We start from the raw sequence: 230686 nt of genomic DNA, 5'->3' as shown, positions 1-230686 counted from the left end.
TGCTGACAGACAAATTGCCCATTTAGTAAGATGTCTTGAAAGTGAAGTCTATAAGAAGAGAGAAGAAATGGGAATCAAGCGAGTTTATAAATTGGTTGATACTTGTGCTGCTGAATTTGAGGCTCAAACACCATATTACTACTCAACTTTTCAGGAAGAGAATGAATCTGAATCCAGCGATAAAAAGAAAATCATCATTTTAGGTTCTGGACCAAATAGAATTGGTCAGGGAATTGAATTCGATTATTCATGTGTTCATGGTGTATTGGCCGCTAAAGAATGCGGTTATGAAACTATCATGATCAACTGTAATCCTGAAACGGTTTCTACTGATTTTGATACTGCTGATAAATTATATTTCGAACCTGTATTCTGGGAACATATTTATGACATTATCCTTCATGAAAAGCCTGAAGGTGTAATTGTTCAATTAGGAGGTCAAACAGCTCTTAAATTAGCTGAAAAACTAAACCGTTATGGTATCAAAATCATAGGGACTTCTTATGAAGCTTTAGATCTAGCAGAAGATAGAGGTTCATTCTCTAAGTTGTTAGCTGATAATGATATTCCGTATCCTAAATTCACCGTAGTGGAAGATGCAGATAATGCTCTTGAGGTTTCTAAGGATATTGGGTTTCCTATGCTCGTAAGGCCATCATACGTATTGGGTGGACAAGGAATGAAGATTGTGATCAATGAGCAGGAGTTGGAAGAACATGTTGTAGATGTTTTAAGAGACATTCCAGGTAATAAAGTATTGTTAGATCATTTCTTGGATGGTGCTATTGAAGCGGAAGCTGATGCAATTTGTGATGGTGAAGATGTTTACATCATTGGGATAATGCAACATGTGGAACCGGCCGGGATTCACTCTGGTGATTCATATGCTGTATTGCCTCCTTATAATTTGGGAGATTTAATTATCACACAAATTGAAAATTACACTAAAAAGATTGCCTTAGCACTAGAGACTAAAGGTTTGATCAATATTCAGTTTGCAATTAAGAATGATACAGTTTATATAATTGAGGCAAATCCGAGAGCTTCCAGAACCGTTCCATTTATTTGCAAGGCTTATAATGAGCCTTATGTAAATTATGCTACTAAGGTGATGTTGGGTGAAAAGAAAGTGAAAGACTTTAAATTTAATCCAACGAAGAAAGGATATGCTATTAAAGAGCCAATATTCTCCTTCAATAAATTCCCGAATGTGAATAAGGAATTAGGTCCAGAAATGAAATCAACCGGGGAATCAATCTATTTTATTGATGATTTAATGGATGATTATTTCCTTAAAATTGTATCAGAACGAAACCTTTACTTAAGTAGATAGTAAATATTAATAGCAAATTCCTTTGGTTTAGCAGGAACCTTAGCTAAAGGAATTTGTTGTTTTTTATAGTAGTGAACTAATATTGGCAATAGCCTTAGAAAAAGAAATATGTTTAAGTTTTTATTAATTCTCTTTTTAATTGGATACTTATTTTTCAAGATAGGAGGATTTATATTCAGATTATTTTTAGGAAGAACAGCAAAAGCTGCCCAACAAAGACAATATCAACAAAACAATAAAGGAAGAACCACTAAAGATGGAGTTCATATAGATCATATCCCTAACCAAAAGGGTAAAAGATCCGGAGGTAATTTTAAGGGTGGTGAATATGTAGATTACGAAGAAGTATAATTACTGAGCAAATACTTTTCTTCCTGACCAAATAAAAGCGATGGTAAGCCCTGCAATAATATGCCATATTCCCCACCAACCTGCAATTATCGCCATTCCACCTATACCATCAAAAAAGTTGAAAATTAAAACAAGGCCAAGACCTGAATTTTGTATTCCGGTTTCAATAGAAATGGCCTTTCTTTCTTTTTCTTCTAATCCACTTAATTTCCCCATCCAATAGCCACTTAAGAATGCTAAGCCATTGTGGAATAAAACAATTACAAAAATGATGTGAATGAATTCAATGAAATAATTGGCGTTTTTCATAAAAGCAATTACAACAAAAGCAGCAAAGATAACAATTGAAAGGATGTTCACGGGCTTTCTGATTTTGTTTGCAATCTGAGGTTTATATTTAGCAAAGCTAACTCCTAATACCACAGGTATTAAAATCAGATATAAAATGGTTGAAAACATATCCCATACATTAAGGGAAATGCTGCTCTTTAAACTTTCAGCACTTGATACAAATGATGACCAAAAAGCAAAGCTAAATGGTGTCATGAAAATAGCAGCTGAAGTGGTTAATGCTGTTAAACTAACAGATAATGCTGCATCGCCCCCAGCTAATTTGCTGATAAAATTACTAATATTACCGCCAGGACAACAGGCTACCAGAATCATTCCTAGTGCCATACTAGGGCTTGGCTCAAAAATAAAAATAAGGATTAACGTTATGATGGGTAAGATAACCCACTGAGAAATCAGCCCAACTAATGATGCTTTAGGGTTTAAAAGAACTCTTTTAAAATCTTCCACTCTCAAGTCTAGTGCAACACCAAACATGATAAAGCCCAACAAAAAATTTAACAACAATAAGCTTTCGCTATTGAAATTAAGCGTTACTTCATCCATATTCATAAAGCGAATATATGAAAATTTATAATGCTGACCTTGAAAAAATCATCGCTTTCAAGCTTTCAATTCTGCCTTGAGGAATTTACCAGTATAGCTATTTTTTAATTTTATAATTTTTTCTGGTGTACCTGTGAATACAATATTTCCACCGCCAGTTCCACCTTCAGGCCCTAAATCAATTAGATAATCAGCCACTTTTATCACATCCATATTATGTTCAATAACTAGAACAGTATTTCCCTTATCAACCAGTTTTTGCAAAACTGTTAAAAGGTGCTCAATATCTTGGAAATGCAGACCTGTTGTCGGTTCATCTAAAATATAGAATGTATTTCCAGTATCTTTTTTCGATAGTTCAGTGGCTAATTTTACTCTTTGAGCTTCACCCCCTGAAAGAGTAGTAGCATGTTGGCCAAGCGTAATATATCCTAAACCAACTTCTGATAATGTCTTTATTTTTCTTAAGATTTTAGGTTGATTAGTAAAAAACTCAACTGCTTGTTCAACCGTCATATCTAATACATCCGAAATAGATTTCCCCTTAAATCGAACTTCTAAGGTTTCCCTATTATATCTTTTGCCTTTACAGGTTTCGCAAGGAACGTGAACATCCGGCAAGAAGTCCATTTCAATTAGTTTCATTCCTGCTCCTTCACAGGTTTCACATCTTCCTCCTTTTACGTTAAATGAGAACCTACCCGGTTTGTAACCTCTAATTTTAGCTTCAGGAAGATTACTAAATAATGCTCTTATGTCAGTAAAAACTCCAGTATAGGTAGCCGGATTTGACCTTGGGGTTCTACCTATAGGAGACTGATCTACTTCAATTACTTTGTCTAAGTGCTCTAATCCTTTAATAGAATCATGTTCCATCGGATCTTTTTTAGATCGATAGAATTTCTGATTCAAAATAGGATAGAGGGTATCATGGATCAGAGTAGATTTACCACTACCAGAAACACCCGTAACACACATCATGGTCCCTAGAGGGAAGTCTACATTAACATTTTTAAGATTATTTCCTTTGGCCCCTTTTAATTGAAGTTTCTTGCCATTTCCTTTTCTTCTTTCCTTTGGGATTTCAATGGCTAATTCTTCTTTTAGGTATTTAGCGGTTTTACTGTTTTGTTTTAAGAATTCTTCAGGATTACCTGCTGCAACAATCTTTCCGCCATGTCTGCCGGCTCCTGGCCCAATGTCTAATATAAAGTCTGATGCCAGCATCATATCTTTATCATGTTCGACTACCATAACAGTGTTCCCTAGGTCTCTTAGGTCTTGCAGAGCGGCTATAAGCTTTGTATTATCTCTCTGGTGTAATCCAATACTGGGTTCGTCTAAAATATAAAGAACGCCTACTAATTGAGTTCCTATTTGTGTGGCAAGTCTTATTCTTTGTGCTTCTCCACCCGAGAGTGTTTTTAAAGGTCGGTCTAAGGATAAATAGTCTAGTCCTACATCAAGCATAAAACCTAATCGCTTCCTAATTTCTTTTAATACCTCAGCTCCAATAAGGTTTTGTTTTTCTGATAATCTACTTTCAATCCCTTCAAACCAATTCCCTAAATCTCCAATGCTCATCAATGCTAATTCGGAGATGTTTTTACCATCAATCAGAAAGTGTAGTGATTCTTTTTTTAGCCTAAGTCCATTACAGTCAGGACATTTCTGAATGACTGTATACTCTTCAAGCCAGTCACGCATTTTATCTGTCCCACTTTCCTGCTGCTTTTGGAGAAACTTAATAATTCCTTCGAAACTAGTACTCCATTTTGTACCTGGATATTTTTTAGAATTAACCTCAACCTTCATTTTACTCCCATAGAGTAGAATATTTAATACTTCTTCTGGAAATTTCTCAATTGGGGTGCTAAGGTTTACATCCGTATTCTTTAATAGAGCATCTACCTTTTTAAAGATCCATATATCCCTATATTCACCTAGAGGAGCTATTCCACCCCTGCTAATGCTCAATTTAGGATTAGGGATTACGGTTTCTTTTGTAATGTTTTCTAATTCTCCTAAACCTTTACAAGTCGGACAGGCTCCATAAGGTGAGTTAAATGAAAAACTATTAGGAGCAGGTTCGTCATAAGCTAAACCAGTTTCAGGGTCCATCAAGTTTTGAGAGAAATGATGAACATTACCATCAGTATCTCTCACCATCATGATACCATTACCGTGCTTTAAGGCTGTTTTTACAGATTGAGTAATACGATATTTATCTTTTTCATCTACAACTATACGGTCAACCACTATCTCGATATCATGAGTTTTGTATCGGTCAACCTGCATACGAGCATCGATTTCTAGAATCACTCCGTCCACACGGGCTTTTGTAAAGCCCATCTTTCTAATTTGTTGAAAGAGTTCTCTGTAATGACCTTTTCGCCCTTTTACAACTGGAGCTAGTATGCTAAGTTTTGCATCAGGGAATTCACTTATTAGATGTTCAATAATTTGATCTTCAGTCTGGCGCTGCATTTTCTTGCCAGTTTTGTAAGAAATGGCTTCACCAGCTCTTGCATATAAAACCCTCAAGAAATCATAAATTTCGGTTAGGGTGCCGACAGTCGATCTTGGGTTTTTAGAGGTGGTTTTTTGTTCTATTGAAATAACGGGGGATAGTCCATTAATTTTGTCAACATCTGGTCTTTCCATATTCCCAATAAAAGAACGGGCATAGGCAGAAAAGCTTTCCATGTACCGTCTTTGCCCCTCCGCATAAATTGTGTCAAAAGCTAAGCTTGATTTGCCACTACCGCTAATACCTGTAACTACCACAAGTTTATCTCGAGGTATCGAAATGTCTATATTCTTTAAATTATGCTCTCTGGCACCAATTACTTCAATAAACTCTTCCTGACTCGCTATAGTAGCGTTTTGTGTATTGTTTTTGGCTTCTTTTGTTAAACTCATCCTCTAAATTTCTAACCTGCTAATTTACAAAATAGCATAGAGGATTGTTTCGTTTTAGGAAAGATAAATTCTAATTAGATTTTTTGATCCCTCTATAAATAAATATCCAGCCTAAAATAAAATAAGGAATACTGAGCCATTGCCCCATATTTAATGTCATATCCGCTTCGAATGCAGATTGATCAGCTTTCACAAATTCAATGAAAAAACGAGCTATGAATACTAATACAAGCATTAAACCAAATACAAATCCGTTTTTAAATTTCTGCTTTTTGTCTACCCAAAATAGAATTCCAAATATTAGGAGATAGGATAGGGCTTCATATAATTGTGCTGGATGTCGGGGAATGTTATCTATCTGTTTAAAGACAAATGCCCAACTTACATTCGTGGCCTTACCAATAATTTCAGAATTCATTAAATTACCTAATCTTATTGAAGCCCCAGCTAATGGAACGACTAGTGCAATAGTATCTATCATCCATATTTTGCTGAGTTTATTTTGCCAGGAGAAAATAATAAGTGCTATAATAACTCCAGCTCCACCGCCATGACTAGCTAAGCCTTGATATCCAATAAACTCAAAAGTAGGGGAGAATCGAAAAGGAAGTAGAATTTCTGAAAGATGGTTTTGATAATATTCCCAATCATAAAATATGCAATGCCCCAACCGAGCTCCTATCACTGTTCCGATTACTAAATAAACAGCTAAATTATCTAGTAGCTTAGTATCAACATTATCTCTTTTAAAGCGCCATTTTACGAATTGATAGCCTAAAACAAATCCTATTCCAAAAAGAATGGAATACCATCTTAATTGATAGAAACCAAAATCAAATAATATTCCATCAGGATTCCAGATAATGTAGTTGAGCATAATATGTATGTTTGTAAAAGGTAAAGATGTTAATTATTTGCCTCTAATATTGTATCTAATTCTGATTTTACTTTAGGAGCTTTATTGGCATAATTGACTTTTAAAATGTTGTCTTTTCCTAATATAACGTAATGAGGTATTCCAATAATCCCAAATTTTGCTTGAATTTGTTTGTATTTTTTTTCTTCAGGGATAAAAAGATTCAACCCTTCAATATTATATTTTTTAATGCTTTCTATCCATTTTTCTCGATCACTTTCTATAGCTAAATTGATGAATACAATATTCTCTTCTTTTTGATAATCTTTAATGGTTGAGTTCAATTGTGGAATATTTGCAATGCAGGGTTTGCACCATGTTGCCCAAAAGTTTAGGTAAACAATTTTTTCTTTAAAGTCGCTGATTTTAACTTTATTTCCGTTTGATTTATACATTTCGAAATCTTCCACTTTACTTTCAACTTGATAAACTTCATTTGATAGAACCTTTTGATCTATGATTTCTGTGATTAGCTTTTTACTTGAATTGATATTCCATTCTTTAGCTATTGAATCTAATTCTATCTTGTTATAGTACTTAATCAAATCGCATATGTGATGAGCAAGAAAATAGTCTTTGATTTCAGGTTTCAATTCTTCATTAGCTTTATCAACTAAATGATTTTTCAGATATAGGTTTCTTTTTTTGCCATTCAGAGATTTTAGTTTGTTTTGATCAACATCTCTCCAAAAGTAGTTGGTTAGAAAGCCAAAATATGAATCTATTGGAATTGCTGGGGTATTATTTAATTTCAAATCCTTGACAAAGCTATAGAAATCATCGGGCATTGGACTCTTAATGATATTCATTGCCTGATTATATAAAGGAAATGAGGCTTTATAGAGTGCTGCATCGTAAGATATTTGCATTTCTTCCGCGTCTCTGAATGAGTTGGAGATTTCCCCTTGATAGTTTTGTAAGAATTCTAATTCAATCTTTGACAAGGAGTCTACTGCGATCTTATGTTCATCATAAGTTTTTAAGCTTCCTATTATTTGGTTGATTGGTTTATTGATATCAGTAAAGCCAATAGCTTCTCTTTTATTCCTGAAATATTGATTTTCCTTGATATATTTCCCTGAGAAGTTTAGCTTTCCTGAAGAAGATAAATGAATTGTTAGAGTGTCATTTGGCCCCACCCAAATGTTTTGATAGTGGTCATTAATATTGACTTTTGCTTTGGATGGTCTGTCTAAAGGCAGGTAAATAAAGTTAGACTTTTGATTTAGAACATAATCCGCATTAAAGTAATCATCTGGTAAGATAGATACGTGGCTTATAGATACAGAAATAGAATCTTGATTGGATTCTTTTTTTATGATTTCTAAAGTTGCATAAGCCTTTGTTTGAAAATCTATTTTTTTTGATTTTTCCGAACAAGAAATAAAAGTGATGAATAAAAATAGTAGAGGGTAGTGTCTCATTGGATCGAAGGTTTTACTTTTTAGGGTTTAGTTGAACTTGCCTATTTATACTTTCCTCCAAAGATATAAAAGTCTCTGTTCTTTCTATTCCGGAAATAGGCTGAATTGAATCATGTAATATGTTTTTAAGGTGATTGGTGTCCCTACAAACTATTTTTACAAACATAGAATATGCCCCTGTAGTATAATGGCAATCGACTATTTCAGGTATTTCCTTTAAGGCTGCCACCACATCATCGTATAAAGAGCTTTTTTGGAGATACACTCCTAAAAATGCCGTTACATCCAAACCTAGTTTTGACAAATCAACTTGTAGCTGAGAATTTTTAATTAAGCCTAGTTTTTCCATCTTTCTCATTCTGACATGGACAGTCCCTGGAGAAACAAATACTTCTTCGGCTACTTCAGTATAGGGTTTTCGTGCATCCTGCATTAGGATATTTAATATGGCTAAATCCGTATTATCAAGTTGATAATTTTCCATATGATATATGATTTTAAATTACATAATAATTAATAAATATAGTTTAAAATTATTGTATCTCTATTTATAATCAAATATTATTAAATAATATTTAAGTAATTGATCTTTTTATTACCTTTGAAATATCAGAAAAGCAAAAAGTACTGATCAGAATAAATTTTGTAGAGTGATGGAATTGGCAAACATGCCCTCCTGTCTCGGGGGTGGAGAATTGGGATAAATCCCGAATGAGCGCTATAATTTACATTAATGTAGTTTATTGTGATCACTTGGGACTAACTGCTCCTTGGAGGTTCGAATCCTCCCTTTACAGCAAAAAGTATAAACGGTTTACTTTTTATTAAAATAAATTGTAAGGTGATGGAATTGGCAAACATGCCCTCCTGTCTCGGGGGTGGAGGTTTGGGATAAAGCACAGTCGTTTCACGATAATTTCCTTTTGGGAATCTCAAAGTAGTTTATCGTGAAATCTGTAGCCTAACTGCTCTTTGGAGGTTCGAATCCTCCCCTTACAGCAAAATGCAATGAAGAGCTTTGTATTTTATCAATTTGATTGTTGAGATCTCTAGTGATCAGAGTTGAAAGGTTAACTTTTATTAAGCGTGGTTATTTGACAAGTACAATCTTTTGTACTTGTCGTTAACTTAAGCTATTACACTGTAGGGTGATGGAATTGGCAAACATGCCCTCCTGTCTCGGGGGTGAAGGTTTGGAATAAAGCACAGCTGTTTCACGATAATTTATGTATCCCAAAGTAGTTTATCGTGGGATCTGTTGCCTAACTGCTTCTTGAAGGTTCGAATCCTTCCCTTACAGCTTTTATCTGTATAGATATATTCCGTTATAATTAGATTTGCTCATATTACAAGTCTGAACTCCTTGAGCAATGAAATGAAATAAGATTTCTTTTGCCTCATCAATTTGTACTTTTTGGAAAGATATTTCGTCTTTAACGTTAAGAAGTGATGCTCGTTCAATGGAAGCTATTCCAATTTTCCATTCAGAACTGTTCCCACCACTTAAATCAATTAAGCTGCTGAATTTATCAATTATATTTTCTTTTTTTGATACGGCTGTGTGCATGATTCCCTATTTTATTTAAGTTAAATCTCGTTTAATAAATCTTAAATTCAAATTAATTCTATTAATTATCGGTTAAGTGCAACAAATAGGGTATTAATTCCTCTAATTCAAGGATAGAAATCTCATATTACATATGTAATATTTCATGAAATTATTGAAATATATTATCAGTAGGATGTTAGTCATAAAAAAAGACCGATATTTCTATCGGTCTCTTTTATTATTTCGTATCCTCTTTTTTATTTTCTTTCTTATCGTCCTTCTTCTTTTTCTTCTGCTTAATAAAGAGGTGTTCGCTCTTGCCATCGTGATCTGCTATGATGGAATCACCAATTTTTATTTTTTCATTTAATATTTCTTCCGCTACTAAATCTTCTAAATATTTTTGGATAGCTCTGTTCAATGGTCTTGCGCCATATTGTTGATCATATCCTTTCTTAGATAAGAAGTCTTTAGCTGCTTCAGTTAAATCAATATCATATCCTAAAGAAAGCATTCTGTCAAATACTTTTTTCAATGAAATATCAATGATTTTATGTAAGTGCTCTCTTTCAAGACTATTAAATACAATAACATCATCCAATCTATTTAGGAATTCAGGACTAAATGCTTTTTTCAAGGCATTTTGAATGGTTGATTTCATCACCTCATTAGAGTTCTCCTCTTTTGCGGCTGTTGAGAATCCTATTCCAGCACCAAAGTCTTTAAGATCACGCACTCCAATATTTGAAGTCATGATAATAATTGTATTTCTAAAGTCTACCCTTCTTCCTAAACCGTCAGTAAGGATCCCATCATCCAATACTTGAAGCAATAGGTTAAACACATCAGGGTGAGCTTTTTCAATCTCATCTAATAAAACTACCGAATAAGGTTTTCTTCTTACTTTTTCAGTAAGCTGACCACCCTCTTCATACCCAACATAACCCGGAGGCGCACCCACTAGTCTTGATACGGAGAATTTCTCCATATACTCACTCATATCAATTCTGATTAGAGCATCCTCTTTATCGAATAAATAAGTAGATAAAACCTTTGCTAACTCAGTTTTACCAACACCAGTTGGGCCTAAGAAAACGAATGAACCAATTGGTTTTTTAGGATCTTTCAATCCAATTCTGGTTCTTTGAATTGCTTTTGAAAGTTTTTGAATTGCTTCATCCTGACCAATTACATGACCTTGAAGGTCATCTGCCATTCCTTTAAGTTTAACGCTTTCGTTTTCAGCCACACGTTTAGTAGGAACGCCAGTCATCATAGCTATTACCTCAGCAACATTCTCTTCCGTTACGGTATATCGCTTTGCTTTGGTTTCATCTTCCCACTTTCTCTTTTCAGTTTCTAAGTCCTCAATAAGCTTTTTCTCAGTATCTCTTAATCGAGCTGCTTCTTCGTATTTCTGACTTCTTACAACTTTATTCTTTTCTTTTTTGATGTCTTCAATTGAAGCTTCTAACTTAACAATTGAATCTGGAACATGGATATTATTTAAGTGAACTCTAGCCCCAGCTTCATCCATCACATCAATTGCTTTATCAGGCAAGAATCTATCAGAGATATATCGATCACTTAACTTCACACACGCATCAATAGCCTCGCTAGTGAAATTTACATTATGGTGATCTTCGTATTTATCTTTAATATTGTCTAATATCTCTTTTGTTTCTTCAGGAGTAGTAGCATCTACCATTACCATTTGGAAACGTCTTGCTAATGCACCGTCTTTTTCAATATATTGACGATACTCATCTAAAGTTGTGGCACCAATACATTGTATTTCGCCTCTTGCTAAAGCTGGCTTAAACATATTGCTCGCATCTAATGATCCTGATGCACCACCAGCGCCAACTATAGTATGAAGCTCGTCAATAAATAGAATGACATTTGGAGATTTCTCCAATTCATTCATTACAGCTTTCATTCTCTCCTCAAACTGTCCACGATATTTGGTACCTGCCACTAATGAAGCAAGGTCTAAGGTAACTACTCTTTTATTGAAGAGTACTCTTGATACTTTTCTTTGAATAATTCTTAAAGCAAGACCTTCAGCAATGGCTGTTTTACCAACACCTGGCTCACCAATCAAGATTGGGTTGTTTTTCTTTCTTCTTGATAAAATTTGGGCTACCCGTTCAATTTCTTTTTCACGGCCTACAATAGGATCAAGCTTATCTTCCTCTGCCATTTTGGTTAAATCACGGCCAAAATTATCTAAAACAGGAGTTTTAGATTTTTCGCTTGATTTTGATCCTCCTGAACTACCGGATTCTCTTGAACCTCCGCCAAAAATCTTACCAGAATCCTCATCGCTGTCTTCAGTATCAGAAGATGCCATAGGATTTTGTGTTTGATATTCTAAAAGCTCTTTAATAACGTCATAATTAACATCAAACTTCTCCATTACTTGAGAGGCAATATTGTCCTCATCTCTAAGAATAGAAAGTAATAAGTGCTCAGTACCAATTAATTGACTTTTAAAAATCTTTGCTTCTAAATAAGTAATTTTTAATACTTTTTCAGACTGCTTCGTAAGAGGAATATTTGCTAAGTTTTTAACATTATTTGTAGCAGTTCCTCTTGTACTTCTTTCTAATTCGCCACGAAGTTCATCGAGCGAAACGCCAAGCTTTTTCAAAAGACTGATCGCCACACCTTCACCTTCTCTTACCATACCTAAAAGTAAGTGCTCTGTACCTATATAGTCGTGGCCCAATCTTAAAGCCTCTTCTCGGCTTAAAGAAATAACCTCTTTAACTCTGTTTGAAAATTTTGCTTCCATATGCTTACTGCTCGATATTCTAAAATTATATGTCCGAAGACATAATTAAATGTAACTATTATAAAAACTAAATAAAAAACTTAAGGTTTAATTTATTTAATTTTTGACTGTTTAATAACAGTTTTTGTGTTTGGTCCTTCATTCATGATCAAGTCCAATACACTTAAATTTGACTCAAATTCATTGCCAAAACTTTGGCCATAGGGAATGGACTTATAAAATTTGTTTAAAAAATTGGCTTTTTTAGGATGTATTAACGATCTGGCGTCTATAACGTTTCCTGAAACACTTTTTTTATAGCTGACTGATTCGGTAATTTTTATAGGTTGATTTGTGATTTTGAGACAGATTGTCAGTAAATCAAAATTTAAATCCCATAACAAATTATATTTCTTCTCATAGATGGATTTAAATTCTTCAGCAAAAAATTCGAAAAAAGGAGATTTACCATAGCAGGTTTGAATGGTTCTCCAGTGTTTTTTATTCCAAGATTGAGAATTATCTATTTTAATATCCTTGCTTTTAATTTTTTTATTCGCGCCAAATAGTGGAACAGTCAATACTTCAATTTGCTGTGAGGATAATAAATGACACCTATTTCTGTAGGTTTGCTTTTCAAAATATTCCTCTGCTTCAAGAATTAATTCATTTTGACCTTCAATAGCAGAAAAAAAAGCAATAGAAGGAAGGTATTGTAAGTCTATTAATATGGAGTTTTCCATGAATATGTGATTTTCCAAGTTGATTTGAAAAATAAAGAGTTGAGAAATAGGATTATTGAACCTCTCCTAGTCCTTCACGGATAATTTCTGCTGGCTCAACAGTGCAGTCAATAACGGTAGATGGGATATTTTTACCATAACCACCATCAATCACGATATCCACAAGATTTTTAAAATTCTCATAAATCTTTTCAGGATCAGTTGGGTATTCCACTATGTCATCATCTTCACGAATTGAGGTCGAAATCAAGGGGTTTCCTAAACTTTTCACTATTTCAATAGGAATATTATTGTTAGGGATTCTTATCCCAACCGTTTTTTTATTCGCATTTACGATTTTAGGAACATTACTGTTTGCAGGTAAAATAAATGTTAAAGGGCCCGGTAAATTTTTCTTCATGATTTTGAAGGTAGGAGTAGACAGGTTTTTTACATAATCAGAGATATGGCTCATATCTTCACATATAAAAGACAAATTAATCTTCCCTGGCTTTATTCCTTTTACCCAGCATAGTTTATCAATGGCTTTTCTATTGGTTAAATCACAGCCTAATCCGTAAATAGTATCAGTAGGGTAGATGACAACGGCACCATCTTTTAATCGCTCAACTATGTGCTTGATTTTCCTAGGATCAGGATTTTCTTCAAATAATTTTATAAATTCTGCAGCCATATACAATTATAATCAATTTGAAGTGAATTAAGATAGTTCTAGCCCAAACAAAATTTCTAAATTTGCATTTTAAAATGTAGAAATCAATAAGTGTATGAATAGAAATAAATTTTTAATAGGTTTTGTAGTAGTGTTTTCTATCTTACTAACATCCTTTGTCTTTTACTTCTATCAAGTGTTCTTCTCTGAAAATATTTTAGTGGAAAAGGGAGATGAAATTATTTTGATAGAAGAGGATATGGATTTCAAGGATTTGCAGGATATGGTGTATGATAGAGGAATTGTAAATGATATGTTGTCCTTTAGTTTTGTGGCTAAAATTCTGGAATACCAAGAGAATATGAAGCCGGGTTTGTATTTGATGAAAAAGGATATGACCAATCTTCAAGCAGTAAGAATGCTTAGGGCAGGTAATCAGGTTCCTACCTCTACTACTTTTAATAATGTTAGATTAAAACCGGATTTAGCAGGCAAAATTACAGATAATCTTCAGGCAGATTCAGCTCAGTTTCTGAAGTTATTGAATAATGATTCATTGATTACTGCATATGGTTTTAATCAGCAAAACATCATGAGTATGTTCATTCCTAATACTTATGAAGTGTATTATACTATTTCAGAGCAAGCTTTATTTGATAAAATGTATGCCGAATATCAAAGATTCTGGACAGATGAAAGAAAACAAAAAGCAGAAAAATTAGGTCTAACGCCTTTAGAGGTAAGTGCTTTAGCTTCTATCGTTCAGGCAGAGAGTGTTCAGTCAGATGAAAGACCAAAAATTGCTGAAGTATATTTAAATAGACTGGAGCGAAATATGGCACTTCAGGCAGATCCTGCTTTAGTATTTGCAGTGGGTGATTTTACTATTAAAAGAGTGCTAAATGTTCATAAAGAGGTAGATTCTCCCTACAATTTGTATAAATACAGAGGTTTACCACCAGGGCCAATTAATTTACCTGAAATAGAATCAATTGATGCAGTTTTGAATCCCGATGATCATAATTATCTTTATTTCTGTGCTAAGCCTGACTTTTCTGGATATCATACTTTTGCCACTAATTTAAGGCAGCATAATATTAATGCCAGAGCTTATCAAAACGCATTGAATCGTTCAAATATTTATAGATAATTATGTATCAATTTGAGCATAAAATGAGAGTCCGCTATGCGGAAACGGACCAAATGGGTTATGTTTATTATGGTAATTACGCTACTTATTTTGAGGTAGCCAGGGCTGAATCTATTCGTAGCCTTGGTTTAACTTACCGAGAAATTGAGGAGGAAGGTGTGATAATGCCTGTGTTAGAAAATTATTCGAAATATTTAAGACCTGCTCGATATGATGATGAATTGACTATTAAATTATCAATCCCTAAATTACCTGATACCCGAATCAGATATGAATATGAACTTTATAAAGAAGAGAAGTTAATTCATAAAGGATATACAGTTTTAGTGTTTGTAGATAGAAATACAGGGAAACCTTGTAAAATGCCTGAAATTTTAGCTAAAATTATGAATCCCTATTTTAAATGAAGTTTAAATATTTAAGAATCATAATGTCTATTGGCTTTTTAAGGAATTTAATTCATTTCTTAAAAAGAAAGCGTTTGAAAAGGAGTGGTGTTTCCTATTTTACTCTTGTCAAGATATTTTTGAATGAGTTAGGGGATCATAATTTGATAGAAAGAGCCAATAATGTCGCCTTTCAATTTACTCTGGCCATTTTTCCTGCGATAATATTTTTATTCACACTTATCCCTTATTTGCCGATAGATAATTTACAGATGGAGGTCATGGGCTTGTTAGAAGAAACCATGCCGGCATCTGTTTACGAAGTTGCTCAATCAACCATCATTGACATTTTGTCAAAGTCGAGAGGAGACTTACTTTCTGTAGGTTTTATTTTTGCATTGTATTTTGCTACGAACGGAACAAGTGCACTGATGACTGCCTTTAATCAGACTTATCGAACAAAGGATAGTAGAGGGTTTATCAAAGCAAAAGCCATCGCTATTGGCCTGACTTTCCTATTAGCCTTTGTACTTGTAGCTTCTATTCTTTTATTAATCGTAGCACAACAGGTCATCTTTTTTCTCGAAGATTTTGGCATAATAAATGACAACTTAGAAGTTTACATATTTATAGGTTTACGGTTTTTAGTTATCTTTTTCTTATTCCAAATTGCTATTTCGGTGATTTATTATTGGGCACCTGCCATTCATAAGAGATGGCATTTTTTTAATCCGGGTTCTATTTTCGCTACTTTTTTGTGTTTAGCAGCCTCCTTTGGCTTTTCGTTTTACATTAATAATTTCGGAACCTATAATAAATTATATGGGTCTATTGGAGCCCTTATTGCGATCATGATTTGGTTTTCGTTTTTATCCTTATTTTTAATAATTGGACTAGAGGTAAATGTGACTTTGGACAAGGCAAAAGAGAATAAAATTGATTGTTGAAAATATTTTTTAAAAATACGTTTGCACAAAAAATATTTTCGCATACATTTGCAGTCCGATTCGCACAAAACGAATCATTCTTATTATTTAGAGGCGTGGCAGAGTGGTCGATTGCGTTGGTCTTGAAAACCAATGTACCGCGAGGTACCGGGGGTTCGAATCCCTCCGCCTCTGCAGAAATTAAACCCTGATAGCGAAAACTATCAGGGTTTTTTTATGCTCAAAATAAAGCTTTAAGATTTGAATTATTTTAAGAGAGTGCATAATCGTTGATAAGAATTTCAAAAGCTATTTGATAATGGATTTTTGTATTTGACCCTTGTGATTTTCGAATATGGTATAATTATTGAAACTTATTAATAGTATTTATTAGCCATTAAATCCATTACAATTGAATCCAAACTTTAAATCTAAATTACTTCAAGTATTCTATTCATTGCTTCTTATTCCATTATGGGGATTAGGCTTATTGCAGATTGATATTGCCAATGATTTTACAAGATTGCTCACCTTTTTATTTACAGCATATATAATTCTATTTTTGAAATATAAGCAAATGATTAATAAAGGGGTATTATTGATAGGTCCTACATTCTATATGGTAGCAACTATTATAATCCGGCCCATTGATGAATTGATACTTTTTCCAATTACTTGGATTTATTTCATGTTTATCATTCTTCTATTATTTGGGGAATTAAAATTATTGCGCAGCCATATTTTTATACTTTTTATCATAATAGCTTTTATTTTTAAGGATGAATTAAAGGAGGAAGAACCAAGCTTTTTAAATTTCAGTAAAGAATATGATTACATCAGGAAACCTGATTTGTTGTTAGAATATGAATTTATAAATTATCTGAAAGATACTGTCCATATAGATACTCAAAGGAAGCCAGTGTTAATTGAAACCTGGAATGAAACGTGTAAACCATGTATTGCCTCTATTAAGGAAATGGAGGATGATTTAGGTTCATATAATAGCTTTCATCACATTTATTTATATCAGTCTAATTCATCAAAGTCATTAGCATTAGATTCCATATTGAACTATAAACACATAACTGACAAATCCAAAATATACGTAGATGCGAATAATCGCTTATTGAAAAGTATGGGTTTAAAATCATATCCTTTCTTCATTATTTTTAATTCGGAAGGAGAAATGAAAAAATACTTTAGTGGGTATAAATCAGAATATAAAAATGAAATATTAAATAAGCTTTTAAATGAAATTGCTAAATCAAAATGATATACCAAAGAAGCATAAAAAAGAGTTTGATGACTATTCAAACTCTTTCTAAATTCCAAATCAGATTATCTTTTTAAAGAAGCGAATGGGTATATCTTTTATTGGTCAAATGTATATTCTCGACCATTTCCCTTGTTTTTAATTAGGAGAATTACCACCTATTTTACTTAAATACAAAAATATGTTACACAAAGAATAAGTTCTAATTACCGTCACAGCCAGGCTTTGCATCAAGATCAGATTCTAAGCGAATGTTGCTAAGTCAATTGAGAATACTGCTTAGCTTCTAAAGCTGCTAATCCTCCAGTTGCAGGTATTTTCTTATCTCGGATTCAAAATTTTCTTTATTGAAATCGATTAGCTCATTTGTAATGGTCAGAAAATTATTCAGCGGTTGACTGTTTCCAGAGTTTATTAATTGTAAAACACCATTTTTGCCATGTTTTTGTTCGATAGTATCTATTATAATGGAACTTATGAAAGATCGTATTGATATATAAGGTGATATATGATTCATAATATTTTCATCTTCAATAAATAACTTTTGTATATCCTTATCAGGATTGTTTTTCATGTAAATAGTAAATTCTTTGTGAAGTTGATCCATACTTATTGTATGCCCATTTCCCTGATTATAATAGGCATTTCCCCAAAGGTAAGCAGTACCTTCCTCAGCTAACCAATTTCTGTTATTATTCACCTTCTTGGAATAATAATGAACTAAATCATGCGAAAAGTCTTCATTACCCCCAACTGCAAAAATAGTATTGTCTACCACCCCATAACCATCCATGTAATCTCCATTTGCATTAACTGAATACCGAAAACCTCTGAGTTGTAAAATCTCCTGGTAATTATCAGTGAGGTAAAACTCAAAGTCCTCAGGCTGAAGCCCAAATTTTTCTGCTATTATTCTATTTTTAATAACAAATAGTTGAGCATTTTCTTTATTTAACTTATCCCTAAAGTAATAGGTTATATTGCCCACTTGCTCCTTCTTCCAATAACGGGTGTAGTATTGTAAAGGAATAGAGAAAAGCACTCTGCCTTCTTTAAAAATGGCTTTAAGATCTACTATGTATTTATTTATATGTGTATTATGAAAAAGTAGATACATAACCTATTGTAATTAAATATTCATTAGCTGCGGTCGGTTTTAAATTCATTAGCTGTTTTTGGGATATTCCGTTTTTTTTATTCTCCCAATTGACCAGTTGATTAAGGGTAGCAATAGTAAGTTTTTTATTTTTGCTAACAAGCATACTTTCATTTATATCTCCTTTTTCTAATTCTGAGAAAAAAGAATTTAATTCATTCCAAATTAAATCTATTTGTGAAGAATCACCTATTACATTAATGAAATCAGGCCTTAGGATAGGGCTCTGCGCATTGCCGAAGGAACAGCTAAAGAGAAAAATTGAAATAATACTAACTATATATTTATTAATAAAATTAAAGAATTGACTTAGATAAAAGGGTTAATAACGGTTGGTGTTTGGTGTCGTAGCGGATTACTTGAGATTTAACTTTCAAAATAGCACCGAAATACGGGCGAATGATAAAGCTCCAAAATCTTACTGAACCCGCTATGCACTATAGCACATATTATTGTTGGCATTTTGTTATAAAATCATTTGTGGTACTCCATTTACTAATCCGTGTAAAATTATAGCTCCAACTATACCATATTTTATCCTTGTATATCCAAAGATAAAACCTCCAATAATTTGAGGTGTACAAATAAGGATAGCGAATATAAATATTTGAAAATTTGTATAATCGTAATTATAGATATGAACTAGTCCAAAAAAAAATGCTGAGGCAAAATACAGTGACTTAAATCCTAATGAAATTGTTTTGCTTCTATAAATAAGCAAGACCAAGAAGGCAGTAGAAAAACTAATTACAGTTCTCAGCACTCCATATTCCTCCAACGAAAAGGAAGATGTTTGAAAAATAAATGCCGAAGAAATCATATGTGTTATAAATAAACTAGAGATAAAAATATTTAAATTACTTCGAAGTAAGTAAAGTCTAAAGGCTAATTCCTCCATGATCGGAAAAAGAATTGCAACAAATAAAATATTGCTTCTTATAGCCTTTGTCGTTTCGTCATATTCTCTAACATATTGTGGAATGAGTCCCGAATTCCTTAGTAGTTCTGTTAAAAACAATGCAATGGCTCCTAAACCTATACATAAAAAGAAAAGCACAATGAATTCCAATATCATTTGAAAGATTGATTGGTCTTTCTCAATTTTTTCTTTTGGATTTCTTATAAATTTAATAATGTTCATTTGTTTGTTCGTAATAAAAGCCAACTTAAGAGTTGCAACAGTATATTTTAAGAAATTTTACATGTACGACTATTTGCTACTTTCCGATAAATACTCCGCCCTATTTTTGATACTAGTTCCAGCTTCATGATCGGGTACAGTAATGAAAAAACAGGAATTCTAGAAAGAATTTCATGGTAAGTATCATAGCCGTAATAAGATTTTTCCATACTTTTTGAGGCTATGTAAGTGTAGGCCATCTCTTGATTAATCTCATTATTAGCTTCCTGTAATAAGGATAGCTTTAAATAGCTCGAATTAAGTGTTTCGAAGATTTTGTAAACTTTCATGCAGATACCACAATTTTGGTCAAAATATACTGTGAGAATAGTAGTCTTATGAAATTTCAAGATTACTAAAGTCAGCATGAGTCCTATTATTGGTCCTAAAACATCGAATATTCCAAATGATATCGAAACTACTATGCCAAATGCAGTTGCTATTGGTAATGAAGCACTTAACCCCAAGAGTAAAAATGTGAAAGATAAAACTACAACAGTAGTTTTAACAATTAGATTTAAGTACGGTATATTTACAAACTCACTGATGACGTTTAGAAACTCCGATTTGTGCTCTGTACTAAACAAGTCGGGCGTTAAATTTGTAAAAAGAGCTCCCGCTAAAATAAAACTACCTATAATTCGTCCAAAAAGTAGTTGAGGCTTCTTGAGGTTAAGCTGATTAACAAATATCCAGATGAATATACAGCATGAAGCAATATGATGTTGAATGCTAACAGAGTCGGAGAGAACAATCTGTACTAAACAAAGAACAATACCTATAAAGTAGAAGATCCTTTTTTGAATAAATAAACATAATAGAATGAATAAGTCTAATTGCAGTGGGTTTATTGAATATACTAGTTTTGCTAAAAATTCACTATCCCCTTGGTTATAATCAAAATAATGCAATCCAAATTTTGTATAAAAAATATACTTACTCCACAAAAAAAAGAGTAAAACTATCGAATATTTATTATCTGTGAATTTTGCGATTATTGATTTCATAGTAAAGCTTTTAGGGCTCAAATGCTTGAGAGTTTTGAGTATCTATTTCTGATTTTTTTAAGGGATAGTGATGTAGTATTCAAAAACTCTTACGACAACAAAGATTCCGAACGCCAATAGCAACTTTGTAAAAACTTTCCTCTTAGTTTGAGTCGCTCTTTGTTCAGAGGTCATTAAAATCTTTATACTTTTGATTATTTTTTCTTTGTTCAGCCACAGAATAATCAATATCAAAATTTGATATAGTATTGCAGCTTTTAAAGCTCCTAAGTGAACTCCGAAATAGATGTCTTGAAGAATGACATTAAAAAGAATAGCGGTTATAAATAAGCAACCTAGTAATCTAGTTCTTTTAATCAGAATCAAAACTCCTCCTATTACTTCAAAAATTCCTAAAGTAATTACAAATGACTTTGAATAGCTGTAAAAGGCCCACATCAATTCCATGCCAGTCATCTCGGCTACCGTTTTGCTAGGATCAACAGCATCCACAAATTGCACCATTTTCCCCCCACCGTAAATGAACATGGCCATAACTACAACCCAGCTTATCGCATTTTCAAATATTTCAATTTTGTCTTTTTTAGAGAAGTTCATTGTAAAAGAATTTGTATTAACAACACACAGAAGTATTAAGAGAAATTATTTTAGCGTGATTATTGTACTGTAATTGTATCTCCACAACTTTGGTTGGCACTCACAATTAGACTCCCTTTTGTAGTACTACAAGTATTTCCATTCATCTGCCCATAGTATATGTCTTTACTACATTGGAAAGAGGAAGAACCGCCTGGCCCAATGGTTTTTGAGCTTCCTCCGGTGGTCACACAGATAGTTCCACCCGATTCATTTTTAAGAGTTACTGTACTATTTGCTCTTGCTTGGTCTGCTGCTTCATTATTCGCCTTTATACGCCTGTATTCTTCAGAATTGTAATATTCCTCTTTATCCTTTTTATAGAATTTAATCATGGTTTCTCTGATTAACTCTACATTTTCTACAAACTTCGCATTCCCCGGATTTTTAATCCAAGCAGCATATTCTTTTTCTTGCTTGGCAAAAGCAGCATCTAAATAATCTTGTAGCATCTTCAGTGCATTTGCATTATGTAGCGCTCGATACTCTGGGCTCATTGCACTTTCTTGTAAAGCTAGAAGTTTACCTTTCAAGCCTTTTTTCTTTTTGTCATTTATATTCTCTTCTGCTTTTTGCTTTTCTTTCAGTGCTTCTCTTTCCTCATTCGATAATTTTGGAATGGAAATAGTCCAAAGGGTATAATCATCTTTATTTTTCCAATCAGATAGATTAAAAATCCATCCATTTAAATACACTACTCTTTCTTCATGATTATCATTTTTATGGATCTTCTGAGGAATATAGCCAAAGTCTTCTTGCATCTGCTTATTGCCTTCATATCCTTTCTGTATGTAGGTGGCAGGAAATGCCCAGTTATCGGGTAAGAATGAAGCACTTGAGTTTTGTAGTTTTCCCAATACTTGAAAGTGTTCATTAGGAAAGTTTTTTTCTGGTTTCTTTTCGGTGATTGCATCCACATAGTCAAAGCTTTCAAAAGTGGCGCTTCCATTCTCTTGAAGAATGACACGATACACATTATACTCCCCAATTTTCATGTTTCTTATCTCTTCACTTTGGCTAAGAATTTCTTGTGCAATTCCTCGTAATTGAAAAGAAAATATGGTAATTAAAGTGATCATTGATAAACGTAAATAATTCATTTTTATAAAAATTTAAATAGATAATAATATGAATGTTATAGTGTAAACAGAAGGCAGCGCCTGCTGCCTTCTGTTAAATAAGTTGTTATTTGAATTATTTATTGGGGCGAATCACCATCGAAAACCCAATTGAACTGGTTAATCAATTTGTCTCTTCCAACTGCTCCAGTGGGAGAATAGGTAAGTCCATCAGCTCCAAGCGTGATATTAGATGGCGTATTAGCTCCATTGGCCCAGCCATTCAGAATAGCATCATAATTTGAGATAGAAATATTGGTATTATAGAGCATTCTGGACATATCTGTTACACTAGAAAGATTCCAATTTCCAAGGTTTTGATCAAAAGCATTAGCACCATCAAGCATAAATCTCATACTAGTTACGCTACTTACATCCCAAGAAGATATATCTTGATTAAAAGCAGTATTAAAAGTGAACATTCCTTCCATACTAGTAACTAGAGAAACATCCCAATTACTTATATCGCCATTAAATGAGCTGCTAGCAAACATATAATTCATATTCCTTACACGAAATAGGTCGGGAGTATCTGTGGCATTATAGGAAAGATTCTGACAGCCCCAAAAAGCGTTCTCCATTGACCTCCACTCTATATTACCCCATTGTTCAATGGATAGTAAACGGCTTTTTATTGCAGCATTACTTATGTGTATAGCAGCAAATTTTCCTGTAATACTAACAGTATAAGTTCCTGGCAATGCATAGGTATGGGTAGGATTAAAATTTAGACCACTCTCAATTGTTCCATCTCCCCAGTCTACGGTATAATTGTAAACAGGAGTTCCATAATTCGGATTTGTGGGGATAATAATTGTTTCATTGGAGGTTAAAGTCTGCCAAGTGGTTATGAATGGAATTGAACCTGGAGCAGCTTCAAAAACATCATTAAGGTTTACGGTTATAGTACCAGTGGCACCTAAAGAACCATTGCTTGCAGTACCGCTAACAGAATATGTAGCTGATAAAACAGTATTTAATTCGTAGTCAAACTTTGAGCTATTTGCCACACTTAGTTCTCCTGTATTGGGGTCTAAACTAAAAGGTGAATTACCAAGGAGTTGATAGGTAAATGTGGGAGCCCCATCTGCAGTGGCACTCAAGACGCCAAGTACTTGATTATTAGTAGGATTTTCATCTATGGTAACCTCAAAGGGGTTTGCAATGATAGTTTCGAATACATCATTCAGATTAACAGTAATACTAGCTTGTGCTGATGTTGTACCATTACTCACTTCATAGTTGGCTGTTAAACTCGTTTTACTTTCATAGTCAAACTGAGCTACATCATCAACAGTTAGTTCACCAGAATTAGCATCAATCGCAAATGCAGTAGCATCATCTCCACTAACCATGGAATATGTTAGCGTAGCATTATTGGCAGAAGAAGCAGAAACAATACCTATTACTTGACTTGCTGTAGGATTTTCATCTATGGTAACTGTAAAATCATTAGCTGTTATTGTTTCATTAACATCATTCAAATTAACTGCTATGCTACCTTGTGCACTTTCAGTTCCGTTACTCACCTCATAGGTGGCCGTAAGTATTGGGTTAGTTTCAAAGTCAAACTGAGCCACATCGGCTACAGTCAATTCCCCAGAACTAGCGTTTATAGCAAATGCCGAAGCGTCTCCGTCTGCTACTAAGGAATATGTTAAACTAGTACCATCTGCAGTAGTGGCACTTACTTTTCCCAACACCTGATTAGCAGCAGGATTTTCATCTATAGTCACTGTAAATGCATTAGCAGTTACTCCCTCTGCTAAATCATTCAAAGTTATAGTAATACTACCTTGTGCTGTTGTAGTTCCATTAGTAGCCTCGTAGATGGTAGTTAATGTAGGATTGGTTTCAAAGTCAAATTTGGCTATATCGGCTACAGTTAATTCTCCAGAACTAGTGTTTATCGCAAATGCTGAAGCGTCTCCATCTGCTACTAAGGAATAAGTTAAGCTAGTTCCATCCGAAGAAGTGGCATTAACTGATCCCAACACTTGGTTAGCTGCAGGGTTTTCATCTATAGTAGCTGTAAAAGGAGAGGCTGTAATGGCTTCAGCTACATCATTCAAATTTACTGTTATGGTACTTTGTGCTCTTACAGTCCCATTACTCACTTCATAACTGGCTGTTAATTTTGGTTTTGTCTCAAAGTCAAACTGAATAGGGTCAGCTACACTGAGTTCACCTGTAGTATTATTGATATTAAAGGCTGTTGCATCTTCACTACTCAAAATTGAGTAAGTAAGTGTGGCCCCAGCATCTGATGATGCAGTAACAGTGCCAAGTACTTGATCAGTACTTGGGTTTTCATTAATGGTCGTAGAAAATGGAGCTAGATTAATTGTTTCGGTTATATCTTTTAGATTTATAATAATGGTATCCTTTGCAGTCACCACTCCATTTTCAGCTTGGTAATAAGCCATTAGTATTGGATTTATTTCGTAGTCAAAATCACTAGGTTTTGCAACAGATAGCTCACCTGTATTTTCATCTATAGCTAAGGCATTGCCATTTAAGTCCGGTAAAAGATTATACACCAAATCAACGTTGCCATCAGTTATAGCCGAAACCGTCCCGATACTTATATTAGCATCAGGATTCTCATCTAAATCTATTATGAAGCTTGAAGTGGTGACTGTTTCTGGCATGTCATTGATAGTAATTATAAGATTAGCTGATTCTGACTCATCTTCTACAGCAGCCGAAACAGTTGCAGTTATGGTTTGATGGTTTTCAAAATCGAAAATGCTGGCATCAGCTATATTAATTTCTCCCGTGGCTGGATTAATCTCGATAGCGCCTTCAGGAGACTGAGAGTCTACTGAAAAGATAATTTCACCAAAAGAGGTGCTGGCATTTATAGAACCAATTATGACATCTTCATTACTGTTTTCATCTATACTTAGAGATGTGTCACTAATAGTGATGATAACATCTATACCCTCCTCATCTCTTTTACAATTAGTAAATATCAAGATCGAGATTAGAAAAAGAAGCAAGTTTAGCCTTGAGTTTGTTTTCATAATTTAAATTGTTTGTTAAAATAAGCTGGCTTTAGCTTAATTATCAGTGCATTAATGGATTGTCCTAAATAAGATGAAGCTGGTAGGTGTTTACCCTCTTTCCTAATACTTATGAGAAGTATTTCTTATAATAGGCTGTAATTAATGATAGAATTCAAGCTTTAGTCTGCATTCACAAAACAAAACTATGAAGGACTTTTCGCTATATTTTAGCTATCTAGTAAGCGCTAGAGTTTATTGATTTAGTGTTAGTTTATCTCGAGTTAGTGTTTTGAGAAGTGATGAGATAAAGAAGATAAATACTGATTTTTATTAATCTTAATGATTCTAGAGGATAGTTTTAATATGTACCAAATATATTGATTCCAACACTATAAGATTTTTATTTAATGGCTTCAAAAATTAACTAAAGCTTACTTAAAGCCTCAATTAAAAGATTCTTACGTCTAGTAGCTAGTGGAACATCACTACCATCTTTGAGAAAAATTGTTCCACCATCTTTCTTATCAAGTCGGGTAAAATAGTTCAGATTAATTAGATGAGATCTATGTACTCTGAAGAATCCATTTGCTTCAAGAATTTCTTCATAAGATTTCATTGTTTTAGCAATCAGTATTCTTTGATTATCTACTAGGTGAAAACGTGTGTAGTTGCTCTCTGATTCACATCTAATAACATCTGAAATGTCTATCAAGTAGAAGTTTTCAGTATCAGACAATATTAGTTTTTCAAGTTTATTGTTAGATTTCGTGTTTTTTAGTAGAGTTTGAATTGTTAATTCATTGTTGAGCAGTGTGCTTTGTTCTTTTGCCTTGTTTATTGTATCAATTAAGTTTGATGAATCAATAGGTTTTAATATGTAACCTATAGCGCTACTCTGAAATGCTCTTATTGCGTAACCATCATGAGCTGTTATAAATACAACTACAAATTCCGGATTCTTATATAAGTTAAGTAGGTCAAATCCTGTTCCATCACCCATTTCAATATCCAACAGTACAAGTTCTGGTTTAGTATTATTAATACATTTAAATCCAGTTTCAACACCATCAGCTTCTCCAATAATATCTATTTCAGGAGTATATAAACTAAGCAATGTTTTTATCTTCTTACGAGTAGGTTCATTATCGTCAATTATAACTGTGCGCATATTGGTGACTATCTTTTTATCAAAAAGCTATTTCATAGGGTATGTTTAACTCAACTCTCGTTCCAATAACTCTCTCATTATCATCTTTTAATTCATAAATTAAAAGTTTTAAGTTGGTTAAATATTTTTCATTGTAGTTACTTATTCTTTCTCTAATAATATCAGTACCAATAGATTTGTGCTCCTCATTTTTTCTTTTTTTGGCTTCTGATAATCCCACACCATTATCGGTTATCTTTATGTTTATGAAATCCTTCCGAAGCTCAAAATCTAGCGTTATTAATCCGGCATTTCCAAGTATACCATGTTCAAGTGCATTCTCCAAAAAAGGTTGTATAAGCATTGGAGGTAACATAAAGGTCTCTTGATCTATGTTAGGGTCAATGTTTATTTGATAAGAAAAACTGTTTTTATAGTAGATCTCCTGAAGTTCTAGATAGGTTTTAACTACATCTATTTCTTGTTTTAAAAGGATGAATTTCTTTCTAGAGTGTTCAAGAACTGTTCTCATTAAATTAGCAAATTTAACTAAGTAATCATTGGTTTTGATCACGTTTCCATCAAGTACCATATTTTGAAGACAATTAAGGGCATTGAATACAAAATGAGGGTCAAGTTGGGATTGTAAAGCCTGAAGTTTGGCCTCGTTTAATTCCTTCAATTGGAGAGCTTTTTCCGCTAATCGTCTAATTCTAAACCTGAAGAATAAATACGAGATGGTCACAATTAGACAAATTGATAATGAAATAAACCAAATTGTTTGCCAATAGGGCTTTTCTATGATAAAGCCAATCGGTCTTACATCTTGTTTTACACCTTTCAGTCTTAAAATTACTTCAAATTCATATTTACCTGGTGGTAATCGTTTATATTCAATGATGTTTTCATTATATGATTGATTTTTCCAATCATCATCAATACCGGATAGTTTGTAATCATAGCTCAGATCATCGCTCTTTGCTAAAGAAGGTGCATATATTTTGAATGCTAATTGATTTGTTGAAGAGGGTAGACTGAATATTTCTTGATAATCTGCGTATTCATTATCGACTATTATGTCAATATTTTTAATGCTTAGTTTGTTTTTTTCATTGATAAAGATATCCTTGAGAGCGATTTTTTGAATTCCTTCAGAATGTAGTAGGTAGAGTTGTTTTTTATGAAGATGAAAATTCTTGATATGGGTGCTGGAAAGCCCGTCAGAAATACCTACGCTGCCAATTAGTTTGCCTAATGGATTAAACACTTGAAGGCCTTTTGAAGTAGCAACATAAATGGTATCATTGTAGGTCTTCATTTGATTGATATTACGTGATAATAATCCAGATCCCTTATCAATGAAGTTGTTTAAAGTCCCACCATTTAGTTTTAATATTCCATCTTTCGAGCTAGCAACGAGCAGCGTTGTATCCAAGAAAGCTAATTTTTTCGCTACTATATTCTTTTGTTCATACTTGATATCCCTTGAAATACCTGTCTCTAAGTTAATATCTTTAAGTCCTCTTTGACTGCCAACATAAAGTGTAAGACTGTCTTTGTACGCAAGAGAATTTCCTCTTTCAATATCAGTGTTTAAAATAGAGTAAATTGAATCTTCTTTTAGAATAATACCAAATGTGCTATAAAGGAGTATTTTGTTTTTATCAATTGGATAAATCGATTTGGTTGACCCAAAGTTGTACTTCATAGTTTCATTTTTTGCAGCATTGTATTCTATAAATTTTTCTGCTTCTATGTAGAGTTTATCGGTAAGAGGGTAGTACTCTAATAATTCAATTCTAGAAGATCTGGATTTGAAAATTTTACGGGTTTTATCTCCCTTCGAAATGTAGACATTACCTTCTTTATCTGCTGAAAAAAGTTCACCATTCTTACCAATAGAGAAATGAGTAATATCAATATTTGGTAGAAGGTCATTTTCGATGTTTACCTTTGGAATAACTATAATACCATCACCAAAGGTGCCAAGCAAGATATTACCATCAGTGTCTTCAAATACATAAGAAATGAATTGCTTTAGGAAGATAGATTTCAAGGTGGAACTTTCAATATTGTAATAACTAACCCCGAGAATTCTGTCTGCAAACCATACGTTGTTAGAGGTTTTATAAACTCTACTAATATTCCCCTCAGGTTTAAATATTTTACTCAATTCTATTTCACTAGGAGAGATTTGCTTAGCACTAAATAATTGTCCCTCCGTACTAACAGCAATTAATTCATTTTTGTGGCAAAAGAATGAAAGTGCTTCTCTATCTGTCATTTCAAGGCCTATTAATTTGAATTCTTCGGTTGCATGAGAGTTGATACGAAAGAGAGAATCAGTACCAATATGGGTCAAGAGGTTGTTGTTGCAATCTTTTGTAATTGCCACTGTGGTATTTGAATTGGTTAAGATGTATTTTTTATCTAATTCTTTATTATTTACTAATCTGTATTGTTGATATCCCCTGATATATAGGGAGTTGTCAGTAAGGAAGTTGTAATTTGGATATTTTCCTATAGAAGGGTTACTATGAAATAACTCTAAAGAATCATTCTTTACGCTAAAGATTTGTCCATTGAGATTATTACAGTATATATTACCATCATAATCTATTTTCGGATTGAAAAGAGAGGCACTTAACTGTAAAGGACTTTGGTAATTCTTAAATGCATATCCATCAAAACTAAACAATCCTCTATTGGTAGTAAACCAATAGACACCATCGGGTGTTTGATTGATGCCATAAACATCTATACCCGCGAGTTCGTCACTTCCGAGCCTAAAATGGAAAGGGTTTTGAGCCTTTCCCGTCAAAGCAACAAAAAAAAGTACTGTATAAATAAGCTTCTTTATTCTAGATGGCTTCTTTAAACTCATTCTATAAGTGTTTTCTAAAATGCAGCCTCCAACTCTTAGGCGGAATAAAATTTACTTACCGTCACAGCCAGGCTTTGCATCAAGATCAGATTCTAAGCGAATGTTGCTAAGCCCAATGTCAATACCTTCTTCAGCTGTAATCATGAAAGCAGAGCTTATTTTAGTCATGTCGACACCAAGATTTTCAAAGCAACTTAGGCTTATTCGATATTCTTGCCAATCTCCAGCTTCAATATTAATCTCCAGAGTTTTATCACAAGAATTATTTGAATCACACATAGCAATTTGAACAAGAGCTTTGCCCTCAGTAAATGATTTTGCAGAAAAAGTAAGCTCCATTGCACCATTTGCTTGTCGAGCCATATCACTTGGCTGAGCAGTAGATATTCGGATTTGCTCTTGGCTAGAATTTGTCCATTTTATTTTTAAAGCATCTTCTTGCGCCATATGGTCAGTTTTGCTAATAATCAAGCCGCCAAAAGACGTAGGGAAACTGGCGATTTGCTTAGCTAAATCTCCTGATTTAAACCAAAGCCCCCAAGGCGCAACTGCAATACCTTTGCTGAAAAATTCTCCTGTTGATTTTACTTCAGTATTTTCTAAGCCTGAGTCTTCTGAAAGTTGATCAATAACCTTTGTAGTATTATAAGTAAGACCATAGCCTAATTTGAATAAAGGTTCAGCATCTTCTGTTACTACAGCGCTTGAAGGCCAAGAAAAAGGTAAACGGCCAGTAAAATCAAAGGATGAATCTCTTTGAAATAACAAGTCTGAAACACCACCACCTTCGCTTCCTGGCAACCATGCTGCAATAAAAGCATCTGATTGATTTATTTCAGGATTACACCAAAGAGGACGGCCTGATAAAAACACAGATACAACAGGCATATCTTTGCTTTGAAATTCAGCCAATTTACTAACATCAAAATTATTTGGCACAAAGTCCAGATTTTCTTTATCACCTTGAAATTCGGCATATGGATCTTCTCCATAAATAGCGATTACAAGATCGGCATCAATAGTTGTATCTCCACTTTCTGAAAAAATCACCTTGCCTCCGGCACCATTAACTGCTTCTTTAATACCATCTAATATGGATTCACCATTGGGGAACTCATCATTAGTATGACCTGTGCCTTGCCACGATAATGTCCAGCCACCAGATGCTTTTGAAATACTTTCTGCACCATCACCTATTACCAAAATGGTTTTTGTAGGATCAATGGGCAAAGTGCTATTATTATTTTTAAGTAAAACCATTGATTCTCTAACCGCCTGGCGTGCAATAGCTCTGTTTTGGGGAAGTCCTAAAAGACTTTCATCCCCTGCATTCTTTCGAGTGCTAGGTGCGCCTTTCGTAAATATACCTGAGGCAATTTTTACTCTTAGAATTCTACGTACCGCATCATCTAAACGAGACATAGGTATTGTTCCCTCCTTAACGTGTTTTAAGGTGCTTTCGTAAACACCTTTCCAACTGTCGGGAGCCATATACATATCCAGACCTGCATTCAGAGATTGTGCACAATCGGTATTGTTACATCCGGGCACCTGGCCATGACCATTCCAGTCGCCCACTACGAAACCATTAAAACCAAGTCGTCCTTTTAAAATATCGGTTAAAAATTCTTTGTCACCATGTAGTTTTCTTCCCTGCCAGCTTGAGAAAGAAGCCATTACCGTTTGTACACCTGCCGGTATAGCACTATAATAACCTGCAGCATGAACGTTGATGAGCTCTTTTTCACTGATTTGGGCATCCCCTTGATCTACTCCTTTTTCTGTAGCACCGTCAGCCAAAAAGTGTTTCGCACTGGAAATGACGCGGCCTTCTCCCATAAAATCATCTTGACCAATGTGACCTTGTAATCCATAAACGATTCGGTCTGCATAAGACTTTACGATTTCCGGATTTTCAGAAAATCCTTCATAACTTCTACCCCAGCGAAGGTCTTGAGGTACTGCTAAAGTTGGAGCAAAGGTCCAATCATGGCCGGATACAGTAAGTTCTTGAGCAGTAATGGCAGCAATTTTCTCTATTAGGTCAGGATTATTCATAGCACCAAGTCCTACATTGTGAGGAAATACGATAGCTCCTTTGAGATTAGCATGCCCATGCACTGCATCTATTCCCCATATAGTAGGGATTGCAATTTCAACACCTTCTGGATCAATGGAGGCATAATAATATTTGTCTGCCATTTCTAGCCAACTTTTTGTATCTGCATAAGGTAATGGGCCAGGAGCAGAATTGCCCCCACTAAGTACAGAGCCCAGTCGATATTGCTTTACTTCTTCTGGGGTGACGGATCCATTGTCGGCCTGAATTACTTGACCTACTTTTTGTTCCAGTGTCAGTTTTGGTAATATTGAATCTATTTGCGCTTCAATTTCTGGATCCAATGGTATAGGTGTGATGCTCGGCCAATCTTGGGGATTCACGAGATTTCCAGAATTTTCCGTAGCAGTAGTGTTTTCCTGTTGAGAACAGCTTGAAATTAGGATGATTAAGGTAAATAATAAAGATACAGAATTAAATATTGGTCTGTTCATAGGTGTTTTACAATTGATTATAATAGTAGGGGAAGTTAAGTTATTTTTTCAAGGTATTTATATTAATATAGTTCATTTCTTGATATAACTCTTAAACTAATGAAGTAGATTATTAATTGACTTTAAGATGAAATAAATATTATTGACTATCTATTTTATTCCAATGTAGATGGAGAAATACTATTGATTAGATAAGAAGAGAAAGGTATTAAAAAAAAGAGTTTGATATTTTACCAAACTCTTTTAAACTGTCTGAATTTAGATTTCACTTAAGAATCTTTCAGCATAAATCTAATAGGTATTACTTTTCTTGATCTGACAGGGACTCCTCTTTGTTTACCAGGTTTCCATTTAGGTGAATTCTCGAGTACATGAACCGCTAATTCATCACAGCCACCTCCTATACCTTTTACAGCTTCAACTTGGGTGATGGTCCCATTTTTTTCGATTACGAATTGAATGTAAACAACCCCTTGTATCCCCATTCTTACAGCTGTAGGAGGATAATGATCCGCTAATTCTCCTGCCACATAATTGTAGAATGATTTAATACCGCCTTCGGGTTCAGCCTCTTCTTCAACAATCATGAATATTTTATCAACTTCCTCTTCTTCTTCATCGTTTCCAAAATCGTCACTAAATTCTACTTCCTGAATTTTAGTTTCTTGATTCATTTCTATATCAATATTCAGTTCTATATCCTCCAACAATATTTCCTCATTAGCCACTTCTATAATTTCAGGCAACTGAATTTTAGGTGGTGGTGGAGGAGGTTGTGTAGTAGGAGGTATATCGATCACCTCATGTGTTAATTCTGTTACGTTTCCTAAGTCAACTATACCTTCATTATCATATGTTTTAAACTGAAATACGACAAATACGGCAGATATAGAAACGACTAGTCCCAAATTGAAAAATACATTTTTCAATCGGTATATATCATATTTTGGATTTTTCTTGAGTTCCATGATTTCTACCTTTTAAAGTTCAACAACATCTACTTCTGATGACTATTTTCTATACTTAAATTACGATTATTAAATCATTATGTATAGTTAAGTATCAGATATTAAGCACTTTAGTTTAATTATCATGGTTTTTCATGACCTAAGTCATGAAAATAGGGTAGGTATTATTAATCTTTATGAAATTTTGTGATTAGAATTTATTATTCGTTTAACTAAAAAGGTAAAATGATGATTTAATTTGTGATTAAATTAAATCATCTTGTGTCGTTAGATATTGCGCTCCATCTTCTATTACTGCTACCATTTCTTCAACAGAAATGTTTTTTTCTCAACCTTCAATATTTCATGCTTAGAATCCATCATAATCAAATGCCGTTCTTTCTTTTTAAGGTTATTTAGCTGCTTTTGGCAGTAATAAATTTATCCATGTTTTTATGGATTGATAGCTATGTCTTCAGATCCCTAAAATATAAGTAAGGAAAGAAGGATCTTTTAATTGTTATAATATTTGAAGAAGTAGTATTAAATTAAATCTGTATTTGATATTTGTTTGAGGAATTCAACAGTTTTTTCGTTGCTGGGCCTAAATTGCACATTGCGCATTAATTCACCATTATTTTTAATAATCATATAGGTAGGGTAGCCAGATACCTCATATTTTTCTTTTAAAACTCTTAATTGATCATTTTCTAAGAAATAATGCTCTCCGTCCAAGTTGAAATGCTTGGTAGCAGTTTTCCAAGCTTCTTTATCTGATTCAGCGCAGACATACACAAAGACAACCTCTTCATTTTTCAGTTGATCTTTTAATTCATTAGAATATTTGAATTCAGATCTACAGGGGCCACACCAGGTAGCCCAAATGTCTATATAAACCGTTTTATTTTTAAATTTTTTGGATATAGAAGCAATTACATCATCTTCCTCAAATTCATTTAGCCGTGAAAAATTAACTGGGTTTTCGGATTCGTTTTTTAGCTTTTTATATTTTGTATTTACTGGTTCTTTCAAGAAAGTCAATTGTAAATTATCATCAATTTGCTTTTGATTATTTTCATATACAGTAAACTGGAAAGCATCTAGTTTGGAATGTAGAAATTCTGAAAGCAATACTTGTTTCCAAAATTCGTCTGGGGCATTGTCAGTTATTTCCTCTACATAAAGCTTAGAAAATATTTCATCATTAAGCTTTGTGCTGTCCTTTGTCTTTTTCAACTTGTCAATTTCTTTAAATACTGATTGACCAACTCTATTAAAAAGATACTTATTCGACATTCCAGAAATAGCATGTGCACTGGACATATTATTTTGATTGATTTTTGGCAGAGAATCCCAAAAGGAATAGAAGTCGTCATCAAGTTCAACTTCTCTCATTTTTATTCCCTTAGCATTAGCATGTTTCATTGGATAAAAGGCTAGGTTATGAAAGTAAGTTTCCAATATCCTCAGTTTCGCCCAATTAAGTGCAGGGTCGCTCTCATCTGTTTTCGGGAACACTTTCTTTAGCTGAGTTAGATTTTCCCTATGCAGACTGTCTACAAAAAGCCGATATTCTTTTGAGTTTAATTTCTTATAAGCTTCCTCATTTTCATGAAATAAAGTTGAATAATTTTTACTGGAGAAATATTCTTTTTGATAGTTTATTACACCCACATTAATATCGGAATGTTTGCTATACACTTTCACAGTTTCTAGTATGGCAGGTCTGCCTGACTTTGTTCCATCCCACCTGATATTCAAGCTATCACCTGGGAAAGCTACTAAGGAAAAATTGGAATTGTAGCTCACCCAAAAATCAGTGGGTATCGCAGTTTTAAAGCTTAATTCAAAGTAGCCCTGCTCGTCAATGTCAGTGACCATTGCTTCTTGCTCTGCACCAATACGATCTACCGCGAACTTTAAAGAAGTCTTGCCTTCCTCAAAGGGGAATATCCTTCCTGTAATTACAACATCTTTTTTTTCTTTAAAAGTAAGTTCATTTTGGTCTGCACTTTTGTTTTCACAGGATAGAATAAACAGTATGAGAATAGGAAAGAGAACTGGTAGTAGCTTTTTCATCTTTAAAAATAGGTTTTGATAGTTTTTACATCTGGAAATTATGAGATAATTTAACTATTCAAAGTGAATGATCCTGACAAAAAACGAAAAAAGCCCTTCTCATGTCTGAAAAGGGCTCTAAGTTAAAAGTTGATATCTTATTATTTAGCATATGAAACAGATCTCATTTCTCTAATTACAGTAACTTTAATCTGACCAGGGTACTGCATGTCTTTCTCAATTTTTTGTGAGATATCAAATGAAAGCTGACCTGCTTTTTGATCTGATACATTTTCAGCATCTACCATCACACGTAATTCACGACCGGCCTGAATCGCATAACATTTATTAACTCCATCAAAGTTTAAAGCAAGCTCTTCAAGCTCTTTCAATCTTTTGATGTAACTATCCATGATTTCTCTTCTAGCGCCTGGTCTTGCGCCTGAAATAGCGTCACAAGCCTGTACGATAGGAGAGATTAGGGAAGTCATTTCAATTTCATCGTGGTGAGCACCAATTGCATTTAATACATCTGGGTGTTCTTTAAATTTCTTCGCGAACTCCATCCCTAAGATAGCATGTGGTTGCTCTGGCTCTTCTGGCCAAACTTTTCCTATATCGTGCAACAGACCAGCTCGTTTTGCTAGCTTCGGATTTAAACCAAGTTCAGAAGCCATAGTAGCACACATATTTGCTACCTCTCTTGAGTGTTGCAATAAGTTTTGTCCATAAGAAGATCTGAATCTTAATCTCCCCACCATTTTAATTAATTCAGGATGTAAGCCGTGGATTCCTAAATCTATCACAGTTCTTTCTCCGATCTCAACGATCTCCTCATCTATGTTTTTGGTAGTCTTATTTACGATCTCCTCAATTCTAGCTGGGTGGATTCTTCCATCTTGAACCAATCTATGTAATGATAATCTAGCAATCTCTCTTCTTACAGGATCGAAACCTGATATGATAATGGCTTCAGGAGTATCGTCTACAATGATTTCTACTCCGGTAGCAGCTTCAAGTGCTCGAATATTTCTACCCTCTCTACCAATGATTTTACCTTTAATATCATCACTTTCAATATTGAAGATCGATACACAGTTTTCTACTGCATGCTCAGTAGCGGTTCTTTGAATGGTAGAGATTACAATTTTCTTAGCTTCTTTGGTAGCTGAAAGTTTAGCCTCTTCCATTATATCTTTGATTAAAGAAGATGCTTTTGTTTCAGCTTCATCTTTAAGCGTTTCTATTAATTGCTCTCTGGCTTCGTCTGCAGTTAAATTAGCAGCCTTTTCTAGTATATTAATTTGCTGCTCTCTTACTTTTTCTAATTCCTCTTTTCTTTTGGCAATTACATCAAGTTGAGCATTAAGATTTTCCTGAAGTTTCTGAGTTTCATGCTCTTTTCTTTTAAACTGCTCAATTTCTTTTGATAAGTTTTGCTCTCTTTGTTTTAGCTTATTTTCGTTTGAAGCAAGTTGTCCTTTACGTTGACTTACTTCATCTTCAAAGTCAGATTTCTTTTTCAAGAAATGCTCTTTTGCCTCGAGCATCTTATCCTTTTTGGTGTTTTCGGCATTTATATTTGCCTCTCTAATGATCAAAGCGGCTTTATCTTGCGCTTCTTTCTCTAATTTACTGAGTAGACTTTTTTGGGCTATTTTGCTGAGCAAAAAGCCTAGAAGTAGTCCTACTACTCCAGAAATGATTATGTATATGGTTCCCATTTTACTTTATATTTAATGGGAAGTTGTGACTCTAGTCTGAAAGGAAGGGTTTAGATTGCCTGATTGATTAAATGTTCAATAGATTTAATTTTATTTAAAATGGATTCGTCATTGCTGTTCAAATTATCTTCAATGCCAAATCTATCTACAATGGCATCAAAAGCTACCATTGAAAGCAAGTCTTGCTTGTCATCAATACCAAATTTCTCTCTATATGATTTTAATCTTTCATTAATTAATTTCCCGGCTCTTCTCACTCTTTCTTCCTCTTCTGCTTTCACTGTCATAGGATATTCCCTGTCAGCTATCTTAATTTTGATTGAAAGTTCTCTCATATAAACCGGTTATAATCTATCTTGTTAAGTGCAAAATACACTTATCAATCTCTTTAATGTAATCGTCAATTTTTCCCTTCATCTCAGAAGCTTCTGCTTCACTCTTCCCGATACTTCCTACAATTTTACTAATTTTATCTTGATTTTGAAAGTCGTTAATTTTCTCGTCTTTTTGCTTTAAAACAGCCTTTAACTCCTCATTTTCTGCTTTTAAACTCTTCAATTCATTCTTTACGTTTTGATATTCACTCAAAAGCAATTGAACTTTCCTTTCTAAGGCATTTAATTCGTTATGTGTAGCTGCTTGACTCATTTTATTTTCTGATTACGGCTCCGATTTCTTTTTCGAAAGCTTTCATCAGCTTGTCCATTGTTTTATCTATAATTTTATCCGTCAATGTTTTTGTTTTGTCTTGTAAAGTGAATGAAAGCGCATAAGCTTTTTTTCCTTTTTCTATTTTATCACCTTGATAGACATCAAAAACATCTATATTACTGATTAAGTACTGCGCTTGTTTCAAGCTTATCTTTTTAATTTCATCATAAGAGATGTTTTCATCAATTACCAAAGATAAATCTCTTTTTACCTCAGGAAATTTACTTACTGCTTCAAACTGGATATTCGTATTTACTAATTTCAATAACGCATCCCAGTTAATATTAGCATAGAAAACTTCTTGCTTCAATCCGCTCAATTTCAAGGCCTTTTTACTGATTTTACCTAGTTCAGCGACTGTTTTTCGGTTGATTTTCAACTTCAAGCCATAGTCGAAGCAATCATCATGAAATTCTTCATTTTCAATACTTTCCGCATTAAATTTATTGAAAATTTTTAGAACAGCCGAATACAGATCGTGAAATTTTACAGATTCATTTTTCCGGATCCAGTTTTCTGCTTCGTTTTTCCCTGTTAGATAAATCCCAAGGCGCATTTCTTCCTTATATTTGGCATTTATTTTTTTATAAATTTTTCCAAATTCATAAAATTTAAGATCGGTTTGCCTTCTATTGATGTTGTAAGCTAAAACATCTAGGGCTGTAAACATCAAATCTTGACGCATTACACCTAAATCTTCACTTAGCTTATTTAGGATTTCAACATTTTCCTCCTGATTAAAGCCGTCTAAAGTTTCGCTAAATTTCGACTTCGTTAAGGAGTTGGTCATTATTTCCTGAAACCCATTTGCGGTTAATAACAGACCGGCTTCTTTTCTCATTTTAACTGGATCAACTTCAGGAAAGCTGGCCATATAACTACTAGAAAGTGTTTCAGGTAAGTCAATATTATTAAATCCATAAATACGGATAATTTCTTCAATTACATCCGCTTCTCTCGTTACATCTACTCTATAAGGAGGGACAATGGCAGTAAATCCTTCTTCAGTTTTGCTTTCTGTTTCAATATCCAATCTGGTAAGAATGGTATGGATTTCATCCTTTTTTAATTTCTTACCGATTAAGCGGTCGATATTTTTATATTTCATCGCTATTTGGCGATCTGCTATTTCGGTAGGATAAACATCTTGGATTTCGCTACTGATTTTTCCTCCTGCTACTTCCTGAATTAATAGAGCAGCACGTTTCAATGCATAAACTGTTATATTAGGGTCAGTTCCTCTTTCATAGCGAAATGAAGCATCTGTTTTTAGCTGTTGAGTTTGAGATGTTTTTCTCACACTGTCAGCTGAGAAGTAGGCAGATTCAAGAAACACTTTAGTTGTGTCATCCTTAACTCCAGAATCTATTCCTCCAAATACTCCTGCTATGCAAAGAGGGTTAGAATCACCATCACATATCATCAAGTCCTTTTCTGATAGTTTTCTCTCCTTCTCATCCAGGGTGATGAATTTGGTTCCCTCAGCTAGGTTCTTAACCTTTATGGTGTTTCCTTTTATTTTATCAGCATTGAATGCATGAAGTGGTTGGCCCAATTCATGCATAACGAAGTTAGTTACATCTACTACATTGTTGATCGGCTGGAGACCTATACTTTTCAAAGCATTTTGTAACCATTCCGGACTTGGAGCCACTTCCACGCCTGAAATGCTAACCCCACTATATCGAGGGCAAGCTTCTTTATTTTCTATTTCAACCTTAATTTCTAGGTCTTGATTTTCAACTTCAAAATCTAATATGGATGGAAAATGGACTTCCTCTCCGGTAACCGCTTTGATGTCTCGGGCAGCACCGATATGTCCCATTGCATCAGCACGATTTGGAGTTAATCCGATTTCATACACTATATCTGATTCAATATTGAAATATTCAGCTGCTGGTGTACCGTTTGCTTTGTCGGTATCTAACACCATAATGCCATCATGGCTAGTACCCATTCCTATTTCATCTTCAGCACAGATCATTCCCATGCTTACTTCACCTCTAATCTTAGATTTTTTGATTTTAAAAGGCTCGTCAGGCTTTGGGTATAAAGTAGAATTCACGGTAGCGACCACTACTTTTTGTCCTGCTGCTACATTTGGTGCACCGCAAACAATTTGAACGGCTTCTGCTTCTCCGATATCAACAGTAGTAATGCTTAATTTATCTGCATTAGGATGTTTTATACATGTTTTTACTTCGCCAATAACAAGTCCTTTCAAACCTCCTGGAACAGTTTCAATTTCTTCCATTCCTTCTACTTCCAAACCTGTATTGGTTAAGGTTTCTGAAAGTTCCTCAGGTGATTGGGTAATATTTATATATTTCTTTAACCAGTTTAAAGCTATCTTCATTTCTAAAAGTTTATCTTCCGAATTGCTAATATGGGAAGTTTAAAATCCCGTTTCTAATTTCCAAAAACAAAATTAAAGAAATGATTGATAAGGAGAATGATTAATTACGCTTATTCGTAATTTTTCTCACCTGCATTAATTGGAATAGAGATATTGTTCTCAGTAGGAGGTACAGGACAGGTGTATCCTGTAGTATAAGCACAGTAAGGGTTGTAGGCTTTGTTGAAGTCTAATATTACACTGTTTTGCCCTTTTTTGTAACTGATTTCTAAATATCTGCCCGCACCATAAGTCGTAATTGATGAAGTCTCATCATAGAAAGCTAAGAAATAAAGTCCATCGTCTGCTGATTGTAATAGCGTTAAATCTTGATGAGATCCTAATAAGTCAAAATGAAGAATAGCTACAGCCTGAAAAGTTTTAAGCCGATCATCACTAGTTCTTAAGTCATAAACTTTACCATTTTCTAAGGCTTCAACAGACGCTTTAACTTTATAACTCTCATCAATATCAAAATAATTTAAGCCTTTATATTCTATAGCTTGTTCAACAAAGGGTGATTTTTCATTATTTCTCATGAAGCTATCTTTATCATGGCGGTATGATTTAAGTTCTTCAAAATAATTGCTTTCAATTGGCTGTTCGCCATTATCCATTAAACTAAAAACAGCAATCAAAATGACTGCTGCTATTACTATGTAGGTTAAAACTTTTGTGGGCTTCATATGATAGTATTCTAAATGAATTAGAAGATAACTTTCCAGATGTCATTAAATATAGCAAATGCCATTAAAGATAGGAGTAAAACCATTCCTACTTTTTGCGCATTTTCTAAGAATTTATCTGAAGGTTTTCTACCTGATACAATTTCATAGCTTAAAAACATCACATGTCCGCCATCTAATGCTGGGATTGGAAGAAAGTTCATAAAAGCTAATACCATAGATAATAATCCAGTGATGCTCCAGAATTTTTGCCAGATCCATTCACCTCCAAAAATTTGAGCAATACCGATTGGACCTGAAAGTGAATCAGAAGCAGAAACTTCGCCTCTAAAAATTTTACCGAAGCCTTTAATGTTCAACCAAATAACATTGAATGCTTTTTTAGTACCCTCAGGAATAGATTCAGCAAAACTAAATTCTTCATGTTCTAATTCTACTTCCATTTTAGGTCTGAAACCTAACATGCCTTTATCATCAACTAAAGCAATTAATTGCTCGGGTTTTTCATTCCTTCTTACAGTAAGGTTGATCTTCTCACCTTTATTCTCTTCTAAAATTTCTCTGAAGAATTGGAAGTATTTAACTTCATTACCATTTACTGCAATGATTTTATCGCCTGGCAATAGCCCAGCCATATCAGCATTGCTTTGTGGTTGTATATTATCAACCTCAAACTCATATAATGGTGCAATAAATGGTACTCTCTGATTATCCTCTGATATTCTTCCTATAAGATCATTCGGGATAGGAATAACTTTTTCTTCTCCATCTCTTAGAATAGTATAATAACTATCTGATTCTAGCAAAACATCTGAGCTAGTTAGATCACTTACTCTTTCGTAATCTTTACCATTTACATTGATGATGATATCACCAGTTTGTAAGCCAATTTCTTTTGCAGGTTCGTAAGCGTAAATACCGTTCTCAGTTATATTCTCTTTCGATTCGTAAGTTTCACCATAACCGTATTGAAGGAAAACGAAAATTACAATACCTGTAATGACGTTCACAATTATACCTCCCATCATCACGATAAGTCTTTGCCAGGCTGGCTTAGCTCTAAATTCATAAGGTTCAGGTTCCTGACTTAAGTTTTTGGTATCCAAAGACTCGTCTATCATTCCTGATATCTTAACAAAACCGCCCAAAGGAATAGCGCTAAGTGCGTACTCGGTTTCACCGTATTTAAAACTAAAAATTTTCGGAGGAAAGCCAATTGAAAATTGTTCGACCCTCATACCAAATGCTTTGGCCGCCAATAAGTGACCAAACTCGTGCAATCCTACTAAAATAGATAAGCCCAATATTAATTGGGCGATCATAATAATTGTTTCCATTAATTTATAAACTCTAAAGCTTTAATTCTAGTTTCTTTATCTGTATTTATGTAATCATCTAAACTTGGTGTTTTAACAAAATCCACTTTATCTAAACACTTTTCGATTACTTCCGACATCCCTAAGAAAGATATTTTATCCTCAAGGAAGGCCGAAACTACTACTTCGTTCGCTGCATTCAAAATACAGGCTGCATTTCCTTCACGGCCAAGGGCATGGAAAGCTAAAGCTAAATTACGGAATGTATCACTGTCGGGTTGTTCAAATGTGAGCTGCGGATAATCCATAAAATTAAATCGTGGAAAATCAGCCTTCAAACGGTCGGGGTAACTTAAAGCGAACATGATTGGAACTCGCATATCAGGTAAGCCCATTTGAGCTTTGATTGAACTGTCCTCAAACTGAACCATACTATGAATAATAGATTGAGGATGAACTACTACATCAACCTGATCTTCTCTTAAATTAAATAGCCATTTTGCTTCAATTACCTCAAGACCTTTGTTCATTAAACTAGCGGAATCAATGGTGATCTTAGCTCCCATATCCCAGTTAGGATGTTTTAATGCTTGCTCTTTCTTTACTGATTCCAGGAATTTACGGCTTCTACCTCTAAATGGGCCTCCTGAAGCGGTTAAGATTATTTTTTCAATAGGATTATGAAACTCACCTACTAAGCATTGGAAGATAGCCGAATGCTCAGAGTCAACGGGGTAAATATTAACTCCTTTTTCTTGTGCTAAGGAAGTAATTAATTCTCCAGCCACCACCAAAGTCTCTTTATTGGCTAAAGCAATGTGTTTTCCCGCTTCAATTGCTTTTATGGTAGGAAGTAAACCTGCATAGCCAACCAATGCCGTAAGCACTACATCAATAGTGTCCATTTGCACTACGCTAGCCAAGGATTTTTCACCTGAATAAACTTTTATACCCAGTGGGTCTAAAATATTGAAAATCTTATCGTAGAAAGCATCGTTGCCTATTACTACAGCATTGGGTCTGAATTCAATAGACTGTTGAATTAATAAGTCAACATTATTCTGAGCGGTTAATACTTCTACTTGAAAATTTTCTGGATGTGTTTTAATAACCTCTAAGGCTTGAGTTCCGATTGAACCGGTTGAGCCTAATATGGCTATTGATTTTTTATCTGACATATATCAATAAAATGATTTTATTTAATGTGTATATTGTTCCATAGCATCTGCTATTTTTCGATCGTTTGATAATCTAGGTACTTTATTTTGGCCTCCTAATTTACCTTGCGATTTCATATAATTTATAAAGGATGACTTTTTAAGTGTTTTGATTTTTAACGGTCTTAAAATGCTTCCTGAAATTAAATCATCATAATAACTATTCAATTTCCTAAGATTGTCATCTAATTCCTTGGCGAATACATCTAAATCTATTGGAGGATTATCAAATTCTACATACCATTCATGCAATGGCAAACCTTCATTTGGTGTAACTTGAGGAGCTACTGTAAATTCAGTGATTTTAACACCCTCATATTTACTCACTACAGCTTTCATTGCTTTTTCAACTTCTTCCCCAATTACATGTTCGCCAAAAGCAGAAATAAAATGTTTTATTCTACCTGAAACAACCACTCGGTATGGATTGGTAGATACAAACTTAACTGTATCACCTATTGAATATCCCCATAGTCCTGCGTTACTATTAATGATTAATGCGTAATTTTTATCCAATTCTACTTGATCAATCATCAAACGAGTTGGATTTTCATCAAAGTATTCTTCAGCTGGTATAAACTCAAAAAATATCCCGCTGTTTAATAAAAGTAATAGACCATTCTCTTTTTGGGAATCCTGATAGGCAATGAATCCTTCCGATGCAGGATAGGTTTCTATTGAATCTACTTTCTTACCAATGCTTTCATAGAGCTTGTTTTTGTAAGGTTCAAAATTAACACCACCATAAACAAACATCTCAAAATTTGGAAAGATGTCTTTTATAGGTTTGTTAACTCTGGCTTGAATTTTATCGAAATACATTTGTACCCAAGGTGGAATCCCTGAAATTAGACTCATATCTTGATCAATTGTCTCATCTATGATTCGCTCTAATTTCTCTTCCCATTCCTCAATGCAGTTGGTTTCATATGAGGGCATTTGGTTGGTTCTCAAATATCCCGGTACGTGATGATTTACTATTCCGGAAAGTCTGCCCGTATTGATCCCTGCTTTTTGAGTTAAAGTGGGAGCCCCTGAAAGAAAGATTAGTTTTCCGTCTAAAAATTGAGATTTCCCAGTTTCGTGAACATAATTCAGTAATGCGTTTTTTGCGCTATTAATATGGTTCGGAATGGAGTCTTTAGTAATAGGTATATATTTCGTTCCAGAAGTAGTACCGCTGGTTTTAGCAAAGTAAGCGGGTTTCCCTGGCCATAATACATCTGAATGACCTTCAAGAATTTTATCAACATAAGGTTTTAAACCTTCGTAATCTCGGATAGGAACTTGCTTTTTGAAGTCTTCATAATTCTGAATGTTTTCAAAACCATGGTCTTTTCCAAAAGATGTGTTTTTAGCCTTTTGTATAATTTCCTTAAAAATCTTCAGCTGAGACATAGCTGGCTGTTGTGCCCATTTCTGTTGTTGGTTCACAACCAAAGCGGCTAACGGCTTACTGAGTACTGCTCTTATTCCCATGAAGCCAAAATTAAGAAAATAATGTTGAACCCTTTTTGATTCTTTATGCTTTTGTATAATGAATTCAAAAGAATGCTGAATAAAAACACAGTGTAAAGCTCTAAATACTAGGCTTTTTGACTATTGTAAGATGTTGAGATTAATTCTATATAAAATAGAAAGTTCTCATTATTATATCTCAGCCTTATTACGTACTTTTGCACTTCGATTATGAAGATGAAGAACATTAGAAACTTTTGCATTATTGCGCACATTGATCATGGTAAAAGTACCTTGGCGGATAGACTGTTGGATGCTACTCAAACAGTGAATGAGCGTGAAAAGATGGAACAGCTATTGGATAATATGGATTTGGAGCGTGAAAGAGGTATCACGATTAAATCCCATGCTATCCAAATGGAATATAAATTAGATGGTGAAGAATATACCTATAATTTAATTGACACTCCAGGTCATGTGGATTTCTCATATGAGGTATCACGATCTATTGCGGCTTGTGAAGGCGCTTTATTAATTGTAGATGCTGCCCAAGGAATTCAAGCACAAACTATATCCAACCTTTATTTAGCAATTGAGCATGATTTAGAAATCATTCCAGTTTTAAATAAAATCGATTTACCAGGAGCAATGCCTGAGGAGGTTTCAGATCAAATTATTGACCTTATTGGATGCAATAAAGAAGATATTTTACATGCCAGTGCAAAAGAGGGGATAGGAATAACAGAGATATTAGAAGCAATCGCTCATAGAATACCAGCGCCAGTTGGAGATAAAGATGCTCCACTTCAAGCGATGGTTTTTGATTCTGTATTTAATCCTTACAGAGGTATAGAAGTATATTTCCGAGTATTTAACGGTGAAATTAATAAAGGCGATCAAATTAAATTCATCAATACTGGTAAAACTTATGAAGCTGATGAGATCGGTATTCTGAAATTAACACAACAGCCTAAAGATACTATCAGTACTGGGAATGTTGGCTATTTAATAAGTGGTATTAAAGTAGCGAAAGAAGTTAAAGTGGGGGATACCATAACGCATGTTGAAAACCCTGGTCAGCCGGTTCAAGGTTTCGAAAATGTGAAGCCAATGGTTTATGCAGGTATTTATCCTGTTGATACTTCAGATTTTGAAGAACTTCGTGCTTCAATGGAGAAGCTTCAATTAAATGATGCCTCTTTAGTATGGGAACCGGAAACATCAGCTGCCCTTGGATTCGGATTTAGATGTGGATTCCTTGGAATGCTACATATGGAAATTGTACAAGAGCGTTTAGAGCGTGAATTCGATATGACGGTGATTACTACCGTTCCTTCCGTACAATTTCATGCCTACAAAAAAGATGGAGAGATGGTGAAAGTAAGTGCGCCATCAGAATTGCCTGATTTAGGAAGTATTGATCACCTAGAGGAGCCATACATACGAGCTCAAATTATTACTAAGGAAGATTTTGTAGGTCCTGTAATTTCTCTTTGTATGGATAAAAGGGGAGAAATTAAAAATCAAGTTTACCTTACTCAAAGCAGAGTGGAATTAACCTTCCACCTACCTTTAGCCGAGATTGTATTTGATTTCTTCGATAAATTAAAGACCATTTCTAAAGGGTATGCTTCACTTGATTATGAATTAGTGGGTTATCATACTAGTAATCTAGTGAAACTTGACATTCTGTTGAATGGAGATAAGGTAGATGCATTATCTGCCATAGTTCATAGAGATAAAGCTTACGAATGGGGTAAGAAGTTATGCGAGAAATTGAAAGAATTGATTCCTAGGCAACAGTTTGAAATTGCTGTTCAAGCAGCAATTGGTACTAAAGTAATTGCTAGGGAATCAGTTAAAGCTTTACGTAAAAACGTATTGGCAAAATGTTATGGTGGAGATATATCTCGAAAGAGAAAACTCTTAGAAAAACAGAAGAAAGGTAAGAAAAGAATGCGTCAGGTGGGTAATGTAGAAATCCCACAGGAAGCTTTCATGGCCGTTCTCAAGCTAGATTAAATTCGAAGCAAAATCATTATTTATTATTTAAGCATATTACCATGCCTATTATATTAGATGGGAAGAAGATTTCTTCTCAAATCAAGGAAGAGTTAAAAGAAAAAGTTGAACTTCTTAAAAAAGAAGGGGGAAAGGTGCCTCATCTTTCAGCTATCTTAGTAGGGAATGATGGTGCAAGTCAAACTTATGTAGAAGCAAAAGTAAGAGACTGCCAGGAAATAGGCTTCGAATCTTCAAAATTAGTGTTTGATGATTCCATTTCAGAAGAAGAGCTTTTAGCTGAAGTTGAAAAGCTTAATAATGACGAAAGAGTGGATGGTTTTATAGTACAGTTGCCACTTCCAAAACATATAAATGTAGATAAGGTATTAAATGCAATTAATCCTGAAAAGGATGTGGATGGCTTCCACCCTGTTAATTATGGTAGAATGGCATCTAATTTACCGGCTTATATTCCTGCTACTCCATTTGGAGTAATGGAATTTTTAAAGAGATATGAAATTCCAACTAGGGGAAAGCATTGTGTGGTAGTAGGTAGAAGTCATATCGTAGGTTCACCAGTATCTATTTTGATGGGAAGTGCTAATTACCCTGGTGATGCAACGGTTACACTAACGCATAGATATACCGAAAATTTAGCTCAATATACCAAACAAGCAGACATTTTGATTGTTGCGGTAGGAAAACCAGGATTAATCACAGGAGATATGGTTAAAGATGGCGTGATTGTGATTGATGTGGGAACCACAAGAGTTCCTGATACAACAAAGAAGTCTGGTTTTGCACTTAAAGGTGATGTTATTTTTGAAGAGGTATCTAAAAAAGCATCTCATATATCACCAGTTCCTGGGGGTGTAGGTCCCATGACAAGGGCTGGATTATTAATGAATACCTGGTTAGCTGCTCAAAAAGAAGTATATGGAAAAGAACTTGTTTGATCCAGAAGTAGAACTTCCAATAATGGAAGCTTTTTACACCATCCAAGGGGAGGGGTATCATAGTGGGAAACCAGCATATTTTATTCGATTAGCCGGTTGCGATGTCGGTTGCGTTTGGTGCGATGTGAAAGATAGTTGGGATGCTGAAAAATGGCCAATTAAAAATATTGATGAGCTAGTAGATGAGGCTTACAAATATGAGTCAAGGTTAGCGGTTATTACAGGAGGTGAACCTTATATGTATGATTTGCATGGCTTAACAAAAAGATTATTACAAAAAGGCTTTCATGTAAATGTAGAGACATCTGGAGCGCATCCGTACACAGGTATGACAGATTGGGTCTGTCTTTCTCCTAAAAAGTATAAGGCCCCTTTGGATGAATGGTATGAAGTAGCTAATGAATTAAAAATCATTATTTATAATAAGTCGGATTTTAAATGGGCTGAAGAGCATGCGGCCAAAGTGAATGAAGACTGCAAATTACTCCTTCAGCCAGAATGGGGTAAAAGGGAAGAAATGATGCCACTTATTGTAGAGTATGTGAAAAATAATCCACAATGGAACATTTCATTGCAAACGCATAAATATCTTCAGATCCCATAATAATATAAATGCTTTTGAAATTCTGCCGTAAGCGGTATCTTGGGGTATGGATTTCAAAAAAATAACTTTTCTAATATCTCTAATCTTAATATCGTTTAGTTCATACTCACAGGATTATAAGCGAAAAACAGAGAGGCTATTAAATAAGTCAGAAGAGGCTTTAGGTCAAAGAGACTGGCCGGGAGCTGTTCGTTACTTGGAAGAAGCCATTTCGATAGAGCCTCAAAATCATTACTTGTATCTTGAAAAGGCCAGTTTACTTTATACAATAAATGATTTACCTAAAGTTTTAGAAGCCCTTCAAAAAGCGTTTTCTATTGAAGAAAATTGGCCAGCTCGATATACCGACTACTATTTTATTCTTGGAAAAGAGTCATTTGATAAGGGGAAATATGAACAAGCTAAAAGACCTTTGGAGATATATGAGCAAAGAGGATATAAGGATGATTATGTAAGGATGAGTAAAATCATTCTTAAATCGATTGATTTCGCCCTTTCTGAAATAGAAAGTTATCAAGAAAATTCCAATCCAGTAAAATCTATTAATTCAGAGAGTATCTTCAGGAGCATATATTTTCCTTTTTTCACATTGTACCCATCTGAGTTTTTGTACTTCACCGGGCAAAGAGTTAGAAATATAGAAGAGGGAATTTACAGAGCGAAAATTTCTGGTACTGAATTTCAGAAATTAGAAGAAGTACCTGTCATTAATTCCAAAGAGAATGAAGGGGCGGCTGCAATTTCTGCTGACGGTCGAGTAATGGTATTTACCAGTTGTAATAGGCGTGACGGTTTTGGCAGCTGCGACCTTTATATATCCTATTATGAAGGAGATGCGTGGCAAAAACCAGTGAATTTGGGAGAGAAAGTAAATACTGCAGCCTGGGAATCGCAACCCTTTTTATCATCAGATGGGCGATTTCTTTTGTTCAGCTCTAATAGAAGAGGAGGTTATGGGAAACGCGATCTTTATTATTCATTAAATATTAATGGAGAGTGGTCTAGAGCTAAAAATCTAGGATCGAAAGTAAATACATTTGCCGATGAAATTTCTCCTTTTCTAAAACTTTCTAACGATTCGCTTTTTTTTAGTTCTAATGGCAGAGTAGGAATGGGAGGATTTGATTTGTATAAAACAGCATGGCCCTTAGATGTTGATAGCATAGAAAATGTTGGTTTGCCTATTAACACTTATAATAATGAATTATCATTTCACGAGAAATTTGATGGAGACAGATATTGGTCAAGGGAGTTAGATAGCGATGCTAAATATCCTCCAGCCAAAGTGTTTTTTCAAAAGCATGAAAAAACTGAAAGAATCAATCTGGTTTTTGGAGAGGTTACAGATGCGACTACTGAAAAAAATATTAAAGCAAGAATCCAAATTTATGATTTAGAATTAGATAGTTTGATTCAAGAAACCTATAGTAATTCTAATAGTGGCCTTTATCAAGTAATTATTCCTAAACCATCAGACTATTCTTTTTATGTAGAAGCTCCTGGATATTTGTTTACCTCTCGAAAGTTAGATGTTAGTGAGGAAAGAACTGAATTAAATTTCAAATTAAAACCTATTAAAGAAAACGAGACTGTAATATTAAACAATATATACTTTGAGTTTGATAGCTACGAATTATCAGAAAAATCGAAAAATGAGATTAATAAAATTGCTGATTTTTTAATTAATAATCCTCAAGTTAAGATTGAAATTGGTGGGTATACTGATCTGGTTGGATCTAAATCATACAATAAAACACTTTCGCAAAAGCGTGCTAATGCAGTTTATAATAGCCTTTTAGAATTTCCAGAAATTGAAAAAGATAATATTTCAGCAAGAGGGTATGGAGCGGAAAAACTTCCAACAGGAGAATTTAAAAAGACAGTTGTTGTAAAAGTAATAAAATGAATATAAATATTAATAAAATGCAATTATAATCATATAAGTACTAATGTAATTATATTGATATTATATTGTATAAACACATAAAATAATTGAATATACTGATATTTATCATCTTTTCAAATATATATTCTGCATATACAAGGCAAAAAAATTAATATTTTGTAGGAATTCTTACTTTTCCTTAGTTACATTTAAGATATTTTTTAACCTAATTGTAACAAGTATGAAAAAGATTCTACTAACATGTTTAATGTTGGTGTTCGTGCTATACGCATGGGCACAGGATCGCACCGTAAGTGGTAAGGTTACTGACGCTGATACAGGCGGAGCTTTACCAGGTGTGAACGTTTTATTAAAAGGAACAGGCACTGGTGTTACCACTGACTTAGATGGTAACTTTAAAATCTCTGTTCCCTCTGATGGAGGTACATTAGTATTTACCTTTATTGGTATGGCAGCTCAAGAAGTTGAAATCGGATCTAGATCTGTTATTAATGTTGAAATGGAAACGGATATTCAACAACTAAGTGAAGTTGTGGTAACCGCTTTAGGTTTCGAAGCAGATAGAGATAAGTTAGGAGCTTCTAGTTCATCAATTGATGGAGGAGCTGTTGCTGAATCTGGTGAAAAAACTTTATTAGATGGTTTACAAGGAAAAGCTTCAGGTGTTAATATCACAAGTACAAGTGGTGACCCAGGAGCGGGTGGTAGAATTGTAATTAGAGGTGCAACTTCTATTACAGGTAACTTACAGCCATTAATCGTGATTGACGGTGTACCTATGTATAACTCATCTAGTTATGGTGAAGGATCAAGTTCCGTAGCTGGAGTGGCTCAACAGTCTCGTTTAAATGATATTAACCCTAATGATATTGCAAGTGTAGAAGTATTGAAAGGTGCATCTGCAGCAGCAGTTTGGGGTTCCAGAGCAGCTAATGGTGTATTAGTGATTACTACAAAGAAAGGTACTGCTGGAAAGAAAGATTGGTCAGTTTCTGTTACTAGTCGCTATGCAGTAGATCAAATTAATAAGGAGGTTGATTTACAATATGATTATGGCCAAGGTTTTGGCGGTTACTACGATCCCGGATTTGGGGTAAATGGAGGAAATTCTTTATCATGGGGTGATAGGATTTCTGATAGAAGTGGTGGTACAGATAATTTTATAACTGATCCTAATGCTCCTGGATATTTAGGTTATTTTGAATCGGATAATAGTGATAATTTATATTATGCTATAGCACCTGGTGAGGTTGGTAATGTTCACGGTGGAAAGAATGACAGAAGTGTTTATAATCCTCATGATGCTATTTTTCAAAATGGTTTAACCGTATTCAATTCAATAGGCTTACAAAATGCTGATGAGAACGGTAATGTTTTCATGAGTTTCTCGAATCAAAATCAGAGAGGTATTGTAAAAGCAAATAGTAATTACATCAGAAATACTGCAAGATTAAATGCTACTCGTTTTGTTACGGAAACTGTTACAGCAACAATTAACGCAAACTATTCTAATATTACTTCTGATAGAATACAAATGGGATCGAATACATCTGGTTTATTATTAGGTGCATTAAGAAATCCAGCTGACTTCAATATGTTAGATTATACGGGTACTTATTATGATGTTAATGGAATACCAAATCCAGACAGACAACGTGCCTATAGAAATCCATTAGGTCGAAGAGTAACATCTTCTTATGACAACCCATTATGGACAGTAGATAACAATCTCAGCAGCACTAAAGTAGATCGTGTTATTGGTAAAATGGAATTACAGTATGATCCTATTAGCTGGTTAAATCTAACCGGTAGAGTAGGTTTAGATACTTATTATGATGAAAGAAATGACTTTATCAATGAGGCGGCAGCAACCTCTCCAGGTGGTTTTTATGCAAAGGAATTAATCTCTGAAACTCAGATAAATGCTGATTTTATCGCTAGAGCAAATGCAAATATTACTGAAGATATTACGGGTAATTTCTTAGTGGGTGCTAACTGGAATGATAGAAAGTTCAGTAATGTTGGTTCTTCAATCACCAATTTTATTAACACTGCTTCTCCACCCGATGTAGGAAACTCCCCAGCATCTGCTAGAGGAAATATTGGTGAGGAGTCTCATATCAGATCAATCGGTTATTATTCAACAGCATCTTTTGGCTTCTATGATCAAGTATTCTTAAATGCAAGTGGTAGATTAGATTACTTCTCTGCTTTCCCAGTTGAAAATAATTCTTTTTTCTATCCTAGTGCAGATGTGGCTTGGCAATTTTCTAAGTTAATGCCTGCAAGTAATTTATTTAGTTTTGGTAAATTAAGAGCATCATACGGACAAGTAGGTAGGGCGCCAGGAGCATATTCAACGCAAACTTTCTATATCGGTGCTGCCTATACAGATGGATGGGGTCAAAACCTTGATGCTGCTCAATATGGTGGTGGTTTTAGACAAAGTTCTCAAGCAGGAAACCCTGACATACTTCCAGAAGTGAAAACTGAGGTAGAATTTGGTGTGGATTTAAGATTTTTGAATGATTTAATGAGTTTATCAGCAACCTATTATGATAATACTACTGATAATTTAATTGTTGCAAAGGAATTGCCTAACAGTACTGGATTTGCTACTACCATTGCAAATGCTGCAGAAATTAATAACAAAGGTATAGAAGTAGAATTAGATGCTACTGTTTATAAATCAGATGATTTGAGTGTTAATATCTATGGTAACTGGTTCAGAAACAGAAATGAAGTAGTTTCAATTGAAGGAACTGATGAAATCTCTTTGGCTGGATTTACTGGGTCTACTTCCAGTGCAGTTGTGGGTGAGCAATTAGGTGTTATCTACGGTGACAGATGGGATAGAGATGAAGCAGGTAATTTTATATTAGATGAAAATGGGTTTCCTCAATTAGCGGGTACTCCTGGAGTATTAGGTGATCCTAATCCAGATTGGAGAGCAGCTATGGGTTCTCAGTTAAGCTTTAAAGGCTTTTCACTTAATGTTTTATTCGAGCATAGCCAGGGCGGAGAAATTTGGAATGGTACTAAAGGTGCTTTAGCTTATTTTGGTAGAGCAGGGTATACAGATCACACGGTTACATTGACTGCTGCTCAAGCAAGTACTTTATTAAACTATGCTGGAGCTACAGCTGAGGACTGGTATGGACCGGACTTTCAAAACTCTGATGGATCATATACTGTAAGAGGCTATGTTCAAGATTTCGGTGATGGTGACGTCTTAGTTGATGGTTCAGCTTATTGGTCAGGCCCATTTAGTGGTTTTACTGGTCCAGCGGAGCAATTCATGGAAGATGCTACTTTTACTCGTTTAAGAGAATTAACAATCGGTTATGATTTATCAACTTTTGATTTTATAGATAAAGTTGGTTTAACTGGAGCTTCAGTTGATTTAACTGGACGTAACTTATTATTATGGACAGACTATACAGGAGTTGACCCTAATACTAACTTAGGTGGTGCTACAAATGGTTTAGGATTAGATTATTTCAATAATCCTTCAACTAGGTCTTATGTGGTTACTTTAAATCTTAAATTTTAATCCTAAGAATCATGAAAAAAATTAATTTTATATATCTATTTGTAGTACTTGCATTATTTGGTACTGCATGTACGGATGATTTTGAAGAAATCAATACGAGTCCTAATAGTGCAACTGATGCACCTTTAAACTCATTAATAATTGCATCTCAAGTAAGTATTATGGGGGTTTATGAGAGTGAAGATGCACGGCTAGCTTCAATGTGGACTAGACAATTTACTGGTTTTGAGCGTCAGTATGCTAGTTACCATGTATATTCAGTTACTTCTGAGGTGTTCTCTTTCTTTAATACCTATATTGGAGCTATTCAGCCTGCTTTAGATGCAGAAGTTAAAGCGGCAGAAATCAACAATACTAAAGTTGTTGGTATGCTTAAAGTAATGAGAGCTATGACTTATGGATATATGGCTTCTCTTTACGGAGATATTCCAATGATGGAAGCTAATTCATATCCTGAAATTCAAAATCCAGCATATCAAGGTCAGGCTGCTGTTTATGCTGCAGTTCAAACCATGTTAGATGAAGGAATCAGTGATTTAGCTGGTGCTGGTGGTATTCCTGCAAGTGCGGATATCTTCTTCGGTGGAGATTCAGATGCTTGGACAGAAGTAGCGTATTCATTAAAAGCTAGATATTATTTACATACAGGCCAGAATGCTGAAGCAGTTGCTGCAGCAGCAAATGGTATTTCTAGTACGACTAATGATATGTTAACTGTACATGGAACTTCTGTAAGTGCCAACCAAAACTCTTGGTATGACTTTCTAGTAATCCAAAGAGATGGTTATTTAAGAGCTACGGATTCGTATTTAGCGGAATTACTGGATTCGACTCAAGTTAATTATAGAGGGAATGCAAAAACAGACGAAGGAGAAAGATTTAATGATATTTTCGTAGGGACTGCTGGTGATTACGATTTAAATATTGATAGCATGTTTGCAGCTTCGGCTTCATTTCCTTTGGTGTCTTTTTATGAAACTAGATTGATTGCGGCAGAAGCATTGTTAAATCAAAATCTTACTGCAAATCAGGCTGCAGCTTTAGCTGAGCTTAATGCGGTAAGAGCTGCAGTCGAATCGGAATTCGGAGGTAGATATGATGCATATGTTTTAGCTGATTTTGCTGCTGGCGGAATAGCCAATAATGGAGGAAGTCCTGGAGCTTCTCTTTTAGAAGAGATACTTGAAGAGAAGTATGTTTCCTTAGTTGGGCAGGTTGAAGTATTTAATGACTTAAGAAGATTAGATAATCCATTAGGTCTTGCTACAACAAATGGTTCGCGTTTCCCTGAAAGATTCTTATATCCAACGGATGAGGTGAACTCAAATGATAACGTACCTAATCCTTTACCAGGATTATTTGATCCAACACCAGTTAATCAATAATTAAAATAAATTTTAAGTTGAAAAAGCCAGCATAATTATGTTGGCTTTTTTTGTGGATAAATAATGTAATTAAATATAGTTATTTTGTAATACACTAGTCTTAATTATTTATTTGTGTGAGTTTTCACTAACTTAAAGTTATATTTTATTCATTATTTAATCTATTACTTAGATGCGGGTTATAGTTTTATTAATTCTTTTTTCATCATCGTTTCAATTATATGGTCAAATGGCCAGTCATAAATTTTTACAGCTACGTGATTTTACTGGGGGTGTTAAGCCAAACGCCACTTATTTTGTAGACAGAATAAAATATGATGGTGTAAAAGGAACACCCTATATGTTTGAAGAGTTTTTGCCAAGCATTTTGTTAACTACAGATTCCGGAGATTATTACTTAGAACAAACGAATATCAATTTGCTGTCCAAAAACTTTGAAATATTAGATAAAAGGCAAGCTTTTACATTTGATAATAACCAAATACTATTAATCGATTTTAAATTAAAAAATCGAACTTCAGTTAAAGTGAGATATATTTCAATGTTAAATGAATATGTAGAAATATTATTTGATGATGATATTAAGTTACTATTGGCTTATGATCTAGAAATTAAAGAACCAGATTATAGACCAGATTTAAATATTGGTTCAAAACTTACTACTTACAATAAAGAAAAATTCTATTATATCTGGAATGGCAAAACAGAATTTTCGCCAATAAATAACAAAAGGGATGCTAAAAAGTACTTAAAAGAAAACTATCCAAATAAAAATGTAAAAATGATGCTTAAACCTCATTCATTTAAAACACAAAGTGACCTAATAAAGCTTGTTGAAGATATTAATTCATTGTGAATTCTACTCTAAACATATAACATTTAACCTACTCAGTTTATGTTACTTCTAAGTATGATTTTTTGATCATGTTAATTTAAAATGTCTAATAGATAAAATATTAGTTACAATAATATTTATTATTTGCTTTAGCAAAATATCTAATTACTCTACAAGAGTATATTTTGTTTTTTGTATTAATATAAATATTAAATTTTGAATTAATAAAATTTGCAAATGTTATTGCAAAGCGATCTTCCAAATAAAAATAATAATATTAAAACAATTTTATTCTCCCTTAGTTTTCGATGAATCTATTGCGAAAATATGTCTTATATCAATAATAGACTATAGTGTATCGAAATATATATGAATTATTTGGCAAGCAATTTTCAAGAAAAATTTATATTTCGTTATGATTATTAAATTATTGTTATGTACATTTAAGCTTTAATTATTGTTAACCTAAACTAAAATAAGTATGAAAAAGATTCTACTAACATGTTTCATGTTGGTGTTCGTGCTACATGCATGGGCACAGGATCGCACCGTTAGTGGTAAGGTGACTGATGCCGAAACAGGCGAGTCATTACCAGGTGTGAACGTATTATTAAAAGGTACTGGTACAGGTATTACCACCGATTTAGATGGTAATTACAAGATTTCAGTTCCATCAGAAGGCGGGACTTTGGTTTTCACATTCATAGGAATGAAAAATCAAGAGATTGCAATCGGATCACAATCTGTAATAAACGTACAAATGACTACAGATATCGAACAATTAAGTGAGGTAGTTGTAGTTGGATACGGAACAACATTAAAGACAGAATTAACTGGATCAGTTTCATCTGTTGATTCTGAAACTTTGACCAGAGTTCCAGTTGTTGCACCTGATCAAGCTTTACAAGGACTTGCTTCTGGTGTTTTTGTTTCTGGTACAAACGGGACAGCAGGTTCAGGTATGAATATTCGTGTACGTGGACAAACTTCAATTAACGCTGGTAATGCACCTTTATATGTAGTTGACGGTGTTGTTGTTCAATCAGGTAACCTTGCTCAAAATGGCGTAGGGGGTGATACTCAAAACGCTCTAAACAATATCAATCCTGCTGATATTGAATCAATTCAAGTTTTGAAGGATGCTTCTCAAACTGCAATTTATGGTGCTAGAGCAGCAAATGGTGTTGTTTTAATCACAACGAAAAGAGGTCAATCTGGAAAAGCTCAGATTAATTTAAGAGCTTGGACTGGTGTTGGTCAACCTACTCAAACTTTGAGAAAAGCTTCTGCAGCTGAACAAATCGAATTAGAAAGAGAAGGATTTTTAAATGATAATCCAGGCGCAATACCTCCTACCGATGCTGAGTTGGGTTGGGATGGTGTTACCGATGTAGATTGGATAGATGAAATTTTCAGAAATGCATCAATTTCAGAATATAATTTAAATGCATCTGGTGGTACAGATGAATTTAAATATTTTGTGTCAGGTGGTTTCAGAGATGAAGAGGGTGTTGTAATTGGTAATGATTTTTCAAGATACTCTTTTAGAACAAATATAGATTATAAAGCTTCAGAAAAGCTGGATTTTCAATCAAGTGTTAACTTAACAAGAAGTGTTACAAATAGATTGTCAGGTGATAATAATATCTACGGTATCTACAGTGCAGCTATATTAACTCCTGCTACTAGAGGAATCAGAGATGCTGAAACAGGTGAGTTTATTGACGCACTTCCTAGTTTTAATACAAACCCAGTTAGAGCTGCTTTAAGATCTAGAAATGAGGTAACCAATAATAGAGTAGTTGCGAATTTTAATTTCAATTATAATATTTTGCCTGGTTTAGATTTTAAAACAGATTTCTCATATGACTATATTTATTTTAAAGAAGACGTTTACAGACCAGTTTCTACTGCTCAAGGACGTGGTACAAACGGTACAGGTAACTATTCTCAAACTGAGTTAGGTACTTGGATTATTGAACCAACTTTAAGATACACAAACATTTTTGGTGCAGCACATAAAGTTACAGGGGTATTAGGAGCGACTTTACAAGAGCGTACTAGGTTCACTGATTTTGCTTCAGGTACTGGATTTGCAAGAGAAGATTTATCTTATTTAACTTCTGCAGCAATCCCAACAGGTGCTTCATCATTTACAGATATTTATAGTTTCAACTCAATATTTGGTAGAGTTAATTATGCTTATGATGAAAAATACCTTGCTACTGCTACAATTAGAAGAGATGGTTCTTCAAGATTTGGTCCTGATAGAAGATTCGGATTATTCTGGGCAGTGTCAGGGGGATGGAACTTTTCTGAAGAAGATTTCTTCAATGTTGATTTCATTACCTTTGGTAAGCTAAGAGCATCTTATGGTGTAACTGGTAACGACCAAATTGGTAACTTTACTTATATTGGAGCATTTACAGGAGGAGCTAACTATTTAGATAGACCAGCTTCTGCACCTTCTCAATTAGAGAATCCGAATTTACAATGGGAGGAGACAGAATCTCTTGATATTGGTTTTGAATTAGCAATGTTTAGAAATAGACTAAACTTGAATGCAGGTGTATTCCAGCAAAATACTACTCAATTATTATTTGCTGATCCTGTTCCATGGACTACTGGATTCGGAAGTGTACAATCAAACCTTGGAGAAGTTCAAAATAGAGGAATTGAAATTGATGTTAGTACAGTAAATGTTGATGCTGGAGATTTCAGATGGAATACTAATTTCAATATTTCGTTCTTAGAAAACGAAGTAATAAGGATAAATAGTGAAGAGCCTATATTACAAGGTTTTGCAAGTGCTATTATCCAAGGACAACCATTAAATACATTTTATGGTCTAAAATGGTTAGGTGTTGATCCTGCAACAGGACAATCTCAATTTGAGGACTTAAACGGAGATGGAATTATTGGTGGAGACGACAACCAGGTAATTGGTGATCACCAACCAGATTTCTTAGGTGGTATGAACAACAGTTTTTCATACAAAGGATTTACATTAGATGCATTCTTCCAATTTGTTTATGGTGTTGATGTATTTAATAATACCTTAGGATTTTCTCAAAACGTATCTGGTCCATGGGGATTAGACAAGTCTGTTTATGAAAGAAGATGGCAACAACCAGGTGATGTAACTGATATTCCTAGAGCTTCACAAACATCTTCAATCGACTTTACACAAGATAATTCTAGATTTTTATCAGATGGATCATATTTGAGATTGAAAAATGTGACTTTTGCATATAATTTCCCATCAGAATTGATAGAGAAAGCGAACATTAGAAGCTTAAGAGTATTCGTACAAGGTCAAAATCTTTTAACCTTTACAAATTATAATGGAGCAGACCCTGAGGTAAGTTCTTTTGGAGCCGTTAATAATGCTTTAGGTACTGACTTTTTAACTATTCCTCAAATCAAGATGGTTTCTGGAGGAATTAATATAGGACTATAAATTTATGCAAAACATGAAAAATATATTATATATATTCGTTTCTCTTTTTATAATAACTTCTTGTGAAAGTTTTTTAGAGGAGACACCTGTAAATATCATAACAACTGATCAGGTGATTGTTGACGCTGAGAGTGCTGAAACGGCAGTGCTTGGTATATACTCGAGATTGCAAATTGGTGACGGTGGTTATGGAAACCATAACATTAATCTACCAGGTGTTGCAAGTGATGAAATGGTTCATAGTGGATCATTCCCAACTATAGCTGAAATTGATGATAATTCAATGAGTTCAAATAATGCGACTACTGATGAAATTTGGGAGGAGCACTATACAGGGATTTTCCAAAGTAATAATGTGCTTGAAATTCTAGATCAAAATCCAGATTTACCTGGATTCACAGAAGGTTCTAGAGCAACAATTATAGGACAAGCTAGATTTTTACGTGCATTATTCCACTTCAATTTGGTAAATATGTATGGAGATGTTCCTTTAGCAACAACAACAGATTTGGAGACATTATCGTCAATATCACGTACTAATAGTTCTGAAGTAATTAGTTTTGTAATTTCTGAAGCTCGTCAAGCAGCATCTGAACTTGAGAACGCTGAATTAGGTAATGATGTTCAGTACAGAGCTAATTTTTGGGCTGCTAAAGCACTTGAAGCTAGAGCACTTTTGTATTCTGGTGATGTTTCAGCAGCTGGAAGTGTAGCGAATGAAATCATTGAAAGTGGTGAGTTCAGTTTAGCAGATAATTATTCTGATTTATTTCAGCCTGGTTCTGTAACAAATGATGAAATCATATTCTCTATTTTCTTCAGTAATGCTGATCAAAACGGAAATGCTTTTCAACATTTACCTTCTGGTAGATTCGAGTATGCAGTTTCTCCTCAACTTCAGGCTGCTTTATTTGCAGATGAAAATGACTCCAGAGCAGATTTAATTGCCCTAAATGAAGGTGATGCTTTAGGAAGATATCATTTTAATAAATATACTGATATAGGTACAGGTACTGATGGGGTTATTGTATTCCGTCTTGCCGAAATGTATTTGATAAGAGCGGAAGCTAATTTAGGTACCGCTGCTGCAGTAGCTGATATTAATACTCTAAGAGCTAGAGCAGGTGCAGCTCCTATTTCAAATGCTACTTTAGATGCTGTATTAAACGAAAGATTTGTAGAATTATATGCAGAAGGGCACAGATGGTTTGATTTAATTAGAACTAATAATGCGGTTCCTGTTATGTCTGGAATTAATTCAGGATTTACGATTGATGATACTCTATTTCCAGTTCCAAATAGAGACATCTTGCAGAACCCTAATTTATCACAAAACTCAGGTTATTAAATCAGACAATTATGAAGAAATTTAATTATATATTTGGTATAATCTTTTTGGGGGCTTTTCTTTTTAGTTCTTGTGAAGAAGCTGAGCTATACCCTAAATTTGGAGAAGAAGATGGGCAATCATCAGTTAGTTTTGTTAATGCCTCATCTAATGTAAATGAGAGTCGTACTATATCTTATGCAGATGGTACATCTGTGTCAGGAGGGGCGAATACTGAAATTCAATTGATAAGAAGGTCATCTGACATTTCAAGTGAGTTATCTGTGGCTGTATCATTTACAGCTACTTATGTAAGCGATAATGATTTCGTAACTGCTGGAGAAGATGCTTCTGATGCATTTAAAATTGTAGATGATTTGAGTAGTATTGTATTTAATGCAAATGAAGCAACTGCGGCTTTCACAATCACTACTGTTGATGATGTATTACCTGCAGGAGATGTTCAAATTGTTTTTGAAATCACTTCAGTTTCAGATAATAAATATCAAATTGGAGAACAGTCAGGAAATAGCAGATCAACTACAGTGCTTACTTTGATTGATGATGATTGTCCAATTGATGTTCCAGGTACTTGGGAAGGTGTTTATGAAGTAAGAGAATTCCCAGCTGCTCCAGGGTCTTTTAATGAAGGATTTACCGTTGGTGCTGCAGCTGGTTTAACAGTTCTTGTTGAATTAGATGAAAGTGATCCTTTAGGTGCTTCAGTAATATTAAAGCCTACTGAATCAAATTCATTATTGGTTGATGAAATGCCAATGACATTTGAGGTATGTCCTCAAACCGTATTAATTGGTCCAGATGCTTATACTTTAGCATTTAACCAAAATGGTGCACCTGCTTCGATTGGTAGAACTGATGAACCAGCAACTTACGGAAATGGAACTTTCAATCCTGATGGCTCAACGTTTACAATAGTTGTTTCTTACGGAAACACTGCTTCAGGATTAGTTTTTGATGAGTTCCTACTCACTTTAGATAGAGTTGAAGAATAAAAACATGAAAAATATGAAAAAATTTAAATATATATACATTGTTTTTGCAATGGCTTTTCTTGCGGCCTGTGGTTATGAACCAGAGGTTGAAAGAGCAGGTTCTAGACCTGATATAACGACTACACAATTATTAGATGCAAGAGGTTATAGTATTTTAAATGAAGCTATTTCTCATGCTGGTCTTGATGATGTATTGCAAGGAAGCGATTCTATTACTTTACTTGCTCCTACTAATGAAGCTTTTGAAATATTATTAAGTGATTTAGGAGTTCAAAGTATAACGGATGTACCAGCTGAAAATGTTGCAAATATCTTATCTTATCACGTGATTGGTTCTCCGGCTTTTTCAGGTGGATTACCAAGAAGTATATCTGCATTAGATGGTAACACCTTGTTTTTTACTACTGCTAATGGTGTTAGTGTAAATGGAAAGGCAGCTGTAGTGGAACCTGATTTAGTCAGTAATGTTGCAGTTGTTCACGGCTTAAATAAAGTTTTAGATATTCCAGCAGGAAACCTTCTACAACAAATGCAAGCTAATGATTCATTATCAACATTAGTTACTGCTATTCAGGCTGCAGGACTTGAGTCTTTATTCACAGGCTCAACTGTTCATACAATTTTTGCGCCTACTAATAGTGCTTTTGATGGTGTAGATGTAAATGCATTAACCCAAGAACAATTAGTCGACATCTTAGGGTTTCACGTGCTTGAAGGTGCTGCATTTTCTCAGGAGTTGCCTGTATCTGGTAGGTTAGCAACTATACAAGGTTCTACAGCAGACGAGGTTCAGGAAATTGTAAAAAATGAGAACTCATTAAATGGATCTCAACTTATTTCCTTAAACCAAGTAGCAAATAATGGATTAATTCATGTTGTTTCAGGACTAATTCTAAAGCAATCTACTGCAGCAGATGTATTTAGTGCTAACACAGATGTGACAGGCTTTGATGGTTTCGGTCCTGATGCATTTGGAAGTATAGTAGAAGGTTTAGGATATGGTTTATCTTTTGCAGATACTTTAAGTTACTACACTCCACTATTTGGAGCTAATTATGCTTCATTTGCTTCTGATGCTGATGCACTAGAGTATTTGGAGAATCATACTTTTGAAGGAAGAGTAAATCTTTGGAACTTAGACAATGGTACTAAAATATCAAGTATCAATGGTTCTGAATATTATATAGTTACGGGTAGTGTTCAAGGTAGCGATGTGAATTTCATCAACGGAGGTGCAAGAAATGCGTTTACTGCTGGCGGAGTGCCAACTACTGATCTTTTAGGTACTTATTACTTCTCTACTTTTGGGTTGCCAAATGCTTCATTTAATCCATTACCAGAGGAGAATGTTGTAGAAGTATTAGCTTCTGATGCTGATTATTCTTTGTTTGTGGCATTAGTGGAGAGATTAGGTTTAACTTCAACTTTATCTTCAGGAGACCTTACTGTTTTTCCTGTTAGCAACACTACTTTTACGGACGCTACGGGATTTACTACAGTAGAACAGATTGACACCTTAAGTAATGAGGATGATGCTGAACTCTTAGCAGATTTAGAGGAGATAGCCTTGAATCATGTTGTTGATGGTGTTAATTTTTCTGCGCATATTGCAGGATTTTTGCCAGCACTTGAAACTTTAGGAGGGACTACCTTACAGTTTGCTTTTGTAAGGGATGCTACAGGGGCTGAATCAATTGCGATTGTAACTGACGTTGCTGATCCTAACTTAAGTAATGTTGGTTTAGTTTCAGTAGATAGGCCAGCTAATAATGGTGTTATTCATGAAGTTGATTCTTTTATTAGCTTCTAATAATATATGTTTTTTTAAAAAAGGGTAAACTTTCGTTTACCCTTTTTTGTTTCTTTTGTATTAATTAAGTATTTATTACAATGAAAAAACTATTACTCTTAATAATTAATTTCTTTCTTTTATTAAATTATTCATTAGCTCAAGATTGTGGAACCACCATTTCAGAGGAAGAATCAATCCAATTAGAAAAGTTACTTCAATCAAATGCAACTTCTTCCAGAAGGTTAGTAGCTAATGATGCCGTAGTGAATATTCCTTTGAAGTTTCATTTATTCAGACGGACTGATGGATCAGGGGGGTTAAATCAGTCACAAATCGATAATTTAATTGCTCAAGTAAATGATTACTACATAAATGCTAATATGTTATTCTTTCAAGAGGGCGATATTAATTATATTGATGATGATGATATATATGATTTTAATGCTGATAGTGAAGGGGATGCTACTGTAGGGAACACTGTTACGAATGTTGTCAATGTTTATCTTTTTAATTCTATTCAATTATCAGGCAACCCATTATGTGGTTACACCAGATTTCCGCCAAGTGCTGATAGAGTTTTCGCGGTATACTCTTGTGTTACCAATGGTAATACAACACTAGAGCATGAGCTTGGACATTATTTTACTTTGTATCATACACATGGTACTACTAATACTGGTACCACAGATGAGTTAGTTAATCAATCAAATTGTAGATCAGCAGGGGATAGATTATGTGATACCCCAGCGGATCCAAATTTATCTGGACAGGTCGACAGTAACTGTGCATACATAGGAGGCGCAACAGATGCTAATGGTGATATATATAAGCCAGATCCCAGTAATATCATGTCTTATGCTCCAGATAGGTGTGCAGACAAATTTTCTAGAGACCAATATGATAGGATTAGGACGGGTTTTGAAAATGGTAGATCAAACTTGCGTTTCACTTCTGAATCATTCATAGCTACGATAAATGCTGATTTAAAAGAAGTATGTGTTGGCGAGAGTACTAAATTTTCTGTTAAAGCTTTCGGTGCAACTGAGTATAATTGGACATTCGAGGGTGGTGAACCGTCTACATCAAAGAGTCAAAATCCACAAGTTACATACAATAGTCCAGGCTCTTTTAAAGTGATATTAAATGTTTCAAATAGTGCTGGTCAATCATTAGTGGTAGAGCAAACTAACTATATAAGAGTAAAAGATCCTTCTCTTAATGCCATTTCTGGTATATTAGAAGAAAACTTTAGTAATAATTCTAATTTCTCTTCTAGATTCATTATTGAGAATCCTGATAATTCCTTAACATTTGAACAAAAATCTTTATCTTTAGATGATAAGTCAACTAATCTTCTTTTCGTAAACAATTTTGATTATAATTCTGAGGCTTTACCCCAAATTGATGTATTAAAAACTGTTTCTTTTGAGAATACGGGTGCTAGAAAATACTTTATAGAATTTGAATATGCATATAATAATAAAACTATTGGGTCAGGTCTCTCTAGTCAAACGATTAATGATTCATTACAAATTGAAGTTGGGAACGAATGCGTAGGTCAATATGATGTGATTTTTAAAGATGGGGGTTCGTCATTTGTTACAACTGATCAGTCATCGAGTATAGCATTTGAACCTAATCAGTCAAACGAATTTAAAACTGTGGTTCGTGAATATATACCTTCATCAGAAAGTGATTTTTTACAGTTTAAAATAAAGAATATTTCCTACAACGGAAACAATCTGTATATAAAGAATATTAAAATTACACCTGATTATTCTTTAGTCCCACCGTCTAATTTCCGATATGTTGGAATTGAAAATGACAGTATTATCTTTAGGTGGTTAGATAATTCTATAAACGAAATGGGTTTCATTTTAGAAGCATCAGAGGATGAGGTCAATTTTACAGATTTTGCCTCAATAGCTTCAAACAGGCAACTTTTTAAGTTTAGTATTGATGAAGTGAATGATTACAGATATTTCAGATTGAAAGCAATTGGTGTTAATGATTTTGAATCTGACTATTCGACTATACTAAGAATCGATAATTCAATACTATCAAATACTGATATATTTGAAGATGAAATATTTATTTATCCAAATCCAGTTAAGAATTCATTTTATGTTGAATTAAATAGCACTCATTTAAATAAACCAGTTCAATATCAGATAATTTCTCTAAATGGTAATGTGATATTAGATGGTTTTCTAAACCAGGTGAATAATTACATTGATATTTCAAATATTGAAGAAGGAATATACTATATCAATATAATTAATAGCAATCAATCAAATATTAAATCAAAAAAAATTATTAAGCTATGATTAAATCAGTATTTCTTTTCATAATCTCTATCTGTCTTTCATTTACATTACTAGGTCAAAGTTCACAAATATCTGAAAGTGGAGGAGTTATTATGTTAATTGATCTTGAGAAAAGTAACACTGCAAATTTTGAAAGAGGTAGTTATAATGGTAAGCCTCATGTTCTTGGTGATACGATAACTTCTCTATTAGATAAAGTGGAATCTACCTATGTTTATTATAAGGAATCCACTGGAGCTTACTCTTCAATGGAAAAAAATATAGAAAAACCTATAATATATTCATCGCTTCAAAAAGTAATTAAGTATTATGATAAATTACTTAGAAAAGATAAAATAGAATCACAAAAGGCAAAAGAGGATCTTTTATTAATTTTAAATAATGGAATTGCTTTAAAGAATTTCAAAACAGAAACATTTGAATTAAACTTAAAGGCTACTAGAAATAAAGCCGAACTTGCGAGATTATTCGAAAAAGTAAGGTTCCAGAATTGATTTTATATGATATTTAATTAAAATGAATATACTTGTATTAAAAAGGAGACTTAGTCTCCTTTTTTTATATTAGAGCTATGAACAGGTTAAAGCCTATATTGTACTTAATTGGGGGTGGGATATTACTTTATTTAGTAAGTCTCCTTTTTTCTGATATTTTGATATATATCATTATTTCTATGATTATATCAACCATTCTAAGGCCTTTGGTAAGTTATTTAAATAGTCTGTATTTTTATGGTTACAAGCTACCGAAAATATTTACTATTATTATTTCTTTTAGTGTTTTAATTGGTTTTATAATCCTATTTGTAGGTTTGTTTATCCCCTTAGTATCTGAACAAATACAAATTTTAAGTAAACTTGATTATGATAACCTTTACAGCAAAATCACAACTCCTATACAAGCTGTAGAGGTATTTTTAATTGATTCCATTCCTAACATTGGATCAGAAGGCTTTATAATCGACAGACTTAAAGATAGCATTTATAGCTTTGTTCAAACAGTGGATGTCAGTTATATACTTAATAATTTAATATCAATTACAGGGAGTATTTTTGTTGCAATTTTAGCGATTAGCTTCATTACTTTTTTCTTATTATATGAAAAAGGATTAGCTAGAAGAAAGCTAATTCAACTAATTCCAAATAAGTATTTTGAAGTCTCAATGGGAGCAATTTATAAAATTGAAAAGCTTTTATCTAATTATTTATTAGGGCTTCTTTTTCAGATGATCTCAATATTTACAATTGCTTCTGTTGGCTTGAGCATTTTAGGAATAAAATATGCTATTACAATTGCAGTTTTTGCAGCTGTTGCTAATTTGATACCCTATGCGGGGCCAATTTTAGGGGCCTCTTTTGGTATTATCGTAGGAGTTACTACAGGAGGTATATTTGAATTCAATAACGAATTGCTTATTCTAGTTATAAAAATTATTTCTGTTTTTGCAGTAGTTCAGATTACAGATAATATACTTTTACAGCCATTAATTTTTTCAAAAAGTGTAAAAGCACATCCATTAGAAATTTTTGTTATTATCTTTGCAGGCGCATCCTTGGCGGGAGTAATTGGAATGGTAGCAGCCATTCCAGTGTACACCATAATACGGGTTATTTTAATAGAGCTTTACCAAGGATATACACAATATAAAATTTTTCAGAATTAAATAATTATATTTCATGGGTTTACAATGCGGAATAGTTGGTTTGCCAAATGTGGGTAAATCTACTTTGTTTAATGCACTTTCTAATGCAAAAGCTGAAGCAGCAAATTTCCCTTTTTGTACTATTGATCCTAATGTGGGAGTTATTAGTGTTCCTGATGAAAGATTAGGTATATTAGAAGAGCTAGTAAACCCAGATAAGGTAGTTCCAACCATTATTGAATTTGTAGATATAGCAGGGCTTGTTGCAGGAGCCAGTAAAGGAGAAGGTTTAGGAAATAAATTCTTAGGCAATATTAGAGAAGTAGATGCTATCGTTCATGTTGTTAGATGCTTTGAAGATGATAATATCACACACGTTTCAGGAAGAGTTAACCCTGTGGCTGATAAAGACATAATTGATACGGAATTGCAATTAAAAGATTTAGAATCAGTCGAGAAAAAAATTCAAAAGTGTGAAAAAATTGCTAAATCTGGTGATGCAAAAGCCAAAAAGGAATTAGCAGTATTAAATCAGTATAAAGCTGTTTTGGAAGATGGTAAAAATGCCAGAACATTAAAATTATCTAAGGAAGAAAAAGAACCAGTTAGAGATTTAATGCTTCTTACAGATAAGCCCGTTATTTACGTGACCAATGTAGAAGAATCTGCTGCTGTTGAAGGGAACGATTTGGTTAAAAAGTTCAAGGAGTATGTAAAAGATGAGGAAGCGGAAGTAATTATTGTAAGTGCTGCAATTGAATCACAAATAGCAGAGTTTGATGAGCCTGAGGAGAAAGCAATGTTTTTGGAAGAATATGGTTTAACTGAATCAGGCTTAAATAAATTGATTAGAGCCTCATATTCAATATTGGATCTTATCACCTATTTTACTGCTGGAAAACAAGAAGTTAGGGCATGGACTATTAAAAAGGGATGGAAAGCCCCACAAGCTGCTGGAGTAATCCACACTGATTTTGAGAAAGGTTTTATTAAAGCTGAGGTGATCAAATTAGATGATTATAAGCAATATAAGACAGAGCAAGCTTGCAAAGAAGCAGGAAAAGTTTCGATTGAAGGGAAGGAATATGTAGTAAAAGATGGCGATATCATGCATTTTAGGTTTAATGTGTAAATTTTTATAAGATTATTCAAACAATTTTCTTGCACGCTTGGTCTAAAAAAATAAAGAAGAGGCTGTGAGAGTTAGATTAATTTTTAAGAATAAGGAAAAGGGAGCTAATGTTCCGTTCCATCATCAATACTATTTATTTAGATTTTTTAAAGGTCTAATCAAAAAGTGTGGGAGAGAGGAGTATGCGAATTTTAAACATTATAATTTTTCTGGTTTAAAAGGGCAGACTACTGTTAGTAAATCAGGTTTACACTTTTATAGTTCTAAAATAACAGTTGTTTTCTCGTGTTCTGATAAAAATTTTATTGATTCTATCATAGAGGTTCTATTTAGTTTACCTGAAGTTAAGCTTAATGGACTAACTATCATACCACATGAGGTAGAGCTCGAAAACCAGATAGAATTTGGTGAAGAAACTAAATATATTTGTATTTCACCTTTGATTTTATTGAATCCGGAATTTTCAAGCGATATCGGGAAGCGTTTTATCCATCCTGAATCTGATGAGTTTGTTAATCAGCTTGAATCAGCATTATTTAGTCAAGAGACTTTGGGAGAGTTGGGAGGTTTTGAATTTTTACCTGATAAGAACTATCTCAAAAAATTAGAAGATAGAGGAAAAAAATATTCCAGAGTTTATCCTTTATTCGATCAAGATGTCCCTTACGAGGTAAGAGGATATACATTTCCATTTACACTCAAAGGTTCACCTGAATTGCATCAATATTTATTTGAAAACGGCCTTGGCTTATTTAACGATAAAGGATTTGGAATGCTTGACCTAGCGGAGGTAACTCCTGGTAGTAAGACGATTCCTTATTTTACTGGGCAGCTCGAGAATTAAACTGAGTATACCCAATTAATCTATCATACCTCAATTGAGGACTATGATAGTATATTAAGATATCATAGTCATTTTCGGTAGCATAGAAATCTCCTTCTATACTGGTTGTTTTGTCATTTTTAATAAGGTAGCTGTATTCGTAATAACCTTGTTTTAAAAGAATATTATTATAATAAATTCCAGTATTAGGATTGAACTTCATTCTACTGTCATTATTGAGGTGCCAATTATTAAATTCTCCTACAACATAAATTTCTTCTTCTATTCGAGGATATTCAAGTCTAAATTCTGTTAAAAAATAATCAGAAACTAGCGCTGTATTTTGTCTTTCTCTATTTCCAATAGCAAATGTACCATTTCGGTCTTGCCATTCTCTGTATGCCTGTGAATTTCTTTCTTGATCTATATTTAGTGTAATGCTAATAGGATTTGATTCTTTATTGATGTTTGTAACTCCATTTCCTTTGAAATTCACAGTAGATATATCAAAGAATCTATATTCATTATTGCCAGGGAATGTTAATTCACCATTATAAAATTTATAAGTAAGTTGATTATTTCCATTAGATATTCTTAATGGGTCTGGGGCTACTTTTGAATAAATCCAGTTGCTGTTTTGGCGAATTACGGCCTGAATATCAGTAGCAGGATTTAAAATATTAATATTTCCTAATCCAACTTCAAATTCTAGTTCTTGATGAGTCCTTCTTTTTGTTACGACATTAGGTGTAGAAATTTTATAATTTATTCCTGCTTTATTTTCATAAACCATAAAACGTTCACTCAATACAATATCCCTTTCATCATTACCATTATTTACTACTATTAAATAATTTCCGGATAACTTTACTTCTGGAACCATCCATTCGTAGTGGATATAACCTAATTTTGTATCAAATGAAAATTCGAATTCTCGGATCGGGAATTGGTTAAACTCTTCTAAATAGTCCATTGCTTGTAGATTACTTTTACCACTCCAATCTTTATTGCAATGGTAAATTTTTGCAAAATACTGCTGTTGTTGGTCGTTGATGTCGTCAAACGTTAAGACTAGTCTTTCATTTTTGCCTAATTCCAAAACGGGATTATTAGTAGAAATCATCTGTGATGCTCGGAATTTCACTAGTTGTACAGTTCTTATTTGTTCTTTATAGCTAGTATTAATGTATTTTAAATCGGGATAATATCTATTTGTATTTGAATTATCATAAGTAGACTGGTTTACCGGGACACAACGAAATAGTAAAAAAGCGATTCCCAATACGGTAATTAAAATTTTTAAATTTAGTTTCATTCCAACCTTTAATTTGTAATTTGGGTCTAATATAAACAGAATCCTTAAGGTTTTTGTCATGCCTAAAACCACAGAACTTATTAAGGGTTGCCAAAAAGGTAACAGAAAGAGTCAATATGAGCTCTACCAGCAGTTTTCCTCAGGGATGATGGCGGTAGCTATGCGCTATTCTAAATCAACCTTAGAGGCAGAAGACATTCTGCAAGAAGGCTTTATTAAGGTATTTGAAAATATTAAGAAGTTCAGAGGTGATTCAAGTATAGGCTATTGGATTAAAAGAATTATCATCAATACTGCACTAAACCATCAGAGAAGTAAATTATATCTTTATCCGATGGTTGACGTTGAGGAAATTAGAGAAGGAGTTGACTCTCTTTCGGTAGATAATTTGGCAGTAGAAGATCTTATGGAATTAGTTCAAAATTTGCCAACTGGTTGTCAGGTTATTTTCAACTTATATGCGATAGAAGGTTATCAGCATAAGGAAATTGCAAAGATGCTTGATATAAGTATAGGAACTTCAAAATCACAGTACGCCAGAGCAAGAAAAATATTAATAGAACAAATTGAAAAGCAAAGTAAGTGGGGGAATGAAAGATTTCAATAAAGATAATTTTAATAACTCAATCCGTAAAAAGTTTGCGCAAGCTGAAGTACAGCCAGGTAATGGTGTATGGGAAGCTATTGAAGCAGATCTTTTAAAGCAGGATAATAGAAGAATGCAAAAAAGAGCTGCTTTTTATAGAAATCTTGCGGCTGCAGTTATATTCATTGCTTTGATTTCTATCTATTTCAATCTTCAAGACTTTACAATCGGAAATAAAAATAGCACACAAACTTCTATAATCCCGGTAGAGTTGAATGATGATAATGCTCAATTAATTGTAAGTGATAACGATATAGTTGTAAGTCAACCTGAGGCAGGAAATAAATCTAAAAGTCAGTTCGTGGATAATGGCAGACAAAATAGGAATCAGTTTGCATTGATTGGGGATAAGCAAAATCAGAATAAGAAAGGCGCCATACTAATAGCAAAGAATGATAATTTTGATAATGAGTTAAATCAAATTTTTATTCCCAAATCGTCTAATAGTATTGCTAGACTAGACAAGCTTGATAGTAGAACCCCTGTTGATTTTAAACTACCAGAATTTGAAATAGAAGTAAATGAGGTAACTTATTTTGCTGTTAGTGAAATTGTTAACAAAGAAAAATCAGGCTTTTCGTGGAATACAAATTTAAATTTAGGATCTGGTAATTTCAATCCTAATTCTGAAATAACAGAAACACCAGTGTTTTCAACAGTTTCTTCCTTAAACAACCCTGGAACCAGTGGTAGAACTACTGCAGAATTTATGGATGTTGTAAATGAAGAACGAGAAGCTGTGGAAAATTCAAGTTCTGCACCAATGGAAGGAAGCTTGTCCTTTACATTTGGTGTTAATTTTGGAGTGTCGTTAAATGAAAGATGGAATATTAGATCAGGTGTGCAATATGGATCATACAGGTCATCATCTATGAGTAGTACTGTGTTAAGAGATAGAAATAGCGATGAACTATATCCTTATCATGGAGCCAGCAGCTCAACAGAAATTTCTGATGGGAGAGTAGTAAACGTTACTTCCGAATATGACCTTTATAATGATTTTCAGATATTCACTGTACCGTTAATGGCTTCATATAAAATAATTGATAGAAAGTTTGATGTTTCCCTGGTTGCTGGATTATCAGCTGATGTTATCGTTAGTAATACACTAAAGGGTGCTACTGAAAAAATAAATGAAGTTAGATTTGATAGAAAAGACAGGCAATCGTATAAAAATATGTTTGCCAGTAGTCTAGCAGGTTTGGAAATTAGTTATCCATTTAGTGAAAAATATGCAGTTAGTGTAATGCCTACTTATAAAAGAGCACTTTCAAATATCACATCTGAAAATGCTACTTTTAATAGTACTCCTTCATTTGTAGGTCTTAATATGAGTCTAAACTATATGTTTTAATTATCAGATTAGATTAATCATCTGATTCTCCTTTATTGGCATATTCACTTTTAATTTCTTTAAATGCCATATCCAATTCATTAAAATCATAAGGAGATTTAATGAATTTTGCAGAACCTTTGGATTCTAAAATCGGAGTCTTTACTATTTGAGGATGATCTTTAATTAAGGTTAATAAATCATCTTCATCAAATTCTTTTCCCTTTAGAATATCTTGATAATAGTCATTATTAGTATTGATTAAATCTTGGATTTCTACACCAAGCTTTTGAGCAATTTCTGCCCATTGTCTTTCCGTTAAATAAACCTTTTCAATATCAATTTCATTTATATAATGTTGATCAATTGATTCAGCATATGCTAAAGCTTCTCTCTCTTTAATCTGATTTTTATTATAAATGAATTTGAGTTCCATATCTGATTTTTTCATTTCATTATCCATATGTGTATATACTATATGCATATGTTAATGTTTAGCTAATAGCTTAAAAATCAATCGTATACTCTAAGGTAAGATTAAGATAGGGATTTGCATGTCCAATCTTAATAACTGAAAAACTTTGTTATTGGTGGTTCCTTTTGGGAGATGAAGTAGAATCAAATATGTATTTATTTGATTGCTCGTTTATAATTGGTTTGAGGGACATTATTTTCTATATGAGGTATAGTATTAGAATTTCTGTCATAACTTCAAATAAAAGTTTAGAGTCTTCAGCTAATCATAACAGCTTAATTTCAGGATTTTATTGTAGGGGAACAACTAAGCTTGACTGATGGGATCTAAGAGAATAAAAATCTCAATTAAAAGTTTGCTTAAACTACAAATAAAAGTTTTAGACTATATAAAATTAAAACAGCGGAATTCTAAATTTAATATATAGGTTAAATTCAGGGTTTAGTGCAATATTGGTTCTTCCGTAACCAGGTATATTTTTAATTTCTACTACGTCAAATTTGTCATATTCTTGAAGATATTTCAGTCGGAATTTAAATCCAGCAGATAAAATGTCTGGAATTTCTGTGCCAAATAATCTTCTAACATTTTTTTCTGAGGACAATACGAATTCAAACCAAGTAGCTTTTAAGTTTGGTCTTGATAATTCATTTGTTTCATTAGGAAATACTGGATTTTCTATTTCATAAGAAATGGTTTCATCAAAAGAGGCTTGCGCATATCTTAATCCTAGAAGTAGAAAATTGTTAGGTATAACGGTTAAGTGATAATCTACCCCCACTCTGTAATAATTACCAGATGAGATATAATCTGCATTATTATATGCTTCTTCAGGCCTTAATTCTGCAATTCCATATTCTCCTATTGCCGATACTTTATCAAAAAACTTTAGATTAAGTGCACCTTCCCACTTCTGGCTTTCATCAATCAATAAAGTATGTAATTTAAGATAATCAAATGCAATACCTAAACTTAAAGTTTGAGCTACCTTCCTATCTTTCTCAGTGGTATTAACAGCAGTTGAATCTTGAGCAGAAACCTTTGTTAAGATTAAGGAAAAGCTTAATAGTATAAGTAGGATTAATTTAGATTTCAACATAAATTTCTAGTTGATTGCTTATGCATTCATTAATTGGTGTGCAACCGAATGGGCCTCTAATTGAATCAAAGCTGTGTTCGATTATTTCAAGACTTTTAGCTGATTTAGTTATTTTATTATTGATGATCGTATCAAACAATTCATATTTTATTTTTAGATATTCTTCCTTTTCAACAAACTCAATAGCAATAGCATAATCTGATTCATCTTGATTTGTATTAATAGGGATTCTGAAAAGCTTTAAGCTATCAGATCCATTTTTATCTTCAAATAAATTTTTTTCTCCATTAATAGAGGCTATGCTAATTAATTTGCTGTTAGTGTCTTTAATTAAATCATTTATTAAAGTTAAAGAATCACTTTTCACTGTTTTAGCGTTATTCAAAGCTTGCTGAATAGAAGAATTATCCGGATTCGCCAAAGCATCATCTATCGAATCGATTTCAGTTTCTATTCTTGCTTTATCTACTATTAAAGTATCTAATGAGCTCTTGTTGAGAATGCTTAATTTAAAGTAGGGGTAGGTATTTTCAGGACCACAATCATCACATGGTTCACATGCCCAAAATAGTGTGGAAAAAATAATTATGCTTAGTAAGACTTTTCCAGCAATTTGCTTCATGGATGCAAAATTAAACTTTCTAATTGATTTTTAATATGCTTTTGGATTAATCCTGCGTGAAGGCAAAACTTATAATATTAGCTCCCATTTTTAAAGCTTTTTGTCTTACTGACTCAGGATCTTTATGAATACTTGGATCCTCCCAACCATTCCCTAAATCACTTTCATAGGAATAAAAGCATACAACTCTGCCTTCATAAATAATGCCAAAGCCTTGGGCTGGTTTACCATCATGCTCATGAATTTTGGGCAAACCATCGTCAAAATCAAATTTTTGATGATAAATAGGATGGTCGAAAGGGATTTCAATAAAATCAGATTCAGGAAAAACCTTTTTCATTTCTAATCTGATAAATTGATCTAGTCCATAATTATCATCAATATGTAAAAAGCCTCCTGATAAAAGATAATTTCTAAGGTTTTGGGCTTCATTATCTGAAAAAACAACATTTCCATGCCCAGTCATATACAAATATGGGTATTGATAAATTTCATTACTTCCCACTTCAACTACATAGTTTTTATTATCAAAAGGAATCTTTAATTCTTCTTCACAGAAATTAAGAAGGTTGGGCAGAGCTGTTTTGTTGGCATACCAATCTCCACCCCCATTATATTTGAGCTTTGCAATTTTAATGTCCTGAGAATAGGCAAAGCTTAGAATTGAAGAAAGTAATATTGTTAATAAAAATTTTTTAATCATTTTAAATCAATTCAGTAAAGTCTTTTACTTTTAATTTAACATCATCAGGCAATTCTTCCTTTTTAAGAGAAGTATATAATCCTATGACGTCCATTCCTGCATTTTTAGCGGATTGTATACCTGCTAATGCATCTTCTAACACAACGCAATTTTCCGGAGAAATATTCAGTTCTTCAGCTGCTTTTAAATAAATCTGAGGATCAGGCTTTCCTTTTATTACCATAGTGCTATCAATTACTGCATCAAAATAGCTTCGTATATCTAAGCCATCTAAAGTGAAATCTGCATTTGCAGTAATGGCAGAAGTAGCTACTGCCATTTTTAATTCTTGTTTTTTGGCATCTTCTAAAAACTCAAGCAATCCTTTTGTGGGAGCTAAATCTTTACGGTACAAGTCACGGTAAATCTTCTCTTTTTCCTCTGCTAATTCCATCACTTCTGAATGTGTAGCATTCGGTTTTAACTCCAATATAACCTCTTGAATGGTTCTACCATTATAATGATTTTGAAATTCCTCATTGGTAACGTTTTTACCGAATTGTTTTAAGAATAGTTGTAAAGCTTCAATGTGATACGAAATATTATTGATGATCACACCATCCATATCGAATATGATGGCTTTTTTATTGGAGAATATTGGGTGCATATAAAAGATTTAGAATTTAGAATTTAAATCTATAGATTAATTATTGATTTTAGAACTTTATGCCATTTTAAACCTATTTCCAGGTAGCGATTTTATCAATCCTTGCATTTCTAAATTCAAGAGTATTCCTGCTAATTGATTTAGGCTTATTTGACTTTTAATACTTAAAATATCTATAGATAACTCTTTATTGTTTTGAAGAAGGGTATTAATTACATTTTGCTCGTCTTGACTTAAGACACTTAAATCAATTACTTTCTGTTTAATCTCAGCTTGCTTTTCCAGCTCCCAGTTCATGATATACAATATATCATCAACAGTTTCTACTAAATGTGCTTTATGCTGTTTTATGAGTTTATTACAACCCTCGGAATATTTGTCTCCAATTCTTCCTGGAAATGCAGCCACTTCTCGGTCGTATGAATTAGCTAATTCAGCTGTAATTAAAGCACCGCCTTTTTTGGCAGCTTCCACTACAATCACTAAATCAGCCATACCTGCAATAATTCTATTTCTGGCAGGGAAATTAAACGCATCAGGCTTTGCTCCAAAAGCTTGTTCACTAATGATTCCACCTGAATTCAGCATTTCATTTACGCTTGCTTTATGAGCAGATGGGTAAATAACATCAATTCCAGAGCCTAATACAGCATAAGTAGATAATTGATTCTTAAGAGCAGCCCTGTGCGCATAAATATCAATTCCATATGCTAAACCACTTAAAATAATGGGGTTTAAAGGACTTAGCTTTTCTACTATCTCTTCCGTTAATCTTTTACCATATTCCGTAGCATTTCGAGTACCCACAATCGCTATTGTGGGTTGCTTAGCATTTAATGGAAAATTCCCTTTTGTATATAAAAGAATAGGAGCATCTGGGATTTGCTTTAATCTGTAAGGATAGTTTTGATCAGTATAACTAATGATTCCGACATTTTGCTGTTTGGCTTTTAGATATTCTTTTTCTGCAAAGTCAGTAATTTCAGCGCTTTTTAAACTGTCAATTGTTTTTTTACCAATTCCAGGAACCTTGATAAGTTTAGAATAGGGAAGATTCAATACAGCCTGTGCAGAGCCACAATAGCTGATTAAATTTTTGATGGTGACATTTCCAATTTTGGGGATTAGATGAAGGCTCATCAATGCCTTTTCTTCGGCATTCATATGGGTTTTGGTTGATGATTGTTTTTAAATATTCTCTTTAATCTCGGTTAAAAAGGTTCTTATTTTTCTCAATGAATCGAGCATTTCCATTTTATCTCTTACTTCATTAGAATCATTTTTAAGCATATCTTTTGCGCCTTGTAAGGTAAAGCCTTTTTCCTTCACCAAGTGATAGATGAGCTTTACGTTTTCAATGTCTTCTTTAGTGAATTGTCTATTACCTTTTCTATTCTTTTTAGGCTTGATAATATCAAATTCCCCCTCCCAAAAACGAATTAATGAGGTGGCAACATCAAATTGTTCAGCTACTTCACCAATGGTGTAGTATTTTTTCTCTATGGTTTTTTCCTTATATGGCACAGCTTCTTAAAATTGATCTTGAATATAGCGAATATTACCTTCGGGGTCAATTAAAATTTTAGAATCCTCGAAATCTTGTTCAGTTAATTCTTTAATTTTTTGTGCAGCCTTATGGCTTATATCTATCTCAGGTATTCCAGCACCCTTTTGCACTGCTGAAATAATTTTTCCGTTTATAAAATATCCATCATCCGTTATCCAGATTTTTGCGATTGGAGCTAATCCATTTTCGCCTCTTAAATTAAATCTTCCATAGGTAGCGAAGTTTCCTAAGCTATAAGCAATAAATCTGTTTTTATATACTTCAATGGCTCTGGCAACATGGGGCCCATGGCCAAAAATAACATCAGCACCTTCATCTATAAGGGCATGTGCAAATTCATATACGTTTCCTCTATTTTCACCATAGAAATATTCTCTTTCTCTGGTTACATGCTGATATTTTTTTCCTTCAGCCCCACCATGGAAAGACACAATAATAACATCAGTCAAACTATCTAAATGCTTGATAATACCTTTCGCAGCCTCCAAATCATTTATGCTTTGTGTTCCATTATTCGGTGAGAAGGCTGCAAAACCATAGCTTACTCTATCTTTTTCAAAAATTGTATAAGGTTGAGTCAATTGGCCTGCATGGTAAATACCGAGGCTGTCTAGAACTCGCATTGTATTTTTTCTTCCTGTTTCACCAAAATCACCAGCGTGATTATTTGCAAGGCTCATCATATCAATCCCAGCATCCACATAATGTTGTGCTAGGTATTCAGGACTTCTAAAAATATAGCATACTGAAGGATCTGAACAATGCTTTGCTTCACCACCTTCATTCAAGATCACTCCTTCCTGATTTCCGAATGTTAAGTCTGCATCTCTTAAAACATGATCTACAGAAGAAAGCATGTATTTTCCTGAATCTTGCGGTAAGTAACCTTCATGAGGGAAATTGGTACCGATCATGATATCGCCAACTCCAATTAAGCTAATAGTATCCTGTTCCTTGGGATAAATGGCAAGCTCTACCTCTTCTTGAATTATAACAGTATCTTTTGATTCTATTATAGTGGTGTCGACTAATGACTCTGAAGGCTTTGGATCTAGCTCTTCTCTTAATTCCTCCTTATTTACATCATTTTTTGAGCTTTGAACAGTTTGACTTGTTTTACATGCTGAAAAAATAAATATAAAAGCAATAAAGATAAATAGTCTATTAATCATTGTATTGTAATGAATATAAAAGGATAAAAAAAGCAGTCAGAAAGACTGCTTTTCATATTTTAAAATGTTGGCTTATCCTAAAGATTGATTTTCTCTAGACGACAATTCTAATAGTTTTTCGTATTCCTCATCCGAAACATCTTGGTAGAAATAGTGAACCGGATTGATCGGGCTACCATCTTTATGAATTTCGTAGTGAAGGTGTGGAGCAGTTGAAGTACCTGTAGTACCTACAAAACCAATACAATCCCCTCTTTTCACTTTATCCCCTCTTTTCACATTGAATGATGACATGTGGGCATATTTAGTAACGAAACCATAGCCATGGTCTATCACTACTAATTTTCCAAAACCACCGAAGGTTGTTCTTACTAATACAACTTCACCATCGCCAGTAGCATAAATTGGAGTTCCTCTAGGAGCAGAGAAATCGCAGCCTTCGTGCATTCTCACTACTTTCAGAATTGGATGCATTCTCATTCCGTAACCAGAGGCTAATCTTTTTAATTCTTTATTTGGGATAGGCTGTATAGCAGGTATAGAAGCCATCATTTCTTCTTTGTTCTCTGCCATCTCTAAAATCTCATCATAAGATTTTGTTTGGATGTACATTTGCTTCTTCACCTTATCCAATTCCTGCATCATGCCAAGAATAAGATTTTCACGCTCTAATTCACTTTCAATAATATTTTTGTAACGCTCAGCACCCCCAACACCAGCAGATCTAATGCTAGAAGGGATAGGTTCAGCACCCATTATGTTGCGGTATACTTCATCATCTCTTTCTTGTAAAGAGGATAATACCTTCTGAACATTATTTACTTCTTTTTCCATCATTTCATAATAGAATTGAAGTTCTTTGTTCTCTTTTTTCAATTGAGCCTCTTTTGGAGAGTCAAAATAAGCATTATAACCAATTATAATACCTACTGCTAAAATTAGCGAGACAGACAAAAAGCCCAGTAAATTCAAAAAAATGTCCCACTTTGATACTTTTACTCGCTCGTATCTACAAGTTTCTGTATCGTAATAGTATTTAATTCTTGCCATTCCGTTTTAGACTCGTTAAAAACTTCTAATTTTGTGTCCGGATTATTTAATCCGCAAAATTGCATAAAGGTTCATCAAAAATCAAATTTTTTGTTGATTCTCAACGCGATAGGCAAATATAGAAAAAATATTTTAAAGTAAAACATTAAATACAAATACTTTACTCTATGACTTCCAGGGAGATACGTAAAAAGTTCTTGAATTTCTTCGAAGAAAGACAACACAAGATAGTGCCTTCAGCACCAATGGTAATTAAAGATGACCCTACCTTAATGTTTACAAATGCAGGGATGAATCAATTTAAAGATTACTTTTTAGGGAACAAAGTGGCCGAAGCAACCCGTGTTGCTGATACTCAAAAATGTTTGCGCGTATCCGGTAAACATAATGACTTGGAAGAAGTAGGTCATGATACTTATCATCATACCATGTTCGAAATGCTAGGAAACTGGTCTTTCGGGGATTACTTTAAAAAAGAATCCATTGCCTGGTCATGGGAATTGTTAACTGAAGTATTTAATCTTCCAAAAGAAAGATTGTATGTGACTGTATTTGAAGGAGATGAAAAAGATAATATTCCGTTTGATCAGGAAGCTTTTGATTTTTGGAAGGCTCATATTGATGAAAGCAGAATCTTAAAAGGCGATAAAAAAGATAATTTCTGGGAAATGGGCGATACAGGTCCTTGTGGTCCTGCATCTGAAATACATGTGGACTTAAGAGATGAAGCTGATATTGAAAAAATCCCTGGAAAAGATTTAGTAAATAACGACCATCCGCTAGTAGTTGAAATATGGAATCTGGTATTTATTCAATTTAACCGAAAAGCGGACAGCAGTCTGGTTCCTCTGCCAGCTAAACACATTGATACTGGAATGGGCTTTGAGCGTATTTGTATGGCAGTACAAAACAAAAAGTCTAATTATGATACAGACGTTTTCACTCCTTTATTAGATGAAGTAGCAAAAATATCTGGAAAGAAATATGGTGAATTAAGTAAGACTGATATTGCTTTTAGAGTAATTGTAGATCATATACGAGCAATATCGCTTTCAATTTCTGATGGGCAATTGCCTTCCAATAATAAGGCAGGTTATGTGATTAGAAGAATTTTAAGAAGAGCGGTTCGCTATGGCTATACTTTCTTAGATTTAAAAGATCCATTTTTATACAAGCTGGTTCCCATTCTGGCTCAACAATTTGAAGATGTATTCCCAGAATTAAAAGCACAGCAAGAGTTGGTTGAAAAGGTAATTAAGGAAGAAGAAACAGCTTTCTTAAGAACTTTAGAAAATGGATTGAAAAGATTGGAGTCTATCAAATCTGAATTATCATCTTCTAATAATAAGTTGATCTCAGGTGATGTGGCTTTTGAATTGTATGACACTTATGGTTTTCCATTAGATTTAACAGCACTAATTGCGAAAGAGAATGGCTTAGAAGTGGATGAAAAAGGCTTTGAGCAGGAAATGACCAAGCAGAAAGATCGCTCTAAGTCAGCGGCTAAAATGGAGACGGGTGATTGGCAGATCGTAAATGAAGGCAGTGATGTTGAATTTATAGGATATGATGAGGTAAAATCAACATCAAAAATTTTAAGATATAGAACGGTTAAAAATAAAAATAAGGAGCAAATACAGTTAGTACTCAATAAAACTCCTTTCTATGCTGAAAGCGGAGGGCAAATAGGCGATACTGGTATTTTAAAAGTTGGGGATGAAACCATAAAAGTTTTAGATACTAAAAAGGAGAATGACCTGATCGTTCATTTTGTAAATAAAGTGCCTTCAAATTTAGCAGCAGAGGTACAGGCTGAAATTGATGAAGATAGAAGAAGAAGGATTGTTTATAATCACTCTGCTACTCACTTATTACATGCAGCTCTAAGAGAAGTTTTAGGGGATCATGTTCAGCAGAAAGGTTCATTGGTTTCTGAAAAGCTTTTACGTTTTGATTTTTCTCATTTTTCTAAAATGACGGATGCGGAAATTCTTAAAGTAGAAAGAAGAGTAAATGAGAAAATCCGTGAGAATATTCCTCAGCAGGAAGATAGGAACATACCCATTGCGGAAGCCAAAGATAAAGGCGCTATGGCCTTATTTGGTGAAAAATATGGTGATTTCGTAAGAGTAATTACTTTTGATCCTAATTATTCTGTTGAGTTATGTGGAGGAGTTCACGTACCTGCAACAGGTAATATTGGTCAATTTAAAATCACGACTGAAACTTCAGTTGCAGCGGGAATTAGAAGAATTGAAGCCGTTACAGGGGAAAGAGCAGAAGAATACATCTTAGACCAAGAGGATGTTTTGAATCAAGTGAATGCTTTATTGAAAAATCCTAAAGACTTAGCTCAAGCTGTGGAGCAATTGATGAAGGAGAGAAATGAATTGCAGAAAGCTTTAGAAAAGGAACAGTCAAAACAAGCAGGTCAATTAAAAGATGAGTTGGTAAAAGATTCCGAAAAAAGAGATGATATAACTTTTATCATTAATAAAATCACTTTACCTAATGCAGACGCATTAAAGAAGCTTTCTTTTGAATTGAAAAACGAAATAGATAATTTATTTGCAGTTTTAGCATGCAATGTTGACGGTAAACCTCAAATCTCAGTGGTAATTTCTGAGAGCTTGGTTGAAGCTAAAGATTTAAATGCGGGTAAAATAATCCGTGATTTAGCGAAAAATATCCAAGGTGGCGGTGGAGGACAAGCTTTCTTCGCAACTGCTGGAGGTAAAAAACTTGAAGGTTTATCAGATGTAGTGGATCAGGCTAAAATATTAGCAGCTGGAATTTAAATTATGCCTTTAGAAAAATCCATAAGAGATAAATATACGGTGGTGATAGGGCTGGAGGTGCATGCTCAATTGCTTACGGAAAGTAAGTTGTTTTGTGCGGATGCTACTTCTTTTGGGGCAGAACCTAATACCCATATCAGTCCTATTTCATTAGGTCATCCTGGCACACTGCCTAAGCTTAATAAAAAGGCAGTAGACTATGCTATTAAGATGGGATTAGCTTGTGAGTCAAAGATCACAAAGCATAATGTTTTTGCCAGGAAAAATTATTTCTATCCGGATTTATCTAAAGGATACCAAGTGACTCAGGATAAAGCACCTATTTGCGTAGGTGGAAAGGTATGGATAAAGCCTAAAGATTCAGATAAGGAAAAATCTATTGCTTTAAATAGAATCCATATGGAAGAAGATGCAGGTAAATCTATCCATACAGAAGATGAAAAGGATACGCTGGTCGATTATAATAGAGCCGGTGTACCTCTTATTGAAATAGTCACTGAACCAGATTTGCGCAGTGCTGATGAAGCCTATGCTTTTCTCACAGAGGTAAGAAGAATAGTGCGCTATCTTGAAATATGCGATGGCAATATGGAAGAGGGTTCTTTAAGATGTGATGCGAATATTTCAGTCATGCTTAAAGACGCAAAAGAATATGGCAATAAAGTGGAGGTTAAAAATATGAACTCCATAAGAAATGTGCACCGAGCCATAGAGCATGAAGCGGAAAGGATTATTACATTATTAGAAAAAGGTGAAAAAATCATTTCGGAAACAAGAGATTTTGATGCAGCTAGTGGTACTACTTCCAGCTTAAGAACCAAAGAAGAATTAAACGATTATCGCTATTTTCCTGAACCAGATTTATCTCCACTAATAGTGGATGAAAAGTGGGTAGCTGAAATAAAAGCACAAATGCCAAGCTTGGCTCATGAACTGAAGCAAAAATTTATCAGGGAATATAATTTACCCGACTATGATGCAGATGTATTGGTGGATACTAAAGAAATAGCTACTTATTTTGAGTCCATTTGTGAACACACCATAAATTATAAATCTGCTTCAAACTGGCTAATGGGCCCCATTAAGTCCTATTTAAATGATAAGAGTATTAGGATTACTGAATTAAATATTGAGCCTAAGCAACTGGCTGAGATAATTCAATTGGTGGATGATGCTAAAGTAAGTAATACGGTAGCTCAACAACAGATTTTTCCAAAGATGTTGCAAAACAAAGGATTGTCTGCGGAAACTATCGCAATTGAAGATAACTTATTACAAGAAAGTTCGTCTGAAAATATTCAGCCTATTATTGATGGGGTCATCAATGATTTTCCTGATAAAGTGAATGCATATAAATCAGGTAGAAAAGGTTTGATTGGTTTTTTTGTGGGAGAAGTAATGAAAAGAAGTAAAGGAAAAGCCGATCCTAAAAAGACAAATGAATTAATACAACAAACTCTAAATTAGAATATGAGAAATATTTTGAAAAATTCTGCAATAGCATTAGTAGCCAGTTTACTGATGTTTTCTTGCGGCAGCAGTAATGAAGACAAAGCAGGAACTACGATAAGTGGGACAGTTGAAAATCCTCAAGACCAAGGTGTAATTACACTAGCTAAAATCAGCGCTGGGAAAAGAGAGGTGTTAGATACCTTATACCTAGATGCTAATAATACTTTTGAAACTACAGTAGAAACTCAAGGTCCTGAATTCTACCAATTAAATTTCTTTAATGCTCAAGTTGCTACTTTAATTGTAGATAGTGAAGATCTAGAAGTGATTGCTGATGGTTCAAGTAGAAACGGCAAGTTAGAAATCTCTGGTTCAAAGGACATGGAATATATGGAGCAACTTCAAGATATTATGAAGAAGCAAAACGAAGAGGTTCAAAAAATCAATCAGGAGTTTATGGCTGCAAGAAATGCCAAGGATGATGAGAAGATGAAAAACATCCAAGATGATTTCTTATTGATGCAGGAAAAGAAAAAGGAGGATATTAAAAAGAAAGTAGAAGAGATGTTACCTTCATTAGCAGCAATTCAAGCTATGAATTTCTTCAATCCTAATGATGATTTTCAGTTCATGAAAGATGTAGCAGATCGCATTGCTGAAGCACATCCTAATTCAGAAATGGCTTCATTCTATAAAAAGCAAATGGATGAAATGGCTAAAATTTCAGTAGGAGCACAAGCCCCTAATTTCACTATGCCTAATACAGAAGGTGAAGAAGTTAGCTTATCTGATTTCAAAGGGGATTATGTGTTGGTAGACTTTTGGGCTGCATGGTGTAAACCTTGTAGAGCTGAGAATCCAAACATTGTTGAAGCATACAATAAGTATAAAGATCAGGGATTCCAGATTTTAGGTGTTTCATTAGATAAAAAGAGAGAAGATTGGTTGAAAGCCATTGAACAAGATAATTTAGATTGGACTCAGGTATCAGAATTGAAATACTGGCAAACTCCAATTGTTCAAGAATATAAAATTAATGGTATTCCATTCTCTTTACTTTTAGATCCAGAAGGTAAAATTGTTGCTAAGAATTTAAGAGGTGAGAGATTGCACGAAAAATTAGCTGAGATTTATGGTGACAAGCCAGCAAGCTAATCATTAGAAGAATTATATAATTTAAAAGCCTTGGTTCAGATTTGAATCAAGGCTTTTTTGTTTTTTACCACAAAAGAGCAAAAGAACACAATAGTGATAAAAATTAGATAAATTAGGAATACTAAATTGATTCAACCAAAACCTTAATATCAATGGAAATTACTAAATCTTATGTAAATGATCTAACATATAAAATTAACGGAGCTGCTATTGAAGTTCATAAAGAATTAGATCCTGGCTTACTAGAAAGCGTTTATCATCAATGTCTGATTCATGAATTAAAAAGTCAAAACATTAAATTTCAAACAGAAAAAGTAATTCCCATAAATTATAAAGGACTTCAATTAGAGTCTAATTTGAGATGTGATTTGATCATTGAGGATTGTATTTGTTTAGAATTAAAGGCAGTTAAGGAATTATTACCAGTTCATAAAGCGCAGCTATTAAGTTATATGCAGCTTTTAAAAGTACCGAAAGGGATACTCTTCAATTTTAATGTTTACAACTTATATAAAGACGGTCAAAAAACATTCGTAAACGATTATTTCAGATGGTTGATGTAAGTTGATGCATCCCTCTATTACAATTAATGTAATCTTAAGTGTTCTTTATTTCTTTTGTGGTTAAACTTAAAAAACCTTTAAATTAGCTCTTGAAGGCATTTGTCGGGTTAATGCCGTATGTAATCCAGCCGAAATAATTTTATTTTTGAGTTCATTCTAACTATTTGCCATGGTCAACAAAACAGTATATAATATGAAACAACCTGAATTAGGCCATAAAATCCAAAATTGGAGAAAGGCAAAAGGACTAACACAAGAAGAACTTGTAGAGAGATGTAATTTAAATGTTCGTACTCTTCAAAGAATTGAAGCAGGAGAGGTGCTCCCCAGAAGCTATACCGTAAAATCAATTTTAGATGTTTTAGAAGTAGATTTCTCAGCATTAAATCTTCCGGATACTTCTGAAAAAGATATCTACACATTATTAAAGCCTAATAAGAAATTTATCCAATGGGCTGCAGTTTTAGGAGTATTGTATTTATGCTTATCCTTTGTGGAAGGATTTATTGAAATAGGTTATTTCTATGATTTTGGAATAGAAGTATCTGGAGTTACTTACAGTTTAATAAAACTGGGAATTATGTTAAGTTTCTCAGTTTTCTACTATGTGTTTTATATCATAGGTAAAAAGCTGGATGATGGTTTATTAAAAGTAAGCGCTATTGTTTTAATAGGTTTAATTGTGATAAGTAGTATAAATGATATTTCCGTTTTTTATACAGAATATATATCGATTGAATTTTCATTAATGATGACCTCCGTTGTTTTCGGAATAGGCTATACTTTATTAGGAATTGCTTTATTAATGAGAAAAGAGCTACTCGGGAATTTAGCGTTAGTTAGTGGGATTTTCGGAATAGTTTCAGGTGTTGGCTTCACTACCATCATTATGGCAATACCTGCATTATTTACTTTAACAATTTTTGAAATTTTACTGATTGTACTGATCGTGAGATTGGTAAGTAGTAATTCTAATGAATTAGCTGAATCAGTCACAGAGGTTTCAGCGGTAAATTCATAAAACTAATTACAAAAAAAGGGAGCTGATTAAAACCAACTCCCTTTTTAATTTATGATAATTCTATATTAGTCTTTCTGTATGCCCGGAACATTTTCAGGGCGTTTTGTTTGCCACTCAAATGTTTCCGCTTTCTTTTCTCTAGGAGCCACTTCATCTAAAGTATTAGAATCATACACTCTACCATTTTTAATCACATGCGTTAAAGTGTTGGTATTTCTGATCTCCTCCAATGGATTTTCTTCCATAATTAATAAATCAGCAATTTTACCTTCTTCTATACTTCCTAAGTCACCTTCTAAACCTAAGGCTTCAGCTCCTAAAATAGTAGCCGTTCTTAAGGCATCCATATTAGTCATTCCACCACTAGCTACTGACCAAAGCTCCCAGTGATATCCTAAACCTTGTAACTGACCATGACTCCCTACACCGCCTATTCCATCTGCTTCCACTAAATCTTTCATGAATTTAGCATGCTTAGGAAATACATGTTCCTCTTTCATAAACCAAGCACCTCTTCTTCTAGATTTTTGAGCTAATTCTTCATAAGGTGTGAAATACTGAAGCTTTTCATCATGATAAACATCTTCAGTAGCATAATAATATTCTTCAGCCCATGGTCCACCATAAGATACCAATAAAGTAGGAGTTACCGCCATTTTGGATTCTGCAATCGTTTGAACGGCATCTTTGTAAATCCCTACGATCGGTAAACTATGCTCATGACCTGGATATCCATCCAATAATTGAGTCATATTCAATTTATAATCTAATCCACCTTCAGTAGTTGGCATTAACTCCAACTCTTTAGCCGCCATGATAATCCACTGGCGCTGCTGACGATTTCCTACTAAATACATCTTAATACTTTTTGTATTGTAGTATTCGCTGTATTGTCTTAAAACATCTTTAGCATGTTCTAAAGATTTGATTTTATACATCCAATACCCCACACCAGGACCTGTACTATACACTCTAGGCCCATGAATCATTCCTGCATCTACCATATCAGAATACGTTAATACATCAGTGGTAGCGGTCTGTGGATCGCGAGTGGTAGTAACACCATAAGCCAAGTTAGCAGAATAAATCCATACTTGATTTTTGTGTAATCCCCAGTTTGGCCACATGTGCGCATGAGTATCCACAAAACCAGGTGTGATGGTTTTACCCTTAGCCTCTATGGTTTTAGCTCCTTTAGGAACTTCTAAGCTCCCACTTTCACCTACTGCTTTAATACGGTTATTTTCAATTAAAATATCGCCATTTTCAATCACTCCTTTATCTGTCATGGTGATGATGCGAGCGCCTTTGATTAAGATGGTTCCCTCTGGAATATCTTTTTCATAGGCTACCTTAATTTTTAACTCTTTAGCAGTGTAGCCTTCATCTTTCTTCTCTTCTTTTTTATCATCTGCTTTCTCGTCCTTTTCCTCTTTGTCTTCCTCAGAGTCTTTATCTTCTTCGTTCTCTTCTTTTTTCTTTTTAGCCGCTTCTTTTTTGGCTGTAGCTACGCTATCCGCATAAGCTTTACCTTCAGCTAAATCATAAATAAAGTGACTTGCACCTAATGACCAATGTACTTTTTTGCTATCACCAGACCATGCAGGGAATTCGCCTCCCATAACGGTTAATTTCATCGCAGGGAAAGCAGCATTATCAGCTTTAGCTAATGAAATTTTAGGAGTCTGACCATATTTAGGGATGGTTACCGAATACACATCATTATTGATTTTCGCTAAGGCAGTTTCACCATCTGGCGAAATTCTGATTTCAGATGGTCTTGATGCTTTGTTGTTTTCTCTCCAGGCTTTTTCATCACCAGGCAAAATATTATGAGAACCATCGTGCGCATGAATCATATCAATTGATGAACCATAAGTGGTAATTCCGGTCAATTGCAAATGTTCTTTCTCATCCGTACCATCCCATCTGATTGAAATCAGTCCTTTAGATCCATGATTTAAATAGATTCTATCGGATACTTTAGAGAAGTGCGGGGTGCTTCTGCCTTTTGCTTTGTCGATTAGCGTTACTTTTCCACCGTCAGCTGAAACCCACGCAATATCTTCCATCATTAAAGAGCCAAAAGGATCAATGGCATCCTTATACACTTGATTAGCTCCTCGGTTAAACACGATTCTATTTTGGGTGTAAGACCATTCAGGATCTAAATATAAAGCTGGGTTTTGAGTTAATTTAACTGGCTTTCCTCTTCCACTCGCACTCACTTTATATAAGTGACCTCCTTCTTTTTCTTCCCAGGTAGCGAAAACGATCTGGCTTCCATCTGGTGACCAGGCAGGCATAGCCTCTGTAAATTCATGTTTCGTAACTCTTTTAGGTTCACCATCCGGTAAATCCATTACGTATAATCGGTTTAAAGCGGTAAACGCTAATTTCGTTCCATCCGGAGATGGAACCCCATCTCTGATTTGCGTTACAAATGCTTCTTTTTCATCAGAAATAGGATAGTTGAATTTCAATCTTGGTCCTAATTCTAATTTTAAATCTACTTCGAAAGGAATCTCAGAAGCCGTTTTAGCATTGATATCTATTTTATGGATTTTACCTCCATAAGAAGCGATTATGAATTTGCTGTCCGGAGTGAATGACATAGCCGGGTAAACACCTAAAGGAGCAATAGACTCTTGCTCATCGCGCTGAACAGGATACGCTAACCACTCTTCATCACCAGTTTTTAAGTTTCTTCTCACTAAGCCGGTTTCGGTTTCAAAACGAGTACCATACACTAACCATTTTCCATCAGGAGAAATAGTAGGAGTGAAGGCTGAGCCGTAACGTGAGGTGATAATAGCCATATCACCATCTTCCATATCATAAGTTCCAATTTGATATTGTGGGAACTGCGCATTGTAATTCCAAGCTGATCTTCTTCTTGAGAAATACACTAATTTACCATCAGGGCTAACCGCAGGATCAGTAGTTTTTAAATTATCTGGTTTATCGATTAATTGTGCACCAGACCCACCTTCCTTATGGTAGATGTGCAATTTTATATTTCTTCTACCTTTTGCGCCTACTATATATTCACCATCAGGCGTCCAGTCGGCTGAGAAATAATTTTGATTGTTATCTTTTGTGATTTGCTTCATTTCCTCAGAAGCTAAATCCATAGTCCAGATGTTGTCAGATCCGCTTTTATCAGAGATGAATACGATGGATTTACCATCCGGGCTGTAACGAGGATGTACATCATATGCCATTCCTTCTGTAATTTTAGTGGCTTTTCCACCTGCAAAAGGAATTGAATAGATGTCTCCCATCATATCAAATAGAATGGTGGAGCCATCAGGACTCACATCTACAGAAAGCCAGGTACCTTCTTTGGTATTAAATTGAATGGATCTTTCCGGCTCAAGCGGAAGTTCTTTGGTTGCTTTTTTCGTGCTGTCTGTTTTTTCCTCATCCTGAGCAATAGCTCCGAAATTAAGTAGGATTAAAGCAATCAGCCATGATAATATTTTATAATGCTTCATAGATTAATTGGTTTATAGAATAGAAATGTAGTGAATTTTGGCCATAATGTGTTTTAAAATGTTAGGAATGGTTTATATCCTACTTTTATGAATTTTATGAAATGCTAAATAGCTGACATTTTTATATGATATGTATCTTTAAATTGCCAGTCTAATTCAAATATGATATGAGAATACTAATTATACTTTCAACTTTATTTCTGATGGCTTGTTCTAATCAAACTGAACAGGAAACTGAACAAGCCAATGTTAATGAGATCAAAGGCCAAAGTGTCAATCCATTAGTGGCCTCAATTCAAGAAGCTCACCAGCTTGATGAATTTAGAAAGAAGGAGATTGTTTCTTTTGATATAAAACTGACTTTCAGAGGCAATGAAAGATTAAATGCAAGGATTTACTCTACTACCAATTCATCTAAAGTATTGGTTAAGAATTCAGAAAACACACGTTTGCTATTTGATGGAAATGAAATTTGGATTCATCCTAAAGACAGCTTGTATGAGGGTGCAAGATTTGATGCTTTAACCTGGTCTTATTTTTTCATGGCCCCATTTAAGCTTAACGATTCGGGGACCCACCATACTCAAGCTGAGAAAATGAATTATCAAAATGAGGATAGCCTTATGAGTTCGAAATTAACTTTTGGGGAGAATATAGGGGATGCGCCAGATGATTGGTACATATTATATCAAAATGAGAATAGTAATTTATTAGAAGCCATGGCTTATATCGTTACTTTTGGCGGTCGCGAGCAAGAGAAGGCTGCTCAAAATCCTCATGCTATTAGTTATTCTGATTATAAAAAAGTTGAAGGAATACCTTTTGCACACAAATGGAAATTCTGGAATTGGAGTGAAAAGAATGGTTTAGAAGATCAGTTAGGGGAGGCTACCATTTCTAATATACAATTCACGGATGATCATTCAGTTTTTAATAAATCAAAAGAAGCAGCTCCAGTCCCGAAATAATTAGGAGTCTTCTAAATCAATATCCAAACGGCTTTTAAGGTATTTCTTTTCTTTATCGGCTAAGTTATCAGCAGCTTTCTTAATTGAATCATGAGTGGAGGCTCTATATTGATAGGCTTCTGTTTTGAACTTATACTCCTCATTAAATAGCAGGTAGTCGTAGGGGCCTTTTTTGCTGATCAGCTTTACAAAAATGGGACTTGTTTCGATGGCTATAAATAGAAATACGATAAAGGCATTAGCCCACCAAATAGCAGTGCTCTTGTCTGCCAGTCGGTCAAGCGCTTCCAGGCGAGCAGCAGGCCCGCCAATATCTTTAATGTTTAAAGCCGAAATTTCTGCAGCCTGTAAAGAATCTAATTGATTTAGTTGGGAGATTTTATTTTGAATGATCGGGTTATTTTGAGCTAACAATTGCTGAAGCTCTTTTTCGGATTGATCAGCATTCGCTTTTTTTATTTTATAGATAGGCCCTGGGTTCCTTTTCATAGTGCCTCCTGTACCATCAGCCTCTCTTCGGGCGAGTTCTCTTAATTCATTGCGTTCTTTTTCTTTTAGAGCGATTTCATTTTTGATCGAGTTTAACTCCTTACTGACTGATTCTTTTTGTTGACTAAATTGAGTAATGATCTTCTTTTTTTCAGCTGCTACCATTTCGGCTTGCATTACGCCAAGTTCAGCATTGATTTCTTTTTCAAATATTTTCAGTTCTAGAGGTTTTGCGATAACGATTGAAATGAGAAGGGCTAATACTAATCTGGGAATAGCCATTAAAAACTCTTCTTTTAGCTTGCTTTTACGCATGCTGGAGACAATGAATCTGTCCAAATTAAAGATCATCAAGCCCCAGAGGAGACCAAGGCCAATTGCAATGAAATAGTGGTCAAATACCGTAAAGAATGCATAAGCAGCTGAAAATGCAGCAAATAAGCCAGTAAAAATGATAGTCGCTCCTATGCCTACGTATTTACTTGAATCGGTAGGACATTGAGTTAACAGATTGACATCCGCACCGGAGCAATACCAGAAGAAATTCCTCATTTTATTCATTTGCAATTTTTTGTCTGTTCAAAATTGCAATTCTATCAATAGTAATGCCATCAGCTTATGCAGCCATTAGGTGCGCTTTAGGCTTTTTTAATTGTCCAAAATTGAACAATTAGCTTGTCCGAAATTAGTACGGATTGTTACGATAGTTGAGCTTCTACATAGAAAATGTAAAGTAATTTTAGGACTATTCATCTTAGTAAAGTTATATTAGGACTATAATGTAAAACTGTAAAGTTATTTTAGGACGATACAGTACGTATAATGCATATGATAAGGTAGAAGAAGTAGAAATATTAAAACAAATGAAAGAAAAAATTACGAATGCATTGGAAGAATAGAAATACTGACAAATATATACTTAGGGTATTTAAGCGCGTTGCGTTTTCTTTAACTTTTGTAATTCTTTTATTGATTGCAATATTTTTGATAAAAGGTTCTATTTCTTTAATAAGTAGTTCAATTATTATCCTTTCAACGTTTTTTTTAACATCTATTTCTTGGTTTAAATGGGCAAAATATAATATTAAATCGATTGAAGTTGGAGAAAATGAAATTACTATAGTCTTTTGTCAATTTGACACAAGAATTGAAACGACATGTATGGTTGATGAGGTATTATTTGAGATGAGAAGTCGTTATAAAAGTAAGGGATATTGGGCAATTTTTTGTAACGACAACCTTATTTTAAGACAAGAGGCATCATATTGGGATTCAAATTTAGATCTTTTGGAATTGCATGAAGAATTTAAGAAGTATTTACCTGATGGGAATGTTGTTACAATTTGATTGTCATTACCCCGTTCTCGCCATGCCCACATAGCGCGCGTAGCGAAGCAATACGCGTGCTACCTACTGTATAAAGCACTGTTTCAAATCATTTTTCTTAAATTGGTTCTTATCATTTAGAAGCTAAACCCATGTCGGAAAAGTATAAGTTTCACAATTCTTCAGCCTCTAAAATAGTAGAGGATGAGACTGATTATAAATACAGTTCTGCCAAAGAATATGCTGGGATTAGAAAAGGATTTTTGGATTTGGAATTAGTAATTTAGCTTATTGCTTCGCACGCGTTTAGCTTCGCAATGTGCGCGAGGGGGAATGAGCAAAACTTTTGAATATAGAAGTACTTTGATTGATATCAGATTAGAAAAAGAAATTCAAATTAACTTAGATCATTAATGCAGTCGAATATTAAAAGTAAATATAGGAGAAAAGCTATAATGGTGATTTTTTTCCCTTTAAGTCTTCCTTTATGTTTTCTATCATATCTGTTAATAAAAAAGGAAATTCAAGAACATTTTTTTTATGGCCAGATAGTTAAGGCAGAAATAAGAAATATTGAAGACTTTACAAGCACTAGCTTTCCTGGTGGAGGACCTCCAAAGTATAATCTTACTATGAGGAACCTTGATAATGAAAATGAAATAACTGATGGATTCGTAGTAAATGATGGGATAGATGACAATTTAAGAGAATTTATAAATCAGGTTGAGGTTAATGATACTGTCGAAGTTAAAATTTTAAATAAAAACCAAGCAAAAATACTTAAATTTAAAGGTCAAGAAGTGCAGCCTTACAATTCATATTTCAACCTATTTTGGTATTATCTATTTATATTATTTCTATTAGGATTAATTGCATTACCCTATTATGTATATTTCAAATATAAAAAATGAAACAACCTCAGCTCGTCCTTCTTTGTAAGGAGGATACCTAAACCAAACAGTTGAAATGCTTAAAAGACATAATTGATCTAAAGCAAGTAGATATCTTTACCAGAGAAATCAATAAAATTGAAGCCTTAATTGTAGTTGATGCAGAAGAATAGTTATAAAGTTCAACAAGAGATTATTGTTGAAGGACTGGTTTGGTTGAAATTAGCTTCTTGAGTTGAAAACTCATTTTTTGTGAATCCTCGTTACAAACGAGGACTAGTGGAGTATTTAAGCGCGTTGCGTTTTCTTTAACTTTTGTAATTCTTTTATTGATTGCAATATTTTTGATAAAAGGTTCTATTTCTTTAATAAGTAGTTCAATTATTATCCTTTCAACGTTTTTTTTAACATCTATTTCTTGGTTTAAATGGGCAAAATATAATATTAAATCGATTGAAGTTGGAGAAAATGAAATTACTATAGTCTTTTGTCAATTTGACACAAGAATTGAAACGACATGTATGGTTGATGAGGTATTATTTGAGATGAGAAGTCGTTATAAAAGTAAGGGATATTGGGCAATTTTTTGTAACGACAACCTTATTTTAAGACAAGAGGCATCATATTGGGATTCAAATTTAGATCTTTTGGAATTGCATGAAGAATTTAAGAAGTATTTACCTGATGGGAATGTTGTTACAATTTGATTGTCATTACCCCGTTCTCGCCATGCCCACATAGCGCGCGTAGCGAAGCAATACGCGTGCTACCTACTGTATAAAGCACTGTTTCAAATCATTTTTCTTAAATTGGTTCTTATCATTTAGAAGCTAAACCCATGTCGGAAAAGTATAAGTTTCACAATTCTTCAGCCTCTAAAATAGTAGAGGATGAGACTGATTATAAATACAGTTCTGCCAAAGAATATGCTGGGATTAGAAAAGGATTTTTGGATTTGGAATTAGTAATTTAGCTTATTGCTTCGCACGCGTTTAGCTACGCAACGAGCACGAGGGGGGGATGAATTTGAGATAGGAAACTAATGAAGAATACAGCATTAATAAGAAAAAGAAAAGCCATCTTAGTTATTTTTATTCCTTTAAGTATTCCGCTTACATTTATATTGTTTTTAATGATAAGGCAGGAAATCAGAGAACATATATATTATGGTCAAATTAAGGAGGCAAAAGTTTTAGAAATCGAAGGTGCGCGTTATTCTGGTTCAAAAGGTGGAGGAGTACCGGCTTTCAACATTGAAATGAAAAGTCTCGAATCGGATAAATTTTACTACGAAATTATCAAGGTTAACTTCCAAAGAGAGAGTCCCATCAGAAGATTTAAAAATGAAGTGGAAGTGGGAGATACTGTAACTATCAAAGTGTTAAATGAATCGCAGGCTAAAATATTAGAGCACAAGAAGCGAGAGGTGCAGCCATATAATTCTTATTCTAATTTGTTTTGGTTTTATTTAGTTATTCTATTCCTTCTAGGATTAGTTGTATTACCTTATTATGTTTTAATTAAATACGGAAAATGAAACAACCCTAGCTCGACCTCCTTTGTAAGGAGGATGCCTAAACCAAGCATTTGCAATGTACAAAGGAGACATAGCTTATTGCTTCGCACGCGTTTAGCTTCGCAACGCGCGCGAGGGTACATTTTCTGTTAGAAACAGTATAATCAATCTAAAATAATAAAAAATGAAACATATACATTACACCTCTCTTAATGGTACTAATTTTCTAGCTATTATCGCCTTCATTGTTGGTTTCTCAATTGCAATTTATATGGGTGAATCAATTATGTTCTCTTTTGCGATTGCTTTTGGAGGTTTGTTATTCATGAGATTCCTAACATTTACGAAATGTTTCAAATTTTCATACGATGAAAGAGAGATTGTATTGATAAATGCTATTTTTCCACCTATGGAGTACCGGTATAAAGTACCTGATTTAAAAGAGATTTATATAGATGATGTAGCTAAATGGGGTGCGGGAGTAGTAATAAAGGATAAGACTGATAGAAAAATGATTTTTGGAATATCTGGTTCGGACAGCGGTGAAATTTACGAAATGGTTGATTTCATAAATGCTAAAATAAAGGAGAGGAAAAATGAATCGAAATAGCATGAAGATATTTTTTACAATACTTATCGTTTTGGTTACTGCTCTTGCACAAGCCCAAAACCTCACACAATCTATTGAGAAACAAATCAATGCAGCAAGGGGAAGCCACATAGCGCGCGTAGCGAAGCAATACGCGTGCTACCTGCTATAAAAAGTACTGTTTCAAATCATTTTTCTTAAATTGGTTCTTATCATTTAGAACCAAACCCCATGTCTGAGAAGTATAAGTTTCACAATTCTTCAGCCTGTAAAATAGTATTGGGTGAGGCTGATTATAAATACAGCTCTGCTAAAGAATATGCTGGGATTAGAAAAGGATTTTTGGATTTGGAATTAGTAATTTAGCTTATTGCTTCGTACGCTTTTAGCTTCGCAACGCGCGCGAGAGGATGGAGCGATTGCACTAGGAAATAGTTCTGTAACAATTAAGAATAAAGTTATAAATATAATTCCATGAAAAAAATAAATAGGACACCATTCAATAGTATATTTATTGGCTTCATTTTAATAACAAGTCTTTTTTTATTTGTACTTGTCATGAGGGAATTCCAAAATACTCTTCTATTTTTATTCTTTTATTTAATTTCAATTTTGTTTTTTATAATGACTCGTATTGGTTATGTGAACGATATCGAATATGATGGTTTAAAAGTGAGGATTATACATTCCGTTACGGGTAATATAAATGAAAAACCTTTAGCAGATTTGAAAAATATCTATACTGAATTTGTTACTGCAGCAGGTACCCTCATTGTTTTTCATCACCAAGACGATTCCAAAAGGTCATATGGATGCATAGGATGTGATTTAGATGAAATTGCTGAGATGGTAGAATTTATTAATAAAAAAATTCATGAGAATGATAAACAAGATGAATAGTATGTTTTTTTACCAAGCTCGTCCTCCTTACAAAGGAAGATGCCTAAACCAAGCATTTACAATGCTTAAAAGACATAATCGATTTAAAGCAAATAGATGTTTTTATCAGAAAACCTATAAAATGGAAGCCTTAATTGTAGTTGATGCAGAAGAATAGATATAAAGTTCAACAAGAGATTATTGTGTAAGGTCTGCTTTGGTTGAAATTAGGTTTTTGAGTTGGAAACCCATTTTTTGCTGATCCTCGATACAAATGATGACATGTGGACATTATGCTTTAGCCTAAAGCAGTATTAATGTTCTTTTCATCTTTTTTCGTGCTTCATAAATTGATTTTGCCTTATTTCGCATGATGAAGCAAGAGCGATTGATAAACCGTCCTTTTATAGCACTTGGGTTTAGTGCTTTTTTATTTTTCGCCAGCTTCAATATGATTATTCCTATGCTGCCAGACTTTCTTACTTCATTGGGTGGTGGAGAATATAAAGGTCTTATTATTTCATTGTTTACGATTACGGCAGGTCTTTCAAGGCCTTTTAGTGGAAAGCTAGCCGATAAGATCGGTCGTTTGCCTGTAATGATTTTTGGGGCTACAGTATGCTTTGTAGCAGGCCTTGCTTATCCATTTGTAACTGGAATTATCGCATTTTTTGCCTTACGTTTACTTCATGGTTTTTCTACAGGTTTTACCCCTACAGGTAATGCAGCTTATGTAGCGGACATTGTTCCCATACATCGGAGGGGAGAGGCAATGGGAATCATTGGAGTTGCTATTAGTATTGGAACTGCATCAGGTAATGCAATTGGCGGCTATATTGGAAGTGCTTTTCCAATAGATTATGTTTTCTACGCTTCTGCTATCACCGCGATTTTAAGTGTGATCATCTTATCGGGTATGAATGAAACTTTAGCAGATAAGGTCCAATTTAATTTTGGCCTGCTGAAATTAAAGCGACACGAGATTATTGAAAAGAGAGTCTTAGTTCCTGCTATTTATATGGCTTTGTCTGTTTTCTCTTTTGGTTTAGTATTAACGATTATGCCTGATTATAGTGCTCATTTAGGTATTAGTAATAAGGGCTTATTTTTTGCAGTTTTCGTTCTAGCATCCTTGGGAGTCCGAATTTTTGCAGGTAAGATTTCCGATAAAGTGGGGCGTGTAAAGGTGCTGAAAGTTTCTTCCTTTTTACTAGCAGTAGCTATGGTGTTAATTGCTTTTTCATATTCATTATTAACATTAATTGGAGCTGGAATTATATTCGGTTTAGCGGTAGGAATGAATTCTCCTACAGTTTTTGCCTGGGCTATTGATTTAGCAGAAGATCATAAAAGGGGAAAAGCTCTAGCAACTCTGTATATATTCTTAGAAATCGGAATTGGAATGGGAGCTTTTATATCGGGTTGGGTATACAGTAATGATGTAGAATTCTTTCCTCGTACTTTTTATACAGGAGCTGGAGTTGCGCTAGCAGGCTTTATTTATTTGAATATTGCTACTCGAATTAAGAAGATGAAGTAAGAATTATATAATATTAGTAAAAGCAAATTATTTTATTTTCTACTAAACATTTTTCTTTCCAGAGGTTATTAAAATATGCCTGAATTACCAGAAGTAGAAAATTATAAGCGATATTTTGATGGCACTTCTTTAGACCAAAAGATAGTGGGTTTTAGCTGTGCTGATGATCGTTTATTGAAACAAGCTAAGGATGATTTTATCAGCCAATTAGTTGGTAAGAAATTCACATCTTCAAAACGAATAGGGAAGTATTTTTTTGTTGAAACTGATGGGGAATCCACCCTAGTCATGCACTTTGGGATGACAGGTAAACTTACTTATTTTAAAGACATAGAAGATAGACCTAAATTTGCTCATATCGTTTTTGAATTTGAGAATGGTTTTCATTTGGGCTTTGAAAATAAGCGAAAGTTTGGCTGGATGGATTTAGCTGATTCGGTTGAATCTTATCAAAAGGAAAAAAAGTTAAGTGAAGATGCAAGAGATTTATCTTGGGATGATTTTTATGCAGCTTTAAAGAATAGAAAAACCTTCATAAAACCTGTTTTATTAGATCAAAGCGTAGCGGCAGGTATAGGCAATTGGATGGCTGATGAAATTCTGTATCAAGCTAAGATTCACCCAGAGAGTAAGCTTGAAGCACTAAAAGAAGATCATCTGAAAACGGTTTTTGAATCGATGAAAAAAGTCATCGAAATGGCCATTGATAAAGAGGCGGTTTATACCGACTTTCCTGAAGATTACTTAATGCATAATCGGAATGAAGGGGGTAAATGTTATCATACTGGTGATGAAATAATAAAAACTAAAGTGGGAGGACGCGCCACCTACATTAGTTCTAAATGGCAAGAAAAGATTCAATAGTAGATTTGAATTTTTCAAGTAAGATTCCTGCCTCCCGATAAATCGGGACAGGTTTCGCAGGAATGACGCTCGGAAAAAACATTTCAAGAAATGTTATCAAAATTCTGCTACAATAATCATATCCGAAATTACTGTTTGCTGTATAGAAACTATCTCAACAATAAGGTAACCAAAGAAAAATGATTTTGAGGGTTAAAGACAATGATCGCAAAGAACGTCATCCCTGCGAAAGCAGGGATCTATTAATTTTTTTATAAAATATATTCTGTACTACTTAAAATCAGCTACTTCTTCATACAAATCTTTAAACGAAGGATTTTGTTCTTTAATAAGTTTTATTTTCCAATCTCTTTTCCATTTTTTTAATTTGTTTTTCCCTGAGAATAGCTTCTTCTATGGAATCGAAAAACTGAAAAAATATCAAGTCGGTGCATTTGTATTTCTTTGTGAACTCTGAACCTTCTCCATATTTATGTTGATAGCTCCTTCTAGCTAAATTTGCTGTCACTCCTGTGTAGAGTACTGTTCTGTTGTAATTGCTCACTATATATACGTAGCCACCTTTAGCGGTCATAGGTTGAAATTTTATGAACTAAGATAGAAAGTTTTATCAAAAAGATTCCTGCCTCCCGATTTATCGGGAGGCAGGGATCTAATTCGCTCGGTTATACTGTTACCCGCAAACCAATTTATATCCGTAACCTCTGATATTCAAAATCTGTAAATCAGGATCTTTTTCAAGTTTTTTACGCAGCTTGCTGATATATACATCCATGCTTCTCGCATTGAAAAAGTCTGCGGATCCCCATAATTTTTCAAGTATAAGCGACCGATCTGTTAATTCATTTTGATGAAGAATTAACTCTTTTAAAACCTCCGATTCTTTACTGGTTAAATAAAGTTCTTCTTGTTCAAATTTTAAAAGCTGCTTACCGGGATGGAAATTATACTTTCCTACTGGAGTCCATTCTTGATGAATAGGATTACTTTTACGTTCTAATAGTGCCTTAACTCTCACTATTAGTTCTTCCATGCTGAAAGGTTTTTTAACATAATCATTGCCTCCTTTTTCGAAGCCTTCAATTACATCTTCTGTTGTTGATTTTGCAGTTAGGAATATGATAGGGATATAGGAATCTGAATTACGGACCTTTTTGGCCAAACTGAAACCATCCAATTTTGGCATCATTACGTCTAAAATGAGTAAATCATAATCCTTTTGCTGATAGCTAAGCCAGGCTTTTTCACCATCTTCACAATGATCTACTTGAAAACCTCTGCTCTCAATGCTTTCTTTTAAAATTAAACCTAATGAAGGCTCATCCTCTGCTAATAAAAGTCTATAGTTTTTCTTCATGGTAAGCAAGCTTCAAAATGCGTTAGATTTTTAGAGATGTGTAACTCTAATTTTCCATCATGTTTTTCAATAACCTTTTTACTATAATAAAGTCCGATACCAAAACCTTTTACATTATGGATATTGCCATGAGGAATTCTGTAAAATTTGTCGAATACCTTTTTAGATTGTGATTTGGATAGATTACCACCATTATCCATCACACTGAAACAATGATGATTTTCTTTAAACTGGTAAGTAAATTGAATTTCATTTCCCCCATATTTTAATGCATTATCAATAAGGTTGGAAAGGGCATTTTCTAAGTGAAACTTATCGGCTTCTAAAATATGATTATTGTCGGCAAAATCACATATTATTTTTTTATCAGTATTATGATTTTGATATCGCTCGATTAATTCTTGGCAGAAAGTTGAAACTTGAATTGCTTCTTTTTTAATCATTAGCTTTTCGCTATCGAGCGTAGCGGTTTCTAATAATTTTTCTACCATAGCATTCATTTTATTGACTTGCTGCTGACCAATGTGAAGATACTTTTTAGTCTTCTCAGGATCATTCTCAGGATTGAAATTTTGTAATGCCTCAACCGAGGTAGAAATGGTGGCTAAAGGTGTTTTAAATTCGTGGGTTATGTTGTTGATTAAATCATTCTTAATCTCGGCTAGATCTTTCTGATTTTTAATCGTTTTGTACAGAAAGCCTAAAACAAAAATTATCAATAGAAAGAAGGCTAATGAGAAGCTACTATTGATAAATCCCTCTTGTAAAATTGCTAATGAAGCATTTTCATATGCAAGATTTACTTTTTCACTTGGAGGTAATAAGTCTTCATCAGCTGTGTAAAGTAGTGGCATGGCTTTAACAAGATCTTCATTATAGCTGCCGATAACAGAATCTTTTTTCAGATGCTGTATACCATAAGTAATATCTAAATTATTTTCTCTTAGTTCATCATTAAAGTAATTACTCAGTAATTCGAAATCTAGGGTGTCTCTGCTAACAGAAATCACAAGTTTATTAGAAATGCTTTTCAATGAGAAAACGCTATCTGCGGCTTTTCTACCCGCCATCATCACGATATCATTCTTTTTATCAAGAAATACTTCTTCTTCCTTAAAGTCCCCTTCAATTACAATTTGGGTAATGTTTAATCCATCTAATTCTTTTACCTTTTTCTCCAGTATTTGGCTTCCTTTTTTGGAGAATGGACTTTCGCTAAACCTTTGAAAGAAATCTCGAGTAATGGCATGACTTAATTCTGAGCTGTCAGTTTTAACTTTCTTTTTACTTCCTTCTTGGATATCAGTAATGACGATCACATCTGATTTTGATAATTCATCAAAATAATTTTTCAGAGCAGTATCGAATGCCAAAGTCACATCCTGAGTGAAATTATAATAGGCCTCCTTATAATTTTTAATAAAATAAAAACCATGAAATAATATAGCAGCAGTAAAAACTGTGATTATTAATATTCCGATCGCTTTGAATTTTCTTGAATTCATACTGCAAGATAAAGAAAAGCAATTAGCCAAATTCTGATTTAACACTCTTTAACATTCATTAACATTGTTTGAAAGCCAGCTTTAGTTGATTTGTATCAAACAAAAAAACAATGATCATGAAATATCTAATTCTTACCCTATGTGGCCTATTCGTTTACACTCTATCAGACGCACAGCAATTTAGCGGTACCGCTACTTTTAAAAGTAGCAGTCAGATAGAACTTTCTTTAGATTCTACTGCTATGTCACCTCAGCAAATGCAGGCTTTAAAGCAGCAGTTGATGAAAAAGATGCAGAAAACCTACAAATTAAAATTCAATGCAAAAGAGTCTCTATGGGAACAGGAAGAAAGTGTAGATTCTGGCCCTGCAAAGGCTTCTTCAGGTGGAATGGAGCTAGCAATAATGGATGGCAGTTCCAAGGATAAAATGTACAGGAATTTAGAAGCTAAAGAATATAGAAATAGCCAGGAGATAATGGGTAAAAGATTTCTAATTGTTGATAGCCTACCGAATTATGAGTGGGAGATTACGAATGAAAGCAAAAAAATTGGTGATTATAACTGTCAAAAAGCTATTTACACCAGAATTTCAGATGCTAAAAGATTTGCAACAGGAATGGATGAGATGGAAGTAATTAAAGATACTACAAAAGTTGAAGCCTGGTTTACCATGGATATTCCAGTAGCTCATGGGCCAGTTCAATATTTTGGATTACCAGGTTTAATTCTTGAGTTAAAATCTAATGGCAGACATTTTATATGCACAGAAGTAAGTATGAATTATAAGGAAGTTGAAGAAATTAAAGTGCCTGATCAAGGAAAAGTGGTGACGAATGATGAATTTGAGAGTATTTCTGAAGAGAAGATGAAAGAGATGATGCAACGTTATCAAGGTCACGGGAATGATTCGAATATTGAAATTGTAATTGGCGGATAATCCTTGCTATGAAGACTTTTATACATCTCATTTTAATTACAGGCTTACTCATATTCTCATTTAGCACTTCAGCCCAGGAAAAGGACTACTATCAATTGAAAGGTAGAGTAATAGATTCGCTCAATCAATCAATTCCATATGCTAACGTTTTATTAAAGGATACTACAACCAATGCTATTAAAGCTTTTGCAGTAACCGATGAGGAAGGTCGTTTTAAAATGACAATTCAAATGGAACAGCCTTATGAATTAAGGGCAAGCTTTGTGGGTTTTGTCCCCTTTATTCGAAATATTGTCACTGATCCTAGTAAAGTGCAGGATATTTTGATTCAATTATCACAGGATGAAGGCTTACTGAATGAGGTGCAAGTGGTGAAAGAGATGCCTGTTACCATGTCTGGGGATACTTTAATTTATAAAACTGAAGCTTTTACTACTGGAAAAGAAAGAAAGTTAGAGGATGTTCTAAAGGAATTACCAGGTGTTGAAGTTGATGAGGATGGGAGTGTAAAAGTTCAAGGTAAAAGAGTGGATAAATTACTGGTGGAAGGGAAGCAGTTTTTTGATGGCGATAGTAAAATGGCGATTAAGAACCTGCCTGCTAAGGCTATCGATAGAGTGCAGGTGCTTAAAAATTATCAAGATAACTCCACTTTGAGAAATGTTAATACTAATGAAAATTTGGCTATGAATATTACGCTCAAAGAAGATCAAAAATCTTTAGTATTTGGAGATGTTAGTTTGGGTGGAGGTCCTAAAAATAGCTATGCAGGTCACGCAAATGCATTTTACTACAGTGATGATTTAAGTGTGAATGCAATTTTAGACGCTAATAATATAGGGAAGCAAGCCTTCAATTATAATGACTTTCAAAGAATGCGTCAGGCTCAAAATCCTTGGGGAATTCAATCAGGAGCTTTGAAAATTGAAGATCAAAATAATGGAAATGCAATTCCTCAAAAAGATAGAACTCAAGTCCAATCTTTGAGAAGTGCTTTTACAGGCTTAAATATAGCTTTTCAACCTTCAAAAAAGTGGCAGCATCAAGCATATCTAATTGCAAACAATGCGGAGGTTGATGAAAAACAAATTCAACAAAGACGCTTTTTAAGTGAGCAGGCTCCTGAACCAGAAAATAGTGAAAGTAATCAAATACAGAATTATGGAAATGTGCTGGGACAATACCAAGTAGATTATGTGCCTTCCCCATTTAGTAATTGGCAATATAAAAGTCAATGGCTTGGCAATAGAATATCAGGAAATCAGAATATAAAATCTAGCTGGGCGGATGGACAACTTAGCGATATAGTGAACGATAGTGATGAATGGAGCTGGAATCAACAATTAAATTATTATACTCAGATCAGTCCGGATCACATATTTTCAATAGAAAACCAATTTTTATGGCGCAATGAAAATGGTCAAAATGAGTGGGATTTACTATATGGATTGAATTCTGAGCAAGACTCTTCCATTTTCAGAGAGGAATTCTCACAAAAAAATACGAAAACACTGCAGTCAGAACTTCATTATTATTGGATATGGAACAATAAAAATCATTTAGATTTATCCATGTCCTATCAATATCAGAGTACTGATTTTAATCAAAATTTATTTGATGAGGAAAACCTAGATTTAGTGGATTATAAAATTGATAATTCAAGAGTGTGGTCAAATTCTGCAGTTGGTGCTCAATGGAAATCTAGAGTAGGTAGCTTTTTGTTCTTACCAGGGGTTAGTTACTTCTATTTAAACGATCAGAGGGATGCATTGAATAATGGTGAAAATAATGATAGGATTAGCAATCATTATGTGCTACCTAATTTTAGAGTAAAGTATGATATCAATAGTGTTCAGGGATTAAATTTAGTGTACAAGCAAAATGTAAGAAGTCCACAAATAGAATGGTTGAGTAATGCAATACAATTAAGGTCATACCAAAATATATTCAGTGGAGATACAAATTTGCAGCCAGCATTTTATAATATGCTTGAATTGAATTATCATTTCTTCAATTTATTTAATGGGATGAATGCTTTTTTCAGAGCTTCATATAATCAGGTTCAATATTCATTTCAGGAGGCCACTGATTTTAATGGACTCATAAATAATTCTTCCTTAATTAATAGTGGGGAACCGCAAAATGATGCACAATATAGTGGAAGATTGGATAAGAGGTTCAAATCATTTCGATTGACTTATGAATCGAATGGTATGTATCAAGAATATGCTAATCAGGTAAATGGTGAATTGTTAGACAATGAACAGTGGAGTTTGAACAATAGTCTTGCATTTCAAACCAATCTTGGTAAACATATCACCAGCAGTATAAAGTACTCGCTTCAAAATAATGAGTATACTAATGGGGATTCACAAAATGAATTCAATCTTCAAAGGTTTACTAACAAATGGGAGTCTAAATGGAGTGATAATTTTGAATTTGATTTCGAAATAGAATATCAAATATATGCCGGCACTAATACGAATAGTGACTGGTGGATAGCGAACTCCGAATTGAGTTATGAAATACCAAATTCAGCATTTCGACTAGATGCTCAAGTGTATAACTTATTAGATACAAAATCGGTGAATCGTGATTATCTATCAGAATATTTTGTGAGTACTTATCAAAATTTTATTCAAGGTAGAAGGATGATGTTTAGCGTGAATTATAATTTTTAATTAAAAAAAGGTTACTTAAAATAAAAAAAAAGCCTGCAAAATCAATTTGCAGGCTTTCCTTTTAGCTAACAATTATTTGTTCTAATCTAACAAGCCAAAGACTTCTCTCAAAATATCATTAACTCTAGCATTAACATTATTTCTAATATTAGCTTCTTCATCCTGTACCTTTAAGAATAGTCCATCTAATCCTCGAGTAGTTGCATAGGCTGAAATATCCGATTCTTCTATTGTATTTATATTAGCAAGTGAGCCAATTGAATTTCCTAAGACGCTAGTATTTAGGATGTTGTTATACTCGGAGACAAAATTACTGTAGAGAGCTTCAACAGTACGATCTCCTATTTTTACCTGATTAACAGCATTATTCACTTTTGGCTCAAATGTATTGAATAATGATTCATAAGTATTGTCAATTAAATAAGCGGTAGCTGCTGTATCTGATCCATATAAAATGCTTTCCGCATCAGCGATTGTAATTCCTCTGATTGCGTCAAAAAAGATAGGGCCAGCTTCTTTTGCAGCTTCTTCAGCTGCTCTGTTTAAGCCTAATATTAATTCTTCTTCTTTACTGGCTAAACTATTAATTCCTAAAGAAGGTACTCCTTGATTATAAATTGTTTCACCAGTTAATGTACCAAATAACGGGACATTAATTTCAATTGCTTTAAGTGCTGCAATTTGTGATTCTAGTTCATCGGGGAGTAAAATTTTAACAGCTTCATCTTTTAAATAGCCATCAACAACTGCCAATTTGGAAGTAGCAGTATCAGTTCCAACCCGTAAGGCTTCTTTCAGTCCTTCAGCGATGTTAATATTCGCGGGTTCTTCTAGGGCTTCATTTAGTAAATCACATGAGGATACCAAAAGGATTGAAAGTATTAGGCTAAGTGAGAATAGATTTTTCATAACTCGAATATTTATTGAATATAAATATCACAAATATTTAGCCAAAAAATAGAATTGAGATGGTTGAATTTTACGCTCAAGTAATAAATGGAAGGATATTACATATTAACTTACCAAGCCAGGATACCAGCATGTATCCAATACATGAATTTTGGAAGGATTAAATCTTAGGAAGATTTCATCTCCTTTTTCAAAAAGAATTTTTTCATGGGCATGAATTACCACATGTGTTTCAGCTCCGATATCGGCATGCACTTGTTGATGATCTCCGAAGTATTGTGCTAAGACTACTTTTGCGGGAAAAGTTCCTTCTTTATGGTCAGTACATATATCAATATTTTCGGGTCTGATGGCAATTAATACTTGCCCTGTCTTATCGGTTTTACTTCCTGCAATAGGGCCTGCTTTTAATTTATAAATCCCATCTTCAGCAGTAGCGTTCATGGCGTTTATTTTACCAAAAAAGCTTGCTACATAAAGGTTTTTAGGGGTTTCATATAATTCACGAGGAGTTCCTACTTGCTGAATTTTACCGTCCTTTAAAATGGCGATCCTATCAGCAGAAGAAAGTGCATCCCGCATGTCATGGGTTACGAATAGCGCAGTTGCTCCTGCTTTTTTAATGATGTTTCGAACTTCTTCCCGAACCTGATCTTTTAAAACAGCATCAAGATTACTAAATGGCTCATCTAATAAAATCAAACCTGGATTTGGGGCTAGTGCTCTTGCTAAAGCTACTCTTTGCTGCTGGCCGCCAGATAAGTGATGAGGAAACCTATTAGCATAACTACTTAGGCCGACCATATCAGTTACCTCTCTTACCCTTTCTTTTAGGTTGGGAAATTGTTTTTTAGAAAGTCCGAATTTAATGTTTTCAGCAACTGTAAGATGAGGGAATAAAGCATAGTCTTGAAAAACCATCCCTATTTTTCGCTTTTCAGGTTTCATGCTGAAATTATCATCCACCACCTTGTCACCATTTATCAATATTTGGCCTTTGTCTGCTTCTTCAAATCCAGCGATAAGTCTTAGCAAGGTAGTTTTCCCACTTCCGCTTTCACCAACTAGTGCTAATAACTCCCCTTTATTCACTGTTAAATTTGCATCATTAACAGCGTATTGGAGTTTCTTACCAAATCTCTTATGTAAATTTTTAATTGATAATACTTCCATCAGCTTTCGTTGATTTCATTAAACGGTTAAGTATGATAATAGGTATGGTACCAATTATAATAATAATTAATGATGGTGTTGCTGATTCAGCAATTAATTCATCACTAGCCAATTCATAGGCTTTGGTGGCTAAAGTATGGAAATTAAAAGGTCTTAGAATTAAGGTTAAGGGTAATTCTTTTAAAATATCTACAAAAATTAAGATGCCTCCAGATATTAAGGCCCCTTTGATCAAGGGAAGGTTTACTTTCATTAAGGTTTTGAATGATCCTGCACCTAATGAATAAGAAGCTTCATCAATACTACTGCCAGTCTTTTTAAATGCAGCCTCTATTGGATTTAAAGAAACTGTTAAGAAGCGAACGATATAGGCAAAAGTTAGAGCGAAAATAGTCCCGCTAAATATCAAACCTATTTTCATGTCGAAGCTTTCTTCCCAGGTGTTAATTAAGAATTTATCTAAACCTAATAAAGGAATCATAATGCCAATGGCAATTACTGCGCCCGGAATTGAATAGCCCATTGCTGCGAACTTCGCTAAAAAGCTGAAAAATCTATTTTTATTTACTTTAACAGCAAATAAAATAATAACTGAGATACTAACACAAAGTATTGCTGCAATTATAGCTAGCCCAAAGCTATTAGCCATTAAAATAAGGAAGTCAAAATCTAATATTTTTTTAATGGTTTGGAATGACCACAGAATTAATTGAAAAACAGGAGCCAGGAATCCCAGGAATAATGGGATGAAACAAACCAACCAGGCAAAAAACTTCTTCCATCCTTTTAGCTGGTATCTTTTTAATTGCCTTCCAATTCTTGCACCTTCATCAAACTTTACTCTTCCACGCTGAAATCTTTCAGCCATAATCATAATGAAAATAAAGCCCATTAAAATGCCGGAAAGATTAATGGCTGAATTAGGATCCCCAAACGAAAACCAGGCTCTAAAGATACCGGTTGTAAAGGTGTTGATGCCGTAATATTTTACTGCCCCATAATCATTTAAAACTTCCATCATAACCAATGAAAGTCCTCCAATGATAGCCGGTCTACTAATGGGTAAGGCTATTCTAAAAAAGGTAGTCCATGAAGAGCTTCCTAAAATTCTGGAAGCTTCTAATAAAGTAGCAGATTGACTGATAAAGCTTGACCGCGCTACTACGTATACATAAGGGAATAATACTAATGACATTACGATGGCCACTCCCCAGAAATTCATTATATCAATATAGATTACTTCTGAGAGACCAATATCTCTCAAAAACACTTGAATTGGGCCTGTATAATCGAATATGCCAGCATAAGTATAAGCGGCTATGTAAGTAGGAATTGCAAGTGGTAATATTAGCATCCATTCAAAATGTCTCCTTAAAGGAATTCTGCAAGTGCTCACTATCCACGCTGAAGATAAACCTAATAATAAGGTGAGAAAACTAACCACGATAACAAGCCCAATAGAATTAATGATGTAATTGGTTAATACTGTGTCAACCAAATGAGACCATACACTATCTGTCGTTTCATCAAATAGCTTAAAAAAAAGGGTATAAATAGGTAAGCCAATAATCAGAACCAATGCAATTAATGCAAAGGCCCAACCATTGGCATACTTTTTATATTTTGAAATGGATTTTAGCTTACTCACAAATTACTTCCAACCCGCTCTGTCAAATATTTTAACTGCTAAATCATTCTTTTCACCCAAAACTGATAAGTTAAGGCTGTCTTGTTTGAATTCACCCCAAGCCTTTAAAGTAGGTGCCCATTCAACTTTTTGGTTTACAGGATATTCATAATTCACACCAGCAAAAACTTTTTGAGCTTCTTCAGAAACTAAGAATTCAATAAATTTGATCGCGTTTTCTTTATTTGGAGCATATTTAGCAACTCCGGCACCACTTACATTAATGTGAGCACCTCTTCCATCCTGATTTGGAAACAAGATTTCAACTGCTTCAGCTACTTTTACTTCTTCTTCACTTGAAGAGTTTAACATTTTACCTAAGTAATAAGTGTTTGATACAGCAACATCTCCTTCTCCGGCAAAAACAGCTTTTATTTGATCTCTATCTCCACCTTTAGGGTCTCTTGCCATATTTTCAACTACACCTTCTGCCCATGCAGTTGCAGCTTCTTCTCCATTATGAGCAATTATAGAGGCCATTAATGATTGATTATAGATATTAGATGAAGAACGGATTAATAATCTTCCTTTAATTTCAGGATTAGCGAGTGCTTCGTAAGTCGAAATTTTCTCTGGAGAGATGTTTTCTGGATTGTAAACAATTACTCTTCCTCTCACTGTAAGTCCAAACCAATTATTGTCTACATCTCTAAGATTAGCAGGAATAGTAGTATTTAAATTTTCAGATTCAACTGATTGTAATAATCCTGCTTCTTTGGCTCTATGTAACCTACCTGCATCCACAGTAATCAAAACATCAGCTGGAGAATTTTCCCCTTCTAATTTCATTTTCTGAATTAATTCATCTGCATTGGCATTTACAACATTTACTTTAATGCCTGTTTTTTCTTCAAAATCTTTGAAAAGTTGCTGATCAGCTTCGTAATGCCTATGTGTATAAACATTTACTTCTTGGTTTTCATTTTCTGATGCTGACTCACCTTCCTTGTTTGAAGTTGATTGGCTACATGACCAAATTGTAGCTAAGGCAAAAATTGTTATTAAAATATGTCTCATTATTATAGGAGCGTTTAAAATTCGAGTGCAAATTTAATCATAATTGGATTAATTCTAAATAATAGCGGTATTATTTTAGAGCAATTAATTAAATTGCAACCGTAAATATTTCATACCCAAAAATAGTTTGAATACATGAAAGCGACCATTTCTCAATTAGAGTACATTATTGCTTTAGATACTTATCGTCATTTTGGAAAGGCAGCCGAAAACTGCTTCATCACACAACCTACTTTGAGTATGCAAATCAATAAGTTAGAGGATAACTTGGGTGTGAAGATATTTGACAGAAGCCGTCAGCCTGTAGTGCCCACTGAATTAGGTGCAATGATACTAGAGCAAGCAAGGAAAGTTGTGACGGAGGCTAAAAAGATGGAGGAGATCATTGAAGATCAAAAATTGGAAGTGTCAGGAACCCTGAAAATAGGCGTAATTCCAACCATCGCACCTTATTTATTACCATTGTTTGCCAAAAGCTTTATGGATAAATATCCTTCTATTCAAATTCAGGTAGAAGAACTCATTACAGAAGATACTTTAGCTAAAATTAAATCTGAAGCATTAGATGTAGGAATAGTAGTTGGGCCATTAAATGATAAAGCGCTTCGTGAAATACCGATCTACTATGAAAAGTTTTTTGGTTATGCGAATAAGACTGATCTCGAGCCTCAGGATAAACTTATAACAGGAGAAGATTTACAAAATAATGAATTGTGGTTACTGAATGAGGGCCATTGCTTTAGAGAGCAGGTTTTAAATATTTGTCAAAATAGAAATTTTGATAATGTATTAAACTATCAAAGTGGTTCTTTGGAAGCTTTGAAAAGAATGGTGGATAAACAAGGCGGGGTAACGCTATTGCCTGAATTGGCTACTTTAGATTTGACAGATGAAGACAAAAAGAAATTAAGGTACTTTAAAAAGCCTACTCCTTTTAGAGAAGTAAGCTTGGTGATGAAAAGAGATTATTTGAAAAGAAGAATAATAGAAGCCCTTCAAAAAGAAATAATTGATCACCTTCCAATTGAAATGAAACAAAGGGAAGAAAATGAATTACAGGTGATTAATTGGAGATAAAGTATTTTTTATCCTAAAATTCAATGATCTCTACTCATCTTTGCTGCATCATATTTAATTTTTTTGTAGTTTAATACAGTCAAAAGCTGATATTAAATATGAAAAAAGATATAGGAAGAAATGATCCTTGTTATTGTGGAAGTGGTAAGAAGTACAAAAACTGCCATATGGGTAAAGAATCCGCAGGAATCAATAACAATAAAAACTTAATGTATATTGCTATCATGGTAGTGATAGTGGCGATCGCTGGCTTTTCAATTTATTATAATGCGCAGCAAACTCCTGTTCAGAATACAAATTCACAAAGCACTCCAGTTCCACCGCCACCAGGTGAAGCACCTCCTGGTAAAGTATGGTCATCTGCTCATGGCCATTGGCACGATAAATAAAAGGTCTCATTGCTTTGAACTTCCATAAAAGCATTAGTTTTGTGTCGTAAAATTCTAATAGCCTTATGTTCAAAGCAATTTGTACTGATATCGATGGTACTTTACTAAATCCAGACAGAAAGCTTTCACAGCGAACAATCGATATCATTAAAAGTATAAAAGATGATGTGCATATCATTTTAGCATCTAGTAGGATGCCGGCTGCAATGCGTCATCTTCAACAAACTTTAGAGATTATGGATCAGCCTTTAATTTGTTATAATGGCGGATTTATCATTTCTCAGAAAGAAGGAGTTAAAGTTTTGGACTCTGTTAGCATTCCATTTGATCTAACAAATTATATCGCAAATTGGAGCCACGGTAAAAATTTGCATGCTAGTTTTTATGTTGAAGATGAATGGTATGCACCTACTGAAGATCAGTGGACAAAAAGAGAGGTAAACAATACTCAAGTTCAAGCTAGCATATTGCCGGGCCTTGAACTCATGAAAAGTTGGGAAGCCTCTCAAATAGGCGCTCATAAAATAATGTGCATGGGAGAGCCAGCCCTTATAGATGCTTTGATTGAGGATTTAAAAAGTCAAAAAGCACCCCTTCACTTATACAGATCAAAAGATACCTATCTTGAAATAGCTCCTTTAGCAATATCAAAAGCAAGTGCATTAAATCAATTATTGGACAAAGAACTCAATATCGAGATGAAGGATGTGATTGCTTTTGGTGATAATTATAATGACATAGAAATGTTAACGGCTGTTGGATGTGGCGTAGCAGTAGGGAATGCCAAAGAGGAAGTGAAAAGTATTGCCAATGAAATTACGCTGCCAGGTAAAGAAGATGGAGTAGCAGTAACTCTTGAGAAGTATTTTAGTTAAAAGAAGAATAGATTTTTATTCATCATTTTTCTAAAACTTTTTTATGGAAATCATTAGTAATATTATTAAAGCAGCAATTGAGGTAGGAAGTAAACTTAAGCGCCATGAAACTCCAGTTGAATCGCAAAAGGAAACCTTAAAGGAGCTACTTCAAAAATCAAAAAATACTGCCTTTGGTAAATATTACGGATTTGAATCTTTATTAAACACTAAAAACTTTCAGCAAGAATTTGCGAAGGAGATTCCCTATCATGATTATGATGATATGGAATTCTGGTGGAGAAAATCATATGAGGGGAAGCCTGATATTTGTTGGCCAGGAAAAGTAGATAATTTTGCGGTAAGCTCAGGCACTACGGGGCATAGTAAACATATACCCGTGACGGATGAAATGTTGGAAAGCATTCGTAATGCTGGTTTGCAGCAGGTATTGAGTTTATCTAATTTTAAAGATCTCCCTGAAAGCTTTTATACTAAGCAAATTCTAATGCTAGGCTCTAGCACTAATCTAGATGAAAAAGCAGGACATCTTGAAGGTGAAATAAGTGGGATAAGCGCTGCAAATATACCAAATTGGTTTCATGCTTTCTATAAACCAGGTCAAGAAATAAGCAGTATCGATGATTGGGATAGCAGAGTTGAAGCCATTGCAAAAGAAGCCAAAAATTGGGATATAGGATCTATTTCCGGAATTCCTTCCTGGATTGAACTAATGCTCCAGCGTGTGATGGAATATAATAAGGTTGATTCTATCCATGATATTTGGCCGAATCTTGCGGTTTATACTTCTGGTGGTGTAGCACTTGATCCCTACAAAAAAAGCTTTGAGAAGCTATTCAGTAAACCAGTACAATACATCGATACTTATCTAGCCTCTGAGGGTTATTTGGCTACTCAGGTAAGGCCTGAAACAGATGCTATGCAGCTGATTCTGGATAATGGTGTCTATTTTGAATTTGTGCCCTTTGATGAAGATAGCATATTAGAATCAGGAAAGATAAATCCAGAGAAAAAAGCACTCAACATTTCTCAGGTTGAAGAAGGTAAAGAGTACATTTTATTGATATCAACTTTAAGTGGAACCTGGCGCTATATGATTGGGGATACCATAAAATTTACTGATGTAGATCGATCAGAAATAAAAATTACAGGCAGAACAAAATTCTTTCTTAACGTTGTGGGTTCTCAACTTTCAGTCAATAAAATGGATGATGCTATTGAAAGTTTAAATGAAGAATTTCCTATTAATATTAAAGAATTTACTGTGGCTGCAGTTAAAGAAAATGATGAATACATTCACCATTGGTATTTAGGAGTAGAGGATTTGAATAAAAATTTTGATCATTCAGAAATAAAAAATCATTTAGACCAAAAGCTTAAGCATAATAATAAGAATTATAAAGTTGCTCGGGATAAGGCATTAAAAGATGTTAAAGTTGATATTGTTTCTGTAGATCAATTTATTGCTTGGAATGATCAGAATAAGAAAAAGGGCGGGCAAGTAAAGATGGCTAAAGTTATGAAAGAGGAGGCCTTTAGAGAATGGCAGGAATTTATAGCCAATCAATAAGTCCGAATAGAATAGAGTTTATATCTTTGCCTTCAATTCAAATAAGCTTTAAGGATGTCAAAAAAGAATATCATAATTACTGGCGGTGCAGGTTTTATAGGCTCTAATTTAGTTGCCAAATACCTGGAAGATGACAGAGTAGGCAAAGTAAGAGTAATTGATAACCTCTCAAATGGATATTATAGTAATATCAAAGAATTTGAAGGACATCCGAAATTTGAGTTTTTTGAAGAGGATATCTGTGATTATAATAAGATGTTGGAATTGACCAAAGGCTTTGATTTAATTAGTCATCAAGCTGCATTAGGATCAGTTCCGCGCTCTATAGAAAACCCAATGTTAAGTACTAAGGTGAATATTGATGGAACAGTCAATATTTTGCACGCTGCAGTACAGAATAAAATTGATAGGGTAGTTCTAGCTTGTTCTTCCAGTACTTATGGAGATAGCCCTAACTTACCTAAGCAAGAAGATATTATCGGAAAGCCCTTAAGTCCGTATGCAGTTACTAAATATGCAGTAGAATTATATGCTGAAGTATTTCAGAAAACCTATGGATTAGATTTTATTGGCTTACGCTATTTCAACATTTTTGGCCCCAGGCAAAATCCGGACAACCCTTATGCTGCGGTAATACCGATCTTTTGTAAAGCTTTTATTCACGATAATACGCCTACCATAAATGGTGATGGTCATACCAGTAGAGACTTTACTTTTGTTGAAAATGCATTGCATGCAAATGATTTGGCCTTATTTACTGAAAATAAGGAAGCTTTAAATCAAATTTACAATGTAGCTTGTGGTGACCAGATGAGCCTAAATGATATGATTTCTTTATTGAATGAAATTAGTGGCAAATCAATTGAGCCAAATTATGGGCCAGAACGACCAGGAGATGTAAAACACTCTAAAGCGGATATTTCTAAAATTGAAAACCTTTTAGGTTATACGCCACAAGTTCGTTTTAAAGAAGGTTTGGCGAGAGTATATGATTGGTATAAAGAAATGGGCTTTTAAGGGGAATGCTAACTTAATCCTGAGGGACTTGTAAAACATCATCTATAATTAATCTTTTTTAATCTTCGTAAATTTATAGTCGAATCATTTAACAATTTGATTATAAATTGATTATATTTTGAATGCTTTCATTCTATACTTTGTATTAATAGAAATGCTAAAGACATTCATCAATTATATCGTTGAGCATCCTGATTACCTTGTGCTAACCGCTAGCTGTGCATTTCTTGTGTCTTATTTTATAAGATGGATGTTTAAAAATGGTAACAATTCTGATGATGATGAAGGAGGAGGAGGTGGAGGTTCTAATGAAAATGATGATGATCCTGTTTTAGATTTACCGCCTGGTGTTTGCTTACCTAAGGACAAACCAGAACCTGAATTGATGTCTTGATATTTAATACTTCATCTTAAAACTTACAAGCACTTTGATTCCAAAGCCTTGTACACTATTTTTGCAATAATTTTCATGGGGAATCAACTATATAAAGAAAATTTAGTTTATATAACCCTAAGAGTACCCATCGTTGTGAAATAATATTTTATAGAACATAAAAATCCAGTCATGAAAGATTCTGTTAATGCAGATTATTTAAAGAAAACCACCAAGCCGCTGCCGATAGTGGTCGCAAAAGGTGATGGAATTGGTCCTGAAATCATGGATGCAACCCTTAGAATTTTAGATGCCGCTAATGTTACTTTAGATGCAGATCATATCGAAATAGGAGAGCAAGCCTATTTATCAGGTAATACATCAGGAATTCCAGAAAGTGCTTGGGAAGCTATTCATAAAAAGAAAGTGATTTTAAAAGCCCCAATCACCACACCTCAAGGTTCAGGTTACAAAAGTTTAAACGTAACCATCAGAAAATCTTTAGGTTTATTTTCTAATGTGCGTCCAGCAGTATCTTATCATCCGATTGTAGAAAGTAAGCATCCGGTGATGGATTTAGTAGTAGTAAGAGAAAATGAGGAGGATTTATATGCAGGGATTGAGCACCAGCAAACTGATGAAGTAGCGCAATGCTTGAAGTTAATTAGCAGACCTGGTTCTGAGAAAATTTGTCGTTATGCCTTCGAGTATGCAAAAAAGTATAATCGTAAAAAAGTAACTTGTTTGGTGAAAGATAACATCATGAAGGTTACGGATGGCTTATTCCATAGCGTATTTAAAGAAGTAGCGAAAGAATATCCAGATATTCAGGCAGAAAGTCAAATAATTGATATCGCTACAGCCAGAATTGCAAACCGACCTGAAGAATATGATGTAATTGTTACCTTAAACCTCTATGGTGATATCGTTTCAGATGTAACAGCTGAAATTTCTGGTTCTGTTGGTTTAGCAGGATCTTCTAACATAGGAAAAGATTATGCCATGTTTGAAGCCATACATGGTTCTGCTCCTGATATTGCAGGTAAAGGAATTGCAAACCCGTCAGGCTTATTACACGGGGCTATTCAAATGCTACAATATTTTGGTGAAGTAGAAAAGGCTGCATTAATCCACAATGCATGGTTAACCACTATGGAAGATGGTATTCACACTGGCGAGATTTACAAAGAAGGACACAGTAAACAAAAAGTAGGTACTAAAGAGTTTGCGGATGCTGTAATAGAAAGATTAGGTCAGGTTCCCGAACAGTTCAAGAAAATTGAAGTAAAAGAAGGCGAAGACTTTAGAATTAATATCGATATAAAATCACCAGCTCCAAAAGAGAAAAAATTAGTTGGGGTTGATATTTTTATTGACTCAAGAGATAGAGATGCTAATAAGTTTGGAGATTTATTAACAAAAAACTCTAAAGATATCTTAAAACTTAAAATGGTAACGAATAGGGGAGTTAAAGTATATCCAAATGGTATGGATTCAACTTTCTGTACGGATCATTGGAGATGCAGATTTATTTCTAAAAATGCTGAGATAGTGGAAGGTAAACCAGATTATAAAACTATAGATTATAAAGAGGTATTAGAATTGATGAACAAGCTAAACCAAGATGGTTATGACATCATCAAAACTGAAAACCTATATACTTTCGATGGTAAATTAGGTTTCTCTTTAGGACAAGGAGAATAAAAATTATAATTCAAGCGAAGGCGTTTTAAGCCTTCGCTTTTTTTATTTTAACCAAAACCCATTCCTATCTTCAAATTCCACACTCAAGAATTGAATCTTTCAATTTTACAATTTGTTGCTTTAAACCTGATAATGTATTTATATCTGTATTGAAAATGATATATTTGCAACTTACTTGCTTATAACCCATTAAAACCATGAGACTTGCCCAGGCTGCGAGAAAGCTTTCGATGACCACTGAAGAAATAGTGGATTTTTTACAATTGCGAGGGATTGAAATTGAAAAAGATTCTAATACAAAATTGAGTGCGGAATCTATTCAAGTACTTTATAAATATTTTGAAATAGAGGAAGAGGAGCCAGTAGAAAAAGTTGAAGTACAACCGGATGAAATTCAAGATGAGCAAGCAGATGCGAATATTCCTACTGAAGAGGAGGCTGAAGTAAATGAAGAAATAGTTTCTGAAAAGTTAGGGCAAGAGGAATCAAATGAAATTGCTGAGCCTCAACAAGAAGAAAAGGTAGAGGAAGTTCAAGCATCTGAAAAGAAATCATTCAAAACAGTAGGAGAGTTATTGGAGTCTGAAGACGAAACTACAGATGAAGATTTAGTGATTAAAGCTCCTAAGGTGGAATTGAAAGGCTTAAATGTAGTGGGGAAAATAGATCTTCCCGAGCCAAAGCCTAAGGAAGAAAAGCAAGAAGATAAACCTGATAAACTTCAACCAAGGGTAAAGAAAAACTACCAGAAAGGGAATAATAAAAAGTCTAGAAGAAATCGTAAAGAATTAACACCTGCCCAAATTAGGCAAAAAGAAGAAGAAAGAGAGGAACGTAAAAGGAAAAGGATAGAAAAGGAAAAGAAGAAGAAACGAGAAGAATTCTATAAAGAAAACATCCTTAAGCCAAAGCAGGAGGAACAAAAGAAAAAGACTAAGAAAAAGAAGATAAAGGTAGTTGAGCAAAAAATTCAGCCAAACCAACCAAAACCAAAAACCGTATTAGGCAAATTCTGGAGATGGCTTAATACTTGATAATACATTTAATATAACCGTAGAAATATTTAATACTTACCACAAAAAATAAGAATTACACGTAATGAAAAAAGGCAATAAATTATATAGTATTTTTAAATATAAATGCCCCAGATGTCATGAGGGAGATTTATTTGAATCAGGAACTTATGATTTAAAAAACTTCCAGAAAATGCCCAAGAATTGTTCTCATTGCGGTTTACGATATATGTCTGAGCCTTCATTTTTTGATGGTGCCATGTATATCAGTTATGCAATGCAGGTAGCTTTAATAATCACCGTTTTTGTCGCACTCAATGTATTAGGATTCGCAGAACTTTGGTTAATTATTACCTTATCCGTATCTCTTTCCCTTATCATGGTTCCTGTAACTTTCAGGTTGTCCAGATCAGCTTACATTAATCTTTTTGTAAAATATGACCCAGATAAAAGGTCAGAATTCGAATAAATTCACTTTTGTTTAATTAATATTAAAAATAGTTAAACAAAGTATCATGTTCTGTGTTAATACATCAGTTAAATTTTTTAATCAGAATATAAATACTTAGTGAGATGAAAAGAAGAGACGTAATATTGTTTATAGGAATTATAGTAGCTTCAATTATAGGAACCAAAACCTTTGCTAATCATGCAACTTTAGCTACCAATGAAATTGGTGATGAAGAAGCCAGAAGAATAATTAAAAAGATAAAGAATAATCCTGAGTTTTCACTGTTTTATAAAGCCCTGGAACAAGCTGATTTAAAATCAGAAATTGCGGCACTGGAAGAGTTAACCTTAATGATTCCTACTAACAAAGCATTCAGATTATTACCAAAAGATGTTTTGGAAAACTTTATGGACGAGGAGAATAAAGATGCTTTAATAGAATTACTTAACTATCATATTTTGCCTCAGAAAATAAATTATGAAGAATTAGGGGAGAGTAGTACTTTAAATGCTTTGGATAAACAGCAAATAAGCGTAAAATCTGGAGCTATAATACAAGTAGAAAATGCAGAAGTACAAGCCAAATATGAAGAAACTAATGATCTTATTATTTACAAAATAGATCGATTGATAATGCCTTTAAATTAGGTGATTAATTTAGTTTTCTAATCAAAGCTGATAGCGAAAGTTATCAGCTTTTTTTATGTCAATATTATAAAGTAATTTTTAGGCGATATCCCCTTCCTGATTTTCATTAGCAGGCGTGGTGTTTATCTTAAAGTATTAGTATACTCCAACCATTCAAAGCATGTCGGGAACGGGCTAGTAAAAAAAAGAAAATATGTCAATACCTATAAAATCTCAATATTTTTAGCTGATGTTAGGCATAAATTTTTGATTAAAGTTCTTTTCTCCTGTATAAGTGCTCAAAACTTTCAGTTGAAAATATTTTCGTTAAGTTGGTAAATTTCAATGCTTGTGGCAGAATTGTAGGTCTCAATTACCGAGTATGGAGAAGAATATGAGAAATAAGGCAATAAGCCATTTTTTGTCCAAGTTCTTCCATAGAGATTGAAGCATGCGTGTATAGGGTTTCCAGACTCATTTCTAAAAAGTATAATGATCTGATTCTTCCACAAATTTTTCGATTTTTTCAATGTCTGTACCTGCAAATTTTGAAGAGTTTCGATATGTATAAACATTTGCTTCAAAATAGTATTTGTATCCGTAAAGTCTGGAATAACGGAACGTCTAAAAAAAAAGGGTTCAGGGTCAATCCCATGAGAACGAAAGATACTCTCCAAAGAATATGATATACAGGTTTGATAAGCATTACGCAGTACGGTTGTGTCATACCTTTTCTCGTTTAATGCCTGGGCAACTGATCTTAATTCAGTACTATTCAAATTAGTGATATCATAATTCCACAGTTGATAGGGAGAAAACTTGCTTTCTTGGTAGAGGTTGCGTTTGTTTCCGAATTCCGAAATAGTTGAATCTCGATGTATCTTAATAGCAAACGAAAACAATAACCCTTCAATCTTCAACACATCGATCTTATTGTTAATTAAATCAATAGTATCTGTGATCTGTAAGTAATCTTTAAGGGATTTATTCAAAGGGGTAGTGATATCAATTTTACCGACCGCAAAGTTTTCCTTTTGAATTTCTTTTTTAGGAACCACTAAAATTTCGGAATTTAATTGGCTTTGCGCTGAGTTAACCCAAAATATGTAAAGGCAAATTACAAATATCTCTTTCCTCATTTTTGGCACGAATTAAAAATTTCACCAAAGATTTTAACTTTTTTAGCTTGAAATTATGCCTAACGCTAGGAATATGGCTAGGTGGCGGTTTCGAAGTGCTTCCTTGTATGCCCGCAACAAAGCTGATTAAATGTACAAAAATTTTCGTTTACTGCTTCTCCCGCCATAAGCTATATTTGATGCTGGCAACAGTATTTATTGTTTTTTATAAATTTCCATTATTTCGACTGGTAATTTTTCTTCTGCTCTGGCTAATTCTAGTCCATATTTCTTCAATTCAGTATGTATTGTTTTTGGGTCTTCAGCCCGCCATTCCAAAACAATGTCATATTCACCATTTAAGTTTGTTTTGTCTAAAACAGGTATTGGTGTGAAATTTTCTAAATACTCTGCCAATCTTGCTATTTTAATTTTCTTGGTTTTTAGAATTGTACCCATAAACATAAATTCGGTCGAATCGGATTGGGACTTTTTAATTTTCTTGTCCACATCTCTTAGAACATAACACTCTAAAGAATCAATTCCCATTTTGGCATTTGTATCAAAGTTTTCATTTAGAAATTCAATCCCTATTTCCCTCCATTTTTCTTGATACTTGTCTGAAACCTGAATCATAAAATTATACTGATGTTCTTTTTCGTAAGGAAAATCATCTACACTTAAACTGTCTTTAAAAATCATTCTACTTGGTGAAGCTACATTATATAAAGTCTGATAAATTCTTGGAATTGTACTATTCCACATTTCAATGCCATTTATATTACCCTCGACATTTTTTAAGGGTCTAAATCCACCTCTTTTTTCTTGGTCATAACTTTTTAGTTCGATTGTATAATTAGAATTAGCAACAGTTTTTATTGTTTCAACTTCTGAGATTGGGTCTCTGTAGAAATCATCCTTTAATTCTAAATCGATTTTATTATTGGTTATGAGATTTTCAATGACTTCTTTGTTTATTTTTTCTGGACTTGTAATTGCTCTAACGACTCCGTCCTTATCTATAATAATAGAATGAGGAATGACTTTGTATTCAAAGATTTTAGTATGAGTTGTATCTGAAACAACTTTTAATGATGTTTTTGAGCTTTTTATAAACTTTTCTAAACGCTCTTGATTTTCAGACGAAATAGTAATAATCTCAATTTTATCGCCAAATACATTTTGTAAGCTGTCCAATTTTTTCATTGCCGGTATGCAAGGTCCACACCAAGTTGCCCAAAATTCCAAAATGACAGGTTTTCCTTTTAAATCGTTTATTGATATTTGGCTTTGTTCGCTATTTAAAATATTACTGAATTCGTAGTTTGGTGCTGGTTTTCCTAATACAGCTATTTTATTTTCGTCTTTGCAAGATGTTATGCAAATGATTAAAATCAGTATTAGAAAGTTTCTTTTCATTTTCAGTTTTATATTGTTGACAACAATTGGCTAGTGGCATAAAAGTTGTCACTATACCTTTTATATTTTCAGCAATCTACTAAGAATTTAATTGGAAACAAAAGTGCTTTAAAGCCTTATAAGGGCTAATTTCTAGCTGTATCTGTAGAGCTAAACGTTTATTATACGTTTAAAATCTACCTTTATAAAATACATACGCTCAGTAAGCCAAACACACTAGGGTTTAGTTTACAGTGGATAGAGGATTTGAAGTTAATGACAAAGCTAAAGCAGTTGAGAAAATGAGCATAAAAAAAGCTGAAGGTTTAAAACTATCAGCTTTTGTAGGGAGTGATGGGAATTGATTTAAGCAATATTGGTATATACGGCTTGTACATCATCGTCCTCTTCAATTTTATCAATTAGCTTCTCAATATCCGCCATTTGTTCTTCTGAAAATTCAACAGAATCATTGGCAAATCTCTTTAGAGAAGCATTTTTAACGTCTATATTCAGCTCTTCTAGCTTTTTGGATAAGTTACCAAATTCAGTGTAGTCACCATAAACGTATAACTTCCCGTCATTTTCTTCAATCTCTTCCATTCCGGCATCAATCAGTTCCAGCTCTAATTCTTCAATATCCATATCCTCTGTTTTCTCAAATTCAAAAACAGCTGTTCTGGAAAACATGAATTCTAATGAACCATTAGGAACTAAATTGGCCCCCACTTTATCCTTATTGAAATAAGACTTAATATTCGCTACCGTACGGTTGTTATTGTCAGTGGCACATTCAATGAAAATCAATACCCCATGAGGTCCTTTTCCTTCGAAAGTAACTTCCACGTAGTTCTCTGCTTCAGAACCCGATGCCCTTTTAATAGCAGCCTCAATATTATCTTTAGGCATGTTTTGTGCCTTCGCATTTTGAATGGCAGTACGCAATGACGCATTCATTTCAGGGTCAGGTCCACCCTCTTTAGCTGCCATTGTAATCGTTTTGGCTAGTCTTGGAAATAAACGGGACATCTTATCCCATCTTTTTTCTTTCGCTGCTCTTCGGTATTCAAATGCTCTTCCCATTTCTAATTATTTTCATTTAGTGCAAAAATAAAAATAAGCCGCAAACTAACAGCAAATTGCTTTGATTTTGTTATAGCTAAAAAAAATAAGTGAGATGAAACTCATACTATGAGCTGATTTTAATCATGTTTTTCAAAAGCTGGAGCTTTTAATTTTGGCACAGATTAAATTGAAAGTTTATGGAGAAACTTAGCGAAAAGTATAATAAAGCAATTCCAAGATATACCAGTTATCCAACAGTTCCGCATTGGGAATTAAAAGAACCTGAATCTAATAAATGGTTAGAAGAGGTGAAAGAAGTTTATTTCAGTCAATCGGATAAAAGTTTAAGTCTTTACATTCACTTGCCCTTCTGCGAGAGCCTTTGTACTTATTGTGGTTGCAATAAACGCATTACCAAAAATCATAGTGTCGAGGATGTATATATCGAATCTGTCTTAAAGGAATGGAATATTTATGTAAAGAATTTTGGAGAGAGGCCCGTGATAAGAAACATCCACTTGGGTGGTGGTACGCCCACTTTTTTCTCAGCTATGAACCTTCAGAAATTAATTTTTACCATTAAAGATTCTGTCATTATTCACCCTGCCTTTGCTTTTAGCTTTGAAGGCCATCCGAATAATACCACTTATGAGCAATTAAAAGTACTATCAGAACTCGGTTTCGATAGAGTTTCTTATGGAGTGCAGGATTTCAATTTGAAAGTTCAGCAAGCGATTCATAGAATTCAACCTATTGAAAATGTGGAGAAAGTTACGAGCTGGTCAAGAGAACTAGGATATGGCTCTGTCAATTTTGATTTAATATATGGGCTTCCTTTTCAGACCCTTGAAAACATAAAAACCAATATTGAAAATATTGAACAGTTTAAACCTGAAAGAATTGCTTTATACAGCTATGCACATGTGCCATGGAAAAGTAAAGGGCAAAGGGGGTATAAAGATGAAGATCTCCCAACACCTTCAGAGAAATTAAAAATGTACCAATTAGCCAAGGAAGAATTAAATGCTCTGGGCTATAAAAATATTGGCATGGATCATTTTGCCTTAGCAGATGATGAACTCTATTTGGCAAAAGAAGAAGGATATCTTAATCGTAATTTTATGGGCTACACTACCGATCAGAATCAACTCATGATTGGTTTGGGATGCAGTGCTATAAGTTCCACCGGTACTGCTTTTGTACAAAATGAGAAAACAGTAGAGAAATATCAAGATTCTATTTTAAATCAAGAATTACCACTGATAATAGGTCATTATTTATCACATGAAGAAATGGTGGTTAGCAAGGTGATTAATCAAATCATTTGTAATGGGGTTGCTGAATTTATGACTTCTGAATTTACCATAAAACTATGGGAAGATGCGTATGAGGAATTGCTAGAAATGCATGCTGATGAATTGATTGAAATGGGTATTTATAGCTTTAAGGTTACAAAAAAAGGAATGCTCTTTGTTCGAAATATATGCTCTTTATTTGACCCTAAATTGAAAAACAGCATTAATCAGCGGCAATTTAGTCAGAGTATTTGAAAAAGCTGATGAATTCAGGCTTAAGATTCCTGCGCAGGCAGGAATGACGGTTTTTAAAAGCATTGTTTACTACAGAAACTATCAAGTTTAATAATTTCAGTTGTTAGAATGGTGATGTAATTTTTTAATACGCTATAACATCTAGGCCTTATGCCTCCGATGGCAGGGATCTAAGATTAAAGTCCTGAAAGAATTAGCTGCTAGAAACATATGATTCTATATTTGAAATAGCTCTAAGTGCAATTGTATTTGATCTTACAAAGTATTTAAAGAAAAATATGTCAAAAAAAGATATTAGCAATAAAGAAGATGTGGAACTACTGGTAGATAGCTTTTATGCTAAAGTATTAAAGGATGATACCATTGCTTATATTTTCACTGATGTTGCAAAAATGAATGTACCGGAACATATGCCTATAATGTATAATTTTTGGGCCACTATTTTGTTAAGTAAAGGAACATATGTGGGGAATCCCATGGATAAGCATTTTGCATTAAATGAAAAGGAAGCACTCAAAAAAGAACATTTCGATAGGTGGTTGAAGTTATGGTTTGATACAGTAGATGAGCTTTTTACAGGTTCGAAAGCAGAGGAAGCCAAAACCAGAGCGTCTACTATTGGTCGATTGATGTTGTTTAAAATGGAAGAAGCAAATCATTAAACATTATAGATGATTTATCAGTTTTATTAACATGGAAAAGCTGATATTCCCTTTAAGTTTAGTGAGTTTTATAGGTTTTTTTTATGTCGTTGCGATAAGCTTAAATTTTCCTTATCCGTTAATTTCGCTATTGTTCGGATTACTCCCATTTTTTATAATTTGGATGGTGATAAGGGTTTTGAAAGATGGTGAGCATAGTGGGAAAACATTCGAAGATGATTTCTACGAATTTAAATAAGCATGAAAAAAGTCATTGCCTATTTCCTACTTATTTGCCTTAATATACTCCTTATAATTTTCTTTAATTTTCTCAGCGACTTCATAAGCTGATGATGTATTGATGAATTCTATACTCAATTTCATGTAGTTGATAAAATCGGTTAAATCATCTCCCTTTAAGTCAGTTAAGGAAGCGACTAATTCACGATTAAATTTTTTATTTCTGATATAGGAATCATCTAAATCTGCCTGTATAGCCCAATACTTCACTTTTTCTTGAAATTTGGGATTTATTTTGGAAGCAGCAAATCGGAGAGGGTTTCGAATGGCATAGCCTGCAGTGTTAATTTCTTTAGAGTTATATATGACTGGGATTTTAGGAATAGGCTTACCTGGAGTTACCCCATAGGGGACGAATTTCCCATTATCTTGCATAGGCATGTTTATTAGTTTTTTACGAAAGTCAGCTTCCGTTTTAGGGAGATTACTAACCACCACTTCATCAAGTTGAATTACATTGGGATCTAATAATATTGATACACGCTTTTTGGTGTAAATGATGAATTGTTTCTTTTTGTAATTAATAGAGCTAATAATGAGGGTGTCTCCCACATTAGCCTCCAAATAGAAATTCCCTAATTCTGAAGAAATTGCAAGTTTTCGAGAGCTGATATTCAAGATGTGTGCTCCTTCTATACTTAATCCGTCTTTTGAGGATTGAATAATGCCTTCAAATTGCTGACCAAAAGTGGAATAAGTACTAAGAAAAATCAAAACACTAATTAAGAAGGCTTTCAATACTATCTGTGAGTTTTTGTATGCCCATACTAACTAATAGATCGAAAATATATTATGTAATTTATTTACTATTTGATGATAATTTCATGTTTAAATAAAGAGGTTTAACCATTATAAATGCATTTTAGCTTTTTTCTCCGATTATCATTTAGATGATCCGTTTAAATTTTACACAGATGGTTAATGTAAGTTTCATAATAAATATTAATTTTCGTGTTACAATTGAATGCATTTGTGCATCTAAAAAATGAAAACTAAAATTTAATTTTTAAATCATGAGTAAACTTACTATCAGCCAGCTTTCAAAAACCTATCCCAATGGTGTGAAAGCATTAGATAACATCAATATTGAAATTCATAATGGTATGTTTGGATTATTAGGACCGAATGGTGCTGGTAAATCCTCTTTAATGAGAACCATAGCTACACTTCAGGAAGCTGATACAGGCTCTGCCTTTTTAGATGATATTGATATCCTGAATCAACCCGATGAGCTTAGAAAAGTGTTAGGCTATTTGCCTCAGGAGTTTGGAGTATATCCCAGAATAACGGCTGAACAGCTTTTGGATCATATGGCCATCTTGAAAGGAATAACCAATAAATCTGAGCGTAAAGAAATGGTGAAATACCTTTTGGATAAAGTAAATCTTTATGATAAAAGAAAAAAAGCAATAAAAGGCTTCTCTGGTGGTATGAAGCAGAGAGTAGGAATTGCGCAGGCATTAATTGGAAGTCCTAAATTAATTATAGTGGATGAGCCAACTGCTGGTTTAGATCCTAGCGAAAGAAACCGTTTTTACAATTTGCTGGCAGACGTTGGTGAAAAAGTGGTTGTAATTTTATCTACTCATATTGTGGATGATGTAAGGGAACTATGTACCAATATGGCCATCATGAATCTGGGTGAAATTGTGTATAAAGGAGCTCCTCAAACTGCTATTGAAGAATTATCAGGTAAGGTGTATCAGAAAATTGTTAGTCGTGAAGACTTAGATCAATACGCTAAAGAATATTCTATCATTTCCAATAAGATGGTAGGAGGGAAGCCATTAATTCATGTATTCAGCGATGCAAATCCTGGTGATGGCTTCGAGCAAGTACAACCAAATCTGGAAGATGTATTCTTCTCAAAAATTAATACCTCTAACGTTTTAGTATAAATTAATCGGATATGTTTAAACACTTCTTTACAACAGAATTAAAATATACATTCAAGCAACCGATGATTTATATTTTCACCGGGCTTATTGGCTTATTAGTCTTTTTTGCGGTAGTGAGCGACAATGTAATGATTGGCGGTGCTGTAGGAAATGTATATAGAAATGCGCCTCACATCATAGCCGTTTATTCGGGAGTGATGACCATTTTTGGGCTTATCATTGCAACTGCATTTTTCAACAATGCAGCACTCAGAGATCATCAAAATCAATTCAATGAAATTTTATTCAGTACGCCAATCAAAAAATCAGGCTACTTTTTTGGTCGCTTCTTTGGGGCACTAATTTTGGCTACGATCCCAATGTTGGGTGTGTTTATAGGGATGTTAATTGGTTCAGCATTAGCCCCAGTCTTCGGCTGGATTGAGGCAGATCGTTTTGGTGCTTTTTACCTTTCTTCCTTTATCAATAATTACTTTTTTATAATCCTGCCTAATATGTTTTTTGCAGGGGCTATCATTTTTGCATTTGCCAATATTTGGAAGAATACCGTTATTTCTTTCGTAGGTGCACTTGCAGTAATTGTGGCCTTCTTTATTTCAGGGACTTTAATGTCTGATATTGAGAATGAGTCTATGGCTGCCATTCTGGATATTTTTGGTATTAGGACCTATTCTTTCATGTCGAAGTATTATACTCCTGTTGAGAAAAATACCTTAGGGCTACAAATCACTCCTATTTTAATTTATAATCGATTATTATGGGGTGGATTGGGACTTATCATTCTTTTAACTTCTTATTTTACATTTAGCTTTAAAGCAAAAAGTAAAAAAGTTAAAGCTGAGAAAAAGCAGGAAGATTCTAAAAGGACACCTTTTGTATTGCCTAAGGTTAGCATCAATTTTTCTTCCGCTACATCATGGAAACAGTTTAAAAGCTTTTTCTACATTAATTTCCTTAGTATCATAAAAAGTACAACTTTCAAAATCCTAATCATATTCAGCTTATTAATGCTGATATCTAATTTATCAGGAGGGTTTGAATATTTCGGGCTTCAGTCGTATCCGGTTACTTATAAAATGCTTGATATAATTTCGAGCGTTTCAGGTCTCTTTACGATTATTATTGTGGTCTTTTTTAGCGGTGAATTAATCTGGAGAGATAAAGACAACCATATTAATGAGGTGATTGATGCAACGCCACATCAGTCTTTTGTTTCTTTAATTGCAAAAGTGAGCAGTTTAGTAATGATCACGATTGTGCTGTATGTATTTTTCGTAATAAGTGCAGTGATTTATCAGTTGGCTACAGGTTATACCAGAATAGAGCTTGGCCTATACTTCAGTGACTTTTTCGTGAGCTATCTGGGCTATTATATTATCTATAGCATGGTCATGGTGCTTATTCATGCCTTAGTGAGTAATAAGTATATTGGATATTTTATTTCCATCATTCTAATATTCGCTTTGGATATTATTTTATTAATAGCTGATATTCAGTCCAATATGGTTGCCTTGGGTGAAACCCCTCGAATTATCTATTCTGATATGAATTCCTTTGGACCAGCCTTAATCAGTAGCTTGTGGTTTAATTTCTACTGGATCAGTTTTGCATTGATCTGTTTATTCTTAGCCACCCTCATGTGGAAAAGAGGAACTCAAGCTAATATTAAAGAGAAGTTAAGCTTAATCCGTAAAGGAATGCCGAATTCTTTCAAAATCAGCTTTTTTATAATATTAGCAGCTTGGTTTACCTTATCTGGATTTGTGTTTTACAACACACAAGTTTTAAATGAATATACTACCTCTGATGAGAGAGAATTGCAGGCGGTGGAATATGAAAAGACCTACAAGAAATATGAAGATATAGCATTACCTAAAATTGCTGCTATTGATTACTTCATTGATATTTTTCCATATCAAAGGGATGTAAAAGTGAAAGCGGAAGTAACTATGATTAATGCTAATAAAGTTGCCATTGATTCCCTTCATTTTGATTGTAATTCAAGTTGGGAAACAGAAATTAAAATCCCAGGAGCTGAATTAGTTTTTGAAGATGAGGATTTTGATTATCGTATTTATAAGCTGGCAAAACCTTTTCAACCAGGTGATACGCTTGAAGCAGTGATCAATACATCTTATATCACCAAAGGATTTGAAAATGAAGTCTCTAATTCCTCAATAGTTGAGAATGGCACATTCTTAAATAATTTTCAGGTATTACCATCCTTAGGCTATAATGAAGGGGCTGAAATAAGTGATAATAATACTCGGAAAAAATACGATTTGCCTAAAAAGGAGCGTATGCCTGAGTTGGAAGAGGATTGTGGGCCTGCTTGTGATAAGAATTATTTAACCGGAGGCTTATCTGATTTTATAAATGTTGAAACGGTGATCTCTACCGCTTCTGACCAAATCGCAATTGCACCTGGTTCATTAATTAAAGAGTGGGAAGAGGAAGGAAGAAAATACTTTCATTATAAAGTAGACCATCCTTCTATGAATTTTTACTCTTTTATATCAGCTCGATTTGAAGTAGCAAGAGAGAAATGGAATGGGATTGATGTTGAAATCTATTATGATGCTAAGCATGATGTAAATATTCCTAAAATGACTGCTGCGGTTAAGAAGTCATTGAAATACTATACTGAGAATTTTGGCCCTTATTACCATAAACAGTGTAGGATTATTGAGTTTCCGAGATACTCTACTTTTGCTCAAGCATTTCCAGGAACTATGCCATATTCTGAATCTTTCGGTTTTATTGTAAATCTGGAAGATGAAGATGAGAATAATGTGATTGATGCGGTGGTGGCGCATGAAATTGCACATCAATACTGGGCACATCAGGTGATTGGTGCTGAAATGCAAGGAAGTACCATGTTTAGTGAAGGCTTTTCAGAATATTCCTCTTTGATGACGATGAAGAATGAATCGAATGATCCGATGAAAATGCGCGAATTTCTTAAATATGATCATAATCGATACTTAAGAGGTAGAAGTGGGGAGTTGGAAAAAGAAATGCCTTTATATAAAGTGGAAAATCAAGGCTATATTCATTATGGTAAAGGGAGTGTTATTTTATATGCTTTGCAGGATTATATAGGCGAGGAAAATGTCAACAAAGCAATGCGAGGGTTTTTGGAAGAATACCGCTATAAAGGTCCTCCATATCCTACTTCTTTAGATTTCTTAGAATATTTGGAGCCTGAGGTTCCTGATTCATTGAAATATTTAATCGATGACTGGTTTAAAGAAATTACCTTATATGACAACCGAATGACTGAAGCTTCATATAAAAAGTTAGAGGAGGGGATTTATGAGGTAAACCTCACTGTAGAAAGCAAGAAGATTAAAGCAGATAGTTTGGGTAATGAAACTGAAGTTCCAATCAATGATTGGATTGATATCGGAATGTTTGCCGATGATGATGAGTCTGATTTATTATTCCAAAGACGAGTGAAAATCGATCAAGAGAAGATGGATTTCACTTTTGTGGTGGATACTATTCCTGCAAAAGCTGGGATTGATCCTAGACACTTACTAATTGATAGAGTATTCAAGGATAATATCAAAAGTGTTAGTGAAGAATTAGTTGAGTAGAATTAATAATAAGAACACAAAAAAGGCCAGCTTTGAGATCTCAAAACTGGCCTTTTTTGATTACAGAATGGATATTGGTATTCCTGAATCTGGATCAAAGGTAAAAGAATCAATTATTTTAAAATCTGAATCTAAAATTGTAATAATGTATTCAAGTTCAGACTTTTCCTCGTTAAAAATTTGTCCGAAATAAACAATATTTCTATCTACAACCTTTATCATATCGGAATGAATTACTTTATAGCCTGTATCTGTGAAGATGTTATTTAACTCATCTTCCTGGATCATTTTAATGGTTTTAAGTTGTTTGAAATCATATTGATATATTCCAACTTGAGGATATGTATTGGTTAGATATAAGCCTATAAATGTATTGCCTAATCTAGCTACTGGATACTCTCGTGTTAATGGAGAAAGATCTAAATTGTCTAATGTATTTTTTGAGTCTACTGTAAATCCTTGATTCGAAAGTTTGAAATAGTTTTTTAAACCAATATCATAATAATTTAAAGTATTATCATTATCAATAATTATATTGTTTGGAAAAAAAGATGTTTTTATTGAAGTACTGTTTAGTTGATTAAAGGATTTAAGGTCAAAATATAATAGCTCATCAGTTATATTGAAATATAGTCCTTCGTCTGTAACGTATTTGATATATTTATTTGCGGCAGTATTTTCATGATTAATTAGGGCACTTTTAGTAATTACTTTTGATTTTAGATCTACTTCAATTAATTGTAAGGAATCATCTACAACATCAGAATAATCAACTTTTATTCCTAATACGTAAACTTTATCATTTTTAATGTATACATCATTTAACCAAAAAGTATGTATATTATATTCATAATTTAGCTCTTGAGTAATGTCTAATGTAAATTTAGAACCATTTTCTAAATCTATAATAGTAATCTCTTCATCATAGTTGGCATTAGACGAACTAGCAAGAACTATGTAATTTTCATTTTTCGTAGCCTTTTCTGCATTTAAGGTAAATGAATAATAGTTATCATTAATGATAGCTTCATTCAAATCTATTCGATCTATAGAGTTTTTCTTTATTAGATATATTGTAGAGTTTTTATTCCTCGAAGGAAGGAGGCCGTCTTCTGAACAAGAAAATAATATAATCGATAATAAAATTATATAGTATGATTTTATTTGCATGATACTGAAATGAAAATTTTAATGGGTATTATTATATATGAGATAACAAATATAAACTAATATTTTTTGAACCACTAACTTAAACAATTAAGTGATGGTTACCGTTTGAGTAGCATTGAAATAAGTGATTATATTTTGAGATATTTCGCTGCATTAATAGAAAAAGCCAGTTTGAGGTCTGATATGATCTAAAACTGGCTTTTTCTATATTTGGGACTTATGTTTAATCAAGTTTCACTGCTTTCACTTGATTTGCGTCTACTAAATCGTTGAAAGCTGCCACATCTTCATCCAATATTTTATTAAGGGCATCAAGTTGCTCATCAATTCTAGCTGTGATTTCTTTTTTAAATTCAATAGCAGAATCAGTGGGTCTGTTATCGCCCATACCCATTAAACTGTTTAAATGTCCTAATTTATTATTTAATCTTATAGGGTAGTTTAAAGGATCCTGTCTACTTCTGTTTTTAGTCTGGTAAAGTGCTTCTTCAATTTCTTTCATGTTTTTAAGTATACTTTTCCCCATACTTTTCACAGTATCAGCATCTGCTTTCTTGATTACATCTTCAATTTGAACTCTCGCTCTTCGGATATCTTTAATTGCTAAATTCGTTTCAGATAATTTTGCAATTACATCCTGTTGAAAATCAAATTGTGCTTTTAAGTCATCATAGGAAGCTGAAGACCTTGGGTCTTTTTTGATAGTAGCGACCTGAGTACCTTGGCCTTTACCGTTTACAACTAAGCTTACTTCATAGTCACCCGGTAAGGCTGTTGGTCCACTTAAAGATGACCACCAAAGAATCATTCCGTCAAAGCTTTCCGCACCCGGATACTGCATGTCCCAAATATGTTGGTTACTGCCTGGTTTTACTTCTAACTTTTTCTCATTCTTTTCTTTATCTGGATGAGTACTGTATACTTGGATGGTATCACCGCCCATTTCATTGTAAATCAATTTTACAGTATCAGCCGCAGCCGTATCTTTTGCGTAAAAGTAAGTGATTACACCAGATGGCATATTAGTACCCGCTGTTTTACTTTCTCTTGATCTACCTCCGATTCTATAAGTGATTTTTGGATTGAAAATATGGTAATCCATATTCATTTTATCCATGATTGCTTTTGCTGCACCCAACTGATGTAATACTGTTAAATCATCAATCAACCAAAATCCTCTACCCTGAGTAGCGGCTATTAAATGATTGTCCTTAATGGTTAAATCGGTAATAGGAACGATTGGAAGGTTCAACTGGAAGTCTTGCCAGTTAGCACCATCATCAAAAGAAATGTACATTTTAGTTTCTGTACCTGCGTATAAAATTCCTGGACTTTTCGGGTCGGCTCTTACAACTCTTGTGAAGTGATCATTAGCTATTCCGTTTACAATTTTAGTCCATGTTTTACCGTAATCCTTTGTCTTATATAAATAAGGACGGTAATCACCGTTTTTATAAGAGGTAGCGGCTATATAAGCGCCCCCTTTGGTAAATGGACTTGCCTCAATGCTGTTAATCATAATCCATTTCGGCATATCTGGAGGAGTTACATTTTCCCAGTTTTCACCCCCATCTTTACTTACATGTACTAAACCATCGTCAGAACCTGTCCATAACAAATCTTCTTCATAAGGAGATTCGATCGCAGCGAAGATGGTGCAGTAATACTCCACACTGGTGTTATCTTTTGTAATCGGACCACCTGAAGGACCTAATTTGCTAGGATCATTTCTTGTTAAATCAGGGCTTATGGTTTCCCATGTTTGACCCTCATTGGTAGTTACATGTAAATGATTTGAAGCTGTATAAAGTTTATTTGGATCATGAGGAGAAGTGAAAATCGGGAAATTCCACTGGAACCTGTATTTCATTTCTTCTGCTCCGTGTCCCATCGGGTTGTCTGGCCATACGTTTATCGCTCTTATTTCTTCAGAGCTATGATTGTAACGAGTTAAAAAGCCATCATAACTTCCACCATAAACTACTTCATTATTTTCCTCATCAATCGCTAAGTGCGCACTTTCTCCACCCGCGGTTGATTCCCAATCTTGTTCGCCAATAACAGATCCTGTGGTTCTATGCGCAATTCTTACCGTAGAGTTATCTTGTTGTGCTCCATATATCCTAAATGGAAAATGATTATCGGTTGTAACGCGGTAAAATTGTGCTGTATTCTGGTTCATGTAGGTACTCCAGTTTTCTCCGCCATCAAAACTTACTTGAGCACCCCCATCATCAGCCATGATCATGCGTTGATTATCGTTAGGGTCAATCCACATATCATGGTGGTCTCCGTGTGGAGCTCTAAAAGCTTCAAAAGATTTTCCCCCGTCTTTTGATTTGTGATAATCCACATTTACAACATATACCATATCCTCATCCTGAGTATCAGCGTAAATTCTGGTGTAATACCAAGCTCTTTGTCTTAATGCTCTATCGTCATTTGTTTTCTTCCATGTTTTTCCTGCATCATCAGACCTGAAAACACCACCATTATCATTTTCAATAATAGCCCAAATACGATTTGAGTTTTGAGGAGAAACGGTTATTCCTGAAATACCCCAAGTACCTTTCGGTAAACCTTCATTTTCTGAAAGTTTTGTCCAGTTTTCACCGCTATCCGTTGATTTCCAAATGTCAGAGCCAGGCCCGCCACTTGAAAAACTATAAGGGGTTCTTCTTACATTCCAGGTAGAAGCATACATAATTCTTGGGTTATTAGGATCTAAGATTAGATCTACTGCTCCAGCTCTGCTATTCGCAAATAATTTTCTGTCCCAAGTTTTACCTCCATCAGTAGATTTATAAACACCTCTTTCAGGAGAATCTTTAAAAATATCACCCATTACGGCTGCATAGACTATATCTGGGTTTTGAGGATGAATTCTGATTCTACTGATGTGGCGACTATTGTCCAGCCCCATGTGTTCCCAGTTTTTACCAGCATCTACTGATTTGTAAACCCCATAGCCGTAGGACATATTTCCTCGTAAAGTCTTTTCACCACCGCCAACATAAATTACGTTAGGATCACTTTCTGCAACCGCCACGGCTCCAATAGAGCCTCCAAAATGACCATCAGAAATGCTTTTCCAAGTATTTCCACCATCTTTGGTGCGCCATACACCCCCACCAGTGGATCCCATGTAAAATAGGTTAGGTTGACCAGTAACTCCGGTTACCGCAGCAGACCTACCGCCTCTGTAGGGTCCAATACCTCTCCATTGGAGAGCGTCATAAAGTTTCTCGTCATATTGAGTGGTAGAAGCACTTTTGCGATTTCGCTGAGCTTCTACTGTTTGTATTTGGAATAGGAAGATTATTCCAACTAAAAAGTATAGTTTCTTCATATTTAAAATGGATTTTTCTTCAATCTATTTTAAATACTTTAGAGTTGCCACTAAATTTTTATAAGTGGTGTGCAGGATTAATGATAATTTTTAATCATCATATTGGGTAGAAATTAAAAAAGGGTTACAAACTTAAGCCTGTAAGCCTTTTTTATAATTGTGGGATTAGTAGGATTACTCATGGGCTCTACTATGCGCTTTTCCTTTTTTGAATTTACATTTCGAACCTACGATTCTCCCGACAAGTGATGTCGGGATGCTCTAAATCAACTGAGCTATAATTTATTTTGAATTAGTGCTTCAATTCTTTTTCTACTTTTCCAGCTTTTGATCTGTCTTTCTCTGGCATAGGCCTCAGTTTTAGAATAAAAACTTTCTTGGTACACTATTTCCCAATCGTTAGCTTTTCCAGTAAATCCTTTATGATTTGAGTTGTGTTTTCTTAATCTTTCTAAAAGGTTATCACAGGTATAACCAGTATAATATTTATCTAAAGTGGGGGAGTATACGATATAGAAGTGACACATGAATTGGTTGAAATTAATATTCTAACCAAAATAAGTAAAAATTTAGTTATTAGGCATTCGGACTTACGACCCTCCCGACTAACTAGTCGGGATGCTCAAAACTAACTGAGCTATAATGCTAGATTTTTAATCATAAAAAAAGGCTTACAAATATTATTTGTAAGCCTTTCGTATAATGTGGGATTAGTAGGATTCGAACCTACGACTCTCCCGACAAGTGATGTCGGGATGCTCTAAATCAACTGAGCTATAATTTATCTTGAATTAATGCTTCAATTCTTTTTCTACTTTTCCAGCTTTTGATCTGTCTTTCTCTGACATAGGCCTCAGTTTTAGAATAAAAGCTTTCTTGGTACACTATTTCCCAATCGTTAGCTTTTCCAGTATATCCTTTGTGGTTAGCATTGTCTTTTCTTAATCTGTCCAAAAGATCACTACAGGTATAGCCAGTATAATATTTATCTAAAGTAGGGGAGTATAAGATATAGAAGTGACACATGAATTGGTTGAAATTAAAATTCTAACCAAAATAAGTAAAAGTTTAGTTATTTGGTATTCGAAATTCCGACTCTCCCGACTAACTAATCGGGATGCTCTAAACTAATAGAGCTATAATGCTAGATTTTTTAATCATAAAAAAAGGCTTACAAATATTATCTGTAAGCCTTTTGTAGAATGTGGGATTAGTAGGATTCGAACCTACGACCCCCTGCTTGTAAGGCAGGTGCTCTAAACCAACTGAGCTATAATCCCATTAAATATTTTGTATCATTTGATTAGTAGGTTTGAACCTACGACCCTCCCGACTGTTTGGTCGGGATGCTCTTTTAAACCAACTGAGCTATAACCCCATTATTTTTTTCCTTTTTTACAACCGTTTGTTGTTGTTTGGGAATGCAAATGTAGTACTGCTTTTTATATTTACAAATTGATTTTATAAAATAATTCAAAAAAAATTCAAGCTATATTTTATTGATTTGAAAATCAGGTCATTACGGTTATAAAAATTTTATTTGGATTTATATCTCTTATTCGCAAATTTCGTTCTTAAATTAAAAATACCATATTGAAGTACCTGAGGAAGTTTATTTTATATTTTACTCTATTTTTTATTCTGCTTTTTGCGGGTGGTTCGGCTTATCTGTACTACCATCAGGATGATTTAATTGATCAAATTCTAACTGAAATTAATAAATCGGTTCAAACGCCTGTACAGGTTAGTAAGATTGATATTAACTGGTGGACTGATTTCCCCAATATATCGTTAAGATTTCAGGATGTTTTTATTCAAGAATCTTTACCCAATAGTAAGAAGGCACTTGCTCAGTTAGAGGAATTAGCGCTTTCATTTAATGCTTTAAATTTTATAAAGGAAGATTACTCCTTTGAAAAAATTATTCTTAAAAAAGGAAAGCTGAATATTCGACTGACAAAATCAGGTAAACGGAATTATGATATTTTAAAAAATGACACCAATTCATCAAAGAATAATGGGGTTAATTTCAATTTAAAGAATATTGATATACAATCTGTTGATGTGGTTTATGCTGATGATGGCCTGGATCAAAATTACCATATTTATGCTGAGGCTTTAATGGCGAGTTTGAATAAGGTTGAAAATAACTTTAAAATTAAAGCCAATGGAAAGTTAAAAACTAGAGCCATCCAACTGGGCGATCTTCGCTATTTTGAAAACAAAAATTTGAAGATAAATGCAGACCTAAATTATATACAAGGAAATGAAATTGTAGAAATAAGACCCTCCCAATTGTTTTTGTCTAATAATGAATTTCAGCTTGCTGGCGATTACAAAATTAATACAAGCGAAATGGACTTGCTGGTAAAAGGAATAGAGTCTGATTTTTCAACCATCATATCTTTACTGCCCGAGAAATACAGGAATTATATTTCAGAATATGAAAGTAAAGGGAATGCAGAGTTTGAAGGTAGTATTAAAGGGAAACTCACTGCCAATCAATCTCCCCAAGTAAACTTTAATTTTAACGTTAATCAGGCTTCTTTATACCATGCTGATTATGATACTCGATTTGAAGATTTAAATTTCCATGGAAATTTTAATAATGGGAAATATCATAATTTGAGAAGTTCTCAATTAGTGTTAAAAGATATTTCAGGAACGCTTAAAGGCAAATCCTTTACTGCCGATTTAGGAATTAAAGATTTTGAGAACTATTTGATTAATCTATCCACAGAAGGACAAATATCTACCCCTGACTTGATCAGCTTTTTCCCAAACCGTGAAAAGTATTCAGAACTAGAAGGAGCTATAGATTTTAATATAAGCTTAGCCGGTTATTTGGATGATTTCAAACAAGCTTCAACTGCTTCAAGAATAAATAATTCAGGAGAAATTATATTACATAATCTATCAGGTGTTTATCAAGATTATCCTTTGCCTATAAAAAATGTGAATGGAAGATTGATGTTTAACAAGAATGATATTGCCATTAATCATTTACAAGGTGATATAGGAGAGTCGGATATTGAATTGAGTGGTTTTTTCTTAAATATATTTCCATATTTCCTGAAAGAAAATCAAGCCTTATTAATTGAGGCTGAAACGATCAGTCAAAATATTAACCTGAATGAGCTTTTATCAGGCTTGTCAAACGAAGAGAATACAATAGAAAAGCAGGAAGAATCATTCAAATTTGCTTTGAGTCCTAAGTTGCAATTGGACTTCACTTCTCATATTGAACATTTAGAATTTAAGCGCTTTAAAGCCAGAAATATTTCGGGAGAAATAGAGCTTTCCGATCAAATATTGAAGGCATCTGATCTAGAATTAGGAAGCTGTGGAGGTGAAATGACATTAAGCGCAACAGTGAATGCCAAAAAAGAGAATGAAATTTTAGTCAATACATCTGCTGATTTTAATGGCTTAAATGTGGATAGCATTTTCTACACCTTTGAGAACTTTCGCCAGGATTTTCTAACCGACCAGCACCTTAAAGGTAAAATTGATGCTAAAGTCAAAGCATTCATCATGTTGGACCAGAAGCTTAATTTTCAATCAGATGTATTCAAAGCTACTATTGATGCTAAAATTGAGAATGGTGAGCTTAATAATTTCGAGCCTATGCTGAGCTTGTCTGATTATGTAAGAGAAGATGAATTGACCAATTTGAGTTTTGGGGAGATGAGGAATACAATTGAGATCAAGAATGAAGTAATTTACCTGCCCGAGATGTCTATTCAGTCAAATGTTTCTAACATATTGATTCAGGGAACGCACACATTCGATCAGGAAATTAATTATAGATTATTAGTACCTTTAAAAAACTATAAAAGAAAAGATAAAGACGAAGCTTTTGGTGCTATTGAAGAAGAAAAGGATTATTCAAGCCTATATTTAAAAATTGAAGGTACAACGGATGACTTTGAAGTAAGCTGGGATAAAAAGCGATCTTTGAAATCTATAGCAGATAGGATAAAAGAAGAAGGTAAAACCCTCAAGAAAATAATTAAAGGAGAAAAGCTTCCTGAAGATGAAAATGAAGAACTTGAACTTAATGAAGATGAATATTTCGATTGGTGATTTTTTTAAAAGTATAGTTAGTCTATTTTTCTTATCAGTCATTATTGTAGGCTGCAGCCCACAGTCGATTCAACCTAAACTAGAAGTGCTTAATACCAATGTGAATTCTTTAATCATAGGATTAGAGAAGTTTAATGATTCTACTGCTTGGGCCAGTGGAACTGCTGCCACTATATTAAAAACGACTGACGCAGGTGAAAACTGGACGTCATTTAATTATCCTGAAATTGATAGTTTACAATTTCGAGATATTCAGCCTATTAGTGATAAGGAAGCGATAGTATTAAGTGCTGGAGAAGGTGAGTTAAGTAAAATATTTTATTTTCATGAGCAATCAGGCTGGAATCAGGTTTTTCAAATGCAAAATGAAGAGGGCTTTATTGATGCCGTTCAGTTCTGGGGAAATGGTCAAGGATTAGTCTATGGAGATGCAATCGATTCATTAGCCTATATTTTAAAAACCACCAATTTTGGAAAAAGCTGGGAAAGAATTCCTACTGCTCCAATGGCAAATGAAGGTGAGGGCGGATTTGCTTCTAGTGGAAGCAATATTTTAATTGAAGAAGGAGGAGAAGCATGGATTGCTACCGGAGCAAACGGCAGTGCCAGAGTTTTTTATACGCAAGATTATGGAAGAAGCTGGGAAGTAAAAAGTACTCCCATGATTATAGGTGAATTTGCAGGCTTGACAGCCATAAAGAAAACTTCAGGAAAATTATGGATCACAGGTGGTGATTTAGCAATTGCTGATCAAGTGTTAGATAATGTATTCTTTTCGGAAGATAATGGCGAAAACTGGACAGCACTACCTGAACATAATATAAAAGGATCTTTTTATGGATTAGCAGTCACCAATTATCTGGAAAATGATTTTGTGATTGCATGTGGTCCAAATGGTGCTGAAATATGGCTAGGAGACCAACAAAAATGGCAGGTCCTTTCAGAGGAAGATATTTGGACCGCTAAATTTATTGATGCTCGTACGGCTCTTATGGCTGGTAGAGATGGAAAGATGTTTAAAGTCGTTTTAGAGTAATTATTTGTGTTCAAATTTTGTTAAGAAAGGCACTATATCTTCTAACGCATTTTTTCTAGAGCCTTTTATTAAAATTGTGCTTCCTTTTTTCAAGGGTTTTTCTTTAAGGTATTCAATTAAATCATCTTTTGATTTAAAGTATTTTCCAAAATTGTCCATTTTTGAAGCGGACTGAATATGGGTGCCACAATAATAACGTTTACTGATTCCTAAATCCACTGTCAATTCACCCAATTTTTCATGTTCTAATTCTGTAGTGTCACCTAATTCAAGCATATCTCCTAAAATCACTACTGTTTCTGTATTTTCAATAGCTCCTAAGCTTTTGATAGCCAATTCCATTGAATCAGGATTCGCATTATAGGCATCTAAAATAATGGTGTAATAATCAGTCTTGATCATTTGAGAGCGCATATTCTCAGGTAAATATTCCTGAGTAGCCTTAACTCCATCTTCAAGGGGTACTTCGAAATATTGTCCAATGCATAATGCAGCAGCTACATTTAAGTAGTTAAACTGACCAACCAGATTCGTTTCAATATTTTTGAATTCGTTTACAGAATACTTGAGGAAAGTCCCACCCTTTTCAACTTTCACCTCCAAATCATCTCCTTCATTTGGGAAGCTTAACGCATTGGAAAAGCGTTTTTGCATATTTTTCAGAACTTTATCCTGAGTATTAATAAAAGGGACTCCATCATGCTTTTTCAAATAGTCAAACAATTCACTTTTACCAATAATGATATTTTCAAATCCGCCAAACTCTCCAATATGAGCTCTTCCGATGTTTGTAATTAAACCATGTGTAGGTTGTGCCATTTTACAATAGGAAGCAATTTCACCAATGTGATTAGCCCCCATCTCAATAATAGCAATCTCATATTCATCATTAATGGATAATAAACTGAGTGGAACTCCTATATGATTATTAAGATTACCCTCTGTGGCAAAAACCTTATATTTTTTAGCTAATACTTGATGTATAATCTCTTTGCTAGTTGTTTTTCCATTAGAACCAGTAATTCCTAAAACTGGAATATCTAAGCTTTCTCGATGGACTGTAGCAACTAGCTGAAGCGTTTTCAAAACATCATCAACCAGTATATACTTTCCATTATCTTTATAAAAATCTTTTTCATCTACAATGGCAATAGAAGCGCCATCATTCAAAGCTTGTTCTGCAAATTTATTACCGTTGAAATTCGGACCTTTAAGAGCAAAGAACATATTACCTTCCTGAATTTTACGGGTATCGGTACAAACTCCTGTACTCTTTAAAAATAATTCGTAAAGCCTTTCTATTTGTGTCATCCTTAAAATGATTTATACAAATCTAAAAAATTAAAAAAGCTTCTTAACGTTTATAGCAAGAAAAATATATTCCTCTTTATTTTTGTGAAATGCGAGTCTTACTCTTTATAACGTTTATTTTTTATTCATTTTTGACCGAAGCCCAGTATCGGTTTATTCCCTATCAGGATGTTCCACTTTCTAACTCTAGTGAAATGGAATTCCCTTGGGTAGGTGGTTTAAATGGAGTACAATGGGGGAAGATTGATTTAAATAATGATGGGTTCCTCGACTTAGCAGGATTTGACCGAAGTTCAGGAAGGATTTTGTGCTTTCTAAATATTGATGGTGAATATGAATATGCTCCAGAGTATGAAATGTTTTTTCCTTCCGAAATTCAAAATTTCTTTATATTGAAAGACTATAATCAAGATGGAAAAATGGATGTTTTTACGGCTGGAAATTTAGGAATTACAGCCTATGAAAATATTTCAACTGGAGGATTACCACAATGGAGTAAAACGCTTGATTTTATTCGATATACTAGTTTATCGGGCAATGATGTTAATTTACAGGTTAATTTCAATGATTATCCATTCATTGGTGATTTAGATGATGACGGAGATCTTGATATACTAAATTTTAATTTTTCAGGTATAGAAAGTAGAATTCTATTCTATCAAAATAATTCTATTGAAACTAACGGGACTGCTAGCTTAAATTCATTTGAGTTAGTCGATAATTATTGGGGAACGGTTGAAGATTGTGATTGTGGTGTATTTGCATTTAATGGTCAAGATTGCCAGGATATTTTAGGTCGAGTACTTAATAATAACGCAAGACATGCAGGAGGTAAGAGTATATCGGTTTTTGATTTTGATAAAGATGGTGTTTTAGAATTAGTAACCAGCCACGAGGAATGCAAGGAGCTTTATTATTTTAATAATTCAGCTTTATCCAATCTGGATCCAAATTTTGAAGGCTTTACCAGCTCATATCCATCATCAAATAATCCCGCTCAATTTAATTTTTATCCCAATACTATGGTGATGGATTTAACTGGAGATGCTTCAGAGGATCTTATTATATCTCCAAATATTGAGGGGAATATTGGTAGTCCAGTAAATTTTTCGAGTTCTAACTGGTTATATCAAAATGTAGGCAATGGCTATGAATTAGTAAGTAAAAAGTTTTTGCAAGAGGACATGATTGATTGGGGAGCTCAAGCAAGTCCTGCTTTTTTGGATTATGATGAAGACGGGGATTTGGATTTATTCATTGCCTATACAGATATTAATTCTAATGAAGTTTTAGAGAGTGCAATTGCTTTTTACGAAAATGTTGGAGGTACTCAAAACCCGAGCTTTGAATTACAAGATTCTGACTTTTTAAATATTTCTCAAGAAGGTTTTGCCAATATGTTTATTCAGTGGCAGGATGTTGATGTAGATGGACAAAAAGACTTAATCATCCAAGCGACCTCTGGGAACAGCAATCAATTACGTATTCTGTTTCAAGAGAATAATGAATTTGATATTAATGCATCCGTTATAATTGATAATGTATTCATCGGTTTTGGATACTCCACCCATCTGGCAGATGTAATAGGTGACAGTCATCCTGATTTATTAGTAGGAAAATCTTCTGGTGGGTTAATTTTATACGAAAATATTGGTCAGGGGAGAAACCCTTCTTTTCAGCAGCGTTCACAAAATTATTTAAATATTGGAGATGATTTCTTTAGATCTTCCCTTCGTGTTAATGTAATGGATATTGATAATGATAATCAACAAGATTTAATTACTTCAGATTTCAGTGGTAATATTAGGGTGTTTCCGAATTTGCAAAATAATACGGGGCAATTTGATACGCTTTATTCCTATAATGAATTAATTCAAAATTTTGACCAGATATTTTTCGGCAAAAGGAATAATCCCGTTTTTGCTCCCATCTTTAACGATGATTACCCAACTCTGATATTAGGCACTGTTTCAGGAGGTCTACGAGTTTTTAGGAATAATGCAGAATATGAGGTAGAAAGTGGTGAGGAATTAGTATTTCAGATCTATCCCAATCCAAATGAAAATAACCTTCTATTTATTAAAGCTAATCAAGATATTTCGATTTCTATCGCTACGCTAAATGGACAAACAATCTTGTCGAATCTGGAATATTCTGCTTTTGGAAGAGAGGCTATTGATGTTTCACAGCTACAATCTGGACTCTACATTGTAAGTGCTTTATTTGCAAATGGGAAAAATATCACCAGAAAATTGGTGATTCCTTAATTCAGTTTTTTAATTTCAACTATTAAAGGGATGTGGTGATTCAGTTTAATTGTATAAAAAAAAGCAAGCACTAATCTGCTTGCCTTTGAAATATAATTTTTATCAGGTGCTTATTTTTTACCACCAAATATAAATGCTCCTAATCTTATACCTAAGTAACTGTTGGCAACATCAAATGTAGCTGCATTTCCATTAACATCAACTCCTTCAACAGAAGAGCTTGGAATGAAGTTGTAATCAATATTGATATTGAAGTGTCCCCAGTCAAAACCAATTCTAGGATAGAATCCAATTTTAGTTTCTGCGCCAGCACCAGCACCTGTAGAGCTAACGGATACTGAAGCAAGGCTAAAGGCACCAACACCAGCACCTACATATGGTCTAAAACCTTCAGAAGTTAAATAGTACTTACCGTTTAAAGTATAAGAGGCAGTTCCAGAAATACTAGCTTCCTCATTACCTACAACTCTTGCCATAGCAGCAGATTCCCATCTTAAACCTACAGCAATATCATCATTTATTCTGTAAGCTGGTTCAACATCAAAAAGGATACCGCCACCACCTTCAGGTACAGTATAGCCTAATCCTAAATATAATTGAAAAGACTTGTAATCCTGAGCATTTACTATGCTAACTGAAACAGCCATGATGGCTACTAATAATAGTTTTTTCATAAAAATTAAAAATTTAGTTTATATATATGCTGCAAAGCTATAAGTGATTTTTATTTTTACAAAACGAATTGAAAATTGTTTTTTACTAATTTTATTTTGAATTAAATCTATAAAATAAAATATTTATTTATCAAAGTATTTTTGTAATATTTTTAAACCGTTAAATAATTATATTTAGTTAATAAGAAAATTATCTGCATCTAACTGAGCAGGAAATTTTTGTCTAAATTTCATTAATTCCTCAGCAGATAAACTAATTGTTTTTATTACTTCCCTGTCATCTGCAAAGTAAACAGCATTTCCTTTTGGATCGTATATGGCTGAATGCCCATTATGCGGGATTTCATTACCATCATTTCCTATTCTGTTTACGCCAATACTATAACTCACATTTTCAATTGCTCTTGCAGTTAGTAAGCTATCCCAGGCGTTAACCCTTACGGCAGGCCAATTGGCTACAAATAAAATAATATCATAGGCCAATTCATTTTCATTATTTGATTTATTTCTACACCAAACTGGAAAGCGAAGATCATAACATACCAAGGGTTTAATTTTCCATCCTTTTAATTCAACGATCAATTCTTTTTCTCCAGGAGTATAATGTTCATCCTCATTCGCCATTCTAAATAGATGCCTTTTATCATAAACAGAATAGTCTCCATCAGGCTTCATCCAAATTAGCCTATTAAAGTAATCTCCATTATCATTTACAATAAATGATCCCGTAATTACAGCTTTCTTTTGACTGGCCATTTGCTTCATCCATTTGAAAGTATGCAAATTCATAGGTTCAGCCATTTTCTCAGCCTCCATGCTAAAGCCAGTATTGAACATTTCTGGCAATATTATCAGGTCAGTTTCTTCTTCAATTTCCCATAGCTTTTCTTCAAACATGGATAGATTAGCTTGCTTTTCTTGCCAGTATAATGGTGTCTGAATTAAAGTTACTTTTAAATCTTGCATAATATATCAGCTGCTTTTTGTAGGGTTTCTTCTCCTTTTGCGAAACAGAATCTTAATAAATGATGATCTTGATTTTCTGAATAAAATGCTGAAACTGGAATTGAAGCTAATCCTTTTTCTTTGATAAGATATTGAGCAAATTCCAGATCAGGCATATCGGTAACTTCTGAAAAATCTAACAATTGGAAGTAGGTACCATAAGATGGAATCACTTTAAATTTTGAATCCTTTATAGCTTGTTGAAAGAAATTCCTTTTCTTTTCATACATACCACTAACTCCTAAGTAATTTTTTTCATCCTGAAGGTATTCTGCCATGGCATACTGGCTAGGCGTATGTACAGAAAAGCAATTATACTGATGAACTTTTCTAATTTCTTTCATGATTGCTTCAGGAGCTACCATATAACCAATTTTCCAACCCGTTGCGTGGAATGTTTTTCCAAATGATGATACAGCTATACTTCTACTTGCTAAAAACTCATCTTTCAATACGCTTAAATGCGTTTCTTTATCGAATATGATATGTTCGTACACTTCATCACTTAATACTATAAGCTTTGGATTTCCTTCTAATATTTCCTTGAGTGTTGCAATATCATCATCTCGCAATATTGCCCCAGATGGATTATGAGGGAAGTTTATAATCAGCATTCTAGTTTTATCTGTTATGCTATTTTTTACTTTTTCCCAATCTGGTGTAAAGTTTTCAGGGTTTAGTGAAACAGGAATTGGTTTACCACCTGCTAATTCAATTGCAGGAATATAGCAGTCATAAGCAGGTTCTAATACTATAACCTCATCACCTGAATGAACAGTTGCTAATACGCTTGAAAAAATAGCTTCTGTTGCACCAGCAGTAACTGTTATTTCGGTTTCTATATTTAAATCTACCCCACCCGTATTAGAAACTTTTTTTGCTATTGCTTCTCTTAATTTGGGTAATCCTGGCATAGGAGCATACTGATTATGGCCTATCTGCATATTCTGATACACAAGGTCAATTAATTTTTCAGATACTGGAAAGTCAGGGAATCCTTGTGATAAATTAATAGCATCAAAATCACTTGCCATTTTAGACATAACCGTGAAAATAGTAGTGCCTACTTTAGGGAGTTTAGATTGGATGTCGTTCATATATGTAATTTGTCTTTATAATTAACAATATAAAGTTTTACCGATTGTAAAGTCTTTTTGTTGACTTTAAAAATAATTCAAAAAAAAAGGCTGACAAAAATGTCAGCCTCATTCGAAATCTTGTAAATTCTAATTAACCTTTGTTCTTGATATCTTGAACTTCAATTCTGATTTCTTGAGCTAGATTTTTTAACTCCTGCATTCCTTTTCTAACACGAGTACCAGCTGCCTGATTTTCTTTGTCATAGAATTTTTCAAAATCACTTTCTAGACTCATTACTAAGTCTCTTACTTGTTCGAATCTTTTCATTCTTATTTTAGTTTACGGTTGACTAAATAAATTAATTAATTGTAAGCAATATAGGTAAAAACATATAAAAACAACAATTAGAGCAACATTTTTGCAAAAAAATTACTCTTTAAACGCTTTTGCGAGCTCATTTTCTCTGTAATGACCCTCACTTAGCTTACCTTTTATTGCTTCAAATGCTTTAATCGTACGATCTACATCTTCTAAACTATGAGATGCCGTAGGAATTAATCTTAATAAAATCGTGTCCTTAGGCACTACAGGGTATATTACAACTGAACAGAAAATTCCGAAGTTTTCTCTTAAATCATAGGCTAAAGCAGCAGCTTCACCTACTGTACCGTTCAACATTACGGGAGTTACTGGAGATTGTGTTGTACCTATGCTAAATCCTTTGTCTTTCAATCCACTTTGAAGTGCATTAACAATTTTCCATAAGTTTTCTTTATGCTCTGGTTGGTCTCTTAATAATTCTAATCTTTTAAGAGCACCTTCCACCATTGGCATAGGTAATGACTTAGCGAAAATTTGAGAACGCATATTATAGCGTAAAAATTTGATGATATCAGGATCACCACCAACAAATGCACCGATAAGAGCCATTGACTTGGCGAAAGTACTGAAATATAAATCTATTTCATCCATCACGCCTTGTTGCTCACCAGTACCTGCACCAGTTTCACCCATAGTTCCGAATCCGTGTGCATCATCACACAATAAACGGAAGTTATATTTTTCTTTAAGAGCGATTACATCTTTTAAGTTACCCATCGCACCTGTCATACCGAAAACACCTTCGGTAATCACTAAAATACCACCTCCAGTTTCTTCTGTAAGTTTTGTTGCTCTTTGTAACTGTTTTTCTAAGCTTTCAATGTCGTTATGAGGATAAACAAATCTTTTCCCCATGTGTAAGCGAACACCATCCACAATACATGCATGACATTCCGCATCATATACAATGGCATCTTTTCTACCAACTACTGCATCAATAATTGATAATACACCCTGATAACCATAGTTTAATAGCATTACTTCATCTTTTTTGATGAATTCTGCCAATTGTCTTTCTAATTCTTCGTGCTGAGATGTATTACCAGACATCATTCTGGCACCCATAGGATATGCCAATCCCCATTTCTCAGCAGACTCAGCATCAGCCTTTCTGATTTCGGGATGGTTACCTAAACCTAAATAGTTGTTTAAACTCCAGGTTAATACTTCTTTTCCTCTAAATTTCATATGAGGAGATAGTTCTCCTTCTAATTTAGGGAACATAAAATAACCTTCTTCTACGTTTGAATGCTTACCTAATGGTCCGCGATCCACCTTCAGTTTCTCAAATAAATCCACGTTTATCTATTTTATTATATCAATAACTATTCTAATCAAGCCCCAAAGGTAACAAAAAAGCTGCTACCTAAAAAATCCTATTTGTGCTTTAAAGGCTTATTTTTTAGTAAAAAAGACATAATTTACGTAGCATTGTACTTCAATTTTTATTTGATATAGAACTACAAATTGATATGCCAGATATTAAAAAAATCTTAGTTGCAAACAGAGGTGAAATTGCCTTGAGAGTAATGCGTTCAGCAAGAGAGCTAGGAATAAAAACAGTTGCTATATTTAGTGAGGCTGATAGAAATGCCTTGCATGTTCGTTATGCTGATGAAGCCGTTTGTGTTGGGCCTCCCGCCTCAGCAGATAGTTATTTAAGAATAGATAAAATAATTAAAACTTGTAAAGATTTACAGGTTGATGCAATTCACCCTGGATATGGGTTTTTGTCAGAAAATGCTGATTTCGCCAGAGAAGTAGAAAAAGAAGGTATAATATTCATTGGTCCATCTGCTGAGTCCATTGAAGTAATGGGGGATAAGCTTTCAGCAAAATCAGCGGTATTAAAAAGAGATGTTCCATTAGTACCTGGCTTAGATAAAGCCATTACGGATGTTGCATTTGCAAAAAAGAAAGCAGATGAAATAGGTTATCCTATCTTGATTAAAGCAAGTGCTGGAGGTGGTGGTAAAGGAATGAGAATAGTGGAAGATCCAGCTGATTTCGAATCACAAATGGATAGAGCGGTAAGTGAGGCGAAAAATGCTTTCGGAAATGGAGCTGTTTTTATTGAGAAATTTGTGACTTCTCCACGGCATATAGAAATTCAAGTTTTAGGTGATCAGCATGGAAATGTGATTCATTTATTTGAAAGAGAATGTTCTATTCAAAGAAGACACCAAAAAGTGATTGAAGAGGCGCCTTCAAGCTGTTTAACTCCTGAAATTAGAGAGAAAATGGGACAAGCAGCCATTGATGTAGCTAAATCCTGTAATTATTATGGAGCTGGTACAGTAGAGTTTATAGTAGATGAAAAATTAAATTTTTACTTTCTTGAAATGAATACCAGACTACAGGTTGAACATCCTGTTTCTGAGCAAATCACAGGAGTAGATTTGGTAAAAGAACAAATTAGAATTGCAGAGGGGAAAGCGCTTTCTTACAAGCAAGAAGATTTATCAATAAAGGGGCATTCTGTTGAAGTAAGAGTTTACGCAGAAGATCCGCAAAATAACTTTTTACCTGATATAGGTAGGCTGAAAGTGTATAAAAGACCTCAAGGAACTGGTATAAGAGTAGATGACGGCTTTGAACAAGGAATGGAGATACCGATTCATTATGATCCTATGATTGCAAAATTGATAACCTATGCTGATAATCGTGAGGAAGCAATTAGTAGAATGATAAGAGCTATTGATGAATATGAAATAGTAGGGATCCAAACTACCTTGAGTTTTTGTAAATACGTATTACAACATGATGCTTTTACCAGCGGTGATTTTGATACTAAATTTATTGAGAAGCATTTTCAAGCAAGTGACCTGGATGAAAAGGTTACAGATATAGAAACTGAAATTGCTTCTGCTTTGGCTGTAAAATTATGGTCTGAAAGACAGAAAAAGCGAACAGCTCAAGAGGCGAATGGAGAAAAAGTATCATTGTGGAAAAAGAATAGATTATAAAAATGGCAGAAATCAAGCCTATTAAAGCTTGGCGCTATAATGATAAGCTGCAAAAGCAAATAGAAAATTTAACCAGCCCTTTGTTTGATGTAGTTTCACCCAAACAAAGGGAGGCTCTTTATAAAAACCCCTTAAATAGTATTCACCTTTCAGTTCCTTTAGGTGGTACTGAATCCGCTGATATGGCTGCCGAGCGACTATTGAAATGGAAAAAAGAAGGGGTTTTAGTTCAAGATCCTTTGCCAGGAATTTATGTTTATTATCAATATTTCACTTTACCTGGCTCATCTCGAGAAATGGTTAGGAAAGGATTCATAACTTTTATTAAAGCATATGATTGGGATGAAAAGGTTATTCTTCGACATGAAAACACTATTCCTCAGTCAGTAAATGATAGAATTGAAGTTTTAGATAAAACACAATTAAATGTAAGTGCAACTCATGGCTTGTATTCTGATCCTGATTTTGAATTGGAGGAATATATGGATGAGAGTATGAAATCACCCTTGGGAGAATTAGAAGATTATCAAGGGGTAAGAGAAGTAGTAAGCGTCATACATGATGCTAAAGTCATCAAAAAGTTTATTGATAAAATTGCGCCTCAGCAAATTATCTTAGCTGATGGTCATCATCGTTATGAGGGCTCTTTGCTTTATCGGAAAAAGATGATGGAGCAAAATCCTAATCATACAGGGCAAGAAGGTTATAATTATCATATGATGTATTTAACCAATGCCAATTCAGATGATCTTAGGATTTTACCTACTCATAGATTGATTAAGAATATTCCTGATTTTTCAGAGTCTGAAATATTAGAGAAGATTAAAGATGATTTTTTTATAAAAGAAGTTGAAAATCCAGAGGATATTCATGAAATCATATTAGGAAAACAATGGGCTTTTGGTTTGTTGTTTAAGGATAATAATTACAAAATTAGACTTAAGCCTGAGAAAATTAATGAACTGAAATGGAATTTTCCAGATGAAGTTAAAAGCTTAGATTTAACTGTTTTACATTATTTCTTTGTTGAAAAGGTTTTAGGAATTAAGGGGGAAGAACAGAGGAGTTCGGAGAATATTGAGTTTGAAAGAAACTTTACAGCTTGCACTCGAAAGTTATTCAGTAATGAGGTACAATGCGCCTTGATTACCAAGGAAATAAGCATGGAACAAGTTTATAAGGTTTGTAATACTGGATTTACCATGCCTCAAAAATCAACTTATTTTTACCCTAAAACAATTTGTGGATTTTTATTTGGATCAATACAGGAAGATGAATTTGAATTACCCACTTATTTTAGGCTCTAAATCGCCAAGAAGAAAAGAAATTTTAGAAAAAGCTGGATTTCATTTTATTACTGAAGCTAAAGATACAGAAGAGAGCTTCCCTAGTGATATGCCACATAATGAGGTAGCTGCATTTTTAGCGGAAAAAAAGGCAAAAGCCTTTTCAAATAATGATGCCTATTACGACAAAATCATTTTAACCGCAGATACTACTGTTTTAATTAATAATGAGCTTCTTGAAAAACCTGCGAATCAGGAAGAAGCATTTGAAATGCTCTTGAAGCTAAGTGGAAATGTACACCAGGTTGTTTCAGGTTTTTCTATTTTATTTAATGATGAAATTCAAAAGTATTCTGATGAGACGTTGGTTTATTTTAGGGCGGTTGAGGAAGATGTAATCTGGGATTATATTAAAACCCATAAGCCATTTGATAAAGCAGGAGCTTATGGAATTCAAGAAGGACTTGGCTTAACCCATATTGAAAAATTGGAAGGTTCATACTTCACTGTAATGGGATTGCCCATCCACAAAGTTTATCAGGCGCTATATAAATTCAGTGCCTTCCATAAAAAATAAATGAGCTTTTTAGCATTAGGTTCTCTTCTCTCAGGAAATAATATGAAAGCAGTTTGGCAGTATTTTAAAGATTTCCATAAAGAGGTAATACATCCTCCAATGATGTATTTATTAATATCTTTATTCATTGCCATCCTCACAGCAATGAATTATCTTCTACTTGATATTCGTTTTGAGAAATGGATGTATCAATTAAAACCCATTGAATGGACTTATTTGGCCCATTTTGTACTCTTTGGGTTCATTTATTTTGGAATTATTTTCATTTGCTACCGATATAAGACTATCCCAAATTTATTTAAGAATAAGGCCTTTATGGTAAAGAGCCTAATTATGCTTTTAATCTTAACCTTAGATGTTTGCTTTCATTATCATACATTCTTAATAAGAAACCTATTTGAGTTTCAGGATCGATTTTTTATGTATAAAGTGAGCAATCAAATAACTAGCCTTTTCATAATACTTTTGCCCTTATTCTTTTATTATAGAAAATATGAAAAGGATAATACTAATTTTTATGGTTTAAATACTTCTGTTAAAAAGATAGGACAGTATATGCCCTTAATTTTAATCATGATGCCTTTAATAGGTATTGCATCTTTTGAAGAAAATATTAGAGATTTTTATCCGCAGTTTTCATCTAAATTAGAATTCATGAACTGGTCTGTAGAGTTAAGGGCAATTGTTTTTGAATTTTTTTATGCTTTTGATTTTCTGACCACTGAATTTCTTTTTCGAGGGTTCATGGTTTTAGGTTTTGTGGCTTTCTTAGGTCCTAGAGCTGTTTTACCAATGGTAGGTTTATATGTTTCTTTACATTTTGGAAAACCAGCTGGTGAAACTATCGGATCATTTTTTGGAGGGTATATACTTGGAGTTTTAACCTATCAAAGTAAAAATATTTGGGGAGGAATTGTAGTTCATATTGGTATTGCCTTACTTATGGAATTAGCTGCTTGGATGCAAAATACATTCAATTAAAAAAAAATGGCACGAAACTGTTTTTCGTACCATTTTTTTAATATCAATTTAATTTATAAATTAATTACTCTTTTTAGTGCATACTCGGGATCTATTTATGGTTAAAATGATCCCATCCTTGAGCTTTAAGCGGGATTGGGTTTCCTTTTGCAGTTATAAGATTCAATCCATTTGATTTTTCATTTACATAACCGATGAAATGAATATCAGGATGGTTTTTTACTTTCTCGAATTCATCTTGAGATATTGTAAAAAGTAATTCATAATCTTCACCACCATTTAATATAGCTGTATTAGGGTCAAGTTTAAATTCTATAGCTGTTTCTTGCGTATTAGTTGCATACGGTAATTTATCCTCGTGAATGTTGATTCCAATATTCGATTGTTTTGCAATGTGATGTAATTCAGAAGCAAGTCCATCTGATACATCAATCATAGAAGTAGGAACTAGTTTTAAGTCTAATAATTCATGAACTAAATCCAAGCGAGCCTCAGGTTTTAATTGTCTCCCTACTATATATTGATATTTGTCTAATTGAGGCTGCATATCAGGGTTTTCAAGGTAGACTTGTTTCTCTCTTTCTAGTACTTGTAAACCCATGTAAGCTCCACCTAAATCACCTGTTACACAAACTATGTCATTTACTTTTGCTCCAGAGCGATAAGCGATTTTATCTTTGTCTACTTTTCCAATTGCAGTTACAGAAATGACTAATCCTGCAGGTGAAGTCGTAGTGTCACCACCTACTAAATCTACTTTATATGCATCACAGGCAGCTTTTACTCCTTCATAAAAGGCATCTACTGCTTCTACTGAAAACCGATTACTTAAGGCCAAGCTCACTGTAATTTGTTCAGCTATTCCATTCATAGCTGCTATATCAGATACATTCACAGCTACAGATTTAAATCCTAGATGATGAAGTGGGAAATAGGAGAGGTCAAAATGAACCCCTTCAACAAGCATATCAGTTGAAACCAACTGAAAATATTCCCCAGCATCAATTACAGCAGAATCATCTCCAATGGCATATTGCGTGGAACTATTTTGCTTGCTAAATTTGTTTGCAATTTGATCAATCAGGCCGAATTCACCCAACTTGTTGATTTCTGTTCTTTTTTGATCACTCATATTTTTCTGTTTGAGGTTCTCTTGAAATTATATATTTTTGATTATGAAATTTATACTATTTAGAATGTTCGTATTTTTATTGATAGGCACTTTTATTTTATCGGCCTGTCAGAGAAGCTCCTTTCAAACAAGAGAAGGTAAAAAGAAGCTCAAATACTATAATTCTATTCAGCATCAGTAATTAACTTTTTATTTCTTGGCAAAGTTCTACCAAAACACCATTCGTAGTTTTAGGGTGTAGAAAGCATACCATTTTATTGTCAGCACCTTTTTTTGGAGCTTTATTAATTAGCTGAAAACCTTCTGATTCTAATCTTTTCATTTCAGCTTCTATGTCTTCTACTTCGTAGGCAATATGATGAATGCCTTCACCTTTTTTTGCAATAAATTTAGCTATCGCACTATCTTCATTTTCAGCTTCTAAAAGCTCAATTTTGGTTTCTCCCATTTTAAAAAAAGAAGTTGATACTCCTTCACTTTCTACTTTTTCAAGCTTATAGGGCTCTATATTAAATAGTTTGCCGAAAAGTGAATTAGCACTTTCCATATTCTTAACTGCAATACCTATATGTTCAACTTTTAACATGCTGTTTATTTTTGTGGGACTAAATTGTTAACTTTGTATTTGTTAATGCAAAAATGCAGAAACTTTTCCATGGATAAAAAAGTTGGGATACTCAAGATCATTTTTTAACTTCATTTAAGAAATAAAAAGATGGAAACATCAGCAGACATACACGTAGAAAGTGCACGAGTTCAAAAGGAGATAAAAAGTTATCTTGGATTGAATAGTAGTGAATTAGTTTTTGAGTTTAGTAATCTTGAAGGAAAAGCAAAGCTGGATTTAATCACTATTAATCCAAGGCATAATCAATCATTTTTATTTCATTCTGAAATGGGATATGATAAGCTTGATGCTTTAAAGAAAATGATGGATTATGTCAAAAACTATAGAGATCATGAGAGCTCTTATACCATACAGTGGATGACTAAAGATGACAAACAATTGCATACCTCTTATTTTAGAGCGAGCAATATTTTAGATAGTTTAGATAAACTTTACTACGGAAGAGATCGTAATACCATTACTGTTTTTAGTGTTGTGCTAAACCCAGTATCATAATAAAATATATTTTTAATCATGATTATTGTTACAGATAAAGCGAAAGATAGATTAGGCGAGTTAAAGAACGAAGAAGGTCATAGTGAAAAAAGCAATGTAAGAGTTTCTGTAAAAGGAGGGGGTTGCTCTGGCTTAATGTATGATTTAAGCTTCGATGAGGAAATCAAAGAAGGCGATGAAGTGTTCGAAGATAAAGGAGTGAAGCTTTTAGTAGATAAGAAAAGCATGCTTTATTTATTAGGAACGACCTTAGATTTTTCAGACGGCTTAAACGGAAAAGGATTCCAATTTATAAATCCTAATGCAACCAGAACTTGTGGTTGTGGTGAAAGTTTTTCAATTTAAAAGGTCTATATAACGTTTGAAATAACGTTTAAGAACATAGTTAAGCCCTTGGCAGTCATCTGTCAAGGGCTTTTTGTTTTAGATTAAATTAAGAGTTTTATTTATGAACTTCTGTAGATAATTTGAATGGATTGGTGATTTACAATATAATATATTGCTTATATATTTTTAAGTAAAATAAAGTATAGGTATATTAGGTAATATGTATTTTAAAATATCTTAATATTAAATAAAAGTAATATTTTATTGTAATTGTATTTTTTCTCATTTAACTTTGAAGCAAATGAAATCACTCAATAGACATAGGCGCTGTAATCGACCAATCCCGGTCCAAGCTCGTAAATCATTGACCCTAATGAATTTACAGCCTATTTTTGACTGCTAGTCAATTCATTTTCACACAAATTTTATTTTTATTTTTCACTTAAATTAATTTCTATGAGACAATTTTTACTCATGGTAACGGCTATTTTATTTATTAGTCATTATTCCTTAGCACAGGATGTTACCATTAATGGTACTGTTACTGATGCTGAAACTGGCGAACCACTTCCGGGTGTAAACGTGGTGATTAAAGGTACTACTGATGGTGTAAGTACCGATTTGCAGGGCTCCTATAAAATATCAGCTGGCCCTGATGCTGTTCTAGTTTTTTCCTTTATTGGTATGGAATCGAAAGAGGTTTCTGTTAATGGCCGATCAAGGATTGACGTAAAATTAGGATATGATGTTTCTCAACTTTCTGAAGTAGTGGTAGTAGGATATGGTTCTCAAATAAAAGAGGATTTGACCGGTAATATTGCTAATGTATCTGGAGAAGATATTGAAAATATTGCAGTTCCAAGTTTCGAGCAAGCAATTCAAGGTAGAACGGCAGGAGTTCAAATAACTTCACAGAATGGTAAAGTTGGAGGAGGAATTAATATCAGAGTAAGAGGGTCGTCTTCAATAACGGCTAGTAATGAACCTTTATATGTGATTGATGGTGTACCTATGACTTCAGCAAGTCAATCAGCTACTAATGCAACTACCAATCCCTTATCTGATTTAAATTTTAATGATATTGAGTCTATAGACATATTAAAGGATGCATCCGCATCAGCAATCTATGGTTCCAGAGGTTCTAATGGTGTAGTTTTGATTACAACTAAATCAGGTAAATCAGGAAAAACTAGAATATCGTTTGATTCGCAATATGGCTTTAGCGAACCTACCAGAAAAAGAGAGTTTCTTAATGCCGGTCAATATGTGGAGTTATTTAGAGAAGCAGCCTATAATACTGACTTAGCAGATGGATTCGATCCCATCAATAATCCTACTGATTATCCAGGTTCTTGGTTAGAAATAATGGAATCAAATATGGATTATCTTGCAGGTCATAGAGACTGGAGACAGGAAACCGCAAATGATCCTAATTGGACGGGTACTGATTGGCAAGAAGAGGCATTCCAAGATGCTCAATTTCAAAATCATAACTTATCAGCTTCAGGTGGCGATGAAAAAACTCAGTTTTACGCAAGTGGTTCCATTACCGATCAGGATGGTATCTTAATTGGGAATTCATTCCAAAGAATTTCAGGTAGATTAAACTTAGATCATACAATTAATGACAAATTGAAAGTAGGTTTAAATGTAGGGATCACAAAAAGTGTAAATAATAGGGTTACAGATGATAATCTATTTTCAACACCTATTCAGTTAGTAGCTCAAACACCATTGACTCCGGTTAGAGATTTAGACGGGGAATTGTATGATGATGCGTTGAATCCATCAATGTTTTATTATCCAGCCACTGTTGAATTGGAGAACTCTACATTTGAAACTTCAGTGTATAGAAATATTGGGAATACTAATTTAGAGTATAAAATTACTGATAATCTTACTGTGGTAGGAGAATATGGTTTTGACTTAATGACTCAGTTTGAGGACAGATATCAAAATTCTAAAACACAGACGGGTCGACCAGCTGATGTAAATGGTGTAGGTCAGGATAGATGGGTTCGAATATTCAACAATACTTCTAAAGCCTATTTAAGATGGGATAAGTTATTTAATGATACTCACAACTTTAATGTTGTAGGTGGAACAGAATATCAGAAGTCAACTAGAGACCAAACTAGCGTAACAGCCCAAGGCTTTCCTTTAGACGAATTAACAAAAGTTGAATCCGCTGCAGAGGCAACAGCTTGGTCAGGTACATTAAATGAGTTTTCTTTCTTATCTTATTTTGCTAGAGTTAACTATAAGTTTTCAAATAAATACTTACTTACCTTAAGTGGAAGAGCCGATGCTTCTTCTAGGTTTGGAGAAAATAACAGATTTGGTTTTTTCCCTGCTTCATCATTAGGATGGGTGATTTCGGAAGAAGATTTTATTTCTGATGCAGGAGCAATAAGCTTTTTGAAATTAAGAGCAAGTTATGGTTTAACTGGGAATGCTGGAATAGGAAATTATGAGCATTTTGGACTATATACTGGTGTGAATTATGGAGGAAGTGCTGCCTTAGCCCCCTTTCAAATTCCTAACCCAGATTTAGAGTGGGAAAAAACAGCTCAGGTTGATGTAGGAATTGATTTTGGTTTTTTCAAAGACCGATTAACAGGTGAAATTGATTATTACAAGAAAAATACTACTGACTTACTTTTGAATGTTCCTGTTCCCGGTACTTCAGGATTTAGATCACAAACTCAAAACATTGGTTCCTTAGAAAATGAAGGTTTAGAATTTGTTTTGAATTATAACCTGATCACTCAGAGTGATTTTACTTGGTCAAGTTCAATTAACATTTCTAGAAACCAAAACAGAATTACAAAATTAGCTGATGATCAAGAGTTTATCGAAAGCGGAAGTTCTAGATATTTGAATACTATAAGATTAGGTGAAGCTATAGGGGTTCATTTTGGAGCTGAATTTGCTGGCGCTAATCCAGCTAATGGTGATGCAATTTGGTATTTGAATCGAGAACCCACTGAGGCAGAACTAAATGGAGGTAGCGTATTTCAGGTGAACCATTTGGGTGATGCTTATGTAACTAATGATTTTGGTTTGGCAGAAAGAAAAGTTCTGGGGAATCCAAATCCAGATATAATATTTGGCTGGAATAACAGTTTCACCTACAAAAATTTCGACTTGAATATTTTAATGCAAGGTCAGTATGGTAATAAAATTTTCTTAGGTGGTGGAACATTCACATCTGCCAATGCACGATTTGAAGATAACCAAACCGCAGATCAACTTGACAGATGGCAGGAAGTAGGGGATATCACTGATGTTCCTCAAGCTAGATTGTATGAGAACAATGGGGCTCAACCTTCAAGTAGATATTTATCTGATGGTTCTTTTGTAAGGCTTAAAACTTTAACATTTGGATATAACTTTCCAAAAGGCTTCTTAGGAAATGATTTTATAGAAAATTTAAGAATTTACTTTTCTGGACAGAATTTATTGACATTCACAAATTATGATGGATGGGACCCTGAAGTAAATACTGATTATCTAGCAAGTAACATTTTCTTAGGAAATGACTTCTATTCAGCACCACAAGCTAGAACTTATACATTCGGTGTTAAACTAGGATTTTAAAAATAATTGACATGAAAAAATTTAATATATATATATTTATTGCTCTGCTTTTGGTAGGTGTATCATGTGAAGACAGACTTGATTTACTACCTCCGCAGGATGTTGATAATAGCGTAGCATTAAGTACTGACGCTAACGTAAAGGCTGTACTCTTAGGCGCGTATGATGCCTTAAGTATAGGTGATTTGTTTGGTGGTAATACACTAAGAAATTCTGAGTTATTAGGAGCGAATGATGAAATTGTTTTCTCTGGAACATTTGGTGATCCAGCTGATATTTGGAGAAAGCAAATTACAAATATTAATAGTGATGTAACGGAGACTTGGATTGAAGGATATGAGGTAATTAATATCTGTAATAATGTTTTGAGCGCACTTGATGTTGTGGATGAGGCAGATAGAGCTTTAGTAGAAGGAGAAGCTAAATTCATTAGAGGATTAATGTATTTCGAATTAGTGAAATTCTTCGGAACGCCTTACTCTGCCGGAGGAGCTAACTCTTCATTAGCTATTCCTATTGCTGAAAATCCAAATTCAACGGAAGAATATGAAAAGTCTTCTGTTGAAGAGGTTTATCAATTAGTGATATCCGACTTAACATTTGCCGAAAATAACTTACCTTCTGATAACGGTACATTTGCCAATAGAGTAGCAGCAGCAGCTGTATTGTCAAGAGTGTATCTTCAGCAGGAAAATTTTGCTGGGGCAAGAGATGCAGCAAATAGAGGATTAAATTATGCTACTGGTGTTTACAGTTTAGTAGGAAACTTAGCTGGCGTATATAATAATACCAACAATACCTCAGAAGATGTATTTGCGATTCAAGTAAATACTCAGGATGGTGTAAATAATATGCAGTTGTTTTTTGCTTCACCTACTTTAGGAGGAAGAGGTGATATTGAAATCCAGCCATCACATTTTGATATTTACGAAGCTAATGATGAAAGAGCAAATTTATTTTACATTGATGAAGCTACCGATGATATTAGAACTGCAAAATGGACTAACCAATTCGGAAACGTAGTATTAGTTAGATTAGCAGAATTATATTTAACCCGAGCAGAAGGTAATGTAAGATTAGGTCAATCTGTTGGTGATAGTCCAGCTAATGATTTAAATCTTTTACGACAAAGAGCTGGTTTGGCGGATGTTGTAAGTCCAACATTAGCTGATGTTTTAGCTGAAAGAAACGCTGAATTAGCTTTCGAAGGTCATAAGATTCATGATATAAAAAGGTTACAATTATCAACTGATGGGTTACCTTATGATTCTGATCAACTAATTTTCCCAATCCCTCAAAGAGAGGAAGGAGTAAATAGTAATTTATAATATTATATTTTTCTTTAGGAAAGAGATGGCTGTTAGTCATCTCTTTTTTTTTGCCCTGCTTTTCCATATTTTCGAAAGAAAAAAAACATGGATACTATCAATCTCAACTTTAAAGGTACTCGATCTAAAAGACTTGAAAAGAGCATTGCGAAAATTCAAAAGCTTCTCGAAGCACTAAATGAAAGAGATTTACCTGAAGATGTATTGAATAATATTAATGAAGAAATTAAAAAGATAAATACAGCTGACACTGAATCAAAGCTTTATGAACAGATCAATAAATCGTATAATTCCATCTTAAAGATGGTGGAGAAAAGACTAAATTTGGTGACTAAAAATCATTATTTAGCGATTTGGATGGCAATAGGTATGGCTGCATTTGGAATTCCTTTTGGAGTAGTATTTGGCTTAATGCTGGAGAATATGGCTTTTATGGGTTCTGGTATTGGGATTGGATTAGCAATTGGTTTACCCATTGGAGCTGGAATGGATAAAAAAGCCAAAGAAGAAGGGAGGCAATTGGATATCTCAATGTAGAAATTCTTTGATTGTAGTTTTTTATTTTCAGCAAGTTCTCATATTTGCAATATGATTAAAGATAATGCTGCTCCTATAGGTATTTTTGATTCTGGTATCGGTGGGTTAACCGTAGCACACAAGGTTAAAGAGTTGATGCCAAATGAGAATATCGTTTATTTCGGAGATATTGCTCACCTTCCTTATGGTGATAAGTCAGCAGCTGCAATTCAAGCCTACAGTATAAAAGTAACAGATGTTCTGCTTCAGCAAGGCTGTAAACTTATTCTTATAGCTTGTAATTCTGCGTCATCCGCAGCCTTTGAATTAGTTAGAGAATATGTGGGTTCAAAAGCAAAGGTATTTAATGTAATTGATCCTGTTGTAGAATATGTGGCCCAGCACTATAATCATAAAAAAGTAGGTCTCATTGGAACCAAGCAGACCATAAATTCCAATGCATACGAATCAAAGCTTAAACAACTTAATCCTGAAATTGAATTACATAGTTTAGCAACTCCATTGCTAGTTCCTATGATTGAAGAAGGTTTTTTTGAAAACAGAATTAGCCATGATATAATAGAAGAATATCTTCATAATGATCATTTAATGGGTATTGAAGCCTTGATTCTAGGATGTACACATTATCCATTAATTAAAAATGAGATTAACGACTTTTATGAGGGTAAGGTAGATATCCTTGATTCAGCTTCTATTGTGGCTAAAAGACTTCAGCAATTTTTAAAAGATCATGACCTTTTGTCGGATATAAAATTGAATAAAGATAGATTTTTGGTTTCTGATATAACCGCTTCTTTTGAAGCATCAGCAAAAATATTTTTTCATGATGATGTTAAGTTAGAGAAGTTCCCTATCTGGGATTAAGAGGGATTTTTATAGTAAATTGGGATCCTTCGTTAACTTTTGAGTTGACTGAAATTTCGCCTTCTAAAAATGAAATAGCTTTATGTGCCAAAAATAAGCCTAAGCCAGAACCCGGGCTTTTATTACTGATTTTAAAATAAGCTTTAAATATATCATTAAAATATTTTTCATCTATTCCAAAACCATTGTCTTTTACGTGAATATAGAAGAAATGATTTCCTCTATCTGTTGAAATTTCTATTTTATTTACCCCTTCATTTTTGTAAGTCATGGAGTTTTCAATGATATTGTCTAAAGCGATTCGCAAAAGCGAATTATTTGCTAAAACTGAATTTGCTTTAGGATTAATATCAATAGAAATTTGGGAATTATGTTCTTTAATTTCTAATGACATATCATCAATGCACTCTCGAATTAGTTCTTCAATGTCTACTTTAGAAATATCATGTGTAGTATTTAACTCATAAGCCATTTGCAATTTGAATAACATTTTGTCCATGCCCATGGCCGTAACATTTACATTATGAAACAATTTCTTGAGCTGAATATTGTCTTCAGTTAGCTGAGCAATATTATTTAAGCCTAATAAAGTTCTGATGGGTCTTCTTATATCGTGTGAGGCTCTGTAAAGATAGGTGTCTAATTCTTTATTAATTTCTAAAAGTCTTGCAGTTCTTTCCGAAACTTTAGCTTCTAATAATTCATTTAGCCTGTCTATTTTTCTATTCTTGAACCGAAGCCTAAACACATACCATAAAACTACCAAAAGAGCAATTGCTATAATGATTAAGAAAGCAGTTCTTAATTTTAAATGAGAGGCTTGCAATTCATTAGTTTGTTGAAGTAATTCCAATTTGCTGATCTCTTTGTCCAAAAGATATTTTTCTTGCATTCCACTAATGTCATTTTGAATTGCAATAGAATCTCTTTTCAAGTCAACTTTTTCAAACTCCTTATAAAAATCTAATGCTTTTTTGTAGTCTCCTTTATTTTCAGCTAATGCAGCCGCTATTAAAAAATAATCAGTCATTGCTACTGGGTTTGAGAAATTGTATTCACTGTGAATTTGTTCAACTTCTCTAAAAATGGAATCCATTTTTTCAATCTTAGCTTGCGCTTGATAAACTCTTGCTAAATAAATTCCAGCATTAAAAGCACTTCCGTAAACTTCATTTTTCATGCTGTTGGTATAGTCCTCAATTAATAGAGGAAGAGCTTCATCTAACATTCCTAAATCAAAGTAGCTTACTGCTTTATTTCCTTTTGCTATGGAAACAAAAACTGTGTCTTTAAGCAAACGCGACATTTTAATTGATTCATTAAAATTATCAATTGCTTTTTTATGATTTGATAATCTTCTGTTATTCAGTCCTTTATAGTCAATTATTGATCTTAGTAAAATACTGTCTCTTCTGTTTCTTGGAGGGTTTTCTTGAAATATCTGATAAGCCAGTTCGGCATAATTTAAACCTTGATCATAATTTTGTCCCTCAGTATTGATTCTTGATATGGATCTATAGATAGTCACTAAAGGATAAAATTCATTGTTTGATTCATATATACGAGAAGCTTTTAAATAGTTCTCTAAAGCAGAAACTAGTTCATCCTGATGGTGGTATATTTTGCCTAAAGTCTGGAAAAGAAAAGCTTGAAATATTTCGCTTTTTTTTACTTTAGGAATAAGTGTTTTTAGTAAACTAATTGCTTTCTGATTTAAATCAGAATTTTCTAAATAAACCAGAAGCCTGATTACATCTTTAATTTCTTGTTCTGAAATTTCTGAATCACTTGGTATTCCATTCAAAAATTCATCAACTTTTAGATCTTCCGATATGTATTCATTGTCAATCTCCGATCTGTAGTTAAGGTAAATTTGCTCTATTTGCTCGTAATTGTTTTGAGCAAAACTTGGTGTAATAGCTAAAAAATGGGAGCTTAAAAAAAATATGATAAGGTTTAGCTTTTTCAAATCAGGTAAAATTGTAATTGTTTATTGATAGCTTTTTATTCCCTATTAAACATCAAAACTAAATATTTCTTTTTTGAAAATGGCATTTATTACAATTTTCTGTCGGTAAAAAAGTACCGATACATCGAATATATTACTTGTATTATTTTTAGATAATAGCTAATTGAAGAAAAAAAATTGAACATCAATTATAATAAACTTAACTTTGTGTTTTAACGCAACAATCATGAGCGATATCATCAAACACGAATGCGGAATTGCATTAATCCGTTTAAGAAAACCTCTACAATATTACATTGATAAATATGGGCCACTTTATGCTATGAACAAGCTTTACCTATTAATGGAAAAGCAGCATAATAGAGGACAAGATGGTGCCGGTGTCGGAAACGTAAAATTAAATGTAGAGCCAGGGCATCGATATATCAGTAGATATCGTTCAGTGGAAAATCAGCCAATTACACAGATTTTCAAGAAAATTTCTAAAAAATATAAGAAAGCCAAAAAGGAAGGGGGTGAATTATTTAGCCAAGAAAAATGGTTAAAAGAAAATTGTGCTTTTACCGGTGAAGTTTGGTTAGGACATTTAAGGTATGGTACCCATGGTAAAAATTCTATTGAAAATTGCCATCCTATGTTGCGCCAAAATAACTGGAAAAATAGAAGTTTGATGGTAGCGGGTAACTTCAATATGACGAATGTTGAAGAACTATTCGATATATTAACAGAACTAGGGCAGCATCCAAAAGAAAAGGTGGATACTGTAACGGTTATGGAGAAGATCGGGCATTTTCTTGATGAGGAAAACCAAAGAATTTTTGAACTTCATAAAGATGAATATACAAACGCTGAGATTACTCAAATAATTGAAGAGAAGCTTGATTTATTACAAGTGTTGCAGCGAGCTTGTCGTGACTTTGATGGGGGATATGCCATGGCAGGAATTACAGGAGCGGGCCATGCTTTTGTTGCAAGAGATCCATCAGGTATTAGACCCGCACACTTCTATGCTGATGATGAAGTAGTAGTTGTGGCTTCAGAAAAAGCGGCCATTAAAACAGCTTTTAATGTTAATTATGAAGACATTCAGGAAATAAAGCCAGCTCATGCTTTAATCATCAATACAAATGGTGATTATAAAATGGATCAATATATTGAGCCATTAGAACGTAAGTCATGTAGCTTTGAAAGAATTTATTTTTCAAGAGGGTCTGATCCTGACATCTATTCTGAAAGAAAAATGCTAGGGAAGCTATTAGTACCTAAAATTTTAGATGCTATTGATTACGATTTAGAAAACACTGTTTTCTCATACATCCCTAATACGGCCGAAACATCATTTTTAGGAATGATGGAGGGAATGGAGCAACACCTTGCACAAAGGCAATTAGATGCACTGAAAAATAATAAAGATGATGATAAGCTGCTTAAGAAATTACTTTCTTTCAGGCCACGTGTTGAGAAGTTAGTAATTAAGGATGCTAAGCTCAGAACTTTTATTACGGATGATGAGCATAGAGATGACTTGGTGGCTCATGTTTATGATACTACTTATGAAGTGATTAAGAAAAAGGTTGATACTATCGTAGTAATAGACGATTCTATTGTTCGTGGAACTACTTTAGAGAAAAGTATCTTAAGAATGCTAGATCGCCTTGAGCCTAAAAAGATAATTATTGTTTCATCAGCTCCGCAGATCCGTTTCCCTGATTGCTATGGTATTGACATGAGTAAAATGAAAGATTTCATTGCATTCAGAGCAGTATTGGCATTATTGAAAGAGACAAAACAAGAAAATATACTAGAGGAGGCTTATCAGAAATGCTTGCATGGTGATAATTCTGAAAACTACGTAAAAGCAGTTTTTGAGCCATTCTCATATGAGCAAATTTCGAATAAGATTGCTGAATTAGTGAAAGTTGAGACCATTGAAGCAGAGGTTGAAGTGATTTATCAAACGGTAGAAAATTTACACAAAGCGAGTCCCGATCATTTGGGAGACTGGTATTTCACAGGAGATTTCCCAACTAAAGGGGGTAATCGTGTTGTTAATAAAGCTTTTGTAAACTTCATGGAAGGTAAAGAAGTACGAGCTTATTAATGTATCAATAAAAAGTTAAAGCCTTTAAAAATGCATCACTCAATAAGGTGATGCATTTTTTATTTCATTCAAGCCCTAATTTTTCTCTGTATATACTATCATTTACTGAATTTTTATTCCAATAATCAAGCATTAATCTTTCATTTAAAGTAGCTTCAGTTGTCATCATTTCTCCATTTTCAGGGTATGTTTCCTTCCAGCTTTGAATTTTATAGGGGTGATTTGCCTCAAATTGAATTTTAAGGTTTTTTTCTAAATCAGGAATATTTAATTCTAGTATTTTTAAGCTATTATGATTAATGATATCTATGCTTGCCGAATAAGGGATTGCTTCTTTGTGTTTTAGTCTTATATATTGCGTAGAAGGTAAAATCTTAATTTCTCCCGATGGAAGTTTTTCGGGGTTTAATCTTATTAAAGTCCATAGCTCATCCTCCAACCATACTTTTTCTAGTTCTGTTTCGATATCTCCTTCACTCTCAAAATAAGACCTGCTGAGTAAATTATAATATTTATCTTCATTATTGAGTTGCGTAAAAACATGACCACACCATTCCTGAATAGAGGTGGTGATTTTACGTGCATGTAAGTCGTATTGAGGATAAACGGGACTGAAAACTGAAGTCATAATGGAATAGGGATAGATACCCGTTTTGAATTTTTTTGTAAAGTTTAACTTCATCACTTTTTCTGCATCATCTCCAGCCGCTTTTGGATTATCCAATTTCACTTGTTTAGATTTTGAAAAATCTTCAGTAACATAAATCAAAACAGCATGCCCCTTTCTTTGCTGGCCATATCTCACTTGTGTCAGCTCATAGGAGGTTAATTCCGCCTCACCCTGATACCAATAGTCTCCAAAATTTTGATTAAGGGTAAAGTTTATTTTCTCTTTTGATGTAGTGGATTCAGTATTTTGATTGCAGGCTTGAAATAAAATAAAGAGGGGAAGAATTATAATTAACTTTTTCATAATGAATTATTTCTCTGATGAAGTTCAACGGTCTGATGGCTTAGATGTTAATGCTGTAAAGTTTTTAGCACATTAAAACGGCTAAATAATTCTTCTTTATACCAATTTTCATTTTTTACTTTTTTAATAATTTCTTTGTGGATGTCAGCATAAGCATAAGCCTTCATAGCGTCTTCATTTTCCCAGATACTAAAGGTCGCCTGTTCGATCAAGGGCCATTCACCTATTCCTTTGGTGTAAACTAATCCTTTAGCATTCTCAATAGCTTTACTTGCTTTCGGAACAAACTGCCAGAATCGAGTTAACTTGTTAATGTTTATTCTGGCTCTAGTTATCACAGCAATTTTATCATTTTTATAGTTGTTTTTTGAAGGGAATGGATTTTTGCCATACCAGCTTCCATGTGCACTAATAGATTCCAAGAAATGAGTTTTGATACTGTTGGATTTATTTTTCAATTCAATGAATAAAGGAGATTCTTTGAAAAACTGTTTCGCATGATCTTCAGTCTTCCAATTAATTAATAGAGAGTAAGTCGAGAAATCTGGCCATAAACTAAACCCAAAACCGCTACCAGTTCCTAATAATTTAGCAAAATCACAGCCATCAATTTGATCGAACTGCTTTGGTAGTAATTGCATTTGCTTAAAAGCCCAGTATTTATTTTGAGAGTATTTTATTATAGAAAATGTGACCATATAAAAAGATATGACATAAATAACTGTTATTGTAGATTAGAGTTTGATAATTTATCAGTATTAGTGTATTTAAAGATAAAGCAAGATATTTCTTTGATAGGAATAAATATAACTGCTGAATAATCAATAAATTAAATTCACCCTCAATACGATAAAAAATAATTACATCACTTTTAATAGTATGCAGTTTTGCTAGGTATTTTTGTTTTAATATCAATTCGAAATAAAATGATGTTTTTAATTCAAAAATATAAAACTTATAATCTTGACAAGATTTGCGACATTTTTCTAAAAGAATTGTACAAATCAGAATGCGAGAATTTAAAACCAGTAAGCTTGCCTGAGATTCTTGAAAAAAGAAAAATTTATTATGACAATCAGTTAGTTAATGAAACGATTTCTAAATTAGAAAGAGAAGATTACATAAAAAAGTTAAAAAATAATACAAGGTTTTTGTATTTGCCTGCGGGAATGAAGTCTTCTAATGATTTCATTCAAACAGTAAAAAATACATGTGGAGCTGTATATTATTATACACTTAAAAATCGGGGTAGAAGTTTTGTTAAAACACGGCAAAAATTTGATAAAAGTATATCAAAAACTAAATCAGACTACATTGTCCTACTTTTTGATTTAATACTAAGTTTGCTATTGGATACACACGTAAATGTCAATTTTTATCTCAATGTAGATATAAGTATTTTTAAAATAAGTGATTTTATTTATTTATGACTCAGATTTTGTTCAAGATAACTTATCAATAAACTAGAGAAAAATCTAAGAATTATTAAATAGCAGCTTGTCACAAACCAGTCTTTTTTCAAGGCTCGTTTGTGACTTTAGTAGCGGGAGCAGTACTCGACTGCGTCCGCTGACTAGCGGATAAGAGCCCAACGAGCTAATGATTTATTAATAATAGGCATAAAAAAACCAGCCTTGAAGTAAGACTGGTTTATGATTTAGTAGCGGGAGCAGGACTCGACTGCGTCCGCTGGCTAGCGGATAAGAGCTCAACGAGCTGATTATTTATTAAATAATAGGCATAAAAAAAACCAGCCTTGAAAAAAGACTGGTTTGTGATTTTAGTAGCGGGAGCAGGACTCGAACCTGTGTCCGCTAGCCAGCGGATAAGAGTCCAACGAGCTATTTTATATTAAAAAGGACATAAAAAAAACCAGCCTTAAATAAGACTGGTTTGTGATTTTAGTAGCGGGAGCAGGACTCGAACCTGTGTCCGCTGGCAAGCGGATAAGAGCTCAACGAGCTGATTTTTTTAAATAAAAGACATAAAAAAAACCAGCCTTGAAATAAGACTGGTTTGTAATTTTAGTAGCGGGAGCAGGACTCGAACCTGCGTCCGCTGGCAAGCGGATAAGAGCTCAACGAGCTGATTTTTTTAAATAAAAGACATAAAAAAAACCAGCCTTGAAATAAGACTGGTTTGTAATTTTAGTAGCGGGAGCAGGACTCGAACCTGCGACCTTTGGGTTATGAGCCCAACGAGCTACCAACTGCTCCATCCCGCGATATAAACTCTTGATTTTTTCATCATTTTCTGATGTTTCTCTCAAAAGGATTACAAAGGTATGCTAAGGTTTTCAGAAAATCAAGTACCTTTGCAAAATAAATTTAAATTAATGTCAAAAAATCAGCACAAAGCAGGATTTGTAAGCATAGTCGGGAAGCCAAATGTAGGGAAATCTACCTTAATGAATGCATTAGTAGGGGAAAGGCTGTCTATTATTACTTCCAAAGCACAAACTACTCGTCATCGAATAATGGGTATTTTAAGTGGTGATGATTTTCAAATTGTATATTCTGATACGCCTGGAATTCTAAATCCCCAATATGAACTTCATAATTCGATGATGCGATTTGTAAAATCGGCTTTAGAGGATGCTGATGTTTTACTTTTTGTAACTGATTTATATGAGAAATATGAAGAGGGGGATGTTTTAATTGATAGAATTAAAAAGAGTGGGGTGCCAATTATCTTGATTATGAATAAAATCGATCAGGCTAAAGGTTCACAAGCGGTAGATAAAATGAAATATTGGGCGGATATTATTGAGCCAGAACATCAGATTATGGTTTCCGCATTAGAGAAAATAAATATTGAAGAATTATTTTCTAAGCTGATTGAAATTCTTCCTGAACACCCTGCATATTTCCCTAAGGATGAATTGACAGATAAGCCTGAGAAGTTTTTTGTTGAAGAAATCATTCGAGAAAAAATCTTCCAGAATTACAAAAAGGAAGTTCCTTACAGTTGCGAAGTGGTGGTTACTGAATTTAAAGAGGATGATACCATTATTCGAATTCGGGCTGAAATATATGTGGAAAGGAAATCTCAAAAAGGGATCATAATAGGGAAAGGTGGTGAGGCCATTAAAAAGGTAGGGATTGAATCGAGAAAGGACTTGGAAACTTTTTTTAATAAACAAATACATCTTGAAACCTTCGTGAAAGTAGAACAAGATTGGAGAAAGAAAGACTTAAAGCTGAAGAGATTCGGTTATCAATGATAATTAATAATTTGTAAATAATAATTACTAATTTGAGATACCAAGCCTTCAAAAAGTATGAGGTCTGATCATTTAATTCAACAGAAAAGATATAATTTTGCACTGAATATCATAAAATTAGCTCAGAAACTAAAAGGAGTTACACACTTTGAAATATCTAGTCAGGTTTTGCGATCAGGAACATCTATTGGTACCAATGTTGAAGAAGCTATTGGTGGGCAATCAAGGAAAGATTTTTACGCAAAATTATCTATAGCTTATAAAGAAGCAAGAGAGTCTCATTACTGGTTAAGATTAATAAAGGATTCTGGCTTATATAATGGAGATGAGATAAATAATAGGATAGAAGAATGTGAAGAGATACTAAAAATCATCACAGCTATTCTCAATAAAATAAAGCAAAATGGCTTTTAATCAGGGAACATTAATTCTGATTTACTAATTACAAATTACTAATTACCAAATATAAATGTCAAATATAGTAGCAATAGTAGGGAGGCCTAATGTCGGGAAATCCACTTTTTTTAATCGTTTAGTTGAACGTAAACAGGCGATTATGGATAATGAATCAGGAGTGACTCGTGACCGTCAATATGGAGAGGCACAATGGACTGGTAAGAAATTTACAGTCATTGATACAGGAGGGTATGTAACTGGTTCCAGCGATATCTTTGAAAAGGAGATCAGGAAGCAAGTTAAAGCAGCATTAAGCGAAGCAACCGTAATTCTTTTTATGGTAGATTGCCATACTGGACTCACGGATATGGATAAAGACTTTGCAAATGTTGTAAGAGAAGTCGGGAAACCAGTATTTGTAATTGCAAACAAAGCCGATAATACTGAAAAGAGCTATATGGCAGGCGAATTTTACGGATTGGGATTTGATGAAGTATTTACCATGTCTTCAGCAAGTGGATCAGGTAGCGGTGAAGTATTAGATGCGGTTGTAAAGCTTTTTCCTGATGATGATCATAAAGATCCTTACGAAGGAGTGCCAAGGTTGGCTATTTTGGGAAGGCCAAACGCGGGAAAATCATCATTTTTAAATGCGTTATTAGGTGATGAGAGAACAATTGTTACTGACATTGCTGGAACTACTCGTGATTCTATCAATACACACTATAAATTGTATGGCAAGGATTTTATTTTAACTGATACTGCCGGTTTGAGAAAAAAGACTAAATCTAAAGATGATATAGAATTTTATTCAACTATTCGAGCTATTCAATCTCTTCAAGATAGTGATGTATGTATTATCATGATTGATGCAACTCGTGGTTTTGAATCTCAGGATATGCAAATCATAGGATTGGCCCATAAAAATAAAAAGGGTATCATGATTATGGTTAATAAATGGGATCTGATTGAAAAAGATGGAAAAACGCATGATAAGTTTAAGAAAGAAATTCAAGAAAAGCTTGGTCCACTTGATTATATTCCAATAATATTTACCTCTGTAGTTGAAAAACAAAGAATTTTTCAAGCAATAGAACTTGCCACAAAAATATATTTTAGCAGATCAGAAAAAGTAAGTACTTCTGCTTTGAATGAAGTAATGTTAAAGGAGATAGAGAAATATCCACCTCCAGCACTAAAGGGGAAATATATTAAGATTAAGTATGTAACTCAATTACCTACTTATACTCCAACTTTTGCATTTTTCTGCAATTTGCCACAATACATAAAGCCACCTTACGAAAGATACTTAGAAAACAGGCTAAGAGAGAATTTTGACTTCGAAGGGGTTCCAATTAAACTAGTTTTTAGAAAAAAATAGTAAATACTTTTGCAGGTATTTAAAATTAGATACATTTACATCTTAAACCATAATCAATTGAACTATGAAAAAATTATTTACACTAGTTTTACTAGGAGCATTTAGTTTAGCTGTTTTTGCATGTGGAAATACAAGCGAAAAGGAAGAAGCTAAAGAGCAAATGGAAGAATCAACTGAAGAAGTAAAAGATGCAGTTGAAGATGCAGCTGACGAAATGGGTGATGCTGCTGAAGAAATGAAAGAAGATGTAGAAGAAAAAGTTGAAGAAGGAAAAGAAAAAGCAGAAGATGCTGGTGAAGAAATGAAAGAAGCAGCTGAAGAAGTGAAAGAAGAAGTTGAGAACTAATATTTCTCAAATTATAAAAGTTTAAAAGGCTACCAATTGGTAGCCTTTTTTTATTGCTAGATGTTTAGTTAAACAATTTTTAAATTAAACTATTTACATATAGGTTCATTTTTTAATTAAACATAATTTTTATGCTATCTCAATTAGTGTATGTAAGTGATAGAGTGAATAATTCGGAGAAAGAAATCGAGAATATTCTTCAAGCTTGTAAAAAGAATAATCCAGATTTAGGTATTACAGGAGCTCTACTTTACTCAGATAAAAAATTTTTGCAATTAGTAGAAGGGGAAAATGATACAATAATGACTTTATATGACAAAATAAAAGATGATCACCGTCATAAAAACTGTATTATGCTGTCGTATATGCCTATCACTAAAAAAAGTTTTCCATCTTGGCATATGGGGTCAAAAAAGATAGGAAGTAATGAAATTGAATTTGACACTAGTATCAATAGTGCTGAAAAACAGATTTTTTCTAACTTATTAGATGGTAAGGAAGAGAATGGCTCTAAAACAAAACAAATAATCCAAAAGTTTTTTTAATAAATACTAAGAGAGTAATTCATAAATTTGAATTACTCTCATAAGATATCACATTCTATAAATGATGGCGTTTATATGCATTCCAGCTCCAACTGATGCCAGAATAATGTCATCTCCACTTTTTACTTTATGACCTTCAAGTTCTCCTTTTAACATTAAATCAAGCATAACAGGAACAGTGGCTACTGAATTATTACCAAATTTCTGGATTGTCATAGGCATCATTTCTTTAGCCTCTAACCTTAAATCATACAATTGACCAAGCTTTCTTAGAATTGCCTCATCCATTTTTGCATTCGCTTGATGAATTAATACTTTTTGAATGTTTTCTAAAAATATCCCAGACCTTTTTAAGGCAATCTGCATGGCAGCAGCTACTTCATCCAAAGCGTATTCATAAATTTTACGTCCTTTCATTTTAATGAACCTGGCTTCTTCTTCAAGTCCTGGTTTATTGGACTTACCCATGGCTAAGTAGTTAAGTTCTTCTGCAGCATCTGTTCTATTGGCAAACCCTAAAATTCCTTTTCTGTCGTCATCATATGAAGCTGAAACAATGGTTGCTCCGGCTCCATCTGAGAATATCATTCCATCTCTATCATGTGGATCCACGCATCTACTGAGGGTTTCAGCTCCAATTACCATAATGTTTCTACAAAAACCACTGCGAATCATTTGATATGCTTGTATAACACCTTGAACCCAACCTGGGCATCCGAAGATGATATCATAGCATACTACATCAGGATTTTTAATATTTAATTTATGCTTAACTTTTGCTGCTAAACTTGGCATATTATCTACTCTATTGGTACCATATTCTATGTCGCCAAAATTGTGAGCATATATAATATAGTCAAGATCTTCTTTGTCAATTGTACTGTTTTTTAAGGCATTTTCAGCTGCAATAAAACCCAGGTCAGAATTCAATTGATCTTTGTCTGCATATCGTCTTTCTTTGATTCCAGTAATTTTCTCAAACTTTTGAATAATTTCTTCATTAGAAACTTCAAAAGGTGTTCCATCTTCCATGTAAAATTCGTGTTGTAGAAAATGTTCATTTGGCACTACATTTTCAGGAACGAATGATCCTACTCCATTAAAAACTACATTAGGTGTTTTCATATTAATTATATATAGTCTGTACTTAAAATTTTAATTAATTATTTTTTACGGCATCCCAACATGCATTTGCAGCCTGTTCTATCCTTTCAGCACTTAATTTCTGTTTATGATCTATCTGTAATTTTGCCAATGAGGTAATGGGGCCATAGGCTAAAGATATAATGGTGTAAATCGGTAAATCTTTCATGGCCTTTGCGCTTTTTGCTTCAATGAAAAACATCATTACTGGAGACATAATCATAAAACTTTCCTCTCTTGTAAGCTTACTCATGTAAGAAGCGTATCTGTGTTGTTCTATAAATTGAAAAGCTTTAGGGTGATCCATGAAATAATTGATAAGGTTCATCCATAAATGTTTGAACCGATCTTTGAAGGATTTATTCTCATTATAACCATCAAGCATAGCATTCATTACCTTTCGCTTTATTTCTTTAAATAACTCATTGATTAATGCCTCCTTATTTTCAAAATATCTATAAATAGTGCCTGCACCTATTCCAGCTTTTTCTGCAATCATAGAAATAGGAGTTCCATGAAATCCATTCTCGGATATCAATTCAAGCGTTGTATCTAAGATTAGATTTTTCTTATCAAGTTTATTTTTAAGTGCGGAATGAACGTTCATTCCGAAAAGTTCGTGACTTTAAAATTCTCATCAAAATATTTTTATAAATATTTAAACCGCTGGTAACCAGAAACTAACGTTTGTTAGTAAGTGGGTGTAGTATATTCTGAAGATAATTTTGCGTAGATTTTATCTATTATTTAACCAGAAAGGCTTGGATATTTTTTAGCGATAAAACCGGATTTAATATTTTACTTTGGCAATTGACATTCAATTCATTTATCTTTGACCTTCCAATTAAAACCTGTAAAAGGTTTAATTAAAAATTTGAAACAATATGGCTTGGTTTAAGCGACAAAATAAAGGGATTTTAACTCCTACAGAGAATAAAAAAGAGGCTCCGGATGGCTTGTGGTATAAAACCCCAAGTGGGAAAATCATTCACATGCGTGAGCTCAAGCAAAACGCCTATGTTAGCCCAGATGATGAATATCATGTTAGAATAGGCTCTAAAGAGTATTTCGAAATTCTTTTTGATGATAATAAGTTCACAGAGCTTGATAAAGATATGGTTTCTGGTGATCCTTTAGAATTTGTGGATAGCAAGCCGTATCCTAGTAGGATCAAGAAAACTCAGGAAAAAACAGAATTAAAAGATGCTGTTCGATCTGCTCACGGAAAGATGAATGGGTTAGACATTTGTATCGCTTGTATGGATTTTGGATTCATTGGTGGTTCAATGGGCTCTGTGGTTGGAGAAAAAATTGCTAGAGCGATTGAATATTCTATCAAGAAGAAAGTACCTTTTTTAATGATTTCAAAATCAGGGGGCGCTAGAATGATGGAAGCAGGATTTTCACTAATGCAAATGGCTAAAACATCCGCTAAACTTGCTCAACTCTCAGAAGCAAAAGTACCTTATATTTCATTATTGACAGATCCAACAACAGGCGGGGTTACCGCATCATATGCTATGTTGGGTGATTTCAATATAGCTGAACCTGGTGCTCTAATTGGTTTTGCTGGACCTAGGGTAATCCGTGAAACCATAGGTAAAGATTTACCAAAAGGCTTCCAAAGCTCAGAGTTTGTCCTTGACCACGGCTTTTTAGACTTTATAGTAGATAGAAGACAATTGAAAACGAAGTTGACAACATTGCTGAAAATGTTGAAATAATATTTTAACTCTCAAAATGCCAGTAGAACCACTGGCATTTTTTATGAACTGCTATCGGGTAAAGTCATTAATCAAACTCTTTTAATATTTTTCTAGCCCTTGATTGAAATCCTTTAGATGCATTTTCAAATTTGAATAATAGAATTTCCTTTAATAAATGCATTAAGTCCTTATTATTTTTGGATAGTTCAAAGGCTACACTCATAGAAAATACCTGAACTGCAATTGAGCTTTCATTTCTTTCCAAGGTCTCAAATGCGAGATGTGTACATTTTTCTTGAAGTTTTATTGGGATTTCTATGAATTGAAATGTGCGCCAAATATTCCTTTCTAAAGCTTTGGAGGGATTATTCTCTAATAATTTTATTAGCAAAGTAATGTCTTGTTCTTTTATTATATCTGGTTTTAATTCTACTACACTACTAAAAACCCAGGAAGCTTTATCATTAACTTCAGGTTTTTTCAAAGCTTCTAATAGAGTTTCTACTTCAACTTTTGCGCTTAATACTTCTTGTTGTAAAGTTTCCTTCTCAATCTTATACTTGATTTTACTATAATCCATTTTTTTCAAGCATTCTCATAAACACAATTTAGCATTTAGAGTAGCTTATTCCTAACTTTAGGCCATGCGCTTAATCCGAAAACCGGTTTTATGTAATTATTATGTGACCTACAGGTGCAATGCGAGTTGTCACTTTTGTGATATCTGGGAGAAGCCTAGTCCCTATATTGAACTAAAGGATGTAGAGAAAAATCTAAAGGACTTAAAGAAATTAGGCGTAAGAGTTATTGATTTTACTGGAGGAGAACCATTATTACATCAACAAATAGATGCTTTTCTCAGAATTGCGAAGAAATTAGGCTTTATCACCACCCTTACCACTAATGCATTATTGTATCCTAAAAAGGCAGAAGCACTTAAAGGATTAGTGGATATGCTTCACTTTTCACTCGATTTTGCAGATGCGGCAAAGCATGATGAAGTGAGAGGAGTGGGCTGTTTCGATTTCGTTATGAAGTCGATTGAAATAGCTAAATCTCTGGGTGAAAAACCTGATATTTTGTATACCGCCATGAATGAAAATATTCATGAGCTAGAAAAAATATACTATAATATATGTTTACCAAATAACTTGGTACTGATTGTAAATCCTATTTTTGATTATAATGCAGTTGAAACTGGAGGAGGATTAACTCAAGAAAATCTTCATTATTTAACAAAGGTCAGCAGATGGAAAAATATTTATTTAAATGAAGCCTTTATTAAATTAAGAGAAGAAGGTGGGAATCATGTAGATGATCCTGTTTGTAAAGCGGCTTCTTCTTCTATTGTAATCTCCCCAAAAAATGAATTGATTTTACCCTGTTATCATTTAGGAAAGCAAGAATTCCCAATTCAAGGAGATTTATATAATTTGTATAAGTCAGATGAAGTTCAAAAGCTAGCAGCTCTTGAAGGCAGGCTTCCTGAGTGTGAAGGATGTGCCATAAATTGTTATATGCAGCCCTCATTTGCAGTAGAAATCAATCGCTATTTCTGGAAAGCATTGCCCTCAACCATAAAATATAACCGCCTAAAAGGGACCTGGAAAAATATTTTTTAATAATTTGAAAATTTCGCCAACTTTTTGAATGTTCAAACTGTTAGAAATTCAAATATATTATTGGAAAAATATTGAGCCTAACTTATAGGTTTACATTTTATGTAATATATTTGCAACTCAATTAATTGAATCATTAAGAACAAAATAAAAGTTCATGACATCAGTAATTATCACTTCAATTGTTGCCTTTACAGTGCTAATACTATTATTAGTATTGATTCTGTTATTTGCGCAATCAAAATTAGTTCAGTCCGGACCAGTTAATATTGTTGTTAACGGAGATGAAGACAATCCAATTGTAACAACGGCCGGCTCCACTTTATTGTCTACTTTATCAGGACAAGACATTTATTTACCATCTGCTTGCGGTGGTGGTGGTACTTGTGCCATGTGTAAATGTGTTGTTGAAGATGGTGGAGGTGATGTACTTCCTACAGAGGAAGGTCACTTAAGCCGTTCTGAAAAGAAAGAGAATGTTAGACTTTCTTGCCAGGTTAAGGTAAAAGAAGACATGCATATCCGTATACCAGAAGAGATTTTTGGTATCAAAAAGTGGGAGTGTACTGTTAAATCTAACTACAACGTTTCTACTTTCATTAAAGAATTTGTTGTTCAATTACCAGAAGGTGAAACTTTAGATTTCGAATCAGGTGGTTATATACAAATTGATGTTCCAGAAATTACTTGTGAATTTAAAGATATAGATATTACTCCACATCCAGACTTAGGTCACAAAGATGATATCTTCAAAGAAGATTGGGATAACTTTGGTCTGTGGGATTTAGTAATGAAAAATGATGAGCCAATCTTTAGAGCTTACTCTATGGCGAATCACCCAGCGGAAGGTAATATCATCATGCTGAATATTAGAATTGCTACTCCACCATGGGATAGAGCTAAAAATACTTGGATGGATGTTAATCCTGGTATCTGTTCTTCTTATGTTTTCACTAGAAAACCAGGTGACAAAGTAACAATCTCTGGACCTTATGGTGAATTCTTCATTAATGAATCTGATGCAGAAATGATTTATATCGGTGGTGGTGCAGGTATGGCTCCATTAAGATCTCACATCTTCCACTTATTCCATACTCAGGGTACTGATAGAAAAGTATCTTACTGGTACGGTGGTAGATCAAAAAGAGAATTATTCTACGTTGATCATTTTAGAAAGATCGAAGAGAAGAATCCTAACTTCCAGTTCCAAATCGCGCTATCTGAACCATTAGAAGAAGATAACTGGAAAATTAAGAAGAGCTTAGATGATAAAGACGGTGATGGTTACACAGGATTCATTCACAATGCTTTATACGAAAATTACCTGAAGCATCACAAAGAGCCGGAAGAAGTAGAATACTACTTATGCGGACCTCCAATGATGAATGCTGCGGTATTGAAAATGTTAGATGACATGGGAGTACCACCAGAAAACATCAGATTTGATGACTTCGGAGGTTAATCCATAATAAATATTGAATAGAGAGGGCTTTTAAAAAGCCCTTTTTTTATGTCAAAATCACTCAGGATGCTGTATGTCGTTACTTATTATTCCATTATTGACATTTACCTGTTCTGATGTAACTTCATTAATTAAAGGCTGCCAATTAAAAATATTAAAGCTTTTTGTATAATTATCCTTTCCCCTCACTGAATAAGCAGTGATTCCATCAGTCCAATGCAAAGTGGTATTAGTCTCACACCTATTTGGTGATGAATTTGCAGTCAAAAAGTATGCATAATCTTGATATTCCGAATTTCCAAAAACTGCTGCGTCTCCATTTTCTTCTATAGCTACGGCAGTATGTTCATCAACAGCAATAACTTTAATGTCTTCGTAATTTGCTATTATTCCATCTTGAATGCATCTAGCCATGAAGGATATGGTTCTTCCAAGTCTATTTCTTTCTGAAAAGTGAGAGTCAGTAATTATATTTTGTAAACTTGGAATTGATATAAAATCAGTTTTTAATGTTTCCATGTTTGTGTGATAAGGGTTTTCAAGAGCTTCAGAGGACTTTACACCTAAATTTTGAGGGATATATGCAATTCCGCTCAGTACTGCTAATCCTGCTGAAGTACCACCTATAGGTACTTTTTTATCATTAAATAAATACTCTATAGCACTTTCAACTTCAGTATTTTTCCAGAGATTGTAGTATTCCGTTTGGTCACCACCCGCTATGAATAATGCTTCAGCAGCTCTTATTTTTTCCCTGACAAAGTTTGAATTAGCTTTTTCCTTGCTATCAACCACTATTGTTAGGATTGAATTGACTCCTTCTATAAAAGTATCATCATTATAACCATCGCGGTCATCAGTTCTTAGGACTACAAAATCACCACCATCCGATTTTGATACCATCCAATCGAACCATATTTTTTGATCGGTTGCTCCACCTGCCAACAGTAATCCTAAGCTACTATTAGTTTCAATGTCACTTGTGCTGCCTGTTAGATAATAGGTGACATTTGTATTTTCTTCAACAGACTCTTTATCGACTACTTCATTTTGAGATTCTTCGAAATTACATGCTAGTAATAGTGTAGAAAGAAATAAAAATGCTGACGCTTTCATAAATTGTAGGTTTTAAGAAATTGTAAACGAATTAGGGGTTGAAGTGAGCATACACATCTTTAATTTAACGGAAAAAGTAAAGTATATCAAATACTATAGAAGTATTTGATTTTAAAATTTGAAAGCTGAGATTCTTATTATTAATCTTTTTGATTCTCCTCTCTTTTCTTTTTTCTTTTCCACCAAAAATAGGCACCTATTAATATCAATATGGGAAGAACGACATAAAGTATATAATCGAACGGACTATTTAACATAATCGAATCATTTCCATCTGGTTGTGGAACCCCTTTTGGTATCTGTAAAAGTAGTTGTAAAATGAACATATTGTAAAAAGTTGTTTATTATACTTAACTCATGCAAGCCATTGCAGTTATAATCATGTGATTCCTTAAAATCATTACACTATTTTTGTAGTGTAAAGTAATTAATAATGAAATCTTTTATTTTTGCACTTCAATTTTCATGCAATGGTAGAACTAACATTAGAAAATAAATTAAAGAGGATTATTGTAGTAGGAGACAGGGTTTTAATTCGTCCTAAAGAACAAAATGAAAAGACTAAAACAGGTCTTTATCTCCCACCAGGTGTTAAAGAAAAGGAACACGTTCAAAGTGGATATGTAATGAAGGTAGGTCCTGGATATCCATTACCATTACCTAATGAATCTGATCAGCCATGGAAAGAAGAGGAAGCGAAATATATTCCGCTACAAGCAAAGGAGGGTGATTTAGCATTATTCCTTCAGAAAGGAGCTCATGAAGTAAGGTTGGATGATCAAAAATATTTCATAGTTCCTCAGAGCTCAATTTTGATGTTAGAGCGTGAGGAAGACCTTTGATCCTATTAGTTTTAACAGCTACTTTGATCAGTATCTATAATTTTGATTGTCAACATACTTTCCTAATTTAGATGAGTTATATTGACAATAAAAACTATGTTTAAAAACTCATACGTCTTTTTTATATCCTTAACAGCTGCCCTAGGTGGCTTTTTATTTGGCTTTGATACAGCCGTAATTTCAGGAGCAGAACAAGCAATCCAAACAATCTGGGAGTTGTCAGACTGGATGCATGGTTTTTCAATTGCAATAGCATTATATGGAACCGTAATAGGGGCTTTAGCGGCAGGTGCACCTGCTAACAAATACGGTAGAAAGCCAATGTTACTTCTTATTGGAGTATTATATACAGTATCTGCTCTGGGATCTGCTCTAGCACCAGAAGTTATTTCTTTTATGGTATTCCGCTTTATTGGAGGTATAGGAGTTGGAGCTTCTTCCGTAATTGCACCTATGTATATAAGTGAGATAGCGCCAGCAGGTAAAAGAGGTGGTTTGGTGGCCTTATTTCAATTTAATATTGTATTAGGTATTCTGGTAGCCTATTTTTCGAATTATTTAATTGCTTTGGCTGATTTAGAAAGCAGTTGGAGATGGATGTTAGCTGTAGAGGTTTTTCCAGCATTAATTTACTCAGTTTTGAGTGTTCGTTTACCAAGGAGTCCACGCTGGCTGATAGCCAATCATGACAATTATGAAGATGCTAGAGTGATTTTAACCAAAACGGATCCTGAAAATGTAAATCAGATTATTAATAATATTGAAATTGAAAAGGCTAAGGAAGAGCAAGAATTAGGCTTTTTTGCATTATTCAAAAAGCAATATTTCAAATTTACTTTCATGGCTATACTGATAGCCTTTTTTAATCAATTGTCAGGAATAAATGCCATTATTTATTTTGCTCCTCGAATTTTTGAATCTGCTGGCATAAGTACAGAAAACGGATTATTGTCTACTATGGGGATTGGCTTTATCAATGTAATAGCCACTATGTTTGGACTTTACTTAATAGATAAAATGGGTCGTAAATTCCTATTGTATTTAGGTTCAGCTGGCTATTTAATTTCATTGAGTTTGATGGCTATCAGTTTTAGTGGTGATATCATACCTTCAAATTTATTACCATTTTTTGTATTTCTTTTTATTGCAGCTCATGCAGTAGGAAGCGGTTCAATTATTTGGGCCTTTATTGCTGAAATATTTCCAAATAAATTAAGAGCAAATGGACAATCAATTGGAAGTTTTACGCATTGGTTATTCGCAGCAATTATCGCAAATGTGTTTCCATTTTTTGCCAATACCTTTGGTTCAGCTTCAATATTCTGGTTTTTTGCACTTATGATGCTGATTCAGTTATTGTGGGCAATATTTATTATGCCTGAAACAAAAGGAAAACAATTAGAAGATATTAATTAAGTTAAAATCTTTATTTATACCATTATCATACCCTCATCAATTAAATGTAAGATGAGCTGATATTTTATTGATTATTCTTAAAACCTTTCGGATAATCAGGCTGTTACAAAGTCATAATTCAAATAGTATTATGGCAAAAAAGGAAACAGCAAAAGCGGTTGATTTAAAAATAAAAGAAGCATACATTGATTATGTTTTAGAAAACGGTAAACAGCCCGCATCTATTTACAAATTTTCAAAAGATTTGAAATTAAAAGAAGTTGATTTCTATAATCACTTCAATTCTTTCCAGGCACTTCAGAAGCATATTTGGGCGGATTTCTTTAAAGAAACTGTTGATACACTCCATGCTGAAGAGGCATTTGTAGAATATACTTCCAGAGAGAAATTGTTAGCATTGTATTTCACATTGATCGAAATTTTGAAAGTGAATAGATCCTATGCAATGATGGACCTTCAGAATATGAAAAAGGGTGATCTTAAACCGTCCTTCTTAGAAGTCTTTAAAAAGCATTTCTTGAAATTTGTTGATGAAATCTTGCTTCAGGGAAAGGAAACCGAGGAAATTATGGATCGCCCTATTATAGGAGATCGATATTCTGAAGGCTTATGGATTCAAACGCTTTTCATATTACAGTTTTGGGCAAACGATGAAAGTAAGGATTTTGAAAAAACAGATGCTGCAATTGAAAAAGCAGTTAATGTAGCCTATGATTTAATGGGTAAAAGTCCATTAGATTCCATGTTTGATTTTGCCAAATTTTTATTTCAAAACCGTTAATTATGGCTGATAGAAAAGAACAATCACGCATACCCGTTTCCAAAATTCAGAGAGCCAGCAAATTTGTAAGAACTGGTGCTAAGGTAGGCGGTAATTATATAAAGCATTACTCTAAAAAAGCATTTAACAAAAATTTAGACAGATCACAACTTGATTTGGATAATGCTGAAGATATTTATGAATCATTAAGCGAATTGAAAGGAAGTGCACTGAAGGTTGCGCAGATGTTAAGTATGGATAGAAATTTACTTCCGCCTGCTTATCAAGAGAAATTTACTATGTCACAATACAGTGCTCCGCCATTATCGTATCCGTTGGTAGTAAAAACTTTTCAAAAAACTTTGGGAAAGGGACCTGACGCATTATTCGATAGTTTCACTAAAAGTGCGGTGAACGCAGCTTCTATGGGGCAAGTGCATAAAGCACAAATAGGTGATAAAATCTATGCGGTGAAAATCCAATATCCTGGAGTGGCAGATAGTATTAGTTCTGATTTACGATTGGTGAGACCTTTTGCTACTCGATTATTCAATATGAGTAATGCAGAATTAGATCATTATATGAGTGAGGTAGAAGGTAAATTGATGGAAGAGGCTGATTACGCTTTAGAGCTACAACGATCTAAAGAAATTACGGAAGCTTTGGCTGGTAAAATTGATGGTTTATTCTTTCCGAAATATTATGAGGAATATTCTGGTGATAGAGTAATTACTATGGATTGGTTAGAAGGCGTTCATTTAAAAGAATTTTTAGAAACTAATCCTTCTCAAGAAGTAAAAAATAAAATTGGGCAGGCTTTATGGGATTTCTATAATTTCCAATTCCATGAATTGAAGCAAGTTCATGCTGATCCTCATCCAGGTAATTTTATGTTTAAGGATGATGGAACAATGGGAATTATTGATTTTGGCTGCATTAAGGAGATCCCTGATGACTTTTATGAAAATTACTTCAGTTTGTTGAAGCCAGGATTTATGGAGGATAAAGATGAAATTGATAAGAGGTTTAAGGCATTAGATTTCTTCCATGAAAAAGATACCCCTGCTGAAAGGGAAATATTCAGTTCTGTATTCTTAGAGATGATAGGGATGTTAAGCAAGCCTTTCCAATATGAAACTTTTAACTTTGGAAATAATGCTTTCTTTGAGGAGATATACGCAATGGGAGAGAGAGTTTCCAATATGAAAGAAGTAAGAAATAGTAATGGCGCTCGAGGTTCAAGACATGGTCTTTATGTTAATAGAACCTATTTTGGGCTTTACAATATGCTGAATCAATTGGATGCAGAAGTAAAAATAACTAAGCCAGATTGGTTGAAAGGAAGTAGAGAGAAAGTAGCATAACTTTTATTTACTTTTGAAATTAACTAGATAGCCATACGAAAGTGTGGTTATTTTTTTTGGTTTAATAGTAAATCCTTTGTAGCAATTTTTATAAAGAACTCTTTTTCAAAAGGTTGTAGATATTGAATTGTATTTAGCATTCAAATTAAATACTTTTAAAAAAAAATCTTCCAAATACCTTATAAGATACTATGGACCAAATAGAAAAAGAAGATATTATTGACGAATATGTATTCAGTATATTATTTGATGAATTTAGCATCGATCGAGTAAGGCCTGAATTAGAAGCAAGGGATTTAAATGATGAGCTTATTAAGGAAATTGTAAAAGAGATAGATGATATTGTTTTACTTAATCAAGTTCATATTAAAATCGAAAAAAAACAATATCAATATCGAAAATCTGGTCTAGGAATTCTAGTTACTTTATTGGCTACATTGTTTTATCTTTCATACAGCTACGGGTTACTTAATATTGATGCAACTGATTTTTGGGTTATTTTTTTAACCATAGTGGTGGGTTCTTATTTCTTATACCAGAAAGTCAAAGTTCCTAGCGATAAATTTATTAATAAGAATAAATTTAGTAATCGCTTATAGTTCAAGTAGGTTAATGCTGATTCGACACATCTTTATGCACTGATGGCATCATATTTAATAATTGAGCAAGACTTGTAAAAATTCCGTTATGCTATCATTGAAAATTACTAATTCAAAAAATTTTTATTTATATTAGGTAGGAATTATTGAAATTGTAAATGGCAGAAAGAGAATATAAAAGTTTTAAAGAGTTTTATCCGTATTACTTAACAGAGCATCAAGATGCGACTTGCAGAACACTTCATTTCACAGGTACTGCTTTATTATTTATAGTTTTAGGATGGGCATTAATCACACAAACGTATTGGGGCTTAGCTTTAATTCCAGTTGTAGGATATGGCTTTGCGTGGGTAGGTCATTTCTTTTTTGAAAAGAATAAACCTGCTACTTTCACTTATCCATTATGGAGTCTAGCTTCGGATTTTAAAATGTTTTTTCAAATTTTAATTGGTAAACAGCCAATTAATCCGCAGCGATAATTTTAGGGTAAAATTTAAATATTACAACTGTACAAACTATACTAACTAAAAGTAGAGCTATTGCATTCAATATTTCGCCATATATAAATAAACCAGTGCTGAATAATAAGCTATAAATTCCAATACTTCCGGCAATCATACAAACAATACCCGTTGGTACTTTCCATTTTTTGTTTTCATTATTTTTCAATAAGCCTTTACTATTCAGGCGATCAATGATTTTTTTCCAACCTGGTCCACCTGGGTTTACTTTATTTAAAAAGTTAGCTAATTGTTCATCCGTAGTTTTTGGGCTGAAATAGGTGGTTAAGATCCAACTGATTGAAGTAATGCCCACACCTATAATCAGTTTTTGCCAAGACAATAGTTCAGAAAAACCTAATTCAGTGTGAATAAAGCTAAAGTAGACTGCAACAAGAAAGCTTACAATCATTGCAACGATCTCACTGATTGCATTAACTCTCCACCAAAACCATCTTAAAATATAAATAAGCCCAGTTCCCGCGCCAATTTGTAAAAGAATTTCAAAAGTTTGAAGTGCGTTTTCTAACACTAAGGCAATTAACATGCTAAATATCATCAGCACTAGGGTTAATATTCTACCTAAAGACACTTGTTTTTTTTCTGAAGCATCAGGATTAATAAACCTCTTATAGACATCATTAACTAAATAAGAAGAACCCCAATTTAGATGTGTTGAAATGGTACTCATATAGGCGGCAACCAAAGAAGTGACTACTAATCCTAATAATCCCGCAGGAATAAAGGTCAACATAGCGGGATAGCCCATATCGTGAGTGGCCACCCCTGAATTAACCGCAGGGAATGCTTTTGAAAAGCTATCCAGCTCTGGGAAAACAATAATAGAACATAATGCCACTATAATCCACGGCCAAGGTCTTATAGCATAATGGGCAAAATTGAAAAATAAAACAGCTTTTATAGAATGATCAGCATTTTTGGCTGCAAACATTCTTTGGGCAATGTATCCCCCACCACCAGGTTCAGCACCCGGATACCAAGTGCTCCACCACTGAACTAAGAGTGGTATGATCAATAGCATTACCCACATTTCAGGATTTGAAAAAGAAGGAAAGAAGGATAATTTATCCACTACATTTTCATGAGTTAATAAATTTTCTAAACCATTTACTTTCGGATGATTTAAAGCAACTACTGCTGCTATTATGGCTCCTCCTAGTGATAAAAAGAATTGTAGAAAATCGGTAAGTACAACTCCTCGTAATCCCCCTAAGCTACTATATATTACAGTGATTATCCCTGCAATAAGCACAGTTTCAACAGGGCTTAAACCTAATAGAACACCGCCTATTTTAATGGCAGCTAAACTTACTGAAGCCATTATCATGACATTGAAAAGTAATCCTAAATAGATGGCTCTAAAACCTCTTAGGAATTTTGCTGCTTTTCCTGAATATCTTAATTCATAAAATTCTACGTCAGTTAATACTCCTGATTTTTTCCATAATCCCGCATAAACGAATACGGTTAGCATGCCCGTTAAAAGGAATGCCCACCAAGCCCAGTTGCCTGAAACTCCATTTTGTCTTACGATATCGGTTACAAGATTTGGGGTATCAGTAGAAAAAGTAGTGGCTACCATAGATACTCCTAAAAGCCACCAGGGCATTTTTCCACCTGCAGCAAAAAATTCAGATGCATTTTTATTTTTTCTGGAAGTCCAGAAGCCGATTAGTAGTGAAATGGCTAGAAAACCAAATAGGATAACCCAATCTATGGTATTTAATATCATGATGATTTAAAATTTGCATGAAGATAGAAATTTTGATATTTCTTTTGATAATCCTCTAAATCAAATTTTAATTATTATCCTTTTCCTTTGTTTCAACTTTAATTTTGCTTTCCAGCGTTTTATGAACTGGGCATTTATTGGCTATTTCAATCAATCGTTTTTTCTGCTCATCATCCAAATTTCCATTTATTTCTATAGTTCTATCAAAAAAAGTAATTTTACTATCAGAAGACTCGCAATCCTTACTGTCCTTATCATATCTTTGATTATGATCGACATGGACTAGGATTTCATCCACCTCCCAATTTTTTCTATTGGCATACATTCTTAATGTTATAGCAGTACAAGCTGCAAGCGCTGAAGTTAATAAGCCATAAGGAGATGTACCAAAATTGTTTCCTCCCACTTTTTCAGGTTCATCAGCAACTAAATGATGACCTTCTGCAATTATCTGAGTAGTATAGATTTGATCTTTTCCTCCTATAAAAGCTACAGTTTGAGAATCAGTGGAAATTTTGGACTGCTTATTAAATTGTACATATCGTTTTGCCCAACTTGCAATTACTTCTCCACTGTAAATAGAATCTTCTTTTTCACTTAATAAATGATCGGCCTGATCTAAAGAAATAAAACTTTTAGGGTGATGCGCTCTTTCATAAATTGCTGCCGCGTTAGAGATGTCAACGGTTTCATCCTGTGGAGAATGTAAAATCAAAATTGATTTTCTTAATTCTTCAATTTTGCTAAGGTTATCTTTACTTTGAAGATCATCCAAAAATTGCTTTTTAATTTTAAATGATCTTCCGCCAATATTTACTTCTGCTTCACCACTTTCTATTATTTCCTCTTTCTTATTTTTGATTAAATGAATAACATGATCAGGCTGAGCTGGTGCTCCTATGGTGGCAATTGCCTTAACACTATCTATTTTAGCGGCTGCAATTAACACTGCTGCACCTCCTAAGGAATGCCCAACCAACATTGTTGGAGAGGAGTATTTTTTTTCTAGATATTCAGATGCTAAAACAATATCTTCTATGTTAGAAGAAAAGTTCGAGTCTGCAAAATCACCTTCACTTTGTCCTAAACCTGTAAAATCAAAACTTAAAACGGCAAATCCTTTTTTTGTTAAACCTAATATGATATTGCGTACAGCATTAAGGTTTTTATTGCAAGTAAAGCAATGTGCAAATACAATGTAATTATGGGGGTAATCATCTGCAGGGAAATGTATTTCAGCTGATAATTCAGTATTCTGACTCCCTTTAAAAGTAATTTTTTCTCTTTTCATAATGCTTTGATTTGCTATAAATTTTAATTTAAAAAATCTAATCTATATTTAAAGGTGATTTTGAGCATTTGAAAAATTCTTATAAAAATTTTACTTTAAAAAGTATTGAATAATTACATTAGAGCTTAAAAAAATGTGATTTTTCAAAAGTATTGTTAACTTAGTTGTGCTTAATGAGCAAAAGAATAATCAAGCTATAGTGTGAACGAACTGCTAAAACTTGATTTATAACATATTAGAAACAACATAATTAAAAGATTAAAACTCAAACCATGTTAAAAGAACAGCTAAAAATCTTAATTAAATTAGCCACAATTGATAATGAATTGGCTGACAAAGAAGCTAACTTGATAGAAAAAGTTGGTAAGGCTAATGGGGTTACAGAGGATGAAATATATCAAATGATAAAAAACCCTGAGCCTATTAAAAACTTAGATACTTTATCTGAAGATCAGAGATTTGAATATCTATACAACATCATTCAATTGATGAAAATAGATGGTAAAGTTTATAAGAGTGAGATTGTGTTTTGTCAGCAGATAGCTGAAAAATTAGGATATAAAAAGAAAGCTGTAGCTGAGTTATCTAAAAGTATTTACAGTGATCCTAGCATTACTAGTGATAGAGAAGAACTAAAATCTCGATTAAGAAAATATACAGTAAGATAATTGCAAGCCCCAACGCGGGGCTTTTTTTATGATAAAGGGTTATTCTACTTTAAAATTATCGTTAAAATAATCCTTTCCTTTATTTATATACTTTTCATCTACCAGGTAATATTCCTTTCTGCTTTTCTTTTCAATTAAATCCTTAAATAGAATTTCTGCCTTTTTATTCTTATCATTTTTATGCAGTGCTTTTGCATATAAAAATTGATTCGCTGGATGCTCAGGTGCTATTTTGTATGCTTTTTTTAGTAATTTTTGGGCTTTTTTATCGGAGGGCCATTCTAGAATTAAGGGAATATTAGGTACTTCTAAATACATGCCGCCCAACAAACGTATAGCTCCAGCCTGATTATAATTTTCATCTAGCGTAATTGCTTTTTGACATAAGTTTTTAATTTCATTTAGAACATTATTTTGAGCTGCTTCAACAATATCAAGCATGTTGGCCCATCTTGCATAATTAGCAGCATACCAATATACTATTGCCCCATTTTCAGGAAATTCTTTTGTCTTTTCTTCAGCTAAATCAATAGCCATTTTGTATATCTGCTTTTTTTCTTTTTGTGAGCAATCCGTCCATGAAGCTTTGAATTCAAAGCTTTTTAATAAGCCAATGGTTCTTTCAGGTTCTATTTTTATTTGTTTGAAATGATAAATTGCTTTATTGATGTTTGTGCTTGTAGCATATCCATCTTTAATTTCTGCATATTTATGTTTAAAATAATATTCAGCTGAATCTAAAGATTTTTGAGCGTAGGAATGAATTTGAAAAATGAGAAAGAGTAGTAAAAGAATGATAGTTTTATAACTCATAATAGTTCATGTTTCAATTTTTTGACTGTCCGGTTAACGCTTTCAAACTAATTATGTTGGAATAGATTTTTGTTTATACACATTTAATCAAAAAATCTGTAAATTAAAGTTTAATTCATTTACAAATGACACCGAAATCATCTGAAAATTCACGAACTACTATTACGGAGCTTATGATACCTTCATACGCTAATTTTGGGGGTAAAATCCATGGAGGAATCCTTTTGTCTTTAATGGATAAAGTGGCTTATGCAACAGCTACTAAACACAGTGGTGCTTACTGTGTAACCGTATCTGTTGATAATGTTGATTTTTTACAGCCGGTTGAAGTAGGTGATTTAGTATCCATGATGGCTTCAGTAAATTATGTTGGCAATTCGAGTATGGTGGTTGGCATTAAAGTGATAGCCGAAAATGTGAAAACTGGGATAGTAAAACATACTAACACAAGTTACTTTACTATGGTTGCTAAAAATGATGAAGGTGGTGTAATGAAGGTTCCACCGTTAAGATTAAATACTAAAGAAGATGTGAGAAGGTTCGCTGAAGCCGTAAAAAGAAAAAGCTTAAGAAAAGGATATCAAGCACAAATGGAGGCAGAAAAAAGCGATTTTACCTTTGAAAAGCAAAAAGAGATATTGCAAGACCAGAGATGTGAAATAAAATTAAAGGAATAAAAAGGGCAGATTAATGGAAACCTGCCTTCCAAAATTAATAATTAGGCATTAACGGATTGCTTTTCTTTAAGCCATTTTTTTGCATCATCTACAGTTTTAAACGTAGCCATTTCTAATACACCACCAATATTCATATTTAATTCTTTTGCTGACATTTCAGAAAAAGTATTCGCAGAAACTACGTGAGCATAATATTTAAGACCAGCATCCATTACTTTAGGAATTAATACAGATTCAATCCAATCCATTGCTTGTGTCCACGGACCAGTTGATTTACTGTCATCATTTAATAAGTAAGGGCATTTTGTTTTCTTTATTAAATCGGCAAAGTCAAGACCCCATTTTTTTATTGCATCCACGTTTGCATAGCCTTCCCAATCACAAAATATCCAATTGTTTTGTTCTTGAAATTCCGTTTTACAAATCACTCTGTCAAGGTTGTTTTTGGTATCAAATTTCATAATGTTAAAATTTTTAGGTTAAAATATTTCAATAATAAATTTAACTAAATGCTAAGTAGATTTAAATTTAGTTTGTTATTATATGTTACATTGTATAATAATTGTTATTAGCTCCAAAAGTTTCTGTTAATTTGTGAGTATGAAAAAAATAATTCTGTTTGTTTTCCTTATTACTGCTTTGTTAATAGTTTATTCTCTTTCAACAGCAGAAAATGTAAATTCATTGGAGGGGGATTTTGAAGAAATGGCTTTTGTTAGGAATGAAAATAATACTGGACCAGTGCATAGAATCTATGTTTTTTCATTAAATGATACATTATGGACCCAAATGAGAAAGCATATTGACTTACTTCCACACACGAAATATGGTACTACTGAGGTATATTATTTTCTAAAAAAGGATGTAAAATCTATAGAAATCAGTTTGGATATGTCAGGTTTGGAGAATAAGACACCTAAGCCTTTAGCTCATTATGTAAAAAATGGCCAAGGAAAAATCACTAGAAAATAAGTATTTACTGGCTAAGTAATACTTTCCAAGCTTGCATAACTTTACCTTTTTCTAATAAAGTATGAGCAAGATTATGGATTTCTTCAGTAGTAGTTTTATTATCTACCTTCTCGAATCCTTCTGGAAATTCAACAGATTTTAAATTTTCTGATGTAGGAAGCTTTTCTATGTTTCCAAGCTTTCCAAGATCATTTCCACTAAGTGTTTTGCTATTTTTTATAAACTCTGGTAAAGCATCTACTCCAATTCCAAGCTTTTGCAAAGGCTTTTCAACTTCAAAAAGAGCATTTTTTGATCGACTATACCAATTACCACCTAATCTACCAATAGGATCTAGTTTAAAAGGATCAACCTTTCCATTTTCATCTAAAATATCTTCATTAAGGTGAATATGAATTACTTCACAAATCACTAGATTTCCAGCTCCACCATTTGGTCCTGTCTCGATTACTTCATTTACTTTACACTCAAAGGCAACAGGCGACTCAGCAACTCTTGGGGGCTTAACCTTTGTAGATTTTGCTTCGGTTAAACCTGATTTGATAAATTCATTTACCCCTTTATCATATTCAGTTGAGGATAATGACATTTGCTCAACCATTGGGTAATTGGCAATATTTATGACTACTTCTGCAACTTCTTTTACATTTTCGTAAGAGTGCTTAGTTGTATTGTTTCGCCCTCTTCTGGCAGGTGAAAAAATGAGTATGGGTGGGTTTGCTCCAAAAACGTTAAAAAAGCTAAAAGGGCTTAAATTTACATTTCCTTCTTTATCGATAGTACTTGCAAAAGCTATAGGTCGTGGTGCTATTGAACCTAAAAGTAAGCCGTGTAACTCAGGGGTCTTAATTGATTTTGGATCTATTTCTTTATAGCTCATTTTATTGATTTTATATTTTTGAATGCTCATTGGTTTTCAATAAGCCATAATTCCAAAATTAATAAACTGTAAAGGATATAATAAGTATTTCGGTCTTGATATTTATTTCCCCTAAATAATTCGCTAATCTCATTATAGTTTATAAACTGGTATATTTTAGCATTTGGATCATATATTAAGTCTTGTATGATTTCATTAAAATCATTTTTAATCCATTCCTCTAATGGAGCCTCAAATGAGATTTTTTTTGATTTCGTTACTTCTTTAGGAAGTTGGTCTTTATAAATTGATTTTAATAAATGCTTTCTGCTAAAGCCTTTAATTTTATAGCTTTCACTTAAAGCATTCATGATTTCAAACAATCTGTAATCCAAAAATGGTGATCGAGCTTCCACTGAATATGCCATACTTGCTCTATCCATTTTAACTAAAATACCAGATAGTAAATTGAAGTTTCTATCTAAGTGCATTAGTTGATCCAACTCTGATAGCTTATCATCTAAAAATGGCCTTAATAATTGCTCAGCTGATTGAAATGTTTTAGCGTTATTCAAGATTTGATCTTTATCTATATCTCTGAACATATCAGTGGTATACAATAAATATTTTTCAGGAAATTTCGATTGAGTAATTCTGTTGATTCTGTTTAAAAACCCAAATTTCGATTTCCTATTATTACTTGAACCCAAAAAACTGAAATACTTTAAAGCAGATAAAACTTTGATGTTTTTTGCTGTAAAATATCTTCTATAACCACCAAAAAGCTCATCTCCTCCATCTCCATTCAGCATCACTTTTACTTTTTTGGAAGCTATTTCAGCAATTGCCAAATTAGGCAAGGCGCTGCTATCCGCCATAGGTTGATCAAATGTTTTTATAGCGGAATTCAATAAAGCTATTGGAGTTTTGTCAATGCTTATAATTTCATGGTTTAATCCAAATTCTTTAGCTGTTGTTTTAGCGATTTCACTTTCATTTTGATCAGTTTGAAAAGGATATTTTACTGTATAAGTAGCTAATTGATTATCAAACTTTGCTGCTTCCATGGCGATTACTGAACTATCCCATCCCCCTGACAAGAATAATCCTTTTTTTACGTCCGCTCTTAATCTAATTTTCACAGCATCTTCAATCTGTACTTTTATCAATTCTTTAGCATCCTGAAAGCTTATGCTTTCATTTTTTCGATAGTTGTGTTTCCAAAAAGATTCTATATTAAGATTACCCTTATTAAATTTTAGAATACTGGCAGGAGGAAGAGCATAAATATTCTCATATATGGTTTCAGGCTCTGGGATATTGGAGTAACACAAATAATGAAAAATAGCATTTTTATTTAGTTGAATTGGAATGTTTTTCAACTGCATTAATTTTTTCAGGCTCTTTATTTCAGATGCAAAAAGGAAAGTATTCTGATTATGATAGTAATATAAGGGTTTTTGTCCCATCCTATCTCGAGCAAGTAGAAATGTATCAAGATGCTCATCATAATAGGCAATTGAAAACATTCCATTTAATAGGGATATACTATTTTCAAATCCTCTTTTTGTAACTAATTCGAATAAAATATCTGTATCAGAATTAGATTGAAAATTTATTGATTTACCGATTTCAGGATAATTATAAATAGCCCCGTTGAAGACCAGGTATTGTCCTTTATTGTTATGCTTGGGTTGGCTTCCATGATCAAGTCCAATTATTTTAAGCCTTTGAGTTCCAATATTTATATTTGATGTAGATAAAAATTGTTGTTCATCCGGACCTCTGTGCTCTAATAATTTTAAAGCAATAGCAAAATCCCTTTCATCTAAAGCATTATGATTTGACCAAGCACCCGCTATTCCACACATATTGAAATTTTAAAGGCTAGAATATGAAGATAATCGCCTGAAATCAAAAATAGTTATTAATTAAAATAAGAACCACTGATCTTTTGCAAAATCCTCTCGATAGGTGTTTTCATCAAACTTAAAAAATTGAGCAGGTTTATGAGATACATTGGTTTCCTTTTCATCTAAAGCAATTAAGAACTTATTTCTTAACATTCTCTTTCTGAAATTTCTTTTATCTAGCTCTTGCCCAACAATGGCTTCATAAAGAGTCTGAAGCTGTCTTAGTGTAAATTTTTCGGGTAATAATGAAAAAGCAATAATTGGCTCTCTCTTTATTTTTTCTCTTAACATTGCCCAGCCAGTATTCGCTATTTCATTATGGTCAAAACCTAGTTTTTGTGGTTTTTCAATTGGGTGCCATAATACTTCTTCAGCAAATGATGAGGGTCTATAATCAAAATCATCAGTTTTCACTAGTGAATTATAAGCTACTGTAATTACCCTAGCTTCAGGATGTTCTCTTACTGATTTAATCCATTCCACATCAACAGGATCAGAAGTCCTATCCGGAGAACCAAAAGTTTTAAATTGTTCTAGATATAAGTTTTTCATCCCAGTTAATTCATAAAGTACTCTGGAAGCCGCAACATCCAGGTCCTCACCTTTTTGAACCAAATCTCCTGGAAGAGCATATACATTTTTACCTTCTTGTTTCCTTTTTATAAGGAGAATATTGATTTTTTCGTCATCGAATCCAAAAATGACGCAATCAACTGAAATGTGTGGGTTGTAATGGAATTCAGACATATTCTTATTCAATTAGTCATGCAAAGATAATAAAATACTATTGGCTAAGTGTACGTATTACACTATCTTTGACAGGCTGAATAAAATTTAGATGAATAAGATAAATCGAATAGGTGTTTTTACATCTGGTGGTGATGCTCCAGGCATGAATGCAGCGATCCGTGCTGTAGTGAGAGCAGGTATATATTATGGAAAAGAGATTGTAGGGATTTACCGAGGTTATGAAGGAATGATTGAAGGTGATTTTGAAGATATGAATGTTCGATCTGTTGCTAATATCCTTCAAAGAGGCGGAACTTTGTTAAAGTCTGCTCGATCCGCGGAATTCAGAACGCCAGAAGGCAGACAAAAAGCTTTTGACCAATTAAAGAAGCAAAACATAGATGCTTTAATTGGAATAGGAGGAGATGGTTCATTTACCGGTTTGCATCATCTTTATCTTGAGCACCAAATGCCTTATATATGCATTCCTGGCACTATTGATAATGATATACCCGGTACTGATTATACGATCGGTTATGATACCGCAACAAATACTGCTGTGGAAGCTATTGATAAAATAAGAGATACAGCGCTTTCTCACAATCGATTATTCTTTATAGAGGTTATGGGAAGAGATTCGGGTTATATTGCCATTAGTAGCGGTATAGCAGGGGGTGCGGTTTCAATTATCATACCTGAAGAAGAGACTTCCATAGATGAATTGGTTGAAAAGCTCAATAAGGGTGAAAAAAAGAAAAAGACTTCAAGTTTAGTCATAGTTGCTGAAGGAGGTAAATCTGGCTCGGCAATGGAGATTGCACAAAAAGTGAAGGAAAAATCCTCCTATTTTGATACAAAAGTGACTATATTAGGACATTTGCAAAGAGGAGGTACACCAACTTACTTTGATCGTGTGTTGGCAAGTAAGATGGGAGTAGCGGCTGTTGAAGGATTAGACCAAGGAAAAACAGATAGCATGGTGGGAATAAAACATCATGATATCATTTTTAATAAATTTGAAGATATAATGAATCAGCCTAAGGATATTCATAAGGATGATTTAAGAATAGCTAAAATTTTATCAATATAATTTATGATTTTAATAGGTACTAGCGGTTCCACTAAATGCGATTGGCAATTAGTTGATAATAAGAAAACACTAATTAAAAAGAGTACTAAAGGTATGAATCCATTCTTTATGGATGATGTAGCCATTAGTGATATAGTGAAGTCATTAGGAGATGAAATCATAGATCATAAAAAAGAAATTGAGGTAGTTTATTACTTTGGAGCAGGCTGTTCAAGTAAGCACTTTGCAGCAATGCTTGAAAGAGGTATTTCAATGGTTTTTAATCATTCTCATTTATATGTAAAAGAAGATATAGTGGCTGCTGCATTTGCAACCTTCGATGGAAAACCTTCAATTACCGCATTAATGGGTACGGGTTCCAATGCATGTCATTTTGATGGTGATATAGTTAGGCAAGAGGTAAGCGGAATGGATTTCATACTGGGTGATGAAGGAAGTAGAAGTCATTTTGGTAAATTACTTCTAAGCAAGTATTTGAAAAAACAACTTCCGGAAGCAATTGCTAACGATTTAGAGAAGGAATTTCAATTAACCAAAGAAGAGATTCTGCTAAATGTATATATAAAACCTTATGCAAACGTTTATTTAAGCAGTTTTAGCCAATTTATTAAAGAAAGAATTGATCACCCTTTTTTAAGGGATATGGTTAAACAAAGTATTAATGAATTTGTGACAACCTATGTTTGTAGCTATAATAATTATAAAAACTTAGCTGTAAATTTTGTGGGTTCAGTACCTTACTTTTTTGAAGAAATTGTAAATGAGGTTGTGGAGCAAAATGAACTACAAAAAGGCGTCTTTATTGAAGAACCAATTGATTTATTGGTGAGCTACTTAATTAAAAAACATTATAGAAATTAATATTAGCATTTATTTTATAAAGGAATGGTAATTTAAAATATAGATTATTATGAAAGTTAGTATTGGGATTGATATAGGAGGAACAGGAACAAAGTTTGGGATTGTAACTTTAGAAGGAAAAGTCTTATATCAAGGCTCAATTCCGACTCAAACAGAGCCTGTATTTACTGATTACATACATTCTTTATCAGAAGAAATCAGAAAAGGTTTAGATTCTGAAAAACATGAACTTATAGGGATTGGAGTAGGAGCTCCTAATGCGAACTATCATAGAGGTACTATTGAGCAAGCTACTAATTTAAGATGGAAAGGTGTTTTGCCTTTAGTAAAAACATTAGAGGATGAATTTGGTGTACCCACAGTAGTTACTAATGATGCGAATGCTGCTGCAGTAGGAGAGATGATTTTCGGAGGTGCGAAAAACATGAAGGATTTCATAGTAATTACCTTAGGGACCGGTTTAGGAGCAGGAATAGTATGCAATGGAGAATTGGTGAATGGAGCCAATGGAATAGCAGGTGAGTTGGGGCACGTTACTGTGACATATGGAAACGGGCGGTTCTGTGGTTGTGGTAAAAGAGGTTGTTTGGAAACTTATGTGTCAGCAACTGGTATCAAAAGAACGATCTATAAATTATTAGCAGATTATACCGATGATAGTGAATTAAGATCCGTAAGCTTTGATGAATTGAGCCCTGAAATGATAACTAAATATGCTCTAAAAGGAGATATTATCGCCAAGCAAGCTTTTGAGTATACGGGGCGAATATTAGGGACTAAATTAGCTGACACTGTAATTCATACTGATCCTGAAGCTATTTTCATTTTTGGAGGACTATCTCAAGCAGGAGATTTAATTTTTAATCCTGTAAAAGAACATTTGGAATTAAACCTAATGCCTGTTTTTAAAGGGAAGGTAAGAGTGGTGTCTTCTCAATTACAAAATCAATCTGCACCTATAATTGGAGCTAGTAGCTTAATAATTGATAAGTTGAAAAAGGACGAAATATCATTAATGGAGAATAAAAGACTTAATGATTAAGCTCTTTTAATTTGTAATTTCTGATGTCGAGAATTTTCTGGAAATCTTCCACACTGTTTTTTCTTACATTAAAATCTAAGGTGTTTCCATCTATAATTTTTGGTATTATTTTTTCATAAATAATATCTTCTGGTAGCTCATGGCAAGGGATAGGGTCAATTTTTATTCTTTTACTTTTAAAAACTTTTTCAAATTCTAAGGAATTTAGCCAGATTACATAGTCCTTCAAAATCTCTTCATGATCAGAGAATAATAGAGTCTTATTATGATTCTGCGTATTTTTTCCATTTAAATTAGGGGTAAAAGGCTTGTATCTTTCTTCAAATGCAAAACGTTTCCCCATTTTGACATTATATTCATCAAATAACGTTTTAATCATGTCAAATAAGCCTTGTTGTTTGCAATCAATTAAAATGGAATGGAAAGACTTTACTTTTTGCCAATCTTCATTTAATACATCAGGGCTCAATTTTTCAAAGGCTATTAACATTTTAAGTCTTCTACAGATTTCAAGTTTAATGGCTTCTGCCATATCATCAAGCTCTTTTTGAAACGACTCTTCTTGGCCTTTTAAATGTTTATTTTCCGATAGAATATCAATTATTCTTTCGAATTTCACATTACCTGAAAATTCACTTTGGTTTATTTCTGCAGACTCAAATTGATTTAAAAAATTAATAACTCCATCTGTTTTAGTAATCAATTTAAAATTTAGATCAAAAATTAAAACAGCACCCTCTTTTCCTGCGCTCATTTTATTTTATTCTTTAATGCAATTAAAAATAAATTATGTAAGGGATGGTTGAAAATTTGTTTTAATTATATATTGCGTTAAATGTAATTACAATTCCCATATATTAAAAGTTCTAACATCTTTTTTTGATTCAAATTTTAGATCCTAATATTGGTGTTATATCATGTAATTTTAAATTACTTTTGTAGTCATGAAAAATGAGCAGCAAAGTTTATTACATGCTATTGATGAACTAAGTCAAAATGGATATTATATATGGGATGATTTTCTTTCCCCAAAGGAAGTCGAAGAACTGATTTTAGCTATTCAAAAAGAAAATGATTCTGGAGAATTCAAGAAAGCAGGAATTGGAAAACAATCACTCTTTCAGTTAGATAAGTCTGTGAGAGGAGATTTTATTAAATGGTTAGATCGATCAACCGAGCATGTATCCGTTCAAAATTTTTTAGATAGAATTGAAAAAATTAAATCCAGTTTAAACGAATTTTGCTATTTAGGTTTAAAAGATTTTGAGACTCATTTTGCTATTTATCCTGAGAATACGTTTTATAAAAAGCATGTCGATCGTTTTCAAAAAAATGCTCACAGAGTAATTTCTTTTGTACTCTATTTAAATCAAAATTGGCAAGAGAAAGATGGGGGTGAATTAGCTATTTATTTAAAAAACAATACTCATATAGTTCAGCCAATTTCTGGTAGATTGATCTTATTTCGAAGTGAAATAGAACATGAAGTATTAATGTCTTATAAAAAACGTTATAGTATCACAGGTTGGATGTTAGATAAAGATATGAGTTTAACATTTCTTCCTTAAAATAGTATTAATACCCAAATAAATTGCTTTTAGAATTAGTGTTTAATAATTCTTTAGGTTATATATTTTTTTTAACCAAAATTTTACAAAATGTCTAAAAATTTAAATTCCACAAGGAAGCGTTATCATTTGTTCGAAGATGAGCAAATTGACCACATGTATTTTGATATGTCTACAAGTGGTGAAGTAGATGCAAATAAATATTCATTATATAATTTCACTGGTGATCCAAAACTGGAATATGCAGAATGGGAAAGTAGGCTAGATATGATGAATAGCTGGTTTTCCGATATGAAAAATAGCAAGCGCTTTTTATACGAAAGAGAATCCATCGATGGTTCTAAAATTATTTCAAGTGTTGTTGATCCGGAAACAGGTGAAATTCGCAAAATGCTAAATTTTGCGTCCAATGATTATTTAAATTTAACACAGGACAAAAGGATTTGGAAAAACGTCAATGATATTATAAGCCAATATGGAGGAGGCGCTGGAGGAGCTCCTTTATTAAGTGGTTCTATGCGTATTATTAAAGAATTGCAAGATCAAATATCTAAGATGAAGGGCACAGAATCTTCTATAGTTTATACATCAGGATATGCAGCTAATATTGGTACAATTTCAGGTCTTTTAGGGCATAAAGATGTTGCGATTTATGACATGTATTCCCACGCTAGTTTAATTGATGGAAGTAAAGGAGCAAATAAAAAGTTTTTCGCACATAATGATGCCAAGTCCCTTGAATCTGTTTTAAAGAATATTCAGAATAAATACATCAATAAATTGGTAGTGGTAGATGGGGTTTACTCCATGGATGGAGACATCTGTAATTTGCCCGAAATTTTAGATGTAGCGCATTTTTATGGTGCTTGGGTATTAGTAGATGAAGCCCATGCTACTGGTGTGATTGGTAAAAATGGTAGAGGAACTGTTGATTATTTTAACCTGGAAGGTAAAGTTGATATTATAACTGGAACTTTAAGTAAATCTGTAGGTGCAGTTGGTGGATTTGTTTCAGCATCTGAAAAATTAATTAATTATTTAAAATACAATAGTAGATCCTACATGTTTTCTACTTCACCCTATTTACCAGCAGTAGCAGCTTCATTAGAAGCCTTAAAGTTAATTGAGCAAAATGAAGCTGGACAAGATCAGCTTTGGCGAAATATTCAATATGTAAAATCTCGATTACTAAATGCAGGTTTTAATATTGGTAATGCTGAAACTGCTATTTTCCCAATTATAATAGGAGATGATAATAAGGTGAAAGAAATGACCTATAGATTACATCAGAAGAATATCTTCGTAAACCCTGTACCTTACCCAGCAGTACCGAGAAAGCTTACGAGAGTAAGATTGACTGTTACAGCAGGTTTCAGTAAGGATCAACTAGATTATACTTTAGATCAAATTGAGGAAATTGGCCGAGATTTGAATATAATTAAATAGCGAAAGGGATGGTTTAAAACCATCCCTTTTTTATTGCTCTTAGATTTCATCCTACCATTTGTATTCAAATATAAATTGTACGCTTTTATTGAAACACAGTGTTCGTTTATGAACAATAATATCTTTGGTTTTTGATAAAAGCACCTCTCAACACTCATTTTAGCCATTTACAGAATATGGCACATTCCATGCACCTTGAGTTGGCATAAGCGCATCTATTAACTAAAGAATACGAAAATGCAAACGCTCAAGAACATGAAAACTATTTTATTACTACTAACGCTAACATTTTTAATTAGCAGTTTTGCCCTAGCGCAAACTGGCGAAATTTCAGGTTCACTAATTGATTCTGAAAATGCTCCATTGCCTTATAGCAATGTTGCAGTTTATAATTCATCAGACTCTAGTTTGGTTACTGGAACTATAACAGATCAGGCTGGTCAATTTTTAATTAAAGTAAATTATGGTAATTATTACTTAAAAGTATCTGCAGTAGGATTTGCTACATTTTTATCAGAATCATATTCTGTAAATGAATCAAATAGCAAAGTAAGCTTACCTAAAATCCAATTGAAGGATGATGTGCAAGTAATGGATGCTGTTGAGGTAAAGGCTTTACGTCCACAAGTAATTGTTGAAGCCGATAAAATGGTAGTTTCTGTTGAAGGAACCGCAATGGCTGCAGGTACATCTGCATTTGAAGTACTTGAAAAATCACCAGGAGTATTTATTGATCAAGATGGTAACATTCAATTAAATGGTCGTCAGGGCGTACAGATCATGATTGATGGCAGACGATCTTATTTGTCAGCAGCTGACTTACAAAATATGCTTCAGGGTATGTCTGCTGATAACATTAAAAACATTGAAATTATCAATAACCCATCTGCAAAATATGATGCAGAAGGAAATGCTGGAATTATAAACATTACATTGAAAAAGAATACTATGAAGGGTATTAATGGTAATTTAAATGCTGGATACAGATACAATGAGATCCATAATTATAATACAGGAATCCAATTAAATCATAAAGCAGGAGATTGGAATTCCTTTGTAAATGCAGATTTTTCTCAGAGAGGAAGAGTTAGAGATGCAGATTTTTATAGAGAAATCAATCAAAATAATGGATCAACTACAATTTTTGATCAGGATGCAAGAGAAGAAGTGTTGAGGAGATCTCCAGCTTTAAGAATTGGGACTGATTATGATATAAATGATATGCAGTCTATAGGGATTATGTTGAACGTGTATGGTCAGGAAAGAGATGGAGATTTTGATATTCAATCCGATTTAAATCAATCAGGAGTAGATCAATACGTAGAATCATTGAATAATATGAATACAAGCTTTTTGAATTCTCAAGCAAATATGCATTATGTGCAAAAGCTTGATACAAATGGAACCAAATTATCAGCCGATTTTAATGTAGTAAAGCTTATCAATAGAGGAGGAGCATCTTTTTCTAATTCTTATTTTACTGAAGGAAATGAAACTCCCTATCAAGTAGAAAGATTAGAGAATAATAATCCTTACAGATATGATATTTATTCCGCTCAATTAGATTTCGAAGGAAAATTTTTCGGACAAAAAATTGAGAGTGGGGTAAAAGCGAGTCAAGTAACCTCAGATAACGACCTTAAATTTTATATAATCGAAAACGGAGAAGGTGCAGTTGATGAAAACAGATCGAACCATTTTATATATACGGAGCAAATTTTAGCAGGATATACGAGCCTTTCGGGTAAACTATCAGACAAACTAACTTATAAAGCAGGTTTAAGAGCAGAACAGACTTTTTCTTTGGGGCAATCATTAACCTTGAATACTGAAACGGAGAGAAACTACTTTAACTTATTTCCAAGTTTCTTTTTACAGCATAATGTCAGTCCAAACTATCAGGTGAATTACAATTATAGTAGAAGAATTGATAGACCAGATTATGGGAACTTAAATCCGTTTGTTTTGTATTTAGACCCTTATACTTGGGCCCAAGGTAATCCATATTTAAGACCACAAATGACTCACTCTTTAAGTTTAACCCAAACTTTCATGAGACAATTCAACTTAGTTTTAAACTATGGATATACAACAGATTTCATCGCTGAAATTCCATTACAAAATCCAGAAGATGGAACTACTGTTTTTAAGCAAAGTAATTTGGATACTCAAGAAAGCTTTTCAGCAACTGCTGTTATTCCTTTCCAGCCAACTAAATGGTGGTCAATTAATGGAAACATAACTGCTTTGTATCAAGATTTCACGACTGAAGTTTTCAATAATACTGTAAATAATAAAGCAACTTCAGCCATTTTCAGAGCTAGTAATAATTTTATGTTACCAAATGATTTTAAAATTGAATTAAACGGAGATTATAGATCGAATATTGTTTGGGGAGTTTACAGCATTGCTCCACAATGGGGTGTTGATTTTGCAGTGAAGAAAAGCTTTATGGATAGTAAATTAGAGGCCTCACTTAATTTTAATGATATTTTCAGAACAAGAGTATTCAGAGGGGATGCAAATTTCAATGGGAACATAAATGAATTAAGTCAATATTTTGGTCAGCAAAGTGTTGGTTTCTCATTAAGATATAGATTCAGTAAAGGAGAAGAATTTAAAGCTCGTCAGCGCAATACAAACTTAGAAGAGTTGAACAGAGCTGGAGGATAATACAATTAGGTTAAATTAGGTTAAAAGCGGCAGCCAATAATGGTTGTCGTTTTTTTTATACAGTATTTTTGAACAGTTTTAATTGAGAACACGTAAAAACAGCACAATATTTGTATTGTTATATTGTTTATTCACTAAAGATTTTTTCTATGAATCAATATGTAAAAACAACTCTTAGCGCATTTCTGGGTGGAATAGTTGGAGCTTTTTTGGTTTTTTATTTAACTCATAATAATAACCAAATAAATAATAATACTGTATTTCAAAAACCAGCAACCGATATTTCACAAGCATCATTTGAGAATGAATCAACCAATAATGAGGTAATTAAAATACCAGATGTGGATTTTATTGAAGCTTCTAAAAATAGTAGGGAAAGCGTAGTTTACATCAAAACAATATCTGAAGCATATGGTAGAAGTTCCTGGTTAGATTTATGGCTTGGCGGTGGAGGAAGTATGCAGCAGGTTGGTTCTGGTTCGGGTGTAATCTTTCGTGAAAATGGCTATATCATAACCAATAATCATGTAATTGATGGTGCGGATGAAATTGAGGTGATTAGGAAAAAGAAAACCTACAAAGCAAAATTGGTAGGTCGAGATCCTTCTACTGATTTAGCGGTTTTAAAAATCGATGATAAAAATCTTCCAGCGATAAGAGTTGGTTCATCTAAAGATTTACAAGTAGGTTCTTGGGTGTTAGCAGTTGGTAACCCTTTCAATTTAACCTCTACAGTAACAGCTGGTATAGTGAGTGCAAAAGGGAGAGAATTGAATATTTTAAAAAGTAATTTTCCCATTGAATCCTTTATTCAAACTGATGCAGCAATTAACCCTGGTAATAGTGGGGGCGCGTTAGTAAATACTAAAGGAGAATTAGTAGGGATTAATACGGCAATTTTATCTAAAACAGGTTCTTATGCAGGCTATGGCTTTGCAGTGCCTATAGATATAGTGAAGAAAATCGCTACTGATATCATAGATTATGGAATGGTTCAAAAAGCTTTTTTGGGGGCTGAGGTTACCACTTTAGATCCTGAAATAGCTAACAGATTAGAAACGGATGATTTGGACGGTGTTGTAGTGAGTTACATCCAAGAAAATGGAGCAGCAGAGAAAGTAGATTTGCAAAAGGGTGATATCATTAGGGAATTTAATGGGGAGGATGTGAGTACTCATTCTGAATTTGAAGAAAAACTGAGTATGTTATCACCAGGAGATAAATTGTATTTAACTATCGACAGAAAAGGCAAAAGCATTCAAAAGGAATTGATTTTGACCAATAGTGAAAATACTACTGAATTACTCAAGAGAGATGTATATTTTTCTAAATCATTAGGTGCAGAATTTGAAAGTGTCCCAATGGTTGAGAAAAATTTATTGGATATCAAAAGTGGTGTAAGAGTAGTAGATGTTAAAAATGGGTTTTTCAAAAGACTCAATATTGATGAAGGTTTTATTATCACGGCTATAAATGGAAATCCTGTAAGCAATCCTAAGGAACTATCTGAAATTTTGGAATCTATTAAAGGAAAAGTAGTGGTTCAAGGAGTTAATAAAAAAGGAGTAAAAGGCTATTATTCTTATTATTTCTAGAAATGGTAAATAGGCTCTTTTTTAATGATAAGAGCCTATTAATTTTCAATACCACTTTCGTGTTCTCTCAGCTTATTGAAATCTTTTTGAGGCATGAAATTTATGATTTCGAATTCATACTTTTCATCAATTAATTTATCCAAATCAGGTTGGCCTGCATTTACCCAGGCTGTAAACCAATAATCGCCAATCATTTTAATAGCATTTCGCATTCTGTGTTCAACTTGCTTGCCTAACATTTTATGATAAGCAGTTGAGAAATCTCTTGAATAAACCTTAACGTTTGAGTTTCCTCTCATTTCGTAACTGTATTTAGCGTCATTATCAAATTTGTTGCTTAGATCTTTTTCAAATCTAAATACTGAGTCTAATGCAATGTGAGCGACAGTAATTGCATCCCAAATGGCTAACTGGGTATTTTCAATGTATTCAGCTTTTCCTATGAAAAAATCAAATTGATCAGAAAATAATTCGGGTAATCTCGATTCCCAAAAACCATGAATACCATATTGTCCACTTAGCTGACCGTTATAATTCTTGGTTGTATGTAAAGGAACATTAGCATCCGCAATGTAGTGACCTAAGTCCGTAGAATATCTGATAATATCCTCAGCATTATTTTCCTTAAATGCTTCTGTAAGTTGGTATGTAACTAAATTTACATGCCACGGAACTATTCCATAAGCTTGTAACGTATCTTCTGAGTATTTTTCAACAGCATCCTTCCAATATCTTGGCATTTTATAAACTGCGCTATCGCCATATACATCTAAATCTATGTAATGTCTGGGTGCTTCATAATCCACTGCATATCTTCTTTTATCAGGATTCACTGCATTTTCGGTAATGTACTGAATATGATGCTTATAGAAAGTAATCATTTCAGTGGGTAGGGTAAATATTGCTAATCGATTAATTTTTTGATGAGCATAGAATCCCCAATTTAATTTAGATGAAGTAAGTAGGATGAATGATAAACTAATTAAACTGATTTTGAGGAGTTTAATCATGTGAATTTGGGCTTTGGTTGAGTTTTTTAATAGATTAAGGTTTAGATTAATACCTTAATATCATACTTAGAAGTCAATTATTTCATGATTTATGAAAATTAATATTGATAATACTGAAATGATTTTGTTTAGTAAAACAAATTCACTTAAATTTGCAGTCCTAAAAAGAAAAGCTAGAAATTCAATTTATATAAATCAATATGGCAAATCATAAGTCAGCATTAAAAAGAATTCGCTCAAGTGCAGCAAGACGTTTGAGAAACAGATATCAGGCTAAAACGACCAGAACTTATATCCGTAGATTAAGAGCTACTGAAGATAAGGCTCAGGCTGAAGAGTTATTAAAAACTGTGACTTCAATGTTGGACAGATTAGCGAAAAAGAATATTATCCACAAAAAGAAAGCGGATAATAACAAATCTAAATTAGCAAAGCACGTAGCTAAATTAGCTTAAGAATTTGAAAATTTTGCCTTAAGCCTCAGCCCAAAAGCTGAGGCTTTTTTAGTTTGTGCTTATTTGATATATTATGGTTTGATTTTAATTTCAACCTTAATCATATCACATGAAAGTCAATACATATTCTGAAGTTAGTAGCATCAAAAGTTGGGCTGAAGCAGATAGGCCAAGAGAAAAATTATTGAACCATGGAAGAATGGTTTTATCTGATGCGGAATTAATAGCCATTTTAATTGGTTCAGGTACTCAGTCACTATCTGCAATTGATGTGGGTAAAAACATTTTGACTGAAGTTCAAAATGATTTGAATCAATTAGCCAAATTTTCAGTAAAAGAATTAACCAAATTCAAAGGAATAGGGGAGGCTAAGGCTATTACCATTATTTCAGCTCTAGAATTAGGGCGAAGAAGGAAAGAAGCTGAGGTTATTGAGAAACCAAAAATAACTTCCTCAACGGATGCTTATAATTTATTAAAATCAGTATTGATTGATTTACCCCATGAAGAGTTTTGGGTAATTTTTTTAAATCGAGCGAATAGAGTTATTAAGCTCAAGAGAATTAGCATGGGTGGGGTTTCAGGTACTGTAGCTGATGTGAAAATCATATTCAAAGAAGGGATTGAAAATCTAGCTTCAGGAATGATCCTGGCTCATAATCATCCTTCAGGAAATTTGAATCCTAGTGAGCAGGATATTCGTTTGACAAAAAAGATGAAAGAAAGCGGTGTCATATTAGATATACCGGTTCTAGATCACATTATTTTTACAGAACAATCTTATTATAGCTTCGCTGATGAAGCGATGCTTTAAAATTGAATAGTATTATGGACAATAATCCAGAATTAAGCGGTAAATATTTAGGAACTATTACAGAAGACTTCGTAGCAATTTCAGAAACATTGAAAGAAGCTTCTTATGTGGTTAGAAAACAAGGTTTTTCGGAATATCCTATTTTCCCTATTTGTAAAACTGAACAGCCAATAGGTCAGGTTTTAATTGGTGCTGGAGAATTAAACTTAACTTGGAATTATTTTATCACGTATCTCGATGAATTTGTGCAAAGAAAGATCGTGGATGAAGACAAAGTTGAGGAATTTAAACAGGCTTATAAAAACCCAGATGAGTTCTGCTGTTTATTTGTGATCGATACGAATATGACTAGTTTCGTTTACGTTCCATACCCTGAGGACTAAACTCAATACATTTTTAACATTAATTATTACTTAACACATCAGATTTTGCATTTGATGTTTTTATCTTTGCGCTAAATCAAATTCAACAATGGCAAAACAAGCAAAAAATCCAAAAGATACTTATACTATCATGACTGAGCTGGTATTACCTAATGATACCAATCCTCTTAATAATTTAATGGGAGGACGGCTGATGCATTGGATGGATATTGTTTCAGCCATAGCTGCACAAAAGCATTGTAATAGGATAGTGGTTACCGCTTCGGTGGATAATATATCCTTTCAACATCCTATCGCTTTAGGAGATGTAGTAACACTTGAAGCTAAGGTAACCAGAGCTTTTAGTTCTTCAGTAGAAGTCCATATTGTTGTCAAGGGAGAAAATATACCATCAGGGCGTAAATATGCCTCAAACTCAGCCTTCTTTACATTTGTTGCAGTCGACCAATCGGGAAGACCAATAGATGTACCTGAATTGGTTCCTGAAACCGAAGAAGAGAAGGAGTTATTTGAAGGGGCATTAAGGAGAAGACAATTAAGACTTGTTTTAGCAAAAAGAATGAAGCCAGAAGAAGCTACTGAATTAAAATCTATTTTTAAATTAGATCAGTAATGAATATTGAGAAAAACTTCTTAGCTAAAATATTTGAAGGAGATAAACTTTTTGTTTTCAGTGAAGAGAATACTAGTGTTGAATATAAAGATTCTACCGAGAATGATAGTATTCTTAATGAAGTAGCTGAAAAAAGAGAAGTTGTTGAATCGAGTATCCCACAATCTAAAAAAGTAGAAAAAGAAGTACTCATATTATTACCTAATCAAGTAGAAGAAGCTGAAAAGGAAACTCTTCATAAGCTATTAAAAGCTATAGGGATAGAGAAAGATCAATATGAAGTTATAAATGATCATCCTGATAGTTTACAATCGATTCAGCATTTAAAATTATTCTTGTCTTTTCATAACCAATATCTTCAATCTGAAGAATACAGTATTCTCAAAATTAATAAAGGGAATGCTATTTATGCTCATAGCTTATCGGATCTGAATACAGATCAAAATAAAAAGCTAATGCTATGGAATCTCCTCAAAAAAATCGTTTGAGAATCTTCTGGGCTGAGAAATTTTCAATACCATATATATCCTAAAAATTAAATAACCCATTTCTTTTTTTATATCCTGTTTCTAATGCTTATAGCAGTAGTATTAAAGGTGCATAGTATCTAATCATATTTTTCTATAAATTATTTATTTAATAATTAGGTTTATAATATAAACTATATTATATTTGTTATGTACTAATTTTTATAGCCATGAAAAATATTTTAAGTTTAGTATTAGTTATTGTTTTCCTAGCTTTAGGAGCTGAAAAAGTTAGGGCGCAAGGAGGGTTTGGTGGGATTCATGTTGCATCAGAATTTACACCGAACGGTAATTTGTTATTGATGGGAGGCGGTGGAGCCTGGGTAATCAATTCAAATTTTTATTTAGGTGGTGCTGGTTATGGATCAGTCAATACTTTGGGAACGAATTCAGGTGATCTTAATTCAATGGGATATGGTGGTTTTATGTTCGGTTATTATAAGGAGATTCAAAACTCATTTAAATTAGGTGCTGATATTTTAACCGGATCAGGAGGCTATTCTATAGATAATCAGGAAGATGATTTCTTCTTTATAGAGCCTAATTTAAAGCTCTGGTACTCAGTGCTTCCTTACATGCATATATCGGTTGGGGCTTATTACAGAATAGCATATCTTAATGCAGACGCTGTTTTAAATCCAAATGATTTGAGTAATGTAGGAATCAAGCTTAGTTTAAATTTTGGAATATTATAACAATAAAAAGATGGAACAAGATAATTTAAAAGTAGAAGAAAGTTTGAACATCATCTCACAGATGGTGAATACTACAAGGTATAATATAAGTGAAGATAAGATAATTTATCTAATGTGGGGTTATGCCGTAGCTTTATCAGCTATCACCCAATATATTCTTCAGTACCAATTAAATGTTGAAATGGCTTGGCTAGTATGGCTTACAATGCCAATAGCTGGAGTTGTTAATGGTATTTATTTTGGAAGAAAAAGAAAAAGGCAACAGCCTTTAGTTTTACCGATAGAGCACTAAGTTCTTTATGGAAAGTTTTTGTGGTAGCCTTAATTATATTTTTATTTGCCTCACCAGTATTAGGTTGGGATGGTATTTATCCTGTATTGATGGTTTTATATGGTATAGGTACTGCTAGTACAGGTGGCATAATAAAATTTAAAGCCTTATCCATAGGGGGATATGTAAGTATGTTTATAGGTTTAGTAGCATTCTATTTAGGATTTGAAATTCAATTGTTTTTATTAGCCTTATCGGTAATGGTAAGCTTTATCATTCCAGGTCATTTATTACCTAAAAACTAATACCATGTTTGAGCCATTAGATCCATTATTACATTCTCAATTACGCTTAGCTATAATGAGCTTATTGATGAATTTAGAGGAAGCGGATTTTAATTACATTAAAGAAAAGACTGGTGCTACGGCAGGTAATTTAAGTGTTCAGGTGAATAAGTTAAAAGATGCTAATTATATAAAGGTTGAGAAATCCTTTAAAGATAACTATCCTCACACGAGTTGTAGCATAACAGAAAAGGGTGTTGATGCTTTTGAATCTTATTTAAATGCATTAAGGTCATACATCAAACCAACAGATTAATGTTTTTTAGATCTATTAGGTTTATAAAATAAAGTAAATTATAGAATTAATTATGAGGTCAAAAGCTAAGATGGGAAGTCACGGGAGTTAGGAAAGGATAGAGTGAAATTTAAAGGACACTTGAGTATCTACTTTGTGGTTAAATTGTTCCTTTGAAACTTTTCTAGCATATAAGATCAATATATTTTTCTGTTGTGACCTACATGAGTAAGCCTTGGATGGCCATAAGCAGTGCTTTTAAATTTTTAGGAGTTTATGTAAATAATTCATTCATGTCTATATGATCATGAATATCAAAAATTGAAACAAAAGTAATAAGTAGATTTATGAATAAGAATGATTGCTAGCGTTTAGCTATTCAAGCTTCAACTATTCATAATCTAATAATCTGGAATTTTTTTTGTCAATATAGTTTATAAAATAAAGTAATTTATAATGAATAATTTAAGAATAAGTTTAGTAGTCATTTTTGTAGTGTTTTTTAATATGCAATTCAGCAATGCACAACAGAAAGATAGTTTAATGTATCAAGCCTATCTGCTTAGCAGTGAAAGTTTATGGGAGTCTGCACTTAATCAATACAGTAGTGATTTCTGGTCTATAGACAAAGCAGTTGCTTATTACGGGCTTTTGAATAATACAATGATTCATTCGAATGAAGATAAGTTTGATGAGTATGTAGAACAGGCCTTAGATTACCTTGAGACAATGGAGGAAAAAGGACTTCATACTGCAGAAGCCATAGCCATGCGTTCATCTATTTATGGATTTATAATGGCATACTATCCATGGAAAGGTATGTATTATGGTCCTAAAAGCTCCAATGCAATTGAAAAGGCTTTGAAAACGAATACTGAATCCTCCATAGTGAATATGGTGTTGGGCATCTCTTTATTTTACACACCAGAATCCTTTGGTGGAAACAAGCAGGCAGCAGTAGAAGCTTTTCAGAAATCTGTGGATTTATATGAAATACAGGGGTACAATGGATGGCTTTATCTCAATACACTTGCTAATCTAGGAAAGGCTCATCAAGCAGTTGGTCAAAATCAAGAAGCAATAAATGTATATGAAAAGGCATTGGCAGTTGAGCCTAATTTTAGGTGGGTCTCCAGTAAGCTGTTGCCTGATGCTAGGAGAAGCAAATAAAGACGAGGAATCCCCAACAGAATACATCAAGTGGTCAAATAAATAATTTTTAATGATGAAGAATTTTCTATGTGTCCTTTGTTTTTTCTTTCTTATGAGCAGTATATATGCACAAATCACAATATCTGGGAAGGTAGTTTCTATTGAAGGAGTACTTCCCGGGGCTCATCTTTGGAAGAAAAGTAATTACAAAATCAACGATGTTACGGATGCTGATGGTTTTTTTAGGATTTCAGGCTTGAAACGGGGTGATACTATAATCTGCAGCTTTATTGGATTCAAAGAATATTCATTTAAAATTGATTCATCAAAAGATAATATGCTCATAGAAATGCAATCTTTTTCGCAGCAATTGGAAATAGTGGAAGCAAAGGCCAGTGTTTTAGGAGCCGAAAATTTTGCTTTTGAAAAAATAAAGCCTTTGGATATTTATAAAAATCCTAATTCGAAAGCTGATGCCTTAGTGGCCATAACTACACAGATGTCTTCCACTACCAAAGATGAGAATGCAGCAGTTGCTTTTAGAGGGGCTTCTCCTCAGCAGACCGGATATTTCCTAAATGGAGTGCCGGTGAAAAATCCTGTGAAATATGCTCAGTTAACGAATACAGGTACATTAAGTATTTTCAATACAGACTTTCTCAAGAGTGCTACTGTCTTTCCAGGAAATCCACCAATAGAATATGGGCAAGCTACTTCTGGCACTGTAGTGCTGGAGCTTGCAGATCGTTTTCCTGAATATTGGCAACATACCGCAAGTATTTCCATGGCTAATGTAGGCTATTCTAGTAGGGGTCAGGTTGGAGAAAAATCTCATCTCGGCTTATTTGCCAATTATCAATTTGACAGAGTCTTAAAGAATGTCAATTCAGTAAATTTTCAGGACATCAATAGTTTCAATGCATTGGAGGGGGGAATCCTTTTTACTACCCATCAATCGTGGGGTTCTGTCAAGTTCTATAAGTATGGTCTAAATGATTCGTATAATTTTAATTTCGAACACCCTAGTTATCAGGATGGTTTTTTACAAGATTCTGAAAGAAGCTTAACCACCCTGCAGTGGATTCAAAATTTCGGTAACTGGCAGGCATCTATTGTGGCAGGAAATTCTTTTAATAAAAAACAATTCCAATTCGGCAATATGAATTACAATACCAGTAATACTGATCCCTATGCGGCTACAAACCTTACCTATTCTAACCAAGGTGATGTTTTTAAGTCAGGTTATGCGTACTGGGGACAGAATAGTTGGATTGTTGGCAGTGTGCCCACTTTGAATTACGCACTTGCACCTGATCATCCTTCCGTTAAGATCGATATGGATGATCATTTGGAAAGCCATGAGCTTTATGTATATGGTAGGAAGAAATGGAGGAATCAAGCCTTCGGATCAGGGGTTCGAACAGCATTTATGCCTGAAAGTAATAAGCAATTGTGGAGTTATCAATTCAACTATTTGTTAGATATAACACAAAATTTAAAGATAAAAGCCGGACACGGAAAGTATTATCAAACTCGCATCGATACGGAAAGGCAAATAATACAGCAAGCTCAAACAAGTTTAGACCTAGACTTTAAAGGAAAAAGATGGGCTATTCATCAAAGTTTTTTTCGTAATCACGGTGATTATGCCATAACAGGTAGTGAGAGTCGAGTGAGTATATTCTTAAGAAGAAAATTTCAATTAGATCAGTCTACATCTTTTTATAATCAAGAGGGTGAATGGGAATGGTTTGCCCGAACATTTATAAAATATAATCCTCTTAAAGATTGGACCTTGAATGCTTCATTTCAAGCTTTTAAAGGAAATACTTATAGGTTAGTGAGTAGTGTTATTTATCTATCAGATCTTGATGTTTATGCACCCACTGAGCGCTCTTCCATACAGTTCTTTAGCCCTTATGCTAATATTTCTATTGGAGCTAGTAAACTTTTTCAATTTTCAAATAAATTGAATGGTCTGATTTTCATTAATGTGTCAAATGTCTTCGACTTTAAAAATGAAAACTCTATAACTTATGATTTCGACTACAGTGCTTATGACCATAATTTATTAACAAGAAGAAGTTTATATGCTGGAATTATCTTTAATTTTGTCAATGATTAGTTTCAGATACAATTATCCAACAGTTCGAATTTAAATCAAATTTATCAGTATTAATCAGCTAAATAGTTCATATATAGTTTGATAAATTAAGAAATATGTAGAATATTTAATTATAATTCTATATATGTTTAAACAAGTACTGTTTTTTATTCTTCCTGTTCTTCTATTAATAAATTTCTCAATTTTCGCTCAACATCGTGCTGAGAAATTATACGAGGAATCAAATACTTGCTTTGATAATTCAGATTATGATTGTGTGGTAATTAAATTGGAGGAAATATTATCTTCCTCCGAACATGATGCTTTTTCTGAAGACTTTATCTTGAAGGTTTATCAAAAGATCACAGAAAGCTATTATCAGTTAGGTGATTTTCAAAATACATTAAAATACGTAGAAAAATCTTTATCGTTAACTTCCGGTGATTATAAACCATTTTATTATGCAGAAGCTAAGAAAGTAAAAGCTCATGTATTATGGCGAAAGGGCGAAAATGTTGCCTCTATTAATGAAATTTTAGAAAGCATTAAATCATTTGAACATCTTCATGATACTTCTAAAATTATAGAATCTTCAAATATTTTAGCAGGAATATATGTGAGCATAGCAGATTATAAAGAAGCTGAAAATATTTATGAAAAAATGCTGCAAATAGCTTTAGAGCGGAATGATTCAGCTAAGATTGCAGAGAATTATGAATATAAAGGGATCGTTAAATTTTTCGATGGGAAATTCGATTCCGCTATATATTATTACGATGAAAGCTTAAAAATTAATCAGAAGCTACAAAAGCCAATTGAAAGCTCGATCAATTTTGCAAACATAGGAGAAGCATATTTTAAAATGAATAATTATGTTCAAGCCTCTAACTACTTATTAAAAGCCATTGAGTTACAGAAAGAATATAACTTTAATTCAGGGTTAATATTTTCATTATTTACCTTAGGTAATGTGTATACTAATCAAAATGAATATGATAGCGGTCAATATTATTATGATCAATCTATCGAGTTGATGTATGAAACTGGTGAGACTAGAGAATTACAATTGGTATACATGCTAAAATCAGAAAATTTTGCTAAAAGAGGAGATTTTGAGAGTGCCTACTTAGCGTATAAAACACATACTCAGCTGAAGGATTCCATATTTAATTTGGAAAAAGACCGTCACCTGAATGAGATTAGAGTACAGTATAATTTAGAGAGAAAAGAAAATGAGAATTTACTATTAAAACTTCAGAATGAAGAAAAGGCTTTAGAGGTTGAAGCAAAACAAAGGCTAATAAATTATCAATTTGTTTTTGGAGGTTTTATCCTTATTTTTCTAATAATATCAGTTGTCTTAGCTATAAAATTAAATAGAGCAAAGCATACATTAACTGTTGCAAACAAGAGCAAGGATAAGTTATTTGGAATTATTGCACATGATTTAAAAGGGCCTATTAAAAATATTGATACAATGCTTAAACTTCTAAAAAATGAAAAGGAAGAGAGCATGAAGTCTGAGTATTTTAAATATTTAGATCAAACCGTCCATAATTTAATTGACCTTACCAATCAGCTACTTTCATGGACCTTCAGTAATAAGGGAGACTTTAACTTCAATATAAAAAATCTTGATCTGAAGAGTATTTCTAAAGACACGGTAGGATTGTTCGAATATGAACTAAGCTCTAAAAATATATCCGTTGATAATTCAATACCAGAGGAAATTAAAGTATTAGCTGATGAAAATGCTCTGCTCACCATATTTCGAAACATACTTTCAAATGCCATTAAATTTACCAAGAATGGAGGTAATATAAATTTAACTGCTGAACCTAAAGATGATTCAGTTCAAATCATTATTTCAGATAGTGGGATTGGTATGAGTGCTAATGCTATTGAAAAAGCATTACAAGGGAAACATGTAAATAGTAGCTCAGGAACGGCAAATGAAAAGGGTAGCGGATTAGGCTTTTCAATTATAATTGAATTTGTGAAAAAATTAAATGGATCACTTGATATAAAAAGTGATCCAAATACTGGTACTAAAGTAATGCTACAGTTACCAAAAGTAAAATAAGTGCTATTTAAAGTATCTTAAAATCTATAATTTAATATCAATTGAGAGTGGAAAATACTTTCGTAATGAAAGTGCTCCTCTTGATACCCTTTTGGAATAAAATAAGAGTTCAATAACCTAAGTCTTAAATCACTCCATTCGCCTCTGAATTGTGTTTGCATATCAAAACTAAGTTGAGTCAGAGAGCTTTCTTCATTTGAATTATTAAATGAACTATTCACACCATATATTCCAATATTTAATGATTTCCAATTATCAAAAGGTTGTAAATCCAATTTTAAGGCTTTAGAATTTACATTCTCCAACCCAATAATTCTATGGCGGCTGATAGTGGTATAGAAAGGTTCGCCTCCCCATTCTGATGGGAAAATTATGCCATTGTCAGATAATGATTGAGTATGATTATAGGATATCTGCAATCTATCACCGACCCATTTTGCTCTTGCTGATATTGTATGATTGGTGTGTTCTATGTCTGTATATTCATTTTCATGAGTCGTGCTTTGGTAATAATATTGAAGTCCAAAATTTAAATCATGAACATCAAACTCTAATTGATTAAAAGTAATAAAGCTAACATTCTCGATATAGTATTGCCACGAATGAAAACTGATATGCTCATTGGGAATGTAATGGCCTCCCAATAATGCTAATCCTTTAGTGTGAACTTCACGATGAGTAGTATCATCCCCTAAAAGGCGATCATATAAACCTATACTTTCACTCATGCTAATCCACTCTGTAGTAGATCTAGGGGAGACTTTGTTTAAAAATCCTCCATTAATTTCAAATTTATGTCCCTCATTCCAATCTAACCATAAACCTTGAAAGGCGGAGGGCTTCATACGGGAATCCTGAGGGTTTACTAATGGCGTATTCAATACCATTTTACCAAATTTAATGTAAGAATCTTTAAAACGGTATTTTATAAAAAGTTCTTCTAATCTATCGAGATCATGTTTGTTTTGAGGGTCTTCTAAATCAAATAACTGATGTTCCCATTTTGGGTTGAATTCATGATCCGCTGTTTCACTTAAGTCTGTTGATAGAATGTTATAGGTATAAATACCACCAACTCCCACTTGTAATCCATGCCAATACGCACTGTGGTAATAAATTCTTCCACCTAAACCAGAAGCTGCATGAAAGCTATTGCTGCTAGGTCTGAAGGTTTGAATTGTATTAGATCTGAATAGACCACTCACATGACCATTTTTAAACCATTCATGAAAACTATGAGCTTCATTAGGGTTAAATGAACCATGTTTTACAGAATCAATCCCTTCATATTGCTGATGATTATTTTGAGCTAGTGCAGCTGTTGATAGAATAAAGAACGCAATTATATATGAATATTTTTTCATATAAATGAAATTAAAAAGAGGCTCTCCATTACGGGGAGCCTCTATATTATGTTTAAACTATTATTTTAAAGTAGATGGACAAACATAATCCGTCTTAGGGATATCTGTTTCGCTAATTGCTTTGAATCCACCTGCGATATCTACAAGATTATGAACCCCTCTAGATTTTAAGATAGATGAAGCAATCATTGAACGATATCCTCCAGCACAGTGAACATGGTATTCTTTATCTTTGTCTAATTCGTCAAAGTTCTCATTGATATAATCTAATGGGAAGTTTTGAGCATTTTCAACATGTTCTGACTGGTATTCGCTCGGTTTTCTAACATCTAAAATAGTTAGTTCTTCATTTTTAACTTTCTCAGCTAAAGCAGTAGCTGGAATAGATACTACAGAGTCAGTTTCTTTACCTGCTTCTTTCCATGCTTTAAGGCCACCTTTTAAGAAACCTAAAGTGTTGTCGTATCCTACTCTTGATAATCTTGTAACGATTTCCTCTTCGCGTCCGTCTTCAGCAATAAATACAATAGGTTGCTGTAAGTCAGGAATTAAAGCGCCAACCCATGGAGCAAAACCTCCATCGATACCAATAAAGATTGAGTTCGGAATATGCTCTTTAGCAAATTCTTCTTGATGACGAGTATCTAATACTAAAGCACCTTCGTGGTTAGCCATAGCTTCAAAAGTATCAACATCTAAACCAACATTACCTTTTTCTAAAATTTTATCTAATCCTGAAGTATCAGCTGATTTATTCATTGCTACGTTTTGAGCGAAATATTGTGGAGGAGGTAATAATCCATCAGTAACTTCTTGGATGAATTCCTCTTTCGTCATGTCAGCTCTTAAAGCGTAGTTTGTTTTCTTTTGATTACCTAATAAGTCGGTAGTTTCTTTACTCATGTTTTTACCACAAGCAGAACCAGCACCGTGCGCAGGATAAACTACTACATCATCAGGTAATGTCATGATTTTATTTCTTAAGCTATCATATAAATATCCAGCTAAGTCTTCTTGAGTAATTTTACCTGCTTTTTGAGCTAAATCAGGTCTTCCAACATCCCCTATAAATAAAGTATCACCACTGAAAATAGCTTTTTCCTTTCCATCTTTGTCAATTAACAAGAAAGTTGAGCTTTCTAAAGTGTGACCAGGAGTGTGTAAAACTTTGATTTTGATATCACCAATTTCAAAAATCTCACCATCCTTAGCTTCATGCATGTCAAAATCAGTTTTTGCACCAGGACCATATACAATAGTAGCGCCAGTTTTTTCTGCTAAATCAACATGACCTGAAACGAAATCTGCGTGAAAGTGAGTTTCAAAAATATATTTGATTTTAGCACCGTCTTTTTGTGCTTTCTCAATATAAGGAGCAGATTCTCTTAATGGGTCAATGATTGCAGCCTCTCCGTTGCTTTCAATGTAGTATGCGCCTTGCGCTAAACATCCTGTATAAATTTGTTCTATGTTCATAACTTTAAATAATTTTCTTTTTTAAACTTGCTACAAATATACGGCAGTGCTCAAATGTGGATTGTAACAACAGTTACTGAGCATATCGTTTTGCCGTTTTCTGTTGATTTAAGGCTATTTTAATTATAGAATTTCAATAATATTTCTTCTCTGTTCTATTTTATCTTCCTTCTCTAACTTTTTAAGAAGTCGTGAAACTACTACTCGGGAAGTATTCAATTCATTGGCAATTTGCTGATGTGTTTTCTTAATTTCAAAGGAACCACTAGCAGTTTTCTTATCTAATAAGTAATTATATAACCTTTCATCCAATTTCATGAAAACCATACTGTCAATAGTATGTAATAGCTCATCGAATCTGGTTTGATAAGAATTGAAAACAAACCTTCTAAAGTTTCTGTATTTCGTGATCCAATTATCTAGGTTAGATACAGGCATCATCCAAAGTTCTGAATCTTCTTCAGCAATAACATGAAAAGAACTTCTTTTACCTTCTAAGCAGCAAGTGATAGACATAGCACAAGTTTCACCTCCTTCTAAATAATAGAGAAAAACTTCGTTTCCATTATCATCATTTCGCATAACACGCAATAAACCCGACATTACTAAAGGCATTTCTTGAGCATCATCATCCGGAGTAATAACAGTTTGACCTGCTTTTGCTTTTTTTAACCTTCCAGATTTAATAATCTCCTCCTTTAATTCTGGCTCAAAAGGAGTTCTTTCTAATACTTCTTCAATCTTTTGTTTCATTTAGTATTTAGTTACAACAGTTTTCTATGCAATTCAATAATTTATGGAGTTCATCTTTAGCTGAAGAGTAATATATTTTTCTTCCTGATCTTCTTGAAATTAAAATTCCCGCTTGTTTTAATGCTGCCAAGTGATGTGAAATTAATGATTGTTCGCATGTTTCAATTCTTGAGCAAATCTCATTAACAGTCATCTCACCTTCAGTTAGTAATATTTGAACAATCTGTAGGCGGTTATAATTTGAAATGGCTTTTAATATTTTAGCCATATCCGCTAATTTTTGATCTGATTTATGAACTTCCATCTGTTCCATATCGTAATATATGAAAAAATGTTTATATATTGATTTGAATAATTTATTGACTAATTAATTTTCCGTATGGATAAGCAAAATTTAAGAGAAGTCTTCACAAAGTATGTAAATTACACAACGACAGAAGATTATAAAATTTTGTTGGATATATATCTTGAATTGTTTTTTAAAATCATATCAGAGCATCCAAAATTAGGTCATAAGAACAGAATGGAATATGATGCTGCTATTGTTCTGCAAATGATGTTCACAAAGGCTCTTAATTTAATGGAGCTTACAAATGAAATTTCTTATAAATCAAAAAGTGGCAAAAAACTCAATAAAATCGTTGACCCAACAGTTATCGCAATCCTAGTGAGGAATATTTATGAAACGACTGGGACGTTTAATTTGATATTTAGGAATACAGAGACAGAAGATGAAAAGGAAATATTGTATTTACTATGGGTTATATCAGGGTTGAATTATCGTCAAAAATTTGAAAGTTCAATAATAGGTAAAGTAAATAAAGAAAAACATGCTAGTGAAAAAGAAATAATAAAAAAATATTGTGAAAAAATAGAGTCAAATAGACTGTTTAAAAGTTTAGATAAAAAAAACCAAGAAAAAATTCGAGTAAGAATAAAAAGAAAGGAGTATTTGATCGAAATTAAAAATAATGAAGTTAAGGTTTTTAATTTTAGTGAATTAGGCAAGTCAATGAGGGTAAAAAACTCTTTGTTAGATAATATTTATAACTATTTTTCTCAATATACCCATCCATCAAATGTATCAGTTTTTCAATATAAGGATATGTTTAAAAGGGGTAGTGAGGATTATCCAAAGATGGTTTCATTCAATTTGAAAATTTCATTTTTCTTTTTTAGTATTTTTTTAGCGGATATCATTGACTTATTTCCTGAGACTATAAAGTCTTTCGAGAGTTTAGAGTTAACCGAACAATTGATTATTAACCATCATAATACCTTTATGCGAGGGATTGAATATTCAATTAATGACTCATGGAAATTATTGGATTGATTTAACTGGATATTAATTAATATTGAAAAATTATGAAAGCTAAGGAAAAAATAAAAACTCAAAAAGGATTAGTCAGCAAATTGAGAAAGATTCGTGATAAAATGAATCTTGATATTTCCGATATGACTTTAGAAGAAGAAAAGGCATACTTAAAGAAATTGAAAAAATCATCTTCTAAATAACTTCTTAAACTGTCCTTACTATAAAATGAATTCATCCAATACCATCAAAAAATCTTTTCCAGTAACGGGTATGAGTTGTGCTGGCTGTGCTGCCAGTGTAGGATCCACATTGAAAAGTACGAAAGGAGTAGAAGACGCTGATGTTAATTTTGCTACACATACAGCATGGGCTTCTTTTAATCCTGATGAAGTAAGCCTTGAGGATCTGAAATCAGCATTGCAAGGAGTGGGTTATGATGCCATTATTGAAGAAGATAATGCGGCTGAAAAGCAAGAAGAAGCTCAGCTAAAAGCTTTTAATGAAATTAAAAGAAGCTTAATAGGTTCGGCTATTTTGACTATTCCTGTTTTCATAATCGGAATGTTTTTTATGGATTGGGAAATAGGGAAATATATTTCTTTACCCTTATCAGCCATAGTTTTATTTTACTTTGGGGGCCACTTTTTCAAAGGGGCGTGGAAACAAGCTAAACATGGAATGGCCAATATGGATACCCTAGTAGCATTAAGTACGGGTATTGCATTTTCCTTAAGTGTATTCAATACTTTCTTTGCAGAATTTTGGACTTCCAGAGGTTTGGAAGCCCATGTTTATTATGAGGCAGCTGTGGTCATTATTACTTTCATTTCTTTAGGGAAATATTTGGAAGAAAAAGCAAAAACCAATACCTCTTCTGCTTTAAAGAAATTAGTTGGGCTTCAGCCTAATTCCACAACAGTTATAGTTGAGGGTAAAGAAGAAGTTATTCCTATAACAGCTGTTAAAAAAGCATTTCAAATCTTAGTAAAGCCAGGTGAAAAGATTCCTGTTGATGGAATAGTAATCAGTGGGAATTCTTTTGTCAACGAAAGCATGATTACGGGAGAAGCCATTTCGGTTGAAAAGGTAAAAGGCCAAAAGGTTTTTGCAGGTACTATCAATCAAAAAGGAAGTTTTATTTTTACAGCAGATAAGGTTGGTGGGGACACTTTATTAGCATCTATTATTGCCAGAGTGAAAGAGGCGCAAGGAAGTAAAGCACCAGTTCAAAAATTGGTAGATAAAATTGCAGGTATTTTTGTACCCACTGTTATGGCTATTGCAGTTATTACTTTCATTGCCTGGTTGATTTTAGGGGGTGAAAATGCATTAACCCAAGGAATATTATCAGCAGTGACAGTATTGGTGATTGCTTGCCCTTGTGCTCTAGGATTAGCAACACCAACAGCAATTATGGTAGGGGTAGGGAAAGGTGCAGAAAATAATATATTGATAAGAGATGCCGAAAGTTTAGAAAAAGCGCATCAGGTTAATGCCGTTATATTAGATAAAACGGGTACCATTACAGAAGGAAAGCCAAGTGTGAAAAATGAAAAATGGTATAAGGACGATAATAGATTAAAATCAATTCTTTACAGTATTGAAAATAAAAGTGAACACCCTTTAGCAGAGGCTGTAATTCAACATTTAAAAGGTGAAGGTCTTGATAAAATTGAGCTTGAAGATTTTCAAAGTATCACTGCAAAAGGAGTGAAAGCAAAATTTGAAAATCAAACTTATTTGGTAGGCAATAGAGTCCTATTAACTGAACATGCTGTTAGTTTTTCAGCAGAACAAAATAAGCTAGTTAAGGAGTTAGAGCAAGAAGGACAGTCAATCATATACTTTTCTAATGAACATCAATTACTGGCAATTTTAGCAGTTTCCGATCAGATAAAAGAGAATGCTAAACTAAGTATAGCAAATCTTCAACAACAAGGTAAGGAGGTTTATATGCTTACTGGTGATACGGAAGCCATTGCAAAAAATGTTGCGGATCAGGTGGGAATTAAGCATGTTAAATCTCAACTACTACCTTCTGATAAATCAAATTTCGTTAAAGAATTACAAGCTCAAGGAAAAATTGTAGCTATGGTAGGAGACGGTATTAACGACTCGGAGGCACTAGCTCAATCCGATGTGAGTATTGCAATGGGTAAAGGTTCTGATATTGCAATAGATGTTGCTAAAATGACACTAATTGGATCAGACATACAAAACTTACCTAAAGCATTTCATTTGTCAGCAATAACGATTCGAGGTATTAAGCAAAATTTATTTTGGGCGTTTATTTATAATGTAATAGGGATTCCGATTGCTGCTGGTTTGTTATATCCAATTAATGGGTTCGTTTTAAATCCAATGATTGCAGGTGCGGCAATGGCATTTAGTTCAGTATCTGTGGTGCTGAATAGTTTAAGATTAAAAGGTATGAAACTCTGATAATAAGATCGAAATTAAAACAGATACTTTTGTTTGAATAATCGTACCGAAAGCTTAATTTCATTAAATACTATCAACCTAAGTTATGAAACGTTTTATTTTAATTTCGATCCTTTCAGTAATCGTATTTACTGTTTCTGCACAAAGTAAAATTGTTATTGATGATAGATCTTCAGTAATAAACGAACAAGTTGAGAATTTATTAAAAGAAAAATTTCAGGATAAGAATTTAGAACTGACTTCCTCTGTAGATTTCAAAACTAAGTGTGATTATTATTTTGCTACTATTTCCCAAAATAATAGGGGGTTTGTGATTAAAGTTGAAGATTGTGAAAATACTATTTTAGGGTCATTGTTTGCTGGTTCGCATCTAAATGAAGCAGGCGATCAAGAAAAGGCCGTTATTTTATTCTACAATATTTCGGATATAATTGAAAACCCTAGCTATTCTGATTCTTATTCTAAAACAGATGATGAAACAGCAGAAGCGGTTCATCCAGATTCAATTGAATCTGAGCATGATTCCAGGTATTTCTTTGCTCCATCAGCTTTGCCTTTAAAGAAAAGAGAATTGTATTATAATTCCATATATTTTCTAGTGCATGATATTCAGTATGGGGTAACTGATAGATTAACTATCGGTATGGGAACCACTATTATTGGACTCCCAATTTACTTCACGGGTAAATTAAGCATACCTATTAATGAAAATTCTCATTTGGCTGTTGGAGATTTATTAATGTTGGGAACCTATGGTACAGAGTTTTTCGGGAACTTAGCATTTGCTACCTACACATATGGAAACCGAAACAGCAATATTTCTTTGGGTGGTGGTTATTTATACTTTAATCCAGGAGAGTTCACACAAACTACATCCTCTGCCGTGGGAAATATATCAGGTATTGTAAAAGCGGGAAAATACTTTTACTTCCTTACAGAAAATTATATCACCAATTTCAATGATACTGAAGATGCTTACAGAGAAACCATTTTAGCAAATGGAGATTTCAATTTTGAAAATGCCGAATTTACCATGAAAAGAAGTGTATGGTACGGGTTATCGGGTATCCGTTTTGTTCGAAAAGGTAATGAGCTTGTGAGTTGGCAATTTGGAATCACACACATATTAATGGTGAATTCATCAATTCCGGCTCCTTATAATGGAAATGGCTGGCAGACTTATACGGATGATCAAAGGGCTAGAATGATTGCTTTTCCTACTTTATCATTCACTAGGAAATTTAAATTATGATGATTTTAGCAAAGAACCATTGAAAACAAAAGTTATCTATCATTTATAAATGATGTAAATTATATCTTCCCCTATAATTAGTTTCACTTCTTAAATACTTACGCTATTTTTGCAGCAATGGAAGCAATAAAAGAAACAAACTTTCAGCTGCCTAATCAGCAAAAATTCTATAAAGGCAAAGTGAGAGATGTATATACTACTCCTTCTCAGCTGATTATGGTAGCGACAGATCGATTGTCTGCATTTGATGTCGTGATGCCAAGAGCTATTCCTTTTAAAGGTCAGGTTTTAAACCAAATAGCAGCTAAATTTCTAAAAGCTACTGAAGACATTGTGCCCAATTGGTTAATTTCCAATCCCGATCCTAATGTAAGTATAGGCTTCAATTGCGAAACCTATCCTGTGGAAATGGTGATTAGAGGCTATTTGGCAGGTCATGCGTGGAGAGAATACCGCGATGGGAAAAGATCAATTTGTGGGGTATCACTTCCAGAGGGATTGAAAGAGAATGATAAACTGCCTGAGCCCATCATTACCCCTACTACAAAGGCGCATGAGGGCCATGACGAAGATATTTCCAGAGAAGAAATATTAAATCAAGGCTTAGTTTCTAAGGAAGAATATGAAAAGCTAGAATCTTATACCCAACAGTTATTCCAAAGAGGAACTGAAATTGCAGCTCAAAATGGATTGATTTTAGTAGATACTAAATATGAATTTGGAAAAGTAAATGATAAAATTTACTTGATAGATGAAATTCATACCCCCGATTCATCAAGATACTTTTATGCTGATGTATATGATGAAAATCAAAAGAAAGGAGTAAAACAAAAGCAGTTATCAAAAGAATTTGTTCGTGAATGGCTTATTGAAAATGGGTTTCAGGGTAAGGAAGGACAACAGATTCCTGAGATGACGGATGAAAAGATAGAAGAGATTTCAAATAGATACATTGAACTCTATGAAAAAGTAACAGGAGAGAAATTCCAACCTAGAGACTATCAGGACGTATTAAGAACCATTGAACAAAATATCTTAAAAAGTATTTAATAAAATAGCTTTCGAATAGAAAGTAAAATTAATAGCAAATAACATATACACATGAAATATTCAATTGATAAAGAAGAGAAGTATTCATTAATAAAAATAAAAGAAGAGAAATTAGATTCATCTGTTTCTTCAAATTTAAAATCAGATTTAGTTACCATGCAGGCTGAGGGAGTAGAAAATATGGTAATCGATATGTCTGAGGTTAAATATATAGATTCATCAGGTTTAAGTGCTTTATTAGTAGGAAATAGAGTAATTGGTGAAAATGGTGGCGCTTTTATAATTGCAGCACCTACTGAGCACACAGAAAAATTAATCAAAATTTCTCAGCTTGATAAAGTATTTGATATACTTCCAACAGTACATGAAGCAGTAGAATCTGTTTTTATGCATGAGCTAGAAAAAGGTTTAGGCGAAGAAGGATCAGCTGAGTAAAACTTTTGTCATTTGAAGTTCACATATTAGGATCAAATTCTGCTGCACCAGCACATGGAAGACATCATACTTCACAGGTGCTTTGCATTCAGGATTTACAGATCATGATTGATTGTGGCGAAGCCACTCAATTACAAATGAAAAAATATGGCTTAAAGAAAAATCGTTTAAGCCATATTTTTATAAGTCATTTACATGGCGATCATTTTTTAGGACTGATAGGTTTACTTTCTACTATGCATTTAAATGGTAGAAAAACCGATTTGTATCTATACGGTCCTGTTGGTCTTTCTGAGATTATCCAATTGCACTTAAAGTATGCCAATACTCGGTTGAGTTATAAAATACATTTTAAAGAATTACAGGGAGAGGAATCTGAATTGATTCTTGATCATCCCAAAATCTCAGTTTATACTATTCCACTTCAACATAGAATTCCTTGCACAGGTTTTTTAATAAAAGAGAAGCCAAAACCCAAGAAGCTTATAAAAGACAGGATTTCTGAACTAAGTGTTCAGCATATTAATACATTGAAGAAAGGAAAAGATGTGGTGGATGACACAGGAAAAGTCATTTATAAGAATACTGATTATACACTCCCAGCCAAGAAATCTAGAAGTTATGCGTATTGCTCTGATACCAAATACAATGAAGATATTATTCCTTTAGTAGATTCGGTAGACCTATTATATCATGAGGGTACTTTCTTACATGAGAATTTGGAAAGGGCAGAAGCTACCTATCATACCACCGCAAAACAAGCTGCAATTTTTGCTCAAAAAGCGAAAGTTGGCAAATTATTAATTGGTCATTTTTCTAATCGCTATAAGGATTTAAGCCCTATTCTGGAAGAAGCGAAAACAGAATTTGATAATACTGCTTTAGCAGAAGAAGGCAAAGTTTTTACTATAGAAGAATAAAAATGAAAGCAGGAAATACTACTGACTTAAATAGGAAAAAAAGAAATCTGTTTATAGTACTTAGTGGTATTTTTCTTACTAATGCTTTACTAGCGGAAATTCTAGGTGTAAAGATATTTTCTGCAGAATCTACTTTAGGATTTGAACCTGCCCAAATTAAACTTTTCGGTGATTTCGTATTAGATTTTAACTTAACTGCTGGGGTCATCATTTGGCCAATTGTATTTGTTACTACCGATATAATTAATGAGTATTTTGGAAAGAAAGGAGTAAGAAGAATAAGCTTTTTAACGGCTTTATTTATCCTTTATTCGTTTTTCGTGATTTATGCGGTAACCAAATTAGCTCCTGCGGAATTTTGGTTGAATGTGAATACCCCTGATCCCGATGGTAATAATTTTGATATTAACTATGCTTATTCAGTAATTTTCCAACAAGGATTAGGAATTATCATAGGGTCCTTAACCGCCTTTTTAATTGGGCAGTTTTTGGATGTATTAGTTTTCCAGCATTTAAGAAAATATACTGGAAGCGGAAAAATATGGTTAAGAGCAACGGGCTCTACTTTAGTTAGTCAGCTGATTGACAGCTTTGTAGTGCTTTGGATAGCCTTCTATCTATTTGGAAATTGGAGCATGACTCAAGTGCTATCAGTAGGGGTGATCAATTACATTTATAAAGGAGGTTTAGCCATCCTACTTACTCCACTTCTCTATGTAGCCCATTACTTTATAGATCAATATTTAGGGAAAGAAAATTCAGAACTGGTTACTGAAGAGGCGGCAGGCCAGGGATTCTTTTAATTTATAAAAATCTGTTAAAGTACTATAGAGCTAATATCTCCTGCCAAAGTTTGTAACTCTGCCTTTCATTACCTTCTTCATCTAATAATCCTGTGTCTCGCCATATCTTTCCCAAATCCTTAATGGATTCATCAAAAGTTTCCCAGAGTGCATCATAATCACGATGAGCCCACCAGATAATAAATTCATAATCTTGCTCTTCAGCATTAAGCAATAAAGATTCAAGATAAATTTTTTGAGAGCATTCATTTCCATCAATGGCAAGATTCAGTCCTGAAACTTCTAAGTCTTCTGCTATCATAGTGGTTTCTACAAATGCAATGGTTTTATTGGTGTTTTCGTGTAGGAAATCAAAAGCTAACTGAAAATCTTCTGATGTTTTCAGTCCCTTAAAAAATGGATAAAAACTAATGGCAGTAAAGTCATAATCCGAAATGTAGTTTTGTATCTCATCAATAAATGCATCAGGATTTTCTACTTCGGGAGCGTACCAGTTATGTAAAGTTATAGACTCAGAAAGAGGTAAATCAGGATGATTTTGCGCTATCTGACTTTTTACATTTTGCATTAAACGTTTAAATTCTGGCCATTTACTAGGAGTGTTGATTAATAATTCATTCGATTCTATGGAAATTATTAAATAATCGGGTTCCAGTTGATCAATAAGGTAATTTAAATGAGCTACATATGCGTTTACAATAGCTGGGTCATCTAATTGTTGATATTCTGGAATGTTTCCTTGGTAATCCTCAATGATGTTGGTTCTATTACTATTTAAAACACTAACGGATAATAATAAATCAAGACCATTTATACGTTTTTGTTTTCTAGAAGTGACATCGTTCAAAAAGCCTTCTGGAAGAGGCTCGTTTTTGATCCACGAATCCCATGGTATTTTATTGTCTAGATGTTCTGCATAAATTGATGAATTCTTAGATATAAAACTATATGTATTTTCTACACTCTCAGTAGTGGCATCATAGGGCCAGGTAGTAAAACCCATACCAAAATTACGTTCATTTAAATTGGAAAGTCTTTCTTCACTTTCACATATAGACTCATCTAATTCAGGATCTACTGATTCACAAGCTGAACAAAAAAGAATATAGAAGAATAAGATTAAATTGCATGCTTTCATAAAGTGAATATACAAAAATCAAGTCATTATTGTATTTAAAGGCATTTTTGAAAATGACCTCTATGTATTCATTAGGGATAAGAATTCATGTTTTCTAAAAGCTGACTTATCATTTATGATTATATTTAAAGAAAAATCATCATGAAGCACATTCTTAATTTCTTCTTTACATCCTTGATTGGAATTATATTATTCTCTTGTTCAAATCAAGAGTCCACCAAAGTTGACCTTTTATTAAATAATGCATCTATAATTGATGTTAAAAATGATGAAATAATTGAAAGTCAGTTTGTAGCCATTAAGGGAGACACTATTTTTTCAGTGGGAGGAATGTCTGAACTTCCTGCCTTCGAAGGTAATGCATCTATTGATCTTGAAGGGAAATATATAATGCCGGGTTTATGGGATAATCATGTTCATTTTAGAGGAGGTGAAGAATTGATAGAGGAGAATAGAAGTTTACTAAAGCTATTTCCCAAATTTGGTATTACGACAGTTCGAGATGCAGGAGGAGATATCACTCCTTCGGTTTTAGAATGGAGGAAAACAATTCAAAACAAAAAATTGACTGGCCCACATATTTTCACTTCGGGACCTAAATTAGATGGGCCTAATCCAGCTTGGGCGGGTTCTATAAAAATTAATAATGAAAATGATATTGAAAAAGCATTAGACTCACTCCAAAAAATTGGAGCTGATTATGTGAAGATGTATGATGGGAGTTTAACCGCTGAAAATTTTTATGCGATCATAAAAGCTGCAGAAAAAAGAGGACTGAAAACTACAGGTCATATGCCGATGTCTGCTGATTTGAATCAGGCTATTGATTTAGGTTTAGACGGAAGCGAACATATGTATTACAGCATGAAAGCATGTTCTCCTAAAGCTGATAGTTTAACGGAATTAGGTTTAGGATATGGCATGATGGAAATGATTACGGATACTTATGATGAGGAATTAGCAAAAAACTTTTTCAAAAAAATGGCTTCTAATGATGTTTACATCACTCCAACACTCTATATCGGAAAAGTGCTTTCTATGCTTGCAGATGAAGATCATAGTTCAGATTCCTTATTGTCTGACATAGGTCCAGGTATTCAAGAAACTTATAAAGGGAGAATTGAATCTGCAAAAAGAGCAAAAGCATCGGGTAGTCAAATGAGATCAAAAGTATCTGATTTAGCTCGTGAAATGGTG

204 protein-coding genes, 4 tRNA genes and 1 pseudogene (2 of these 209 running past the window's edge) are annotated in these 230686 nt (G+C 33.6%); 120 read left to right on the top strand and 89 right to left on the bottom strand.

The window, feature by feature from the left end; translation table 11 throughout:
• Both carB and QYS48_RS04465 read left to right on the top strand, forming a co-directional pair.
• A protein-coding gene (carB, locus tag QYS48_RS04470; RefSeq protein WP_308357689.1) for a carbamoyl-phosphate synthase large subunit crosses the window boundary here: on the top strand, positions 1 to 1333 show its final stretch. The gene continues 1481 nt to the left of window position 1, outside the view; only the last 1333 of its 2814 coding nucleotides appear in the window; its start codon lies beyond the left edge, outside the window; the stop codon is at positions 1331 to 1333.
• 108 nt (positions 1334 to 1441) lie between these two features.
• Positions 1442 to 1684 carry a DUF4834 domain-containing protein gene (locus QYS48_RS04465; protein WP_302103433.1) on the top strand — a complete coding sequence of 81 codons (243 nt, stop codon included), beginning with the start codon at positions 1442 to 1444 and terminating at the stop codon, positions 1682 to 1684.
• Here the strand turns inward: QYS48_RS04465 and QYS48_RS04460 are convergent, their stop codons facing one another.
• The 9 genes from QYS48_RS04460 to QYS48_RS04420 all read right to left on the bottom strand — a co-directional run bounded on the left by QYS48_RS04460 (position 1685) and on the right by QYS48_RS04420 (position 13584).
• Positions 1685 to 2581, bottom strand: a complete 897-nt coding sequence (locus QYS48_RS04460) for a bile acid:sodium symporter family protein (protein ID WP_308357688.1) — start codon at positions 2579 to 2581, stop codon at positions 1685 to 1687.
• Positions 2582 to 2638: 57 nt separating this feature from the next.
• Positions 2639 to 5503 (bottom strand): excinuclease ABC subunit UvrA, encoded by a 2865-nt coding sequence (uvrA, locus tag QYS48_RS04455; RefSeq protein WP_308357687.1) that lies wholly within the window; start codon positions 5501 to 5503, stop codon positions 2639 to 2641.
• A 70-nt stretch (positions 5504 to 5573) separates the two neighbouring features.
• Positions 5574 to 6380 (bottom strand): prolipoprotein diacylglyceryl transferase, encoded by an 807-nt coding sequence (gene lgt, locus QYS48_RS04450; RefSeq protein WP_308357686.1) that lies wholly within the window; start codon positions 6378 to 6380, stop codon positions 5574 to 5576.
• A 29-nt stretch (positions 6381 to 6409) separates the two neighbouring features.
• A complete protein-coding gene (locus QYS48_RS04445; RefSeq protein WP_308357685.1) occupies positions 6410 to 7843 on the bottom strand; it encodes a TlpA disulfide reductase family protein in 1434 nt (477 codons plus the stop codon).
• A 13-nt stretch (positions 7844 to 7856) separates the two neighbouring features.
• Positions 7857 to 8327 carry an Lrp/AsnC ligand binding domain-containing protein gene (locus QYS48_RS04440; protein WP_308357684.1) on the bottom strand — a complete coding sequence of 157 codons (471 nt, stop codon included), beginning with the start codon at positions 8325 to 8327 and terminating at the stop codon, positions 7857 to 7859.
• 819 nt (positions 8328 to 9146) lie between these two features.
• Entirely contained in the window at positions 9147 to 9410 is a 264-nt protein-coding gene (locus QYS48_RS04435; protein WP_302127777.1) for a hypothetical protein, read from the bottom strand.
• 220 nt (positions 9411 to 9630) lie between these two features.
• Positions 9631 to 12189 (bottom strand): ATP-dependent Clp protease ATP-binding subunit, encoded by a 2559-nt coding sequence (locus tag QYS48_RS04430; RefSeq protein WP_308357683.1) that lies wholly within the window; start codon positions 12187 to 12189, stop codon positions 9631 to 9633.
• A gap of 92 nt (positions 12190 to 12281) precedes the next feature.
• Positions 12282 to 12911: a WbqC family protein gene (locus QYS48_RS04425; protein ID WP_302127776.1), complete on the bottom strand. Its 630-nt coding sequence runs from the start codon at positions 12909 to 12911 to the stop codon at positions 12282 to 12284.
• Positions 12912 to 12963: 52 nt separating this feature from the next.
• On the bottom strand, positions 12964 to 13584 hold the full coding sequence (locus tag QYS48_RS04420) for an L-threonylcarbamoyladenylate synthase (RefSeq protein WP_308357682.1): 621 nt from the start codon (positions 13582 to 13584) through the stop codon (positions 12964 to 12966).
• A gap of 94 nt (positions 13585 to 13678) precedes the next feature.
• On the opposite strand from QYS48_RS04420, the gene mltG reads away from it, so the two are divergent.
• From mltG to QYS48_RS04395, 5 genes are all read left to right on the top strand, one after another.
• On the top strand, positions 13679 to 14713 hold the full coding sequence (gene mltG / locus QYS48_RS04415) for an endolytic transglycosylase MltG (RefSeq protein WP_308357681.1): 1035 nt from the start codon (positions 13679 to 13681) through the stop codon (positions 14711 to 14713).
• A gap of 2 nt (positions 14714 to 14715) precedes the next feature.
• Entirely contained in the window at positions 14716 to 15120 is a 405-nt protein-coding gene (locus tag QYS48_RS04410; protein WP_308357680.1) for a thioesterase family protein, read from the top strand.
• Positions 15117 to 16046, top strand: a complete 930-nt coding sequence (locus tag QYS48_RS04405; protein ID WP_308357679.1) for a YihY/virulence factor BrkB family protein — start codon at positions 15117 to 15119, stop codon at positions 16044 to 16046. The genes QYS48_RS04410 and QYS48_RS04405 overlap by 4 nt, the downstream gene beginning before the upstream one ends.
• Before the next feature lie 89 nt (positions 16047 to 16135).
• Positions 16136 to 16220, top strand: a tRNA-Ser gene (locus QYS48_RS04400).
• 217 nt (positions 16221 to 16437) lie between these two features.
• On the top strand, positions 16438 to 17298 hold the full coding sequence (locus QYS48_RS04395; RefSeq protein ID WP_308357678.1) for a hypothetical protein: 861 nt from the start codon (positions 16438 to 16440) through the stop codon (positions 17296 to 17298).
• 295 nt (positions 17299 to 17593) lie between these two features.
• On the opposite strand, the gene QYS48_RS04390 is transcribed toward QYS48_RS04395, so the two are convergent.
• The 3 genes from QYS48_RS04390 to QYS48_RS04380 all read right to left on the bottom strand — a co-directional run bounded on the left by QYS48_RS04390 (position 17594) and on the right by QYS48_RS04380 (position 20002).
• Positions 17594 to 18415, bottom strand: a complete 822-nt coding sequence (locus QYS48_RS04390; RefSeq protein WP_308357677.1) for a hypothetical protein — start codon at positions 18413 to 18415, stop codon at positions 17594 to 17596.
• 505 nt (positions 18416 to 18920) lie between these two features.
• The gene (locus QYS48_RS04385; protein ID WP_308357676.1) at positions 18921 to 19595 is read right to left on the bottom strand and encodes a CPBP family glutamic-type intramembrane protease; all 675 of its coding nucleotides are present in this window, start codon (positions 19593 to 19595) and stop codon (positions 18921 to 18923) included.
• 47 nt (positions 19596 to 19642) lie between these two features.
• Positions 19643 to 20002, bottom strand: a complete 360-nt coding sequence (locus QYS48_RS04380; RefSeq protein ID WP_308358423.1) for a DCC1-like thiol-disulfide oxidoreductase family protein — start codon at positions 20000 to 20002, stop codon at positions 19643 to 19645.
• Between QYS48_RS04380 and QYS48_RS04375 the strand changes: the two genes are divergently transcribed.
• Complete coding sequence (locus tag QYS48_RS04375) at positions 20001 to 20294, top strand: hypothetical protein (protein ID WP_302127770.1); 294 nt, start codon at positions 20001 to 20003, stop codon at positions 20292 to 20294. The genes QYS48_RS04380 and QYS48_RS04375 overlap by 2 nt on opposite strands.
• Before the next feature lie 404 nt (positions 20295 to 20698).
• Here the strand turns inward: QYS48_RS04375 and QYS48_RS04370 are convergent, their stop codons facing one another.
• From QYS48_RS04370 to QYS48_RS04295, 16 genes are all read right to left on the bottom strand, one after another.
• Positions 20699 to 21238 carry a hypothetical protein gene (locus tag QYS48_RS04370; protein ID WP_308357675.1) on the bottom strand — a complete coding sequence of 180 codons (540 nt, stop codon included), beginning with the start codon at positions 21236 to 21238 and terminating at the stop codon, positions 20699 to 20701.
• Between the two features lie 59 nt (positions 21239 to 21297).
• Positions 21298 to 22377 (bottom strand): hypothetical protein, encoded by a 1080-nt coding sequence (locus tag QYS48_RS04365; protein WP_308357674.1) that lies wholly within the window; start codon positions 22375 to 22377, stop codon positions 21298 to 21300.
• 98 nt (positions 22378 to 22475) lie between these two features.
• A complete protein-coding gene (locus QYS48_RS04360) occupies positions 22476 to 25421 on the bottom strand; it encodes a cadherin domain-containing protein (protein ID WP_308357673.1) in 2946 nt (981 codons plus the stop codon).
• 406 nt (positions 25422 to 25827) lie between these two features.
• Positions 25828 to 26571 (bottom strand): LytTR family DNA-binding domain-containing protein, encoded by a 744-nt coding sequence (locus QYS48_RS04355; RefSeq protein WP_308357672.1) that lies wholly within the window; start codon positions 26569 to 26571, stop codon positions 25828 to 25830.
• 19 nt (positions 26572 to 26590) lie between these two features.
• Positions 26591 to 29434 (bottom strand): histidine kinase, encoded by a 2844-nt coding sequence (locus QYS48_RS04350; protein WP_308357671.1) that lies wholly within the window; start codon positions 29432 to 29434, stop codon positions 26591 to 26593.
• Between the two features lie 51 nt (positions 29435 to 29485).
• On the bottom strand, positions 29486 to 31987 hold the full coding sequence (locus tag QYS48_RS04345) for a glycoside hydrolase family 3 N-terminal domain-containing protein (RefSeq protein ID WP_308357670.1): 2502 nt from the start codon (positions 31985 to 31987) through the stop codon (positions 29486 to 29488).
• Between the two features lie 269 nt (positions 31988 to 32256).
• A complete protein-coding gene (locus QYS48_RS04340) occupies positions 32257 to 32955 on the bottom strand; it encodes an energy transducer TonB (protein ID WP_308357669.1) in 699 nt (232 codons plus the stop codon).
• Between the two features lie 522 nt (positions 32956 to 33477).
• On the bottom strand, positions 33478 to 35013 hold the full coding sequence (locus QYS48_RS04335) for a TlpA family protein disulfide reductase (RefSeq protein ID WP_308357668.1): 1536 nt from the start codon (positions 35011 to 35013) through the stop codon (positions 33478 to 33480).
• A 140-nt stretch (positions 35014 to 35153) separates the two neighbouring features.
• Positions 35154 to 36716: a ribonuclease Y gene (gene rny, locus QYS48_RS04330; protein WP_308357667.1), complete on the bottom strand. Its 1563-nt coding sequence runs from the start codon at positions 36714 to 36716 to the stop codon at positions 35154 to 35156.
• A gap of 50 nt (positions 36717 to 36766) precedes the next feature.
• Positions 36767 to 37051, bottom strand: a complete 285-nt coding sequence (locus QYS48_RS04325; protein WP_308357666.1) for a cell division protein ZapA — start codon at positions 37049 to 37051, stop codon at positions 36767 to 36769.
• A gap of 16 nt (positions 37052 to 37067) precedes the next feature.
• A complete protein-coding gene (locus tag QYS48_RS04320) occupies positions 37068 to 37364 on the bottom strand; it encodes a hypothetical protein (protein WP_308357665.1) in 297 nt (98 codons plus the stop codon).
• Between the two features lies 1 nt (position 37365).
• The gene (pheT, locus tag QYS48_RS04315; RefSeq protein ID WP_308357664.1) at positions 37366 to 39783 is read right to left on the bottom strand and encodes a phenylalanine--tRNA ligase subunit beta; all 2418 of its coding nucleotides are present in this window, start codon (positions 39781 to 39783) and stop codon (positions 37366 to 37368) included.
• A 110-nt stretch (positions 39784 to 39893) separates the two neighbouring features.
• Positions 39894 to 40508 (bottom strand): DUF1684 domain-containing protein, encoded by a 615-nt coding sequence (locus QYS48_RS04310; RefSeq protein WP_308357663.1) that lies wholly within the window; start codon positions 40506 to 40508, stop codon positions 39894 to 39896.
• 20 nt (positions 40509 to 40528) lie between these two features.
• Positions 40529 to 41845: an RIP metalloprotease RseP gene (gene rseP, locus QYS48_RS04305; protein ID WP_308357662.1), complete on the bottom strand. Its 1317-nt coding sequence runs from the start codon at positions 41843 to 41845 to the stop codon at positions 40529 to 40531.
• Positions 41845 to 43002, bottom strand: coding sequence for a 1-deoxy-D-xylulose-5-phosphate reductoisomerase (locus tag QYS48_RS04300; protein ID WP_302127749.1), 1158 nt, complete (start codon positions 43000 to 43002; stop codon positions 41845 to 41847). The genes rseP and QYS48_RS04300 overlap by 1 nt, the downstream gene beginning before the upstream one ends.
• Positions 43003 to 43023: 21 nt before the next feature.
• Entirely contained in the window at positions 43024 to 44520 is a 1497-nt protein-coding gene (locus QYS48_RS04295; protein WP_308357661.1) for a GH3 auxin-responsive promoter family protein, read from the bottom strand.
• Between the two features lie 216 nt (positions 44521 to 44736).
• Here QYS48_RS04295 and lepA point away from each other — a divergent pair, with 216 nt between their 5' ends.
• From lepA to cas6, 16 genes are all read left to right on the top strand, one after another.
• Positions 44737 to 46521, top strand: a complete 1785-nt coding sequence (lepA, locus tag QYS48_RS04290; RefSeq protein WP_308357660.1) for a translation elongation factor 4 — start codon at positions 44737 to 44739, stop codon at positions 46519 to 46521.
• Positions 46522 to 46562: 41 nt separating this feature from the next.
• Entirely contained in the window at positions 46563 to 47459 is an 897-nt protein-coding gene (locus tag QYS48_RS04285; protein ID WP_302127748.1) for a bifunctional 5,10-methylenetetrahydrofolate dehydrogenase/5,10-methenyltetrahydrofolate cyclohydrolase, read from the top strand.
• Positions 47440 to 48063: a 7-carboxy-7-deazaguanine synthase QueE gene (locus QYS48_RS04280; RefSeq protein WP_308357659.1), complete on the top strand. Its 624-nt coding sequence runs from the start codon at positions 47440 to 47442 to the stop codon at positions 48061 to 48063. The genes QYS48_RS04285 and QYS48_RS04280 overlap by 20 nt, the downstream gene beginning before the upstream one ends.
• Positions 48064 to 48109: 46 nt before the next feature.
• The gene (locus tag QYS48_RS04275; RefSeq protein WP_308357658.1) at positions 48110 to 49969 is read left to right on the top strand and encodes an OmpA family protein; all 1860 of its coding nucleotides are present in this window, start codon (positions 48110 to 48112) and stop codon (positions 49967 to 49969) included.
• 220 nt (positions 49970 to 50189) lie between these two features.
• Complete coding sequence (locus QYS48_RS04270) at positions 50190 to 53522, top strand: SusC/RagA family TonB-linked outer membrane protein (RefSeq protein ID WP_308357657.1); 3333 nt, start codon at positions 50190 to 50192, stop codon at positions 53520 to 53522.
• An 11-nt stretch (positions 53523 to 53533) separates the two neighbouring features.
• Complete coding sequence (locus tag QYS48_RS04265; protein WP_308357656.1) at positions 53534 to 54907, top strand: SusD/RagB family nutrient-binding outer membrane lipoprotein; 1374 nt, start codon at positions 53534 to 53536, stop codon at positions 54905 to 54907.
• A gap of 229 nt (positions 54908 to 55136) precedes the next feature.
• Positions 55137 to 55763 carry a hypothetical protein gene (locus QYS48_RS04260; RefSeq protein ID WP_308357655.1) on the top strand — a complete coding sequence of 209 codons (627 nt, stop codon included), beginning with the start codon at positions 55137 to 55139 and terminating at the stop codon, positions 55761 to 55763.
• Positions 55764 to 56223: 460 nt separating this feature from the next.
• Entirely contained in the window at positions 56224 to 59202 is a 2979-nt protein-coding gene (locus QYS48_RS04255) for a TonB-dependent receptor (RefSeq protein WP_308357654.1), read from the top strand.
• Positions 59203 to 59215: 13 nt separating this feature from the next.
• The gene (locus tag QYS48_RS04250; RefSeq protein WP_308357653.1) at positions 59216 to 60550 is read left to right on the top strand and encodes a RagB/SusD family nutrient uptake outer membrane protein; all 1335 of its coding nucleotides are present in this window, start codon (positions 59216 to 59218) and stop codon (positions 60548 to 60550) included.
• A gap of 11 nt (positions 60551 to 60561) precedes the next feature.
• Positions 60562 to 61542: a hypothetical protein gene (locus tag QYS48_RS04245; protein WP_308357652.1), complete on the top strand. Its 981-nt coding sequence runs from the start codon at positions 60562 to 60564 to the stop codon at positions 61540 to 61542.
• A 13-nt stretch (positions 61543 to 61555) separates the two neighbouring features.
• A complete protein-coding gene (locus QYS48_RS04240) occupies positions 61556 to 63352 on the top strand; it encodes a fasciclin domain-containing protein (protein ID WP_308357651.1) in 1797 nt (598 codons plus the stop codon).
• 80 nt (positions 63353 to 63432) lie between these two features.
• Positions 63433 to 65661, top strand: coding sequence for a T9SS type A sorting domain-containing protein (locus QYS48_RS04235; protein ID WP_308357650.1), 2229 nt, complete (start codon positions 63433 to 63435; stop codon positions 65659 to 65661).
• A complete protein-coding gene (locus QYS48_RS04230; RefSeq protein WP_308357649.1) occupies positions 65658 to 66155 on the top strand; it encodes a hypothetical protein in 498 nt (165 codons plus the stop codon). Before QYS48_RS04235 ends, QYS48_RS04230 begins: the two co-directional genes overlap by 4 nt.
• A gap of 77 nt (positions 66156 to 66232) precedes the next feature.
• Complete coding sequence (locus QYS48_RS04225) at positions 66233 to 67324, top strand: AI-2E family transporter (protein WP_308357648.1); 1092 nt, start codon at positions 66233 to 66235, stop codon at positions 67322 to 67324.
• 13 nt (positions 67325 to 67337) lie between these two features.
• Positions 67338 to 68435 carry a redox-regulated ATPase YchF gene (gene ychF, locus QYS48_RS04220; protein ID WP_308357647.1) on the top strand — a complete coding sequence of 366 codons (1098 nt, stop codon included), beginning with the start codon at positions 67338 to 67340 and terminating at the stop codon, positions 68433 to 68435.
• 64 nt (positions 68436 to 68499) lie between these two features.
• Positions 68500 to 69279, top strand: coding sequence for a CRISPR-associated endoribonuclease Cas6 (gene cas6, locus QYS48_RS04215; RefSeq protein ID WP_308357646.1), 780 nt, complete (start codon positions 68500 to 68502; stop codon positions 69277 to 69279).
• Here the strand turns inward: cas6 and QYS48_RS04210 are convergent.
• A complete protein-coding gene (locus QYS48_RS04210; RefSeq protein ID WP_308357645.1) occupies positions 69257 to 70573 on the bottom strand; it encodes a type IX secretion system plug protein domain-containing protein in 1317 nt (438 codons plus the stop codon). The genes cas6 and QYS48_RS04210 overlap by 23 nt on opposite strands.
• Before the next feature lie 58 nt (positions 70574 to 70631).
• Between QYS48_RS04210 and QYS48_RS04205 the strand changes: the two genes are divergently transcribed.
• Together QYS48_RS04205 and QYS48_RS04200 are read left to right on the top strand one after the other, a co-directional pair.
• Positions 70632 to 71180, top strand: coding sequence for a sigma-70 family RNA polymerase sigma factor (locus QYS48_RS04205; RefSeq protein ID WP_308357644.1), 549 nt, complete (start codon positions 70632 to 70634; stop codon positions 71178 to 71180).
• Positions 71164 to 72573, top strand: coding sequence for an outer membrane beta-barrel protein (locus tag QYS48_RS04200; protein ID WP_308357643.1), 1410 nt, complete (start codon positions 71164 to 71166; stop codon positions 72571 to 72573). The genes QYS48_RS04205 and QYS48_RS04200 overlap by 17 nt, the downstream gene beginning before the upstream one ends.
• A gap of 13 nt (positions 72574 to 72586) precedes the next feature.
• Here QYS48_RS04200 and QYS48_RS04195 read toward each other — a convergent pair whose 3' ends face one another.
• The 9 genes from QYS48_RS04195 to QYS48_RS04155 form a co-directional block, all read right to left on the bottom strand.
• Positions 72587 to 73036, bottom strand: coding sequence for an ArsC/Spx/MgsR family protein (locus tag QYS48_RS04195; protein ID WP_308357642.1), 450 nt, complete (start codon positions 73034 to 73036; stop codon positions 72587 to 72589).
• Positions 73037 to 73421: 385 nt separating this feature from the next.
• A complete protein-coding gene (locus QYS48_RS04190; protein ID WP_308357641.1) occupies positions 73422 to 74126 on the bottom strand; it encodes a DUF6048 family protein in 705 nt (234 codons plus the stop codon).
• Entirely contained in the window at positions 74113 to 74748 is a 636-nt protein-coding gene (locus tag QYS48_RS04185; protein ID WP_302103499.1) for a hypothetical protein, read from the bottom strand. Before QYS48_RS04185 ends, QYS48_RS04190 begins: the two co-directional genes overlap by 14 nt.
• A gap of 46 nt (positions 74749 to 74794) precedes the next feature.
• Positions 74795 to 75451, bottom strand: a complete 657-nt coding sequence (locus tag QYS48_RS04180) for a DUF4159 domain-containing protein (RefSeq protein WP_308357640.1) — start codon at positions 75449 to 75451, stop codon at positions 74795 to 74797.
• A 1-nt stretch (position 75452) separates the two neighbouring features.
• Positions 75453 to 76097 (bottom strand): HAD family phosphatase, encoded by a 645-nt coding sequence (locus QYS48_RS04175; RefSeq protein WP_308357639.1) that lies wholly within the window; start codon positions 76095 to 76097, stop codon positions 75453 to 75455.
• Positions 76098 to 76154: 57 nt separating this feature from the next.
• Entirely contained in the window at positions 76155 to 77261 is a 1107-nt protein-coding gene (gene dprA, locus QYS48_RS04170; RefSeq protein ID WP_308357638.1) for a DNA-processing protein DprA, read from the bottom strand.
• Positions 77262 to 77285: 24 nt separating this feature from the next.
• Positions 77286 to 77621, bottom strand: coding sequence for a MerR family transcriptional regulator (locus tag QYS48_RS04165; protein ID WP_308357637.1), 336 nt, complete (start codon positions 77619 to 77621; stop codon positions 77286 to 77288).
• Positions 77622 to 77627: 6 nt separating this feature from the next.
• Positions 77628 to 78836, bottom strand: coding sequence for a CapA family protein (locus tag QYS48_RS04160; protein WP_308357636.1), 1209 nt, complete (start codon positions 78834 to 78836; stop codon positions 77628 to 77630).
• Between the two features lie 72 nt (positions 78837 to 78908).
• Positions 78909 to 79886, bottom strand: a complete 978-nt coding sequence (locus QYS48_RS04155; RefSeq protein WP_302103505.1) for a M23 family metallopeptidase — start codon at positions 79884 to 79886, stop codon at positions 78909 to 78911.
• A 167-nt stretch (positions 79887 to 80053) separates the two neighbouring features.
• Here QYS48_RS04155 and alaS point away from each other — a divergent pair, with 167 nt between their 5' ends.
• The 5 genes from alaS (at position 80054) to QYS48_RS04130 (ending at position 86875) form a co-directional block, all read left to right on the top strand.
• On the top strand, positions 80054 to 82684 hold the full coding sequence (gene alaS / locus QYS48_RS04150) for an alanine--tRNA ligase (protein WP_308357635.1): 2631 nt from the start codon (positions 80054 to 80056) through the stop codon (positions 82682 to 82684).
• Between the two features lie 3 nt (positions 82685 to 82687).
• Positions 82688 to 84151, top strand: coding sequence for an Asp-tRNA(Asn)/Glu-tRNA(Gln) amidotransferase subunit GatB (gene gatB / locus QYS48_RS04145; protein ID WP_308357634.1), 1464 nt, complete (start codon positions 82688 to 82690; stop codon positions 84149 to 84151).
• A 3-nt stretch (positions 84152 to 84154) separates the two neighbouring features.
• Entirely contained in the window at positions 84155 to 85291 is a 1137-nt protein-coding gene (locus QYS48_RS04140) for a TlpA disulfide reductase family protein (RefSeq protein ID WP_308357633.1), read from the top strand.
• A gap of 152 nt (positions 85292 to 85443) precedes the next feature.
• Positions 85444 to 85854 (top strand): GxxExxY protein, encoded by a 411-nt coding sequence (locus tag QYS48_RS04135; RefSeq protein WP_302103509.1) that lies wholly within the window; start codon positions 85444 to 85446, stop codon positions 85852 to 85854.
• A gap of 193 nt (positions 85855 to 86047) precedes the next feature.
• Complete coding sequence (locus QYS48_RS04130; protein ID WP_308357632.1) at positions 86048 to 86875, top strand: helix-turn-helix transcriptional regulator; 828 nt, start codon at positions 86048 to 86050, stop codon at positions 86873 to 86875.
• A 65-nt stretch (positions 86876 to 86940) separates the two neighbouring features.
• Here the strand turns inward: QYS48_RS04130 and QYS48_RS04125 are convergent, their stop codons facing one another.
• Positions 86941 to 90372, bottom strand: a complete 3432-nt coding sequence (locus tag QYS48_RS04125) for an amidohydrolase family protein (protein ID WP_308357631.1) — start codon at positions 90370 to 90372, stop codon at positions 86941 to 86943.
• 167 nt (positions 90373 to 90539) lie between these two features.
• Here QYS48_RS04125 and QYS48_RS04120 point away from each other — a divergent pair, with 167 nt between their 5' ends.
• Positions 90540 to 91340, top strand: a complete 801-nt coding sequence (locus tag QYS48_RS04120) for a DUF6503 family protein (protein WP_308357630.1) — start codon at positions 90540 to 90542, stop codon at positions 91338 to 91340.
• Here the strand turns inward: QYS48_RS04120 and QYS48_RS04115 are convergent, their stop codons facing one another.
• The gene (locus QYS48_RS04115) at positions 91341 to 92381 is read right to left on the bottom strand and encodes a DUF4407 domain-containing protein (RefSeq protein ID WP_308357629.1); all 1041 of its coding nucleotides are present in this window, start codon (positions 92379 to 92381) and stop codon (positions 91341 to 91343) included.
• 330 nt (positions 92382 to 92711) lie between these two features.
• On the opposite strand from QYS48_RS04115, the gene QYS48_RS04110 reads away from it, so the two are divergent.
• The 12 genes from QYS48_RS04110 (at position 92712) to QYS48_RS04055 (ending at position 99433) form a co-directional block, all read left to right on the top strand.
• Entirely contained in the window at positions 92712 to 93176 is a 465-nt protein-coding gene (locus QYS48_RS04110) for a hypothetical protein (protein WP_308357628.1), read from the top strand.
• Between the two features lie 131 nt (positions 93177 to 93307).
• The gene (locus QYS48_RS04105; protein ID WP_302103525.1) at positions 93308 to 93442 is read left to right on the top strand and encodes a hypothetical protein; all 135 of its coding nucleotides are present in this window, start codon (positions 93308 to 93310) and stop codon (positions 93440 to 93442) included.
• Between the two features lie 126 nt (positions 93443 to 93568).
• Positions 93569 to 94066 (top strand): hypothetical protein, encoded by a 498-nt coding sequence (locus tag QYS48_RS04100; RefSeq protein ID WP_308357627.1) that lies wholly within the window; start codon positions 93569 to 93571, stop codon positions 94064 to 94066.
• 323 nt (positions 94067 to 94389) lie between these two features.
• Positions 94390 to 94752 (top strand): hypothetical protein, encoded by a 363-nt coding sequence (locus QYS48_RS04095; RefSeq protein WP_302103524.1) that lies wholly within the window; start codon positions 94390 to 94392, stop codon positions 94750 to 94752.
• Between the two features lie 131 nt (positions 94753 to 94883).
• Positions 94884 to 95018, top strand: coding sequence for a hypothetical protein (locus tag QYS48_RS04090; protein WP_302103525.1), 135 nt, complete (start codon positions 94884 to 94886; stop codon positions 95016 to 95018).
• A gap of 69 nt (positions 95019 to 95087) precedes the next feature.
• On the top strand, positions 95088 to 95582 hold the full coding sequence (locus tag QYS48_RS04085) for a hypothetical protein (RefSeq protein ID WP_308357626.1): 495 nt from the start codon (positions 95088 to 95090) through the stop codon (positions 95580 to 95582).
• Positions 95583 to 95745: 163 nt separating this feature from the next.
• Positions 95746 to 96171, top strand: coding sequence for a hypothetical protein (locus tag QYS48_RS04080; RefSeq protein WP_308357625.1), 426 nt, complete (start codon positions 95746 to 95748; stop codon positions 96169 to 96171).
• 210 nt (positions 96172 to 96381) lie between these two features.
• On the top strand, positions 96382 to 96516 hold the full coding sequence (locus tag QYS48_RS04075; RefSeq protein ID WP_302103529.1) for a hypothetical protein: 135 nt from the start codon (positions 96382 to 96384) through the stop codon (positions 96514 to 96516).
• Positions 96517 to 96708: 192 nt separating this feature from the next.
• A complete protein-coding gene (locus tag QYS48_RS04070; protein WP_308357624.1) occupies positions 96709 to 97050 on the top strand; it encodes a hypothetical protein in 342 nt (113 codons plus the stop codon).
• A 1-nt stretch (position 97051) separates the two neighbouring features.
• On the top strand, positions 97052 to 97207 hold the full coding sequence (locus QYS48_RS04065; protein WP_308357623.1) for a hypothetical protein: 156 nt from the start codon (positions 97052 to 97054) through the stop codon (positions 97205 to 97207).
• A 192-nt stretch (positions 97208 to 97399) separates the two neighbouring features.
• Positions 97400 to 98569 carry an MFS transporter gene (locus tag QYS48_RS04060; RefSeq protein WP_308357622.1) on the top strand — a complete coding sequence of 390 codons (1170 nt, stop codon included), beginning with the start codon at positions 97400 to 97402 and terminating at the stop codon, positions 98567 to 98569.
• A gap of 75 nt (positions 98570 to 98644) precedes the next feature.
• On the top strand, positions 98645 to 99433 hold the full coding sequence (locus tag QYS48_RS04055) for a DNA-formamidopyrimidine glycosylase family protein (protein ID WP_308357621.1): 789 nt from the start codon (positions 98645 to 98647) through the stop codon (positions 99431 to 99433).
• 325 nt (positions 99434 to 99758) lie between these two features.
• Here the strand turns inward: QYS48_RS04055 and QYS48_RS04050 are convergent, their stop codons facing one another.
• From QYS48_RS04050 to QYS48_RS04040, 3 genes are all read right to left on the bottom strand, one after another.
• Complete coding sequence (locus tag QYS48_RS04050) at positions 99759 to 100007, bottom strand: GIY-YIG nuclease family protein (protein WP_308357620.1); 249 nt, start codon at positions 100005 to 100007, stop codon at positions 99759 to 99761.
• A 99-nt stretch (positions 100008 to 100106) separates the two neighbouring features.
• On the bottom strand, positions 100107 to 100790 hold the full coding sequence (locus QYS48_RS04045) for a response regulator transcription factor (protein WP_308357619.1): 684 nt from the start codon (positions 100788 to 100790) through the stop codon (positions 100107 to 100109).
• Positions 100787 to 102295 (bottom strand): HAMP domain-containing sensor histidine kinase, encoded by a 1509-nt coding sequence (locus tag QYS48_RS04040; RefSeq protein ID WP_308357618.1) that lies wholly within the window; start codon positions 102293 to 102295, stop codon positions 100787 to 100789. Before QYS48_RS04040 ends, QYS48_RS04045 begins: the two co-directional genes overlap by 4 nt.
• A 116-nt stretch (positions 102296 to 102411) precedes the next feature.
• Here QYS48_RS04040 and QYS48_RS04035 point away from each other — a divergent pair, with 116 nt between their 5' ends.
• Both QYS48_RS04035 and QYS48_RS04030 read left to right on the top strand, forming a co-directional pair.
• Entirely contained in the window at positions 102412 to 103233 is an 822-nt protein-coding gene (locus QYS48_RS04035; RefSeq protein ID WP_308357617.1) for a GLPGLI family protein, read from the top strand.
• 8 nt (positions 103234 to 103241) lie between these two features.
• Positions 103242 to 105914, top strand: a complete 2673-nt coding sequence (locus tag QYS48_RS04030; RefSeq protein WP_308357616.1) for a carboxypeptidase-like regulatory domain-containing protein — start codon at positions 103242 to 103244, stop codon at positions 105912 to 105914.
• Between the two features lie 81 nt (positions 105915 to 105995).
• Here QYS48_RS04030 and QYS48_RS04025 read toward each other — a convergent pair whose 3' ends face one another.
• The 4 genes from QYS48_RS04025 to QYS48_RS04010 all read right to left on the bottom strand — a co-directional run bounded on the left by QYS48_RS04025 (position 105996) and on the right by QYS48_RS04010 (position 110700).
• Positions 105996 to 106823: a DUF4197 domain-containing protein gene (locus QYS48_RS04025; RefSeq protein ID WP_308357615.1), complete on the bottom strand. Its 828-nt coding sequence runs from the start codon at positions 106821 to 106823 to the stop codon at positions 105996 to 105998.
• Between the two features lie 105 nt (positions 106824 to 106928).
• Positions 106929 to 107996 (bottom strand): ABC transporter ATP-binding protein, encoded by a 1068-nt coding sequence (locus QYS48_RS04020; protein ID WP_308357614.1) that lies wholly within the window; start codon positions 107994 to 107996, stop codon positions 106929 to 106931.
• Positions 107977 to 109644: an iron ABC transporter permease gene (locus QYS48_RS04015; protein WP_308357613.1), complete on the bottom strand. Its 1668-nt coding sequence runs from the start codon at positions 109642 to 109644 to the stop codon at positions 107977 to 107979. The genes QYS48_RS04020 and QYS48_RS04015 overlap by 20 nt, the downstream gene beginning before the upstream one ends.
• Before the next feature lie 3 nt (positions 109645 to 109647).
• Entirely contained in the window at positions 109648 to 110700 is a 1053-nt protein-coding gene (locus QYS48_RS04010; RefSeq protein WP_308357612.1) for a Fe(3+) ABC transporter substrate-binding protein, read from the bottom strand.
• 135 nt (positions 110701 to 110835) lie between these two features.
• Between QYS48_RS04010 and QYS48_RS04005 the strand changes: the two genes are divergently transcribed.
• The 10 genes from QYS48_RS04005 (at position 110836) to QYS48_RS03960 (ending at position 119816) form a co-directional block, all read left to right on the top strand.
• Positions 110836 to 111777 carry a LysR substrate-binding domain-containing protein gene (locus QYS48_RS04005; protein WP_308357611.1) on the top strand — a complete coding sequence of 314 codons (942 nt, stop codon included), beginning with the start codon at positions 110836 to 110838 and terminating at the stop codon, positions 111775 to 111777.
• A 98-nt stretch (positions 111778 to 111875) separates the two neighbouring features.
• A complete protein-coding gene (locus QYS48_RS04000; RefSeq protein ID WP_302103550.1) occupies positions 111876 to 112166 on the top strand; it encodes an SEC-C metal-binding domain-containing protein in 291 nt (96 codons plus the stop codon).
• Between the two features lie 65 nt (positions 112167 to 112231).
• Entirely contained in the window at positions 112232 to 113041 is an 810-nt protein-coding gene (locus QYS48_RS03995) for a Cof-type HAD-IIB family hydrolase (RefSeq protein WP_302103551.1), read from the top strand.
• A gap of 43 nt (positions 113042 to 113084) precedes the next feature.
• A complete protein-coding gene (locus tag QYS48_RS03990; protein WP_308357610.1) occupies positions 113085 to 114611 on the top strand; it encodes a GH3 auxin-responsive promoter family protein in 1527 nt (508 codons plus the stop codon).
• 54 nt (positions 114612 to 114665) lie between these two features.
• Positions 114666 to 115628, top strand: coding sequence for an SDR family oxidoreductase (locus QYS48_RS03985; RefSeq protein WP_308357609.1), 963 nt, complete (start codon positions 114666 to 114668; stop codon positions 115626 to 115628).
• Between the two features lie 154 nt (positions 115629 to 115782).
• Positions 115783 to 116022, top strand: a complete 240-nt coding sequence (locus QYS48_RS03980) for a hypothetical protein (protein ID WP_302103552.1) — start codon at positions 115783 to 115785, stop codon at positions 116020 to 116022.
• A 171-nt stretch (positions 116023 to 116193) separates the two neighbouring features.
• On the top strand, positions 116194 to 117705 hold the full coding sequence (locus QYS48_RS03975) for an NADP-dependent isocitrate dehydrogenase (RefSeq protein ID WP_308357608.1): 1512 nt from the start codon (positions 116194 to 116196) through the stop codon (positions 117703 to 117705).
• A gap of 197 nt (positions 117706 to 117902) precedes the next feature.
• Positions 117903 to 118739, top strand: coding sequence for a hypothetical protein (locus QYS48_RS03970; RefSeq protein WP_308357607.1), 837 nt, complete (start codon positions 117903 to 117905; stop codon positions 118737 to 118739).
• Between the two features lie 64 nt (positions 118740 to 118803).
• Positions 118804 to 119187, top strand: a complete 384-nt coding sequence (locus QYS48_RS03965) for a DUF983 domain-containing protein (RefSeq protein ID WP_308357606.1) — start codon at positions 118804 to 118806, stop codon at positions 119185 to 119187.
• Between the two features lie 104 nt (positions 119188 to 119291).
• Positions 119292 to 119816, top strand: coding sequence for a fasciclin domain-containing protein (locus QYS48_RS03960; protein ID WP_308357605.1), 525 nt, complete (start codon positions 119292 to 119294; stop codon positions 119814 to 119816).
• A gap of 287 nt (positions 119817 to 120103) precedes the next feature.
• Here the strand turns inward: QYS48_RS03960 and QYS48_RS03955 are convergent, their stop codons facing one another.
• The 3 genes from QYS48_RS03955 to QYS48_RS03945 form a co-directional block, all read right to left on the bottom strand.
• On the bottom strand, positions 120104 to 120934 hold the full coding sequence (locus QYS48_RS03955) for a hypothetical protein (RefSeq protein WP_308357604.1): 831 nt from the start codon (positions 120932 to 120934) through the stop codon (positions 120104 to 120106).
• A gap of 195 nt (positions 120935 to 121129) precedes the next feature.
• Positions 121130 to 122332 carry a redoxin domain-containing protein gene (locus QYS48_RS03950; RefSeq protein WP_308357603.1) on the bottom strand — a complete coding sequence of 401 codons (1203 nt, stop codon included), beginning with the start codon at positions 122330 to 122332 and terminating at the stop codon, positions 121130 to 121132.
• 345 nt (positions 122333 to 122677) lie between these two features.
• Positions 122678 to 123394: a YebC/PmpR family DNA-binding transcriptional regulator gene (locus QYS48_RS03945; RefSeq protein WP_302103560.1), complete on the bottom strand. Its 717-nt coding sequence runs from the start codon at positions 123392 to 123394 to the stop codon at positions 122678 to 122680.
• A 179-nt stretch (positions 123395 to 123573) separates the two neighbouring features.
• Between QYS48_RS03945 and hemN the strand changes: the two genes are divergently transcribed.
• Together hemN and QYS48_RS03935 are read left to right on the top strand one after the other, a co-directional pair.
• The gene (gene hemN / locus QYS48_RS03940) at positions 123574 to 124926 is read left to right on the top strand and encodes an oxygen-independent coproporphyrinogen III oxidase (protein ID WP_308357602.1); all 1353 of its coding nucleotides are present in this window, start codon (positions 123574 to 123576) and stop codon (positions 124924 to 124926) included.
• Between the two features lie 278 nt (positions 124927 to 125204).
• Positions 125205 to 125588, top strand: coding sequence for a group III truncated hemoglobin (locus QYS48_RS03935; protein WP_308357601.1), 384 nt, complete (start codon positions 125205 to 125207; stop codon positions 125586 to 125588).
• Positions 125589 to 125852: 264 nt separating this feature from the next.
• On the opposite strand, the gene QYS48_RS03930 is transcribed toward QYS48_RS03935, so the two are convergent.
• Positions 125853 to 126605 carry a hypothetical protein gene (locus QYS48_RS03930; RefSeq protein WP_308357600.1) on the bottom strand — a complete coding sequence of 251 codons (753 nt, stop codon included), beginning with the start codon at positions 126603 to 126605 and terminating at the stop codon, positions 125853 to 125855.
• A gap of 275 nt (positions 126606 to 126880) precedes the next feature.
• Between QYS48_RS03930 and QYS48_RS03925 the strand changes: the two genes are divergently transcribed.
• Entirely contained in the window at positions 126881 to 127765 is an 885-nt protein-coding gene (locus QYS48_RS03925) for an ABC transporter ATP-binding protein (RefSeq protein WP_302103566.1), read from the top strand.
• 11 nt (positions 127766 to 127776) lie between these two features.
• Positions 127777 to 131364, top strand: coding sequence for a M1 family aminopeptidase (locus tag QYS48_RS03920; protein WP_308357599.1), 3588 nt, complete (start codon positions 127777 to 127779; stop codon positions 131362 to 131364).
• A 60-nt stretch (positions 131365 to 131424) separates the two neighbouring features.
• On the opposite strand, the gene QYS48_RS03915 is transcribed toward QYS48_RS03920, so the two are convergent.
• From QYS48_RS03915 to QYS48_RS03885, 7 genes and pseudogenes are all read right to left on the bottom strand, one after another.
• On the bottom strand, positions 131425 to 132534 hold the full coding sequence (locus QYS48_RS03915) for a hypothetical protein (RefSeq protein WP_308357598.1): 1110 nt from the start codon (positions 132532 to 132534) through the stop codon (positions 131425 to 131427).
• Positions 132535 to 132757: 223 nt separating this feature from the next.
• Positions 132758 to 135883: a glycosyl hydrolase gene (locus QYS48_RS03910; RefSeq protein WP_308357597.1), complete on the bottom strand. Its 3126-nt coding sequence runs from the start codon at positions 135881 to 135883 to the stop codon at positions 132758 to 132760.
• A 275-nt stretch (positions 135884 to 136158) separates the two neighbouring features.
• Complete coding sequence (locus tag QYS48_RS03905) at positions 136159 to 136410, bottom strand: GIY-YIG nuclease family protein (RefSeq protein ID WP_302103574.1); 252 nt, start codon at positions 136408 to 136410, stop codon at positions 136159 to 136161.
• Between the two features lie 178 nt (positions 136411 to 136588).
• Positions 136589 to 136664: pseudogene (locus QYS48_RS03900) on the bottom strand.
• Positions 136658 to 136909 carry a GIY-YIG nuclease family protein gene (locus QYS48_RS03895; protein WP_302103575.1) on the bottom strand — a complete coding sequence of 84 codons (252 nt, stop codon included), beginning with the start codon at positions 136907 to 136909 and terminating at the stop codon, positions 136658 to 136660. Before QYS48_RS03895 ends, QYS48_RS03900 begins: the two are co-directional and overlap by 7 nt.
• Before the next feature lie 179 nt (positions 136910 to 137088).
• A tRNA-Val gene (locus tag QYS48_RS03890) sits at positions 137089 to 137163 on the bottom strand.
• Between the two features lie 20 nt (positions 137164 to 137183).
• A tRNA-Trp gene (locus tag QYS48_RS03885) sits at positions 137184 to 137261 on the bottom strand.
• Between the two features lie 215 nt (positions 137262 to 137476).
• Here QYS48_RS03885 and QYS48_RS03880 point away from each other — a divergent pair.
• Positions 137477 to 139969: an AsmA-like C-terminal region-containing protein gene (locus QYS48_RS03880; protein WP_308357596.1), complete on the top strand. Its 2493-nt coding sequence runs from the start codon at positions 137477 to 137479 to the stop codon at positions 139967 to 139969.
• Entirely contained in the window at positions 139950 to 141005 is a 1056-nt protein-coding gene (locus tag QYS48_RS03875; protein ID WP_308357595.1) for a hypothetical protein, read from the top strand. Before QYS48_RS03880 ends, QYS48_RS03875 begins: the two co-directional genes overlap by 20 nt.
• Here the strand turns inward: QYS48_RS03875 and murF are convergent, their stop codons facing one another.
• Positions 141006 to 142316, bottom strand: coding sequence for a UDP-N-acetylmuramoyl-tripeptide--D-alanyl-D-alanine ligase (gene murF / locus QYS48_RS03870; RefSeq protein WP_308357594.1), 1311 nt, complete (start codon positions 142314 to 142316; stop codon positions 141006 to 141008).
• Between the two features lie 89 nt (positions 142317 to 142405).
• On the opposite strand from murF, the gene QYS48_RS03865 reads away from it, so the two are divergent.
• Positions 142406 to 144583, top strand: coding sequence for a T9SS type A sorting domain-containing protein (locus QYS48_RS03865; protein WP_308357593.1), 2178 nt, complete (start codon positions 142406 to 142408; stop codon positions 144581 to 144583).
• Positions 144584 to 144693: 110 nt separating this feature from the next.
• Here QYS48_RS03865 and QYS48_RS03860 read toward each other — a convergent pair whose 3' ends face one another.
• The 5 genes from QYS48_RS03860 to QYS48_RS03840 form a co-directional block, all read right to left on the bottom strand.
• Positions 144694 to 145257 carry an OmpW family outer membrane protein gene (locus QYS48_RS03860; protein ID WP_302127643.1) on the bottom strand — a complete coding sequence of 188 codons (564 nt, stop codon included), beginning with the start codon at positions 145255 to 145257 and terminating at the stop codon, positions 144694 to 144696.
• Positions 145258 to 145431: 174 nt separating this feature from the next.
• Complete coding sequence (locus tag QYS48_RS03855; protein WP_308357592.1) at positions 145432 to 146223, bottom strand: amidohydrolase; 792 nt, start codon at positions 146221 to 146223, stop codon at positions 145432 to 145434.
• Positions 146211 to 147359, bottom strand: a complete 1149-nt coding sequence (locus QYS48_RS03850) for a methionine aminotransferase (RefSeq protein ID WP_308357591.1) — start codon at positions 147357 to 147359, stop codon at positions 146211 to 146213. Before QYS48_RS03850 ends, QYS48_RS03855 begins: the two co-directional genes overlap by 13 nt.
• 133 nt (positions 147360 to 147492) lie before the next feature.
• Positions 147493 to 147669, bottom strand: a complete 177-nt coding sequence (locus QYS48_RS03845; protein WP_302103588.1) for a histone H1 — start codon at positions 147667 to 147669, stop codon at positions 147493 to 147495.
• A gap of 102 nt (positions 147670 to 147771) precedes the next feature.
• Entirely contained in the window at positions 147772 to 149022 is a 1251-nt protein-coding gene (locus QYS48_RS03840; protein WP_302127641.1) for a pyridoxal phosphate-dependent aminotransferase family protein, read from the bottom strand.
• A 173-nt stretch (positions 149023 to 149195) separates the two neighbouring features.
• Between QYS48_RS03840 and accC the strand changes: the two genes are divergently transcribed.
• Genes accC through QYS48_RS03820 form a run of 4 tightly spaced genes read left to right on the top strand, consistent with a single transcriptional unit; the run spans position 149196 to position 153533 of the window.
• Positions 149196 to 150689 (top strand): acetyl-CoA carboxylase biotin carboxylase subunit, encoded by a 1494-nt coding sequence (accC, locus tag QYS48_RS03835; protein WP_308357590.1) that lies wholly within the window; start codon positions 149196 to 149198, stop codon positions 150687 to 150689.
• 2 nt (positions 150690 to 150691) lie between these two features.
• Entirely contained in the window at positions 150692 to 151996 is a 1305-nt protein-coding gene (locus QYS48_RS03830) for a DUF1015 domain-containing protein (RefSeq protein WP_308357589.1), read from the top strand.
• Positions 151962 to 152552, top strand: a complete 591-nt coding sequence (locus tag QYS48_RS03825) for a Maf family protein (protein ID WP_308357588.1) — start codon at positions 151962 to 151964, stop codon at positions 152550 to 152552. Before QYS48_RS03830 ends, QYS48_RS03825 begins: the two co-directional genes overlap by 35 nt.
• Positions 152553 to 153533 carry a CPBP family intramembrane glutamic endopeptidase gene (locus QYS48_RS03820; protein WP_302103591.1) on the top strand — a complete coding sequence of 327 codons (981 nt, stop codon included), beginning with the start codon at positions 152553 to 152555 and terminating at the stop codon, positions 153531 to 153533.
• A 91-nt stretch (positions 153534 to 153624) separates the two neighbouring features.
• Here the strand turns inward: QYS48_RS03820 and thiL are convergent, their stop codons facing one another.
• On the bottom strand, positions 153625 to 154665 hold the full coding sequence (gene thiL / locus QYS48_RS03815; RefSeq protein WP_308357587.1) for a thiamine-phosphate kinase: 1041 nt from the start codon (positions 154663 to 154665) through the stop codon (positions 153625 to 153627).
• 181 nt (positions 154666 to 154846) lie between these two features.
• Positions 154847 to 155251 (bottom strand): methylmalonyl-CoA epimerase, encoded by a 405-nt coding sequence (mce, locus tag QYS48_RS03810; RefSeq protein ID WP_308357586.1) that lies wholly within the window; start codon positions 155249 to 155251, stop codon positions 154847 to 154849.
• 129 nt (positions 155252 to 155380) lie between these two features.
• On the opposite strand from mce, the gene QYS48_RS03805 reads away from it, so the two are divergent.
• The 6 genes from QYS48_RS03805 (at position 155381) to murI (ending at position 162444) form a co-directional block, all read left to right on the top strand.
• A complete protein-coding gene (locus QYS48_RS03805) occupies positions 155381 to 155788 on the top strand; it encodes a hypothetical protein (protein ID WP_308357585.1) in 408 nt (135 codons plus the stop codon).
• 18 nt (positions 155789 to 155806) lie between these two features.
• Complete coding sequence (gene erpA / locus QYS48_RS03800) at positions 155807 to 156133, top strand: iron-sulfur cluster insertion protein ErpA (protein WP_308357584.1); 327 nt, start codon at positions 155807 to 155809, stop codon at positions 156131 to 156133.
• A 438-nt stretch (positions 156134 to 156571) separates the two neighbouring features.
• Positions 156572 to 159715: a TonB-dependent receptor gene (locus tag QYS48_RS03795; protein ID WP_308357583.1), complete on the top strand. Its 3144-nt coding sequence runs from the start codon at positions 156572 to 156574 to the stop codon at positions 159713 to 159715.
• Between the two features lie 11 nt (positions 159716 to 159726).
• Positions 159727 to 161043 carry a RagB/SusD family nutrient uptake outer membrane protein gene (locus QYS48_RS03790; protein ID WP_308357582.1) on the top strand — a complete coding sequence of 439 codons (1317 nt, stop codon included), beginning with the start codon at positions 159727 to 159729 and terminating at the stop codon, positions 161041 to 161043.
• Positions 161044 to 161130: 87 nt separating this feature from the next.
• Positions 161131 to 161580 (top strand): hypothetical protein, encoded by a 450-nt coding sequence (locus QYS48_RS03785; RefSeq protein WP_308357581.1) that lies wholly within the window; start codon positions 161131 to 161133, stop codon positions 161578 to 161580.
• Positions 161581 to 161631: 51 nt separating this feature from the next.
• The gene (murI, locus tag QYS48_RS03780; RefSeq protein ID WP_308357580.1) at positions 161632 to 162444 is read left to right on the top strand and encodes a glutamate racemase; all 813 of its coding nucleotides are present in this window, start codon (positions 161632 to 161634) and stop codon (positions 162442 to 162444) included.
• On the opposite strand, the gene QYS48_RS03775 is transcribed toward murI, so the two are convergent.
• Positions 162431 to 164413: a HAMP domain-containing sensor histidine kinase gene (locus QYS48_RS03775; RefSeq protein WP_308357579.1), complete on the bottom strand. Its 1983-nt coding sequence runs from the start codon at positions 164411 to 164413 to the stop codon at positions 162431 to 162433. The two genes, murI and QYS48_RS03775, sit on opposite strands and share 14 nt — an antisense overlap.
• Before the next feature lie 226 nt (positions 164414 to 164639).
• Between QYS48_RS03775 and QYS48_RS03770 the strand changes: the two genes are divergently transcribed.
• Complete coding sequence (locus tag QYS48_RS03770; RefSeq protein WP_308357578.1) at positions 164640 to 166514, top strand: amidophosphoribosyltransferase; 1875 nt, start codon at positions 164640 to 164642, stop codon at positions 166512 to 166514.
• 64 nt (positions 166515 to 166578) lie between these two features.
• Here the strand turns inward: QYS48_RS03770 and QYS48_RS03765 are convergent, their stop codons facing one another.
• Positions 166579 to 167487 carry a hypothetical protein gene (locus QYS48_RS03765; RefSeq protein ID WP_308357577.1) on the bottom strand — a complete coding sequence of 303 codons (909 nt, stop codon included), beginning with the start codon at positions 167485 to 167487 and terminating at the stop codon, positions 166579 to 166581.
• A gap of 47 nt (positions 167488 to 167534) precedes the next feature.
• On the bottom strand, positions 167535 to 168128 hold the full coding sequence (locus QYS48_RS03760; RefSeq protein ID WP_308357576.1) for a spheroidene monooxygenase: 594 nt from the start codon (positions 168126 to 168128) through the stop codon (positions 167535 to 167537).
• Between the two features lie 285 nt (positions 168129 to 168413).
• Between QYS48_RS03760 and QYS48_RS03755 the strand changes: the two genes are divergently transcribed.
• Positions 168414 to 168917, top strand: a complete 504-nt coding sequence (locus QYS48_RS03755) for a hypothetical protein (RefSeq protein ID WP_308357575.1) — start codon at positions 168414 to 168416, stop codon at positions 168915 to 168917.
• A 721-nt stretch (positions 168918 to 169638) separates the two neighbouring features.
• Here QYS48_RS03755 and QYS48_RS03750 read toward each other — a convergent pair.
• A tRNA-Met gene (locus tag QYS48_RS03750) sits at positions 169639 to 169711 on the bottom strand.
• Positions 169712 to 169822: 111 nt separating this feature from the next.
• On the opposite strand from QYS48_RS03750, the gene era reads away from it, so the two are divergent.
• The 5 genes from era (at position 169823) to QYS48_RS03725 (ending at position 173378) form a co-directional block, all read left to right on the top strand.
• Positions 169823 to 170710: a GTPase Era gene (era, locus tag QYS48_RS03745; protein WP_308357574.1), complete on the top strand. Its 888-nt coding sequence runs from the start codon at positions 169823 to 169825 to the stop codon at positions 170708 to 170710.
• A 57-nt stretch (positions 170711 to 170767) separates the two neighbouring features.
• Positions 170768 to 171124 carry a four helix bundle protein gene (locus QYS48_RS03740; RefSeq protein WP_308357573.1) on the top strand — a complete coding sequence of 119 codons (357 nt, stop codon included), beginning with the start codon at positions 170768 to 170770 and terminating at the stop codon, positions 171122 to 171124.
• A gap of 55 nt (positions 171125 to 171179) precedes the next feature.
• Complete coding sequence (gene der / locus QYS48_RS03735; protein ID WP_308357572.1) at positions 171180 to 172487, top strand: ribosome biogenesis GTPase Der; 1308 nt, start codon at positions 171180 to 171182, stop codon at positions 172485 to 172487.
• Positions 172488 to 172551: 64 nt separating this feature from the next.
• Positions 172552 to 172833, top strand: coding sequence for a hypothetical protein (locus QYS48_RS03730; protein WP_308357571.1), 282 nt, complete (start codon positions 172552 to 172554; stop codon positions 172831 to 172833).
• Between the two features lie 131 nt (positions 172834 to 172964).
• A complete protein-coding gene (locus QYS48_RS03725) occupies positions 172965 to 173378 on the top strand; it encodes a BLUF domain-containing protein (RefSeq protein ID WP_308357570.1) in 414 nt (137 codons plus the stop codon).
• Between the two features lie 48 nt (positions 173379 to 173426).
• Here the strand turns inward: QYS48_RS03725 and QYS48_RS03720 are convergent, their stop codons facing one another.
• Together QYS48_RS03720 and QYS48_RS03715 are read right to left on the bottom strand one after the other, a co-directional pair.
• Positions 173427 to 174503, bottom strand: coding sequence for a ketoacyl-ACP synthase III (locus QYS48_RS03720; protein ID WP_308357569.1), 1077 nt, complete (start codon positions 174501 to 174503; stop codon positions 173427 to 173429).
• Between the two features lie 34 nt (positions 174504 to 174537).
• Positions 174538 to 175128 (bottom strand): TetR/AcrR family transcriptional regulator, encoded by a 591-nt coding sequence (locus QYS48_RS03715; RefSeq protein ID WP_308357568.1) that lies wholly within the window; start codon positions 175126 to 175128, stop codon positions 174538 to 174540.
• A gap of 277 nt (positions 175129 to 175405) precedes the next feature.
• On the opposite strand from QYS48_RS03715, the gene accD reads away from it, so the two are divergent.
• Positions 175406 to 176245: an acetyl-CoA carboxylase, carboxyltransferase subunit beta gene (gene accD / locus QYS48_RS03710; protein ID WP_308357567.1), complete on the top strand. Its 840-nt coding sequence runs from the start codon at positions 175406 to 175408 to the stop codon at positions 176243 to 176245.
• Between the two features lie 67 nt (positions 176246 to 176312).
• On the opposite strand, the gene QYS48_RS03705 is transcribed toward accD, so the two are convergent.
• Positions 176313 to 176807, bottom strand: a complete 495-nt coding sequence (locus QYS48_RS03705; protein ID WP_308357566.1) for a hypothetical protein — start codon at positions 176805 to 176807, stop codon at positions 176313 to 176315.
• 64 nt (positions 176808 to 176871) lie between these two features.
• Between QYS48_RS03705 and QYS48_RS03700 the strand changes: the two genes are divergently transcribed.
• Both QYS48_RS03700 and nqrF read left to right on the top strand, forming a co-directional pair.
• Complete coding sequence (locus tag QYS48_RS03700) at positions 176872 to 177849, top strand: radical SAM protein (RefSeq protein ID WP_308357565.1); 978 nt, start codon at positions 176872 to 176874, stop codon at positions 177847 to 177849.
• 154 nt (positions 177850 to 178003) lie between these two features.
• Entirely contained in the window at positions 178004 to 179308 is a 1305-nt protein-coding gene (gene nqrF, locus QYS48_RS03695) for an NADH:ubiquinone reductase (Na(+)-transporting) subunit F (protein ID WP_308357564.1), read from the top strand.
• Positions 179309 to 179365: 57 nt separating this feature from the next.
• On the opposite strand, the gene QYS48_RS03690 is transcribed toward nqrF, so the two are convergent.
• Both QYS48_RS03690 and QYS48_RS03685 read right to left on the bottom strand, forming a co-directional pair.
• Entirely contained in the window at positions 179366 to 180424 is a 1059-nt protein-coding gene (locus tag QYS48_RS03690; protein WP_308357563.1) for a cyanophycinase, read from the bottom strand.
• 140 nt (positions 180425 to 180564) lie between these two features.
• A complete protein-coding gene (locus QYS48_RS03685; RefSeq protein WP_308357562.1) occupies positions 180565 to 180750 on the bottom strand; it encodes a hypothetical protein in 186 nt (61 codons plus the stop codon).
• Between the two features lie 144 nt (positions 180751 to 180894).
• Here QYS48_RS03685 and QYS48_RS03680 point away from each other — a divergent pair, with 144 nt between their 5' ends.
• The 6 genes from QYS48_RS03680 to QYS48_RS03655 all read left to right on the top strand — a co-directional run bounded on the left by QYS48_RS03680 (position 180895) and on the right by QYS48_RS03655 (position 185884).
• On the top strand, positions 180895 to 181266 hold the full coding sequence (locus QYS48_RS03680; RefSeq protein WP_308357561.1) for a co-chaperone GroES family protein: 372 nt from the start codon (positions 180895 to 180897) through the stop codon (positions 181264 to 181266).
• 96 nt (positions 181267 to 181362) lie between these two features.
• Positions 181363 to 182682 carry a sugar porter family MFS transporter gene (locus tag QYS48_RS03675; protein ID WP_308357560.1) on the top strand — a complete coding sequence of 440 codons (1320 nt, stop codon included), beginning with the start codon at positions 181363 to 181365 and terminating at the stop codon, positions 182680 to 182682.
• A 130-nt stretch (positions 182683 to 182812) separates the two neighbouring features.
• Entirely contained in the window at positions 182813 to 183463 is a 651-nt protein-coding gene (locus tag QYS48_RS03670) for a TetR family transcriptional regulator C-terminal domain-containing protein (RefSeq protein ID WP_308357559.1), read from the top strand.
• A 2-nt stretch (positions 183464 to 183465) separates the two neighbouring features.
• Complete coding sequence (locus tag QYS48_RS03665) at positions 183466 to 184806, top strand: AarF/ABC1/UbiB kinase family protein (protein ID WP_308357558.1); 1341 nt, start codon at positions 183466 to 183468, stop codon at positions 184804 to 184806.
• Between the two features lie 191 nt (positions 184807 to 184997).
• A complete protein-coding gene (locus QYS48_RS03660) occupies positions 184998 to 185405 on the top strand; it encodes a hypothetical protein (protein WP_302103627.1) in 408 nt (135 codons plus the stop codon).
• A 158-nt stretch (positions 185406 to 185563) separates the two neighbouring features.
• Positions 185564 to 185884 carry a DUF962 domain-containing protein gene (locus tag QYS48_RS03655; RefSeq protein WP_308357557.1) on the top strand — a complete coding sequence of 107 codons (321 nt, stop codon included), beginning with the start codon at positions 185564 to 185566 and terminating at the stop codon, positions 185882 to 185884.
• Here QYS48_RS03655 and QYS48_RS03650 read toward each other — a convergent pair.
• Both QYS48_RS03650 and QYS48_RS03645 read right to left on the bottom strand, forming a co-directional pair.
• The gene (locus tag QYS48_RS03650; protein WP_308357556.1) at positions 185868 to 187658 is read right to left on the bottom strand and encodes a sodium:solute symporter family protein; all 1791 of its coding nucleotides are present in this window, start codon (positions 187656 to 187658) and stop codon (positions 185868 to 185870) included. The genes QYS48_RS03655 and QYS48_RS03650 overlap by 17 nt on opposite strands.
• 67 nt (positions 187659 to 187725) lie before the next feature.
• Positions 187726 to 188949 carry a bifunctional alpha/beta hydrolase/OsmC family protein gene (locus tag QYS48_RS03645; protein ID WP_308357555.1) on the bottom strand — a complete coding sequence of 408 codons (1224 nt, stop codon included), beginning with the start codon at positions 188947 to 188949 and terminating at the stop codon, positions 187726 to 187728.
• A gap of 272 nt (positions 188950 to 189221) precedes the next feature.
• Between QYS48_RS03645 and QYS48_RS03640 the strand changes: the two genes are divergently transcribed.
• On the top strand, positions 189222 to 189617 hold the full coding sequence (locus QYS48_RS03640; protein WP_302103632.1) for a TerB family tellurite resistance protein: 396 nt from the start codon (positions 189222 to 189224) through the stop codon (positions 189615 to 189617).
• A 39-nt stretch (positions 189618 to 189656) separates the two neighbouring features.
• On the opposite strand, the gene QYS48_RS03635 is transcribed toward QYS48_RS03640, so the two are convergent.
• Positions 189657 to 190430, bottom strand: a complete 774-nt coding sequence (locus QYS48_RS03635; RefSeq protein ID WP_308357554.1) for a tetratricopeptide repeat protein — start codon at positions 190428 to 190430, stop codon at positions 189657 to 189659.
• Between the two features lie 125 nt (positions 190431 to 190555).
• On the opposite strand from QYS48_RS03635, the gene QYS48_RS03630 reads away from it, so the two are divergent.
• Entirely contained in the window at positions 190556 to 191107 is a 552-nt protein-coding gene (locus QYS48_RS03630; RefSeq protein ID WP_308357553.1) for an acyl-CoA thioesterase, read from the top strand.
• Positions 191108 to 191148: 41 nt separating this feature from the next.
• Here QYS48_RS03630 and QYS48_RS03625 read toward each other — a convergent pair whose 3' ends face one another.
• On the bottom strand, positions 191149 to 191568 hold the full coding sequence (locus QYS48_RS03625; protein ID WP_302103634.1) for a hypothetical protein: 420 nt from the start codon (positions 191566 to 191568) through the stop codon (positions 191149 to 191151).
• A gap of 139 nt (positions 191569 to 191707) precedes the next feature.
• Between QYS48_RS03625 and QYS48_RS03620 the strand changes: the two genes are divergently transcribed.
• Positions 191708 to 192079 (top strand): hypothetical protein, encoded by a 372-nt coding sequence (locus tag QYS48_RS03620; protein ID WP_302103635.1) that lies wholly within the window; start codon positions 191708 to 191710, stop codon positions 192077 to 192079.
• Positions 192080 to 192083: 4 nt separating this feature from the next.
• Here the strand turns inward: QYS48_RS03620 and QYS48_RS03615 are convergent, their stop codons facing one another.
• Genes QYS48_RS03615 through QYS48_RS03605 form a run of 3 tightly spaced genes read right to left on the bottom strand, consistent with a single transcriptional unit; the run spans position 192084 to position 195598 of the window.
• Positions 192084 to 192959, bottom strand: coding sequence for a flavin reductase family protein (locus QYS48_RS03615; RefSeq protein WP_308358422.1), 876 nt, complete (start codon positions 192957 to 192959; stop codon positions 192084 to 192086).
• Between the two features lie 26 nt (positions 192960 to 192985).
• Positions 192986 to 194809, bottom strand: a complete 1824-nt coding sequence (asnB, locus tag QYS48_RS03610) for an asparagine synthase (glutamine-hydrolyzing) (RefSeq protein WP_308357552.1) — start codon at positions 194807 to 194809, stop codon at positions 192986 to 192988.
• 60 nt (positions 194810 to 194869) lie between these two features.
• A complete protein-coding gene (locus QYS48_RS03605; RefSeq protein WP_308357551.1) occupies positions 194870 to 195598 on the bottom strand; it encodes an NUDIX domain-containing protein in 729 nt (242 codons plus the stop codon).
• 91 nt (positions 195599 to 195689) lie between these two features.
• Here QYS48_RS03605 and pfkA point away from each other — a divergent pair, with 91 nt between their 5' ends.
• The 3 genes from pfkA to QYS48_RS03590 are packed head-to-tail and all read left to right on the top strand — an operon-like array spanning position 195690 to position 198573.
• Entirely contained in the window at positions 195690 to 196670 is a 981-nt protein-coding gene (gene pfkA / locus QYS48_RS03600; protein ID WP_308357550.1) for a 6-phosphofructokinase, read from the top strand.
• A 3-nt stretch (positions 196671 to 196673) separates the two neighbouring features.
• The gene (locus QYS48_RS03595) at positions 196674 to 197531 is read left to right on the top strand and encodes a hypothetical protein (protein WP_308357549.1); all 858 of its coding nucleotides are present in this window, start codon (positions 196674 to 196676) and stop codon (positions 197529 to 197531) included.
• Between the two features lie 49 nt (positions 197532 to 197580).
• The gene (locus QYS48_RS03590) at positions 197581 to 198573 is read left to right on the top strand and encodes an ROK family protein (RefSeq protein WP_302127599.1); all 993 of its coding nucleotides are present in this window, start codon (positions 197581 to 197583) and stop codon (positions 198571 to 198573) included.
• Here the strand turns inward: QYS48_RS03590 and QYS48_RS03585 are convergent.
• Positions 198563 to 199327, bottom strand: coding sequence for a hypothetical protein (locus tag QYS48_RS03585; protein WP_308357548.1), 765 nt, complete (start codon positions 199325 to 199327; stop codon positions 198563 to 198565). The genes QYS48_RS03590 and QYS48_RS03585 overlap by 11 nt on opposite strands.
• Positions 199328 to 199517: 190 nt before the next feature.
• Between QYS48_RS03585 and QYS48_RS03580 the strand changes: the two genes are divergently transcribed.
• The 4 genes from QYS48_RS03580 to QYS48_RS03565 all read left to right on the top strand — a co-directional run bounded on the left by QYS48_RS03580 (position 199518) and on the right by QYS48_RS03565 (position 205855).
• A complete protein-coding gene (locus QYS48_RS03580) occupies positions 199518 to 200141 on the top strand; it encodes a 2OG-Fe(II) oxygenase (protein ID WP_308357547.1) in 624 nt (207 codons plus the stop codon).
• 90 nt (positions 200142 to 200231) lie between these two features.
• Entirely contained in the window at positions 200232 to 201587 is a 1356-nt protein-coding gene (locus QYS48_RS03575; protein ID WP_308357546.1) for an aminotransferase class I/II-fold pyridoxal phosphate-dependent enzyme, read from the top strand.
• Between the two features lie 255 nt (positions 201588 to 201842).
• Positions 201843 to 204260 (top strand): outer membrane beta-barrel family protein, encoded by a 2418-nt coding sequence (locus QYS48_RS03570; protein ID WP_308357545.1) that lies wholly within the window; start codon positions 201843 to 201845, stop codon positions 204258 to 204260.
• A 149-nt stretch (positions 204261 to 204409) separates the two neighbouring features.
• Positions 204410 to 205855 (top strand): trypsin-like peptidase domain-containing protein, encoded by a 1446-nt coding sequence (locus tag QYS48_RS03565; RefSeq protein WP_308357544.1) that lies wholly within the window; start codon positions 204410 to 204412, stop codon positions 205853 to 205855.
• A gap of 38 nt (positions 205856 to 205893) precedes the next feature.
• Here the strand turns inward: QYS48_RS03565 and QYS48_RS03560 are convergent, their stop codons facing one another.
• Positions 205894 to 206865 (bottom strand): zinc dependent phospholipase C family protein, encoded by a 972-nt coding sequence (locus QYS48_RS03560; RefSeq protein ID WP_308357543.1) that lies wholly within the window; start codon positions 206863 to 206865, stop codon positions 205894 to 205896.
• A gap of 200 nt (positions 206866 to 207065) precedes the next feature.
• Here QYS48_RS03560 and rpsT point away from each other — a divergent pair, with 200 nt between their 5' ends.
• The 12 genes from rpsT (at position 207066) to QYS48_RS03500 (ending at position 216541) form a co-directional block, all read left to right on the top strand.
• Positions 207066 to 207320 (top strand): 30S ribosomal protein S20, encoded by a 255-nt coding sequence (rpsT, locus tag QYS48_RS03555; protein ID WP_013455209.1) that lies wholly within the window; start codon positions 207066 to 207068, stop codon positions 207318 to 207320.
• 109 nt (positions 207321 to 207429) lie between these two features.
• Positions 207430 to 208134 (top strand): DNA repair protein RadC, encoded by a 705-nt coding sequence (gene radC, locus QYS48_RS03550; protein ID WP_308357542.1) that lies wholly within the window; start codon positions 207430 to 207432, stop codon positions 208132 to 208134.
• Positions 208135 to 208148: 14 nt separating this feature from the next.
• Entirely contained in the window at positions 208149 to 208517 is a 369-nt protein-coding gene (locus QYS48_RS03545) for a hypothetical protein (protein ID WP_308357541.1), read from the top strand.
• A gap of 88 nt (positions 208518 to 208605) precedes the next feature.
• Positions 208606 to 209130, top strand: a complete 525-nt coding sequence (locus tag QYS48_RS03540; protein ID WP_308357540.1) for an acyl-CoA thioesterase — start codon at positions 208606 to 208608, stop codon at positions 209128 to 209130.
• The gene (locus QYS48_RS03535; RefSeq protein WP_308357539.1) at positions 209130 to 209618 is read left to right on the top strand and encodes a hypothetical protein; all 489 of its coding nucleotides are present in this window, start codon (positions 209130 to 209132) and stop codon (positions 209616 to 209618) included. The genes QYS48_RS03540 and QYS48_RS03535 overlap by 1 nt, the downstream gene beginning before the upstream one ends.
• Positions 209619 to 209827: 209 nt before the next feature.
• A complete protein-coding gene (locus QYS48_RS03530) occupies positions 209828 to 210352 on the top strand; it encodes a hypothetical protein (RefSeq protein WP_308357538.1) in 525 nt (174 codons plus the stop codon).
• A gap of 10 nt (positions 210353 to 210362) precedes the next feature.
• Entirely contained in the window at positions 210363 to 210644 is a 282-nt protein-coding gene (locus QYS48_RS03525) for a hypothetical protein (protein WP_308357537.1), read from the top strand.
• A 20-nt stretch (positions 210645 to 210664) separates the two neighbouring features.
• Positions 210665 to 210928 carry a hypothetical protein gene (locus QYS48_RS03520; RefSeq protein WP_308357536.1) on the top strand — a complete coding sequence of 88 codons (264 nt, stop codon included), beginning with the start codon at positions 210665 to 210667 and terminating at the stop codon, positions 210926 to 210928.
• Positions 210929 to 210932: 4 nt separating this feature from the next.
• Entirely contained in the window at positions 210933 to 211223 is a 291-nt protein-coding gene (locus tag QYS48_RS03515; protein ID WP_302103653.1) for a transcriptional regulator, read from the top strand.
• Positions 211224 to 211658: 435 nt separating this feature from the next.
• On the top strand, positions 211659 to 212372 hold the full coding sequence (locus QYS48_RS03510; RefSeq protein ID WP_308357535.1) for a tetratricopeptide repeat protein: 714 nt from the start codon (positions 211659 to 211661) through the stop codon (positions 212370 to 212372).
• A gap of 94 nt (positions 212373 to 212466) precedes the next feature.
• Positions 212467 to 214479 (top strand): carboxypeptidase-like regulatory domain-containing protein, encoded by a 2013-nt coding sequence (locus tag QYS48_RS03505; protein ID WP_308357534.1) that lies wholly within the window; start codon positions 212467 to 212469, stop codon positions 214477 to 214479.
• A 124-nt stretch (positions 214480 to 214603) separates the two neighbouring features.
• Positions 214604 to 216541: a tetratricopeptide repeat-containing sensor histidine kinase gene (locus QYS48_RS03500; protein ID WP_308357533.1), complete on the top strand. Its 1938-nt coding sequence runs from the start codon at positions 214604 to 214606 to the stop codon at positions 216539 to 216541.
• Positions 216542 to 216558: 17 nt separating this feature from the next.
• Here QYS48_RS03500 and QYS48_RS03495 read toward each other — a convergent pair whose 3' ends face one another.
• The 4 genes from QYS48_RS03495 to QYS48_RS03480 all read right to left on the bottom strand — a co-directional run bounded on the left by QYS48_RS03495 (position 216559) and on the right by QYS48_RS03480 (position 220402).
• Complete coding sequence (locus tag QYS48_RS03495; protein WP_308357532.1) at positions 216559 to 217905, bottom strand: OprD family outer membrane porin; 1347 nt, start codon at positions 217903 to 217905, stop codon at positions 216559 to 216561.
• Between the two features lie 60 nt (positions 217906 to 217965).
• Positions 217966 to 219381, bottom strand: coding sequence for an MBL fold metallo-hydrolase (locus QYS48_RS03490; protein ID WP_308357531.1), 1416 nt, complete (start codon positions 219379 to 219381; stop codon positions 217966 to 217968).
• A 123-nt stretch (positions 219382 to 219504) separates the two neighbouring features.
• Positions 219505 to 220134 carry a Crp/Fnr family transcriptional regulator gene (locus QYS48_RS03485; protein WP_302103664.1) on the bottom strand — a complete coding sequence of 210 codons (630 nt, stop codon included), beginning with the start codon at positions 220132 to 220134 and terminating at the stop codon, positions 219505 to 219507.
• Between the two features lie 7 nt (positions 220135 to 220141).
• Positions 220142 to 220402: a metalloregulator ArsR/SmtB family transcription factor gene (locus QYS48_RS03480; RefSeq protein WP_308357530.1), complete on the bottom strand. Its 261-nt coding sequence runs from the start codon at positions 220400 to 220402 to the stop codon at positions 220142 to 220144.
• A gap of 111 nt (positions 220403 to 220513) precedes the next feature.
• Here QYS48_RS03480 and QYS48_RS03475 point away from each other — a divergent pair, with 111 nt between their 5' ends.
• The 8 genes from QYS48_RS03475 to QYS48_RS03440 all read left to right on the top strand — a co-directional run bounded on the left by QYS48_RS03475 (position 220514) and on the right by QYS48_RS03440 (position 228351).
• On the top strand, positions 220514 to 221467 hold the full coding sequence (locus QYS48_RS03475) for a DUF5677 domain-containing protein (protein ID WP_308357529.1): 954 nt from the start codon (positions 220514 to 220516) through the stop codon (positions 221465 to 221467).
• Positions 221468 to 221499: 32 nt separating this feature from the next.
• Positions 221500 to 221649 carry a hypothetical protein gene (locus QYS48_RS03470; protein WP_302103668.1) on the top strand — a complete coding sequence of 50 codons (150 nt, stop codon included), beginning with the start codon at positions 221500 to 221502 and terminating at the stop codon, positions 221647 to 221649.
• Between the two features lie 25 nt (positions 221650 to 221674).
• Positions 221675 to 223891: a heavy metal translocating P-type ATPase gene (locus QYS48_RS03465; protein ID WP_308357528.1), complete on the top strand. Its 2217-nt coding sequence runs from the start codon at positions 221675 to 221677 to the stop codon at positions 223889 to 223891.
• Between the two features lie 85 nt (positions 223892 to 223976).
• Positions 223977 to 225143 carry a hypothetical protein gene (locus QYS48_RS03460; protein WP_308357527.1) on the top strand — a complete coding sequence of 389 codons (1167 nt, stop codon included), beginning with the start codon at positions 223977 to 223979 and terminating at the stop codon, positions 225141 to 225143.
• Between the two features lie 117 nt (positions 225144 to 225260).
• Entirely contained in the window at positions 225261 to 226193 is a 933-nt protein-coding gene (locus QYS48_RS03455; protein ID WP_308357526.1) for a phosphoribosylaminoimidazolesuccinocarboxamide synthase, read from the top strand.
• Between the two features lie 51 nt (positions 226194 to 226244).
• Entirely contained in the window at positions 226245 to 226628 is a 384-nt protein-coding gene (locus QYS48_RS03450) for an STAS domain-containing protein (RefSeq protein WP_308357525.1), read from the top strand.
• A 5-nt stretch (positions 226629 to 226633) separates the two neighbouring features.
• A complete protein-coding gene (locus tag QYS48_RS03445; protein ID WP_308357524.1) occupies positions 226634 to 227548 on the top strand; it encodes a ribonuclease Z in 915 nt (304 codons plus the stop codon).
• 2 nt (positions 227549 to 227550) lie between these two features.
• A complete protein-coding gene (locus QYS48_RS03440; RefSeq protein WP_308357523.1) occupies positions 227551 to 228351 on the top strand; it encodes a queuosine precursor transporter in 801 nt (266 codons plus the stop codon).
• 22 nt (positions 228352 to 228373) lie between these two features.
• On the opposite strand, the gene QYS48_RS03435 is transcribed toward QYS48_RS03440, so the two are convergent.
• Positions 228374 to 229489, bottom strand: coding sequence for a glycosyl hydrolase 53 family protein (locus QYS48_RS03435; protein WP_308357522.1), 1116 nt, complete (start codon positions 229487 to 229489; stop codon positions 228374 to 228376).
• 141 nt (positions 229490 to 229630) lie between these two features.
• Between QYS48_RS03435 and QYS48_RS03430 the strand changes: the two genes are divergently transcribed.
• Positions 229631 to 230686, top strand: the 5' portion of a protein-coding gene (locus tag QYS48_RS03430; protein ID WP_308357521.1) for an amidohydrolase family protein. It continues 309 nt past the right edge of the window; the window shows 1056 of its 1365 coding nt (coding positions 1-1056); the start codon lies at positions 229631 to 229633; the stop codon falls past the right edge of the window.

The sequence above is a fragment of the Marivirga arenosa genome, from assembly GCF_030503895.2.
GTDB lineage: Bacteria > Bacteroidota > Bacteroidia > Cytophagales > Cyclobacteriaceae > Marivirga > Marivirga arenosa.
This window is presented reverse-complemented; position numbering and strand designations above follow the sequence as displayed.

Excerpts from the sequence above, each read along its gene's own strand:
- QYS48_RS04465 (WP_302103433.1), top strand. The coding sequence starts at position 1,442 with ATGTTTAAGTTTTTATTAATTCTCTTTTTAATTGGATACTTATTTTTC.
- QYS48_RS04460 (WP_308357688.1), bottom strand. The coding sequence starts at position 2,581 with ATGGATGAAGTAACGCTTAATTTCAATAGCGAAAGCTTATTGTTGTTA.
- uvrA (WP_308357687.1), bottom strand. The coding sequence starts at position 5,503 with ATGAGTTTAACAAAAGAAGCCAAAAACAATACACAAAACGCTACTATA.
- lgt (WP_308357686.1), bottom strand. The coding sequence starts at position 6,380 with ATGCTCAACTACATTATCTGGAATCCTGATGGAATATTATTTGATTTT.
- QYS48_RS04445 (WP_308357685.1), bottom strand. The coding sequence starts at position 7,843 with ATGAGACACTACCCTCTACTATTTTTATTCATCACTTTTATTTCTTGT.
- QYS48_RS04440 (WP_308357684.1), bottom strand. The coding sequence starts at position 8,327 with ATGGAAAATTATCAACTTGATAATACGGATTTAGCCATATTAAATATC.
- QYS48_RS04435 (WP_302127777.1), bottom strand. The coding sequence starts at position 9,410 with ATGCACACAGCCGTATCAAAAAAAGAAAATATAATTGATAAATTCAGC.
- QYS48_RS04430 (WP_308357683.1), bottom strand. The coding sequence starts at position 12,189 with ATGGAAGCAAAATTTTCAAACAGAGTTAAAGAGGTTATTTCTTTAAGC.
- QYS48_RS04425 (WP_302127776.1), bottom strand. The coding sequence starts at position 12,911 with ATGGAAAACTCCATATTAATAGACTTACAATACCTTCCTTCTATTGCT.
- QYS48_RS04420 (WP_308357682.1), bottom strand. The coding sequence starts at position 13,584 with ATGGCTGCAGAATTTATAAAATTATTTGAAGAAAATCCTGATCCTAGG.
- mltG (WP_308357681.1), top strand. The coding sequence starts at position 13,679 with ATGAATAGAAATAAATTTTTAATAGGTTTTGTAGTAGTGTTTTCTATC.
- QYS48_RS04410 (WP_308357680.1), top strand. The coding sequence starts at position 14,716 with ATGTATCAATTTGAGCATAAAATGAGAGTCCGCTATGCGGAAACGGAC.
- QYS48_RS04405 (WP_308357679.1), top strand. The coding sequence starts at position 15,117 with ATGAAGTTTAAATATTTAAGAATCATAATGTCTATTGGCTTTTTAAGG.
- QYS48_RS04390 (WP_308357677.1), bottom strand. The coding sequence starts at position 18,415 with ATGTATCTACTTTTTCATAATACACATATAAATAAATACATAGTAGAT.
- QYS48_RS04385 (WP_308357676.1), bottom strand. The coding sequence starts at position 19,595 with ATGAACATTATTAAATTTATAAGAAATCCAAAAGAAAAAATTGAGAAA.
- QYS48_RS04375 (WP_302127770.1), top strand. The coding sequence starts at position 20,001 with ATGAGTCCTATTATTGGTCCTAAAACATCGAATATTCCAAATGATATC.
- QYS48_RS04380 (WP_308358423.1), bottom strand. The coding sequence starts at position 20,002 with ATGCTGACTTTAGTAATCTTGAAATTTCATAAGACTACTATTCTCACA.
- QYS48_RS04370 (WP_308357675.1), bottom strand. The coding sequence starts at position 21,238 with ATGAACTTCTCTAAAAAAGACAAAATTGAAATATTTGAAAATGCGATA.
- QYS48_RS04365 (WP_308357674.1), bottom strand. The coding sequence starts at position 22,377 with ATGAATTATTTACGTTTATCAATGATCACTTTAATTACCATATTTTCT.
- QYS48_RS04360 (WP_308357673.1), bottom strand. The coding sequence starts at position 25,421 with ATGAAAACAAACTCAAGGCTAAACTTGCTTCTTTTTCTAATCTCGATC.
- QYS48_RS04355 (WP_308357672.1), bottom strand. The coding sequence starts at position 26,571 with ATGCGCACAGTTATAATTGACGATAATGAACCTACTCGTAAGAAGATA.
- QYS48_RS04350 (WP_308357671.1), bottom strand. The coding sequence starts at position 29,434 with ATGAGTTTAAAGAAGCCATCTAGAATAAAGAAGCTTATTTATACAGTA.
- QYS48_RS04345 (WP_308357670.1), bottom strand. The coding sequence starts at position 31,987 with ATGAACAGACCAATATTTAATTCTGTATCTTTATTATTTACCTTAATC.
- QYS48_RS04340 (WP_308357669.1), bottom strand. The coding sequence starts at position 32,955 with ATGGAACTCAAGAAAAATCCAAAATATGATATATACCGATTGAAAAAT.
- QYS48_RS04335 (WP_308357668.1), bottom strand. The coding sequence starts at position 35,013 with ATGAAAAAGCTACTACCAGTTCTCTTTCCTATTCTCATACTGTTTATT.
- rny (WP_308357667.1), bottom strand. The coding sequence starts at position 36,716 with ATGGGAACCATATACATAATCATTTCTGGAGTAGTAGGACTACTTCTA.
- QYS48_RS04325 (WP_308357666.1), bottom strand. The coding sequence starts at position 37,051 with ATGAGAGAACTTTCAATCAAAATTAAGATAGCTGACAGGGAATATCCT.
- QYS48_RS04320 (WP_308357665.1), bottom strand. The coding sequence starts at position 37,364 with ATGAGTCAAGCAGCTACACATAACGAATTAAATGCCTTAGAAAGGAAA.
- pheT (WP_308357664.1), bottom strand. The coding sequence starts at position 39,783 with ATGAAGATAGCTTTAAACTGGTTAAAGAAATATATAAATATTACCCAA.
- QYS48_RS04310 (WP_308357663.1), bottom strand. The coding sequence starts at position 40,508 with ATGAAGCCCACAAAAGTTTTAACCTACATAGTAATAGCAGCAGTCATT.
- rseP (WP_308357662.1), bottom strand. The coding sequence starts at position 41,845 with ATGGAAACAATTATTATGATCGCCCAATTAATATTGGGCTTATCTATT.
- QYS48_RS04300 (WP_302127749.1), bottom strand. The coding sequence starts at position 43,002 with ATGTCAGATAAAAAATCAATAGCCATATTAGGCTCAACCGGTTCAATC.
- QYS48_RS04295 (WP_308357661.1), bottom strand. The coding sequence starts at position 44,520 with ATGGGAATAAGAGCAGTACTCAGTAAGCCGTTAGCCGCTTTGGTTGTG.
- lepA (WP_308357660.1), top strand. The coding sequence starts at position 44,737 with ATGAAGAACATTAGAAACTTTTGCATTATTGCGCACATTGATCATGGT.
- QYS48_RS04285 (WP_302127748.1), top strand. The coding sequence starts at position 46,563 with ATGCCTATTATATTAGATGGGAAGAAGATTTCTTCTCAAATCAAGGAA.
- QYS48_RS04280 (WP_308357659.1), top strand. The coding sequence starts at position 47,440 with ATGGAAAAGAACTTGTTTGATCCAGAAGTAGAACTTCCAATAATGGAA.
- QYS48_RS04275 (WP_308357658.1), top strand. The coding sequence starts at position 48,110 with ATGGATTTCAAAAAAATAACTTTTCTAATATCTCTAATCTTAATATCG.
- QYS48_RS04270 (WP_308357657.1), top strand. The coding sequence starts at position 50,190 with ATGAAAAAGATTCTACTAACATGTTTAATGTTGGTGTTCGTGCTATAC.
- QYS48_RS04265 (WP_308357656.1), top strand. The coding sequence starts at position 53,534 with ATGAAAAAAATTAATTTTATATATCTATTTGTAGTACTTGCATTATTT.
- QYS48_RS04260 (WP_308357655.1), top strand. The coding sequence starts at position 55,137 with ATGGCCAGTCATAAATTTTTACAGCTACGTGATTTTACTGGGGGTGTT.
- QYS48_RS04255 (WP_308357654.1), top strand. The coding sequence starts at position 56,224 with ATGAAAAAGATTCTACTAACATGTTTCATGTTGGTGTTCGTGCTACAT.
- QYS48_RS04250 (WP_308357653.1), top strand. The coding sequence starts at position 59,216 with ATGAAAAATATATTATATATATTCGTTTCTCTTTTTATAATAACTTCT.
- QYS48_RS04245 (WP_308357652.1), top strand. The coding sequence starts at position 60,562 with ATGAAGAAATTTAATTATATATTTGGTATAATCTTTTTGGGGGCTTTT.
- QYS48_RS04240 (WP_308357651.1), top strand. The coding sequence starts at position 61,556 with ATGAAAAAATTTAAATATATATACATTGTTTTTGCAATGGCTTTTCTT.
- QYS48_RS04235 (WP_308357650.1), top strand. The coding sequence starts at position 63,433 with ATGAAAAAACTATTACTCTTAATAATTAATTTCTTTCTTTTATTAAAT.
- QYS48_RS04230 (WP_308357649.1), top strand. The coding sequence starts at position 65,658 with ATGATTAAATCAGTATTTCTTTTCATAATCTCTATCTGTCTTTCATTT.
- QYS48_RS04225 (WP_308357648.1), top strand. The coding sequence starts at position 66,233 with ATGAACAGGTTAAAGCCTATATTGTACTTAATTGGGGGTGGGATATTA.
- ychF (WP_308357647.1), top strand. The coding sequence starts at position 67,338 with ATGGGTTTACAATGCGGAATAGTTGGTTTGCCAAATGTGGGTAAATCT.
- QYS48_RS04210 (WP_308357645.1), bottom strand. The coding sequence starts at position 70,573 with ATGAAACTAAATTTAAAAATTTTAATTACCGTATTGGGAATCGCTTTT.
- QYS48_RS04205 (WP_308357644.1), top strand. The coding sequence starts at position 70,632 with ATGCCTAAAACCACAGAACTTATTAAGGGTTGCCAAAAAGGTAACAGA.
- QYS48_RS04200 (WP_308357643.1), top strand. The coding sequence starts at position 71,164 with ATGAAAGATTTCAATAAAGATAATTTTAATAACTCAATCCGTAAAAAG.
- QYS48_RS04195 (WP_308357642.1), bottom strand. The coding sequence starts at position 73,036 with ATGCATATAGTATATACACATATGGATAATGAAATGAAAAAATCAGAT.
- QYS48_RS04190 (WP_308357641.1), bottom strand. The coding sequence starts at position 74,126 with ATGTTGAAATCTAAATTAATCCTACTTATACTATTAAGCTTTTCCTTA.
- QYS48_RS04185 (WP_302103499.1), bottom strand. The coding sequence starts at position 74,748 with ATGAAGCAAATTGCTGGAAAAGTCTTACTAAGCATAATTATTTTTTCC.
- QYS48_RS04180 (WP_308357640.1), bottom strand. The coding sequence starts at position 75,451 with ATGATTAAAAAATTTTTATTAACAATATTACTTTCTTCAATTCTAAGC.
- QYS48_RS04175 (WP_308357639.1), bottom strand. The coding sequence starts at position 76,097 with ATGCACCCAATATTCTCCAATAAAAAAGCCATCATATTCGATATGGAT.
- dprA (WP_308357638.1), bottom strand. The coding sequence starts at position 77,261 with ATGAATGCCGAAGAAAAGGCATTGATGAGCCTTCATCTAATCCCCAAA.
- QYS48_RS04160 (WP_308357636.1), bottom strand. The coding sequence starts at position 78,836 with ATGATTAATAGACTATTTATCTTTATTGCTTTTATATTTATTTTTTCA.
- QYS48_RS04155 (WP_302103505.1), bottom strand. The coding sequence starts at position 79,886 with ATGGCAAGAATTAAATACTATTACGATACAGAAACTTGTAGATACGAG.
- alaS (WP_308357635.1), top strand. The coding sequence starts at position 80,054 with ATGACTTCCAGGGAGATACGTAAAAAGTTCTTGAATTTCTTCGAAGAA.
- gatB (WP_308357634.1), top strand. The coding sequence starts at position 82,688 with ATGCCTTTAGAAAAATCCATAAGAGATAAATATACGGTGGTGATAGGG.
- QYS48_RS04140 (WP_308357633.1), top strand. The coding sequence starts at position 84,155 with ATGAGAAATATTTTGAAAAATTCTGCAATAGCATTAGTAGCCAGTTTA.
- QYS48_RS04135 (WP_302103509.1), top strand. The coding sequence starts at position 85,444 with ATGGAAATTACTAAATCTTATGTAAATGATCTAACATATAAAATTAAC.
- QYS48_RS04130 (WP_308357632.1), top strand. The coding sequence starts at position 86,048 with ATGAAACAACCTGAATTAGGCCATAAAATCCAAAATTGGAGAAAGGCA.
- QYS48_RS04125 (WP_308357631.1), bottom strand. The coding sequence starts at position 90,372 with ATGAAGCATTATAAAATATTATCATGGCTGATTGCTTTAATCCTACTT.
- QYS48_RS04120 (WP_308357630.1), top strand. The coding sequence starts at position 90,540 with ATGAGAATACTAATTATACTTTCAACTTTATTTCTGATGGCTTGTTCT.
- QYS48_RS04115 (WP_308357629.1), bottom strand. The coding sequence starts at position 92,381 with ATGAGGAATTTCTTCTGGTATTGCTCCGGTGCGGATGTCAATCTGTTA.
- QYS48_RS04110 (WP_308357628.1), top strand. The coding sequence starts at position 92,712 with ATGCATTGGAAGAATAGAAATACTGACAAATATATACTTAGGGTATTT.
- QYS48_RS04105 (WP_302103525.1), top strand. The coding sequence starts at position 93,308 with ATGTCGGAAAAGTATAAGTTTCACAATTCTTCAGCCTCTAAAATAGTA.
- QYS48_RS04100 (WP_308357627.1), top strand. The coding sequence starts at position 93,569 with ATGCAGTCGAATATTAAAAGTAAATATAGGAGAAAAGCTATAATGGTG.
- QYS48_RS04090 (WP_302103525.1), top strand. The coding sequence starts at position 94,884 with ATGTCGGAAAAGTATAAGTTTCACAATTCTTCAGCCTCTAAAATAGTA.
- QYS48_RS04085 (WP_308357626.1), top strand. The coding sequence starts at position 95,088 with ATGAAGAATACAGCATTAATAAGAAAAAGAAAAGCCATCTTAGTTATT.
- QYS48_RS04080 (WP_308357625.1), top strand. The coding sequence starts at position 95,746 with ATGAAACATATACATTACACCTCTCTTAATGGTACTAATTTTCTAGCT.
- QYS48_RS04075 (WP_302103529.1), top strand. The coding sequence starts at position 96,382 with ATGTCTGAGAAGTATAAGTTTCACAATTCTTCAGCCTGTAAAATAGTA.
- QYS48_RS04070 (WP_308357624.1), top strand. The coding sequence starts at position 96,709 with ATGAGGGAATTCCAAAATACTCTTCTATTTTTATTCTTTTATTTAATT.
- QYS48_RS04065 (WP_308357623.1), top strand. The coding sequence starts at position 97,052 with ATGTTTTTTTACCAAGCTCGTCCTCCTTACAAAGGAAGATGCCTAAAC.
- QYS48_RS04060 (WP_308357622.1), top strand. The coding sequence starts at position 97,400 with ATGATGAAGCAAGAGCGATTGATAAACCGTCCTTTTATAGCACTTGGG.
- QYS48_RS04055 (WP_308357621.1), top strand. The coding sequence starts at position 98,645 with ATGCCTGAATTACCAGAAGTAGAAAATTATAAGCGATATTTTGATGGC.
- QYS48_RS04050 (WP_308357620.1), bottom strand. The coding sequence starts at position 100,007 with ATGACCGCTAAAGGTGGCTACGTATATATAGTGAGCAATTACAACAGA.
- QYS48_RS04045 (WP_308357619.1), bottom strand. The coding sequence starts at position 100,790 with ATGAAGAAAAACTATAGACTTTTATTAGCAGAGGATGAGCCTTCATTA.
- QYS48_RS04040 (WP_308357618.1), bottom strand. The coding sequence starts at position 102,295 with ATGAATTCAAGAAAATTCAAAGCGATCGGAATATTAATAATCACAGTT.
- QYS48_RS04035 (WP_308357617.1), top strand. The coding sequence starts at position 102,412 with ATGAAATATCTAATTCTTACCCTATGTGGCCTATTCGTTTACACTCTA.
- QYS48_RS04030 (WP_308357616.1), top strand. The coding sequence starts at position 103,242 with ATGAAGACTTTTATACATCTCATTTTAATTACAGGCTTACTCATATTC.
- QYS48_RS04025 (WP_308357615.1), bottom strand. The coding sequence starts at position 106,823 with ATGAAAAATCTATTCTCACTTAGCCTAATACTTTCAATCCTTTTGGTA.
- QYS48_RS04020 (WP_308357614.1), bottom strand. The coding sequence starts at position 107,996 with ATGGAAGTATTATCAATTAAAAATTTACATAAGAGATTTGGTAAGAAA.
- QYS48_RS04010 (WP_308357612.1), bottom strand. The coding sequence starts at position 110,700 with ATGAGACATATTTTAATAACAATTTTTGCCTTAGCTACAATTTGGTCA.
- QYS48_RS04005 (WP_308357611.1), top strand. The coding sequence starts at position 110,836 with ATGAAAGCGACCATTTCTCAATTAGAGTACATTATTGCTTTAGATACT.
- QYS48_RS04000 (WP_302103550.1), top strand. The coding sequence starts at position 111,876 with ATGAAAAAAGATATAGGAAGAAATGATCCTTGTTATTGTGGAAGTGGT.
- QYS48_RS03995 (WP_302103551.1), top strand. The coding sequence starts at position 112,232 with ATGTTCAAAGCAATTTGTACTGATATCGATGGTACTTTACTAAATCCA.
- QYS48_RS03990 (WP_308357610.1), top strand. The coding sequence starts at position 113,085 with ATGGAAATCATTAGTAATATTATTAAAGCAGCAATTGAGGTAGGAAGT.
- QYS48_RS03985 (WP_308357609.1), top strand. The coding sequence starts at position 114,666 with ATGTCAAAAAAGAATATCATAATTACTGGCGGTGCAGGTTTTATAGGC.
- QYS48_RS03980 (WP_302103552.1), top strand. The coding sequence starts at position 115,783 with ATGCTAAAGACATTCATCAATTATATCGTTGAGCATCCTGATTACCTT.
- QYS48_RS03975 (WP_308357608.1), top strand. The coding sequence starts at position 116,194 with ATGAAAGATTCTGTTAATGCAGATTATTTAAAGAAAACCACCAAGCCG.
- QYS48_RS03970 (WP_308357607.1), top strand. The coding sequence starts at position 117,903 with ATGAGACTTGCCCAGGCTGCGAGAAAGCTTTCGATGACCACTGAAGAA.
- QYS48_RS03965 (WP_308357606.1), top strand. The coding sequence starts at position 118,804 with ATGAAAAAAGGCAATAAATTATATAGTATTTTTAAATATAAATGCCCC.
- QYS48_RS03960 (WP_308357605.1), top strand. The coding sequence starts at position 119,292 with ATGAAAAGAAGAGACGTAATATTGTTTATAGGAATTATAGTAGCTTCA.
- QYS48_RS03955 (WP_308357604.1), bottom strand. The coding sequence starts at position 120,934 with ATGAGGAAAGAGATATTTGTAATTTGCCTTTACATATTTTGGGTTAAC.
- QYS48_RS03950 (WP_308357603.1), bottom strand. The coding sequence starts at position 122,332 with ATGAAAAGAAACTTTCTAATACTGATTTTAATCATTTGCATAACATCT.
- QYS48_RS03945 (WP_302103560.1), bottom strand. The coding sequence starts at position 123,394 with ATGGGAAGAGCATTTGAATACCGAAGAGCAGCGAAAGAAAAAAGATGG.
- hemN (WP_308357602.1), top strand. The coding sequence starts at position 123,574 with ATGGAGAAACTTAGCGAAAAGTATAATAAAGCAATTCCAAGATATACC.
- QYS48_RS03935 (WP_308357601.1), top strand. The coding sequence starts at position 125,205 with ATGTCAAAAAAAGATATTAGCAATAAAGAAGATGTGGAACTACTGGTA.
- QYS48_RS03925 (WP_302103566.1), top strand. The coding sequence starts at position 126,881 with ATGAGTAAACTTACTATCAGCCAGCTTTCAAAAACCTATCCCAATGGT.
- QYS48_RS03920 (WP_308357599.1), top strand. The coding sequence starts at position 127,777 with ATGTTTAAACACTTCTTTACAACAGAATTAAAATATACATTCAAGCAA.
- QYS48_RS03915 (WP_308357598.1), bottom strand. The coding sequence starts at position 132,534 with ATGCAAATAAAATCATACTATATAATTTTATTATCGATTATATTATTT.
- QYS48_RS03910 (WP_308357597.1), bottom strand. The coding sequence starts at position 135,883 with ATGAAGAAACTATACTTTTTAGTTGGAATAATCTTCCTATTCCAAATA.
- QYS48_RS03905 (WP_302103574.1), bottom strand. The coding sequence starts at position 136,410 with ATGTGTCACTTCTATATCGTATACTCCCCCACTTTAGATAAATATTAT.
- QYS48_RS03895 (WP_302103575.1), bottom strand. The coding sequence starts at position 136,909 with ATGTGTCACTTCTATATCTTATACTCCCCTACTTTAGATAAATATTAT.
- QYS48_RS03875 (WP_308357595.1), top strand. The coding sequence starts at position 139,950 with ATGAATATTTCGATTGGTGATTTTTTTAAAAGTATAGTTAGTCTATTT.
- murF (WP_308357594.1), bottom strand. The coding sequence starts at position 142,316 with ATGACACAAATAGAAAGGCTTTACGAATTATTTTTAAAGAGTACAGGA.
- QYS48_RS03865 (WP_308357593.1), top strand. The coding sequence starts at position 142,406 with ATGCGAGTCTTACTCTTTATAACGTTTATTTTTTATTCATTTTTGACC.
- QYS48_RS03860 (WP_302127643.1), bottom strand. The coding sequence starts at position 145,257 with ATGAAAAAACTATTATTAGTAGCCATCATGGCTGTTTCAGTTAGCATA.
- QYS48_RS03855 (WP_308357592.1), bottom strand. The coding sequence starts at position 146,223 with ATGCAAGATTTAAAAGTAACTTTAATTCAGACACCATTATACTGGCAA.
- QYS48_RS03850 (WP_308357591.1), bottom strand. The coding sequence starts at position 147,359 with ATGAACGACATCCAATCTAAACTCCCTAAAGTAGGCACTACTATTTTC.
- QYS48_RS03845 (WP_302103588.1), bottom strand. The coding sequence starts at position 147,669 with ATGAAAAGATTCGAACAAGTAAGAGACTTAGTAATGAGTCTAGAAAGT.
- accC (WP_308357590.1), top strand. The coding sequence starts at position 149,196 with ATGCCAGATATTAAAAAAATCTTAGTTGCAAACAGAGGTGAAATTGCC.
- QYS48_RS03830 (WP_308357589.1), top strand. The coding sequence starts at position 150,692 with ATGGCAGAAATCAAGCCTATTAAAGCTTGGCGCTATAATGATAAGCTG.
- QYS48_RS03825 (WP_308357588.1), top strand. The coding sequence starts at position 151,962 with ATGAATTTGAATTACCCACTTATTTTAGGCTCTAAATCGCCAAGAAGA.
- QYS48_RS03820 (WP_302103591.1), top strand. The coding sequence starts at position 152,553 with ATGAGCTTTTTAGCATTAGGTTCTCTTCTCTCAGGAAATAATATGAAA.
- thiL (WP_308357587.1), bottom strand. The coding sequence starts at position 154,665 with ATGAGTGATCAAAAAAGAACAGAAATCAACAAGTTGGGTGAATTCGGC.
- mce (WP_308357586.1), bottom strand. The coding sequence starts at position 155,251 with ATGTTAAAAGTTGAACATATAGGTATTGCAGTTAAGAATATGGAAAGT.
- QYS48_RS03805 (WP_308357585.1), top strand. The coding sequence starts at position 155,381 with ATGGAAACATCAGCAGACATACACGTAGAAAGTGCACGAGTTCAAAAG.
- erpA (WP_308357584.1), top strand. The coding sequence starts at position 155,807 with ATGATTATTGTTACAGATAAAGCGAAAGATAGATTAGGCGAGTTAAAG.
- QYS48_RS03795 (WP_308357583.1), top strand. The coding sequence starts at position 156,572 with ATGAGACAATTTTTACTCATGGTAACGGCTATTTTATTTATTAGTCAT.
- QYS48_RS03790 (WP_308357582.1), top strand. The coding sequence starts at position 159,727 with ATGAAAAAATTTAATATATATATATTTATTGCTCTGCTTTTGGTAGGT.
- QYS48_RS03785 (WP_308357581.1), top strand. The coding sequence starts at position 161,131 with ATGGATACTATCAATCTCAACTTTAAAGGTACTCGATCTAAAAGACTT.
- murI (WP_308357580.1), top strand. The coding sequence starts at position 161,632 with ATGATTAAAGATAATGCTGCTCCTATAGGTATTTTTGATTCTGGTATC.
- QYS48_RS03770 (WP_308357578.1), top strand. The coding sequence starts at position 164,640 with ATGAGCGATATCATCAAACACGAATGCGGAATTGCATTAATCCGTTTA.
- QYS48_RS03765 (WP_308357577.1), bottom strand. The coding sequence starts at position 167,487 with ATGAAAAAGTTAATTATAATTCTTCCCCTCTTTATTTTATTTCAAGCC.
- QYS48_RS03760 (WP_308357576.1), bottom strand. The coding sequence starts at position 168,128 with ATGCAATTACTACCAAAGCAGTTCGATCAAATTGATGGCTGTGATTTT.
- QYS48_RS03755 (WP_308357575.1), top strand. The coding sequence starts at position 168,414 with ATGATGTTTTTAATTCAAAAATATAAAACTTATAATCTTGACAAGATT.
- era (WP_308357574.1), top strand. The coding sequence starts at position 169,823 with ATGTCAAAAAATCAGCACAAAGCAGGATTTGTAAGCATAGTCGGGAAG.
- QYS48_RS03740 (WP_308357573.1), top strand. The coding sequence starts at position 170,768 with ATGAGGTCTGATCATTTAATTCAACAGAAAAGATATAATTTTGCACTG.
- der (WP_308357572.1), top strand. The coding sequence starts at position 171,180 with ATGTCAAATATAGTAGCAATAGTAGGGAGGCCTAATGTCGGGAAATCC.
- QYS48_RS03730 (WP_308357571.1), top strand. The coding sequence starts at position 172,552 with ATGAAAAAATTATTTACACTAGTTTTACTAGGAGCATTTAGTTTAGCT.
- QYS48_RS03725 (WP_308357570.1), top strand. The coding sequence starts at position 172,965 with ATGCTATCTCAATTAGTGTATGTAAGTGATAGAGTGAATAATTCGGAG.
- QYS48_RS03720 (WP_308357569.1), bottom strand. The coding sequence starts at position 174,503 with ATGAAAACACCTAATGTAGTTTTTAATGGAGTAGGATCATTCGTTCCT.
- QYS48_RS03715 (WP_308357568.1), bottom strand. The coding sequence starts at position 175,128 with ATGAACGTTCATTCCGCACTTAAAAATAAACTTGATAAGAAAAATCTA.
- accD (WP_308357567.1), top strand. The coding sequence starts at position 175,406 with ATGGCTTGGTTTAAGCGACAAAATAAAGGGATTTTAACTCCTACAGAG.
- QYS48_RS03705 (WP_308357566.1), bottom strand. The coding sequence starts at position 176,807 with ATGGATTATAGTAAAATCAAGTATAAGATTGAGAAGGAAACTTTACAA.
- QYS48_RS03700 (WP_308357565.1), top strand. The coding sequence starts at position 176,872 with ATGCGCTTAATCCGAAAACCGGTTTTATGTAATTATTATGTGACCTAC.
- nqrF (WP_308357564.1), top strand. The coding sequence starts at position 178,004 with ATGACATCAGTAATTATCACTTCAATTGTTGCCTTTACAGTGCTAATA.
- QYS48_RS03690 (WP_308357563.1), bottom strand. The coding sequence starts at position 180,424 with ATGAAAGCGTCAGCATTTTTATTTCTTTCTACACTATTACTAGCATGT.
- QYS48_RS03685 (WP_308357562.1), bottom strand. The coding sequence starts at position 180,750 with ATGTTCATTTTACAACTACTTTTACAGATACCAAAAGGGGTTCCACAA.
- QYS48_RS03680 (WP_308357561.1), top strand. The coding sequence starts at position 180,895 with ATGGTAGAACTAACATTAGAAAATAAATTAAAGAGGATTATTGTAGTA.
- QYS48_RS03675 (WP_308357560.1), top strand. The coding sequence starts at position 181,363 with ATGTTTAAAAACTCATACGTCTTTTTTATATCCTTAACAGCTGCCCTA.
- QYS48_RS03670 (WP_308357559.1), top strand. The coding sequence starts at position 182,813 with ATGGCAAAAAAGGAAACAGCAAAAGCGGTTGATTTAAAAATAAAAGAA.
- QYS48_RS03665 (WP_308357558.1), top strand. The coding sequence starts at position 183,466 with ATGGCTGATAGAAAAGAACAATCACGCATACCCGTTTCCAAAATTCAG.
- QYS48_RS03660 (WP_302103627.1), top strand. The coding sequence starts at position 184,998 with ATGGACCAAATAGAAAAAGAAGATATTATTGACGAATATGTATTCAGT.
- QYS48_RS03655 (WP_308357557.1), top strand. The coding sequence starts at position 185,564 with ATGGCAGAAAGAGAATATAAAAGTTTTAAAGAGTTTTATCCGTATTAC.
- QYS48_RS03650 (WP_308357556.1), bottom strand. The coding sequence starts at position 187,658 with ATGATATTAAATACCATAGATTGGGTTATCCTATTTGGTTTTCTAGCC.
- QYS48_RS03645 (WP_308357555.1), bottom strand. The coding sequence starts at position 188,949 with ATGAAAAGAGAAAAAATTACTTTTAAAGGGAGTCAGAATACTGAATTA.
- QYS48_RS03640 (WP_302103632.1), top strand. The coding sequence starts at position 189,222 with ATGTTAAAAGAACAGCTAAAAATCTTAATTAAATTAGCCACAATTGAT.
- QYS48_RS03635 (WP_308357554.1), bottom strand. The coding sequence starts at position 190,430 with ATGAGTTATAAAACTATCATTCTTTTACTACTCTTTCTCATTTTTCAA.
- QYS48_RS03630 (WP_308357553.1), top strand. The coding sequence starts at position 190,556 with ATGACACCGAAATCATCTGAAAATTCACGAACTACTATTACGGAGCTT.
- QYS48_RS03625 (WP_302103634.1), bottom strand. The coding sequence starts at position 191,568 with ATGAAATTTGATACCAAAAACAACCTTGACAGAGTGATTTGTAAAACG.
- QYS48_RS03620 (WP_302103635.1), top strand. The coding sequence starts at position 191,708 with ATGAAAAAAATAATTCTGTTTGTTTTCCTTATTACTGCTTTGTTAATA.
- QYS48_RS03615 (WP_308358422.1), bottom strand. The coding sequence starts at position 192,959 with ATGAGCTATAAAGAAATAGATCCAAAATCAATTAAGACCCCTGAGTTA.
- asnB (WP_308357552.1), bottom strand. The coding sequence starts at position 194,809 with ATGTGTGGAATAGCGGGTGCTTGGTCAAATCATAATGCTTTAGATGAA.
- QYS48_RS03605 (WP_308357551.1), bottom strand. The coding sequence starts at position 195,598 with ATGTCTGAATTCCATTACAACCCACACATTTCAGTTGATTGCGTCATT.
- pfkA (WP_308357550.1), top strand. The coding sequence starts at position 195,690 with ATGAATAAGATAAATCGAATAGGTGTTTTTACATCTGGTGGTGATGCT.
- QYS48_RS03595 (WP_308357549.1), top strand. The coding sequence starts at position 196,674 with ATGATTTTAATAGGTACTAGCGGTTCCACTAAATGCGATTGGCAATTA.
- QYS48_RS03590 (WP_302127599.1), top strand. The coding sequence starts at position 197,581 with ATGAAAGTTAGTATTGGGATTGATATAGGAGGAACAGGAACAAAGTTT.
- QYS48_RS03585 (WP_308357548.1), bottom strand. The coding sequence starts at position 199,327 with ATGAGCGCAGGAAAAGAGGGTGCTGTTTTAATTTTTGATCTAAATTTT.
- QYS48_RS03580 (WP_308357547.1), top strand. The coding sequence starts at position 199,518 with ATGAAAAATGAGCAGCAAAGTTTATTACATGCTATTGATGAACTAAGT.
- QYS48_RS03575 (WP_308357546.1), top strand. The coding sequence starts at position 200,232 with ATGTCTAAAAATTTAAATTCCACAAGGAAGCGTTATCATTTGTTCGAA.
- QYS48_RS03570 (WP_308357545.1), top strand. The coding sequence starts at position 201,843 with ATGAAAACTATTTTATTACTACTAACGCTAACATTTTTAATTAGCAGT.
- QYS48_RS03565 (WP_308357544.1), top strand. The coding sequence starts at position 204,410 with ATGAATCAATATGTAAAAACAACTCTTAGCGCATTTCTGGGTGGAATA.
- QYS48_RS03560 (WP_308357543.1), bottom strand. The coding sequence starts at position 206,865 with ATGATTAAACTCCTCAAAATCAGTTTAATTAGTTTATCATTCATCCTA.
- rpsT (WP_013455209.1), top strand. The coding sequence starts at position 207,066 with ATGGCAAATCATAAGTCAGCATTAAAAAGAATTCGCTCAAGTGCAGCA.
- radC (WP_308357542.1), top strand. The coding sequence starts at position 207,430 with ATGAAAGTCAATACATATTCTGAAGTTAGTAGCATCAAAAGTTGGGCT.
- QYS48_RS03545 (WP_308357541.1), top strand. The coding sequence starts at position 208,149 with ATGGACAATAATCCAGAATTAAGCGGTAAATATTTAGGAACTATTACA.
- QYS48_RS03540 (WP_308357540.1), top strand. The coding sequence starts at position 208,606 with ATGGCAAAACAAGCAAAAAATCCAAAAGATACTTATACTATCATGACT.
- QYS48_RS03535 (WP_308357539.1), top strand. The coding sequence starts at position 209,130 with ATGAATATTGAGAAAAACTTCTTAGCTAAAATATTTGAAGGAGATAAA.
- QYS48_RS03530 (WP_308357538.1), top strand. The coding sequence starts at position 209,828 with ATGAAAAATATTTTAAGTTTAGTATTAGTTATTGTTTTCCTAGCTTTA.
- QYS48_RS03525 (WP_308357537.1), top strand. The coding sequence starts at position 210,363 with ATGGAACAAGATAATTTAAAAGTAGAAGAAAGTTTGAACATCATCTCA.
- QYS48_RS03515 (WP_302103653.1), top strand. The coding sequence starts at position 210,933 with ATGTTTGAGCCATTAGATCCATTATTACATTCTCAATTACGCTTAGCT.
- QYS48_RS03510 (WP_308357535.1), top strand. The coding sequence starts at position 211,659 with ATGAATAATTTAAGAATAAGTTTAGTAGTCATTTTTGTAGTGTTTTTT.
- QYS48_RS03505 (WP_308357534.1), top strand. The coding sequence starts at position 212,467 with ATGAGCAGTATATATGCACAAATCACAATATCTGGGAAGGTAGTTTCT.
- QYS48_RS03500 (WP_308357533.1), top strand. The coding sequence starts at position 214,604 with ATGTTTAAACAAGTACTGTTTTTTATTCTTCCTGTTCTTCTATTAATA.
- QYS48_RS03495 (WP_308357532.1), bottom strand. The coding sequence starts at position 217,905 with ATGAAAAAATATTCATATATAATTGCGTTCTTTATTCTATCAACAGCT.
- QYS48_RS03490 (WP_308357531.1), bottom strand. The coding sequence starts at position 219,381 with ATGAACATAGAACAAATTTATACAGGATGTTTAGCGCAAGGCGCATAC.
- QYS48_RS03485 (WP_302103664.1), bottom strand. The coding sequence starts at position 220,134 with ATGAAACAAAAGATTGAAGAAGTATTAGAAAGAACTCCTTTTGAGCCA.
- QYS48_RS03480 (WP_308357530.1), bottom strand. The coding sequence starts at position 220,402 with ATGGCTAAAATATTAAAAGCCATTTCAAATTATAACCGCCTACAGATT.
- QYS48_RS03475 (WP_308357529.1), top strand. The coding sequence starts at position 220,514 with ATGGATAAGCAAAATTTAAGAGAAGTCTTCACAAAGTATGTAAATTAC.
- QYS48_RS03470 (WP_302103668.1), top strand. The coding sequence starts at position 221,500 with ATGAAAGCTAAGGAAAAAATAAAAACTCAAAAAGGATTAGTCAGCAAA.
- QYS48_RS03465 (WP_308357528.1), top strand. The coding sequence starts at position 221,675 with ATGAATTCATCCAATACCATCAAAAAATCTTTTCCAGTAACGGGTATG.
- QYS48_RS03460 (WP_308357527.1), top strand. The coding sequence starts at position 223,977 with ATGAAACGTTTTATTTTAATTTCGATCCTTTCAGTAATCGTATTTACT.
- QYS48_RS03455 (WP_308357526.1), top strand. The coding sequence starts at position 225,261 with ATGGAAGCAATAAAAGAAACAAACTTTCAGCTGCCTAATCAGCAAAAA.
- QYS48_RS03450 (WP_308357525.1), top strand. The coding sequence starts at position 226,245 with ATGAAATATTCAATTGATAAAGAAGAGAAGTATTCATTAATAAAAATA.
- QYS48_RS03440 (WP_308357523.1), top strand. The coding sequence starts at position 227,551 with ATGAAAGCAGGAAATACTACTGACTTAAATAGGAAAAAAAGAAATCTG.
- QYS48_RS03435 (WP_308357522.1), bottom strand. The coding sequence starts at position 229,489 with ATGAAAGCATGCAATTTAATCTTATTCTTCTATATTCTTTTTTGTTCA.